Origin of the sequence: Mesorhizobium sp. ESP7-2 (genome assembly GCF_020164715.1) — a bacterium.
Taxonomy (GTDB): Bacteria; Pseudomonadota; Alphaproteobacteria; order Rhizobiales; family Rhizobiaceae; genus Mesorhizobium.
This window is the reverse complement of sequence record NZ_JAIUGQ010000001.1, coordinates 111,069-333,821: the sequence shown is the minus strand read 5'-3', so window position 1 is coordinate 333,821 and position 222,753 is coordinate 111,069. Positions and strand designations below refer to the sequence as shown.

Sequence of the window (222,753 nt, the reverse complement as noted above, 5' to 3'; positions counted from 1 at the left end):
TCTTCAGCGCCCGCTCCAGATTGATCCTGGTGCCCGTTTTCCAGCCCGCCGCCGTCGTCAGCCTGAGCGCCTCCTCCCAGGCCTCGACCTCGAACCAGCGCGCATTTGAGCCGCTGTGGGGCAATGCCGTGACCGTCAGGCAGACGCCACCGCAGGAAATCGAGGCGCCGATGGCGATGGTCTCGGGATCATAGGCGGTGTCGATGCGCAGTCCCACCCCTTCCCGCAGCGGCTTGATGGCGGCCACGGTGCCGATATCGGTGACAATCCCGGTAAACATCGATCGCTATCCCTGAAAATCCCTGGTCCATTCGGCGTAACCGTCTTCGCCGAACCGCATCTCGCGCAGCTTGCGAAAACCTGCCGGGATATGGTCAGCGTCGACAGGCGATGCAATGCCGTCTTCGCCGATCGCTTCCGGTCCCTGGAACAGCACGATGCGGTCGACCAGCCCGTCGGCCAGGAAAGCGCTCGCCACCTTGGCACCGCCCTCGACCAGCACGCTTGCCATGCCGAGCGCCGCCAGATCCTCGAGCAGCTCCGGCAATGCGACGCCGCCCTCGTGCGTCTCCGTGCCGATGAAGCGTACGCCGGCGCGCTCGAGTGCCGCCCGGCGCTGCGGATCGGCCTCCAGGCAAGCCGCGACGTAAAGCGGTACGCGATCGACGCCCGACACAAGCTTCGAGCCCTCCGGCAGCCTGATCTGGCGGTCGAGCACGATGCGTGCCGGTGAACGGTTCTCCAGCCCGGGCAAACGCACCGTCAGCGCCGGATCATCTTCCAGCGCCGTGCCGATGCCGACCAGGATGGCGTCCGCCTCGGCGCGCATCAGGTAGACTTCGCGACGCGCCATGTCGCCTGTTATCGCGACCTGGCCGGCGCCTTCCATGCCGATCTTGCCGTCGCTGGAAAGCGCAAGCTTCAGGATAACTTCCGGGCGTTTTCTCAGAGAGCGAATCAAATAGCCCGCCATCTGTTCGGCAGCTTCGGTGGCCAGGACCTTTTCCACCACTTCGACACCGGCGTCGCGCAGGATGGCATAGCCCTTGCCGGAGACCCGCGAATCCGGATCGCTGGCAGCGCCCACGACGCGCGCGATGCCGGCGTTGATCAGCGCGTTGGCGCAAGGCGGCGTGCGGCCGTGATGGGCGCAAGGCTCGAGCGTGACATAGGCGGTGGCGCCCCGCGCGAGTTCGCCAGCCTCGGCCAGCGCCTCGGTCTCGGCGTGCGGCCGGCCGCCAATCGCGGTGACGCCGGTGCCGACGATCATCGGGCCTGAACCGTCGTCACGCACGATGATCGTGCCGACAGACGGATTGGTCGAGGTGCGACCTGCGTTCTTGCGCGACAGCCGCAAGGCCGCGGCCATGAAACGGCGGTCAAGGGCCGCTTGTTCGGCCTCGCTGCGTTGCGGTCCCGCCATCCTCAGCCGGCGTCCTCTTCGCTCTTTTCCTCGTCCCCCTTCAGCTCGCCAAGCAGCTCGTGGAAATCCTTGGCCTCACGGAAATTGCGATAGACCGAGGCGAAGCGCACATAGGCGACATCGTCGAGCGACTTCAGTGCATCCATGACAAGCCGACCGACCTCACCGGAAGCCACTTCCGTTTCGCCGGAGCTTTCGAGTTGGCGCACGATGCCGGTCACCGCGCGGTCGATGCGCTCGGGGTCGACATTGCGCTTGCGCACCGCGATCTCGACCGAGCGCAACAGCTTGTCGCGGTCGAAAGGTACTTTTCGCCCTGATTTCTTGACTACGACGAGGTCGCGCAACTGCACGCGCTCGAACGTGGTGAAACGGCCGCCGCAATCGGGGCAGACACGCCGCCGGCGGATCGCCGCGCCGTCCTCGGCGGGGCGCGAATCCTTCACCTGCGTATCTTCGGACTGGCAATAGGGACAGCGCATGGAGAGCCTTGGGTTCGCGAATCTGGTGAGGTGAAAGGATTAGAGCCTTTCCGGTGCGGATTGAAGCAGTTCCGTTTCTTCGACGGCCTGCCGCGCCTCAGAGATAGCGAGGCGCGAGGAAGATTGCCAGCGCGGCAAGCAGCCAGACGGCAATGCCCCTTTCCAGAGAATGTCCATCGTCCCCTGCCCGCCAAGCCGTTAAGGCGCAACGTCCTTGGTTGGGAAGCCGCAAGATGTGCCGAGATTGCGATAGGCCTTCGTGAAACCGTCCATCGGAATGCTGGCGACGGCCTGCTTGCCGAAGGTGACGTCGAGCGACGTGACTTTTCGCATGGCCCGCAGCAGCGCGAGACTTGTCTTGGCCTGGTTGTCGACCGTCCAGCTGGGACGGCCATTGACGGCATCGTTGGAGTAAACCGTCGCGGAAACCTTGACGCCGGGATCGCCGAAAATGGCCGCGATCTTCTTGTCGGTCGGCAGGGTCCGGTTGTCGATGGTGATCATGACAGCCGGATAAGCATCGGGCGGCAGCGCATCGCCTGTCGAGATCGACAATGTCAGCGTGCCCGAATTGCCACTCGCGTCGAAGAACGCCGTGGAGGCGGCGCAGGTCTTGTGCGCGTCCTGGCCGGTGTCGAGCGTATCGACCATGGTGGTCCAGCGGCCGAAAGTGCTGGTGGCTGGCATGTCCGGGGCGGGCTGCGTCTGCGCCAAAACAGGCCCGCAAGCAGCCAGCCAGCCGAAGGCGCCGAATGAGGCAAGACAAAAAATGCGCATCATCAATTCTCCGGTTCCATGCGTCACCCGATCAGGGGTGACGCACCGCCGGTGGATAAAAGATGACGCTTCGCGCCCGGTCAACCGAGATAGGATGGTCAACCGAGATAGGGATAGAGCGGGAACCGATCGGTCAATGCAACGACCTTGGCCTTGACCGCAGCCTCGACCGCGGCATTGCCTTCGTCGGAATTGGCGACCTTGAGCCCATCCAGCACCTCGGCGATCAGCTTGCCGATCTCACGGAATTCGGCCTGGCAGAAGCCGCGCGTGGTGCCGGCCGGCGTGCCCAGCCGTACGCCCGAAGTGACGAAGGGCTTTTCCGGGTCGAAGGGGATGCCGTTCTTGTTGCAGGTGATGTTGGCGCGGCCAAGGGCCGCCTCGGCGCGCTTGCCGGTGGCGTTCTTGGGCCTGAGGTCGACCAGCATCAGGTGGTTGTCGGTGCCGCCGGAGACGATGTCGAGACCAGTTTCCTTGAGGCTAGAGGCCAGCGCCTTGGCATTGGCGGCGACGCTTTCGGCATAGACCTTGAAGCTCGGCTTCAACGCTTCGCCGAAGGCCACCGCCTTGGCGGCGATGACATGCATCAGCGGGCCGCCCTGCAGGCCGGGGAACACCGCCGAGTTCATTTTCTTGGCGATATCCTCGTCATTGCACAGGATCATGCCGCCGCGCGGGCCGCGCAGCGATTTGTGCGTGGTGGTCGTCACCACATGGGCGTGCGGCAGGGGCGAGGGATGCACGCCGCCGGCGACGAGGCCCGCTATGTGCGCCATATCGACCATCAGATAGGCGCCGACCGCGTCCGCGATCTCGCGAAAGCGCTTCCAGTCCCAGATGCGCGAATAGGCTGTGCCGCCGGCCAGGATCAGCTTCGGCTTGGTCTCGTGCGCGGTCTTTTCGATGGCGTCCATGTCGAGCAGATGATCTTCCTTGCGCACGCCATAGGAGACGACCTTGAACCACTTGCCGCTCATGTTGACCGGCGAGCCGTGGGTGAGATGCCCGCCGGAATTGAGGTCGAGGCCCATGAAGGTGTCGCCAGGCTGCAGCAGCGCCAGGAACACCGCCTGGTTCATCTGACTGCCGGAATTCGGTTGGACGTTGGCGAAGTTGCAGCCGAACAGCTTTTTCGCGCGTTCGATGGCCAGTTCCTCAGCCACGTCGACGAACTGACAGCCGCCATAGTACCGTTTGCCCGGATAGCCCTCGGCATATTTGTTGGTCATGATCGACCCCTGCGCTTCGAGCACGGCGCGAGAGACGATGTTCTCCGAAGCGATCAGCTCGATCTCGTGGCGCTGGCGACCGAGTTCGTTGCGAATGGCGCCGAAGATCTCCGGATCGGCATCTTCCAAAGTGGTTTCGAAGAAGGATTCGAATTTGTTGGACGCCGCCGCTGCTGTTGCCATGGCCTGAGTTTCCCGGGGTTGAAAGGGTAAATTCTTGGATGCCGTCGTCCCAAACCACTGGACGGTTCCGGGCGACATGAATTGCGTTCGCCGGCCATTAACACAGTTGTTTTGGGCTCGCCACGTTTGCGGCGCGAAATTTGCTGGCCGGTTTGCGGCAAAGGACCGGCAGACCGCTATTTCCTGTCCCGCCGCTGCTTCAGCAAGGCCTCGGTCAAGGTGATTTCGGAAAACAGGGCGCGCATCGTGTGATCATTGATCTCTTGGCTGCGGAACATATCGCGTAGCGCGGCGCGCTCGGCTTCGATGCCCGCCGCCCTGAGTTCCAGTTCCAGCCTGCCGGCTTCGCGAGCCTCGGCGCGGGCCTCGTCGGCTTCGTCGGAAGCCGCGATGCGCCTGCGGTAACCTGCCACGATGCTGTCGGCGACGGCCAGCCGCGCCTCGACCGCCTCGCCCTCGCCTGCCTCGTTGGCGATGCTCTCGATCCTGGCGATCGCCGCATTGGCGGCGCCGACGCGCGCCCGGCGCTCCTCCGCCGCGGCCGGATCCTCGCCCGGCTCGACCAGTCCCCGCGCGATCCTGGGCAAGGCAAAGCTGGCAATCACGAGCGAGCAGATGATGACGCCGGCGGCAAGGAAGATCACGACATCGCGTGCCGGAAATGGCGAGCCATCCTGCAAAGCCAGCGGCAATGACAGGATGCCTGCCAATGTGATGGCGCCGCGCACGCCGGCTACGGAGCCGGCGAGCCGGACGCGAAACCCGAACGGCTCGGCCTTGCGCTTGCCGAGACGCGCCGCGATCGCCTGGGCGATGTCGCCGACCCAGATCCACAGGAAGCGCAGCCCGATCAGGCAGAGCGTCAGGATCAGCACCGTCGCCACCGGCTCGATCAGCCAATGCCGGCTGGACAATTCCGGCGGGACCTTGCGGATGATGTCGGGAAGCTGCAGGCCGAGCAGAATGAAGAGAGCGCCATTGAAGACGAAAGTGAGCGTCGCCCACAGAGACAGGGTCTGCATGCGCGCCGACACGCCGAGGAAACGGAACATGCCGGTGACCCCGGTCAGCAGGCCGGCGGTCACCGCCGCCAGGACACCCGAGGCTCCGACATGCTCGGCGCCGAGATAGGCGACGAAAGGCAGCAGGATCATGACGAGAACCTGCGCCTCGGCCGGCACGCCGCCGATGCGGTTGAGCAGTTGCAGCGCCCTGGCGGCGATGAACAGGGCCGCGACACCGGCCAGGATGCCAGCGGCGACGGCGTAGAGAAAGCTGAGCGAGGCTCCCGCGAAGGAGAAGCTGCCGGTCAATGCTGCCGCCACCGCAAAGCGGAACATGACCAAGCCCGACGCGTCGTTGAGCAACGACTCGCCCTCCAATATGTGCATCAGCCGGGACGGGATCACATTCCTGTCGACGATCGAGGACACCGCCACGGCGTCGGTCGGCGACAGCACGGCGGCCAGCGCGAAAGCGACGACGAGCGGAATGCTCGGCACCAGCCAGTGCAAGGCATAGCCGAAGCCGACGATGGTGAAGAAGACGAGCCCGATGGCGAGATCGAGTATGGGTCCGCGCAAGGCGACGAGTTCGCGTTTAGGCGCCGCGAAGGCGTCGCCGAACAGAAGCGGCGGGATGAACACCAGCAGGAAAAGTTCCGGATCGATCTCGACATGCAGGCCCTTGACGGGCCAGGCCAGGGCCGCGCCGATGGCGATCTGCAGCACCGGCAGCGGCACCCGAACCAGCCGGACGAGCGCGCCGGACAGCGCCACGAAGACGAGCACGACGAGAATGAAAATGGCGACGTCCATGGCACGAATCCGGCTGTTTGCCGACCATCGCCAATCGCCGGAGCTTCGTCCAGCCGGTCAAAGGACTGGATCTGACGGCGTCCGCAACGAAAAAGCCGCCCTGAGGGCGGCTTTTTTTGCAAAAATATCAGCTTGTTACAGCGAAGACGTGATCTGCAGCTCGCTGGCGCCGTCGAGCGCGTAGACGTCGTCGCGGAACTGGACGACGCCGGGTCCTGTCGACCAGGCCGACAGATAGAGGAAATGCACCGGCACCGGGTTGGTGACCTGAATCGGCGTGTTCTGGCCGGTCTTGATAGCCGCCTCGAAATGCTGGCGATCCCAGCCGGGCGTGTCGCGCAGGATCCAGGTGACGAGGTCGCGCACGTTCTGGACGCGCACGCAGCCCGACGAATCGAAGCGCATCATCTTGCCGAACAGGCTCTGCTGTGGCGTGTCGTGCATGTAGACGCCGTCAGGGCTCGGGAAATTGATCTTGACCGACGCCATGGCGTTTTCCGAACCGGGATCCTGACGGAAACGATACTTGGCGGCATCGTCGGTCGACCAGTCCACATTCATCGGATCGACTTCGCTGCCATCGGGCGCGAACAGGCGGATATGGCTGTTCTTGAGATAGTCGGGATCCTTCCGCATCAGCGGAATGATGTCCTTGCGCACGATCGAGACCGGTGCGTTCCAGTACGGGTTGACGATGATCTCGTTGATCTTGGAATTGACGATCGGCGTCTGGCGATCGATCTTGCCGACAATCGCGGTGTGGCGAAGCACGACGCGGTCGTTCTCGACCGCTTCGACCTGCGCCGCCGGAATGTCGACCAGCACATAGCGGCTGCCCAGCGTGCCGGCCTTCTCCTTCAGCCGCTGCAGGTTGGTCTGCAGCTGGCCGAGCCTGATCTGCGCCGACACGTTCATCGCGGCGTAGGTGTACTTGCCCATCGAGCCGTCAGCCGGCAGGCCATGGCGCAACTGGAAGCGCTTGACCGCCGAGTCGACATAGGAATCGAAAGCCGTCGAAATGCCGGCGCTCTGCGACAGGTCGCCCGCAATCATCAGGCGCTTGCGCAGCGGCACTACATCCGGATCGTCGACGCCGAGCTCGAGCTTCTTGGTCGCGGGAACGTCTGTCCAGCCGCCCTGCCCGACAATGTTCTGATACTGCGCGACCGCCTGCTCGGTGAAGGCGACGGTCTGCGGGCTGAAGATCGGCAGCGTCGAGGCCACCTTGCCGCCTTCGCTGGCGCGCGCGTCGAACTGATCATCCCAGTTGCCGCGCGCCGAGGATTTCAGGATATCCCCGATCACATCCTGCGCATTCGCACGACCGGCCACTACGGCGGCGGCGAGCGCGGAGGCTCCGGAAAGGAAAAGGCGGCGGCTGGTTCTCATGGACGTTCCAGACATTCTTGTAGCGTTCGATCACTTGCTGCGTCGATCATCGCGCGATCTCGCCCGCACTCTAAAATCGGCAATCTTAACAATTAGCCAACCATGGTCTGTATCACATTGGCGACAAAGCCAAGAGGCGCGATGCGGTTGCGGGTGGACGCATGGTCTTCACCACAGCATCACTGCCACTCTCGGTTCCATTGGAATATGGCGGCAACGTGGCCTTGGCCCGTAATTTGCTTTGGCCGGACGCAAGAAAGAAAAGACCGGTGCTTTTCGGCACCGGCCCTGACTGGAGGTCGCTGTCATGGCCACGCTTCTGCGGCGCGGCTCCGTTTCCTGGATGGTCTTACATCCGGTAGGCGATGGTGTCGTTCCAGAAGCGGTCGAGCCGCTGCAGGGCGCGGTTCATCTGCTTGAACTCGTCGGTGTTGATGCCGCCGACCTGTTCGATCGAGCCGACATGGCGTTCATAGAGGCCGGCAACCACATCAGCCACTTCATTGCCCTTCGGCGTCAGCGAGACGCGGACCGAACGGCGGTCGATGCGCGAGCGCTGGTGGTTGATGAAGCCGAGATCGACCAGCTTCTTCAGATTGTAGGAGACGTTCGAGCCGAGATAGTAGCCACGCGAGCGCAGTTCGCCGGCGGTCAGCTCGGAATTGCCGATATTGAAGAGCAGCAGCGCCTGGATGGCGTTGATGTCGGAGCGACCGTTGCGGTCGAATTCGTCCTTGATGACATCAAGCAGACGGCGGTGCAGACGCTCGACCAGCTGCAGCGATTCCATGTACAGGGAACGGATTGCCTCGCGGCGATCGTCGGAAACGTTGGCGGTCTTCGCCGCCGGACGCGAATTGATCATTGTCTTTGCCTCTCGTTTGTCGCCCTGGTGATTTTTTGTTTTTCACCTTGATCGCGACACTATCGAATACTCATAAAATTCGACTTAAACGCTAGGGCTAACAAGAGCTTACCGGTAAGAGGTTTCGCAAGACGCTTAACGAACGGTCACCCGAGCAAGGATGATTAACCTAAAGATTTAGGCAACGATCGCCGGGGCGGATTCGAGCGATCGCCAACTCATCAATGCGTACATTGGCTTTACAGCATGTCGCGGCGAATAGGATTCGCCCGACCTGCTGTAAGCTTCTGATTTTATGCATGTCGTTATCCCGGAACCGAAAACACTTCCGGGCGACATGCACTAGTGCCGTGCCGGGCGTTTCTGCAGGTAGATGACGACGCGAAAGACGATGTAGAGCAGCGCCACGCAGGCATGCGAGACGATGATCAGGGGACGATGGCCGAAAAGCTCGGGAAAGCCGGCATACATGACGATCTCGGTGACCGCGCATATGAACCAGATCACCGGCCCCCAGGACGCCAGCATCCACAATCCCGCCGCGGCGAAGGGAAAGAACACGGCGAGCATCACCGCCGCCACCTGCCAATGCACCGGCATGAGGTCGAAGCGCCACAGCGAGCCCGGATAGAATCCGATCAGCTTGATCCAGTACAGGACGCCGAACATAAGGCAGTAGCCCGCGATGACGCGCTGGAACCAGGCGAAGATCACCTCCACCGTCGAGGGCTGCAGAACGACGCGTCTCGATGTCACCTCGCTCACAGCTCAAGCTCCCGATCGCCGAGCGGAGAAAAATAGGCCCCGACATCCGCCTCGCTGACCGCATCGATCTTAGGCGGCCGCCATTGCGGCTTCGAGCCCTTGTCGATGATGGCGGCACGGATGCCTTCGTAGAAATCGTGGCCGGCCAGCATGCGGTTCAGGATGCGGAACTCCATCCTCATGCAGTCGTCCATCGACAATGTCTGCCCGGCGCTGATCTGGCGCCAGGCGACCCGAAGGCTGGTCGGAGAGCGCATGCGGATCGTCGCCAGCGTCCTGGCCGCGAATTCGTCCTTGCCCGCGCGATCCAGGCTGTCGATGAGATCCGGCAGCGACGGTTGGGCGAAATGGCGGGCGATCGCCTCCAGGATCGGCCCGTCGGTCTCCCGCTTGGCCGGAACAAAGAAACCGCGCAGCACCGATTCAGGATCGCCCGTCAGCGCCAGCCGGTCGAGGACGCTTGGCTGGTCTTCGGCCTTGATGGTGTGGGTGGCCAGCCCCGACCACAGCGCATCGCCATGGCGGATGCGGTTTCCGGTCAGCGCCAGATACATGCCGAAGGAACCGCCAAGATCCGGCAGCAGATGACTGGCGCCGACATCCGGGAAAAAGCCGATGCCGACCTCCGGCATGGCGAACTGCGCATTCTCGGTCATCACCCGGTGCGAGCCGTGGAAGGAAATGCCGACCCCGCCGCCCATGACGATGCCGTCGACGAGCGCCACATAGGGCTTCTTGAAACGGGCGATGTAGGCGTTGAGCCGATACTCGTCGGCGAAGAACTCGACCGGCGGCTTTCCGGCCCGGCCGGCTTCGTAGATGTGCAGGATGTCGCCTCCGGCCGAAAACGCCCTGCCCTCCGCCTTGACGACAACGACATCCACACCGTCGTCGCGCTCCCAGGCCCGCAGGGCCTTGTCCAGCGCCTTGACCATGCGATGGGTAACGGCATTGAGCGCCTGCGGTCGCGTCAGCGTGACGACGCCGGCCCTGCCCAACCTTTCGAAGCGAATTTCGTCGCCTCCACCAAAATCCATCGCCAGAGAATCCTTGTCCCCGCGCCTGCGGGACTGAAGTGCTAAAGGCGGCGCATGGGTGCGTCAATGGCAGCGGCCTGTCGGCCGCGGTCTTGGCGGCAAGCGGTGGCCGATGCTAGACGTTGGCGGCCATTACGACAGGCCACGAGCGGGATAGTGAGCCATGCCGCAGTTTTTGCGCCTTGCCCTTGTTCTGAGTTGCCTGTCGGCGTTGTGGGCAAGCAATGTCTCCGCCAGGGCGGCCGACCTTGGCGACCTTTACCAGTCGCAGACCATCGTCACCGGCCAGGGTGAAGAAAACCGCCAGCTCGGCTTCAGGATTTGCCTCGACAAAGTCCTGATCCGGGTTTCCGGCGATCAGCGGCTGCTTGCCAGACGCGAAATGGACGCGCTGCGCGACAAGGCCGGCAGCTTTGTCGACAGCTTTCGCTACCGCGACCGGCTGGAGGGCATTCCGATCCATGACGAGCAAGGCACGCATGACCGGCCGCATGATCTCACCTGCTTCTACAAACCTGATGTGATCGACAAGGTGCTGGCGTCGCTCGGCAGTAGGCCCTGGCTTGGCGAGCGGCCGACGCTCACCGTCTTTCTCACGACTAGACAAGGCGCTCGGCATTCCGTTCTGACCGCCGAGGAAGGGCGTGGCGAGACAATGCGCGAATCTTTCGTCAATGCCACCGGTCCGATGCTGATGCATGTTGTCTTTCCGAAGGCCGCACAGCTGAGCGACCTGGGCGAAGAAGCGCTGCGGGCGGCCGACATGGCGAAACTGGATCGGCTGGCCAAACAAGCCGGAGGCGACCGAGCGCTCGCCGGCAGCATCGTATGGAGCGATGAGGAGCTAGGCTGGATCGCCGATTGGCGACTGGCCGATCACGGCAAGACCTATCGTTGGCAGGTGCGCGGTGTCAGCTTCGACGAGGCGTTTCGTGTGGCAATCGGAGGCGCGGCACAGATCCTTTCGGGCAATGGGCAGCCCTGACCCAACAGGCGTGGAGGGACAGCGCTGTGGCAGCTTTCGACACTGGCACAAACGTGTCGCATTGGTCAGCACCAAAGGCTCGTGGTAAAAGCTGCCGATCCGGAGTTTTGGCCATGAACAAATTCACCCCAGCAAAACCCGCCGGCGCGCGCAGCGTCGACGACGTCACCGGCAGCCGCCGTTTGCGCCGCATGCGCAAGGCCGACTGGTCGCGCCGGCTCGTGCAGGAGAACAGGCTTTCGGTCGACGACCTGATCTGGCCGATCTTCGTCGTCGAGGGCAGGAATGTCCGCGAACCGATCGCCGCCATGCCCGGCGTCTTTCGCCTGTCGGTCGACCTTGCAGTCAAGGAGGCCGAACGCGCGGCCAAGCTCGGCATCCCGGCGCTTGCCACCTTCCCCAATGTCGATCTCGGCCTGCGCGACCAGACCGGTTCGCACATCCTCGACCCCGACAATGTCATCAACCGCGCCACCCGCGCGATAAAGGACGCGGTGCCCGAGATCGGCATCATCACCGACGCGGCGCTCGACCCATTCACCAGCCATGGCCATGACGGCATCCTGCGTGACGGCATCATCGTCAATGACGAGACCGTGGAACAGGTCGCGGCTGCGGCCGTCATCCAGGCTGCCGCAGGCGCCGACATCATCGCGCCGTCCGACATGATGGACGGCCGTATCGGTGCCATCCGGGACGCCCTCGACGCCAACGGTTTCCAGGACGTGGCGATCATGTCCTACGCCACCAAATTCGCCTCGGCCTTCTACGGCCCCTATCGCGAAGCGGTCGGCACCGCCGGGCTGCTCAAGGGCGACAAGAAGACCTACTATATCGATCACGCCAATTCGGACGAGGCGGTGCGCGAGGCCGAACAAGACATCGCCGAGGGCGCCGACATGCTGATGGTCAAGCCCGGCCTGCCCTACCTCGACATCATCCGCCGGCTGAAGGACGAATTTCAGATGCCCACCTTCGCCTACCAGGTGTCGGGCGAATATTCGATGATCAAGGCGGCCGGCGCCAATGGCTGGATCGACGGCGAGAAGGCGATGCTGGAATCTCTGCTTGCCTTCAAGCGTGCCGGCTGCGACGGCATCCTGACCTATTTCGCTCCCGAAGTGGCGGAAATGCTGAAAGGGTAGCCCCTACCCTTTCAGGCACCGGCAAGCGATTTTTGCCAGTTCTCTTCTCCGCTTCATGGAAATCTCCGATGATCGGGCGGCCGTGGCCGCCCAGGTCCAACTCCCGGTAGACGATCCGGATATCGTCTTGCGGCAATATCTGGCAGGAGCCTTCGTGTTCCTTGGAAATCCCGGTTGTATTCCGCAATCTGCTTGTTAAAATAAACTGCTTGCGAAATAAGATCAGCTATCGAGGAGCATCCAGTGTCCAAATTGCGCGTCAACGCATTCACCCTGTCCCTCGACGGCTACGGCGCCGGTCCCGAACAGAGCCTGGAAAATCCACTCGGTATCGGCGGACCGGCCCTGCACAAATGGGCTTTCAGCACCCGCACCTTCCGCAAGATGTTTGGCGAGGAAGGTGGCGAGACGGGCGTCGACGAGGACTTTGCGGCGCGCAGCTTCGAGAACCTCGGCGCCTGGATCCTCGGCCGCAACATGTTCGGCCCGATCCGGGGTGAATGGCCTGACGACAAGTGGAAGGGCTGGTGGGGCGACAACCCGCCCTATCATGTCCCGGTGTTCGTACTGACCCACCACGAGCGGGCGTCTATCACAATGGAAGGCGGAACGATTTTCCATTTCGTCACCGGCGGGATCCATTCGGCGCTCGAGCAGGCGAAATCGGCGGCCGGCAGCAAGGACGTGCGGGTCGGCGGCGGCGTCTCCACCATCCGGCAATATCTGCAGGAGAAACTCATCGACGGGATGCACCTGGCGATCTCACCGGTGCTGCTTGGCAGGGGCGAAAACCTTTTTGCCGGCCTCGACATGCCCAAGCTCGGTTATCAGTGCACCGAGCATGTGGCAACGGAACTTGCTGCGCACGTGGTCATCAAGAGGGCATAGGAAGCGAAAGACTTTAGAGCCCTTTCTCCCCGTCACTATACGGGGAGAGGGAATCTCTATTTCAATACTTCTCCGGCACGTAAAGTTCGCGCGGCAGAACCTGGCGTTCGTATTCGAGATTGAAGACGCGCTCCGGCAGCGTGATCTCCTCGTGCGGCACGTCTTCGTACGGCAGCTGCTTCAGCAGATGATCGATGCAGTTCAGGCGCGCGCGCTTCTTGTCGTTGCCCTCGACGATGAACCACGGCGCCTCGGGGATGTTGGTGCGGGCGAAGGTCTCCTCCTTGGCCTTGGTGTACTGTTCCCAGCGCACCCGCGACTGCAGGTCCATCGGCGACAGCTTCCACTGCTTCATCGGGTCGTGAATGCGCATCAGGAAGCGCATCTGCTGTTCCTCGTCGGTGATCGAGAACCAGTATTTGACCACGGTGATACCCGAGCGCACCAGCATGCGCTCGAACTCCGGCACGTCATGGAAGAACTCCTCGACCTGCTCGTGCGAAGCAAAGCCCATCACCCGCTCGACGCCGGAGCGGTTGTACCAGGAGCGGTCGAGCAACACGATCTCGCCGCCTGCCGGCAAATGCGGGACATAGCGCTGGAAATACCATTGCGACTTCTCGCGTTCGGTCGGCGCCGGAAGCGCCACGACGCGGCAGATGCGCGGATTGAGCCGCTGGGTAATGCGCTTGATGACGCCACCCTTGCCGGCGGAGTCACGGCCTTCGAAAATCACCACCAGTTTCTTCTTGTGATAGGCGACCCAGGATTGCAGCTTGATCAATTCGGACTGGAGGCTGATCAGGTCGCGAAAATACTGCATCCGATCGATCGAAGGCGGATGCGAGTTCTTGTAGATCTTGGCGATCTCCATCGACAGCGCCGGCTCCGACAATTCGAGCTCATAATCTTCGTCGAGCGTGTCGGCGAGCTCGGCTTCGAGCCAGTCCTTGGCAGGGGAATTCTGTTTCAGCTCGGTCATATCAACTGCTCCGCTTGCAAGCCCTGTCGGTTACCACTGGGCGCCCCAATTGCTGGCCAGCGGCCTGGAATGGAAACACCTGAGCCGACTTCAATATAGGCCGGCAGTGACGGTTTTATTGCAGCCCGGGCGCGATTGCGGCCGTTGCAAATTCCGCGATGTATCATCCATCGACGTCACCGCACGGCGACAAGCCGACCGAATTGTCCTACAAATCCCCCGTCGCGTTCCAGGCCTGCTCCTTGGCGGCACGCCTCTTCAACAAAATCGTGAGGATCTGACATGGAATACCGCACCCTTGGCCGTTCGGGCCTGAAGGTTTCGACACTGACGCTTGGCACCATGACCTTCGGCGGCGCCGGGCCCTTCGCCGCGGTCGGCAACAGCGATCTCGCCGAAGCCAAGCGGATGATCGACATGTGCATCGACGCCGGCATCAACCTCATCGACACCGCGAATGTCTATTCGAACGGCCTGTCCGAAGAAATCATAGGCGAAGCGCTCGGCGGCAAACGCAAGAACGACGTGCTGATCGCGTCCAAGGCGCGGATGCGGATCGGCAAGGGTCCGAACGACGAGGGCCTGTCGCGCCATCATCTGATCCGCGAATGCGAGAAGAGCCTGAAGCGGTTGAAGACCGATGTCATCGACATCTATTTCGTCCACGAGTGGGACGGCATCACCCCGCTCGAGGAAACCGTTGCGGCGCTCGGCACTTTGGTCAGCCAGGGCAAGGTGCGCTACATCGGCTGCTCCAACTATTCCGGCTGGCAGGTGATGAAGGCGCTTTCCATCAGCGACAGCCTCCATCAGCAACGCTTCGTCACCCAGCAGATCCATTACACGCTGGAAGCGCGCGAGGCCGAGTACGAGCTGCTGCCGATCTCGGTCGACCAGGGGCTGGGCGTGCTGGTCTGGAGCCCGCTCGCCGGCGGCCTGCTGTCCGGCAAATACCGCCGCGACAGCCCGACCGCCCGCCAGCTCGCCGGCTGGTCCGAGCCGCCGATCCGCGACGAGGACCGGCTCTGGCGGATCGTCGATGTGCTGGTCGAGATCGGCAGGGATCGTGGAGTATCGGCGGCGCAAGTGGCCCTTGCCTGGCTGCTCGGCCGCCCTGCCGTCTCCTCGCTGGTGATCGGCGCCCGCAATGACGTCCAGCTGAAGGACAACCTCGCGGCCGCGGCTCTGGAGCTCGGCAGCGAGGAACGCCAGCGCCTCGACGCGGTCAGCCGGCCGCCCCTGCTCTACCCCTACTGGCACCAGCAACTGACGGCGAAGGATCGCTTCGGCCCCGCCGACATGGTTCTCGACCGCAGCGATATCTGATCGGTGTCAGGCCAAGAGCGAGAGCTAGCTGCCGATGAACCGCCAAAGCTCGGCATCGGGTTCGATCTGGCCGCTGAGCACGAAATATTTGTAGAGGGCGAGCAGGGAGATCGCCTGCTCGTCCTGTTCATTGGAGAATTTGCGGCAATAGGCATTGGCAGCGGCGATGATGCGCTCCGCCGCGGCCGGATGCTGCTCGAAATAATCTACCTTTTCACGGAGATCGGAGAAGTCCGGCTCGAGCGGCGCATAGTGGACACTGGCCTCGAGCTGGCTCTCGCCAAACCATGTTTCGTAGGTCGGCGGCGGCATCAGACAGAGCGAGTTGGAATTCATGATCCATTTGAGGTTGGTCGCCACGTCATTGCCCTCCAACGAGACGATGTAGCGATAGCGCAGGTGCTGGCTGATGCTGAGGAAGGGCTTGCTGTATTCAGCCGGCGCACTGCGCTTGTGCGAACCGGCGTCGCAGAACGGCAAGTCGCGCGCGACATCCAGGAACCGTGTCCTGATCGGATTGTTGAGGTCGCCGCGCCAGACCACGACCGGGCGTTTGTCGGCGAAGGCGACGGCGTCGGCGGGCATGTGGAAGTGGCGGAACTTGTTGAGCTTCATAATGACAGCGCTGCCGTTGTCGGCGCGGATCGGCCGATCCTTGACGAGCGTCGGCACTTTTGGCACGCCTTTGACGTCGCCGAACTGCAGGTCGATGAGCAATGACGGATCGAAATAGCGGGCAAATTCCCTCAGGTCGTAATAGTACATGCTCGGTTCAAAAGGTATCTGGTCGATGCGCACCGCATCCGGGCCTGGCGTAAAAAGGTCCTGCAGCTTGTTGTAGTGATTCAGCCGTCGGCGCACGGCCTCGTCCGAGAGCCTGGCCTGTTCCAGGCGGCCCGCCAGTCGTCGTCGGAAGATCGCCTGGGGTGCGATATCGCGCATGACATTTCGCGCGTAGTAGAAGACCCTTGCCGTCGTTCGTTTTATGGTGGCCATTGTTCTCGTAATCTAAAACACGCGCCACTAAACAGACAACAGCCGGGATGGTTGCCGTGGCGTGATTGCGCATCGTTGGGCCACGCTTTCCGGCAGTGCCCGAACAGATGGCGCCGGCCTTGACGAGGCGCGCCCGGCAACTAGCCCGTTATGTAGCGCCACACCTCGGCATCAGGTTTGATCTGGCCCGAGAGCACGAAATATTTGTAGAGCACCAGCAGGGAGATCGCCTGTTCGGTCCGCTCGTCGTCGAATGTCCGGCAATAGGCGTTCGCGGCGGCGACGATGCGCTCTGCCTTCGCTGGATTCCGTTCGAAATATGCGACGTGTTCGGCAAGATTGGAGAAGTCTGCTTCGAGCGGTACATAATGGACATTCGCCTCGAGCTGCCGCTCGGCAAACCATGTCTCATAGGTCGGCGGCGGCATGATGCAGAGCGAGTTGGAATTCATGATCCATTTGAGGTTGGTCGCCACGTCATTGCCCTCGAGCGAGACGATGTAGCGATAGCGCTGGTGCTGGCTGATGCTGAGAAAGGGCTTGGCATATTCCGCTGGCGCATTCGGCTTGTGCGAGCCGGCATCGCAGAACGGCAGGTCCCGCACAGCCTTGAGGAATCTTGTCCTGATCGGATTGTTGAGATCGCCGCGCCAGACCACGGCCGGCAGCTTGTCGGCGAACGAGATGACATCAGCCGGCATCTGGAAATGACGAAGCTTGTCGAGCTTCATGATGATCGCGTTCTTGTCGTCATCACGGATCGGCCGATCCTTGACGATCGTCGGCACCTTCGGCACGTTCCTGACATCGCCGAATTCGAGGTCGATGAACAAACCGGGATCGAAGTAGCGGGCGAATTCCTTCAGGTCGTAATAGTACATGGTCGGCGTGAACGGCAGTTTGCCGATGCGCACGGCATTGGCGCTTGGCGCGAACCCATCCTGCAGCTTGTTGTAGTAGTTCAGCCTGCGGCGCACCGCCTCACCGGAAAGCCTGGCCCTTTCGAGACGGCCGGCCAGCCTGGCGCGAAACAGCGCCTGCGGAGCGACATCGCGCGCGGCGTTTCTCGCATAGTAGAAAACTCTTGCTGCGGTCCGCGAAATTGTGGCCATCGGTCACTTGATCAAAATAAACAGGCAGCTCTCAATTCATTGGCGCCCCGCACTTCCTACATCATTGTGGCGCCCATCTGGCAAGCCCCCGCATCTCTTCGACACCAGCATCCACGCATTGTCGCTTCGGCTGTTGTGTTTGACGGCTAATGCTCCTAGGCAGGTTCAGGGCCGCAAGGCAGTGACAAAAGGAGCCAATATGGCGCGAGCACCAAACTACGATCAGGAACGCAAGGAGCGCGACCGCCAGAAAGCGGCCAAGAAGGCTGAAAAGCTGGCGGCCAAGGTTGCCGCGCGCGAACGTTCAAAGCCCGAGACCGAGACGGAGGCCGAAACCGAGGAGTAACGGCATGCGGCCCGCGAATGCGGGCCGTGCCTCAATCCGAATTGTCGGTGTCAGCCTATGTCAGGCTGGCGCTTTGTCGCTGATGAAAACATCCACCTCCCGCGCCGCGGCGATGAAAGCGCGTCGGGCATTCATCGCCGGCTTGTCGCCGGCGAGTGCGTCGTGGCAGGCCTGCAGCGCCGCGCGATGCTTGGCGCTGCGCTTCCCGGGCCAGCTGTTGAGAAGGTAATCGGAAGCCTCCTTTGCCGAACGCAAGAGCTGAGTGCTTCCCGCCGTGACGGATTTGACGGTCACGGGCGTTTCAAACCGATTGTTTTCCATCGCCGCTCTTACGCCATCGGCTTGCTTGAAGCGAGGCCGAAAGTGCGCTTCGCGTCAGACGCCGCCTGTTTTTCCGGCGAACGCTGCCGTGCATAGGCCGCACTACAGCATGTCGCGGCGAATAGGATTCGCCCGACCTGCTGTAAGCTTCTGATTTATGCATGTCGTTATCCCGGAACCGAGGACACTTCCGGGCGACATGCATTAAGCGGCGACGACGGCAAATCCCCTGGCGCGAAGGCCACGTCGGTCGTTGGCAAGCGACGTCACCAGCCGGTCACGGCTGCCGGCGATATGGGCCGACAGCAGCCGCGCGGCTTCATCGGCCTGACCAAGGCGTGTCGCCGCAAGGATGGCGCGATGTTCGAGCCAGGCACGGCCAAGGGCCGTTTCGTCACGCACTTCCAGCCAGCGGGCGCGCGACAGGCGCGTCATGGCGTCACGGACCGCCCGGAACAGGAATTCGTTGCCGGATAGCCGCGCCAGCTCGATGTGAAAATCCATGCCGACACGATGCCATTCCTCGCGCGGCGTGTTTTCGTCGCAGGAATCGAGCATCGCCTCGATGATATCGACAGCGCTCTTGTCGGCTTGCCCGCATGTCAGCCGCAGCGCCGCGACCTCGACCGCCTCGCGATAGACCGCGATCTGCTCGAGCTCGGCCAGGTTGATGGGCGAGACCGTCCAGCCGCGTCCGTCCCTGCCGACCAGTCCCTCGGTCTCCAGCCGCAGCAGTGCCGCCCTGACCGGCGTACGCGAGGCGCCGAATTGGCCTTCGATCCAGCGTTCGGTCAGCCGCTCTCCCGGCCCGATCTCGAGCGCCAGGATCATCTCGCGAAGCTGCCGTTCGACATTCTGCATCTGCGACATCGCGCGTCCTTTCCGAAGCCGCATTGACAGCGACCGGCTTGAAGTTCATGACGGATACCACTTTGGTATCCCAAAACGGTATCCGCAACAAGCGCCGATACCGGGCAGGCAGGACATGGCACAGGAAGACATGCAGCAAAGCGGTTACAATATCCACTGGCGACGCAATCTCGCCGTCTGTTTCGCGGGCTCGTTCAGCACGCTCATCGCCATGACCCTGCTCTTGCCGTTCCTGCCGCTTTATGTCGAACAGCTCGGCGCACAGGGTCATGCCGCCATCGTACAGTGGTCCGGCATCGCCTATGGCGCCACCTTCTTCGCCGCGGCAATGGTCGCGCCGTTGTGGGGACGCCTGGGCGACCGCTACGGCCGCAAGGTGATGCTGGTGCGCGCCTCCTTCGGCATGGCGATCTGCATGTCGCTGACGGGTATGGTCGAGACGGTCTGGCAGTTGGTCCTGCTGCGCCTGCTGATCGGCTTCGCCGGCGGCTACTCCTCGGGTTCGACCATATTGGTGGCCATGCAGACGCCGAAGGAGCGCTCAGGCTGGGCACTCGGCGTCCTGTCGGCGGGCATCACGGCGGGCTCGCTGGTCGGTCCCCTGCTCGGCGGCGTGCTGCCGCCGGTGATCGGGATTCGCGCCACCTTCCTCTTGTCAGGCGGGGTGATCTTCCTCGCCTTCCTGGCGACGACCTTCCTCATCAAGGAGAACCCGCGCCCGAGGGCGGCCAAAGCCGCGCCGGCGGCAAAGCCGAAAAGCGGCTGGTCGCAGATCCCGGACAAGCGCCCGGTGGTGGCCATGCTGACCACCGGCATGCTGCTCGCCTTCGCCACGATGTCGATCGAGCCTATCATCGCCGTCTATGTGCAGCAGTTGATCGAGGACCAGAGCCGGGTGACGCTCGTCGCCGGCGTTGTGATGTCGGCGGCCGCGCTCGGCACCATCCTGTCGGCGTCCTGGCTCGGCAAGCTCGCAGACCGGATCGGGCACTGGAACGTTGTCGTGGGAGCGCTGGCCATCTCGGCGCTGCTGCTCATCCCGCAGGCCTTTGTCACCAGCAGCTGGCAGCTGATCGGCCTGCGTTTCCTGATGGGTCTGGCGCTGGGCGGCCTCCTGCCCTGCATCACCAGTGTCATCAGGCACAACATCCCCGACGGCGTCGGCGGCAACGTGCTTGGCCTGGCGATCTCGGCGCAGTATGTCGGGCAGGTCGCGGGACCGCTGGCCGGCGGTTTTGTCGGCGGCCATTTCGGCATGCCGGCGGTGTTTCTGGGCACATCGGTGCTGATGGCGCTTGGTGCCGCCTACAACTGGATTGTCCAGTCGCGGCGGACGCGGCATATGGCACTGGAAGCGGGCAAGCCCTGAGACTTACCCGATCCGCAGAAGGAGCACGCCGACCATGAACCTCGCCGACCCAAACGGCAGCCGCCTCCTCGTGCTTGCCGGCGGTCTCGTCGGCGCGGCGGGGGTGGCGCTTTCGGCAGCAGCCGCGCATCGCGGCGGCGCCTTCATCGGCACGGCCGCGTCGTTCCTCCTGATGCATGCTCCGGTCTTTCTGGCCATTGGCCTTGTCGGAGGAGCAAACCGCTGGCTGCGCATCGCAAGCCTCGTTCTGCTCGCCGGGCTCGTGCTTTTCGCGGGCGATCTTCTCGCCCGCGATTTCCTGGGATCGAGACTGTTTCCGATGTCGGCGCCAATCGGAGGCACCTTGCTCATCGTCGGCTGGCTGGCGATAGCAATTTCTGCCCTGGCACGCCCACCTTCCTGAGGTTCAATCCAGCAGGAATCAGCGCCGACGTTCGGGTCGGATCAGCAGATCACGATTGCGCGCGGCCGGCTTCTTCAGGCGCCTTGCCTCTGGCCGCTCGGCGGCAGGCATGATGCCCCAGTAGTTGCGATAAATATCTTCGAACAGATGCTGGATGGGATGCACGTTTTTCTCCTTCCAATTGAATCGATCCAATCGCAAGCCCAAAAAAAGGAAATGCCGGTCAGCTCCGCTTGCGCCCTACGAGGAAGCGCAAGTCGCGAATCCACGGACTGGTTCTGTCGCGGCGCTTCTGGCTGTTGTTCGCCGACCCGATACTCCAGTCGTTGCGATAGATGTCTTCGAACAAATAGTTGATGGGATGCATCACTCCCTCCGAGGTCATATAGCGGAACAAATCCGCATTTTGGATCGATTCAAAGATAGATCTTCGACCCGCTCTGGTCAAGCAAAATTTGAATCGATCCAACGAAAATACTAGATGCGGCCCAGGAACGTGCTAAATGCATGTCAGGAGGCACGCGCAAATGGCGTCACTCACCGCAGGCAATCGACGACCCGTACGGCTGGCCGACATCGCAAAGGCCGCCGGTGTTTCGCACGGCACGGCGTCCAACGTATTCAGCCGACCCGAGATCGTACGCGAGGAAGTGCGCGAACGGGTTCGCGCGGCTGCCGAGGCGATGGGATATGGCGGGCCCGATCCAAAGGGCCGGCTGCTGCGCGCCGGCAAGGTCAACGCCATTGGCGTTGCCACAGCCGAGCCCCTCTCCTATTTCTTCGACGATCCGTTCGCGCGCGTCATGATGGCGGGCATCTCGCAGGCCTGCGATGCTACGGGAGCCGGCATTTCCCTGGTATCGGCCGCCAACAATGAGCAGCTTGCCTGGAACATCCAGAGCGCCCTTGTCGACGGCTTCATCGTCTTCTGCATCGAAGGCGGCTCGCGCCTGGTGGAGTTGGCACGCGAACGCAAGTTGCCCTTCGTCGCGCTCGACCTCGATTCCGAGGACGGGCCGGTCGCCGCGATCGGTGTCGACAACATCGCCGGCGCCGGCATGGCGGCCCGCCATCTCACCGATCTCGGACATCGCCGCTTCGCCGTCCTGGCGCTGCCCTTCGTCGACGACAGGACAGGCCTTGTTTCGGCCGAACAGGTCCGGGCCGCAACCTATGCAGGGACGCGCGACCGCCTCACCGGCTATCTCCGGGAGCTTTCGCGGGTTGGCATCGATACATCCAAAGTGCCCGTCTACGAGACCGCCAACGACGTGGCGAGCACGAAGGCGGGCCTCGAAACCATCTTCGCCTCCGACGCGCCGCCCACCGCCATCCTGGCCATGTCGGACAGAATAGCCCTGGTGGCGCTGGAATGGCTTAGCGCACGCGGGCTCAACGTACCTGACGATGTTTCCGTCGTCGGCTTCGACGGGGTTCCGGAAGCCGCGGTGTCCGAGCCGCCATTGACCACGATTGCCCAGCCGATCGCCGAGATGGGCCGCCTTGCCGTCAGGGCGATCCTGGAGAGCGACGGGCCTGTCAGCCGGCAGCAGCTGCCGGTCGAACTGATCGTGCGGGGCTCGTCGGGCCAGCCCCGCGGTTGAACCGCCCCCGAACCGCCTACCGATTGGCTCTTGCCACGGCAGAGAGGCCGAAAGGCGCAGCCGGCGCGGGATCCTTTTGGACCGTGCGGGCCTTGCCCGAGCCGCCGATGGTCGACAGCCATTCGAGATAGAAGGCGAGCGCGAATTGCATGGCAATGCCGGCCGATATCAGCAGGCTGTCATAGACGAATCCGCCTGGATTGATCACCTTCATCACCTGGGCGACCATGGCGATCACCGTGCCGGCGATGAAGACCGGCAGCGATCGTTTGCCCAGTATCGCCAGCGGATGGTCGGGGCTGGTGCGGAACAGGCTGGAGAGCACCGGCAGGGCGACGACGAGGTAGCTGACCGCCAGGATGTGCAACAGCCGCGGCAGCGACAGGAAGGTCTTGTCGAAGCCGCCGATCACCACCGGCAGGTTGAACCACGTTATATGTCCCCAGAGCGGGCTATGCACCCACACCAGCGCCGCTAGCACATAGGCGGCGGCCGCGCCGATCAGCCAGCGGTTGACCGGAATGACACCGCCGCGCCTGACATGCAGCATGGCGGCAAGGCCGATGTTGAACAGGAACTGCCAGGACAGCGGATTGAGGAACCAGAAACCGGGCTCGGGGTAATTGGGCGGCGCGATCTGCCAGATTCCGGCTACGAGCCACAGCGTGCCGGATACGACGAGCGCCGCGACGGGCCTGTAGCTGACGAACAGGACGAATGCCGGCGCCATCAAAAGCAGCGCCGCATAGACCGGCAGGATGTTGAGGTAGCCGAGCTGGTGGCCGAGCGTGACGATGCCGACCAGCACTTGCGGCGTATTCTTCATCAGCGGCTCGATATTGATGAGCTTCAGCAGTTCCGGCCGCTTGGCAAACACCGCCACGGCGCAGAACAGGGCCATCACCACCATCGTCGTGACGATATGGGCGGCGTAGAGCACGCCCGCCCGCCGCCACATCTTCAAGGTCGCCAGAAGCCGGCCTCCCGGTCGGAACTTCGTGCCATAGGCGAGCGCGACCGAGATGCCGGAAATCAGCACGAACGCTTCGGCCGCATCCGAAAAACCGAAATTCTTGTAGGTCAGGGCCTCGAAAGCCGTGCCCGGAACATGATCGATGAAGATCGTGAGCAGGGCCAGCGCGCGCAATACATCGATACGCGTGTCGCGTTCCAAGATACGCAAGCCGCGATCTGGGATACGCAAATCGCGATCTGGGATACGCGCGTCGCGATCTGGGATACGCAAATCGCGATCTGGCGAAACAGGGGTAGTCATCGACAAAAGGCCTCAAAGCTGGTTGTTCATGTCCAGCAATGCGACCCCCGACGCACCGCTTCGATTCCTCCCGGATGGAGTGTATCGCCGCAGAAACGGGCCGGAATGCGCCTGGTTCAATCAACTTTCGCGGAGCATGAAAATATTGCGTTTTGAAGCCGGCAAATTGAGCGGAACCTCATATAATCAACGGGATGCGATATGACTGGCGACAATGCCGAAAACGGCACCCTAGTGCTGGACCTGGCCTTTCCGTATCACCTCCTCGGCGCTGGCAAGGGTCGCCGCGAATCCCTGTTCCTGCTGCATGGATCGGGTGTCGACGAGACAAGCATGGTGGCGCTGGCGAGAAGCATGGCACCCGACGCCGTCCTGATCGCGGTGCGAGGCCGCATCCCCCAGGAGGACGGTTTTCGCTGGTTCGGGCGAATCACGCCGACGCGCTTCGACCAGGAAAGCATCCGTGTCGAAACCGCCGCGTTCGCGGCATTTGCAGCCGAAGCCGCCGCACGCCACGGGCTTGATCTCGGTCACGCAACATTCCTTGGCTATTCGAACGGCGCCAATCTGGTTTCGAGCCTGATGCTGCTGCATCCCGGCATCGTCCGCAGGGCGGCCCTGTTGAGGCCAATGCCGGTGCTAGACAAGGTACCGGCGACGGACCTTACGGGAACACGGACGCTGATCATTGCCGGAGCCGCCGACGAGACCTACGGGCCTTTCGCGCCGGCGCTGGTGACGCTGCTCAGCCGACACGGCACGGAGATCGACGCCCGGATTGTTCCATCGGGCCACGAAATCGGTGACCCGGACGCAGCAATCATCAGGCACTGGCTAGCGGGATCGGCGGCGACCCAGCTAGGCTGATCGTCTTTCCGGACCGCTCGCTTCTCAGGTGCGCAGCGTGATCGACCAGCGACCGCTGAATAGCCGCCCTACCCCCGCCCCATCCTGTTCCAGGCGTCGAGGCCGGCGATCTTGTAGGCCTCGGCCAGCGTTGGGTAGTTGAAGGTGTTGTTGACGAAGAAGTCGACCGTGCCGCCGAGATTGATCACCGCCTGGCCGATGTGAATGAGTTCGGTGGCGCCCTCGCCGACGATGTGCGCGCCGAGCAGTCGACGCGTCTCGATCGAGAACAACAGCTTCAGGAAGCCGGTATTGACACCCATGATGTGGCCGCGCGACGTCTCGCGGAAGCGCGCGACGCCGACCTCATACGCGTCGCCGCTTTGGCGTACCTGTTCCTCCGACTGGCCGACCGTCGAGATCTCCGGCACCGCATAGATGCCGTAGGGAAAGGTCTCCGGCGGCGCCGGCAGGGTCACGCCAAAGGCATGGCAGGCGGCCACCCTGCCCTGCTCCATCGAGGTGGAGGCGAGGCTCGGAAAGCCGATGACGTCGCCGGCGGCGTAGATATTGGGCACGCTGGTCTGGAAAGTCTGCGGATCGACCTTGATACGGCCCCTGGAGTCGGCCTCGATGCCGACAACGTCGAGGCCGAGGCTGCCGACATTGCCGGTGCGGCCGGCCGCGTAGAGCACGACCTCGGAGCGGATCGTGCGGCCATCGGCCAGTTCCACCTCGGCGGCTTCCGCCTTGGAGCGGATTTCCTTGACCGCGCTGCCTAGCCTTATCGTCATGCCGCGGTCGCGCATCTGGTGGATGAAATCGTCGACGATCTCCCGGTCGACGAAATCGAGGATGGAGTTGCGCGGTTCGACCAGCGTCACCGGCACGTCGAGCGCGGAAAAGATGGTGGCGTATTCGACCCCGATGACGCCGGCGCCGATCACAGTCAGCGTGCGCGGCAGGCGGTCGAGTTCAAGCATCTCGTCGCTGTCGAAGACACGGGTCTTGTCGAAGGGCACGTCGCGCGGCCGATGCGGCCTGGTGCCGACGGCGATCAGCGCATTGGCAAAGCCGACTTCGCTGTAGTCGCCATTGTCCGATGTCAGGCTGACCTTGTTGGGGCCGAGAAATTTCACCGCCGCGCGCGCACTTTTGACCGTGTTGCGCATGAATTGGTGTTGCAGCACCTCGACCTCGTGGTCGAGCGTCTTGTGCAGGCGCTCGATCAGGTCGCCGACCGAGATATCCTGCTTGACCCGGTAGCCGCGTCCATAGAAGCCGCGCTCGCGCCAGCCCGAGAGATTGAGCACCGTTTCGCGCAGCGTTTTCGAGGGAATGGTGCCGGTGTGCACCGAGACGCCGCCAAGACGCCGGCCCCGGTCGACCACCAGCACCGATTTGCCGAGTTTGGCCGATTGCACCGCCGCGCGGCGGCCCGAGGGGCCGCTGCCGATGACCAGCATGTCGTAGTCCATATTGCCCCGTCCCCTCGGCGTCTTGTTGCGCCGCAGCAAGCTAACGCCATCCACACTGCAAATTCAACCGGTTCAGACCGTCAGCCCATTCTGTCCCGCCCGGCGTGGCGGGAAAATGTCCCTATCTTGATTCCGCCATGAGCCTTCACCATTTTTGGTGAGGTGGGCGCAGGCTAAGCAGGCCCCCGTTACGAGGAAATGACATGAACGCTCGCGTTCTCGACGGCGAAATCATCGACACCCGGCTCGACGATGTCAGGGCTTATGAAGGCGTCCGCACAAGGCGTATCCTGGCCTTCTTGCTCGACTATATCATCGTCGCCCTGCTGACCATTCCGTTCGCGATCCTGGTGTTCTTCCTCGGCCTTTTGACCCTCGGCCTTGGCTGGATGCTGTTTGGCGTCCTGGTGCCGGCAGTCGCCATCCTCTACATCTGGAACACGCTGGGCAGTTCCGACCAGGCCACTACGGGCATGAAGATGATGGGCATCCGCCTCGACCGTCTCGATGGCAGGCCGATCGATGGCCTCACCGCGGTCGTCCATTCCGTGCTGTTCTGGGCCGGCAACGTCATCCTGTCGCCGCTGGTCCTGCTGGTGACGCTGTTCTCCGACCGCAAGCGCACGCTGCACGATCTTTTGCTCGGCACTGTCGTCAGCCGTACCGGCCGTTAAAAACCGGCCCTCAAGAGAAACCATGGGCCCTTGAGCGCAAATGTGAAGGTGTTCAGTCAGCCACACCTTCACAATCCTGTTGAATTTTTCGCCGCCGGAGCCAAAGGTAGAGCGATTCGAAGGAGTGTTTCCAAGGCTCGATGACGCAGCACCCGACCCAGTCGCCGCAGTTCTTCCTGACCGCGCCGTCGCCGTGCCCCTATCTCGACGGCCAGTTCGAGCGCAAGGTGTTCACGCATCTGGTCGGCGACAAGGCCTCGGAGATGAACGACCTGCTTACGCAAGGCGGCTTCCGGCGCTCGCAGAACATAGCCTACAGGCCAGCCTGCGAGACCTGCCGCGCCTGTGTATCCGTGCGCATCCTGGCCCAGGAGTTTGCCGCCAGCCGCAACATGAAACGCGTGCTGCAGCACAATTCCGACCTCGTCGGCGCCATGCACAATGCCGAGCCCTCGACCGAACAATATTCGCTGTTTCGCGGCTATCTCGATGCCCGCCACCGCCGCGGCGGCATGTCCGACATGACGGTGCTCGACTACGCCATGATGGTCGAGGATACGCATGTCGACACCAAGGTGATCGAATACCGGCGGCGCGGACCCGATACCTTCATCACCGGCAAGGGTCAGGGTGAACTGATCGCGGTAGCGCTCACCGACAAGATGGCCGACGGCCTGTCGATGGTCTATTCCTATTTCAATCCCGATTTCGAAAGCCGCTCGCTCGGCACATTCATGATTCTCGACCATATCGCCCGCGCCAAGGCGATGGGACTGCCCCATGTCTACCTTGGCTACTGGGTCAATGGTTCGCGCAAGATGAATTATAAGATGCGCTTCATGCCGCAGGAGCATCTCGGCCCAAAAGGCTGGGAGCGCTACACCAACGAAGCGGTCTGACGCTGAGTTTTCCCACGATCCACGCTTAAACTGTTTCAAGGCAGGGGATGCTGGTCTTTCAGCCGCTCGGCTGGAGAGAGTGCGCGATTGCGCCGATCGGCCGCCGCCTGCAATTCAATTGCGAAAGTTCCTGCATGTCCTCTCACCATGATCACCAGAAGGGCCTTCTGATAACCGCCATTGGCGGACTGATACTGACTGTCGACATACCGTTGATACGCCTTGCGGATGGCGGCGCCTGGACGATCCTTCTGCTGCGAACCGGAGCCACCTTCATCGCCGCGATGATCATCTGGTCGGTCTGGCGCGCGCTGAGCCGGAATGTCCCGCCGCTAATCCCCGGCTGGTCCGGACTGATCGTGGCGATATGCTATGGGCTGACCTCGATCACCTTCATTACCGCGGTCTTCCACACCTCGACCGCCGATCTGGTGTTCATCCTGGCCTTCAACACGGTGTTCGCCGCACTCTTGTCCTGGATATTCCTGAAGGAAAGACCGCGGGCGGTGACGATCGTGGCGATGCTTGTCATGATCCTCGGCGTGCTGGTCATCGTCGGCGGTTCGGTCGGCACCGGCAAGCTGTTCGGCGATTTCATGGCGCTCTGCTCGGCTTTCTTCATCGCGGTCGCCATCACCATCTCGCGTGCCAGCGGCAAGGATATGGGATTCACCTCGCTCATCGGTGTCCTTCTGCCGCTTGGGCTGGCCGCCTTCATGGTGACGGGCGAAGGTTTTCACGTCAACGCGCCATGGTGGATCATCTTCAACGGCGCCGTCATCATGCCGATCTCGTTCTTCTGCCTCGCCGCCGGGCCGAAATACATTTCAGGACCGGAAGTAGCGATGTTCTACCTGCTCGAAACCGTGCTGGCGCCAATCTGGGTGTGGATGATCTTTGCCGAGACGCCGACCCGCAACAGCCTGATCGGCGGCGGCATCCTGGTTGTCACCCTAGTCGCCCATTCGCTCTGGCAGTTGCATGATGGACGCAGGCGCCGCGGTGACCTTGCGGTGCACCACCCGGCGTAGAGATCAGATCAGGCGCTGGCCTTCTTCGCGGCGCCTGGTTCGGGCAGGGCCTCGATCCGCGGACCGGTCTCGATCTCGGCCGCCGATCCGGCGGCCGTCTCGTCGGCCAGTTCCACCTCGCGCAGCCACTCGCGCCAGATCGCGACCAGCAGCGCCATCAGCACCGGGCCGATGAACAGGCCGAGAAACCCCATCGTCTTGACGCCGCCGATCAGGCCGAAAAAGGTCGGCAGGAAGGGCAGTTTTATCGGTCCGCCGACGAGCTTGGGGCGCAGCGTCTTGTCGACGATGAACAGCTCGACCGTTCCCCATATGAACAGCGCCAGGCCGGCCATCGGCGAGCCGCTGGCGGCGAGGTAGATCGACACCAGGGTAAAGGACAGCGGCGCACCGCCGGGGATGAGCGCCATCACGCCGGTCAGCGCGCCCAGCGTCACAGGCGACGGCACCCCGGCCAGCCAGTAGGCGATGCCCAGCACCAGCCCCTCGCCGATGGCGATCACGGTCATGCCCGTCACGGTCGAGGAAATGGTCGCCGGCACGACGCGGGAGATCCGCTCCCAGCGGGTCGGCAAGATGCGTTCGCCGAGGCGGTCGATCTGGCCGGCGAAATTCTCGCCGTCGCGATAGGCGAAAAACAGGGCGATCATCATGAACAGCAGCGTCAGAAACAGGCTGAAGGCGCTGCCGCCGGCGGCGAGCGCGCCCCGGTAGATGCTGCCGATATTGGCGCCGCTGACCAGCTGGATCAGTTCACCGATGCCGCCGGGATGGCCGAGATTGGTGGTCCACTGCTCGTTCAACCACTCACCCACGACAGGCATGGTGGCGATCCAGTGCGGCGTCACCGCGCCGTGCCGATTGGTTTCTATCGCCCAGCCGACCCATTCGCGCACCTCGTTGATGGCATAGGTGCCGGCAAGCGCGATCGGGATCACCAGGAAGGCGAGGATGAACAGGATGGCCAAGGTGGCGGCGATGGTGCGGTTGCCGCCGGCGCCGACCAACAGCCGTCGGTAGAGCGGCCAGCTGGCGAAGGCGATGACGAGGGCGGCCAGCACCGGGAACAGGAAACCGTGGAAGAAATAGACGCCGGCGGCGACGATCAGCACCAGCAGCCAGCGTGCCGCCGACAGCGGCGGTATGACGGCCGACCGAAGCGGTGTGGACAGCCCGAAGAGGCGCTGCTGCCGTTCCGGTTTCTGGATCCTTGCTTCCTTCAAACGCCCTGTTCTCCCCGGCCCATCCGGTCAGTTATGGACCGATATAGTGCAGCAATCGTGACGATAGTCCAAATCGTGATGGCGGAGGTCTTGCCTTCTCCCCTTGTGGAGAAGGTGGATCGGCGCGTCAGCGCCGAGACGGATGAGGGGTGTTGGAAGGAATCAGGCGCCCGTGTTCTGAGCGCCGGTTTGCGCCAAGCTGGAGCACCCCTCATCCGTCCGAGCTTCGCTCGGCCACCTTCTCCCACAACAAGGGGAGAGGGAAGAGGCGCAGCTTCAACCGAATTTCCCTGTCCTGGGGAATCCCTTCGGCACCATACGCCCTGCCGATGCCCTCGCGCCGATCCACTCGGCCAGTTCCTCGCGCGAACGCGTGAAAGTACGGTCGGCCGAATCCTGCCAGGAAAGACCGGTCGCCAATGTGAAGGGCTTGAGGTCGAGAAGACCGCCGTCCTTGTATTTCTGCAGCCGCACGCCCTTGCCGCGGCCCATCTCGGGAATTTCCGAGAGCGCGAACACCAGCATCTTGCGGTTCTCGCCGACGATGGCCAGATGATCGCCGGTGACCGGCACGCAGCGCTTGGCTTCGTCGGGGGCCTTGACGTTCATCACCTGCTTGCCCTTGCGGGTGTTGGCGACCACCTCTTCCTCCGGAACGATGAAGCCGTTGGCGTCGAAAGAGGCGAGCAGCAGCTTGCGCTTGGGATCGTGGACGAAGGCGGTGACGATGTCCTGGTCATTGTCCATGTCGACGATGATGCGGATCGGCTCGCCATGGCCGCGGCCACCGGGCAGCCGGTCGGCGCCGATCGTGTAGAACTTGCCGCCGGTGGTGAAGACCAGCACCTTGTCTGTCGTCTGGGCATGGAAGGCGAGCTTGAGGCTGTCGCCCTCCTTGAAGGTCAGCGTCGAAAGATCGGCCAGATGGCCCTTCATTGCCCGCAGCCAACCTTTTTCCGAAACCACGACAGTGACCGGCTCGCGCTCGATCATGGCGTGCGCGATGTCGGTCAGGTCGTGCTCGGGCGCATCGGCGAACTGGGTACGGCGCTTGCCGATCTCGGTCTCCGGGCCGAACTTGTCTCGAAGCTGAGTGACTTCCCACTTGATCGTCGACCACTGCTTCGCATCGGACGCCAGCAGCGCCTCGATCTGCTTCTTTTCGGCGGTCAGGCCATCGAATTCCTTGCGGATCTCGAATTCCTCCAGCTTGCGCAAAGCGCGCAGCCGCATGTTGAGGATCGCTTCGGCCTGGGTGTCGGTGAGCGACCAGCGGGCCATCATCACCTGTTTGGGCTCATCCTCCTCGCGGATGATCTTGATCACCTCGTCGATGTTGAGATAGGCGATCAGGTAGCCGGCGAGAATTTCCAGCCGCCTCTCGATCTCGCCAAGGCGATGTTTCGAGCGACGGACGAGGACTTCGCGGCGGTGATCCAGCCATTCCTGCAGCACGCCTTTCAGCGAGAGAACGTTGGGTACCTTGCCACGCGAAAGCACATTCATGTTGAGCGGGAAACGGCTTTCGAGCTCGGTAAGCTTGAACAGCGATTCCATCAGGATGCCTGGGTCGACGGAACGGCTCTTGGGCACCAGCACGACGCGGATGTCCTCGGCACTTTCGTCCCTGATATCCTCGAGCAGCGGCAGCTTGCGGGCCATCAACAGCTCGGCGATCTTCTCGATCAGCCGCGCCTTCTGCACGCCATAGGGGATTTCGGTGACGACAATGCTCCAGGTGCCCCTGCCCTGGTCTTCCTGGTTCCACTTCGACCGAACGCGAAACCCGCCGCGGCCGGTCTCATAGGCTTCGAGGATGGAGGCGCGGCTGTCGACGATGATGCCGCCGGTCGGGAAATCCGGACCCTGGACGAAGTCCATCAGCTTCGCCACCGGCGCGTCGCGATGCTCGATCAGGTGCAGCGCGGCGTCGCAAAGCTCGGCCGCATTGTGCGGCGGGATCGATGTCGCCATGCCGACGGCGATGCCGGACGAGCCATTGGCCAAAAGATTGGGGAAGGCACCGGGGAGCACGATCGGCTCCTCGTCCTCTTCATTGTAGGTCGGCCGATAGTCGACGGCATCCTCGGTGATGCCGGCAAGCAATTCGGTCGCCACGTCGGTCATGCGCGCTTCGGTGTAGCGCATGGCGGCGGCATTGTCGCCGTCGATGTTGCCGAAATTGCCCTGGCCGTCGACCAGGGGGTAGCGCATCGAAAAATCCTGCGCCAGCCGCACCAGCGCGTCATAGATCGACTGGTCGCCATGCGGGTGGAACTTGCCCATCACCTCGCCGACGATGCGGGCGCATTTGGCAAAACCCTGGTCGGGATTGAGGCGCAGCAGGCGCATGGCGTGCATGATGCGGCGATGGACCGGCTTCAGTCCGTCGCGCACGTCCGGCAGCGCCCGGTGCATGATGGTCGACAGCGCATAGGCAAGATAGCGCTCTTCCAGCGCCTTCTTCAGATCGACCGGTTCGATATGATCGCCGCCGCCATTGTCAGGCGGCAAAAGCCTTTTTCCCATGGGTTGGACCTAGCCGAGCGGGTGATTCGCGGCAAGAGGCGCGCACCCGGCCGGTCGATTTGCACGCTATTCTGCAACTGGAAACCGCAACGTCGAGCTTGCCGACCAACATCAACCTGTTACATGCCACATCTATTGCGAAGCACGACACGCTGGCGGCCCGACCTTCATGCCAAATTCACCGCATCCTGCAATAGCGTTCGGATCGGGTTTGCCTTTCACCGCGATTTTCGACCAATGTGCCGGGACACGCCTTTTTCCCGTCCAGTTCGTCACGGAATGGTGATGGCGCAAAGAATTGAAAAATAATTTCAGGACACTCTCAGGGACCTTGCGATGACAATCAACCGCTCAACTCTCCGGAAATTCGCTCTTTCGACCTTCTTGCTCACATTGCCGCTGAATGCGGCCCTTGCCCAGGACGCCGCGGTCGCGGACCGGCTGAAGGCAGCACTCGCGGCCCAGGGCGTCGACATCGCCTGGACCGGCGTGACCGGCGACAATACCAGCATGGTGCTGCAGGGCGTGTCGGTGAAACCGGCTGCGGAAAAGGAAGCGCTGCCGATCGGCGACGTCAAGCTCGAGAACGTCACCGAAGCCAATGGCGGCTATGATATAGGCACCGTGTCGACCTCGGCCTTCGAACACAGCAAGGACGGCATCACCCTCGATCTCAGCCCCTTCGTCATCCACGACATGACGGTGCCGGCCGACGGCTCCACCGGCCCGCTGGGTTCGCTGATGATGTACAAATCCGCTGAACTGTCGAACATGACGGTCAAGGTCGCCGACAAGACCGCCTTCTCGATGGACGGCCTTGCCATCGAGATCACGCCGCCCGCCGACGGCAAGGCGATGGAGTTCACCGCCAACACGGAGAAGTTCACGGCCGATCTCTCGCTGGTCGACGATCCCAAGTCCAAGGAGGTCATCAACGCGCTCGGTTACCAGAACATCTCGGGCAATCTCGAAATGGCCGGCACCTGGCAGCCATCGGACGGCAAGATGGAACTGTCGAAATACGACATCTCCGTCGAGAATGCCGGCACGCTCGGAATGACCTTCGACCTCGGCGGCTACACGATCGACTTCATCAAGTCGCTGCAGGAAATGCAGAAGAAGATGGCCGCACAGCCGGAAGGCGCCGACAATTCGGCGCAAGGCATGGCCATGCTCGGCCTGTTGCAGCAGCTTTCGTTCAACAGCGCCTCGATCCGCTTCGACGACGATTCGCTGACCGGCAAGGTGCTGGACTATGTCGGCAAGCAGCAAGGCATGTCGGCCAAGGACATCGCCAACCAGGCCAAGGCGATCGTGCCGTTCGGCATGGCGCAGCTCAACAATCCCGAGCTGACGGCTCAGGTGACCGCGGCGGTCAGCAAATATCTCGACGATCCGAAGAGCCTCGAAATCTCGGCCGAGCCGCCGGCATCGGTGCCGTTCGCGCTGATCATGGCCGGCGCCATGTCGAACCCGCTGGACCTGCCGAAGACGCTCGGCGTCAGCGTCAAGGCCAACGAGGACTGATCGAATTAGCTGGCTTCTCCCCGTCACTATACGGGGAGAAGGTGCCGGCAGGCGGATGAGGGGCAGCGCTGAAGCTTGCGAATATGAAATTCGATGCTGAACCGATTGCCTGTCAGAAGGCTTCAGTTGCTACGACCGCTCGCAAATCGCCAGCACCCGCGCCGCCCCTCATTGTCCTGCCGGACATTTCTCCCCGTATAGTGACGGGGAGAAAGGGCAGTTGCAACGCTGCCGTCAGTCCTTCTTCGCAACCGCGACGCGCAGCGCCAAATCGCGAAGCTGCTGCGGACTCGCTTCCGACGGCGCGTTCATCAACAGGTCATAGGCCTGTTGATTCATCGGGAACATGGTGATCTCGCGCAGGTTCTTGGCGCCGACCAGAAGCATGACGACGCGGTCGACACCGGCGGCCATGCCGCCATGCGGGGGCGCGCCATACTGGAAGGCGCGGTAGAGGCCGCCAAAGCGTTCCTCGACCGTGGCGCGGTCCAGCCCGACCGTCTCGAACGCCTTGACCATGGTTTCGGGCAAATGGTTGCGGATACCGCCGCTGGCGATCTCGAAACCGTTGCAGACCATGTCGTACTGGAACGCCTTGATGCCGAGCAGATCGTCGCCGTTCAGCGCGTCGATGCCACCCTGCGGCATGGAGAACGGGTTGTGGGCGAAGTCGATCTTCTTCTCCTCCTCGTTCCATTCGAAGAACGGGAAGTCGACGATCCAGCACAGTTCGAAGCGTTCTCGGTCGACAAGATTGAGTTCCTCGCCGGCACGGGTGCGCGCAGCGCCCGCGAAAGAAACGAATTTCTTCGGGTCGCCGGCAACGAAGAAGGCAGCGTCGCCGTCGGCAAGGCCGAGTTGCAGGCGGATCGCTTCGGTGCGTTCCTCGCCGATATTCTTGGCGAGCGGGCCGGCGCCTTCGAGCTTGTCGCCCTCCTTGCGCCAGAAGATGTAGCCCAGCCCCGGCTGGCCCTCGCCTTGCGCCCAGGAGTTCATGCGGTCGCAGAAGGCACGGCTGCCGCCGGTCTTGGCCGGAATGCCCCAAACCTCTGCCTTCGGGTCGTTGGCCAGGATGTTGGCGAACACCTTGAAACCGGAATCGCGAAAATGGTCGGAGACGGCCTGCATCTCGATCGGATTGCGCAGGTCGGGCTTGTCGGAGCCGTATTTGCGCATGGCGACATCATAGGGGATGCGCTGGAACTTCTGCGTCACCGGTTTGCCGTTGGCGAAGGTCTCGAAGACTCCCCGCATCACCGGTTCCATGGTCGACAGCACGTCGTCCTGCTCGACGAAGCTCATTTCGAGGTCGAGCTGGTAGAACTCGCCGGGCAGACGGTCGGCGCGCGGATCCTCGTCGCGGAAACAGGGCGCGATCTGGAAATAGCGGTCGAAGCCCGACACCATGATCAGCTGCTTGTACTGCTGCGGCGCCTGCGGCAGCGCGTAGAAAGTGCCGGGATGGATGCGAGACGGCACCAGGAAGTCGCGCGCGCCTTCCGGCGACGACGCGGTGAGGATCGGCGTCGAGAATTCGGTGAAGCCTACCTCGCCCATGCGCTTGCGCATCTCGGCGATGATTTTCGTGCGCGCCACGATGTTTTTGTGCAACGTCTCGCGGCGCAGGTCGAGGAAGCGGTATTTCAGCCTGATGTCCTCGGGATAGTCCGGTTCGCCGAACACCGGCAGCGGCAATTCCTTGGCCGCCGAAAGCACCTCGATCTCGCGGGCGAAAATCTCGATCTCGCCGGTCGGCAGGTTGGCGTTCGTGGTCTCGGGCAAGCGCGCCTTGACTTCACCGTCGACGCGGATCACCCATTCGCCACGCAAGGTTTCGGCGACCTTGAAGGCAGGCGAATCGGGATCGGCGACGATCTGGGTCAGGCCATAGTGATCACGCAGGTCGATGAAGAGCAGGCCGCCATGGTCGCGCACGCGATGCACCCAGCCCGACAGACGAACGGAATTGCCGACGTCGCTCTTTCGCAACTGGGCACAGGTGTGGCTGCGGTAACGATGCATGGTCATGGATAAAAGTCCGGGATTGTGGGTTGCGGGCCAAAGCATCGCAGCCCGGCCCAAAATTTGCGCGAAAAGCGCATGAGAGGCATGGTTTGTCAAGGCAAGTGGGCTTCACTGGCTCAACGCCGCCGGCAATTGCCGCTGGCATTGGCCAAGGCGATGGTTCAAGAAAGAGATCACCGATACGTGATCGTCTTCCTTCATGTCTTCCATCCGTCCGCTGATCCCGCTTCTCCTGGCCGCCGGCATCCTGCTCGGCGGCAATGGGCTGCAAAGCACCCTGATCGCGTTGCGCGGTGCGCAGGAAGGGTTTTCGGCTTCCGACATTGGCCTCATGGGCACCTTCTATTTCGCCGGCTTCCTGCTCGGCTGCCTGGCCATCACGCGCATCATGAAGGCGGTCGGGCATATCAGGGCGTTTTCGGCGCTGGCGGCTATCGCCTCGGTCGGCACGTTGCTGCTGGTGCTGGTCCTCGATCCGGTGATGTGGTGCGCGGTGCGCTTTGCCGGCGGCTTCTGTTTCGCCGGGCTGTTTACCATTGTCGAAAGCTGGCTGAATTCCGGCGTCACCAACAAGGACCGCGCCCGCGTGCTGGCGATCTACCGGATGGTCGATACCGGATCGGTGACATCAGCCCAGTTCCTGATTCCTGTCTTCGGCGCCGGCGGCTTTACCATCTTCGCCATCATGTCGATCATGATCACGCTGTCGCTGGTTCCGGTCTCGCTCGGCGACCGCTCCAACCCGACGCCGCCGGAAGAGGTCAAGCTCGATCTGGCGCGCGTCTGGCGAATTTCTCCGCTGGGCTGCTTCGGCTGCATCGCGGTCGGCGTAACCAACAGTGCCTTTCGCACCTTGTCGCCGGTCTATGCCGAGCAGATCGGCATGTCGGTCGCCGATGTGGTCACTTTCGTCAGCGTCGGCATTTTCGGCGGCGCCATCATCCAGTATCCTCTCGGTTACCTCTCCGACCGCTGGGATCGGCGCCGGGTGCTGTTGATGACGACCTGTTGCGCGATGCTTTCGGCACTGGCGCTGGTGTTCATCGCTGGCAGCAATCCACTGCTCAACTTCATCATCATCTTCATCTTCGGCTGTTTCGCCATGCCGCTCTATTCGCTGTCGGCGGCGCATTCCAATGATCGCGCGGATGCCGGCGAGTTCGTGCTGATCAATGCGGCCCTGATGCTGCTCTATTCCTTCGGCGCCATTGGCGGCCCTTTCGCGGCTTCGACCGCGATGCAATATTTCGGGCCAAGCGCGCTGTTCGTCTTCAGCGCCGTGGTCTACGCGGTCTTCATCGCCGTCATCCTCCACCGCATGCAGGCACGCTCCGGCGTGCCGGCCGACAAGCGCAGCCGCTTCACCGCGCTGTTGCGCACCTCGACCATTTTCGCGCGGCTGGCGAGGAGAAATAGTGATCCAGACAGCCCCGAAGGGCCGTGACGGCGGCACCACAGCTTGACGAAAGCCTTCCCGGCTGAAATCTAGGAAGACCCTACTCCTGCCAAAAGCGATTTGATGCACGTCATCACCACCCAGAAAGAACTCGAGACCGTTCTCGCCGCTTTCGAAAAGTCGGATTTCGTCACCGTCGACACCGAATTCATCCGCGAAACGACCTTCTGGCCAATCCTGTGCCTGATCCAGATGGCCTCGCCCGGCGTGACGGCACTGATCGATCCGCTGTCACCTGATATCGATCTGGCTCCCTTCTTCAGGCTGATGGCCAACGAGGCGGTGGTCAAAGTCTTCCACGCCGCCCGGCAAGACATCGAAATCATCGTCCATCTCGGCGATCTCGTTCCGCACCCGGTGTTCGACACACAGGTGGCGGCGATGGTCTGCGGCTTCGGCGACAGCGTTTCCTATGATCAGCTCGTGCAGCGCATCACCGGGGCGCGGCTCGACAAGTCCTCGCGCTTCACCGACTGGCGCCATCGGCCGCTGTCCGACAAGCAGCTCGATTACGCGCTGGCCGACGTTACCCATCTGATCGAGGTCTATCAGCACCTCAACGCCGAGCTGGCGCGGGAAAACCGTGCCCACTGGCTGAATGAGGAGATGGATGTCCTGACCTCGCGCGAGACCTACGATCCGCACCCCGAGGATGCCTGGAAGCGGCTGAAGATGCGACTTCGCAAACCGCAGGAGCTGGCGATCGTGCAGGGCGTGGCGGCATGGCGCGAACGCGAGGCGCGCGAGCGCGACGTACCGCGCGGCCGCGTGCTCAAGGACGACGCGATCTACGAGATCGCGCAACAAGGGCCGCGCGATGCGGCGGCCCTTGCCAAGCTGCGCACGACGCCAAAAGGCTGGGAACGCTCCTCGACCGCGACGGCACTGCTCGGCGCGGTCAATACCGCGCTCGCCCTGCCCAAGGAGCAGATGCCGAAACTGCCGAAAAGCTTCCAGCCGCCCGAGGGCTCGAACGCGGCCGCGGAACTCTTGAAAGTGTTGCTCAGGATCGTCGCCGAGAGACAGGGTGTCGCCTCGAAGGTGCTCGCCTCCAGCGACGACATCGACCGCATCGCGGCCGAGGGCGAGGATGCCGATGTGCCGGCGCTGCAAGGCTGGCGGCGCGCCGTCTTCGGCGAACAGGCGCTGAAGCTTGTGCGCGGCGAGATCGGCATCAAGTTCGACAAGCGAAAAATAGCGGTGTTCGACCTGTAAGCACCGGCCTTTTCCGTCTCGGCTTGTGGAGAAGGTATTTGGCGCAGCTCAGACGATTGCGAGCAAGTGCAGGGCCAACCAGATCCAGCCCAGGGCCAGCACCACCGCGCCCAGAACGAAGGAGCGGTTGCGCAGCAGCAGGTTGTTGCTGGTCAGGTGAAACCAGGCGTGAAAATAGCGCGACGCGACAAAAATCCACATCAGTGCGAGCGTGATGTAATTGACGCCGTTGGTCATGTGCAGTGACAGGCACAGCACGTAGAAAAGCACCGGCAGTTCGAACTGGTTGATCAAACTGTTCGCGACGGTGACAGTGGAGGCCGGCTCGGTCGAACGAACCTTGTACTGGCCGACCTTGGCTTCACCCGACTTGACGGCAAAATAGCGGCCCCGGCCCATGACGACATAGATGATGTAGACCAGCAGCACTTGCGCTAGCACCGGCCAGAAGATCGCGGTCTGGTTCATGAAAACGCCCCTGTCCTGTCCGGCCTCAATTCCGACGTCTTTGGCCCGCCAGCCAGAAAGCGGCAATGACGATGACCGGGACGGCGAGAAACGCGAATTTGGTGACGATCAACGCCGAGGCGAAAGACAGCGAGTCCGGGTTGGCGTAGAGGAAATCGGACAGAAGCCGCGCCACGGCGATATTTTGGGCGTAGTCGGCGAGTGTGTATGGCAGCACCAGGACCAGCGCGAAGATCGCCTGCACCTGCGCCGGGAGCACCCGGAAATTCTTCAGACGCCGGCCGGTTGCCAGGATCAGGCTGACCAGTGTCAGCGACAACAGCGCCGGAAACAAAAGGTCGAAGGTCAGGTAATGCCAGACTAGGATGATCTCTCCACCACGCCGGCCAAGCGCCGTCAGCCAGGCCATGCCTTCGTCGGGCGTGAATCCGAAATAGCGGATGTCGAGCGAGGCCAAGCCCCCGCTCAACTGGCGGAAATAGAAGAACTCCATCACCGTCATGGCGATGAAGACCGCCGCCGAGAGGAAGCAGAGCGCCGCGACATGGCGCGACAGGCGCAGCACCATGGCGGTCAAGTTGCGCCAAAACCCGGAAGAATCAGGCTCCGCCGGGATAGTTGGGGCTTTCGCGGGTGATCGTGACGTCATGGGCGTGGCTTTCACGAAGTCCGGCGTTGGATATGCGCACAAAAGTGGCGCGGTCGCGGAAATCGGCAAGGTCGCGGCCACCAACATAACCCATAGCTGCTTTCAGCCCGCCTGCAAGCTGGTGCAGCACGCCAGACACAGGTCCTTTGTAGGGGACCTGCCCTTCAATGCCTTCCGGCACCAGTTTGAGCGTGTCGCGCACCTCGGCCTGGAAGTAGCGATCGGCGGAGCCCCGCGCCATCGCGCCGACCGAGCCCATGCCGCGATAGGCCTTGAAGGAGCGGCCCTGGTGCAGATAGACCTCGCCCGGGCTTTCGTCGGTGCCGGCCAGCAGCGAGCCGATCATGGCGGCACTGGCGCCCGCGGCGAGTGCCTTGGCGAGATCGCCGGAATATTTGATGCCGCCGTCGGCGATCACCGACGCGCCCGATTTATGCGCCGTTTCGACCGCCGACATGATGGCCGAAAGCTGGGGAACGCCGACCCCGGCCACGATGCGGGTGGTGCAGATGGAGCCCGGACCGATGCCGACCTTGACGGCGTCGGCGCCGGCGTCGATCAGCGCCCGCGTGCCGTCCGCGGTGGCGACGTTGCCGGCCAGGATGCGCACGGAGTTGGAAAGCTTCTTCGCCCGCGTCACCGCGTCCAGGACACGCTGCGAGTGGCCATGCGCGGTGTCGATCACCAAAAGGTCGACACCGGCCTCGATAAGACGCTCGGCGCGCTCGAAGCCGTCATCGCCGACGCTGGTGGCGGCCGCAGCGCGCAGGCGGCCCTGCGCATCCTTGGTGGCGTGCGGGTTGAGCTGCGACTTCTCGATGTCCTTGACGGTGATCAGCCCGACGCAATTGCCCGTTTTGTCGACGACGACCAACTTCTCGATGCGGTGCTGGTGCAGAAGCCGCTTGGCCTCGTCCTGGTCGACATTCTCCTTGACCGTGATCAGGTTCTCACGGGTCATCAATTCATAGACCTTTTGCGCAGGATCGGAAGCGAAGCGCACATCGCGATTGGTCAGGATACCGACCAGCCGGCCGGTCTTGTGGCCGCCGGCGCCGCCATTTTCGACCACCGGAATGCCCGAGATCGAGTAGGTGCGCATTAGCGACAAGGCGTCGGCGAGCGTGGCGTCGGGACCGATCGTGACCGGGTTGACCACCATGCCGGATTCGAATTTCTTGACCTGCCGCACCTGCTCGGCCTGTTCGGCGGGCGAGAAATTGCGATGGATGACACCGATACCGCCGGCCTGCGCCATGGCGATGGCAAGCCGTGCCTCCGTGACCGTGTCCATCGCCGCCGACAGGATCGGCACGTTGAGGTCGATGTCGCCGGCGATGCGGGTGCGGATGTCGGTCTGGCCGGGCATCACCTCGGAATGACCGGGCTGCAAAAGCACGTCGTCAAAGGTCAGCGCCAGTGCGCCGGTGGAGGTTTCGATGATTTTTGCCATGGCCAGCCCTTTGAATGCAGAAAAAGCGCTGGACCGGAATGGACAGCGCCGACTCGTTATTCCCTTTCAGGATTGGCGGTGGCTGGTAACACGTCCAGCGGCCGATGAAAAGCCGATCGTTGAGTGGTCGTTAAGGATCGGCTCAGTGTCGATAGGGTCGCGGAACCGATCCGACTTGCTGTTTCTACGCAGTTCCAGACGGAAAACCGTTTCACACTTTTCCTGGAGCCTAGTCCGCGCCCAGAAGAGCATCGAGCAATTCATGACGCGGCGATGCGAAAGGATTGACAACGGTCACGCCGCCCCAGGTGAAGCCATGTTGCAGATCTTCCGACAGGAGCAGCCGGCAACCCGATTGCGAGGCAGCTGATAGGATGACTGCATCCCAGATACTGAAATGATGGTCCGCGACAAGATCGACCGCCATCATGATGACCTCGGGCGACGTTGCTGTGACCGGAAAGGCGTCGCGCCAGCCCAGAAGCGCATCCCGAGCTTCCTGCGAAGATCGTCCAGCCTTGCGAACAAGCACATTGAAGAGCTCGCCAAGCACCTGAACCGGAATGACAACCGCCTCTTGCGGAACGTTGCGCAGCAATCCCAGGACAGCGTCACGCTTGTCGGCGTTGTTCACGCCTTCCGCATAAGCAAGGATGTTGGTGTCGAGGGCGACCTTCACCGCTCGTAAAGCTCGTCGCGCGTCCATTGCCCGGCATCGACGACAGGCTGCCGTTCAAGCCGCGACAGCAATGTGTTGCGCGAACGCGAGGCCACCTGACCGCGATTGTCCGCGGGCACAATCCGCGCAACCGGCCGTCCATGACTGGTCACGACAAAGCTCTGCCCTTCTCGCACACCACGAAGAATGAGCGAAAACTTTCGATTGGCGTCGGCGGCTGAAACGGATTCGTCCACGATCCATCCAAGTAGTTATTTTAACTACAATAGCGATGGCTTGGTTCCTTGGCAAGCAGTCTCTGATCACTGCCCAGGCACTCCGCGGCGTCGAAGTCGCACAAAAGTGACAGCAAATTAATGCGACATCGGCCCAAGGGCATGATAACCGCCCATTGTATCGGCATGCCCCCAGCCGGCAGGCAAATTCGACCAATTCGGACGCGTTCGTTGAACCGCACCATTCCGCCTATCCTGGCGGTCGCTCTTTTCATGGAAAACATGGATTCGACCGTCATCGCGACATCGCTGCCGGCGATCGCCATCGACATCCATACCAGCCCGATCGCGCTCAAACTGGCGCTGACGGCCTATCTGGTGTCGCTGGCGATCTTCATTCCGATCAGCGGCTGGATGGCCGACCGCTTCGGCGCCAAGAACATCTTTCGCGCCGCGATCGCGGTGTTCATTGCCGGTTCGGTCGCCTGCGCGCTGTCCGGTTCGCTGCCGGCCTTCGTGATTGCGCGTTTCCTGCAAGGCATTGGCGGCGCCATGATGACCCCGGTCGGACGCCTGGTGCTGGTGCGCGCCACGCCCAAGAGCGAACTGGTCGCCGCCATGTCGTGGCTGACCGTCCCCGCACTGGTCGGCCCGCTGGTCGGTCCGCCAATCGGTGGCTTCATCACCACCTATTTCACCTGGCACTGGATCTTCCTGATCAATGTGCCGATCGGCCTGATCGGCATCTGGCTGGCCACCCGCTTCCTGCCGGAAACCGAATCGATGGAGACGCCGCCGCTCGATTTCGTCGGCTTCGTGCTGAGCGGGCTGGCGGCATCCGGCATCGTCTTCGGCCTGTCGGTGGTCAGCCTGCCCTATCTGCCGCCGGCGACCGGCTTCATCACCGTGGCCGTAGGGCTGCTGTCGGGAGCGCTCTACCTGATGCATGCGCGCCGCGCCAGGAATCCGCTGCTGGCGCTCGACCTGTTCCGCAATCAGATTTTCCGCTCCTCCGTACTCGGCGGCGGACTGTTCCGGATCGGCATTGGCGCCGTGCCGTTCCTGTTGCCGCTGATGCTCCAGATCGGCTTCGGGCTGACTCCGTTCCAGTCGGGCATGATCACCTTCGTCTCGGCGATCGGCGCCATCGGCATGAAATTCGTCACCGCGCTGATCTTCCGCGTCGTCGGCTTCCGCCGCGTGTTGATCGCCGGCTCGCTGATCGCTGCCGCATCAATCGCCTTCAACGGCCTCTTCACCCCCGAAACGCCTTACGCGCTGATGCTGGCCATATTGCTGGTCGGCGGCTTCATCCGCTCGATGTTCTTCACCGGCGTCAATGCGCTAGCTTATGCCGAGGTTTCGGCCGAGGACACCAGCAAGGCAACGCCGATCGCCGCCGTCTTCCAGCAGTTGTCGATCGCACTCGGCGTGGCGGTTGCCGGCGGCATCCTGGAAGTGTCGACCGGCATCCATGGCGGACCATTGACGCTTGCTGACTTCCACACCGCCTTTTTCATCGTCGCCGCGATTTCGGCCGCCGCGTCGCTGTCGTTCATGCGGCTGGCACCCGACGCCGGCAATGCGGTGTCAGGCCATGGCCGGCTGACGACGCCCAAGACGCTGGAACCGGTCAGATCGCCGGGAGAGTGAGGCTCTCTCCCTTCTCCGCTTGTGGGTCCACAAGGGGAAAAGGCAAGGCGCTATTCCTGACCGGCCTCTCGCCCCTTAAAATCTTTCGCCAAAAGATAAAGCTCGACCGATTCATCGCGCGATGCCGGCGGCTTGACGTGGTGGACGGAGCGGAAATTCTTCTTGAGCATCGAGAGCAACTCATTTTCGGCGCCGCCCTGGAAGGTCTTGGCCAGGAAATGCCCGCCCGGCTTGAGGACCGACAGCGCGAAATCGGCCGCCACCTCGCACAGATGCATGGTGCGGATATGGTCGGTCCGTTTGTGGCCGGTGGTCGGCGCGGCCATGTCGGACAGCACGACATCCGGATCCCCGCCCAGCGCTTCGGAGAGCTTTTGCGGCGCCTGCGGATCGAGAAAGTCCAGCAGCAGCACCGGCGCACCGGGCACGGCATCCATTTCCAGATAATCGATGCCGACGACATGCGGATGTTCGGCCGTCGATTTCGTGCGCGCGGCCGCGACCTGGCACCAGCCGCCAGGGGCGGCACCGAGGTCGATCACCTTCATGCCAGGCTTCAAGAGGTGGTGCTTGTCGTCGATCTCGATCAGCTTGTAGGCCGCGCGCGAGCGATAGCCGTCGGCCTTGGAGCGCTGGACATAGGGATCGTTGATGTGGCGCTGCAGCCAGCGGCGCGACGATTCCTTCAGGCCGCTTTTCTTCTTGATCCGCGTCTTCAGCACGCGAATGCTGGCGGACCCTGGTTTTTCCGGTTTCTTGGTCATTGCCTGATTTCTTGTTTGAGCATGATCATGCCCTGGTACGTCCATCGTTGCGCCAGACGCCATCATCGGCCATCAGTTCGCTCAATATGCCCTCGCGCAGGCCCCGGTCGGCGACGCGCAGCCGCTCCGAAGGCCAGACGGCGCGGATCGCTTCGAGGATAGCACAGCCGGCCAGCACGAGATCGGCGCGGTCGGCGCCGATGCAGGGGTTGGCGCAGCGCTGCTGGAAATCCCAGCCGACCAGCCTCTCCACCATGCGGTCGACGCTGTCGCGGTCCATCCACAGGCCGTCGACCCGTCGGCGGTCGTAGCGTTCGAGGTCGAGATGGACGCCGGCCAGCGTCGTCACCGTTCCCGAAGTGCCCAGCAGATGGAAATTCGGGCTCGTCTTGAGATGGCTCAGCCGATCGCGACCATCGAAAGCGGCCAGCCTGCCGGCGACATCGTCGACCATGGCGGTGAAGATCTCGCGCGTCACGGTGCGGCCGCCAAAGCGTTCCGCCAATGACACGACACCGACCGGCAGCGACGTCCACGACACGATGTGGTTGGCAAGGCGCGGCGAACGGCGGCCGGTGAGATCGATCAGCGCGATCTCGGACGAGCCGCCACCGATGTCGAACAGGACGACGCCTTGCGTGTCGCGCTCGACCAGCGAACCGCAGCCCGAAACCGCAAGGCGGGCTTCTGTCCGGCGGTCGATGATCTCGAGCTTGAGGCCGGCTTCGCGTTCGACACGATCGAGGAATTCGACGCCGTTTTCAGCGGTGCGGCAGGCTTCGGTGGCGATCAGCCTTGCCTTCCTGATCTTGCGGCCGCGCAATTTGTCACCGCAGACCTTCAGCGCCTCGACCGCGCGGTCCATCGCCGGCTGGCCGAGCCGGCCATTGGCGGTCAGCCCCTCGCCCAGCCTGACGATGCGCGAGAAGGCATCGATGACGCGGAACTGGCCGTGACGCGTGGGAACGGCGACCAGCAGCCGGCAATTGTTGGTGCCGAGGTCCAGCGCGGCGAAGACGGGAAGCTCGTGTACCGGCGGCCGGCGGTTGCCATGTTCTGGGTGTGGCACTGGAACGATGGGCGAGATCGTCGCAGTGGCAACGGGTTTCAGTTCCACCGCCGCGACAGCGGCCTTGCCTTGTGCCGGCGATCGATTGTCCCCGGGGCGCGCATCGTCTCGCGCAAAAACCTTGCGCCCACGCCTTCGCTTGCGCCGTTTCTTGGGCTTGCCCTTCTGGTTGTGGGTCGCGTCGCCCGCCTGCCCATTCACGGAGCGAGGCTCCGTCGGGCGGCGTTGCTGCCAACCGGCTGTCCCCGGGCCTGATGACCCCGGGGAAGCGCTGGACGCGCCCACCTCCGGCGCGCCTGCGCCGGTGTCGCGGTCTTCCACTGTCGTTCCTTCCGGCGCCGCGCGAACCGGTGACGGACGCAGCAGGCGCTTTCGCATTGTTTCAAGTTGCCGCCAGACTAACAGTGCCGTGGCCGATCACCAAGAGCCGCATGCTGAATTTTGCCGGCTGGGTGCGCCGCCTGCTTTGCACTGGCGTAATGCACCCGCAAGGCTGGATTGGTAGCGCAACTCCGTCGGACATGATCGCCCGGCGCAGCCGTGGCGGCCGCGTTTGCCGCACATGCCGTCATGGCGCAGCAAATCCGGACGGCATCAGGCGCGACAAGTGTTCGCGGTTGAATAGCCGGCTTCAATGAGGCATTTCTGAATTGAACGGGGAATTCGGGGCGGTCGGCTCTCGACAGAAAAGGAAGCGGATACGCAACGCATGGCAGTTGGGCAATGAACTGGAGACGCTATTTCTGGCCGGTCGTCGGCATCGGCGCGGTGATCTTCTCGCTGCTGCTGCTCTGGCATGAATTGCGCGGCATCTCGCTCGACGACGTCTGGGACGGGCTGGCGGCCATTCCGGCTCGCGGCTGGATGCTGGCGGGCTTGAGTTCGGTCGTCGCCTATGCCGCGCTTGCCGGCTACGACCACATCGCGTTGCTGCATATCGGCAGACGAGTGTCGTGGCTGTTCGTGACGCTCTGCTCCTTCACCACCTACGCGCTGTCGCACAATATCGGCGGCTCGGTGTTTTCCGGCGCCGTCATCCGCTACCGCGCATACGGCACGAGAGGGCTGACCGGCCAGGAAGTCGGCGTGCTGGTGGCGGTCTGCTGGATAACCTTCGTGCTGTCGACGATACTCGCCTCCGGTCTTGTGCTGGTGTTCGAGCCGCAGATTATCGACCGCTTCTCCGGCATCGCCCATCACGGCTTGTCGGAGGCCGCAGGCATCGCGATGCTGGTCCTCATCGCGGCCTATATATTCGGCAGTTGGCTGCATCTTCGCCCGCTGAAGATCGGCAGCTTCCAATTGCACTATCCGGCGCTGCCGATCGTCGCCCGGCAATTGCTGATCGGCCCGATCGAACTGCTCGCCGCCGCGGCGATCATCTTCTTCGCCCTGCCCGAGTTGCACAATCCCGGCTATTTCGTCGTACTCGGCGTCTTCCTCGTCTCCTTCTCGATCGCCCAGATCTCGCATGCGCCGGGTGGCCTGGGCGTATTCGAAGTGGTGTTCCTGGCCGGGCTTTCCGACATGGACCCGGTCGGCGTGCTGGCCGCCCTGCTGGTGTTCCGGCTGTTTTATCTCATCATCCCGCTGTTTCTGGGCCTGGGCATCGTGCTGTTCTTCGAGCGCTCGCAGTTCAGCCGCAAGGAGCGCTGAGGCCCGGAGCTCGCACGCCACTGGAAAGGTGGCATTCGGAACCAGCGATGAAAGCTGTCAATTGAGCCGCAGAGCAGGCTTGACTATTTTCCGCTGGCGGCTACAAGGCAGCGCTCAAGCGGCTCAGCCGTTCGGCCCGCGCGGTTTTCACGTCTATCGTGATAGTCACGCCTGCTGGGGAATAGGTTAACGGTAGACCCACGGACTCTGACTCCTACGGTTTTCCTTGGAAATCAAGCACTTAGGTTCCCCTCTCCTGTCTAACCTGCCACCCGATATCAATGACTTAGCGGCAATAGTGTCTAACTTTTTGGACCATTGACCCGGCTACTTCGCCCGTGATCGCTTGATCTCCTGGCGCCACAGTTCGCGCTCGCGAGGCCATTCGCAGTGGTCTGATGTCAGGGGGCGGAGGATGAAGCCGATGCGCTTGTCGTCGCGGCCGGCGGCGCGGCATTTCGGGCAGTAGAAGTAGGGTGCGAGATCCTGCGCCTTGCTGGAATGATCGAAGCCGATGCGCCTGCCCAGCGCGACCAGGTTGAGGCGGCTGCCGTGGTCGCAACCGGTGGTGCGGCAGTGGACCGACATCTCGCCACCCAGCGCCAGCAGCTTGCCGATCGTGTCGATCTTCAGCGGATAAGTGATCTCGGGCAGTTTCATCCTGGCGAGATAGGACCACCGTCCTATCCGGTCAATCCTCGCGGATCGCCTTGACCGAGCCGTGCCGCAGCTTGGCTTCGCCGCGCAATGACCGCACCGTGGCGGTGAGACCGGGCTGCAGCCATTCGACGGCGGCGCCGGCGATGGCGTTAGGCAGGCCGGCGGGCGGCGGTGCATCCCGCATGCGCGTCAGCAGGCGTTCGCGGATCTGCTTGGTCATCGCTATCGCCGGGGAGCCGGCATATTTGCCGCCCCTGGCGACGATCGCCTCGGTGATCTTGCCCGGTTCGCGCTTGATGCCCAGGAGCTCGAACTCGGCCACGTCCCAGCATTTCGTCTTGACCCAGGAATCGCCCTTGCCAGCGTGATAGGGCGCGGTGCGCCGCTTCGAGACGATGCCCTCCAGGTTCATACTGTCTGCCGCCGCATAGAACGCGGCGCCATTGCCCTCGACGTGCTGGCTGTACTGGATGATGCCGTCGGCCGGCTTGACCATCTCCCACAGGATGGCCTTGCGCTCGATCGCCGGCAGGGCGCGCAGATCCTGCCCGTCGAGGTGCATGATGTCGAAGGCCACGAAGGCGAGCAGTTCGGCATTCCAGGCCATGCGCGAATGCATGGCGTGAAAGTTCGGGCGGCCGTCCGGTTCCGGCGCGATCATCTCGCCATCGAGGATGAAGGATTTCGCCTTGAGCTTCTCAGCGGCATCGACAACCGGCCAATAGCGCTTCGACCAGTCGATGCCGGTTCGGGTGAAGGCGCGCGCGCCGGCCCAGTCGAGGATGAGCTGCGTGCGAAAACCGTCATATTTGATCTCGTGCAGCCAGTCGTCGCTGAGCGGCGGCTCGAGCACGAGGATCGGTTCCTGCGGCTTGATGAACTTCAAACGCTCTGCGGCGTTACGCATGCACTGGGTACTCCAACGCGGATTCAAAGGCCCACGGGCTGCTTTGGTTCCCGGCATTTTAGCCAAAGTGTATGTAAGGACGGTTATGAGAAAGAGCGACGAAGTTGTCGACGAGTGCTGGACCGCGCTGGCCATGATCAGGCGGACGATCGAGGACCACTGTCCGCCCGGCGTGCTGCCCGACGAAGAAATGGTCAACGGGCTCTATGCGCCAACCCTGCTTGGCGAGGCGGAGGCGATCTCGCGCGCCATCGTTGCCACGGTCGAGAAACTGGAGCTGCGGTCGACCGTCAAGCCGCCGGCGCCGAACATCAAGGCATGAAACGCAAAATGCCCCGCCGGGCTGGGCGGGGCATCATGGTCCCGACGTCGGGAAGATGATCAGGGTGCCGTAGCAGCCTTTACGGCTTCGATCTCTTCCGGGGTAGCAGGACGCTCGAACACCTCGAACACCGAGGGACCGCCGTTATTGTGTGGAAGACCGAAAAACTTTTCGGCGGGGAAGCCAGGGCCAACGGTGCCGGCTTCTGTGCCGTTGATCTTGATGGTCGAAACATAATTGCCGTTGGTATTTACCTTGATTGTGGTGGTCATCTAGTTTTCCTTTCTCTTCCCGGAGCCCGCCGGGCGCGGATCACATGCCGCGCAGGGCGCGCCAGATATCGGACCAGTAATAGGTGACGATCGAGCCCAGCGAGGCGAAGGCGACGCCGGTAACGCCGAGCGCTCCCATGCCCATCAGCTTCCAGCGCGTCACCTCGGCGGTCACCGCCTTGACGTCGGCCATGTCGTCGGTGAGCGTCTTGACGCTGCTTTCGGTCACCGCCATGCGCGCCACCAGCTCGTCGGTCTTGGCGTACATTTTGGACCGGCTGGCCGCGGCGCGCTGTTCCGACTGCTCATAGCTGAGCGACGCCCTGGCATCGGAATCCTTGATGTCGCGGCGGATCTCGGTGATGTCGCGCTGCATGTCCTGCGTGGCCTGGAGAAGGCCGCCGATCATGATCTCCAGGCTGTTCGCCCCCGATGTCGCCATGCCCTTCACTGCCTGTCCCATTCGCCGATGCCGGCGACCTTGGCGGCGCAGGCGACCAGGCGGGCTTCGTTGACGTCGCCCCTGGTATAGAGGTCGTCGACCTTGCGGGCGCCGCCGGCGCGCTCGCTGGGAGCGGCGCCCGGCTTGCGCCACGGCTTGTCGCACAGCGCCACAAGCGAGGCCGGAACGCGCGGCCGGATGATGTCAGTCTGGACCAGCACCTTTGGCTTTGGGCTGGACAGGCACCCCGCCACGCAAGGCATCAGGGATATCAAGATCAAGAAACTTGCCGATGTCTTCATGGTCGTGCCCCAGTTTCGCCCGTTCGGTGGCGTCGTCGATGAACTTCTGGTTTGCCGCGGCGACCTGTTCGGCCAGCGTCGCCGCCAGCATCGCGTCGGCCTCGGCCTGCGCCTTCATGCGGCCGATGGTCGCCTGGTTGGCGTCGTTGACGCCCTCGGCTGTCTTGAGGTCGGCGGCGGCCTGGCGCGCCTCGGCCTGCGCGTCGCGCGCGGCGAGCTTGTAGTGATAGGCGACGAGGCCGAGGCCCATGAAGGCCAGCACGACGAGGCCGAGGAGGATCAGGCGGATCTGTGTCATCAGCAGTCCCTCAGAACGCCGTGATGCAGGAACCCATGGAAGCCGGGCACGCCGATCGATCCGGCGCCAGCCGCACAGGTATTGCCGACCTTGTCGACATGCACGGTCTCGCCGACAGTGCCATGCCGGCACCAGCAGCGATGCTCTTTGTCTTCCGGCATAGTGCAGTTGTTGGCGCGACTATCGATGTGCCACCAAGTCGTGTCGTTGAGAGTGCCATCGCGTTTATAAGGCACAACGCACACAATCGACTTGCCATCATAGCCGACCGGTCCTGACCGCCCCTCGATGAGAGAACCAGGCAGGAGATGATCCGTTTCCTCGCCGGTTTCCATGTTGCGATAGATGCATCGCATGACGCCATGCTCGTCGGCAGGAGAGTGCCGGCCAGTGTCTTCCCACCATGTGCAGCGATATTCCGTCATCTCACGCCCACATCATGTAAAGGCCGGCCGCGATGGCGCCGGCGACGACCAGGTGCAGCGCCTCGCGCCAGACGAAATGACGGACGGCGGGCATCAATGCAGGCCGACCATGCACAGCGCCTTTTCGCGCTTGCGGCGCTCGAACAGGCCGCGCAGCACGCGGTGGCCGGCCTTGTCGAACCAGGTCAACGCCTGGCAGCCGCCCGCGATGTCGCCGTCATTGAGGCGGCGCGTCGCGGTGCTCTTGCCCGTCCCGACGATGCCGACGTTGAAGGCCAGCGAGGTGTAGGCGGCATCGCGCGTCGCCGGCAGGCGGCCGGCAACCGTCGCGGCCGTGAAAAAGCGGTGCAACCCGTTGCGGTGATCGGCGACCTCGACCCAGAGCAGGTCGAGGCACTCCTGGTCGGTCTTGACCATGCCCATATGCACGCCCCTGATGGAGCCGAAGCAGATGGTCGGGATGCCGACGGCATCGCGGTAGGCGACATTGCGCTTGCCCTCTTCCCTGGCGATGAACGGCACGGCGATGGCGAGCGTTTCGGCTTCGGTCGCCGGTGTGGCGGTCAGGGGCGCGGAGCTCGCCGGCCACGCCAGCAGCAGCGCTAGCGCGAAGATGATCAGCGCGACGGCGAGGATGCGCACCGCTTCCTTCCAAGGGGCCAGCCCCTGTTCCAGCAGACGGCCGCCGGCGCCGGCGACCAGCAGCCCGAGGCCGAGCCACCAGGCGACGTTGGGGTCATAGTCCTGACCTGTGATGCGATACCAGAGCTCCGGCGCGATCAGCACGACGATGCCGGCAATCTGCATCCAGAAGCTGAGCGACAGCAAAAGCACGCGGCGCCAGTCCGCGACAAGACGGGGCATTTTTGTACCTCTCAAGTTGCTAATTAAGATTTTGGGATTACTGTCGCGGCGATGCGAGCATTGATCCTAGCGGCGACACCAGTAGTGTTCGTGGGTTAACCGTGCGCGGAACGGAAGTGTTGACACTGTGCTTGCGCGATGAACAAGATCAGGACGGAGGAAAAAACATTGGATTATATGGACAACACTACCCGCCGGAAGGTAAGAGCCAATGGCGCCGCCCGGCGCGATTATTCCATCCTGGCTGGCCTCATTGTCGTAGCAACGATTGTTGCTGTCTTCGCGATTTGGGGGTGGATGTCCCATCCTCTGGCCGGCGTTTGCTGCTAGGAACCGGGCCTGCTTTTCACTCAGGCGACCCTGAATTCGATTTCGAGCAACCACGGCGACGAACTCGTCGTGCCGCTGGTCTGTCGCAATTTGTAGTAGCGATAGGCCGTGCTGTTGGACCACGTCTGCTGTTGAATTATGGCGCCGCCAAGGGTGAAACTGCTGCCCAGCCCAGTATACGCGCTATCGTCGTTGGAGCCTTCGAATACCCATGTGCCGTGGGTATTCGGAGCATCTTGCAGCCACAGAAACCCCGTCAATATTTTGCCGGAGGCCAGGTCGAACTTGATCTCCCTCAACGACTCACTCGAGAACGCAGCACTGCCGGCGGCATTCGCCGAGAAGTCGCCATCGATCAGATTGTCGATGCGGGCGCTTAGACTCATCGTCGCGGTCGTTGTTGTTGTGATCAAGCTGGTGCGATCACCACTTACGAGAGCATCGCGCACCTCGCCAATAGCCGGGTCGGCAATCCTGAATTCCAATTCTTGCAGCCACGGGCCTGACGAGGTCGTACCGCTAGTCTGCCGGAGCTTGTAGTAGCGATAGGCGGTGCTGTTGGTGGCCGAGAAGAAAAGGTAAGCTACCGAAGCGCTGCCGAGCGTGAACGAACTGCCGATTGTCGTGTAAGAACTATCGTCGTTGGACCCTTCGAAGACCCAGGTGCCGTGTGTGCCGGAGGTATCCTGGACCCAGCGAAATGCGTCGATGACCTTCTGCACGCCTGCGCCGAAATCGAACTTGATTTGCCTTGACGACTGTCCGGCATCGAACCAGCAAGCATCCGTGCTGTTGCCGCCGAATCCGCCATCGATGAGGTTGTTGATGGTTCCGGCGCCGAGAGTGGCTGTGGTGGTGACGGTGATCGATGAGGTTCTATCCCCGCGCCCGCCGGCATTCCAGTAGGACGGATTTGCGACAACGGGCGTCACCGTCGCGGTGGCGGCGCTGGTGGCCGAGGCGCTGCCGGCGGCATTGGTCGCGGTGACGGCGCAGGTGATGACCTTGCCGACTTCGGAAGCGGTGAGCAGGTAGGTCGAGGCCGTGGCAGCGGAAATGTTGGTGCCATCCGCCTTCCACTGATAGGCGTAGGAGATCGAACCGCCGCCCGACCATGTGCCGGCCGAGCACGACAATGTCTGGCCTTGCGTGGCGGTTCCGGAGATCGCCGGCAGCACGGTGTTGCTCGGCGTCGCGATGACGGCCGCCGTGGCGGCGCTGGCCACCGGCGTTCCGGAGCCTGCGGCATTGGTCGCGGTCACGGTGCAGGTGATGGTGTGGCCGAGATCGCCGGAGACCGGGACATAGGTGTTCTGGTTGACGCCGACATTGGAGCCGTTCGATTTCCACTGGTAGGCATAGGTCGGCGAGCCGCCGCCCGACCATGTGCCGGCCGACGCCGTCAAGGTCGAACCGACATAGGCATTGCCGGAGATCGCCGGCGACACGGTATTGCCTGGCGTCGCGATGACGGCCGCCGTGGCGGCGCTGGCGGCGGACGCCGGCCCGCCTGCATTGGTGGCGGTGACGGTGCAGGTGACGACCTTGCCGACGTCGCCGCTGACCGGCGCATAGGTGTTCTGGTTCGATCCGACATCGGCGCCGTCCGCCTGCCACTGGTAGGCATAGCTGTCGACGCCATGCGCCCATGTACCGGCCGACGCCGTCAAGGTCGAGCCGACATAGGCATTGCCCGAAATCACCGGCGGCACCGTGTTGGCGGGCGCGCTGACGGATGCCGCGCCGCCCGCCATGCCGAGACGGACCAGCAGCGAAAAGCCCAGCATCAGCGTGCTTCCACGGCGATGGTGTCGCCCTCGGCGACCAGCAGCGGATAGGGCATGCCGGCCGGCACCGGCCAGGCGGCGCGCGCGCCGCCGGCTTCCGCAGTGTCCGGAGCCGGGCCGACCGCGACCCAGCAGTCGGCGTCGGCAAGCAGCACGACGACGCCCTCGCCGGCCTGCGCCGCCAGCGCACCGGCGGCGGGCATGGTGATGATCTCGGATCGGGCGCCGGCGCCGACGGCGACGTCGACGACCTGCGACCCGAAGACGTTGGGGAAGGCGCGCGAATAGGTGACGATGAGGCTCGACATGGGGATATCTCCAGCGGTTCGAGAGAAAAGGATCAGGCTGACAGGGCCGGTAGAAACGCGTCGTTCTGCGGCGTGATCAGCTTCATCTTGCGGATAAAGGTTCCGTTGAACGACCCTTCCCAGTCGCCGCCGAACAACGCTTTGACCATCGGGTTCATGGAAATGGGCGCCGCCACCAGAGTAACCACGTCGCTGCCGTCGCAGGACATGCTGATGAAGCTATTAGTCCTGGTCACCGCTATCTTATGAACGCCGGGGCCATGCGAGGTGTCGATCTCGATGTCCCGGCTGTTGAAGCTGCCTTCTCGGACGTCAACGCGCAGCCCGGTGAAAGCCGTGCTGCGCTCGATGAGGAACGAATGGTCGTTGTCGACGTCGAGGAGGTAGAGCAGATACGTCGCACCGTCTGACGTCAGTTCCTCCCACTCGATGACGATTGTCCAGTCCATCGTCTCGAGGTCGGTCAGGAACGTGCCGATCGCCGAGACGACGCCGTCCGCATCATTTGTCGAGGATTTCCAGACCGCTGACGCCGACCCTCGCCGGCTTGTCGACGACATCGGCGGCAGCCGCGCTCGCACCATGCACGGCATAGGTTGCGGCGAGGAAGTCGAGATCGGCAAGAATGTCGGCCGGATCGATGCCGCCGCCGAAACGGCGGATGAGCGGTTGGGCTGCGACACCGGGCATCATGACGTGGTCGTTTCCTTCTCGCACAAGATCCAGAGAACGCCGGGCGTGGTCGGCGCCGTCGGATCGCCATCGGGTTGCACCGCCGCGCCGATGCCGCGATAGGTCTTGCCCTTGTGGGTGATGCTGATGTCCGAAACGTCGATCGACAGCGTCCCGAAGATGAAATCGATGCCCGCTTCGGTGCCGACATCGATCGGCCCGGTGGTGCCGGTCTTCACGTTGAACGGCGTGTCGGTGTAGGGGCTGCGCTGCAGGTCGAACTCGCCACCCGTATTGGGACCGGTCAGGAACTGGCTGCCGCGCATCTGCAATGTCGCGCTCGTCGCCCCCTGAAAGCCGATGCTCTCATGGTGCGGTATCCCCTGGTCCGGCAAGGCGGCGCCGGCCAGCGCCTGGTATTCGCCGCGCGGCCACCAGGACAGCACCGTGTTGGTGAAGCCGCCGACGAAGAACAGCACCGACCATGGCACTATGGAGCGCACATCCGGCAGGCTGGGCAGGCCCGCCAGCGTGTCGATCTTCAGCGGACCCCACGCGGCGCCGCTATCCTTCTTGCCGAAGCCGCCATAGCCGGGCGCCGGCGTCGTTTCCGCCGAAGTCCATTCATACTGGAAACCGGTGACATAGGTCGATGGTCCGCTCGGGCCAACGCCTGGTGTCGGCCCGCCTTCCGCATCGACGGTCCAGTCGACCGGCTGCTGCGTCTGCCCGCTCTCGCCGACCGCCTGCGCCGGGAAGGGATAATTCTTGACCACGGAACGGCGCTGGATGAGCAAGGGAAAGGATATGTAGCGCGGCGTGCCGCCCCAATGCACCGCGACGATGCGGCTGAACGGGCCGAGATTGACCGGATGCTCTTTCGAGCCATAGGCAACCATCAGGCGGTCACGTCCTCGGCCAGCCGGCCGATCAGGTCCCATTCGCCGGTTGCCGCGAACTTGGCGGTGATCACCGAGCCCGGCCCGCCGGTGCGGTTGAGAAAACCTTCTAGGCCGTTGACGGTGACATCGGTGCTGTCGGCAAAGATCAGCGCGCCGGCGCCGCCCTGGCGGAAGGTCACTTCCATGTCGGCGGAGGCGGTCACCGGCAGTTCGATGGTCAGGTCGCCGCTGCCGGCATAGCGCCAGTAGCGGTTGAAATCAGTGTTGGAGACGACATAGACACCGTCGGTCGGCGCATCGAGCGCACCACCCCGGTTCGGCCGGAAATCCGCCTGCGGCAAGGTGAACGGGCCGAAGACGGTGGCGTTCTCCAGATAGATCGTCATCTGGGTGCCGATGACGGTGATGTTGGAGATGTTCAGCGGTGCCGGGATGTCGGCGATGATGGCGGCGATGCGCTGGACGAGTTCCCAGATGTTGCCGTCGAACTCGGAAACATCGAGGGGCGCGCCCTTGCCGGATCCCCACGCGCCGTTGCCGACATAGGTCAACATCTATTCGATCCTCACTTGTATTCGTCGGCCTTGGCCAGGTTGAAAGCGCGATAGAGCTGGTCGTCGCGGCCCAGAAAGATGACGCGGAGGGTGTTGCGCACCATCACGTACTGGTCCTTGTCGTCCGGGTTTTCGACGCGGATCGTTTCCCAGCAGCGCGCCACCTCGTCATATTCGATGATGTGGATCTTCTTCGGCTCGTCGTCCTGGTTGTTGTCCTTGGGCCAGGTGACGGTGACGCCGGGATTGGTCTTCTGTTCGGGCTGGGTAACGGTGAAGCGCGCGGCCTTGCCGATTGAGAAATCCGCATCGCCGCTGTTGTCGACCGGCGGCACTTTCGCCAGGGCGGCCTGCAGCACGACCTGTCCCGCCGACGGCCGGGTGATCGACTCCAGCTTGATGACGCCACCGCCACCCCAGCCGCTGCCGGCCTGCCATGGATTGCTGAGCCCCTGGATCGTGACCATCAGGCGGCCTCCAGGTCGATGGTCTTCGGCACCATGAGTTGCGAGACGGTGATGGCGTAAGGCGTCAGGAACGGCGGGTCGTCGCGGCCGATGGTCAGCTTCTTCATGTCGCCGTCGAAACGAGTGAAGACCTGGTTCAGCGCATCGACCGCCGCCGAGATGTCGGGCTTGAAGGCGTCGACCACCGCCGCCTGCACCGGCACCGGATTGTAGACGATCAGGCTTTCCACCATGTCGGTCGCGCGCATGTCGAAGAAATCGACGCCGTCGTCGACCGGCTGCACGGTCGAGAAATCCTCGAAGGTGACCTCGCCGGCGATCGGCATCACGGTCTGTCCGGCATAGGCCTGGATGCCCGGTTCGAGGATGCCTTCCTCGGCATAGACGGGCTCGCCGGGCATGGTCGTGACCGTGTTGCCCTTGCCGACGGTGCAGCCGATCGTCACCGCGACGGTGTGCGACCGGGCAAAGCCGTTCATTTCATAGCGGATGACCTTGCCCGCCGCCGTGCCGCCGGGGATGCGCGGATCGGCGATGCTGGCGTTCTTGCGGCAGGACAGGTCGACGCCATCGCGAAACGGCACGGTGAAGCTGATCTCGACGGCGCGCGACCGCTCCAGAATGTTGCCGCGCGCCAGCGCCAGGAGATAGCCGAGGCTGCGCAGCCCGCGCGCCGTCGGGAAATAGGCGCGGCGCCTGACATCGCCGATCGGTATCGCGCCTTGGGGATTGTCGGTATCGGCCGGGTCGACCGCTTCATCGGCCTTGCCCGAGACCTTGACGGCCAGGATCTCGTCGTCGCCGGCATCCGACAGCAGCGCCTGGCAATCGGCCTCAAGCGTGAAGGTCAGCCTTTCTTCCCTTGGGCGCGATACATCGTAAGCGGCGATCAGCGTCGGCTTCATTGACCAGACCGGAAAAGCCGCCATGGAATCGGCCATGACGACCTGGTGGAAATCCTCCGGCACCACGAAGCCGTCGGTGCGCACGATCGAGCACAGGCCGAAAGCCCAGCCGCCGCCGATGCGACCATCCTCCTTCGGCCAGTCCTGCATGATGCCGTCGCCGGTCAGCGACCGGATGGCGTATTTCGAGCCGCTGCCGGCGGTCTGGAAGGCCTTCAGCACGACAGGCGAGATCTCGACAGTCCCGACCGCCACCTGGTCCCAGGTGACGGAAGCCTCCACCGAGACGCGGCGCAGCGGCGGCTGGCCGATGCTGATGCCGAGCGAGTCCTTGACGGCCACGGTGCCGAAGTCGATCAGTCCGTCCTCGCCGACCAGCATGTCGGAGACGGTAACCGCATGGTCGACGCGGTCGGCGTGATACCTCACCGACATCGCCTCGATCACGGCATCGGGGTCGTCGCGGCTTTCCGGGCGCAGGAACATCGGATCGAAGAACGGTGCGACCTTGAGTGTTTGCGCCAGCGCCAGCTTGGTCGCATCGTAGCCCGCAGGCTTGGCGTCGAACTGCAGCGTCACCTGGTTGCCGAGCAGGTCGGTCGGGATGCCGACAAGCCGGCCACGGAACAGCAGCCGCGTGCCGTCGGTCGGATTGGCCTCGTCACGCCAGGACATCAGCATCCATTGCTTACGGCCGGATGCGAGCAGGCCGACGCGCGGATTTTTCACCGTCAGGTCGAGCGTGGCGAACTCGCCCTCCTGTTGCGCCAGCTTGTAGGCGACGACCAGCAGGTCCTCGACCTCGTGCTCGGGACCGAAGACCGTATCGGCGGCGTCGACGAAGGCGAAGAAGTACATCAGAAGGAGGAGCCGTAGCCGGCAGGAACGATCCGGCCGTCAGGCCCGATACAAATCCGGCTCCTGACAAGCACGTACTGCGCCGGATCGTCGGGATTCTCGACGCGCACCGTCCGCCATCCATATGCGGCTTCGCCATCGACCAGATCTATGGTCACCGTAGGCTGCTTTTCCTCCGGCCTGGTCGACGGCAATGCAGCAGCGGCCGGCGCAGAGAATAGGGCAAGTACCGCGCCCACCAATGATCTCCGGTTCATGTCACACCTCTATGAGAGCGAGAGACCAGTTGCAGGCCGCGCCCCACTCGTCGAAGCCGAGCTGGTAATCGGCGACCAGCATGATGAGACGCGGCCGGTAGAGCGTGAAGGCGCCTTCGGTGCGCGTTGCAGGGTCGTCCGTGGTCGAGGCGGCGGGCCGCGATGGGGATCCGCCCGCCGTCATGTAGACGAACTCGGTGGCGCAATCGACAGTCAGTTCCATGCCGCGCTTGACGCCGTCGAGCGCCGGCATGTTCTGGTCGGTGCAAGTGATGGTCAGCTTGAACTTCTCGTCCTCGCCGGCGCCGAGGTCGATCAGCACATTGTTGACGGTGCGCGCCAGTTGCGCGTCGCCATCCAGCGAGAACGCCTCGGAGATGCCGCGCGCCGAGTAGGGCGGCACGCCGACCGGATCGAGGCGCAGGAAGGTGGTGAATTCGTCGGCCATGATCAGCCCCCACGCCGCGGCGCGCGACCGGCGCTGACGCGCGCGCCGCGCAGCGATACCGTCTGAAGGCGCCGCAGGCCGATGTCGCCGATGGTCAGGTCGTCGATCACCTCTCCGCCAGGCAGTTGAAGCATGAATGGCGTGCGGCCCTGCGTTGTCTCGACAGGAGTCTGAAGCGGCATGCTGGCCAGCCCGCCGCCGGCGTAACGCGGGATCGCCATCGAGCGGCTGAAGGTTTCCACGGCACCGCCCAGATTGAAGCCGCGCAGGCTGCGCAGAAAGTTCTTGGGAAGCGTCATGTTGTTCAGCGCATGGAAGATGTCGCGGCCATAATACGCAACCGCCGCCGCACGGTTGACGAACTCGCCGTTCGACAGCCATGCGAGGATCGAATCGCTGGTGCCCGTGCCGGCGCCGACCACATCACCGCCACCGGCGAAGCCACCATGCGAGCCGCCGCCATCGGATGACGAGGACGAAGCCTGCGCCCGGAGCTGCTGCGCCTGCGCGACGGCGGCCTGCAATTCGGCGATGATCTGACTGATCTGCGATCGGATTTGGCTGGCCAGGCTTGCCACCACCGACGACAGGCTGGAAAAGCCGCCCTGCACCAGCGAGCCGAGGCCGGAGAAGATCTGCGAGAACAGCGACGGCAGTTCCTGAAAAGGCTGAGCGATTGCCGTCGCCGACTGCTGCGCGCCCGAGGTGTCAATGTTGGCAAGCGCGCTGTTGAGGCCGCCGACCGCATCGTCGGCCGCCGGCGCCAGTGTGCTCAGATTGGTGACGACGCCATCGACGCTATCGGAGATCGCAGAGCCGAGCCCGCCAGCATCGGAGCCGTCCAAGGCGTTCTTCAAGCCGGTCGCGGCCTCATCCGCTGCCGGCTTGATCTTCTTGACATCGGAAACAACACTGTCGACCGCGCCCCCGACGGAACTCGACAACCCAGCCCCGGCGCCGTTGTCCAGCGTCAGCGCTTCCTTGACCTCATTGCCGACAGTCTTGACGTGGTCGCCAGCGGCCTGCGCGCTCGCCGCCACGCCATCGAGCGCAGCCTTGGACTGGTCGGCGCGGTGCGCGACGCCGTCGACGACGTCGAAGACTTCTTTTGACAGGCTGCCGCCGGGACCGCCGCCACGAAAGACATTTATCTGGTGGTCGAGCTCGCCGACCTTGGCCGCGGTGGTATCGGCAGCGGCGCCGAGCTGCGTCATGCCGGTGGCGGCTTGCGTGGTGCCCTGGCGAAGGTCCTCGATATTGCCCACGACCTTGCCGTCGATCGTCTTCTGGACCTCGTCGAGTTCGCGCGTGCGCTTGGCGAGATTGATGTTCGCTCGCAGCAGCGCTTCGGTCTGCGTGTCGATATCGGCGCCGAGCGGGGCGGCGAAATCGCCGCCCTGCTTCATGGCGTCGACGATCTGCTGCTGCTGCGCAACCTGCGCTTTGGCATCCTCCAGAGCTGCCCGCGCGGAATCGAGATGCGCCTGAGCGAGACGCTTCAGGTTTTCCTCGGCCCCCGGAACGCCAGCTTTGACCGCATCGATGGCGGCCTTGAGCTCGTTTAGAGCATTCTTGTGGGCATCGGTGCCGGCAATCCATGCCTGCTGTTTGGACCGTTCACGATCCCATACCGCGATAAGGCCCTCGACTGCCACAGCGATGCCAAGAATGATGCGACCGGCTGGCGTCGAGATCAGTGCGGTGCTGAGGAGCGATATTGCGTTTATAGCGGTGAAAATCGCCGTCCGGAGCAACTGAAACCCGCCAACCATGCGCAGGATCGTGGCGCCAATAACGACTTCGCCGGTTGTAAGGTTGGTCCCAAAAATACCGTTGATGGACTTGATCGTCAGATCAGCTGCCTCGCGCAGCTTCGACATCGCCGGAATGACGACGTTACCAGCCACATGTGTGAAGTCCTCGCCAAAACCCTTGATGGCATCGCGCCAAGAGATCAGCCATTTGTTCGATGTCACCTCGGAATCTCGCCCTGCCAGCGTGGCGAAAAAGTCCTTGAGGAAGACGGAAGCCGTAGCCACGCCGCTCCGGGCAAAGTCAAGGATGGCGGCCTTGTTGCGAAGGATGATGTCACGGAAGGCATTGAACCCGGCCGTGAACGACGGCACGGCGATCAGGCCGATCTGGCGCAGCAGACCGCTGATCGACTTCTTCAGTTCATTGAGGGAATCATCGAAGGCAAGCGCTGCCTTGATCTGATCATCGTCAAAGACGATGCCGAGCTCGGCGGCCTTCTTCTTGAACTCCTCGATGCCGGCCGCCCCCTTGTCCAGCAAGGGGATGAGCTTCGCGCCTTCAAGGCCGAATAGTTTCAGCGCGATCTGCGATTTGCGGGCGCCGTCCGGCATCTTCTGGAAGGCGTTGGCCACCTCGATCAGCAGCTGCTCATTGGTCTTGAGCTTGCCGCTGGCATCCTTGACCTTGATGCCGAGTTCGTCGAAGCCGGTCTTGGCGGCGGTGGTGCCGGTCTTGACCTTGGAGGCAGCGGCGCCAAACCGCGTCACCTCAACGCCGATATCCTTGAAGGCCTGGACGGTATAGCCGGCGCCCTGCGTGATATCGGCATTGGCGTCCTTCGCCGACTGGCCGAACTGCTTGAGCGATTTGCCCGCCTTGCCGGTTGCCTTGACCGTTTCGTCGGCCGTCTTGATAACCTGCTTGTTGAAGGTGTTGAAGGCGGTGTTCACCTGCTCCTGGCTGACGCCGACGCTATCGGCCGCGAACGCCCATTCCTGGTAGGATTTTGCCGACAGGCCAGCCGCCTGCGCCGCATTGTTGGCCTGGACCGCCGCTTCCGCGCCGGACTTGGCCAGGAAGAACAGCGCGGCGCCGACGCCATCGGCCGCCGCCTTCAGCGTGCCGAGCGCGATGACAGAACGCGCGGCGAAGGTGCCGATGTCGCCGATCAACAGGCTCAGATCATGGCCAAGACCGCCGAACTCGACCTTCTTGGCCGAATCCTGAATGGTCGCCATGGCCTTTTCGCCAGTCGTGCCAAGCTTTTCCAACTCGGCAATCATGACTTCGCCGCCAAGCAATTTGATCAGGACGGCGATTGCGTTGCGTTCGGCCATTGATGGTCCTCGGTAGACACGCGAGGGATTCCCTGCTTCACTCCACGGTTGGAGTGGGGGAATTCCAAAATGAAAATTGCTGTGCTGTTGGTAGCGAGTGCCAGCGCGATTTCGCCCATGGCCCCCGCCGATTTCCTTGCCGACTGGCCACGACTTGTCGGCCAGCGGGCAACGGTGACCGGTACCGTCTACAATGCGGCGGAAGACTCGATGCTGCTGGAAATTCCGCCAGAGACCATCCGCCTGGTGGGGCCGTGGATGGACCGGGAAGACCTTCGCTACCTGTTCCGCAACTGCATCGGTGCCGACGCACCCAGAAGCAAATGCACGATGCCAGTGACAGGTACTGTGCGTTCCGTGCAGGGTCGGCTGGAGATGTACGCCATCAAGTTCAGCATTCAACGATAGCCTGGTCAGCCGCCCTTGTTGAACACCTGGGCAAAAATCTCCGGCCATTGTTCGGCGGCCTTCTCGACCGCCTCCCGCACCTGGAACCGCTCCCGCAAGGTCACGGCATCGATGCCGACGAACATCGGCACCGTGCGCAGCTTGACGCCGCCGCGTTTTCCCCGCTCGCTGGTTCCTAGCCGTGCCGCCAGCAGCGGCGGCTTGCCGGGACGCTCGATGGTGAACAGCGGGCCGCGCCGTTCGATATACAAGGCTGGCGTGATCCGCTGCTTGCCGATATGCGGTGGTGCATCCTTCAGCGGCAGCCAGAGCAGCGGATGGCCAGCGATGCCGCCACCTTCCTCGAAGATGTTGCTGTATGGGATCTTGTTGTAGATCAGAACCGACGGCCGGGCAGAGGCGTGGTCCAGCGGATAGACCTTGCTGGCCACGGTATTCTGCCACGCCCTGCTGAAGCCGGCCTGGGCGATATTGGCGCGTGCCGCTGCTTTGGCGACCTCCGCCATCCGGAAGCCGGACTCCATCGAAGCAACCCGGAGTTCCTGCGTCGCATCGGCCATCGCCTTGTCGAACTGGCCGGCGGCCGCTTCGACGAAGATCCCGAAAGCTCCGGTCATTCGCGCAAATCCTCGACCTGTTTCTGCACGTCCTTGAGGTCGCCGCGGGCGGCGTTCATGCCGATGACCAGATGGTCGGCCATGGCCTGGCGGCGGTCGATCTCGCCGAAATGCAGCCATGCCGCCATCTGGCGCGGCGTGTAGTGCAGGACAGCCCCGGCCGGATGGCCGAGGCGCACCAGCCTTGCGGCGGCCATCGCTAGGCTTTCCCCGGCTCCCCGATCATCGCGGCGCCGTCCTTGCCGGTGAGCCTGGCCAGCGCCTCGAGGAAAGGGCCGGCGGGACTCGGCACCGTCAAGAGCAGGATGCGTGCGATCAGAAGCATGCGTTCGCCTGGCGTCAGGTTGGCGGCGCTGGCCTCGTTGATGCGCGGCACGCCGGCCACGATCAAGGCGCATTGCAGCGCCTTCGACAAGGCGCCGAAGGCCTGCGGGTCGACCGCCTTCTTGCCCTTCATGTCGAAAAGCTTCGCCACTTCGGGAAAGCGGAAGATGATCTGCGCGATGTCGGTGAGCTCGACGCCATGCACCTCGACCTGGTTGCCGCGCACCGTCTCGGTGACGGTGAGCGGCGCGATGTCGATGAAGTCAGTCATGCTTATGCCTGCTGGCGGATGGTGAAGCGACCGTAGCGCCCATCCTTCTTGTTGACGTCCGCCGACAGCGGGATCTGGGCGAAGTCATCATTGTCGGCCATCAGGTTGAAATCGCCCGACGGCGAGATGGTGACGTTGCCCTCGAAGTCGATCATCGGGCCGACCGTGTTGGTGGCGACCAGCTTGATGTCGACGGTGAGCGTCGGTGAGGTCAGCGGGTCGATGATCTCGTCGCCATCGGTGTTGGTGGCGACGGTCGCCAGCAGGAACATGGCGATGTTGCGCGCCGTGTTCTCGTCGAAGGTTGCCTTGATCGTGGCTGCCACGGAGGTGACGGCAGTGAAGTCCTTGGCGCGGATGCCGGCGCGCGCCGAGTTGTGTTCCTTTTTCGCGACCGTCGGCGTGTAGACGAAATCGACCAGGTTGCCGGCATCGACATAGTCCATGTCGGCCGGCAACTTCATCAGCACATAGGCGGCCGGGATGCGGTAATTGCCGGTATCGGGAGAAGCGCCCATGGGGGTTTTCCTTTCGTTGTGCCCGGAGCGGGCGGTTGAACTCAGAGTTTCGAGGGGTCGAGCACGTAGGGGATGGCGAACTGCACCCCCATTTCGCCAAGCAGCGACCGGCCCCAGGCGAGCGAGGATTGCGAAGAATGCAGCCGGGCGCCGAGCCGGTTGGTGGTCAGCGCGATCAGTGTGGCGTCGGTGGCGACGGCCTTGATCAGCTTGACGCGATAACCGTTGATCACCGTGCCGACATCCTTGGCCGCTTCCGGCAGCACGATCAGCGTTTGCGGCGTCATCACCATGCGCCGCGGTGACATCGGGCCGCGCGAGACGGAATCGTTCTCGTCGCCGACCTCGTCGCCATCCAGCACCAGGACCGCCGGCAGGTTGGCCTCGGGCGGGCGGTTGTTGTTGCGGTAGACGGTCTTGATGCCGTCTATGGTCCCGGCGATCTCGACCAGCCGCACCAGGATCGCCTCGCGTACGTCCATGTCAGCGCTCCGTCAGATAGAGCAGGATCTCGCCATCGCCCTCGCCGTTCGGCGAAGGCCGGAAACCATGCGTGTCGACGCGCCAGGTCTTGCTGTTGAAGACCAGCGCGGCCTCCTGCAGGTCTTCCCTGTCGACCGAGGCGAGATCGGCGGCACGCACAATCGCGGCCGGCGTCACGGTCTCGATCTCGGCATGAAAGCGGCTGCGTTCACGGTCGCTGGTGGCGGTGGCAATGCCGGCCGTCTTGTCGATCACCAGCAGCGGGCCACCATCCGCTCCGGTGCTGATGACGGCACCATCGGTGCCCGGCAGCGTCAGCGTGGCCGTCACGCCGAAGACGGCGTAGTTCGGCCCATAAAGCAGCGCGGCGAAATCGACCAGGCCCATCTATTCGCCCCAGATCCTGGCCTCATCCGCCGCGCGGACGAAGATCATGTTGTGGCCGGCCCATGAGTGCAGGACGTAGCCCTTGGCCGTCATCAGCGCGGACAGGTCGGCGCTGGTGTCGCCGCCGCCGCAGTTCGCCTCGACGATGACGATCCTGGGGCCAGTGGCGCCGAAATCGGCTGCCTGGAGCACGTCGACGTCCATCCCCTCGACATCGATCGACAACAGGTCGGGCCAGACGCCGCCGGTGTGGTGGTCGACGATGGCGTTGAGCGTCAGCACCGGCAGTTCGACGCCGCGCACGATGCCGAGCGTTGCCGCCGTCGCCACGTCGAAGGTGAAGCGGCCGGGATCGCTGGCGGTGTGGTGGAACATCATCCGCCCGCAGACCGGGGCGGCGCCGACGCAGAGATTGACGTCGTCCGGCCGCGCCTTGATGAACGCGGCCAGCTGCGCCTCGTTGGGCTCGACATTGATACCGCGCGAACCGCGTTCGTAAAGCAGCGCGGTGTTGGACAGGTCGAACGGGTGATAGGCGCCGACGTCGAGATAGGACGGCTTGTCGACGCCGAGCCTATGGAAGATGTTGAGGATGGCGAGGTCATCGCCATGCTGGGCATAGGTCCGGGCGCCGAACCATTGGTCGCGATGGCCGCTCATTTCCGCCCCTCCGCAACCGCCGCTTCGATCCAGTTGAAATGCTCGCCGATGACCGCGTGATGGCCTTCGACGTTGGCGAGGTCAGCATGCGCAGACTTGTGGACCTCGCAGCCGGCGATGTCCTCGAAGCCGGCGAAGAACAAGCAGGCCTCCAGTAGCGCCTGCGACCAGATCGCCTTGTGACCGTGCGCGAAGATGATGGCATGCATGGCGCCGCGACGATCTGCCGTTGGTGCCCACTTCCTGGCGAAGTCGAAATAGTCCTGGTCGCCGCGGCGCCAGATGTTTTCCAGCGAGGGCACGCAGATGCGGATGACACCGCCCGGCTTCAGCACACGGCGTGCTTCGGCGAAGAAGTCCAGCGCCTTGACATAGTCGACATGCTCGACGACATGCTCGGCATAGATGAAATCGGCATGGTTGTCAGGAAACGGCAACCGTTTCGTGATATCGACCTCGTCGTCGAAGTTCTGCCAGCCGTCGAGCTTGTTGGTGCCGCAGCCGAAATTGAGCTTGACCGCGTTCTCGACCGGCTTCGGTGCCGCGTCCTGCACCGTCGAGGCGACGAAGGCATCGAAGACTTGCTGGTCGGCATGCGTCACCCAGTCGAGGGCGGCGACATTGTCGGCGTTGATCTGGTTGCGGTCGCCGCGCTCGGCCTTCAAGTCCAGCATCGTCAGGTCATCGCCGAGGATATCGAAAACAGCCTGCTCCGGGAATGGCCGCGCCTTGCGGTTCCACCAGTCGTATTTTTCGATGAACTTCGACTGCCAGAGATAATCGACGCTGAAGAACATCAGGCCGGTCTCGGCCCAGCCGGTCTCCTGGCGTTTGGTGCCCGCGACCGGCACCGATGCCACCTCGACGCCTGATGCCATCATCTGCCGAACGATCGGCAGCACCGGCTGCTTCAGCAGGCTGTCGCCTTCGATATGGACGACGTAGTCGTATTGGCCGTCGATCGCCATTTCGAGGCCTTTTGAGAAGGCCCTGCCCCAGCCGTCCTTGCCGCCGCGCGCCAGGTGGCCGACGTTGTCGGAGAAAGTGTATTTGAGCGTGTCTTCGCCCGCGAACGGCAGCGGGGAGGCGCTGTCGACGAGAAGCAGGTCGACCGACCAATCGTTCACCCTGCGGTGCAGATCCTGCCATTGCCCGACCAGTTTCTGCTTGTCGGCCGTGTCGACATAGGTCGTGCCGAAGACCAGGACGCGCGGCTGGCGGGCGTGGGCATCGGCGAAGGCCCCGACCTTGGCCAGGGCCACGGCGAGATCAATGGTCTTGTCGCATTTGTGGTGGCGGTCGAAGCATTCGCACGGCTTCACCGGTTCGATCGGCAGCGTCGGCGCCAGGTGCGCGCCGACGGCATTGGTGTAGCGAAAACTTTCATTGCCGCCATAGACGACGATGTTGGGCGTGCCGACGGCCTGCGCCAGGATCGGCGTGAAGCCGGCATTGCCGAAGACCATCGCGGCTTCGGCGAACAGCCCGGCCAGCGCCTCGAAATCCGCCTCGCCACGGTGCAGTTTCATGTCGGCGTCCTGCTCCTCGCCGACAATCTCCTCGCCCTTTTGCGTCAGGTCGCAGACCGAGACGGTGAAGAAGCGATCCTTGATCGAGCGATAGAGCGCCGCATATGCAATCGGGTCCGGCGAGCGCGACGGGCAAGGCCATGTCGCATTCAGCACGATCGGGCGATAGACCATGATTGGCTTGCCGCCGGTGTCGCCGACCAGCTTGCGTGCCGCTTCCCGCCATTCCGGCTTGACCGGCAGCGAGAAATCCGGGCGCTCGGGAACCCCCAGACCGACCGATCCAAACATCGCGGCAAGCAGCGTGCCGTGCTTTTTAGTCTGCGCGTGATCGTAGCCGAGTTTCCGGTCGTGCTGGCGGGCCGGTCGGCCTTTCGCGGTTGCGGCGTTGCCCTTGTCGCGGATGCGCGGCGGCAGCTTGTCGTTGACCGTGACCCTGAGCCCTTCGGCTTCGAGGTCGTGATACATTGATGTGTAGTAGGTCTGCAGCTCGACGCTATGCGTCTTCATCAACTCGCGCACCACGGCGCGCTGATGCAGGCAATCGCCCATGCCATACATGCCGAGCACCGCAAGGGAGGGATTTGTCGGCACGCGCTGCAGCATCGAAATCACATCCTCAAAACTTTGTTTCGGCCAGACATCGATGGCGCTGTCTGGATTGGCGTTGATCACCTCGACGCCGCACCGAGCGATCGAGGGCGCCACCGCGCGGAACTCGGCGGCGTGCAGGTCGAACGACCCCTTGATGAAGGGCCAGGGGTAATCGGCGCCGTGGTGATGGCGGCTGCCGTCCCCGCAGTTCTTGCCGTCGACGCCGAGCAGCACGACGCGCCGGCAGCCGAGATGGACGGCAAGGTTGATGGCGCCGGTGACCGAACTGCGCGCCAGCGCCAGCTGGCTCGGCTGGTCGGCGATGCCCTTGGCCGGATCGATCTTCATCAGCCGGATGATGCCTTGCGGCCCCTTGCCGGAGGTGGTGACGACACGGCCGGCGAAGGCGCCGATGTCGGCGGCCCAGCCATTGGCCGGATCGGACCACCATCGCTCGTCGGCGAAGAACAGGATGTCGGCATCAGGCCAGGCCAGCACGGCGGAGTTGACCGCGATGACGCGCCGCCCCTTGAGCGGCGACAGGTCGAGTTTCGCCACCGAGGCGCCGCCCGCGAGCACGAAGGCGGTTTCGCCTTCCCATTCGCGGGCGATCGTCCCCACGGGCCTGTCAGAGCGTGAAGGCGGCCGAGAGGCGGACCTTGCCGGTCGCCGACGGATTGGCCGCCGCTTCCACGGCGACGCCGATCAGCTTGTTGGACGAAGCGGTGCTGGTCGCCTCCCCGGTGGAGGCATCGAAATAGATGCGCTCGCCGAAGGTCCATGCCTGCGCCGACACCTTGGCGAGTTCATGCACGCCGACGAGTTCGAGCTCGCCGTCTGCTCCGACAGCGATATCGGTCTGCGCGACGCCGAACAGCGAGCCGGCGACGACGCCGTCGCCGGAAGCGACGTCGACCGCGCCAGTGACGTCCTCGTTGGTCCAGGTAATGGTGTTACCCGGCTGGATGTAGTTCTTGGCCATTACAGGCCTCCTTTTCGGGAATGAGGGAAAGGGGACACGGGCGGCGGGTGCCGCCCGTCAGTGCCGGTTTTAGTTTCCGGCGTTCTTGTAGCCGCCGCGATAGTCGGTCGGGCCGCAGCCGAAGTCGTGCTCGACCGACATCGAGAAGCCCTGCTTGCCGAACGGCTCGTCCATGCGCACGCGCGGCGCCTCGTAGCCTTCGAGGTATCCCCAGCGGTAGTTGGAGATGCCGCTCTCCGGGTCGGCGAACAGATACCAGCCATTGCCGGAAATCTGCGCCGTCGAGATCGGCGTCATCTTGCCGGAGTACGGGTTGACGTTGGAGAGCTGCGTCGCGTTGATCGGCGCCAGCAGCATCGTGGCCTCCAGGTCCTTGTCGGGACCAGTGAGCAGGATGGACGGCCGGTTGGACAGCAGCGGATTGCCTTCCAGTGTTGCCTGCTTGGCCATCGCCGCGATGCCGGCGCCGATCGAGGCGACGGTGATGGCGCTGCCCGAGCCGGCCAGGTTGGCATGGTCGGTGTGGTAGACCGCCTTGTTGTCGGCGAGCTTGGCGTTGAAGGCGGTCGAATAGAAGGTGACCTCCTCGAACAGCGCGACCGACTGGCCATAGCTGGACAACAGGTCGGCGATGGCGCCGAGATCGTCGTTGATCAGCATCTGGCGGGTGATGGTCAGCGCGATGGCATAGCTGAAGGCCGACACCGTCTCCTTGCCTTCCGAGAACGACCCATACTTGATCTCGCCGGCTTCCAGCACCTTCTGCAGCATCGGGAAGTCACCGACCTTGACGGTGGTGTGCGGGCGGAAATCGCGGAAGTTGCGCTGGCGGGCGATGCTGCGATAGGTCGGCGTCGCCGCCGCGTAGCGCTGCTCGAGCGAGCGGTTGATCGCGCCCTCGAAGATCGCCGGGAAGTCCGACGTGGTCAGCGAGGCGCGCGTCAGGATGTCGTCGATCTGGCGGGCGTTGAGCATGACGCCGCCGCGATAGCCAACCGATTCGGCGGCGAGGTTGAGCAGGCCACGGCCCATGAACGGGCGGGCGGCGGCCGACGGGCCGGCCTGCGGGACCGGTGCGCCGAGGCCGTAGGACAACGCCTCGGCGGCGCAAAAGATGCTGGCCGGCATCCATGGCCAGGGAGCGCTCGCGCTATGACGGTAAAGTTCAAAGTCTCAGCCTTCGCCGAAGCCGCCAAGGCCGTCCGCAACGTGCCGGGCGCAACGCGCGAGATCGATATTTTGGACCATGCCCTGCTGCGCGCGGGCAAGAAGCAGATGACGCTGACCATGTCGGACCTCGACGTCGAGGCGCGCGCAACGCTCGACTGCGAGGCGGGCAAGGACGTGCTGGCGGCGATCCCGCGCGCGGTGCTGGAATTCTTCATCGCTCGCGAAGGCTCCGGCGAAGATGCCGGAACGCTGGAATTCGACGCCGGGATGCAGGCGGTCGTCGCCCGCCACGGCAAGGCCAGGCTGACCATGCAGATCCTCAAGGGCGAGGATTTCTTCCTCATCGATCCGCCGAAGACGGATTGGTCCCTTACCCTCCGCGCGAACGAATTGTGCGATGTCCTAAAACGCTGCGAAAAGGCGCTCGGCCAGGACGCCAACCGCTACATGCTGCACGGCCCGTTCCTGCACATCAATGACGGCCTGAAGCTGATCGGCACCGATTCCAGCCGCATCCACATCATCGACATCGATGACCCCGATCTCACGGGCGAGCTGCCGCGCCGGGGCGAGATCATGCCCGGCGTCATCCTGCCACCGAAGACGGTCAAGGAGATCCTGCGCATCTTCTCGGGCGACGAAAGCGAGCTGAAACTGTCGGGCACCGACCGGCTGATGCTGGTCGAGGCCGACCGCCTGCGCATCGCCTCGAAGCTGATCGACGCCTCCTATGTCGACTACCCCCGCATGATGCCGGCGCGCGCCGAGGCTCGCGTGCTGATCGCTTCAGACGCGCTGCTGCGCGCCATGGACGGGCTGCTGGTTGTGCCCAAGAGCGACACCAAGGGCAAGCGCGAGACCTCGCGCGCCATCCGGCTGACGGTGCGCGACAGCCATGTCGAGCTGTTCGCCAAGGGCGACACCGGCGACGCTGACGACCAGATCCCGGCCGCCAACGAGGGCGTCGCCGACGGCACCGCGATGACCTTCGACGCCCGCTTCCTGCGCGACGCCATCGAGGCGGCCAACGCCAAGCAGATCGCGCTGCACCCGCCGGCCGATTTCGGCATGCCCTTCCACATCGCCGCCGGCGAAGGCGCCGCCTTCGTCATCGGCCAGCGCCGCCAGTAAAGTTTCACAACAAGGGAGAAATACGATGGACGGTTATTTCGATTGGCTTGGCTACGAAGTCCGCGACCGCGTGACGGGATTTGCCGGCATAGCGGATTCGCTCTGCTTCGATCTCTATGGCTGCGTACAGGTCAGCGTCTGCCCCAAGCATGACGCGGCGGAAAAGGAGCGCAAGCACAGCTACTGGTTCGACGTTAAGCGGCTTGAAAAGACCAGCGTGGCGCGCGTGCTCGATCCACCCAAATACTCGGCGCCAGGCAGCGAAATCGGCCCAGCCGACAAAGCTCCGTACGGGCGATAATCCGATGTCCGACACAGAGACCAGCCAGACCGTGGCCGCCGGCCAGCTGCGCGCCCTCATCGAGCGCATCGAGCGCCTTGAGGAAGAGAAAAAGACGATCGCCGACGATATCGGCGAGGTCTACAGCGAGGCCGGCGGGACCGGCTTCGACGTCAAGGCCATGCGCGCCATCGTCGCCATGCGCCGCAAGGACCCGATGAAACGCGAGGAGGAGCAGTCGATCCTCGACCTCTACATGGCCGCGCTGGGGATGGTGTGATGCTGACCAGGACGGACATCGACAAGGTGCAGGCCATGTTCGCCGACCGGCGCAAGATGCTCGGCATGCGCGCGCGCCTCGACCGCGACCCGGTTTCGCTGATGGTCGGCGAAGGCAAGGATGCGGGCGTCATCGAGATGGCACCCGCCTATCTCGCGGCGATCGTCGCCGCCGTCAAGACCGAGCTCGACCAGAAGATCGCCGCGATTGCCGCGACGCTGACCGAAATGGGAGTGGAACCATGACCGACCCATCGCGAACCTTGGCCCATCTGGAGGTCGATCTCCAGAAGGCGATCGAGAATCTGAAGCTGGCCGACGAGCGCGAGAGCGAGGCATCCCGCAGTGCCACAAGCGCCCGCAACCGCGTCAACGATCTGCAGAAGCTGGTCGAGCTCAAACTCATCGAGATGCGCGACAAGGCTCCCTACAATACCGACTGGTCAAACAGCAAGCGCAAGGGGGTATCAGTCTGATGGCAGGCAGCGTCAACAAGGTCATCCTCGTCGGCAATCTCGGTGCCGATCCCGAAGTGCGCCGCACCCAGGGCGGCGATCCCGTGGTGTCGTTTCGCATGGCGACGTCGGAAAGCTGGAAGGACAAGGACAGCGGCGAGCGCAAGGAACGCACCGAGTGGCATTCGGTGGTGGTGTTCAACACCCAGCTCGCCGAGGTCGCGGAAAAGTATCTGAAGAAGGGCATGAAGGTCTATGTCGAGGGCCAGCAGCAGACCCGCAAATGGACCGGCCAGGACGGCGTCGAGCGCTGGACCACCGAGACGGTGCTGAACCGCTTTCGCGGCGAGATCCAGATGCTCGACAAGCTGCCCTCCAACCGCCCGCCCGGCGCCGAAGGCTCCGACGACTACGGCCAGACCCGCTCGCGCGAGACCGATGAACGCCGCGCCGTCGAGGAACGCACCCGCCAGGCGCAGGCCAGCCGCGGCGGCAGCCGCGAGCTCGACGACGAGATCCCCTTTTAACGGACGGAGAGATTTATGACCAAGGCCGTTTCAACCCTGCCACAGGCGCGCAACCAGATCGAAACCATGGCGGTAATGCTGGGGGAAAGAGACCAGCGTGTCACTGACCTCAAGGCGCATATCGAGAGCGTCGACAAGGCGAATATGGATTACAGAACTCGCCTGTCAGTCCAATCGCAGGAACTTGAGCGTTTAAGAAAGGATATTGGAAACGCCTACGATGCGCGTCTTGAAGCCCAACTCGGCTTCGCGCGCGCTATCGGCTACATCGCTGCCTTGAAAGGCGAGCCTTTCAACGACGATCCGGGTAACAAATTCTGATGAATTCGCCGCTGTCCCGCCGCGAGCGCATCCGCATGCTGGTCCAGGCGCGTATCGAGATCGTCGACATGGGCTATGTCGACGAGGCCGGCAACAGCTCGCCCTGCCACATCTGGACCGGTCCCGATTCCGGCAGCGGCCGAGGCGGCGACTATCCCCGCATGGCGCTCGACGGCCAGACCATGGCCGTCCACAAGGTCAACTGGACCAACGAGAACGGCATCATCCCCGGCAAGAAGCAGCTCGACCACAAATGCCGCACGCGGCGCTGCGTGCGCGAGGAACACCTGGAGATGGTCACCCACAAACAGAACCAGAACCGCCGCGACAGGGCGCGCAAGCCGGCATGACCGCGCGCTCCGTCCCCCTGCCTGCACGGCGCATGCTGTCGACGGACGAGGCGGCGGAATATTGCGGCGGCAAATCCGTCGATTGGCTGAAGGCGCATGTCAAGGTCGCGCCGGTCAAGCTCGGCAGCCTTGTGCGCTACGATGTGCGCGCGCTTGACAAATGGCTGGACAGCCTGGACCAATCGACGCCGCTGACGGGTGACGACTGGCTGGGATTGCTCGATGAGGGTGACGGTGAAGGGCGTTAAGCGCTACAAGGACCGGCTCGGCAACGACCGCGCCTACCACCGCAAGAGCGGCACGGCGATCGACCCGGCTCTGGCCGGCACCGCGCTCGCCGCCGAGGTCGACCGCCTCGACAAGCTTCATTGCGGCACGGCGGCCGCCGCCGGCACGCTTGGCGCCCTGCTCGAAAGCTACAAGAAATCGCCCAAATTCACCGAATTGGCGCGGCGCACGCAGTCCGACTATCACCAGTACATGGACCATCTGAAGCCGATCGCCGGCACGCCGCTAACGCTGATCAACTCGGCCTTCATGGCCAAGCTGCGCGACAAGACGGTGAAGAAGAAGCGCGGCGGCTTCACCAACCACATGATGGCGATGCTGTCGTCGGCCTTCAAGCACGGCAAGGAATACGGCCTGGTCGAGGCCAACCCCTGCCTCGAACTGGACAAGGCCAAGATCGCCCACGACCGCCGCAAGGAGAACCGCCCCTGGACCAGGCAGGAGCGCGTCAATGTGCTGTCGGCCGCGCCGCTGCACTACAAGGTGCCGATCGCGCTCGCCCGCTTCCTCGGCTTGCGCCGTGGCGACATATTGCGCCTGCCGCGCATGGCCTATCGCAACGGCTACATCACCTTCCGCGCCTCGAAGAACGGCAAGCTGATGAAGCTGCCGGCCCTCGGAGAGCTGCGCCAGATCCTCGACGAAGCGCTTGCCGCGTGGCCGGTGGCCGAGATCGACATCACCATGCTGTGCCTGAATTCGCACAAGAAGCCGTGGACCGAGATGGGCTTTTCGGCATCGATCGGCAAGTTCTTCGACGCCTGCGTGGCGCGCGGCCTGGCCAGCGAAGGCCTGACCATGCACGGCCTGCGCCACTCCGTCGCCACCGACCTGCGCGAGATCGGCTACCGGCTGGAAGACATCAAGAACTTCCTCGGCCAGGAGACGATCGAGATGGCCGAGCATTATTCTTCGCATGCCGACGTGTCAGGGGTCTTGATCGACATGGCGAATGTGATACAAGCCAGCCCGAAACGAGAACGGGTTTTGACTAACTCGCGCAAGAAAAGTGTCTAACCGCTTTTCGCTCGTTCGGCCAAAGCCTTGATATTACAGGCTTTTTGGGGAATAGGTTAACGGTAGACCCACGGACTCTGACTCCGTTAGTCCTGGTTCGAATCCAGGTTCCCCAGCCAGCTATCAAGCTCTTGAACTCCTTAAAGAAATCGTCTCTCAATCGATGCCGCCGCAGTCAAGGTTTTGCCGTCTGTCACGTTTTATACCAAATTCATACCAACCAGCCTGAAGTCCTTTCCACAGAAGGATCAGCCAAGCCGAGGTGCCTTCAGTCGCCGAGGAATTCTGCCAACTTCAGAGCCAAAGAGAGCCGATCCTTAGGTTGTGTTTGACATTCCCAGATGACAAGGACCTCCCATCCCGCCTGCAAAAGTGCTTGTTGCACCATCTTATCCCGCTCGATATTTCGGGCGAACTTGTCTGCCCAGTACGATATCCGACTCTTAGGATGTGCGATTTTTGAACAACCTGGATGCCTGTGCCAGAAACACCCATGCACCATGATGATCTTGCGGCGTCCTGGGAACACCAAGTCTGGACTTCCCGGCAGATCACGACGATGGAGACGGAACCGATACCCGAGAGCATGAACTGTGCGACGAACGCGCAATTCAGGGGCCGTGTTCTTCCCTCTTATCTTCGACATAAGGGCCGAACGGCGTTCTGGCGTAAGATGGTCCACTATATCGGTCGCTGCTCGGCGGCTCCGGGGTTTCCGTACGATCATCCCGCTAAACCACGGCTGATCCAAGCTCTGTTTTCCGCTCTCTGGACTGTTCGGCTTAAGCTGGGTAGAACATAAAGCGAACATTGACAACACCATGAGCGTGTGTCGTACATGCACACGTCGTGCATCCGCGAGGGGATTCGCAATGGAGGAAGTTGGCTTACGCATTCGCGTGGATAATGTCCTGCGTCGCGAATTCATCGCCACATGCAAGATGCGAGACACCACCGCAGCTCAGATCCTGAGAGCGTTTATGCGTTCATATGTGGAAACGAATGGACTGGCAGTGAGGCAGGGAGACCTTTTTCAGGGCGAACCAGCCGTGTCTAGCGCTTCATCCTCTCACCGAAAGCAGGCGAGCTAGTCATGCACGGAACAACTGGAAGAAGGGATCTGACGGCCGTGTCGCTATTCACCGGCGGCGGCGGTCTGACACTCGGCTTGGAAGAGGCGGGCTTTAAGACGCTGTTCGCGACAGATATTGAGAAGGCATCGGCGGACACGTTCGCGCGAAACCATCCGGGTACTCCATTTTACCTGAAAGACGTTCAGCACTTCACCAAGGAAGAAATCCTAGCTGCTACGGGAGGCAAGACGGTCGACCTTGTCGTTGGTGGTCCCCCTTGCCAAGGATTCTCTACGCTCGGAGACCAGAATCCTGCTGACCCGAGGAATGGTTTGTTCTGGCGTTTCGTACGCATCGTTGAATGGCTGGAGGCCCCCTGCTTCCTGATGGAGAACGTTAACTACCTCCGGACGCAATATGGCGGTCGATTTGAACGCGAGATCGTTGCTGCGTTCGAGCGTCGCGGGTTCCGTGTTTGGGTCGCGACCCTGAACGCGGCCGATTTCGGATGTCCACAGGTGCGCAAGAGGGTGTTTTTCTTCGGAACCCGCATCGGAGGCTCCTTCGACTGGCCCCTGCCCACACACGGGCCTGGGCGCCTTCCCTACGCAACGGTGTGGTCGGCCATTGCCGACCTTGCCTCACCACATTCAGATGCGCCAAACCATAGTCACCTGAGGCACAGCGAAAGGGTAGTCGCGCGCTACAACCTCGTACCGGAAGGAGGACGAATGCCGCCTCCATCCAAACTGCCAGCAGAGATTCGTCGCAAGAACTTCGGCAACACCTATAAGCGCCTCCATCGCGATCGGCCGTCTCTCACGCTAGTTCCAGGGAACAACGCATTTCCGATCCACCCAACTCTGCATAGAAGCCTGTCCGCACGGGAAGCTGCGCGTCTTCAGACTTTTCCTGACAGCTATGAGTTCGTTGGAAACCGGGCGGAGCAGTGTCGACTTGTGGGCAACGCCGTCCCGGTCGCGCTTGCGCGCTCCATTGGCGAATCCATCAATGATTATCTGATGGCCGCTGACAAGCCCCACGAGATTTCAAATGTGCCTTTGAACCCTTGGGTCAAATCAAATGTGGGCCAGAGCGAAGACATGCATGTCATTCCGAAGCATACAGGCTTAAGCGCGGTCAGCCTGTTCACGGGCATTGGCGGTCTCACGCTCGGATTTAAGAATGCTGGTGTAGAAATACTCTCGTCCTATGACATGAAGAGCAGCGTATCGCGAAATTTCAAGACGAACTTTCCGTCCGCTAGTCATTATCAAGCTGACATTGCAAAACTGACGCCCACGGAGATCGAAGGCCATTGCTCTGGTCGGGATATAGACATTGTCTTCGGCGGCCCTCCCTGCCAAGGATTTTCGATCTTCGGCCGCAGGAGATTTGTGAATACACGTGAGCACAAACCTGACCAGGACGAGAGAAACGAGCTTTCTTTGAAATTTATAGAGTTGGCGATTGGGTTGGCACCACGAGCCATTCTTATGGAGAATGTGAAGGGATTTGTATCAACACCGCGCAAGGATTCCACCTATTTGGCGGAAGTGGAAAAGCGACTGCAAAGAGCGGGCTACGCATTTCAAAGTCGGGTGGTCAACTGTGCGTCATATGGGGTGCCGCAGAATCGAGAGCGCTTCGTACTGGTAGCATGGAAGATTGGGGCAACGTTCGTCTGGCCAGAGGCCAAGCACTTCCTTGAGCCTAAATCCTGGCAACGGCGGTTTGTCACCGTGGGTGACGTAATTTCCGACCTGGAAGACCCTTCCACTCACGGCGAAGAATTCAGTCACGTACCGATGAACCATAAGGAATTGGTCGTCGAGCGGTACAAGCTCATTCCAGAGGGTGGGCGCCTGCCCGAGGGAACGCTGCCGGAACATCTGCGAAAAGGCTATCGTTCGGATTCGGTAAAGAACTTTAGCCACGTCTACAAGAGGTTGTCGCGTTCAATGCCCGCCACGACGATGGTTCCTGGCCACAATGCGTTTCCGATCCATCCTGTACTAAATCGTACCCTGACTGTCAGGGAGGCGGCTCGTATCCAGACTTTTCCCGATTGGATGCGCTTCGAAGGTACCCGGCAGCAACAGTGTCTCCTTGTAGGCAACGCGGTCCCACCGCTTCTTGCGGAGATTTTCGCGACACAGATCGTGAAGATGCTAAACGGGAATTTCAGCAGCGACGGCTACAAGAGAGACGTTTACGACCTTGCGACCGCTGCGGAATGAATACGCATGACATACTCGCCTTCGCGATAGCTCAGGAAGCGATTCGTCGCGTCGCCACGTCTTCATCGCCATGGAACGGATTGTTCTCGGCGACCAGCTACATCACCTCTTCGCGGACATGGCCGGTTCCGGACTTCGTGATCGTCGATCCGACCAATGCCATCACGATAGGGGCTGAGTTCAAGCCGCCACAGCAGTCCAAGCGGGAGTATCTGACCGGGCTAGGCCAAGCAGTCGCCTACACCCGGGACTTCCACTATGGCATGCTCATACTCCCCAAGATTGCGGACGATGGCTATCCCATCGCCAGCCACGTGGCGAGCGTCCTGGCAGAGCCGCCCTTTGCTAACGCGCCAGTCGGCCTGTTGACCTACGATCCAGCGACTCTCTCTCCGACGTCACCCGGATTTCTCGAGTCTCGATTCTTCGTGCCACGAACTGGCGCGCCGACTTCGCCTGCGGCGCTGGATAAGAGCTTTTTTGCGAAATGGCGCGAAATGGGTCCAGAAGAAATGTTCTTGCTGCTTTCCTACAGCTACGATGAGATGCGCGTCAGCATCTCGGCGGCAGGCACCATTCGGGATCGCGCCTTCAATATGCTCTGGAATGCCATTCAAGCGGGGACGGTGCATCACTGGGCAGGGGGGACTCGGAACTATCAGAATTCTGCCAGCAACAAGGTGGCGGTGTCCAAGAACTACCGAAACTTCTTGTTTCATATCGGATGGACGGAGGCCGATGGGCGTCTGACGAGGGAGGGTCTGGAGGCACTTCACGTCGGAACCCTTTACGGTTCAGGATCGCAGCCGTTCCTGGATTCCATCGCGAGCGCAGTGCTTTTGGCTGGAAAGCATTTGATCTTGTTCAATGCGATTCTGAGTTTTCAAGACACTCTCGGGACAGTGCCTAGTGAGCCAGACTGGCTAACCCAGCTGGAAGATTATCTGGAGATGAAAGGGCTACTCAAGAGAAACCCGGCCAGGCATGCCGCCGCCGTGGCTCTTTCGTCGCGGGCTTTCCTGAAGGCAGAGAAGCAACTGTGGAAAAATCTGGGTCTAATCATACCAAGGGGCAGCCGGGTGTTTCATCCGGGTCGGGGTTTTATCTTCGATTGGCCACGTATTACGACTTTGATTCAGAACGCAAGATAGAGCTCCTTCCGGTTTTTGGACGTTGCCCACTGCTTCCTTCGTTGAATAACCCAACACCCATCGCGCCCTCGCGAGGGCACTCAATGGGCTTCCAGACGCGACGGATTATTGCGCGAAAGACGAAAACGGCCCGGATCCGACCATTTGTGCCATGCCCGCCATTCTTTCAAAATGACCGCTCGTCGGGGTGTGGCGGTCCCGGTTCCCCGTTCCGGGCGCTATGCTGAACCTCCTACGACGCACCTGTTAACCGAGCTCGCGGCCGCGAATTGGCCTCCGGTGCCGATCTGACATTGTTCCCGTTCCGGACATCTCGGCACCTTCACTTTATACGCTACATCGTTTCATCGGCGGGCAGATCAGGACGAGAAGGAACGAAACCGAGGCAGGGGTTGACGGCATGGAGGACGGCCTAGACTCGTTTAGGTCAGGTCAAAATGGCCTGACCGTGCCCGCAGGGCAAACAGTTGGCCTCCATACCGTCACCGAGGCGAAAGGTTCCATGTCTATGCAGGAGGTGGGTGGCGCGCAGCGCCAGGGCGGGGCAAGTGACCCGTCCGGCCCTCCGGAGCATCGACATGGAAAGAGCCGAGGGGAACCTCTGCCGTACTTCGCTACGCAGCGATCATTTCGTGATTCGAAGCATCCACCTTCGGCTTCCGCTTCGCCTTCGGCGGGTCCCCTCTCCATTCAGCATAGAGTCGAAGCGCGGCTCTGAGGTCCGACCGAATTGCTACCGACAGGCTCGCGAAACCATCGACAGTTTCGAGCGATGCCTGTTCCGCTGCCGCATCCCCGAAAGTTCGCCCGAGCAGCAGACGCCTCGCACGATTGACCCGCGACTTGGCATTGCGGACAGCGGGCTTGGAGAAGCCTCGCTGCCGCAGCCACTGCCCAAATCGTCCTTGGATTTCCGGAATGCTTTCTCCCGCTTCCCTTGCGCGAATAACCCGACCGATCGCCTCTGCGAGCGCCGCCGGGACGGCATTCGCAATCATCTGATCGGTATCCCGCGAGTTCGCCGCCGACCAGTCCCAATTCCCTGGAAAACCTTGGATGCGAGAGACATGGGTTTGGCTTAGGACTGCCGCTTGCGAAGGGTGCATTGCGTCAGCGGGGTGGGGCATCGCCAGGTCTTTCGGGCGAGGTCGCTCCCGGCTCGTGCGTACGATGACCGGCGCGGGTTCATCGATGGTCCGGACACCGCGCCCGGTGTGATACGGCCGCGTGAAGAATGCGCCGCGTTCAAGGATGGCAGCATCGCCAGGATGCGGTTGATAGCTTGGAGGCATTGGACGTCGTGATGAACCACGCATGGTCGGCGCAGGTTCCTCCGTACTCCAGACCCCGCGCTTGCCCGGCATGCGTGGGTGAGAATAGAACGCGTCACCGAGCGCATCCCCCAGCATGTCCCGCACCGTCATCGGCCTGTCAGTCCGAGCAGCCGCCAGCGCCGACTCAAGAAAGCCGTCGGCCTCGCCGAGGCGGCCGACAACGAACAGGCGCTTCCGGATCTGCGGAACACCGTAGAAGCTTGCATCGAGCTTGCTTTCCGTTAGGCCGTAGCCTGCCTTGACGAGCATCGCGCGGGCATCGGCCCATGCTTGTGATTGAGCCGCGCGTGGAACGTTTTCCATAAGGAACCAGGATGGGCGGGCGATGCAGACGAGCATCGCGAAGGCGCGAGTGAGGGCAGCCCGTTCCCCTTCGATACGCTCACCGGCTGAGGAGAAGTCTTGGCAGGGTGGCCCGCCGCAGATGATATCCGGAGCAAGCGCGGTGATCATTGGCCCCACGTGAAAAATGTCCTTGAGATCGGCTTGCCAGATGTGGGGACCGAGATTGCGGCGGTAGACCTCGACCGCCGGTGCCCACGAGTCATACGCTTGGACGACCTCGAATCCCGCCCGCTTCAGGCCGAGCGACATGCCGCCCGCGCCCGCAAAAAGTTCCACTGCCCGCACCCTGCAAACGCCCTCGTTGCCGTAACTGAACCTCCAGTTACGGAATGGTCCGTTGAAAATCGGTGAAGGTCGAATCCGCATGGGACGACAAATCAGAGGAGGGGACGGCCTTTCGACCGCCCTCCCATCATATTAGCGCCGCTCGGCCAGCATGAGGATAACGACCAGGTGCGCTATCACCAGCACCAGCAATGTCAGAGTTTCCATTCACGGATCCCTGTCTTCGTGCCGCTCAATTGCGGCGACGGGATAAGCGGAACCACTCCCTCATCCAGTGGTATTTATCTTCGCAGGACCGCCATTCCGCCGGCTGCGACACCAATCGAGATCACTTTTTTGTTACTTCCTATAGTGACCAATTTGATATCAATAGTCACTTGGATTACCTGAAGGAGAACAGGCATGGCACGAGCGAACATTGATGCGGCGGTAACGGACTTAACCAGCCTTCACGCTTCGAACTTTGGCGGAAAACGGATGGGGCGCTTCAGGGTCGACCGCGAGCAGGTTGCGGCACTGCTGCGAGTCAAAGTCGCGCAAGACAAGACTATCCGACTGCTCAGCGAGGCCGCGTTGAACGATGCTGATCTCGTCTTTTCCCAATGTGGGAATGGTCTATACAGTGTCGTCGCGGCCCGGAAGGCAACCCGCTGGCGGAAGGTGCCACGCGTGGTCTTGGCCGATCTGGTCGAGTTGGAGACGGACGTGCTTCTGCCGAATGATGACGAAGCTGAGGATGGCGATAGCTGAGCCAGTTCATTGCGGCAGATGCAGAGCCAGGAACGAAAGAGCCAGCCGCATGGCACAAGGGCCTTTCCGTTGCTTCGTATCCAAAGGGAGAAAGCCCGAAGGGCGCGTCGGGGCGGCACCCCATGAGCTTGGCACTATGCCGCTACCGCCTCGACACCGACAAGGGCCATCGCCTTAGCCGCCTCCTCCTCCCCTCGCCGCGCCGCGTTGCTGCTCAGAAACGTCAGCGGGCTGAAACTCGAACCACGCACGGATGAAATCCTGGCCGGGCTGGCGGCCGAGATGGGCAAAGGGAAGCTCGATCTGGTCGAGACGATCCTAGACGACTGGCTTATGGCGAACGCTTATCTGCCGGTGCCGCATGCGCTGGATGAAGAAAGCGAGATCGAAGGCAGCGCCTAGCAACCTGCCAGGAAGGCGGTTGGTGAGCGGTCCAGAAGGATAAGCCGTCAGTTACTACCCCGCCTCAACGACGTTCGTCGCTACAAATTCGGAAGGCCTATTCGAGGGGAAATCCCGATATCTCGGGCCGGAACAGGATGGCTCCTGATAACTTCTTCCTTGCAGGCGGCATAATGAGGACCGCCCTCCGTTCCGTAGGTGTCGGTCGGGTAGCCACGGTCGTAAAGATGGGCGCAGCCCTCGTCGATCTGCTTCTGCTGTCGCTCCATGTCCTGCGACCAGAGAGCAAGATTCAATTGCTGCTGTCGCCGCCGTTCCTCATATACCTTCTGGTCCTGATGCCATCGGTGGTAGTCGAGCACCCCGTTAACGCCGAAGTACCCCGCCGCGCCGACCGTCGGGATCAGGCAGATTACGGCAATACCGACGACGATGCCGGGGCGTGTCCTAATGAAGCGCGACAGACCAGCTTTCGAACCGTACCAGGTATCGCGGACCCAGTTTGAATAGATTTCTCGCAGCTTCGGTTCTTCAGCATTCATCGCGTCAGCCTCTACGATCGAACTAAAAGAGGAGCCTTCCACTTCGGGTACTTCATTAGCAGCGAGTTGTGAACTTGGCCATCCTTCAAGAATTACGTGTAGACTTCATTCGCAGCGCGATTGGGACGGTGACTCACTACGGAATCGTCGATTGAGATTGCGTCAACGGGCGAGCATGGCGAGAGACATAAAGATTGAATCCCTTCGTCACGTAGAGATAGATCGAGGGGTCGATTGCAGGGGGGTGCAGATGGATCCGAGGAGAAGGTTAGACGAACAGAGTGGAAGGCGTCGCTCGTCAAGGGTTCCCTTCATTGAGACCTATCGAGAGGCGGTCCTTGAAGAGCAGCCGCTTGGAAAGCCTCTGGAACGCGAGATCATCGTTATCCGGATCGAGAAAAGCCATTTTGTGCTCTATTCATTGCTTTTCGGGTTTTTCCTGGTCCTGATCATCGGTGGCATAATTTCCGGATAGATGCCCTACGTTGAGGGGGGATGGGCGGACGGTCAGCCGGCCACCGAACATGAATACTTGCACCGAGGATATTCGGAGCAGCCCAGGAATTCGCCGAACCTCCCGCTCTTTCTAATGAGGTGGCCGCGACAGTTCTGCGTCGGGCATGGGGGCTTTGGCGCGTTGTCGCGATATTTCTGTTTCTTGAACTCCCAAGGATGGATGTTGTGCTTGAAGGCCCATATGCCCCGCTTCGCGCGTCTGGCCTCCTCCAGGGCATCGAGGTAACGCTGATCGGGTCCGTATCGCTCCAGGACCCAGGCCCAGCCGTTGACGACCATCTCTAGCTCGATGTTTCTCGTCACGCGGAGGGGGACGCCAAGCGTTGTTATGACATGAGGGCATGACGACAGGGTTCTGAACTCGCCGGCGGCGTAGTCCAGCGTCAGATAGGGAACGCAAACGACACGGCCGTACGTGTCTACCGACTGCCCGGTATTCATCTTCATCAAGATGGCAAGTTCGACCCACTTGTCGCCGATCAGGTCGGCGAGGAAATCCCTGGCTTCACGGCCGCCGGGCTGTTCCATTTCCGGAGCATCGATGAATCCAAATCTAGCGGTTATCTCGACCTCGGCTTGGTCCCTTGGGTTTCCAGTGACCACGGAAGCCTTGATCCGAGTTAGAAACCCGTCGCCATCGAACACCTTCAGCACCGGAACCCTGATTGTGTCCGTTTGCGGATCCTCAGGCACGATGATCACAGGATTCATTTCTTGAGTCGTTGTAGCGGCGGCGAAGAAATGACAAGACTACACCCTTGCCGCTCTTCCTCTAGGAAGCCCTTTGTATCTAGGGCAACCGTTCCCGTCATCCCTGAGGCCGTTCGTTGGGGCAGCCCCAGTCATCGGCGTTGATAAAATGGAGGATATGTCTCAGTTCTGCTCTCGTCGATGTCCTGTTCATCGTCGAGGAGTCTAATACTGCTGAGATAGGTCGCCTCAAGATCGCTGACAGCACCGGCACTAATCCAACGATCGTCGTACCCGGTTCCCCATCCCATACATATGAGCAATTTGTCAGCGAACCACCGCGTATCGTAGCCATATACAACGAAACTATGGCCTTCTATGTCGCCCGTTCCAATATTCCACTCTGATCTCCCGGAGCCCATCAGAGTGAATCCCCCATCGAGGACGCTAGCAAAAAATGGTGCGCCCACGGGTCGATCACCAAAGGAACAAACATATCCGTAGCGCCGAAACAGCCAACCTGCATCAACCCTTCGATCCCCGTACGTATTGCCGGAGCAACTAGTCCCCATGTAGCCGTGGGAGTCCCAAATAATACGGTCAACAATTGGGTCGGCAGGATTCCAATGGTCATTGGTTCCCCATTCCACCCTAAAGTGAGCGCTATCCACCAACATGTCTTCAAATTCATCGTACTTAGAAAAGGAACTAGCCAGCATTGCCCAAGCGACGGGCGTGCATCCCGAGATGCAAGCGTCGGCTCCACAGTATTCCTGATCAGCGTTGCCGTGTGCCGCTCCTGACGGACGGCACGTCTGTTCATACCGATAGGGCTTGTGAAACTTTGCATAGTAGCATTTGCCGTCCCCGAAGCCATCAAGGTCATATTGAGGGTCAAGATAAATTCTCCACTCCGGGTATTCCATGTCTACCGTCGGCTTAAGCCCGAGCGGCAGTGCCACTGTAGAAAGTCCGAAGCGATAATTTGGAATGCGGAGATAAGAGAACGAGGCTCTCCCCTCGAACTCAGCCACAATGTCGAATGGCCCATGATAATAAAGTCTCGCCTTGCTTATTTCTTTGTCCGAAACACCATGACCCCTCTCTAATACTTTCTCCAATGCTTTCATGGACGCGGAAAAAAGACCTTTTCCAGAATTTGAATATTCGACTATCGCAGGGTACGCTCGCGATCCAGGAACTAGAATTGAACCTGCTGCCTCTCCTGAACTGCTGAATATACCGAACTCGTAAAGTGGAACATGATCGGCAAGCAAAAACTGTCCCAAAAGAGCCCCTACCGCACGATCAACAAATTCGGGACCGCCCCCGCACGGGTTGTACAGCTCATATTTGACAAAAGCGTTTGCCACTTGTCTTGCTTCGGATAGCGAAACCAATGACATGTCGACACCCCCCAAAAAAGACTAATTATTTTATAGTTCCTGTGATTGTTTCCCCATAAAGGCAACCATTGCAGGTGCTTCTCCGTGACACCTGGATGCTTAAAGCGCTATTGGTGTAAGGATAGTTATTTGTTGAGCAGGTTGGTGCACGGCTACATTGTGTTATTGCAACCGAAACAGTCGTTCCGATGCCTGGCTGGTTATATAGAATCGAGCCAAAGAAAATATCGAGCGAGTCGCCGCGATATGTACCACTATACCTAGTCAAATTGCATGCGCACTGCGCATAATAGATTGACGGACTTGGATGAGTCTCTGGCTGTTCCTTAACCGGGTCAGCTGCCATTGCTGCTGCAGCGACAAGTTGAATGCATAGCACTACGAATAGTCGACGCATTTTCTAAATCTCCATTGCGAGCGTGGGTAGAAAATCCCTTCGTCCATTTTTCTTGGAGGCCAAGTAAGTATAGGCATTTATTTCATTGTGACAATCGGTACATCAGCGGGCCGCCTAAGAGGAGGCATTTCTTTAGAATTGCCTGATGATCGGCTTTATCCCAGCCGAGTGCCGCACCGCTGCGTTTTTGCGCGCAGATTGCTCCATGACTCTGGTCTGTTGCCATTGGACAGGGAATGCTGGCCAATCAGTCGGAACGATCATCGCTGCACGCTTCGTCGCCTATGCAGAATGCGACCGACGATGAGGACATCCAATACTGGCCCGGCATCGCGGAGCCATTCCACGGTCCGCGCCCAGAATCCCCTTAGCCCGTAACTGGCTTGCAAGTTGCGGAATCGTCGATTGAAAATGAGCAAAGATCGATCCGGTGAGGTGACGATGCCGCGCTGGTGCGATACGTTCGTCAAAGCTCTCCGAAGAACTTGCACGGCATGTCTGCACCGAGGAATGCCAGCGGATTGCTAGGGCCCAAAAAGTATTCGGGCCATTGCAGCGCCAGCCCATCAATAGCCTTCGTGGCGGCATCGGAGTGGGCGGGAATGTCGGTGAAACGGATGCCGCGCCGTTCGGGCCGCAGGGCATAAGTCGCAGCATCCACAAGGCTAGCACGCTCGATGATGGCGGACGCAATCGTCACGGTTGCGGAATGGTTTGGAGCACGGCTTGACCCTCTCTCCGCCGGCTATGATCCTAGATGTCAGCGCATGAAAAAACCCCCATCAACGGCTGGCAGGCCTCCGGGGGTTTTCACGAGAACAGGACGATGATCAGATCAGCCCTCGCCAAAGTCAATAGTCGACAGGTCCGCTCCAGGTGAGCGGTCGGCTGGGTTTCTCCCCAGCCAGAACATCGTCGAAATCTCAGCCAGAGTGTCAACAATTAGATATATCAGCGCGGCCGAAGCTTCCCGGTATCGGCAGCCGTATCCACGCGCTTCATGCGGCAGTCGGCGCGCGCGGTCGCGCCTCTGGCATGCCAGGTGCCGCGCGGTCGATGTCGACAAAAGCGGAAGCCCTTGTCGTCCCCGACGGAGCCTCGACATTCTTCCAGGTTCTCGATCGGGTTCCCGCTGAAACGTTCATCGACATCCATGGCGGACCCGAGGAGCGTATCCGAGCCGCTGCTTCCGCCGCCCCTGAGGCGGCAGAATCCGACCGCCGCGAGGCGGCTTCAGCGGTCGGCGCAGCCGGCCGCCTCGACAGTAGAGAGGCTACGTTTCCACTATCTTCCTCAAACCCTTTGAAACCAACGGATTCGGCGGAGAGCGGGGGGGCCAAACCCTCCCATCTTCTTGCAACGACGAAGGGGCGCTACGACCTCCGCCACGGCGTTGCGTCGATGCTCCGCCCGGACGACGGAGGGCGAGGTCCATCGGTCTGCGGCTGCGGCATTTCAGGACATAACGTCGAAGCCGTTCGGCTGCATCAGAACGACCGAGGAAAGGCCCGCGTCTCTGGTGTTTTCCGCTGCAATTCGGCGGTCCATTGCCCAGTGTGCTCCGTCAAGCGCGCGATGGAGATTCAGGAAGGCCTGACCGAGGCGGTTCAGGCCTGCATCGAGAAAGGCGGGTCGGTGTGGTTCCTGACGCCGACCGTCCGCCGCAAGCTCGACCAGGACCTCGCGAAGCTGCGGGCGGGCTTCCAGGCGGCCTACCGCGAGGCGAGGCAAGGCCGTGCCTGGGTCGAACCCTCCGAAGCGGCTGGATTCCTTGGCATTGCGAACGTGGTCGAAGCGCCGTGGAGCCCCGCGACCGGCTGGGGGCTGCACGGCCACAGCCTCATGTTTTTCGCCTCTCCCTTCGCGGAGCCGAAGGAAGTCCGCCTTCGGGCTTTGTATGCCCGTGCGGAGCGTATCGCGGCGGGACAGGCGCGCCCTGTCGTCGGCGATTGCCGCCTGTCCTGCCTTCCGGACGGCGAAGCCGTTCCAGAGGCAGCATTCTGGGTGCTGTACGACCAGAACTGGACGGAGGAACACGAATTCACCGACGCGGCCCAGCGGCCGCTTTGTGATCTTCTGATGAGCCGCTTCCTGGACCGTCTGCCGAAGCACGGGCTTTCCGGAACGATCGACGCGCAGGGCGTGGAGATGGTCCGCAGCGGCAAGGGCGCCGCGCGCTATCTCGGCAAGATCGCGTCGGAAGTAGCGCATGGTTGGGTCAAGGAAGGGCGAAAGGCCGCATCGACATCCGTTCACCCCTTCGCCTTGGCCGCGCGCGGTTCCATTCGCGGCAAGGACGGCCTGCCGATGGAGATTCCAGGGCTGGAAAAGGTCGCGCAGGCCAATGCCCGCGCGCTCTGGCAGGAATACGCCGCCGCGATGAAGGGGATCCGTCTCGGCATCATCACCGCGAAGCTCGCCGAAAAGCTCGGCATTCAGCCGATGCCAGAGGAGCAGGAGGACGGCGAACAGGAATTTCTTGAGGAAGGCCACATCGGGGACGTTCCCGCCAAGATGTGGAATCACCTCATTCGCCGCGCTCTCGCCGGCACGTTTCTCGCCCGCATCGAAAACGAGATCGACCCCGCCGAGGCCGACGATTACCGCCGCGACCAGTTCGGCGAGATCCGCAATGATTTCCTGGATTCGTGGCTCGAAACAGGCAGCGACGAGGCCAAACTGTTCGCGCGGCTCTGGCGGCGCAGCGGCGAAGATGTCGACACCAACGCCGAGGACGACGACGATAGCGACGAATCCTTCATGAGCAACGATCACCTGCCGCCGTCGCAGCGCGGCAGGGCGATCGTAGAGCGGGCGCGGCTGACGCGCGATATGAAGCGGCTCCGTAAGGAGGAAAGCAAGCTCGGCGAGCGTTTCAGCATCCTCGCGCGTCTCCGGAATGCCCGCGTCGAAGCGATAACGCGCTTTCGGCGGAAGGAAGCCGACTATCGCATGATGCTCCGCAACGCGGTCACGCGGGTCCACGCCAACGACGGACACGGAACGCTCGACAGGGTGCGTTGGATCATCGATGCGCTGCATGCGGCGGTGCCGCAAATCCGCCCCCTGGACGAAATCGAAGTCATGCGGGCATGCGCCGACGAGCGGGCACGGTTCGAAGCGGCCCAAGCGTCGAGGCCGCAGTCGACCGGGATCATTGTGAACGACATCGGCGACACTTTCTGAATCTGACTTCTTTAGCTCCGCGTCGGGCCATCCATCTCCTGCCTCTACGCCCTTTTATGACCGGAGCAGAAGCCGCCCGTGAGGTCGGCGCTACGCGCCTCAAAGCGAATTTTCCCCGCTTTTCCCCCGAGCGGAAAAACTCCTCGCGACCGGGGCATTGCCCCTGCAAAATTCGCTTTGCCCTCCCGTCCGCCTCCCGCTCTTTCCGGTCAAGGGCGCAGCGGCATACGATGGATGGATCAAACCGGGAGGCTCGTTTTCCCCCCGCCTCCGGCGAGTGGGAAACAGGAAGACGGAAAGAGGGGCGAACGGCTCCGCTGGATGGGGCAGCGGCCTCCGGCCTTCGTCGGCGCGTCGGCTGATGCCCTTTTCGCCTTCGCTTGGCTCTCACCGCGAATCCTTGCGGCGCGCAGCTGAAACAAGGATTCGTTCCCGATAGTAAGGATACAGTCCTTAGACATGTCGCAAGACTAAAAATTCGAATCCTTGGTAATTATTGACAACGCCTTATCGTAGTTAACTACAGTTAACTACACTGTGGCGAACAAATAAACATTCTTTGCTATTTTTTCTTCACTTTAACCGTTGACATTCACATAAGACGATTCCTACCATTACCTATACGCAGCACGGAGTTGTTCCGGTTGCTTTAAGATCAGGAGGTGGATGTCATGGCTAAATTGGTCGGAAAGAACGGCCTGAAGCCGAGCAGCGGAAGGAAATCGGGGAAGCGCTTGCCGCTGTGAACGGCCGGGCGAACCGCTGGACGACAGGCATCGACCGCGTGCTGGAGATGCTCCTGGATGCCGAAGGTCAGTTGCAGAAGGCAGGCCTGCCCGCGACCTACCGCGCCGCCGCGACGGCCGAGTGCTTCACAAGCGCGCCTGGTGCAAATGCATACAAGTACGGAGTCACCGGGAACCGCGTGCTGCTGCGTCGTTTCGGAAGAGAATGGCGCGTCGTCGGCATCGAGACTGTCGCCCTTTACCCTCGCGACAGCCGCGCGGACAAGGTGAGGGTAAGCCTGTCGGCCGAGCAAGTCGAAAGGGTCAAGGCAGCGGCAGCGGCACCCTTCGCCCTCCAGCCGAAGCCCGAGCCGACCCAAGGTCCGTTCGATGGTCCGGATGTCGATTGCTACGACGCAGAGGGGCGGCTTCAGAAAGCAGCCTGACCACGGAAACCGGGGCATCGCGCCCCGGCCTTCCCCCGAGCCGTCTCCAGACGGCTTCGGAGAGGGCGAAAGCCTGAAAAACAATAAGGGGAACGAAGATGAAGAGATTTTGGGAATCGTCGCCGGAGTGGCAACGCAAGAGGGAGCTTTTCGCTGCGCTGGAGGCCGCGACGGGGGCGGATAGCGAGGCGGGCGCGACGGTCCTCGCCTGTCTACGCATTGGCATCCTGGGCTCGATACACGGACGAGAATGCCGGGCCGCATATCTACGCGCCAGCGAAGCTCGTGACGATGCATTCGTGGCATGGAGTGCGGCTCGTGATGCCTTCAAAGCATGCGCCGCAGGGCAGGCCCATGCCCGCTATCTCGCCGACCCGCTCGGCGCGACGATGACGGAAAGCGAGGCAGCATGAGGCAGTATCTCGACACCTACGCCAACGGGCTGCCGTGGGCGACGATCAGCGGCGTTCCGGTCTACCGGATTTGGAAGCATGGGAGGATACCGCTTTGGTATTGGCGGTCGTTCGATCCACATGCTGCCGATGGCATCATCAACGACAGGGAGTTCGATATCCGGAAGCTTCCCGGAGGCCGCGAGCCCATGTCGTTCGCGGAGATGGAGGAAGTCATCGGAAAGGCCCTCGAAGCGGGCATCCTGCGTCCAGAAAGGAGGACAGCATGAACACGAACGCAATCCGCAACAAGGGCGGCCGACCGCCCTTCGGCGGCAGCCCCGAGGCCGCAGCCGCAGACCGCGAGTGTCGGCGCAACGAGTATGTCGACCTCCGCCAGAAGCTCGCGATGTCACCGGCCGCGCTGGCGAGACTTCTCGGCCTGTCGGTCGGCACCGTGCGACGCCTTCCGGCATGGTCCGATCCCGCCTTCGCCCCGACGAACGCGACCCTCGCCTTGATGCGCGCCGAGCTCGTCCGCCGTGCCCGTGCGACGATCGAGGAAGCCGAATTGCGGGCGGAGATCGAGGCCGAGCTAGCCGTCCACGAGGCTCGCTGGCACGTCGAAAAATACGATGCCGACATCGCGAATCTGGACGACGCAGCATGAGCGAGGCGACCGCTGAAACCGTCGACATCGACCTTGCGGCCTACGAACTCCACACGCGGATACGCATGGTGGAGGCAGCTGCGGATCTCGCCATCGAATCCGGGGAAGTCGTCCGCCAGCGGTATGACATCGCCTTCGCGTGGTGGCGAATTTTCGCCGATGCCCTGGAACGTGACCGGCAGATGCCAGGGGCGAGGCCATGACACCGAGCCGCAGCGTTCACAGGTTCGAAATCGGCATGTCGGTGACGTTTCTCCGCTGTGCCGGAGGCCTCTGAAAATTCGGTGGAACGCGGGGGTGTAACGGAATTTTCCGAGCCCTCGGACACATCAAAAAGGAGAACGGGCATGCTGAAATTTTACCTGAAGGCCACGGCGCAGACCGCGATGGGGCTCGCCATCGCAGCCGTGATTTTCTGCGGCGGCACGGTCCTCCTCCTCGCTTATGCGGCGAGAGGCTTCTGACGCTCTTCCCCAAACTTCAACACAAGGAGACTGACATTATGGCTGAAAAAATCGACATCCTGCCTTTGATCACAAACCTCGCATCCGTCGCTCGCGAACCCTATCCGCTTGCCGTCGAGATCACGAACTGGGCGCGATTCCCGAAGGAAGATTGGGGTGCTGACATTTCCTTGAAGTTCGACGGCTACAACAAGATTTCCACCGAACTGTCTGTTGGCCAGGCCGTAGAAAACGGCGCCGTTGGCTATGTCGCGATGGTCGAATGCGAGGGTGTCGAACCCTATCGCCAGCTTTTCCTGTCGTTGTCCGCAGCGATGGCCGCAGCCGAAAAATTTGCGATCGATGCAGCTTACGTGTTGATCGATACCGCCCCCGACTTGGCCGCGTAGGGGGCCCGCCATGCTCCCGATTTCTCTCCCCATGTCTGCCGCTGTCTGGTCGATCTTGCTCGCCGTCAGCGTCGCGCTCGCCGCCGCCGGAACGGAATATCTCGATCGCCCGATTTTCGAGGGTGATCACTGGTCGAACGACATCGCGGCAGCGGTGATGTGGTCGGGCCGAGCAGGTGTCGTCCTCGCCCTCTGCGCTTTTGTCGGCGGTGCCGTCGCTGCCTAATTCCGGGCCGAAACCGTAGCGGAGAGATCAGCTGCGCTGCCGTCTGCCCGCCCCGTCGTTTCGAGCATCCCGTTGAGATCGGGATTCCGGCCGTCTCCGGCCTCGCCAAGGGGCCGTTATGCGCGTTCCTGGTCAGGGGCGCGGGAGAGCCCATAGCCAAGCGCTAATGCGTCCCTACGGGAGCCAGGGCTCTCCTGCTGCTCCCTGCCCTGTCGTCTCGCACGGCCTCGCGGTGAGGCCCCGAGGAGACAGACAAATGATCCCGAAAGCACAACAGGAAACGATGCTCGAAAACGGCAGGTCGAGCGAAGAAAACGGCGGCCGACTTCATCGCCTGCCTGTCGTTCGGATTGTATCTTTGGACACGGGGGCGGAATGGCTGCTTTCCGAAATATCGCCTCAGAATCACGCACTGGCGTTCGGAGCCTTCCTTCCCTCGGATGGCTCTATGCCACTGCTCGGCTACGTATCGATCCCCGAGCTCGTCTATAATCGGAGCCGGGCGGGCAGGCTTCTTGACATCGATCTCGATTTTCGGCCTACGCGCGAAATCAGCGCGGTAGCTCCCGAGATCCGGTTCGTCGGGAAAATCCCGTCCCGGCCGTGACGAAGAAGGGGCGGCCGGTGGCCGCCCCTTCTCTCTCCCTCCGGAGGGCAACGGGGGCTTGTCGCCCCGGAAGCTAAAAAAGCCGTTTCGACGTGACTATCGGCGTTCCTGCATTGCCGAAGTCCCTGCCGGATGTTGCGATCGGCAGCACTCGCCAGAGCGGACCATGGACATCTAGATAAGGCTCGTGACAGGGCGGCAGCCAAGTCCCGAGCTTCGCGCCCGGCGTGACGATCGCAGGGCCGTGGCTCGGCACCGTGAACGCGAACGCGTCTGACTGAAATGTGAAAGTGCCGTTCCGTGCGACGGAGCCCACAGCTGGAGCGCCATTGTATGTTGTCAGCAGCGCAAGTCGCGAGGCGCGATCAGCAGCGACGTGCCAGTTTCCTGTTTCACACTGAAATTGCCAGCCGCCAGCACCGGGGAAATTAAACTCGACGACATCGAAATGGCCGTCGAAAGCAGGCTTTTCGACCTCGCTACCTCCAGACGGATCGCCGTCGCCGCCCGGCTGGACCGGGGCGCCAGCAGCAGCCACCAGGATCCCGGAAGAGGGAAGACGAAAAATGAAACGCTGGCTGTCAGCGGCATGCGTAGTTGTCGCGGTGAAGTAAAGCGCGGTCGCGGCCGTGGTCGCGAGTAGAATTCTCTTGAACATGATGGCCCCCGTGTTGTGGAATCCCCATGTTGAGACCGCCGGCAGCGAGGAACAATGCTGTCGACAGGATTTCCTGTGCCCCCAATTTCGCAGTGATCCGACCGCCACTTAGGCCGAAGCATGGGGCAAACCGCCGACGAGGAACGAACCTCCGAACAACATCCAAAACCGCACAGGCGAGAAATCCGATCAAAAACCTGGGCTCTTGCCTCGCCGACGCGTAAAATCCTGCCTGAAGATGCCCGTCTGGATGCCTTCGCCCGCAAGGGGCCGTGGTTCGGCCAAGGCCTGCACCCGCCCCAACACCCCTTGCAGGCAGCCGTTCCGGACAGGCAAAACGAAGGCAGATTTTAACGCTGGTCTAGGAGGCTCGAATGCGTGGTTTTGCTACTGTTGCTCTCATTTGCGGGCTTCTCAATTTCGCTGGATACGGTGCCGCCCTCGCTTACGTCGGTGTCCGCTACGCCCTCGGGATGTAGCCCCGGCTCAAGCTGGACATCAAAGAAAAGGCCCCTTCGCGGGGCCTTTTCCATGTCAGGACTTCTTTGCGGTCACCCCACCGACGTCCGGCTTGCCCTTGCCGCCGCTGTCCTTTCCGTCGCCTTTCGGGCGAGGGATCGAAGGCAGCCCCGGCATCCCCCGGCCGAGCGTAGCCGCCAGCCCGCCGGCCGTTGCCACGAAAAGGCTCTTGTCGCTGAACCCGTGCGACGGTGCTCCAAACCATGCCATCACTCGGTCGGGGATATGAAAAATCTGTCCGAAAATATGGCTCACCAGGTACAGCGACAGGAAGGTGATGAGGACGTACCCGACGAGTAGCGCGCTCGGCCCGATAAGGTGTCCGCCCGTCTGACCGAAAAATGCCGTCGCCCACATGATCTCCAGCCCACCCACGATGAGCGGCAGGAGGACGAAGGCGGCTTCGTAAGCGAGCAGGCCGAGGACCGGCATCAAAAGAACCTGGAAGAGCAGCATGGCACCCATTTTCGATTGCTGCGCCAGGAAGTCCTCGCCGTCCATGCGTATGAAGCCGAAGGCCCAGACGACGAGAGAAATCGCCGCTTCCAGGACCGCCAGAAGCCAGAGCGACATGAAAACCCACACGTAAATAAATGGCAGGATCGGCAGCACGTATGCACGAACCGCACCAATAACCCAGAGCGTCCCGAGGATTGGCGTAGCCCACCCCATCGCCCACCATGCCGCGCCGTCCGCGCCGACTGCTTTGCCAACAGCGGTATTCGCGAGCGCGATCGGAACGAAGGCCGCCGTGATGCCTGTTTCCGCGATCCCCATGAATACATGCCCGCTGGAAATCTGATCGCCGATCGGATCGCTCTTTAGCATCTTTTGGACCGTGGAATCGCCGGGGTCGCCTTTCGCCATCGCCCATTCACCGAGATCGCGGAAGACTGGCGAGATGATGCGGGCGAGGATGCCGCTAGACGCGTCGCCACCGGCCGCGAAGTCGTTCGCCGAAAGCTGAATCTCCGCCTCCTCGGCCGCCATAAGGTTCCGGAGCGTAGTAAGCGTCTGCCCGATAAGCATAGTGTCACTGCCGCTGCTGTCATCGAGCCGGATGCCAGTCCGCTCATGCCGGGCTCCTGTCAACGCGGACACTTCCTGCGACCGTTGGCCAATGTACATCCACCACATGCCGGCCGTCGCCACGCCCTGCTGGCGAGCGGCATCCACAAGCTTTTGGCGTAGCTGCGCCCCGTCCTTGTCGAGTCCCATTTCTTTCGCAGTGGCGGCTGCGATCGACGTGTCATATTCCTTGCCGAGCAGCCTGACCTCCCCAGACAGGCGAGGGAGGCTCCCGTCCTGAAGGCCGTTCAGCGCAGCCTGGGCAGACAACGGCTGCAGTACCCGGAATTGCGCGGCGACGAGTTGCGCGGGCGCGCGCATGGCCTCGACGATCTTGCTGACCGCCGCTTCCCTATCGGCCGTGAAACCTGGTTTGTCGGCCAGCACGGGCAGCGCGATCCGGCCGCAGTCCGGACCGTAGTACCATTCAGTCCTGACATTCGTCGTCACGGGATTCCAGAAACCTGACGTGTCGCCCTTCCGATCTCCGGACACGGAAGGAATCGGTGCCGTCTGGAGCCTCCATGGTCCTGCGAGGTTGTTGTGTGCCGCCGCGCAGACCTCCGATTCTAGAATGTCCATTACGAGCCTCGACCCGCCCGACGAAAGCGGCGCGATTTTGATGACCTTGCCTGCCGCGTAGTCCACGAACGCAACCCAATTCGCGTCTGCGAGATTGATCGCCGCGCGCCCGACGACATCGCGCAGCAGGTAGTGGGCGGTTGAAAAACTCATGGCGATCGGGACAAGCAAACCGAAGCCCAGGACGAGACGCAGCGGTGCGTAGATCTGATGGTATCTGTCGCCGAGCACCTTGCCGGAATAGGCCGAGGAAATGATGGCGACGAAGATGTGCCAGGTTACGAGCAGCGTGCCCGCATACATGAGCGTGGCCGAGAAAACGGCCATCGCGAATCCCCACGGCGACGACGTGTCGGAAGGCAGCAAGGCGTTAAGCCAAGCCCACAAAATATTGTGCTCGGAAGGCGTAGCGAACAGATCAATCGGCCCCATGGTGCTTACTCCCTGGTATCCCGGTCTGGGGCTTCTGGAGCCGTCGATTCCGAGCCCGTCGTAGCGGCCGTCAGCGGCGAGCCGTCGAACATTTTCTTGTCCCGTTCCGCGACGAACTTGCCGACCAGCTTCCGCCCGATTTCGTTCGGGATCGCGCCCGCGTCGATGGCAGCGAGCAGCGCGCCGCCGAGGACGATTTTCCGTCGCGTGTCATCCTTCCGCGCGGCGTTTTTTTTCTGCGTTTGTAGCCGGGCGATATCCGATTCCAGCTTTGCCTTGCGCTGAAGCAAACCCCGTTCGCGTTCCCGAATTTTCGAAAGATCGAGCATCCAATTTTCTCCCGTTGCCGTCTCCGCCGGCGGATTCGCAAACCGCCTTTGGAGAAATCCGAAGGCCAAATTTGTTGAGGCCGTCAGCCCTACCTAGACGAAATCCCCGCACGGAAATCCCGTTCTCCATCAATGATTTGTCGAGGCCTTGCACGGCGCAAGAGCGCACCCAAACATGGGTACGGGAAGCCGACAGAGACGGCCCCCTGCTAAGGGCGCGCTTATGCGTTCTATCGAACGCAGCACGCCCTGGCGGGCAAAACGAGGACGACACGGAGGCCGATGCGATGACCGCTGAACACGACAACGCCGATTTCGATTTTTCCGCCGCCGACCCCCTCGCCGAAGAGTGGCGCGATCTGCCCGACGAGGTGTCCGACATCATCGCTTTCGAAACCCTCATGCAAGCGGTGTCCGAAGATCCCTTCGCCACTTCGCACCTTGACGACTGCCTGCCACAAGCCGGACTCGGCCCGTCCGCGCTGGCTCGCTACGAACGCGCGAGCTCGGCATTCCTTAAATCCTGCCGCACCGACAACCAGGACGACGAGGCGCAGGAACTTCTGCGTCGGATCGCGCTCTACTGGCTCCGTAAGTCGAAACCGATTTGGCTCGACTGAGATGCCCACGAGCCTCCCGCCGACGGATGCCTTGTTTCACATGACGGCTAAAGTTTTCCAGCGCAGCCAGGGCCGCAGCGCGGTCGCGGCGGCAGCCTACCGCAGCGCGTCGAAATTGACCGACGAGCGGATCGGCGAGACGTTCGACTACACCCGCAAGGATGCCCGCGAGGCCTTCATTCTTGCCCCCGATGGCGCGCCCGCATGGACGAGCGATCGCGGCGAACTGTGGAACCGCGTCGAAGCCGGAGAGAGGCGCAAGGATGCCCAGGTCGCGCGCGAGGTCGAGATTTCCATTCCCCGCGACATTCCCGAATCCGAGTGGCGAGCCTTCGCCGAATCCGTCTGCGCGAATTACGTCGCCGCCGGCGCGGTCGTCGACATCGGCATCCACTGCCCGGCCGATGTATACGGCCAGCCCCAGCCGCATTTCCACGCCATGATCACGCTGCGCACGCTGGACGAGTCCACTGCCTCCGGCTTCGCGAAGACCAAGAACCGCGACATCGAATCTGTCTTCACGTCCGGCGGCCGTGCCGGCGGCGAGCGTGGCGATGCCCTGACCGCCGAGCGCGAGCGGGGGGCAGCAGTCATGAACGAATTCCTCGAGCGCGCAGGCAGCACCCGCCGCGCCTCGCATCTGTCTAATGCCGAACGCGGACTCGTGAACCGCGAGCCCGAGCCGACGATGGGGGCCGAGCGCGTGGCAGTCCTGAAAAAGCGCGGCAAGCATGATCGTCGGACCCGCCTTGTCGATGGCATGCGGAGGACAAGAATTAGAGAAACCGAGCTAACGAGAACTGAGGAGGAAATCATGCATACGAGCCCAACCCACCAAGCCCGCAAGGGCATCCGCCCCCGCGTCAAGGCGGACTTCAAGGCGACGCTTCTCACGCAGCGCTTCCCGGACCTCCCGGACGCGGCTGGCTGGGCCGCGAATCTTCATTTCGTAGATGCCAGCAACCCCGCTCTCGTGAAAATCGCGACCCGCGACGGCGGGCATGTTGAGATCGCAGGGCGTCGCCTGAAGGTCTTCGGCCAGAAGGGCCATGCTGATGCCCTCGCAGCAGCCTTGGAAGCAGCTGGCGATGCCGATGAGATCGAACGCCTTCAGGAATTGAAATCGATCCAGCGCAAGGGCCTTCGCCAGCGCCGCAAGCCGGGCGAGATTCCAAGCCTGCCGGTCGACCGCATTGACTCCCTTGCTGACCGCTGGCGCAGCCGTGGCTACACCAAAGTGACGGAGGCACCGGACGGCGTGTGGGTGGCGATCGGCGCATGTCGAATCCAGGATCTCGGCGACGAACTCCGAATCCATGGCCCGGCCGCATCCGAAGCAGCCGTGCGGGCGATGGTGGAAAAAGCTGCGGCGGAATGGGGCAGCGAGATCGAAGTTTTCGGCGATCGCGCTTTCAAGGATGCCGCATGGACCGAAGCCCAGCGACAGGGTGTCACCGTCTACGACCAGGACTCCGGCGAGCTTTACAAGCCGTCCGAAGATGTCCGGAGAGCTTTCGAAACGGACCGTTCACGCACCCGAACCGAAGGCGACGAGCTCAACGCCATCAAGAATCACAGAGCCGTCGCGGCACTCGTTTTGGAAGCCGCCGCCGGCGATGCCGCAGCGCTCACCCGACTTGATGCCAACGACAGACAACTAGCCGACTTCGTGACCCTGCACCTGGACGACGAGCAGCGCGGGCGACTTGTCGGAAAGCCGGAGGCCGAAGTCGTCGCTGCGCTCCCGCAATTCCGTGCTTTCGGCGGCGCTGCGCGCGAGCGCGAGAACGAGAAGCGCGGCAAGGCCGTCGAGGGGCTTGCGCCTGACATCCGGCCGGAGTCCGACGCAAAATCGGAGGCTTGGCGGCAGGCCCGATATGACGCTCGTGTCGCAGCCGAGGACGAAGCCAAGTGGGGGCCGAGTTGAGCCGCGACTCCTCCGACAGCGACGGGGAAGCCCATGCGCTTCGCCGATACGTCGCCTCCCGCGCCCATGGCAGACCGCACCCGGAATTCTCCCGCTATGATTCCACCATTGCCTGTTGGGTTGCCTCCGACGAAGCTGAAGCCGTCGGCCGCTGCGACGGCAAGCGCTTCCGTCAGGTCCGCCGCCCCGGCTTGCCATGGTGCCGTTGGCTTGGCCCTGAAACCGTCATCGCCGAGGATCACGCCCTGCAAGCCTTTTTCGAGCTTCACGCGTCGGAGCAGCACGACTGGAATCGGCTGCTGAAAGAAGTCTCCCGCGCCCGACACCGAGCACTGCGCGACTGGCACCGACGCGGCCGCGAAATCCTGCATCGCATCCGTATCCAGGAAACCTGTGACCCAGAAATCCAGATGCCTGCCGGCCTCGCTGAGGAGTTTCGGATGCCCGGCAGGGGCATGCGAAGTTTGAGAAAAGCGTAACTGACATCCTAGTTATGGTCGCATCCATCCACAGGGCTACGATGAGCCCCTCGCAGGCGAATTGGCTATGCTTAGGCTAGTAGGTTCGTGCACTCTTCGATCACATACTCAGGGACGCTTTCAAACTTGTGCGGGTTCAACTGCATCACATATTCGTTCTCGATATGGTAAGATTCGTTGATGAACTTCGTGATGACATCATCATCATGCTCTCTGATGATGCGAAAGAGCTGAATCTTCTCATAGCCAACATCGGTGGCAAGAAATTTCGCTTTCATCAGTGCAACATCGTTAAGTTGTTTAACCAGTTCATCGTAATCAAAACCCGCAATATACGCTCGGATACTCTCTTGTGCCTTCGACTTTTCATCAGCACTCATGTCGCGATTCTCACTGATCGTCTTTATTGTCGGCATAGCCCTCTTCTTAAATAGGCTTGCCAACAGATTGTATTCCAGACCCACATCGTCGGAAATCTCGTAATGTCGGCGCAGGTAGATAGCCTTCACGATCGGATCAGCGAGCTTAGCAATATTCTCCCTGCATATCTTGGTAAAGGTCTGGATGTCGTCCCGCCGAATAGGCACCTCACTCACCTTCCCACCCCTGGAAGAGAGGAATGTCGCCGACGGGTTTGACCCCTTAAAGACATCGCTTGTACTCTTAATCACATCAATCGCAGGCTCAATATCATGTGTCAGCATGATAGTTGTACGGCCTCTAAGACTGCCCTTCCCTTGAAACAGCTCGTGAAGAATCGCGAATTTCTTGTTCTTGTCAAAAGAGGAGATCGGATCATCAAGAACGACGAGATCAGGATTTTCACTAAGGACCTGGTACATGAAGAGAACTAGGGCAAAGGCATTCTTCTCACCATAGCTGAGGTGCTTTGCCGCAGATTCCACATGCTCATTCAGGTCATTGTGAATGAGTTTCATCTTGTACGAATCCGGCTCAGGAATGATCACCACCGAGTACTTGTATCCGGCCGATTTCAAAAAGCTATTGATGCTCGTTTGATTTTCCTTGATCGCCTTCTCGATCCGCGCCTTGTGCTTGTTGACACTGCCCTTAAGCACTCCGACCTTTTCAATAAGTTCTTCCAGTTGGGCGTTAATCGGATCCGTTACCTTTCGCGTTTCGCGGGAGTCGAGCTTGTCCATCATCGCAAGATCGATCTTCAGTTGTCCAATCTTCTCGCCAATTTCGCCCACGTCCCGCAAGGTGAAGAAGGAGATTGTGCGAAGACCTTCCAGCTTTTCGATGAGCGCATCGGTGTCAGTCTTAAGGCCACTTAGAAAGCCCTGCTCTTGAGCGGTAAGCTCGATCTTTGCCGTGGTTACTTTTTCCAGATTTTCACGACACTTTTCGCTGAAATACTTCCCCAGCCTCCCTATGATTGCCTTCAGAACATTAAGGTGGCCAATGGCGGTTGCATCATACTCTTTTGCTACAGCGAGCGCGGTTTCCTTTTGCGGCCCTTCCGGCAGCCCTGTTGAACAGTAGGGGCAGGCTTCGCCGAGCTTAAGGAATTCATTCCCCTTGATCTGCCAAGCAATCCACTTTGACGGCTCCGGGCTCTTGATGAACGACTCGAACGACTTTAGGGATTCTGGCACGTTTTCGATTTTATTGCCTGTGCCAAAGGCTTTGTGAATCTTGCTGTTTTTTGGAATGGCACCTGTTTTGGAGTTGCCGAAAGCCTCACGCAGCTCCTTTAGGTCCTTCGTGGTCTGCTCGATCTCGACGCTGTCTGCGAAGGCTTTTTTAATGCCCGTAAAAAGATCCTCTATTTCCGCCATTGTAGCGACATACTCAGGTGTTTTAACAAATATATTGAAGCTATTCTTTACAACTTCGTCTTGCTGGAACGCGAACTGGTTCACATACTCTTCATCAAACACGAGCGCTGATTTTACTTCGTCGATGCCATCAACTTGCGGGCTTTTCGCACCAGCCTTGCCTCGATTCTTGAACGGAATAAGGGCATCAAGCGTGCCATCGCCGCGAGCCTGACTTACGATCGCTCTGGCTACTGTGCTCTTGCCTATGCCGTTCGGTCCATACTTGATGTTGAGGCTGCCTTTTTCGATACGGATCTCCGCGAGGTCGATGCTGTTGCAGTTTTGGATAGATATTTCGTATGCAGCCATGGTGCCCCCCCAAAGTTTCGGGACCAGTCATAGGCGAGGTGTTCTGATGCTGTAAAGGCGAAATACTTTTGCAACATTGCACGAGGAAAGTTCTGCAACACTCCGAGCTCCGCTTCTCGCTATGGACATGAATTCGGCCGGGTGCGAATGAGCTTCCGATTGGGGTCGAAAGCGTAGCGGGTATTCCCAGTATAAGGAGCTATGACTTCGAGGCCGTCATTCGTCGCTCGATTTCCGGAGTTCGGACAGCCGGGGACGCGGTTCCGATTTTTTCATTGCTTCTTTCGATTCCATCTTTTGATACCACAGCGGCGTTTGGCTGCTGGCCTTTTGGGGAATGCCATCGCCATGACCGACATCCAAAACACGGCCAAGCGGCAGCACCTGCCGGAGGGCCTTGAAGGGAAAGGGCCTATGCTTTGCCCATTCCTTTTCCACCGCATCGAACACCGCCGTAGTCCACGCTTCCATCGCCTCCCGCTTTAGCTCGATCCGTTGGCTGCGGTTGTAGGCCAGCCGTGTGATGTCCGCCTCCTGAAATTCGACCTCCCCCGGCGTTCCGGATGAGTGGTCCAGCACGGCGGAAGCCGCGTCTCCGCGCACTTTCAGGTCCGTCAGGATCGTCGTGAGGCTGCGCCGGAGGTCATGCGGGGAGAAATGCGGGATGCCTTCCAGCAGATCGACGGACTCCCGTTTCTTCCCGACCGTATCCTTTCCCCGAAGCCTCCGGATCATCAGATTCACGGTCGTATCATGGATGTGCAGATCTTCGATCTCATCGCTGCCCGGTCGGCGGACCTTCTTCGACGGGAAGGCCCATTTCGAATTCCGATCGACGCCGATCCGCGCCCGCTCCAGCAGGAGCACAACGCGCGGCGGCAGCGGCAGCGCATGATAGCGCTTTGACTTCATGTCCTCGGCCGGAAATGCCGCGATCTTCCAGCCCCGCGCGTCCTTGTCGTCAACGACACGGGAGGCCAGCAGGGACATGCTGGCCGTGGTCCGCTGGGCCGTCAGGACGATCCACCACAGGGCGGCTAGCGCCGCCTCCGTTGTCGGCTTTGCTTGCAGCCGGTCCGGTCGGTCTCGATGCTTCTCCGCGATGTAGAGGACGCTGGCAATCTGTTCGAGATCGAGATACCTCCCGCGCGTCGGCGGGGTGTATCCCGGAGACACGCCTTTCCACCACGCGAACCCTGTCCCGAGGCCAGTGTGCAGCTTGTGCTCCTCTTGCCCCCACGACAGCGCGGCGCTGATCCACTGGACGACCTTCCGCCCGGCGTTCGGGCCGTTCGTCCCCCGCGTCAGGTTCCGGATTTTCTCGACAAGTTCCGGGGTCATGTCGCGCACCAGGAGATCATCCAGGTGCTTCGCATGGTGCGGCGTCGACGTATAACGGATGAAATCCTGCACTGACTTCGCCGAGGGCGGCTTGATTCCCTGTTTCGTCGTCCTCGGCTGGGACAGATAGTTCTCCCGATATGCCTCCGCCAGCTGCTTCCAGGTCCATGCCCCGTCTGCCCGCGCCTTCCGGCTTTCCGCGTCGGCGGTCGCCTTATCGTGGTCCTTCGAGACGTTCAGGCTTTTCAGGTACTCGTCGGGCTTCTCGCCTCGCTTCATGATCGCCCGCACATGCTGGGCGCGCTCCACCGCCGCCTTGATCGTCGTAACCTGGGACAGTTTCCCGAGGCTCTTGGACGAGCCGTTGAACTTGAGCACCCACGAGGCAGTTGAATCCTGCACCCGGAGCTGTAGGCCCTTCTCTCCGACATGCGCGAAGATCAGCGGATCGCGCGAAGTGTATGTCCTCGCTTCCGCCGCCTCTTTCGCTTCCGCCAGGTGGTCCTTGATCAGTTCGACGCGCCTTGTCGGCATAGACAGAATCCTCTCCGCACCGTGGTTGGTATGGGCGCGGATAGCACACTGTGGCCGGATTTCATACCAAGTTTATACCAATCTATTTCGGGAAATTTGCCGCGGTCGTCAAGAATTTATCTCTTGCGCTGAGTCCAGAATCCGCACTAACATATTGAAATATCGTAATTCTGCGATTAATGTCGAATCCGGCAAAAGTGGGCTCAAAAAGCTCTGACTCCGTTAGTCCTGGTTCGAATCCAGGTTCCCCAGCCAACATCCTTCCAAAGCTTTTGCTGCCTTCGGGGTTTCCAGCCTCTGGAGATCTTCCCGTTCGCGCACCCATCCCGACCGGGGTCCAAAATTAGACGCAGAGGTGGTGTCCGAACGCCGCTTCGCCCCAACGGCAGGCTCGGCGGTGGCGCGACGATTGTGAAGTTCTACTTCACAGCGCATTGACGTTATCGCCAATAGTCGTTCGCTGCGAGCGGGAGTACTTCTAGCGTGCAAATCTGGACTCGTACCGCAATTCGGGAGCCTGTGGCACCGTCGAGACTCCATCTGCGGACGCTCAGGAGACATACAATGCCGGACGCAACATTTTCCCGACGCGATATCCTCTGGGCGGCAGGCGCCCTTACTGTCAGTGCTGCTTTCGCCGAACCACTCGCCGCCGCTCAACTCGCCGTAGCCGGCCCAGAGCCGACGTCGTGGGTGGACCCGACGAAGCCCGAGATTACCCATCGCATGATCGAGACGAACGGCATCCGCTTGCACGTGGCCGAGCAGGGTGAAGGTCCCCTCATCATACTTTGTCACGGCTTTCCCGAATGCTGGTATTCCTGGCGGCACCAGCTTGGCGCGCTGGCGAAGGCAGGCTTCCGTGCGGTAGCACCCGACTTGCGCGGCTATGGGCGGAGCGACCGCCCGGAGGACGTGGAGAAATATACGATTCTCCATAACATCGGCGACCTGGTGGGCCTCGTCGACGCTCTGGACGCCAGACAAGCCGTGATCGCCGGCCACGACATCGGTGCTGCGATAGCATGGCAAACAGCGCTTCTGCGTCCCGATCGCTTCCGGGCTGTTGTCGCGCTCAGCCCGCCGTTCCGCTCGCGAGGGTTCGGCGACTCAGGGCCGCCGACGACGCTGATGCCGCGCACCAAGGACGCCGTGTTCTATCAACTCTATTTCCAGACCCCGGAGGCTGAGGCGGCGCTCGGAGGCGACCTGCGTCGCACGTTCCGATCCATGTTCTACTCCCTCTCGGGCGACAGCCCGCCGCCGGCAGGCGCCGGAGGATTTGCCGCAGGAATGGTGCCCCGGAACGGAGATTTCCTGACCAATCCGGTGTCGTTGCCTTCCTGGGTCAGTGAGGCCGACATCGATATCTATGTCGAGGAATTCACGCGCAGCGGATTTCGCGGCCCTCTGAACTGGTGGCGCAACATCGATCACAGTTGGGAACTCATGGCCGCGTTCAGCCAGGCGGTGGTGACTGTCCCGGCGCTCTACATTGCGGGCGAACACGACATGATCGTGGAGCTATTTCAACCGATTATCGCCAAACAGTCGGCAATGGTTCCCAAGCTCCGGCCGGCAGTCATGCTGCCGGGCTGCGGTCATTGGACCCAGCAAGAACGTGCGCCGCAGGTGAGCACCGCAATGATCGACTTCCTTCGGACCCTTTAGCCCGAGCAAGGCGGCTCGGCCACCGAACGCGACGTTCGAGGCGCGGCGGATTGACGAACGAAACTAGTTTGTAGGAGCTCACATGTCGTCGCAAACCGTGTTCCTAACCCATCTCGTCCTAGGGTATGTCCCGTGGCTGCTTTTCTTTGGCGCGTACATCTGGCCAAGGCTCAACGCGATGGATCACTTCGATGTTCAACGAGCTATTGCGGTCGTGCACAGTTTCCGCGTCATCGGGCTTGCCTTTCTCCTTCCCGGCGTCGTCGGCTCCAGTCTGCCTGCAGGCTTCGCCACGTTCGCCGCCTATGGCAACTTGGCGACCGGAGTGCTGGCCATGCTGGCGCTGCTCGCGATCAGGATACGTCCGCTGTTCTGGCTGCTCGTGCTCGCCTTCAACCTTGTAGGGGTGGCGGACATTGCCCTCGATTCCTACCACGCGGTCCAAGTCAATCTTCCTGCAGTTGCAGGCGAACTCGGCGGCATGTACGCGTTCCTGATTATCTACATGCCGTTGCAGATGATCTCACATCTCACCGCATTCTATCTGCTCGCGCGTTCTCAGTTGGACGCAGTTTCGTCCGACGTCGGCGATGCGGCCGGATCCTAGCGCTCTCCGCTTTCACATGCGGTCTCAACTTCATTGCAAGTCAAAGGCCTCGAAACGTGTTCGCCGGCGTTTCATCGACATGTCGCTCAATAATTTGTCACGTCCCACGGCGGACTGCGGCTTGCTCAGCTGAAAACGGTCCTTCAACAACCGAACGATGCTCCTCGTGATCGCTCGCCAACCGAAAGCCAGTGAAGAAGCTCATACCCGCGCGGGACTGGAAGGAGCATGGTGTCGAGACTGATGAAAGCAATCGTACTCGCAATCCTTCTGATTGCGACGACAGCCGCTGGCCTCGCGGCCGCATATCCGATGGCAGCCGCCATGGCGTGCCCGAGCTGCCTGGGGTTCAAAAAAGACTCGGGTCAGGTCTATGTCGAGGATAGTATGACTCCCCAGCAACAGACAGCAGCGCTTAAGACAATCGCCATGGCGCGCGAACGGCTTCGCCGGTTCTACGGGGCGATAGAAAGTAATCCCGAGATCTTCATCTGCGGGGAGGACCATTGTTACCGCAAGATCGGCGGAGGCAAATCGCGCGGCATGGCCATCCTCAATCTCGCGCTATTTCTCTCGCCCAAAGGCGTAACCGTCACCATTGCATCACACGAGATGTCGCACATCGAACTTCATACCCGGATCGGGCTGATCAAGACTTTCCGTCGTGATGTGCCGCAATGGTTTGATGAGGGCGTTGCGGTCGTCGTTTCGGATGACGACCGCTACCTGAAGCCAATATCATCGCCCGATCGTTGCCTGGTTGAACCGGATGGCGCGCTGCCGACGACGAGGAGCGCCTGGATTGAAAGCGCCGCATCGGCCGGCCTGTACGCGAAAGCTGCCTGCCGGGCGAGCCGGTGGATTGCAGATCACGACGGTCCCCGCGCCCTAACCCGGCTGTTAGAGAAAATCGCCGCGGGCGAATCCTTTGAGATGGCGTATTGAGAGCAAGAAAGTGCGCACCGGCCTGTATGAACGCTGCCGGGCATGAATGCGAATGCTCATGTGACAGACGGTGCCATAGAAAAAATCTTGAAGTGGTTGCCTGACTATTGCGGAGTTCGTTTCGACCGGGCTCAATTCGAGGCCCTGCCTGCCTCGAACAGGCTCGTCAATTCGTTAAGTTCCGGGGCGTTTAAGGTCCCTTGTCGGTGAAGTGATCCCATCGTGAACTCTGATTCGGCTGAATTAGTCTTGATTCGAATCCAGGTTCCCCAGCCAGATTCCATAGCACCAGTCACTCCGACCCTCGGTATTATTTGATGGCCGCGGGCGCGTTCCACTGGCTAAGCTCTGTGAGAATTTCCTGCACAAGGTCGCCTGATGGTCACTGACACCGAGTTCATCCGCGAAAGCATCAGCCAAGGCTGCGTGATTCTTGCCGATGGCGAGTTCTTCATCGACAGGTTGGTGAAGTATGTCGGCAACGGGAGGGTTCGATGGCACGTCGAATTTCGTGGACATCGAATCGAGCTGACGACCGGCCAGCTCAAGAAGCAGCCTACGTTCCGAAGGAAGATGCTCGAACAGGCCGGCGTGCTGCCGCCTCAGCGTACCGGGGCCAATTACAGGCGATGGGCCATCGATCTGAGAAAGAACGCCGTCAAGCTCCCTTGGCGGGATAGGCCGGTCGATGCCGGTTTCGCCGTCGACAGGCTTGTCAGCCATGGGGGCGACCGGTGGATGATTGAGTACCAAGGCAAGCCAATCAAATTCACGACGACCAAACTGCGCAGGCAAACCAGTTTCCGCAAGAGGATGCTGTTCAAGGCCAAGGTGCTGCCGCCCCAACTGGACCCGGTTGCCTATCGGAAGTGGGTGGACTGGCTGATCCAAAACGCCACGGAGGCCGCACCGCAGGCCAGCGATACCTTGATGACCGAGAAAAGTTGGCTTGACGACCTGCCGGAGCTAGCCGGCTGGCAAAAAGAAGCGCCGTCCGAAAGCGGCTAACAGGGCGTCGGCCGCCCTCCCCGGGCAGCCAATTACCATTCATGGAATGCTGAAGGGCACCGAGTCCGCAACCGTTCCGTCGATGGCCAACTCAACACGATAGGTGCCCGTCGGCCATCCCGCCGTGGGTTTGGTGAGTTGTGAATCAGCCTCGTTGTTCGCTCCGACGTCGAGGTCGACCTTGTCGATAGTATAGTTATCCGGTGCCGCACCGTGGGAATCGACCGAAACCCAGGAGAATGTGATTTTCGATGTGGGCGCGATATCCACCAAATCGGCCGACACATAAATCACCGGTGTGTCGACAGGGAAATTGCTCTGAGACGTTTCCCCGTCCTTCGTCGCGGAAAGGACAATGTTATCGAAGCCGGCCGCCTGGGCGGGCAAGCTGAGGGTCGCCAAGGCGGCAATGGCAACTAGAACTGATTTCAAGGCTTACTCCTCGGACTGGTTAGTGGCCCCACAAATCAGGGGCGAAGCGGCGCTATGGGGCGAATGTCCTCAGCCCAGCCATTTGTCGTAGTCGGCCACGAGCAGGTGCAATGGCGGCGTATCTTCCTCGATATCCGCGAAACGGCCGATCGGCTCGCGGAAGACATTGTCGGTGCGATCGTCATTGACGGTCGACACCTCGCCGATCAGGACATCCTTGCCCTCGGCCCAGAAGGCGTGCCAGACGCCGGGCAAAAGCGTGACGCTCTGGCCGGGATCTAGCTTCAGCAGCCCGCCAGCCGGCAGCCGATGGATGGTTCCGTCGACGGGCACCGACACCTCGGCCTTGGGGTCGATACCGCCGTCGCGATCATGCATGAACAGTTCAAGCACCAGCTTGCCGCCACCGCGATTGATGATGTCCTCGGCCTTGATGTTGTGACGGTGCATCGGCGACATCTGGTCCTTGCGCGAGATCATGATCTTTTCGGCATAGAGCATGCCCATGCCCTTCTTCATGTCCTCGTAGCGGCCGTTGCGAACGGTGAACAGGAACAGGCCGAGATCGTCGAACTTGCCCTGGCCGTAGTCGGTGATGTCCCAGCCGAGCCGCGAGGTGAAGATGGCCGAGGAATCGACCTGGCGCGCCTTCATCTCTTCCGGCGACCAGTAGGCGAAGGGTGGCATGATGTAGCCGAACGAGCGGATGAAAGCGTCGGCTTCGCGGATGATGTCGTTGATGGCGGAGCGTTTCATGATGATGACCCTTCGTGTCGACTTTTCCGACAAATCGCATAGCCGAACGCCGGAGCGGTGTCGATCCATTCTGCCTGTTCGAGCCTTGCGCGTTCCCGCCCATGGCCCAGCGATCCGGCCCTGTGGCCGCGTGACATCACGCGCTTTCGGGCTCATAACCCGCGCGAATTGCACAGGATATAGCCAATGCCGACCATCCATGATCTCGATACGCCGTCGATCCTCATCGATGCCGCACGCGCCGAGGCCAACATCGCCCGCGCGCAGGCCCATGCCGACAAGAACGGGCTGAAGCTCAGGCCGCACATCAAGACGCACAAGCTGCCTTACTGGGCGAAGAAGCAGATGGCGGCGGGGGCGGTGGGCATCACTTGTCAGAAGATCGGCGAGGCCGAGGTGATGGCCGACGCCGGGCTGACGGATATCTTTCTCCCCTACAACATCCTTGGCCGCGCCAAGCTCGAACGGCTGAAGACGCTGCATGGTCGCGTGACGCTGTCGGTGACGGCCGACAGCGCGCAGACGCTGGAAGGGCTCGCCGCCACCTTCACCGATGCCGGGCGCCCGCTATCGGTATTGGTCGAATGCGACACCGGCATGGGGCGCTGCGGCGTGCAGACGGCCGATGAAGCGGTTGCGCTGGCGAGAGTGATCGACAAGGCAGGCGGGCTTACGTTTGGCGGGCTGATGACCTATCCGGCCGCCGGCCGGGCAGTGGAGGCCGAGGCCTGGCTTGCCGACGCCAAACAGGCGCTGGCCGCTTCAGGGCTCGCCTGCGAGCGCATCTCCAGCGGCGGCACGCCTGACATGTGGCGTTCCACCGATGCCTCCGTCGTCACCGAATACCGGCCTGGCACCTATATCTATCTCGACCGCTACCAGGTCGCCAAAGGCGTCGGCGGTCTCGACGATTGCGCGCTTACGGTTCTGGCAACGGTGGTCAGCCATCCGACAGCGACGCGCGCCATTCTCGATGCCGGCAGCAAGGCGCTGTCCAGCGATACGCTGGGGCTAAAGGATTTTGGCGAGCTGATGGGCGTGCCGGGAGCGCTGGTGACGGGCCTGAGCGAGGAGCACGGCACGGTCACGCTTTCCGGCGATGGCAAGGTAAGCATCGGCGAGCGCGTGCGTGTCGTGCCTGACCATTGCTGCGTCGTTACCAACCTGTTCAACGAGGTCAATCTGATCGATGGTGAGACGGTGCTGGAAACGCTGCCGGTGGCAGCGCGCGGACTGATGGGGTGAATTTTTAGACCGGCCTCTCGGCCTGCCGTGCCGCCACCCTGCGCATGGCAATAACTCGCCGGCGCCGGATTTCGGTGCGCATCGCCATCAGATGCAGCGTAAAGAACAGCACGGTAAAGCCGACGGCCATAACCAGCAGCGGCCAGAGCAGGCTGGGATCGATGGTCGGGCCGCCGAGCCTGAACACGGAAGCCGGTTGGTGCAGTGTGTTCCACCAGTCGACCGAGAATTTGATGATCGGAATGTTGATGAAGCCGACCAGCGTGATGATGGCGGCGGCCCAGGCGGCGCGGCTGGCATCGTCCAGCGCACGGGTCAGCGCGATGATGCCGAGATACATCAGGAACAGCACGAAGACCGAGGTCAGCCTTGCATCCCAGACCCACCAGGTGCCCCACATCGGCTTGCCCCAGATCGAACCGGTGATCAGCGCCAGAGCGGTGAAGACCGCACCGATGGGGGCGGCTGATTTGAGCGCGACATCGGCCAGCGGATGGCGCCAGACCAGCGTACCGAGGGCAGAGAGCGCCATCAGCGTGTAGCACATCATGGCGAGCCAGGCGAAAGGCACATGGATGTACATGATGCGCACCGTGATACCTTGCTGGAAATCCTCGGGCGCGGTGAAGCTCATATAGAGGCCGACCGCGAGGACGAGCGCGGCGAGCACCGCCAGCCACGGCACAAGCCTGTCGGCCAGCCCGACGAACCGCGTCGGATTGGCGAGATCGGTCCAGCCGCTCAGGCGTGAGGTGGTGTCACTCATGCGACTTTACATAGACCGCCGACGCGTTTGGGGCAATCGAGCGGCGGTGTCGCAGGCGTAGAGGCGTCTTCCTTCCCCCTGTGGGCCCCCTGTGGGAGAAGGAAAAAACTGCTCAGGCTGCCTCGCCCTGCACCGAGCGGCTGAGGCGGCGGACCTCCTCGTCGTTGAGCAGGCCGCCGGCGCGCAGCAGGCTGGCGAAACGGCCGTTGCGCAGCGACAGCTCGGCGAAGCCACCCATCTCGACCACCTTGCCCTTGTCCATGAACACGACCAGATCGGCGTCGCGGACGGTGGTCAGGCGATGGGCGATGATGAAGGTGGTGCGGTCGCGGCGCAATTCGTCGATCGCTTCCTTGACGCGATCCTCGGTCTCGACGTCGAGCGCGCTGGTCGCCTCGTCGAGCACCAGGATCGGAGCATCCTTCAGCACGGCACGGGCAATGGCGATGCGCTGGCGCTCGCCTCCCGACAACTGGCCGCCACGTTCGCCGACCACCGTGTCGTAGCCATTGCTCTTGGCCAGGATGAAATCCTGCGCCGCGGCCGCGGCGGCGGCGGCATGGATCTCGTCGTTGGTCGCGTCGGCACGGCCGACGCGGATGTTGTCCTCGATCGAGCGGTTGAGAAGCCCGGCATCCTGGAACACGGTGGCGATCGAATGGCGCAGCGACTTGCGGGTCACGGTGCGGGTGTCGATGCCGTCGATCAGGATACGGCCGCTGGACGGCGAAAAGACGCGCTGCAGCAAATTGATGAGCGTGGTCTTGCCCGCACCCGTCGGCCCGACGATGGCGACGGTCTGGCCAGCCTGGACCTCGAAGGATACATCGCTGACACCCTGCCCCGAATTGGGGAACTCGAAGCTGACATCCTCGAAACGGACATGACCGGTGACGTTGGCAAGGTCGCGCAGGCCGTCCGGCTCGGCGGTGTCGGCGGCCGAGTCCTCAAGGCGGTAGAAGTCCTCGAGCTTGGCGCGCGCCTCGGAAATCTGAGTGGTGAAGGCCGACATCTGGTCGAGACGGGCGATCAGCATTCCGGCAAAGCCGGTGAAGGCGACGACGTCGCCGACGCGGAGCTGGCCACGGGTGACGAGATAAGCGCCGATCGACAGCACGATCATCATCGAGATGGTCGACGACAGGCGGTTCAGCGCATTGGCGATCGCCCACCAGTCGAGCACAGGATTCTGCGCGTCGAGCAGGCCCTTGACGTAGCGCTTCAACGCCGCGGTTTCATGGCCGATGCGGTTGTAGCTCTGCAGCACGGCGACATTGCTGACGCTATCGGTCACATGGGCAAACACGGTATGGTAGTGACGCTCGACGGCGGTCTGCCCTGACTTGGTGCGGCGCATGACGATACGGCCGATGCCAACGTAAAGCACGCCGAGGCCAAGCAACACGACGGACATGCGAACGTCCATCGCAAGCGCGGTCGGCACCAGCAGCACCAGCGCAATGGCCGTCGAAAGATGCACGCGCATGAATTCGAGCCACAAGCTGAAAAGGGTTTCGACGGCGCGCAGCAGCGTGTGCAGCGAATTGGACGTGCCGCGCTGGTGATGCCAAGCGAGCGGCATGGTGATTACGCGCTCGAAGGACTGGCACAATACCTCCGAACGACGGGCATGGGCAAAGCGGTCGGCGCCACGCGCCACCAGCACGAAGGCTATGACATTGAAGAGACCGAGAGCTGCCCAGACCGCGAGCGTCGAAAACACCGGACCTTTTTCAGAAATAGCGCCGATCACCCGGCCTAAAAGGATCGGCTCGAGGATGGCTATGGCTGCAAGCGCGACGTTGGCCGCACAGATCAACGCGACGCGCTTCTTGTCGGCAGCCAGATACCCCAGCGCTCTCCAATAGATCTGCAGAAGTGACACTTCAGCTACTCCGCCAACTTTCTATTGTGCCCAATACCAATATTGTGCACTGCACCATTTCCTGACACGTAACGGTTAATGCGTCGCAAAACAATGCCCGTCTATCGCTTCCGTTCCCATTTAGCGAACAAAAGATAACGACGATGCGAAATCTGACGTGATCACCTAACGGTTTGAGATAAAAGGTGAAATGTCAGCCTTGCGGCAAAATCATGGCAGCGGTCGAGCAGTGCCACATTTTTAATCACCGCCAGCTTGCACAGTTGGTTTCGGGCATGTTTGGCGGGGGACCCACAGATCGCGCGCAAGTAAACAGGGCGCGGCGGCGCGCGTCCCGGGGGACGCGCGCGTTTCTGACCTAAACTGCTGATTTTACGCTGGTATCTTGACCACGACCTCGGTCTGGCCGCCGGATTTGGGTTCAAAGGACGCCGATTTTGTCTTCGAACCATCGACTTCGAGCGAGATCGTCTTGGTCTTTTTGTCGCGAACGACCTGGACCTTGATGTCGGCGCCCAGCATCTTGAGCGAAGCCTGATAGCCATCCCAGTGGCTGGGCAGCTTCGGCCGGAACGTGATCTGCTTGCCGCGCCGTTCGATGCCCAGGATGCCTTCGACCGCTGCCCGGTAAAGCCAGCCCGCCGAGCCGGTGTACCAGGTCCAACCGCCGCGCCCGGCCTTGTCGTCTCCGGCATAGATATCGGCGGCCACCACATAGGGTTCGACGCGGTAGTGCTCGGTCGAGGCCTCGTCGAACGCATGGTTGACCGGGTTCAGCATGGAGAAGCAGCGATAGGCTTCATCGGTCTGCCCCATCTCGGCGAGCGCAATGACAAACCAGGTGGCTGCGTGGGTGTACTGGCCGCCATTCTCGCGAACGCCAGGCGGATAGCTCTTGATGTAGCCGGGATCCTTCTGCGTCTTCGAGAAGGGTGGCGTGAACAGTTTGACGATCTTGAGATGATCGTCGACGAGCAGCTTCGTCGCCTGCTGCATCGCCGTAGTCGACCGCGCCGGGTCGCCCTCGCCAGAAAGCACGCTCCAGGACTGGGCGATGGAGTCGATCTTGCACTCTTGCGATGTACGCGACCCCAAAGGCGTGCCGTCATCGAAACTGCCGCGCCGGTACCATTCGCCGTCCCATGCCGTGCTTTCAAGCGCCCGCTTCAGCGCGTCGGCATGCTTTGCCCAGGCCTGGGCGCGCTTGGTGTCGCCCTCGGTCCTGGCGACCGCGGCGAAGTCGCCCAGCGTCTTCAGCAGGAACCAGCCCAGCCACACGCTCTCGCCCTTGCCGTGCTCGCCGACACGGTTCATGCCGTCGTTCCAGTCGCCGCCAAGGATCAACGGCAGGCCGGCCGGACTGCTGCGCTTGATGGCAAGGTCGAGCGCACGCGCGCAGTGGTCGTAGAGCGACACCGTCTTCTTCGAGATTTCCGGGGTGAAGAAAGCGTCGTGCTCGCCTTCGCCCAGCGCCTGTCCATCGAGGAAAGGCAGTTGCTCCTTCAGGATGGTGGCGTCGCCGGTCACCATGAGATAGCGGGCCGTAGCGTGAGCGAGCCATACCACGTCGTCGGAGATCAGGGTGCGCACGCCGGCGCCGGTGCGCGGCAACCACCAATGCTGCACGTCGCCTTCCGGGAACTGCCGCCGCGCGGCGTTGAGGATCTGGTCGCGCGCCAGCGACGGATCATGCGCCAGCAAGGCGAGCGTGTCCTGCAACTGGTCGCGGAAGCCGAAGGCGCCGCTTGCCTGATAGAAGGCCGAGCGGGCGCGGATGCGGCAGGCAAGGCTCTGATAGGGTAGCCAGTGATTGACCATGGCATCGAGCGCCTTGTCGGGCGTCTCGACCTGGATGGTGTCGAGGAAGGCGCGCCATTCGCGCTCATTGTCGGCCAGGCGCTGGTCGAAATCCTTGCCCCGGTGCTGCTGCACCAGCGCGCTCGCCTGCCCGGGGGACTCGGCATCGCCGAGCAGCCAGATGAGCGTGACGTCGCCGCCGGCCGGAATCTCGATGTCGCGGGCGATCGCCGCGCAAGGATCGTCTCCGGCCTCGACGCGGCCTGACAGAGCCGCGCCACTCAGCACCGCCTGCGGCAGTTCGCTGGACCCGTGTCGGCCGAGGAACTCGGCCCGGTCCGATGTCACCGAATGAACGCCGGTGTCGGCGGCGAGGAAGGCCACCCGCTCGCTGAAATCGAGCCCGTAGGGATTTTGCGCCAGCAGCGCGCCGGTGGCACCGTCGCGGGACGGCACTATGGTTGCCGCGGTGCGCGACCGATGTCCGCCAAGAACCCATTCGGCATAGGCATAGACGCGCAGCCGGGCCGGTACCGGGCCGGAGTTCTGGATGCGCAGCCGCGTGATCTTCACCGGATCGATGGGATCGACGACATGGGTCAGGTCCATCGACAACGGTCCGCGCTTCGAGCGGAAGGTCGAGAAGCCCTGGCCATGCCAGGCCTCGTAGGTCATCGAGGGATCGCGCACCACCGCGGCGATCGGCGAGAACGCCTTGCCGCTGGCCTGGTCGTAAATATAGACGCCCTCGCCCGGCCGATTGGACACCGGGTCGTTCGACCATGGCGTCAACTGGTAGTCGCGGCTGTTGCGGCTCCAGGTGAAGGCAGCACCCTCGGCCGAGGTGTGGAAGCCGAACGAGGCGTTGGAGACGACGTTGATCCAGGGTTGCGGCGTGGTGCGCCAGCCAGCCAGGCGCACCACATAGTGCCGCCCGTCGCCGTCGAAGCCGCCGAAACCGTTCCACTGGTTGAGGCCGGAGCCATCGGCGCTGACGTCGGCCTGCGAGGCAAATGCATGCATTTGCGGTGCGGGCGCCGGAATTTCGCGCGGGCCCGGAAATCCTGCCGGCTGCACGCCGTCGCGTGCCTGCAGTGCGGCCGCCTCGGCCCGTTCGATCTGATCGAAGATGGTGCCGTTGCGCGTATGCAGCACAACCCGCGCGACGGCGAGCAGCGTCTTGTAGGTGGTTTCCTCCATCAGGTCGCGGCGCACCGCGAAAATGTGCTGGCGGGGTCCGAGTTCCTTGCCGCGCAAGCGGCTGTTTTCGCACAGCGTCTCGACCGCGCGCTGCAGATCCTGGACATAGGAGGAAGCCTGCTCGTTGACGACGACGAAGTCGATCATCATGCCGCGGGTGCGCATATATTCCTGGAAGCGCAACGCCTGGGCAACGATCTCCAGATCGGCAACGTCGCCGATCCTGACCAGGAAGATCGGGTAATCGCCCGAAATGCTGGTCGGCCACAGGCTCGACTGCTTGCCCAGCCCGGAAGCGATGGACTCGGCCGGCAGCCGCAGGAACGGATCGGGATAGATCAGATAGCGCGCCAGCTTCTGCACATTGGCGGCATCGGTCAGGCTGAGGCCCATATGACGGGTCTGCACCTGGCTGCGCGTCCAGGCAAGCATGGCCTGGCGGGCAAAGCTCTCCTGATGGTCGAGCCGGTTTATCGCCTCCTCCAGCTCGGCACGGTCGGCCCCGACAACGGTCCAGAAGGTCAGTGATATCTTCTTGTTGGCCGGCACGCGCACCTGACGGCGCAGCGAGGCGATGGGATCGAGCGTGAAGCCGGAATGGCCGCCCAGCCGGGCGCCTGGATCGAAGGCGGCGGCATCGACGATGGTGCGGCCACGGCCGATGAAGGCGCGCCTGTCGGTCTCGGCCTCGGCATCACGCGCCGGTCCCGACGGATCGGTGACGAAATGCACCAGGGTGACATCGGGCTCGTTGGTTTCGCGCTTGCGGCGCGTGGCGAAGATCGCGCCATTGTTGGGAGCGATTTCCGTTTCCACGAACATCTTCGAGAAGGCCGGATGCGCATTGTCGGAAGCCTCCGAACCCAGCACCAGTTCGGCAAAGGACGTCACTTCGATGTGACGATCGGATGTGCTCTCATTGTAGAGCGTGATCCGGCGGCCCTCGCCATTGCCCTCGGAAATGACGATGCATTCCACCTCGGAGCGCAGCGTGCCGGCGGTTTTGACAAAGCTCGCCTTGTCATCGGAAAATAGGGTCTGCGCCGTTTCCTCGGCCGCGCGCCTGGGCTCCGATGTCGCCGACCACCAGTCGCCGGTGCTGACATCACGCAGGAAGATGTAGGAGCCAAGCCGATCCTCGACCGGATCGGGCTGCCAGCGGGTGACGGAAAGATCGCCCCAGCGGCTGTAGCCGGAGCCGGTCGCCGTCACCATCACCGAATAGCGGCCGTTCGACATCACATTGGTCGAACGCAGCGCCCGCACGGGATCGAGCACGATGCGGGTGTCGGGGCTCTCGGTTTCGGTCTCGTCCTTGGAGCGCTCGTCGGCCTCGGTGCGGACGGTCGCGGTCGGAATATCGCGCGGCGCCCTCTCCTGCAGCAGCAGTTCGGCCGATTCAATGACCGGATCGCTGTGGAAGCGATCGCGCAGGCGACCTTCGAAGATGGCGTCGGCAACGGCGGCGATCGACATGCCCGAATGGTGGGCATAGTAGTTCAGCACGACCGCATGGTTGGTGCCTTCCGGCACCCGCTGCGGCGTGAAGTCGACCGCATCATAATAGCCATGACGGCCAAGCGCGCCGATCTCGCGCAGCCGGGCCAGATTGTGCACTGCTTCGCGCGGGTTGAACTGCGCCGCCATGATGGTCGCATAGGGCGCAATTACCGTGTTCTGGCCAAGGCCACGCTTGAGCCCCAGCCCCGGCACGCCGAAATTGGTGTACTGATAGGTCAGTTCCCGGTCGCGGGCATTGTAGGCGGCTTCCGAGATGCCCCACGGCACGTTCTTCTGGCGGCCGTACTGCATCTGGCGCTTGATGATCAGTTTGCTGGTCTGGTTGAGAATCGAGCCTTGCGGTTCCTTCATCACCAGTGGTGGCATCAGATACTCGAACATCGAGCCGGACCACGACATCAGCGCGCCCTGGAAGCCGATCTCGACGATCGGGCGGCCGAGCCTGAACCAGTGTTCGGTCGGCAGATCGCCCTTGGCGATGGCGAACAGGCTGGTCAGCCGCGCCTCGGAGGCCAGAAGGTCGTAGCAGCTTTCGTCGAGTTGATGTTCCTCGACCCGGTAGCCGATCGACAAAAGCTTGCGCTCCGGCCTCATCAGGAAGGCGAATTCCATCTCGAAGGCGAAACGACGGGTGCGCTCGCGCAAGGTGAGCAGCTTGGCACGCAGAGCCTCGACGGCGTTTTCGTCGCTGTGGGCGTCGTGGACGTGCGCCTCGCAGGTGGCTTCGAGCCTTGCCGCCCAGTCGACGATGACGTCACTCTGCGGCGACGCCGCCTCGGTGTGAATGGCTGTGGCGAGCTTGCGGATCTCGCCGGCCAGCACCGCCAGGTTGATGGTGCGGATCGAGGCCATTTCCGGCTGCGCCTTGATCGTGTCGACGGCACGCCGCATGCCGTCGAGGCGATCGACAAGGCGTTGGCGCAACGGGCGCAACTGACGGCGGTCGTCGGGCAATTCGTCGAGGCTTTCGCTCAGGATGGTCACGGTGTCGAGAATGCCCTCGAAATCGCCCTGGAGGTGAACGGAAGGCGCTTCCGCCCATTCGGCGCAGGCCGCCGCCACCGCCACAAGGTGACCGGCGAGATTGCCGCTGTCGACAGCCGAGATATAGAGTGGATAGAGCGGCTTGAGCGTCGTGGTGTCGTACCAGTTGAAGAGATGGCCGCGGCTGCGCGGCATGCTCTCGATGGTCGTCATGGTGGCATCGATGCGGGTGATGGCATCGGACAGGCTGATCCAGCCGAAATCGCGCGCCGAAACGACCGAGAGCAGGTAGACGCCGATATTGGTCGGCGAGGTGCGCGGCGCCACGACGGGCGCGGGGCTCTCCTGGAAATTGTCCGGCGGCAGATTGTGATGTTCTGCCGTCACGAAGGTTTCGAAATAATGCCAGGTGCGCCGCGCCACGGTGCGCAGCGTGTGGATATCGGCCGGCGATATGCGCAACCGGTCCTCGGTTTCGGCGGAACGGCTGATCCAGCTGGCGATCGCCGGCGAGCCGATCCAGAACAAGGCAAAGAAGAAGGCGACGAAGGCACCGGTGGAATCGGCCAGCACCGGAATGGCGAGGCCGACAAAGCCGATGATCACGGCGCCATACATCATGCCGTAATAGGAGCCGACATCGTTGTCGCCGGCCTTGTGCGCCTGCGAGGCGGTGCGCCATTCCAGGAGATTCTGCCGGCTGACGAACAGCCGGTACAGAGTGCGCACAATGGCATCGCCCATCATCCAGGCATTGTGCGCCATCAGCAGGATCTTCAGCGCCACCATGGCGGTGCCGAAGGCGACGTCGCGCGCCAGCGCCAAGAAATGGCCACGCGGCGTCTGGTCGCCGCTCTTGGGCAGGATGGCGTTGACCACGTCGAAGGTCGGCGCCATGAACAGGCTGAGGATCAGCAGTGCCTGCCACTGCGCGGCCTGCGTGAAGGGCAGCAAGGTCCAGCCGGCGATCGCCGCCATCACCCAGAAGATCGGCGTCAGCGAGCGGCGCAGATTGTCGACCATCTTCCAGCGCGACAAGGCCGGAACGCCTGAGCGGGGATTGAAGATGTAGCCCAAAAGCTGCCAGTCGCCGCGCGCCCAGCGATGGTGGCGCGAGGCGTCGACCGAGTAGCGGGTCGGGTAATCCTCGACCAACTCGACGTCGGTGACCAGTGCGGCGCGCGCCAGGGCGCCTTCGAGCAGATCGTGGCTGAGGATGGTGTTTTCCTCGATGCGGCCCTGCAAGGCGGCCTCGAAGGCATCGACATGATAGAGGCCCTTGCCGGTGAAGGACCCGTCGCTGAAGACGTCCTGATAGAGGTCCGAAACAGCGAAGACATAGGGATCAAGGCCGCGATTGGCCGAGAACACGCGCTGGAAGAACGAGGCTTCGTCGCCGCTGGTGAGCGAAGCTGTGATGCGCGGCTGCAGGATGGTGTAACCGGCGGTGACGACGCGCCTAGTGGCGTCGAAATGCGGACGGTTGAGCGGATGGCAAAGCTTGCCGACAAGGCTCGATACCGCATCGCGGGTGGTGCGGGTATCTGCGTCGAGCGTCATCACATGGACGACTTTTTCCGGCAGCGGGACGTCGAGGGGCAGGAAGGTGGTATCGCTGTCGCCGCGCAGCAACAGGTCGAGCTCGTGCAGCTTGCCGCGCTTGCGCTCCCAGCCCATCCAGGCGCCCTGCGCCGCATTGTAGAGCCGGCGGCGGTGCAGGATGTAGAAGCGCGGGGCGCCTTCGGAGGGATAGCGCGCGTTGAGGCGGGCGATTTCGGCGCGGGCGAAGTCGAGGATCTCGGTGTCCGCCGCATCGATCTCGATCTTGCTGTCGGGCCAATCCGACAACAGCGCGAAATGAATTTCGTCCGCCAGATTGGCAAGGTAATGCACTTCGATGTTGCGGATGTTCTCCTCGACATCGTCACGCGAGCCGATCAGCGACGGCACGACCACCAGGGTGCGAGCCTCGGGCGGCACGCCGTGCCTGTAGTCGTAACCGATCAGGCGTGTCGGCTTGAGGAACAGCGAGACCACGGTATTGAAGAAAGCGAGCGCGCCTTCGCTGGCCGGCACGGCAAACAGCGCCAGCATCAGCACGATCGACGGCACCGACAGGCCGAGATTGGAAAGGGCGTTGCCGGACAGGACGAGCAGCAGGACGGTCAGCGCGAAGACGGGCAGGACGATGCCCAGCCAGCCTGTCTTGGCGAAGGTCCGCTTGACCGTCTGGCTGATCGTGGGCCGGTAACCGATCGCCTTTTCCAGCTCCAGCCGACGCGGGCCAACGACATAGAAACCGACATCGGTATGAGCGGATGCAGCCTGGGCGTCCACGCCTTCACCGCTCTCCGGGATGGTTTCACCGACGGCATGGCCGGCCAGTTCAATGGCTTTTTCGGCAACACGGTACTCCGACAGGTTCGAGCGGCGCGCCAGTTCCTCGATCGCGGTGCGGTATTGATCGCGCGAGAAGAAGTCGAGCGCGGCGAAATCGGTACGATCGCGCAGCACGGTATCGATGCGGCTGACGCCTTCGAACCAGACTGTCCAGTCGACATCGTTGATGAGGCGCAGGCCGCGGACGATGTTTCCGGTGGTCACATTGCCGCTGGACAGCGTCTGGTGCTCGGAAATGATGATTTCCTCGGCATCCGAGCCGGTCTTCTCGAGTTCGCCTTCCAGCCATTCCAGCGCCCTGCCGGCGTTCTGCGATCCGTCACGCAGGCGATAGAGAAGCTGAGTGGCGAAGGTGGTGTCGTGCGCATGGACGCTGAACTTGGCGAGGATTGCCTGCCGGTCCGGATTGTCGTCGGTCGCCAGCACCTTGTCGGCCACGTCGTTGGCGATCTGGCGCATCTGGCGGGTGCGGTTGACCCTGACGGCCAGGCGGCGGAGGTTCTCGATCAGCACGAAGCGCAGAAGGGACGGCAGTGCCCAGAGTTCGCCGATCTTCAACGGTTCGACCGACTGAAAACCCTGGACGATGGACTTGAACATGGTCGCCGAGACGGAACTGTCGGAATGCGCGACATAGGTCCAAGCCAGCGCCAATGCGCGCGGCACGGTGCCGCCATCGGGCAGTTTCAACGTCGGCAATTGCCGATAGAAGCGGCGCGGCAGGTCGCGTTTGACCTGGAAAATCGTTTCCTCGATCAGATAGTTATTGTCGAGCAGCCATTGCGCGGCCGGCGTGATGGTTTCGCCCCTCGCCTGCGCGGCATTGGTTGACCGGTAGACTTCGAGGATCTTCTTGGCGCTGTCACGGATACGGGCCTGGAAGTCGAACGGGATCAGACCGAACAGATCCGTCAGATCGCCCTTGGCCAGGCTTTCGCCGAGCAGCCGGAGCCGTTCCTCCGGCAGGTATGTCGATCTTATCGGCTCTTCCGTAATGGCTGGGAAGCTCGCGCTTGTCTTCTCGATCTGGGCTGGATTCGTCTGAATATTCATTGAAAATTCCGTAAGCGGGCACTCAGCGGCGTCACCGCCACGGCAATGGCCCTAAAACCGGTTCAAATGCAATTGGTTGCATCAACCCCTATGCCGAAAGTTTGTTTCCGCACCACGACAGGGCGCCATCTTTCGAGCAAACTCAAAGACGAGCGCCCCTCGCTCCCGTCAGGACCGATCGACGGGGAGGATTCGGGCTTTTTCGTGATGCCGGTGCCAGCTTACGCTATATTTCGCCGGCGTCGCGATCATGTTTGGAAACAGGCGGTAACCGTTGGCCCGAAACGCGTCAGGCCGCCCCGACTATCCGGATTACGAAAAGGGTCGCATCCGGGGCGGGCTGAACCCACAAGACAGAGGCATCCGGCCCGAGCAGCAGGGTGTCGAGCGGCCCGAGACGAATGGGCGCGGCGCCGGGGAATATGGCATGGCCTCTGTGGCAAAGGATGACGGTGAAACCGGCCTCGGTCGGGATTTCCACAGGCGTCGAAATCGCCAAACGCTCGACCGAATGCAGCATCCGGCCGCGCCGGGTCATGACGTTGAGATCGGTGATCGGGCCGGCGATCAGCGCGGCGCTGGTCGGCTGGTCGGCTGGAAAGGAAAATGGCTGGGAAGCCACTGTAATCCGCTCCGGCGGACGGCCCGCGACATCAAGCACGATCCCCTCGCCTTCCAGCACCGACAGGGTGCGGTCGATGCCGTCGAAGCCGGAGAACGGTCCGCTGCTTTCGACCCGGGCCATCGAGATGCGCCAGTCGAAATCGTCGAGCCCGGCACCATCGGGCGAGACGGCGATCTCGGTCGTCGTGCCGCCGCCGTTCTTCCATGGCATGACGCGGTAATCGGTGACACGAAGGGTGCGCATGACGTCAGCCGCTACCCGAGAATACCGGGCAGGTTGAGCTGGTGCTCCTTGGCGCATTCGATGGCGATGTCATAGCCGGCGTCGGCATGGCGCATGACGCCGGTCGCCGGGTCGTTCCACAGAACGCGCTCCAGCCGCCTTGCAGCATCCGCCGTGCCGTCGGCAACGATGACCATGCCGGCATGCTGGGAGAAGCCCATGCCGACGCCGCCGCCATGGTGCAGCGACACCCAAGTGGCGCCCGACGCAGTGTTGAGCAGCGCGTTGAGCAGCGGCCAGTCGGAGACCGCATCCGAGCCGTCTTTCATCGCTTCCGTCTCGCGGTTCGGCGAAGCGACCGAGCCCGAATCGAGGTGATCGCGGCCGATGACGACAGGCGCCTTCAACTCGCCCTTGGCCACCATTTCGTTAAAAGCGAGGCCCAGCCGGTGGCGATCGCCAAGACCGACCCAGCAGATGCGCGCCGGCAACCCTTGGAAGGAAATCCGCTCGCGCGCCATGTCCAGCCAATTGTGCAGATGTGTGTTGCCGGGGGTGAGTTCGCGTACCTTGGCGTCGGTTTTGTAGATATCCTCCGGATCACCGGAGAGTGCTGCCCAACGGAACGGGCCGATGCCGCGGCAAAATAGCGGACGGATGTAGGCCGGCACGAAGCCGGGGAACGCAAAGGCATTTTCAAAGCCTTCGTCCTTGGCGACCTGACGGATGTTGTTGCCATAGTCGAGTGTCGGCACCCCGGCGTTCCAGAACGCCACCATCGCCTCGACATGCTCGCGCATCGAAGCGCGGGCCGCCTTCTCGACCGCCTTCGGGTCGCTGACACGCTTTTCGCGCCACTCGGCCATCGTCCAGCCCTTCGGCAGATAGCCATTGATGGGGTCGTGCGCCGAGGTCTGGTCGGTGACCATATCGGGGCGGATGCCGCGCCGAAACATCTCGGGCACGATCTCGGCCGTATTGCCGAGCAGGCCGACGGACTTCGCTTCGCCGGCCTTGGTCCAGCGCTCGATCATTTCCATGGCCTCGTCCAGCGTCTCGGCCTTCTCGTCGACATAGCGGGTGCGCAGGCGGAAATCGATCGAATCCGGATTGCATTCGATCGCGAGGCAGCAGGCGCCCGCCATGACGGCGGCCAATGGCTGGGCGCCGCCCATGCCGCCGAGGCCGCCGGTCAGGATCCACTTACCCTTGAGATTACCGCCATAGTGCTGGCGACCGGCCTCGACAAAGGTCTCGTAGGTTCCCTGCACGATGCCTTGCGTTCCGATGTAGATCCAGGAGCCGGCCGTCATCTGGCCGTACATCATCAGGCCCTTCTTATCGAGCTCGTTGAATTTCTCCCAGGTCGCCCAGTGCGGCACCAGGTTGGAGTTGGCGATCAGCACGCGCGGTGCATCCGGGTGGGTGCGGAACACGCCGACCGGCTTGCCGGACTGCACCAGCAGCGTCTCGTCCTCGCCAAGCGTCTTCAGCGAAGCAACGATCTGGTCGAAATCGTTCCAGGTGCGCGCCGCCCGGCCGATGCCGCCATAGACGACCAGCTCGTTGGGGTTCTCGGCGACATCAGGGTCGAGGTTGTTCATCAGCATGCGCAGCGGCGCTTCCGTCGTCCAATACCGGGCGTTGAGCTTGTCGCCGCGGGGGCTGCGCACTTCGCGCATGTTGTGGCGAGGGTCGGTCATCATTGTCCCTTTCGGATGAGGCGGCGCATCAGCGCCCGGCCCAGTCAATGGCGGTTTGGAGAATCCGTGTCAGCGTGGTGCGGATTGGCGCGGCGAACGCGGCGTCGTAGGGCACGGGCCAATTGTCTGGCGTACCCTTCCCGTCTGGCTCGCGCATGTAGCCGCGGTTAGAGAGTTCCATCTGCAGCGCATGCACGCCCTGATGCGGCTGGCCGAAATGGCGCGTGATCCAGCCGCCCTTGAAGCGTCCGTTGACGACAAAGGTCTCACCGGTTTCGGCCATGATCCGGTTGACCATCGCCTGCAACGCCGGATCGGCGCTCTTGCCGTCGTTCGTGCCGAGGTTGAACACCGGCAGCGTGCCCTCGAACAGACGCGGCAGCACCGAGCGGATCGAATGGCAGTCATAGAGGACGATCTGGCCATGCAAGCTGCGCAACCTGTCGATCTCGGCCTGCAAGGCGGTGTGATAGGGTGCAAAGAACTTCTGGCGGCGCTCGTCGATTTCCGACGGCCCCGGCTCTTCGCCCTCGCGATAGAGCGGATCGCCGTCGAAGGTTTCGGTCGGGCATAGGCCGGTGGTTGCCTGGCCGGGATAGAGCGACGCGCCGGATGGATCGCGGTTGACATCGATGACGGTGCGCGAGATCGCGGTGTGCACGATGGTCGCGCCAAGGTCGGTCGCGAAATCATAGAGCTTGTCGATCCACCAGTCGCAATCGCGGCGGCCGAGCCATGGCGAGATAAGCCGGTTTTCGAGGCCAGCGAGGTCGATGCCGGTGTGCGGGATGGAGACCAGGAGAGGCGCGGTGCCTTGGGTGATGGTGAGCCAGGAAGGCGAGGTCATGAGAGACCTCCGTAAGTTGGAGCTCTACGGCGCCCCCCTCTGCCCTGCCGGGCATCTCCCCCTCTTGGGGGGAGATTGGCTGTCACGCGGGCTTTCGCCAATCGCCGGCGTTGGAGGAAGAGCGGCGCCAAAGAATCTGCTAATCTCCCCCCTTGAGGGGGAGATGTCCGGCAGGACAGAGGGGGGCGCGACAGAACGCGACCTGTGGCGATTGGCGTTCTCACGATGCAATCCCCGGCAGCGCCACCGTGCTCGCTGCCTTCACCGCCGCACCGCTGCGCACCATGGCAATCGCCTTTTCCATGTCGGGATGAAAATGCCGGTCATTGTCGAGATGCGGCACCTCGGCGCGAACCAGCTTGCGCACGGCTTCCAGCGCTGCGCTCGAGGCCAGCGGCTGATGGAAATCGCAGCCTTGCGCGGCCGCCAGCAATTCGATGCCGATCACTGCCGTCGCATTCTCGACCATGCCGATCAACCGCCGCGCACCATGCGCGGCCATCGAGACATGGTCTTCCTGGTTGGCCGACGTCGGGATGGAATCGACGCTGGCCGGATAGGCTTTCTGCTTGTTTTCCGAAACGAGTGCCGCCGCCGTTACCTGTGGGATCATGAAGCCGGAGTTCAGACCGGGCTTGGGCGTCAGGAAGGCGGGCATGCCCGACAGCGCGGGGTCGACCAGCATGGCGATGCGGCGTTCCGACAGCGAGCCGATCTCACAGACAGCAAGCGCGATCATGTCGGCGGCGAAGGCCACCGGCTCGGCGTGGAAATTGCCGCCCGAAAGTGCCGTATCGTCCTCGGCGAAGATCAGCGGATTGTCGGTGACGCCATTGGCTTCGGTTTCGAGCGTATCGGCGGCCTTGCGCAGGACATCGAGCGCGGCGCCCATGACTTGCGGCTGGCAACGCAGGCAATAGGGATCCTGCACCCGCTCGTCGCCGACCCGGTGCGACTCGCGGATGGCGCTGCCGGCCATCAGATTGCGCAACGCGTCGGCGGTCTCGATCTGGCCACGGTGCTTTCTCAAAAGATGAATGCGCGGATCGAATGGAGCGTCGGAACCCTTTGCCGCATCGGTCGACAGCGCGCCGGCGACAAGCGCCGACTGGTAGAGCACCTCGGCATCGAACAGTGCGGCCAGCGCATAGGCGGTGGAAAACTGCGTGCCATTGAGCAGTGCCAGGCCTTCCTTGGCGCCCAATGTCACGGGCTCCAGCCCATGCGAGACGAACGCGACCTTGGCCGGGAAGCGGCCATGCGGGGTAAAGCATTCGCCGACGCCGATCATCACCGCCGTCATGTGCGACAGCGGGGCAAGGTCGCCGGAGGCGCCGACGGAGCCTTGCGCCGGCACCACAGGGATGACGTCATTGGCCAGCATCGCTTCGAGCAACTCGATGGTTTGCGGGCGCACGCCGGAGGCGCCCTGCGCAAGGCTCGCAAGTTTCAGCGCCATCATCAGCCGGGCAATGGCGACAGGCATCGGCTCGCCGACGCCTGCGGCATGCGAAAGCACGATGTTGCGCTGCAGGGTCTCGAGATCCTCGGCGGGGATGCGCACGCTGGCCAGCTTGCCGAAACCGGTGTTGATGCCATAGACCGGCTCACCCTTGGCAACGATGCGCGCGACAGCTTCGGCGCTCGCCTCGATTTTTGGGCGGCAGGCATCGTCCAGTTTCGGCACGGCGCCACGATAGACGGCACGCCAGTCGGACAGCGTCGCATTGCCGGGCTTCAGGGTCAGTTCAGTCATTGTCCTCTCCAGATACGGGCATGCAGCGGGTTGAAGCCCATGCGGTAGACGAGTTCGGCCGGGCGCTCGATGTCCCAGATCGCCAGGTCGGCGGATTTGCCCGGCACCAGCGTGCCGGTCTCGTCGAGCAAGCCCAGCGCACGCGCAGCTTCGCGGGTAACGCCGGCAAGACATTCATCGACCGTCATGCCAAACAGGGTCGCCGCCATGTTCATGGTCAGAAGCAGCGAGGTCAGCGGCGAAGTGCCGGGATTGTTGTCGGTGGCCACAGCCATCCTGACTCCATGCTGGCGGAACAGGCCGATCGGTGGCTTCTTGGTCTCGCGGATGAAGTAATAGGCGCCGGGCAGGATCGTCGCCACGGTCCCCGCCTTGGCCATCGCCATGGCGCCCGCCTCGTCGGTGTATTCGAGATGATCGGCCGACAATGCGCCATAGTGGGCGGCAAGTTCAGCGCCGTGCAGGTTGGACAGCTGGTCGGCGTGGAGTTTTACGGGCAAGCCGAGCGCCCTGGCCTTGTCGAAGACGCGAGACATATGCTCGGGCGAAAAGGCGATGCCTTCACAGAACCCGTCGACGGCATCGGCCAAGCCTTCGGCGGCGACGCCGGGAAGGATCGTTTTGGCGACGAGATCGATGAAAGCATCCTTGTCGCCCTTGGCTTCGGGCGGCAGCGCGTGGGCTGCGAGGCATGTGGTGCGGACCGTCACCGGGCGTCCATTGCCCAGCTGTCGCGCTGCGCGCAGCGATTTCTTCTCGTTTTCGAGATCGAGCCCATAGCCCGACTTTATTTCAACTGTGGTGACGCCCTCGGCAATCAGCGCATCGAGGCGCGGCAGCGTCTGGGCGACCAGCTCGTCCTCGCTGGCGGCACGCAAGGATTTGACCGACGAGACGATACCGCCTCCTGCCCTGGCGACCTCTTCATAGGTGGCGCCGGCCAGCCGCATCTCGAACTCGTTGGCGCGGTTGCCGGCATGGACGAGGTGGGTGTGGCAGTCGATCAGGCCGGGCGTGATCCAGCGGCCCTCGCAATCGATTATCTCGCCTTGGGCAAACGCCGAGGGCATCTCGGATTCCGGACCGGCATAGACAATGCGGCCATCACGCGCGGCGAGCGCACCATGCTCGACGATACCGAGATCGGCAGAATTTTCAGCCATGGTCGCCAGACGCGCATTGCGCCACAGGCGAAGCCCCCCTGCCCGGTTTTTGCTCTCTATGGCCATCATCTTTTCCGTTTCAATCGGCGTCGATTATGTATATACATATTGAAACGCACTGCAAGTGCCATCATCGCATACGAGACCGGGAAGCGGAGAGAAAAGTGACCGAAATCTTTGCGGAACAGGCGCTTCTTCCCAATGGCTGGCACAACAATGTGCGGATCACTTTCGCCAGTGGGCGCATTGCAGCGGTAGAGCCTGAAGCCGCCGCATCGCCCGGTGACGAACGCCATTCCATTCTGCTGCCAGGCATGCCCAATCTGCACAGCCACGCCTTCCAGCGCGGCATGGCCGGGCTCGCCGAGTTGCGCGGCCCCTCCGCCGACAGTTTCTGGAGCTGGCGCGAGGTGATGTACCGCTTCGCGCTGTCGATGACTCCCGACCAGGTCGAGGCGGTGGCGGCGCAGCTCTATGTCGAAATGCTGGAGGCCGGTTTTTCCCGCGTCGGCGAATTTCATTATCTGCACCATGACCGCGACGGAAAACCCTATGCCAACCTAGCCGAAATGGCCGAGCGCATCGCTGCCGCCGCCGGTGAAACGGGGATCGGCCTGACACTGCTGCCGGTGTTTTACGCGCACTCCTCTTTCGGCGGCGTGCCTCCTAACGAAAGCCAAAGGCGATTCATCAACGATGTGAACCGGTTCGCCCGGCTTGTTGAGAAAAGCCGGGAAACTGTTCGCTCTTTGAATCGAGCTGTCGTCGGCGTCGCGCCGCACAGTTTGCGGGCCGCGACGCCTGAGGAACTCACGGCGGTTGCGGCCGTGGCGCCAAACGGGCCGATCCACATCCATGTCGCCGAGCAGGTGAAAGAAGTCGAAGACTGCCTTGCCTGGTCCGGCGGGCGTCCGGTCGAATTTCTGCTTGGGGCTGCCGATGTCGACCAGCGCTGGTGCCTGATCCATGCCACCCATATGACCGACGCCGAAACGGTTGGCATGGCCAGGAGCGGCGCCATCGCCGGCCTTTGCCCGATCACGGAAGCCAATCTCGGCGACGGCACTTTTGCCGCGCCATTGTTCAGTGAGCATGGCGGGCGCTTCGGCGTCGGCTCCGATTCCAACGTGCTGATCGGCCTGCCCGACGAATTGCGCCAGCTCGAATATTCGCAGCGCATCGCGCACCGCGCCCGCAATGTGCTTGCGGTGGCCGGCGGCTCGACCGGCCGCGCCCTGTTCGACGCGGCGCTCGAAGGCGGTCGCGTCGCGCTTGGCGCAGGCGCATCGCAAATCGCGCCTGGTGCATCGGCCGATCTCGTCTCGCTCGACGCCGGCAATCCCTCGCTGGCGGGCAAGACCGGCGATGCGATCCTCGACGCCTGGATCTTCGCCAACGGCAGCAACGTCGATTGTGTCTGGGTGCATGGCAGGAAACAGGTCAGCGGCGGCAGGCACGCCAGGCGCGAGGCTATCGCCGAACGGTTTCGCAACGTAATGACGGCGCTTTCCGAGGGTTGACCCAGATGAGCATGGCCGAACCGGCGGAGACAGACGACAGCGAGACAGTCTCGCTGCATCAGCGCATCCTTTCCGACATCCGCGAAAAAATCCTGTCCGGCACCTGGGCGCCCGGGCACCGTATCCCGTTCGAACATGAGCTGACCGCCGAATACAAATGCTCACGCATGACGGTGAACAAGGCCCTGTCTCAGTTGGCCAAGGCAGGTTTGATCGAGCGCCGCCGCCGGTCGGGCAGTTTTGTCCGCCAGCCGCAATCGCAGGCAGCCGTGCTGGAACTTCACGACATCAGGATCGAAGTCGAGGCGCTCGGCCTGCCCTACCGCTACGAGCGTCTGGAACGCCTGAAGCGGCGCAGCAATGTGGAAGACAGGGCGTTGCTCGGACTGTCTTCCGCAGGTTCGGTGTTATGGATCGAGGGCCTTCATTTTGCCGGCGAACGGCCATTCGCGCTCGAACAACGCCTGATCAATCTGTCGGCGGTTTCGGAAGCCGGGGACGAAGAGTTTCTGGAAATCGCCGCCGGGCCCTGGCTGATCGGCCGCGTGCCGTGGAGCGAGGCCGAGCATCGGATACGCGCCATGAGCGCTGACGATACCATCGCCGAGGCGCTCGACATCGATCCCGGCGCGCCTTGCCTGGTGGTCGAACGCCGCACCTGGAGCGCCGAGCACCCGGTCACCCATGTGCGCTTCATCTATCCGGCGGAAAGCCACACGCTGGTGGCAAGGTTTACGCCGTCGCAGGGGTGATTTTCACCCTCCCCCTCGTGGGTCCCACAAGGGGAAGGTAGAAACGCCTCAAATCGCGGCCGTAATAATAATCTCGACCAGATATTCAGGGCCGGCGAGCTTTGCTTCGCCGGTGGCGCGGGCGGGCGTGTGGCCCTGCGGCACCCACTTGTCCCATTCGGAATTCATCTCGGCGAAGGTGCCCATGTCGGCCAGCCAGATGATCGCCTGGACGATCTTGGTCTTGTCGGTGCCGGCCTTGGCCAGCAATTCGTCGATGGTGGCCAGAATATCACGGGTCTGCGAGGCGACGTTGCCGCCGGGTTCGCCGACCTGGCCGGCCAGATAGACGGTGTTGCCGTGGATGACGATCTGGCTCATGCGCGGGCCAACATCGATGCGACGAATGCTCATTGCGAGGTTCCTTCCGTTGTGGTCGCGCCTCTTTAGAGTCGCCATCCGCTTCGGGCAAGGCTGCCTGAACCGAAACCGCTTGAGCCAATCGCTCCATCCAGGGCCAGGCACGTACAGGGCGAGTTGACCACCGTGTCGCAATTCCGCCGGATTGACTTGTTGACTAATGTAATAACATCACATATCCAAGCGGCCGCATCTAGCCGGATTTGGCTTCCCACGGAACGATATGACCCAGACCTGCCTGACATTCCGTGACCTGACGCTCGGCTACAACAGCCATCCAGCGATCCATCACCTCGATGGCGCGATCCGCAAGGGCTCGCTCACGGCCGTGGTTGGGGCCAACGGGTCCGGCAAGTCGACGCTGATGAAGGGTATTGTCGGGGTGCTGAAGCCGATGGCCGGCGAGGTCATTCGCGCGCCGGGCGTGCGGGCGGCTTACCTGCCGCAGCAATCGGAACTCGATCGCTCCTTTCCCGCCCGCGTCGTCGATCTGGTATCGCTCGGCCTGTGGCCGAAGCGCGGCATGCTTGGCCGCTACACCAGGGAAGATCGCGACGCCGTCAGCCAGGCTTTGATGGCCGTCGGCCTCGGCGGCTTCGAGAAGCGGCCTATCGACACCCTCTCCGGTGGCCAGTTGCAGCGCACTCTGTTTGCCCGCGTGCTGCTGCAGGATGCCGAACTGATCCTGCTCGACGAGCCGTTCAACGCGGTCGACGCCAAGACGGTCGGCGACCTCATTGCCCTGATCAAACGCTGGCACGGCGAGGAACGCACCATCATGGTGGTCGTCCATGATCTCGATCTGGTGCGCCAGAATTTTCCCGAAACACTGTTGCTTGCCCGCCAGCCGGTTGCCTGGGGCGAGACCCGGGAGACACTGAAGCCGGAGAACCTGCTGCGCGCGCGCCGCTTCCACGAAGCCTGGGAAGAGAACGCGCCCTGGTGCGAGCCTGACGAGCACGCTCATGGCCAAGACCATGATCATCATGGCCACGACCATCACCACGGTGCCGGACCGAGGGCTGCCTGATGGACGCGCTCTACAGTCTTTTCATCGCCCCCTTCGCCGATTTCGGTTTCATGCAGCGGGCGCTGTTCGGCTCGCTGATGCTGTCGCTCGGCGCCTGCCCTATCGGCGTCTTCCTGATGCTGCGGCGCATGAGCCTGTCGGGCGACGCCATGGCGCACGCCATCTTGCCGGGTGCGGCCGCCGGTTTCCTGTTCTACGGGCTGGAGATCCTGCCGATGACCGTAGGCGGGCTGATCGCCGGCATCATCGTGGCGCTCGGCGCCGGTGCCGTCTCGCGTTTCACCATCCAGCGCGAGGACGCGTCGATGGCGGCCTTCTACCTGATTTCGCTCGCCATCGGCGTGCTGATGGTGTCGATCCGCGGCTCCAGCGTCGATCTCATGCATGTGCTGTTCGGCACGGTGCTGGCGCTCAACAACGAGGCTTTGACGCTGATCGGCGGCATCGTCGCGGTGACGCTGGTCAGCCTTGCCATCTTCTGGCGGGCGCTGGTGGCGGAATGCCTCGACCCGCTGTTCCTGCGTTCGGTCAGCCGCATGGGCAGCCCGGTGCATTTCATCTTCCTCGGCCTCGTCGTTCTCAATCTGGTTGGTGGCTTCCAGGCGCTCGGAACTTTGCTTTCCGTCGGACTGATGATGCTGCCGGCGGCAGCCGCGCGCTTCTGGACGGCGCGCGTCGAGCCGATGTGCGTGCTGGCCGTGCTGATCGGTTTTGCCTCCTGCATCGCCGGACTGCTCCTGTCCTACCACGCCTCGCTGCCGTCCGGTCCAGCCATCATCCTGTCGGCCGGCGTCGTCTATTTCGCCTCGATCCTGTTCGGCACGCGCGGCATTCTGCGCGCCCGCATCATCCATCACCGTCACAGAACGGCCTGATCCCCCGCCCCTAAAAGGAGACCCGCTTATGCTGAAATCGATCCGTGCCGCCCTGGCGATGAGCGTTATAACATTAACCGCCTTTGGGGCGTCATCGGCCTTCGCGGCGCCGCTGAAAGTGGTCGCCAGCTTCACCGTCATCGCGGATTTCGCCAAAAACGTCGGCGGCGACCGTGTCGACATCACCACCATCGTTGGCCCCGATGGCGACGCCCATGTCTACGAGCCGAGCCCTGCCGACGCGGTCGCCATGGCCAAGGCCGACATCGTTCTGGTCAACGGCCTGCACTTCGAAGGTTTCCTGCAGCGGCTGGTCGATGCCAGCGCCACCAAGGCCTCGATCATCACCTTGACCAAGGGCGTGACGCCGATCGATTTCAAGCCTGAATTCGCCGACGCCGACGCGGCCGAGGGTGCCGGCACCGGCGGCGGCAAGACGGTCACCGACCCGCACGCCTTCCAGTCGATCGCCAACGCCAGGATCTATGTGAAGAACATCGCCGAGGCCTTCTGCGCGGCCGACAGCGACGGCTGCGTCTCCTATCAGACCAATGCCGCCGCCTACACCAAGAAGCTCGACGCGCTGGAAGGCGAAGTGAAGGCGGCGATCCAGTCGATCCCCGAGGCAAAGCGCGTCGTCATCACCTCGCATGACGCCTTCGGCTATTTCGAACACGAATACGGCCTGACCTTCCTCGCCCCGCAAGGCATCTCGACCGATTCCGAACCGTCGGCGGCCGATGTCGCCAAACTGGTCGAGCAGGTGAAGCAGGACAAGGCCGCGGCCATCTTCGTCGAGAACATCACCAACCCGCGCCTGATCGAACAGATCGCCAGCGAAACCGGCATCAAGATCGGTGGCACGCTCTATTCGGACGCGCTGTCGCAGCCGGACGGCCCGGGATCGACCTATATCAGCCTGATGCACAACAACATCCGTCAGATCAAAGGCGCCATTCTCGGCAGCTGAATTTGATCTGCACCCAACCGGGCCGTATCGGCCCGGTTGGATTTTCTGGCGCGCGATGTCTATTCGGCAGAGAATTCCGTCGAAGCGGATTGCCGCCCCTCTCCCGGAGTGGCAAGACTTTCCACCAAACCAGATTGCGAGGATGCGAGCCATGGAATATCGCCAGATCAGCGAAGACTATTCGGTCTCGGGCCAAATCCAGCCCGAAGATGTCGCCGCCATCAAGGAAGCCGGCTTCAAGAGCGTGATCTGCAACCGGCCGGACGATGAGCAACCCGGCCAGCCTTCGGCGGACACGCTCAAGGCAACGGTCGAAGCCGCCGGCCTCGCCTTCCGCTACATCCCGGTGATCAGTGGCCAGATCACGCGAGAGAATGTCGACGACCAAGCCGAGGCGTTGGATGAGCTCGAGGGTCCAGTCTTCGCCTATTGCCGCTCCGGTGCGCGCTGCACAAACCTGTATGGGCTAATCCAGCAGTCGAAAGGCTAGATCGGTAGCGCCCCGGTTTCCTTCAGCGTTTCGAGCACGATTGCGGTCTTCACATGCTGTACCGATTCGTGCGGCAGGAGCACGCCGTTGACGAACTCGGACAACGATTTGAGATCGGGCGTCACCACCTTCAGGATATAGTCCATCTCGCCGGTCAGCGCGTGCGCCTCCTGCACTTCCGGCAGCCGCGCCACCAACTCGCCGAAGCGCCGCGCATTGTCTCGGTTGTGGGTGGCCAGCGTCACCGAGATGACGTTGACCAGCGAAAAGCCGAGCCTGTCGCGGTCGAGCACGGCGCGATAGCCCTTGATGTAGCCGTCCTCCTCCAGCCGCTGCCGGCGGCGCGAGCATTGCGATGCCGAGAGGTTCACCCGTTCGGAAAGATCGTTGTTGGTGAGCCGCGCATCGCCCTGCAAGAGCGCCATTATCTTGCGGTCAAACTGGTCGATGCGCGGATCATCCATGATTTTTTCTCGTTTCATGCATGCTTCACGCATGACATCATCATTTCAAGCGTTTGAATGCAAGCACCATGCACGGGCTTCGCGCTATGATGGCGTCGGATGGCCTTTTCAGGCCAAGCAGCTTCCGGAGGAATACCATGGGTCCCTTCCCGCACGATGCCCCGCCCGCCACGATCAGCAAGGAAAATCCTGCCGGCACCGATGGTTTCGAGTTCGTCGAGTTCGCGCATCCAGAGCCCAAGAAGCTGGCCGAGCTGTTCACCCGCATGGGTTATGTGGCGGTGGCCAGGCATCGCACCAAGAACATCACCGTCTGGCGCCAGGGCGACATCAACTGTGTCGTCAATGCCGAGCCCGGCTCGCACGCGATGAGGTTCGCCGACAAGCATGGCCCTTGCGCTGCCTCGATGGCGTGGCGGGTGGTCGATGCCAAGCATGCCTTCGAGCATGCCGTCTCGAAGGGCGCCACGCCTTATGAAGGCGACGACAAGACGCTCGACGTGCCGGCCATTGTGGGCATCGGCGGCTCGCTGCTCTATTTCATCGATGCCTACGGCAAGAAGGGCTCGGCCTATGACGCCGAGTTCGAGTGGCTGGGCGAACACGACCCGCGGCCGCAAGGCGTCGGCTTCTATTACCTCGACCACCTGACCCACAATGTCTATCGCGGCCAGATGGACAAGTGGTGGGACTTTTATCGCAATCTGTTCGGCTTCAAGCAGATCCATTTCTTCGACATCGACGGCAAGATCACCGGCCTGGTCAGTCGCGCCATCACCTCGCCCTGCGGCAAGATCCGCATTCCGCTCAACGAGTCCAAGGACGAGACCAGCCAGATCGCCGAATACCTGAAGAAGTACAATGGCGAAGGCATCCAGCACATTGCGGTGGGCACGGACGAGATCTACGCCGCCACCGACAAGCTCGCCGAGAACGGGCTGAAATTCATGCCCGGCCCGCCCGATACCTATTACGACATGTCTTATGACCGCGTGAACGGCCATGACGAACCTATCGAGCGCATGAAGAAGCACGGCATCCTGATCGACGGCGAAGGCGTGGTCGACGGCGGCATGACCAAGATCCTGCTGCAGATCTTTTCGAAGACCGTTATCGGGCCGATCTTCTTCGAGTTCATCCAGCGCAAGGGCGATGAAGGCTTTGGCGAAGGCAATTTCCGCGCGCTGTTCGAATCGATCGAGCAAGACCAGATCAAGCGCGGCGTGATCAAGGTTCAGGCTGCGGAATAGACCGGAGTTCTTGCGGCTCGATCAATTATGACCTAAATTCTGGTCAAAGGGTCGAGCACATGAACGTTTCTATCGCCGAAGCCAAAGCCAAATTGTCCGAACTCGTCAGCCGCGCGGAAGCAGGCGAGGAGATCGTTCTTACGCGCCACGGCAAGGTGGCGGCGCGCATTGTGCCTCCGGCGGTGGCCGAACCTCTGCCGCGTATCGGCGCATTGAAGGGGAAAATCTGGATTGCGGACGATTTTGACGAACTCGGCCCCGAATGGGACGAGTACGTGAAATGACGGTCGGCCCCTTTCTCGCCGACACACATATCATCCTCTGGTCGATTTCGGACGATCGACGTCTCAGCGAGCACCACCGCGCCATCCTGGCTTCGGAAGCGATGGTGTTCGCGAGTGCGGCAAGCGTTTGGGAAATTGCCATCAAACGCTCGATCGGAAAACTCAATGCGCCGGACGATCTGCCGACATTGCTTCCAAGGATGCGATTTCAGCCGCTCGTCGTGACCTTGCAGCATGCGAATGCCATCAGCGGTCTACCCCACCACCATGGTGATCCGTTCGACAGATTGCTGATCGCGCAGGCACAAGTGGAAAACCTGACCATCCTTACATCCGACCCTCATTTCGCCCATTATGACGTTGCTGTAGCATGATCAGCGAAGCAGTTGGTCTCATAGCCGAAGCCTTTCAACCTCCTCCTGCCTAACCTTGACATCGTAATCGAGCAGAAACTCGTCGAGTTGGGGCGGTGCGACCGAGGTGCCCGAGAGCATCGCATGCACCTGGCCGCGATGGTGGATGTCGTGCAGGAAGACGTGCGCCAGGATATCTCCGATCTTTTCCGGGATCATGCCGTCCTCGCGCCGGTCAGTGATGACGCGGCGATCGAGATCGGTCTCCGACAAACCCTCACAGAAGGCGATCAGCCGCCGGTCCGCCGCAAGCTGCGCGATGCAAAGCTCTCGCGGAGCATCGAAAGGCGCGAAGTCATCGTAGGCAGCGGCACCGACGCCGCCTTCTTCGAGAAAATCGAGATAGAGATGATCGACCGCGAGGACATGGTTGAGCGTTGCCTTGATCGACGGGAAAAAGCTGGTGCGCTCGGCCTCGAACTCACCGGGCTCGAGCGTAAGCACGGCGCGATAGAGCCGGTCGTTCGACCAGAGATTATTGCCGGCCATGCGGCGCAGATGATCCAGAAGATCCATCGCCGAAAATCTGCCTTGGCCTCTATCTCTCGTATTTCTCGACCTTCTGCTCGATGGCGCCAAAGATCGAATGGCCGGCCTTGTCCTTCATCTCTATACGCACCGTGTCGCCGAAGCGCAGGAACGGCGTCTTTGGTTCGCCTGACACAATCGTCTCGATCATGCGCAGCTCGGCGATGCACGAATAGCCGGCGCCGCCCGCCGAGACCGGCTTGCCCGGGCCGCCGTCGAGCTTGTTGGATACCGTACCCGAGCCGATGATGGTGCCCGATACCAGCGGCCTTGTGCGGGCGGCGTGAGCGATCAGGGCCGGGAAATCGAAGGTCATGTCGATACCGGCATTGGCGCGGCCGAACGGCTTGCCGTTGATGTCGGCGAGCAGCGGCAGGCTGACCTTGCCGCCATCCCAGGCATCGCCCAGTTCATCCGGCGTTACCGCGACCGGAGAGAAGGCCGAGGACGGTTTCGACTGAAAGAAGCCGAACCCCTTGGCCAACTCCGACGCCGTGAGCGCGCGTAGCGTGACATCGTTGACCAGCATGACCAGCCGGATCGCGGCGCGCGCTTCATCGAGGCTGGCGCCCATCGGCACATCGTCGACGATGACGGCGATTTCGGCCTCCATGTCGATGCCGAAGGCTTCATCCGCCATCCGGATTGGATCGCGCGGCGCAACGAAGGAGTCCGAGCCGCCCTGGTAGATCAGCGGGTCGGTCCAGAAGCTCGCCGGCATCTCGACGCCGCGCGCTTTTCGCACCAGTTCGACATGGTTCACATAGGCCGATCCGTCGGCCCATTGATAGGCGCGCGGCAGCGGCGAATGCGCGTCGTGCTCGTGGAAGCGAGCCGCCGGCATCGCTTTGTTCTCCAGCGATTCCGCGATCGTCGCGAGATGCGGCGAGATCCTGCGCCAGTCGTCGAGTGCCGCCTGCAGCGTGCGCGCCAGGAACGATGCGTCGGTGTACTGCGTCAGGTCGCGCGAAACGACGACGAGTTTTCCGTCGCGCGTTCCGTCCTTCAGCGTGGCAAGCTTCATGTGGTTCCCTCTCCTTGTGCAGCTTTCTCGCTGCTTAGTTCCACAACAAGGCCGTCACGGGCGATCGTCAAGTCGCCGGCCCATGTTTTCCTGACGGCGGCGATCCAGTCCGCCTCGCCGATCTCGGCATCGTCGGCTGGAATGAGGTGGTTGAGCACCAGTCTTTTGACCCCGGCTTCGCTGGCGATGCGCCCGGCGTCCTCGGCAAAGCTGTGGCTGGCGAGCAAATGTTCCCTGAGCCGCGCGCCATTGCCGGTCCTGGCAACCAGCCGCTCGATGCCTTCCTCCAGCATGGCTTCATGGACGAGGATATCGGCATCTTCGGCGAAATCGGCGAGCGGTGGGAAAAAGGCAGTGTCGGCCGAGAACACCACGCTTTTTGCGCCATGCTCGAAGCGCAGGGCAAAGCAATCGGTCACCGGGGGGTGGTCGACGCGTAGCGCCGTCACCTTCAGGCCGCGCTGCTTGACCACATGGCCTTCGCCGAATTCGTCGATCGAAACCAACTCGCGAATATCGGGCCGGCCCTCATCGACGATGCGGATCTCGATGTCGAATTCCATCGCCTGACAAAAGCGCCGCCAGTAGTGGCCGACCCCGGGCGGGCCGAACACGGTAACCGGCGTCGCCAGGCCTGCCGTCCAGGCGGTGTGGATCAGCGGACCCAATTCCAGCACATGGTCGGAATGCAGGTGCGTGATGAAGATCAGATCGAGCGCCTTCAGGCTGATGCCGGCGTCGACCAGACCGCGCGTCACGCCAAGCCCGCAATCGACGACGATCGTTCGCCCACCGATCTCGAGCAGCGACGAATTCGGCCACGGTCCGCCCGGCCGCAGCGCCGGACCGCCTTTCGAGCCCAGCAGCACGAGCCGATCCGGCATTGGCTTACCGCTCAAGACCAGTCGCCCTCGGGGGTGCCGTTGAAGCGTTTCTTCAGGCCGGCCCAGCAATCGATGTAATTGTCCTGCCGGGTCTCGAGTTCGGCGCCGTAACGGGTCAGCATCTGCGGAAAGCGGGTCTCGAACATGAAGGCCATGGTGTTGTCGAGCTTGACCGGTTTCAGGTCGGCGCGCGAGGCTTTTTCGAAGCCAGGCGCATCCGGCCCATGAGCCAGCATCAAATTGTGCAGGCTGATGCCGCCGGGCACGAAGCCTTCTTCCTTGGCGTCGTACTGGCCATGGATCAGCCCCATGAACTCGCTCATGATGTTGCGGTGGTACCAAGGCGGCCGAAACGTATCCTCGGCCACCAGCCAGCGCGGCGGGAAGATGACGAAGTCGATATTGGCCGTGCCCTCCTCGCCGCTCGGCGCTGTCAGCACGGTGAAGATCGACGGATCCGGATGATCGAACAGCAGCGCGCCGACCGGCGAAAAAGTCGCCAGATCATATTTGTAGGGCGCGTAGTTGCCGTGCCACGCCACCACGTCGAGCGGCGAATGCTCGATCTCGGTGACATGGAAATTGCCGCACCATTTCACGATCAGCCGGCAGGGCGTTTCCTTCTCCTCGAACCAGGCGCAGGGCGTCTTGAAGTCGCGCGGATTGGCCAGGCAATTGGCGCCTATCGGGCCGCGGTCAGGCAGCGTCAGCTTGGCGCCATAATTCTCGCAGACATAGCCGCGCACTTCCTTGTCTACCAGTTCGACCTTGAAGACGAGGCCGCGCGGCAGAACGGCGATTTCACCGGGCCGAAGCTCGATGACGCCCATCTCGGTGACCAAGCGCAAAGCGCCGACCTGCGGTACAACAAGCAATTCGCCGTCGGCGTTGAAGAAATGATCGTCGACCATCGAAGTGTTGGCGACATAGACATGGGCTGCCATGCCGGTCTGCCCAAGCACGTCGCCGGCTGTGGTGATGGTGCGCATACCCTGGATGAAATCGGTCGGCTCCTTCGGCATCGGCACCGGATTCCAGCGGTACTGGCCAAGCGCCAGCTCGTGATCGCCGACATTGGGCGCGGACTTCCACAGGGGGTAGCTCGCGGCCTTGAACCGGCCCGTGTGCTTGACGCTTGGCCGGATGCGATAGAGCCAAGAGCGCTCATTGGTGCCGCGCGGCGCGGTGAAAGGCGAACCGGAAAGCTGTTCGGCATAGAGGCCGTAGGCCGGCCGCTGTGGCGAGTTGCGCCCCTGCGGCAGCGAGCCAGGCAATGTCTCGGTCTCAAAATCGTTGCCGAAGCCCGGCATGTAGGAAAAGGTCATCGCTTCCTCCCGGAATAGAGCCAATTGACCAAACTGGTTTCATTTGTAACCATCGAAAATGTAACTATCAATCTTCCGTTTTTGCCGGATGCGGACAATGGACATTCTCGAACTCGAAAGCTTCCTGCCCTACCGGCTCTACCGTCTCGCCGATGCCGTCAGCCGCGAATTCTCGAAGGTCTATAAGGACCGCCATGGCCTGACCCGGCCCGAATGGCGCACGTTATCGGGATTGGGACAGCGCGGCACGATGACCGCCACGGAACTCGGCGAACAGTCGGCCATGCACAAGACCAAAGTTTCGCGGGCGGTGGCCGAGTTGGAACGGCGGCGCTGGCTGGTGCGAACGGCCGACGAGAATGACCGTCGCGTTGAGCACCTGGCCCTGACCAAGGCAGGGCTTGCGGCCTATCGCGAGATGGTGCCGCTGGCGAAGGCGTTTGAGCGGGAATTGCTGGCGAAGCTAAGCAACGGTGAACAGGTGGCAATCAAGACCGCTTTGGCTGCATTGGAAGGTCGATCGGAATAAGCCGGAATGGATTCGAAACTACCCCCTCGAACGATTAAACACCCCGTCTTCAGCAAAGAATTCGATCGTTTCGTCCCGAAAATAGAACAGGAATTGTCGCGATTTAGGTCTATCTGGCGACAGAACCTCCCAATCGTCATCGCCGACTGGACGGCTGTCGCCGATCACCTCGTAGAACTCACCCCATTCTGGAGCGTGCTTGCTGTAAAGGCCTTCCCCGGCGAACCAAGCATGGTCGTTTGTGGAGTCCCATCGCCAGCGACTGCAACCGATAAAACGAAGAATCCCTTTCTCTCCCATGCCGGCATCATAAGCCCATGGATTCAACAGAAAGGTAAGCTGAACCGTGTCGCCCTCGACGGTTAGCCTTATTTCGGGAGCGTTAGGTTCTGCGTTCCAGTCCAGGTTCAGGTGTCGGAAAGATAAGTCGCTCACCAATCCATCACCACCTTGCCCGAACTGCCGCTCCTCATCGCATCGAACCCAACCTGGAAATCATCGATTCCGATGCGATGCGTGATCAGGCCGGTTACATCGAGCGGGCCCTGCACCAGGGCGATCATCTTGTACCAGGTCTCGAACATTTCGCGGCCATAGATGCCCTTCAAGTGCAGCATCTTGAAGATGACCTTGTTCCAGTCGATCTCGAAGCCGGTCGGCGCTATGCCGAGGATCGCGATCTTGCCGCCATTGTTCATGGTGTCGATCATGTCGCGGAAGGCGGGTGCGGCGCCCGACATTTCCAGCCCGACGTCAAACCCCTCGGTCATGCCGAGCGCCGGCATGACGTCGCGCAGCTTTTCCTTCGAGGCGTCGACGACATGCTGGACGCCGAGCTTTTTCGCCAGCGCCAGCCGCACCGGATTGATATCGGTGATGACCACCTTGCGCGCGCCGACGCACTGCGCCACCAGCGCACCCATGATGCCGATCGGTCCGGCGCCGGTGACCAGCACGTCTTCACCAACCAGATCGAAGGACAACGCCGTGTGGACGGCATTGCCCAAGGGGTCAAAGATGGCGGCAATCTCGTCCGGAACGTCATCGGGTATCGGCACGACATTGTGCTGCGGGATCGCCAGATATTCGCCGAAAGCGCCTGGCCGGTTGACGCCGACGCCGAGCGTGTTGTGGCAGAGATGCCCTCGCCCAGCGCGGCAGTTGCGGCAGTGACCGCAGACGATGTGCCCTTCGCCAGACACGCGCTGGCCGACCTTGTATTCGGTGACCGCGGCACCAAAGTCGGCGACCGTGCCGACGAATTCATGGCCGGTGACCATCGGCACCGGCACGGTCTTCTGCGCCCACTGGTCCCAATTGTAGATATGCACGTCGGTGCCGCAGATCGCCGTCTTCTTGACCTTGATCAGCACGTCGTTGGGGCCGATCTCCGGCACCGGCACCTCTTCCATCCAGATGCCCGGCTCGGCCTTGGCCTTCACCAGCGCCTTCATCATGTTCGACATTCTTTTGTCCCTTGAATCTCTTGATCCGGAATCGCTTTTCGACGCTCAGGAAATCACGCCCAATTCCTTGCCGACCGCGCCAAAGGCCTCCACCGCGCGGTCGATATCGGCGCTGGAATGCGCCGCCGACATCTGGGTGCGGATGCGCGCCTGGCCTTTCGGCACGACCGGGAATGAAAAGCCGATGACATAGATGCCGCGCTTCAGCATGCGCGCGGCCATCTCCTGCGCCAGCGTCGCATCACCGAGCATCACGGGTATGATCGGATGGTCGGCCCCGGCCAGCGTGAAACCAAGCTTGCCCATCTGGGATCGGAACCTCGCCGCATTGGCATATAGGCGCTCGCGCAAGGCACCACCATTGCGGATCAGCTCGAACACCTTGATCGAGGCGCCGGCGATCGCCGGCATCAGCGTGTTGGAAAAGAGATACGGCCTCGAGCGCTGGCGCAGCCAGTCGACGACCTGACTTTTGCCAGAGGTGTAACCGCCGGAAGCGCCGCCGAGCGCCTTGCCGAGCGTGCCGGTGATGATGTCGACCCTGCCCTCGACGCCGCAATGCTCGGCCGAACCGCGGCCGTTTGCGCCGACGAAACCGACCGCATGGCTGTCGTCGACCATGACCATGGCATCGTATTTCTCGGCCAGATCACAGACACCCCTGAGATTGGCGATGATGCCGTCCATCGAAAACACGCCATCGGTGGCGATCAGCCGGAAGCGGCAATCCTTCGCTTCCTTCAATCGCGCCTCGAGATCGGCCACGTCGTTGTTGGCGTAGCGGAAGCGTTTGGCCTTCGACAGCCTGACACCATCGATGATCGAGGCGTGGTTCAGCGCATCCGAGATGACTGCGTCTTCCTCACCGAGCAGCGTCTCGAACAGGCCGCCATTGGCGTCGAAGCAGGAGCCGTAGAGGATTGTGTCTTCCAGGCCGAGGAAGGATGAAATCGTCGCCTCGAGCTGCTTGTGCTCTTCCTGCGTGCCGCAGATGAAGCGCACCGAGGCCATGCCGTAGCCGTAGCGATCGAGCGCCTGCGTGGCCGCCGCGCGCAAGTCCGCGCTATCGGCGAGGCCGAGATAGTTGTTGGCGCAGAAATTCAATACCTTCTCGCCGCCGACCTCGATTTCGGCCGACTGCATCGAGGAAATCACCCGCTCGGACTTGTAGAGGCCGGCGGATTTCAGTCCTGCAAGCTCGCTGTCGATATGGGAGAGAAATGCTGCGGTCATGGTCAGGCCTCGTTTGACGTGGGCAGACTGTCGTCCGGCCCGCGCAAAAAATCCATCGCAAAAGCGACCGGATCGGGTGGCCGGGCAGCATCAACCGAGACGCCATGGACATTGCCCAGGTCACCCGGGAACGCATGGACTGACGAATGCTCAAATGCGGGCTTGCCGCGAAAGAACCCGATAACCATTTCGCGACCTTTCCGCGCCTCCCCCTTGCCGGCCGGCCGTCGACTTCCGGTCCCGTTAACGTTTGCAGTTCAATGGTGCTACAGAAATCCGTTGGCGAGAGGACCGCCCCCGAACATGTCTCAGCAGCCGGTGCAAACCGTTTCAGGCAAACTTATACTGCTGATCAAGGCTGGCTACTGGCTGGCGCTGGTGATCATTGCCGCCATGGTGGCGGCCTCCTTCGTGCTGCTGCAGCAGACGATGGCCACCCAGCAGCACAACAACAAGCTGCTCGACATCGTCGGTACGCAGAAGACCTTGTCGCAGCGCATCGTTTTCCTTGCCAGCGCAACGGGCGCCGCCTCGCGCGACAAGCAGCCGGCGCTGGTCAGCGCGCTGAAGCAGGCCACGGCTGAGTTCGAGACAAGTTATGATCAATTGCTCAAGCAGACTGGCGCGGATCCGCAATCGCCTGCCAAGCTCGATCCGAAGTCGATCGAGAGCGTGCTTTTCGCCAAGCCCTTCCATCTCGACTATTTCTCGGTTGGCCTGATCGCCAATGGTGACCGGCTGGTCTCGGCCTTCGAATCGCAACTCAACCAGCTCGACAATGGCGGCTACAAGGGCGGCGCCGAACGAGTCAACCTCGATGCCTCGGTCGCCAACGCCGCGCTGTCGGGCTATGCCGCGCTCGGCCAGCGGATCAGTGCGGATGCCGACGAGCGCTCCGAAAAGCTGCTCACCCTCCACCGCACGCTGTTCTACGCCACCCTCGGCGTCATCCTGCTGGTGGCGCTGTTCATCTTCAGGCCGATGTCCAACGCGATCCTGCGCAAGACCCGTGAACTGGTCGACGCTCGCAATTCGATGGCGTTCATCGCAGTGCATGACGGCCTGACCGGCCTGCACAACCGCACCTTCCTGACCGACCATTTCGAGACGCTGATCAAGGGCGCGCATCGCCGGCGCGAGCGCCTGGCCGTTGTCCAGCTCGACCTCGACCGCTTCAAGCAGATCAACGATACGCTGGGCCACGCCGCCGGCGACTATGTCCTGGTCGTGACCGCACAGCGCATGCGCGATTCCTGTCGGGCGTCGGATCTATGCGCGCGGCTCGGTGGCGACGAATTCGTGATGATCCTCAACGGCGCCGGCAGCACCGAGGACATCAACATGCTGGCGCGGCGCATCCTGGTGCACATCAACGAGCCCATCGTGTTCCAGGGCACCACCATTCTTCCGGGCGCCAGCGGCGGCATCGCGGTCTATCCGATCGATGCCGACAATGCGCAAGACCTGCTGGTCCATGCCGATCTGGCGCTTTACTCCGCCAAGAAAATGGGGGGCGGCAACTTCTCGTTCTTCTCGGAGGAACTGCGCCGCGAACTCGACTACCGCAAGCAGCTCGAACACGACATCAAGGTCGCCATTTCCGAAAAGGCGTTCCAGGCCTATTTCCAGCCGCAGGTCTCCCTGACCCATGGCACCATCAGCGGCATCGAAGCGCTGGTGCGATGGAACCACCCCGAGCGCGGCATGATCTCTCCGGGCGAGTTCATTCCGGTCGCCGAGAAATGCGGCTTCATGCCTGAGATCGGCCGCATCGTGATCAGCAAGGCGATCAACGAGGCTGCGGAATGGAACCGTGCCGGGATTGCCTTCGGACGGCTTGCCGTCAATGTCTCGGGCACGGAGTTGCGCGAGCATGATTTCGATGCGTTTCTGTTCGAGACGCTGGAGAAGGCCGGACTGCCGCCGCAGAAGCTGTCATTGGAAATCGTCGAATCCGTCATTCTCGACGACGAGAAGACAGGCATCGCAGCCAAGCTGCGGCACATAAGGGCGTCCGGCGTCCATCTGGAACTCGATGATTTCGGCACCGGCTATGCTTCGCTCAGCCACGTCAATCCCAACGAGATCGACCGGCTCAAGATCGACCGTCGCTTCGTCCAGAACATCCACGAGAATGGCGACAATTCCAAGATCGTGCGCGCCATCACCGAACTTGCCCGGGGGCTGGGCATCTCCATCGTCGCCGAGGGCGCCGAAACCGAGGCGGAACTCGACTCGCTCATGGCGATCGGCTGTGATCAGGTGCAAGGCTATTCCATCGCCTTCCCGATGCCGCATGACAAGGCGCTGGAATGGCTGACCGCCCGCATGCCGAAGAAAGCCAGGCTGACAGTATTGCAGGGAAGTCTGGCGTAGGTAGGCCGGCCTGGCTCGGCACTCCTAGCTCTCCACATTGTTCCGTAACGCCGCCAGTACCTGTGCGAATTCCGCCAGACGCTCGTCGGACAGTCCGGTGCGAAGCCGCTTGTCGAAGACAAGTGCCGCTTGCCGCAACGTCTCGAACAGCGCTTCTCCCGCGCCCGTCAATTCGACCAGATGAACCCGGCGGTTGACCGGATCGCGCCGCCGCGTCAGCAGGCCCTGCGCCTCCATCGCATTGAGATGATGGGTCAGCGTCGCGCCCTGGATGCCGATCATGCCGGCGAGTGCGCGTTGATTGGCAAGCTCGCTCGACTTGACCGACAGCAGCGTGAGCCAGACCGGCAAGGTGCCGCCTGCTTCAACCAAAGCAGCGTCGAAGGCCTGGGCAACAAGCTTGGCGGTGCGGCCGAGATTCATGCCGACCGGCGGGCGTTCAAACGGTGTCATGATCTGACAGTAGAGCAAGCAGTGGCAACGTGAAACTCGGCTTCATGATTGACATCTAACCGTTAGATATCTAACTTTGTCTTATTGATGGCATCGCGACATGGTTGCGGCGCGCAGGCGGCGGGCGAATGAGAGGAATGCGATCGTGCAATATGTCTATATCGTCGTCATCGGCCTGCACGTCATGGCCGGCGTCTTCTGGGCTGGCACGACCATCGCGGTTGCCCGCGATCCGGACATCCGAGCAGAGCGGTTCTTCCGGCCTCAAATGGGCGCGGCCGTTTTGGCTTTCCTGACCGGTTTGCTGCTCTGGTATTTCTTCCATGAGGGTGCTTTCGGCCCGATGGAGAAGGTACTGGCGCTCGGCATTTTGACGGCGCTGATCGCCGCCGGCGTCCAGGGCGCGCTTGTGGGCTCCGCCAGCAGGCAGCTTGCCGGCGCCGATGCCGCGACCCAAACGGCGCTGCGCGCGAAAATGACCCGGGGCGAACGCATCGCCGGCGGGCTGCTGGTCATCACCGTGCTTTGCATGGCGACCGCCAAGATGTTTTAGAATCGCACGGCCGGTGAAAGCCGATCATGCGCGGCGCGCAACGGACCAGAGCGGCAGGTGGCTCTCCTTGCAAAGGCCGTTGCGCGCCACCTGATCGTGATCAAATCCTGATTCCGAACCTGATCCCATCATAGATGGCGGCGTGGATGTTGCGGGAGGCGACCGCATCGCCGATGCGGAACAACACGAAGCCGCCTTCGGGGTTGCGTGGTGGAAAAATGTCGCCTCCATTGACCAGACGTTCGTAGTCGACCGCGCCACCGTTCTTCGACAGCGGCTTCAGCGACAGATAGAGGTCGTCGAGGGGCGCGGTGCCGTGCTCGACCACCACCTGGTCGACGCGCCGCTCCCCGCGCCAGCCATCGGCGAAGTCCGAAGCGAGTTCCGCGATCAGTTGATTGCCCTCGCGCCGCACCGAGCGCAGGCGCGTGTTGATGGTGACGGTGACGCCTTTTTCGTGGAAAGCCCTGACATAGGGTACGTGGTTCATGCCGCCCATTTCGGGGGCGAAGAACCGCTCCGGCGACACCAGTTCCAGCTTCGAGCCGCTGTTGGCGATCAGTTCGGCCGCGCCCATGCCTTGATGGCCGCCATTGTCGTCATAGAGCAGCACGTTTTCGGCCGGCTTGACGCTGCCGGCGATGATGTCCCAGCTCGAGGTGACGAGATTGTCGCCGGAGGCCAGCGGCGGGTTCTGCGGCAGGCCGCCGGTGGCGATCACCACGACATCGGGCGCCAGCGCCAGGACGTCGTCCTGCTCGGCCCAGGTATCGTAGCGGATCTCGACGCCGAGCCGGTCGAGTTCGGCCAGACGCCAGTCGATGATGCCGATCAACTCCTTGCGGCGTGGGTTCTGGGTCGCCAGACGGACCTGGCCGCCGGCTTGTGATGAGGCTTCCAGGATCGTCACCTGATGGCCGCGCTCGGCCGCGACGCGCGCCGCCTCCAGTCCGCCGACGCCGGCGCCGACGACGACGACTTTCCGTCTAGGCCCTTCCGTCTTGACGATGATATGCGGAATATCGGCCTCGCGGCCGGTCGCCGCATTGTGGACGCACAGTGCCTCGCCGCCCTCGTAGATGCGGTCGAGACAATAGGTTGCGCCGACGCAGGGGCGGATTTCGTGCTCGCGGCCCTCCATCACCTTCTTGATGATGTGCGGATCGGCGATGTGGGCGCGCGTCATGCCGACCATGTCGAGCTTGCCGGTGGCGATCGCATGGCGTGCGGTGGCGACGTCGGAAATGCGCGCCGCGTGGAAGGTCGGGAATTTCGTCGCCGCCCTCACCTCGCCCACGAAATCGAGATGCGGCGAGGACCGCATGCCGGTCACCGGGATGACCTTGGTCAGTGCCGCGTCGGTCTCGATCGAGCCACGGATGATGTTGAGGAAGTCGACCTTGCCGGAGTTTGCGAGCCGCCTGGCGATCTCAATGCCCTCCTCCTTCGACAGGCCTTTTTCGAAATCCTCGTCGGCGACCATGCGGATGCCGACGACGAATTTCTCACCGACCGCCGCCCTCACCGCATCGAGCACCATATTGGTGAAGCGCAACCGATTGTCGAGCGAACCGCCATACTCGTCGTCGCGATAATTGGTGGCAGGCGACCAGAAGCCATCCATCAGATGACCGTAGGATTCGAACTCGATGCCATCTAGGCCAGCTGCCTGGCAGCGCTGCGCGGCCGATGCATAGTCGGCGACGATGCGCTCGATATCCCACTCCTCTATGGTCTTGGGGAAAGCACGATGCGCCGGCTCGCGCACCGGCGAGGCTGACAGCACCGGCAGCCAGTCGGCCTTGTTCCAGCCGGTGCGGCGGCCAAGATGGGTGATCTGGATCATCACCTTGCAGTCATGCTCGTGGCAGGCGTCAGTGAGTTCGGCCAGCCATGGAACGATGCGGTCGTCATAGACATGCAGATTGCCGAAGGCGGCCGGGCTGTCGCGCGAAACGATGGCCGAGCCTGCGGTCATGGTCAGCGCCATGCCGCCCTTGGCCTTTTCGGCATGGTAGAGCCGATAGCGCTGCTTCGGCATGCCGTCGTCCGAGTAGGCAGGCTCGTGGCTGGTCGACATCACCCGGTTCTTCAGCGTCAAATGCTTGAGCTGGTAGGGTTGGAGAAGCGGGTCGTTGCTGATCATCGTCTTCCTGCCGTTTTAATTTGTGTTAATGAGCGGCAAATCCAAGGAAAACCGCTTATGATCGATACCAAAACCCTCACCCAGCTCGGCACCCACGTCGAGACGCCACAGAGCCCCGAAGCTGCGGTCCTGGAAACCGTGCCGTTTTCGCGCGGCGACGGACCGCCGGCGATCGTGCGTTTCACTGTCCCGGAATTCACCTCGCTCTGTCCGGTGACCGGACAGCCGGATTTCGCCCATATCGTCATCGACTACGCCCCCGATGCTGCCCTCGTGGAATCGAAATCGCTCAAGCTGTTCATGACCTCGTTTCGCAACCATGGCGCTTTCCATGAAGACTGCACGGTGATGATCGGACGGCGCATCGTGGCCGCGACCAAGCCGCTCTGGTTGCGCATAGGCGGCTATTGGTATCCGCGCGGCGGCATTCCGATCGACGTGTTCTGGCAAACTGGCGCACCACCGGAAGGCGCCTGGCTGCCGGATACAGGCGTTGCGCCCTATCGCGGACGTGGGTGAGCTGATGTCAGCCATTGCCAGCACCAGTCCGGCACAGTTTTGTGGCAAGGAACGGAAGAACCGCATCGCGATAGCGGGGCTGGTCATAGCGCAGCAGGTCGACATGGCCTGCCCCTTCGAACCAGACCAGTTGTGAGCCGGCAGCAGCATTCTGCATCGCCAGCACCTGACCACGATCGATGAAGGGATCGGTGCTACCTGCAAGTAGTATCAGCGGCCTGCCGATCTTGCCAAGGCGGTCAACCGGCCTGACGTCATCGGCGCTCAACCCGAGACGAAGCGGCATCTGCGCCAGCAGGACATCGGCCTGGAAACCACGCCAGAAGTGGAAGGGCATTCGCCAAGCCGTCGTTTCGCGCAAGGTCGCGTAGAGCTGTTCCAGCACATAGGCATCGGCAGAAGCTTGCGGGGTGGCAAAGACGAAAGCGGCGGCACCAAGCGATGAGCCGGCGGCGCCGAGCTTCTGGCCGGGAAACCTTTGCCTGGCGAAGGCCATGATGCGGATGGCATCCTGGCCTTCGTTGTAGCCAAAACCTTGAACGGCGCCGCCGCTCTCGCCGTGCCCCGACAGATCGAATAGGACGACGGAATACCCGGCGTCGAGCAGCAATTTTGCCCTTTGAACCAAGGCGAGCCTGTTGGCGCCGCGGCCGTGCAGCAGAACGATCGCACCGCAACTGCCCTTTCGATCGACCACCCAGCCGACCAGCTCGGGCGCGCCAGCCTGGTCGAGCACGACACGTTGGACGGGGAAGTCGCCGGGCGCCGCCAGAGCTTGCCGGGTTTCGCGGGCGATCAGCATCGAGCCTATGCGCCAATCGACGACGCAGGCGGCAGTGCCGAGTCCGACCAGCGCTATTGCCAGCAAAACGCGAAGCTTCATCGCCGACCACCCGGAAGCACACGACGGCTCATTCGCACTGGTACTGGCTGAGCGCCCATTCGCCGGTCACCGACAAAAGGTCCGATATCTTCCATTCGCCGCCGACCTTCTTGAACTTCCATTCGAGGCGGTGCGGGTTGCCGGCGACGACGAAGGCGACGATGACCTTGGCCTGATCGCCGTTAATCGCCTCGAGCGTCTTCAGGCTCTTGTCGATCTCGGCCTTGTCGTAGTCGGCATTGTCGAGCGCCATGTTGGGGTCCAGGCATTCGCCCTGCCCGGATTTGCGCAAGGCGTCGCTCTTGTCGAGCACGGTTTTGGCCGGGTCGATGAAATGGCCGCGCTGGGCCGGATCGACCTCCAGGCCGACCTGATCGTAAAACGGCCGCACGACCGCTGTCGGCGACCCCGGCTGGATGGAGGCGGCAGGCCCGCTGGGCGGCGATGCGACGGGTGGCGTCGCCGGCTCCGCGGCTCCGCCAGGCGCGGTCGCCTGCGGCGTCCCGCTGTCATCAGGCGCGGTCGCGGCCGGCGCATTTGCCGGCGGCGCGCCCAGCAGCCCTTGAGCGGCTGCGCCGCTCAAGCCAGCCACCAGCAGGCACATGGCCGACAATAGCAGGAACGCGCGGCCGGCCATTGCCTCACTCCGGATCTTGGCCCGCCATGCATTCGAGTTGGCTCAGCGTCCAGTCGCTGGTCTTCGATGCAATGTCCGATATCTTCCACTTGCCGTCGACCTTCTTCAGCGACCAGTGCATCTCGCGCTGCGAATCGTCTCCTCCTTCCGGAAAAAGGCTGAAGTTCGCCACCACTTGCGCCGTGTCGCCATCCACCGTCTCGGACAGCTTCAGAGTCTTGGAAAGGGTCTTCTGGTCGAAATCCTGCGCGTCCAGGCCGGGGTCGAAGTCGATACAGGCGACCTGGTCCGGATTCTTCTTGGTCGCCTGGTCGTTGAGGTCGAACAGTTTCGTCACCGGCGCGGTGAAGCGATCGCGATAATGCGCGTCGGCCTCGAACTTGACCTGCGGAACATAGAAGAACTTCACGGCGTCGGACGCCGGACCGGCCAGGGCGGCGGCTGGTGCGGCAATCGACAGGATGGCAGTGAGCGGCAGTTTCATGGATTTCCCCGAATGTTTGGCTGCGGAAAGCAATCAATACCACGCATCGTGCATATCGGCTTTTTTGCGGCTCATGAAGCCTTCGAGTGGCTCGTCTACTTGCATAGATCACATCCAACGATCCTTAGTCTCCGAAAGTGGCAATCGGCGCGTTGAGTTGGGAGCGTTCAGGCTTGACACCGAGCCCTGGGACCTGCGGGACGCGTATATGCCCGTTCTCGATCACGATCGGGTTTACGGGATCCGTATGCCCTTCGATGTATTCCTGCGCGATCCAGGCTCCCTCGAAACGTCTCGGCTCGACGGTGGCGGCGAGGTGGACGCATGCCGCGGCGATGACGTCTCCGCCCCAGGCGTCGTCGCAGCTGTGCGGGACAGATCGTATCGCACACAGGTCGCGGACCGTGGCCATCTTGGTAAGGCCGCCAAGGCGGGTGACCTTCAATCCAAATCCGTCCGCAATACCTGACGAAACTGCCCGCAGCACCGCATTCAAATCCTCGGTATTCTCATCGAGATAGATCGGATGGGTAACGCGTCCCTTGAGACCAGCGACTTCCTCCATGGTGTTGCAAGGCTGTTCGAACACGAACGGGATTGCCTGGCAAAGCCGATCGATGTGCAGTGCCGCGGCAGCGGTCAGGCCGCGATTGGCGTCGACGGCTATCCGGGCCTTGAAGCCAACCGCCTCCCATACTTTGTGCACAGTGGCGACGTCTTGTTCGAGATCCCGCCCGCCGATCTTGATCTGAAGCCGTGGATATCCGGCATTGACCTTGTCGGCGGCAATACGCGCGGTCTCGTCCGGAGCACCGACGATGGTCGAGTAGTAGGACGGCACGCGATCGGTGAGCGCACCGCCGAGAAGTGTTGAAACAGGGACGCCCAGCCGCTGGCCGGCGAGGTCTAGGAAGGCTATATCCAAGGCTGCCTTGGCATAGTTGTGACCGTTCAGCCGTTCGTCCATTTTTTTGGCGAGGCGGCGCATGGACGCCGTGTCCTCGCCGACGAGTCCAGGCGCTATTTCAGCAATTGCCGCTCTCGCGCCAAGAGCATGCTGGGGCTGATAAACAGGGCCGATCGGGCAAGTCTCGCCCCAGCCTGATAGTCCATCCTCGGTGGTCACTTCAACCAGCGTGCTGTCCAAGTTCTGCACGGTATCGCTGGCCATCCGGTAGGCACCGCCTTTGACAGGCAGAAGCACCTTATAGACTTTGATTGACTTGATACGCATTCAGACATTAGCCCTGTTCATGCCTTGCCCGGTCTGGCGCCTTTCGCAATCGTCAAAGATCAAGCGCCACCTTGCGCCCGTCATGGATGGCAAATGCCGCCTGTCTGGAGGCGGTACAATCGCCGATGGAGGTATGCATAATTCCGCGCCTTTCGAGCTCGATGGACAGGCTGTCCTGGGCCATGCTGGTGGCGGCGAAGACCAAAGCATCGGCTTCGATCTCCTGCTCGGTTCCGTCGAGCAGCGAAGCAATCCTGGCCGCCTTGCCATCCCAGTGAACGACGGCGCTCTCGGTCACAAACCGCACCCGCAGTTTGGCGAGCGCCCGGCGCAGCGGCGCGTCGACGGCCATTCGCTGAAGCTCTTTGCCAACCAGGGCGTCCGGTGTCACGAGCGTCACATTGTGACCGTCCTCGGCGAGTTTCCAGGCGGTGCCGCACCCTTTCCAATTCCCGCCATCGTCCAGCAACAGAACATTTTTTCCCGGCCTCGCCTCACGGGCCATCACCGCCTCGGCCGAGAGCACCGGCCCGCCGCCCGGAATGCTGCCCCGGTGCGGCAAGGCTCGCTGGAAAGCGCCGTCCGGCGGCATCGAGCCGGTCGCGACGATGACGTGGTCCGCACCTTCGCGCTCGACATCGTCGGCTTCGACATACTGCCCGTAGCGGATGTCGACCTGAAGCTGGCCGAGCTGGCGCTCGTACCAGTCGATCAGATCCAGAATCTGGGCGCGGCGCGGCTGCAGTCCGGCAAGACGGAACTGCCCGCCGAGGCGGTCGGATGCCTCGGCCAGTGTCACGCGATGACCGCGCTCGGCCGCGGCGCGCGCCGCTTCGAGACCGGCCGGCCCGCCGCCGACGACCAGCACGCGCTTCGGCTGGGCGGCCGGAGCGAAGCGATCACCGCCCCACTCCCATTCCCGCCCCGCGGAAGGATTGATGACGCAGCTGATCCAGTAGTCGCGGCTGCGCCGGCCCCAGCACATCTGGTTGCAGGACAGGCAGCCGCGAATGTCTTGCGGCCGGCCGGCGGCAGCCTTTGCGGCCAAATGCGGATCGGCGATCTGCCCGCGCACGATGGAAACGAGGTCGGCGCGACCTTCGCTCAACACGCTCTCGGCGTTTTCGGGCGTGCGGATATGGCTCTCGGCGGTGATCAACGCATGACGCACGGTGGATTTGAGCACGGACGCCAGGTCGGCACCAAGCTTCTCCGGATAAACAAAGGTCGGCATGATCTTGTAGAAGTCGAAGTAGGAACCCGTTCCACAAGTCACATAGTCCATCAAGACATCGCGGTCGTGGAGGTCGATTATCTCGGCCAGCGCTTCGCGCTTCAGCGCCACTTCGACTTCGGGCTCATCGTTGATCGCAAGACCGATGATGAAATCGTCGCCGCATTCCCGGCGAATCCTGGTCATCACCTCACGGCTCATCCGGGTGCGGTTTTCAAGGCTGCCGCCCCATCGGTCGTCCCGGCGGTTCGACCATGGCGTCCAGAACTGGTCCAGCATCGAATGGTACGCCGCCCAGACCTCGACGCCGTCGAAGCCGGCCTCGCGGCAACGGCGCGCCGCCTGGACAAAGCCGTCGATCGTCTCTTCAATCTCGGCTTCGAACATCCGATGCGAACCGTCGGAATCGTGGTAGCTCGGCAGGCCCGAAGGCGACCAACCGGCATGAAACGAGTTGTCCGCGTCAGCGTGCTGACCGACATGGTAGAGCTGCTGGATGGCGATGGCGCCGTTGCCGCGGATTGCGTCAGTTACTTTGCGAAAATGTGGAACCACGCGGTCATCGGAAGGGCTGAAATTGCCGCGGGTAAGCACGGCGGCCTGGTGCACGGGCATCGGCTCGACCACGATCATGCCGGCGCCGCCGATGGCGCGTTCCGCGTAGTAGCCGACATGCCGCGCGGTCGGCAGCCCCTCTACCGCCATATTGGCGGTATGGGCTCCGAACACGATCCTGTTGCGTAACGTCTTGCCGCGCAACATTGCCGGCTCGAACAGACGCTTGAAGACCCGTTCAGACATGCACCCTCTCTCCTTTAACGTGCGACCGGCACCTCAGAGAGGTGCCGGTCGCAGCTTTTTGGCGGTCTTGGGGAGTTAGGCATCCAGCCAGACGTTCTGGAGATCTATTTCATAGGTCTGGTGCATGCCGTAGTTCTTCACCTTCTTGTTCATGTGGCAGTAGAGCTTCTGCCAGAACGGCTGGATGATGACGCCGGAGTCCTGCAGGATCTGCTCGACATCCTTCATGACCTCCTTGCGCTTGGCGACATCAGTCAGGGCCAGCGCCTGCTTGAGCTTGGCATCGAATTCCGGATTGGAATAGGCCGTCTCATTCCAGGCCTCGCCCGTACGATAGCCGAGCGCCAGCACCTGCACGCCGAGCGGGCGCATGTACCAGATCGTCATGGAATAGGGATATTTCGTCCAGTCGTTCCAGAAGGTCGAGCCAGGCAGAACGGTACGCTTCACCTTTATACCGGCTTCACGCAACTGGCCGGCGATCGCGTCGCCGGTGTTCTTCTGCCATTCGTCCTCGACGGTGATCAGTTCATGCTCGAAGTTGGCCTGTCCAGCGTCGGCCATCAGCTTCTTGGCGCCCGCCACGTCCCGCGTCTTCTTGGGCAACGGATAGTATTCCGGATGGATCGGGCTGACATGGTGGTTTTCGCCCACCGTACCGCGGCCATTATAGCCGAGCTGCAGGACGGCGTTGTTGTCGACAGCCATCTGCAGGGCGTTACGGACCCGCTGATCGTCGTAGGGCTTGTGCGTGATGTTGGTGCGGGCAACCAGCGTGGTCGCCGTCGCGACTTCCGATTTCACGAGGTTCATCTTGTCGAGGATGTCGATGAAATCGGCCGGCGTTTCGAAATCGACGTCGATCTCGCCTGAGTCGAAAGCGCTCACCGTGGCGTTGAAATCGGTGCCGTAGTCGATGAATTCGGCACCGTCGAGCGGCGCCTCGCCACCCCACCACTTGCCGTTCTCGCGGCGCTTGACGACCGCCTTTGTCCCGACAGCGTAGGACACCAGTTCGAAAGCTCCGGTACCGACCGGCTTCTTGATCGGGTCGGCGCCGTCCTTGTCGAAGTCGCGATGCACGACGAGCGCCGGATAGTCGGTGAAATTCGGGATGATCGAGATGTCGGGTTCGGAAAGCTTCAGCTTCACTGTGTGGTCGTCGACCTTGGTGATGGCGCCGTCCTTCGCCTTGCCGGTCTTGGCGTCGATCAGCGCGCCGACACGCGCGGCCATGGAATTACCGGAGGCACCCTTCTCGCACCAGCGGTTCAGATTGACGATCACGTCGTCGGCGTTGAAAGCATCGCCATTGTTCCAGGTGACGCCCTTGCGCAGGTGCAGTGTATATTCGGTGGCGTCGTCGTTGATGTCCCAGCTTTCCAGCAGCACCGGCTCGAAAGTGAACTGGCGGGTATAGCGAACGAGCGGCTCCAGCCAAGCGCGGGTGACGTTTGCCATCTCTGTCCAGTCATAGGTGCGCGGATCCTTCTGCGCCTTGACCGACATCGCGACATGCAGCGTTCCGCCCTTCTTCGGCTCATCGGCAAGAGCCTTTGTCGGAACCGCGAGCCCGATCATGCCATAGGCAACAGCCGTTGAAGCGCCGAAGGCGCTCGCCAGCGCCAGGAACTCGCGCCGGTCCATGCGGCCAGCGCGGGCCTCTTCGGCCATCGCCTCGATGGCGGCCGGGACGCGATCGCCGTTGCTTCTAAAAATCGTCATTTTTCTTTCTCCCATTGGTTCCGTCGGGTCTTCGCCCGTTTTCTTTCAACTAACGCTGTCGGGCAATTTTTCCTCGCGCCGCGCGATCAAATCCTTGAGACCGTCGGCGATACCCTCGTCGAGTTTCGGCTCTTCATAATCGGCGAGCATGTTGCGCGCCTTCTCGCGGCCGCGCGTGTCGTGGTCCTTCGCCCCCTCCGCCTTCCATTGTTCGTAGGAGTTGAAGTCCATGATGCTCGGCATGAAGAAAGCCTTCTCGAAATGCTCGAGCGTGTGCTGGGTGCCGAGGAAATGGCCCTGCGGCCCGACTTCGCGGATCGCCGCCATCGCGTCCTTGAAATCGTCGAAAGGCAGGCCGCCCGCGTATTTGTACCAGCCGACGAGCTGTTCGCAGTCGGTGGCGAATTTCGAGTAACCGCAAGTGAGACCCGCTTCCAGCCAGCCGGCCGAATGCCAGATGTAGTTGGCGCCGGCAAGAATGGCTGCATGCATCAGCATGTTCGCCTCATAGCCGGCCTGGGCATCGTTGAGTTTCGAGCCGACATGGAAGCCCGAGGTGCGCCACGGCAGTTTGTATTTCCGCGCCAATGCGCCCATCAGATACATCATCTGCGCGGCCTCCGGCGTGCCGCCCATCGGCGCGCCGGTCTTCATGTCGACCGTCACCATGAACTGACCGTAGATTTGCGGCGAGCCGGGGCGAATGAGCTGGGTCAGCGCCACGCCCGCAAGCGCCTCGGCGTTGACCTGCGCCACCGCGCCGACGGCGGAAGCCGAGGTGGAGGCGCCGCACAGCGCGAAAGGCGCCAGGATCAGTGGCTGATTGTGGCTCGCATAGACCCGCATGGCGTCGATCATGGTGGCGTCCCACACCAGCGGCGAATTGCAGTTGGTGATCGCCACCAGCACAGGGTTGTCGCGCACGAATTCCTCGCCGAAGACGATGCCAGCCATCGCCATCGTGTCCTCGGCGCGCTCCTTCGACGTCACGATGCCCATGAACGGCTTGTCGGAATGTTTCAGCGCCGAGTGGATGATGTGCAGATGCCGCTTCGGCACCGGTATCTCCATCGGCTCGCAGATGATCGAGCTCGACGAGTGCAGCGCCGGCGCCATATAGGCGAGCTTGTGGAAATTGTTGAGGTCGGCGAGCGTGCCGTAGCGCCTGTTGTTCTCGAGGTCGCGGACATAAGGCGCGCCATACATCGGCACGAAGATCGAGTTCTTGCCGCCGACGCGAACCGTGCGCTCGGGATTGCGCGCATTGAGCGTGAATTCCGGCGGAACCTTCGAGACCAGTTCCATCAGCAGCGCGCGGTCGATGCGCACACGTGTCTCCCTGACATCGGCTCCGGCCGCTTTCCAGAGCTCGATCGCTCCGTCGTCGCGGAACTCGCAACCGACCTCCTCGAGGATCTTGAGCGATTCCTCGTGGATCAGCTCCACCGCCTCGTCCGGAACCATCTGGTACACCGGAATCTGACGGACCAGGGTTGGGAACGACGCGATCGGTGCCCCACGAAGCGCCTTGCGCCCGAGACGGCCACCGCCACGGCGATGGGTTTGCTCGGTCAATTCAGCGGCCGGTGCGTTCATGGAGCCTCCATCCCTTCGATCCAGGTCAACTTAGCGAGGTGAAATACAGCTGTGACGCTGGAAAATCCTGATCTCTTGTATAAGCTGTGCTTATGCGAAACCTACGCCATCTCCTGCCCTCCGCCGGCAGCCTGATCGTCTTCGAGGCGGCGGGCCGGCTGTCGAGCTTCACCGCCGCCGGGCGCGAGCTCGGCATGACCCAGGCTGCCGTTTCCTATGCGGTGCGCGGCCTGGAGGAGCAGCTCGGCGCCCAGCTGTTCCAGCGCCGCCATCGCCAGGTCAGCCTGACCGAGGCCGGCGAGCGCTTCCATGCCGACGTCTCGCTCGGCCTTTCCCACATCCGCAAGTCGGCGGAGGATCTGCGCCTGCAGGCGACCGGCGGCCATGTGACGCTCGCCGCCTCGACGGCCTTCGGTTCGTTCTGGATGATGCCGCGCCTGCAGCGGTTCCGCGACGAGCTGCCGGGCATTGACCTTCGCATCCAGACCGGCGACCGCGATCTCGACATCATAGCCGAAGGCATTCCGCTCGCCGTGCGCGGAGGCGTGCCACGCGACTGGCCGGACTACCATTCGTTATCACTCTCCGACGAAGAGATTTTTCCGGTCGCGGGTCCCAGCTATCTGACGAAATTCGGCCGGCCTGAGACCGTGGAGCAACTGGCGACACACCGCCTCATTCATCTGGAGGAGCCCTATCGCGAGGCCCCGAACTGGGACGAATGGTTCCAGTCGGCCGGCGCCAGCCTCCGCAATGCGGAGCGTGGCTTGCGCATCAATGACTATGCGATCGTGATCCAGGCGGTCATGGAAGGGCAAGGAATCGCGCTCGGCTGGCGCCACCTTGTCGAGCGGCTGCTGTCGACCGGGCTGCTGGTGCCGGTAACGGACCACGTCATGAAGACGGGCACCGCGTTCTACGTCATCTGGCCGAAGAACCGCGAGCTCTCGGACAATGCCCGCAAGGTAAGAGACTGGCTGGTCGCGCAGGCGTAAAGTGGCCTCGCACGCACCGACCGAATCCGTGTAAGATCAGATCATGCCCATTCGACAGCTTTCCGAAACGATGATCAACCAGATCGCCGCCGGCGAAGTCATCGAACGTCCTGCGAGCGTGGTCAAGGAACTGGTCGAGAACGCGCTCGATGCCGGTGCGAGCAAGGTAGAGGTCGTCACGTCGGGCGGCGGGCTGAGCCTGATCCGCGTCACCGATGACGGCTCCGGCATCCCGGAGCAGGAGCTGGCGCTGGCGATCGCGCGTCACTGCACGTCCAAGCTCGCCGAGGACATCCACGACATCCGCTCGCTTGGCTTTCGCGGCGAGGCGTTGCCGTCGATCGGCTCGGTGTCGCGGCTGTCGATCCGCTCGCGCACGGCTTCGGGCGACAGCGCCGCGGAGATCGGCATCGAGGGCGGCCGCGTCCAGCCCGTCAAGCCGGCAGCCGCCAATCGCGGCACCACGGTCGAGGTGCGCGACCTGTTCTTCGCCACGCCGGCACGGTTGAAGTTCATGAAAGGCGAACGCGCCGAAAGCTCGGCCATCAGCGACATCGTCAAGCGCATCGCCATCGCCTTCCCCACGGTGCGTTTCACGCTGGCCGGTTCCGACCGCACGACGCTGGAACTGCCGGCGACCGAGGACAGCGCGAACGGCAGCCTGCGCCGCGTCGCGCAGGTGATGGGCGCCGACTTTCCCGACAATTCCATTGCCATCGACGCGATGCGCGAAGGCGTGCATCTGACCGGCCATGTGTCGATCCCGTCCTTCACCCGCGCCAACGCGCTGCAGCAATACGCCTATGTCAATGGCAGGCCGGTGCGCGACAAGCTGATCGCCGGCGCCATCCGCGGCGCCTTCGCCGATGTCCTGCCGCGCGACCGCCACGCGGTGACGGTGCTGTTCCTGACGCTCGATCCAGCGATCGTCGACGTCAACGTCCATCCGGCCAAGGCAGATGTCCGCTTCCGCGATCCGGGCCTCGTGCGCGGTCTGATCGTCGGCGCCATCCGGCAAGCGCTGGCCGATGCCGGCATCCGCTCCGCCACGACGGGTGCCGCCGGCATGATGGCTGCGTTCCGGCCGGGCGCCACACCCTATGATCACGGCGGTCCGACAAACGGCCATCGCAGCTACGAAGCAGCTTTCCGTGCCTCCGGCCCCACGGGTTTCGACCCTTCGCGCTCGCCGCAGCGGCCGCTCGACATGCAATTCGCAGGTGCCGGCTTTGAACGCGGCAATCCAAGAACCGCCGGCTTCGGCGAGGGCGACCAGGCGGCGTTCGATGCCGGCCCGCTCGCCAGCGCCGATGCGCGCGCCGGGCAGAATGAGGCAACCGAGACGCTGCTTGGCGCGGTGCTGGGTGCTGCGCGCGCCCAGGTGCACGAGAACTACATCGTCGCCCAGACCAGGGATTCGCTCGTCATCGTCGACCAGCACGCGGCCCATGAGCGGCTTGTCTATGAAGCGCTGAAGAACGCCCTCCACTCCCGGCCGGTGCCCTCGCAGATGCTGCTTCTGCCAGAGATCATCGACCTGCCGGAAGAGGACGCCGAGCGGCTCGCCATGCATTCCGAAACGCTCGCCCGCTTCGGCCTCGGCATCGAGCGTTTCGGCCCGGGCGCGGTCGCCGTGCGCGAGACACCGTCGATGCTGGGCGAGACCAATGTCGGGCAATTGGTGCGCGACCTCGCCGACGAGATCGCCGACAACGACACGGTCGAAACGCTGAAAGAACGGTTGGACAAGATCGCGGCGACCATGGCCTGCCACGGCTCGGTGCGCTCCGGCCGGCTGCTCAAGGCCGAGGAGATGAACGCGCTGCTGCGCCAGATGGAGGCGACGCCGGGCTCGGGCACCTGCAACCACGGACGCCCGACCTATATCGAACTCAAGTTGGCCGACATCGAGCGGTTGTTCGGGCGGCGGTGAACCGACTGCTAAACAGGCCGGCACAAGGCGCTTTGATTTACCTCTTCAAATTCACCACGATGACGCCACCCAGCGCCAACGCGCCGCCGAGAATGCCGAGCAATGTCGGCACCTCGCCCAGCCAGAAGAAACCAATCAGCGCCGACATCGGCGAGACCAGATACAAGAAGTTCGAGGCACGCGCCGCCGGCAGGCGCGACAGCGCGGTCGCCCAGGCCGCATAGGCGATCAGACTCGGCACGATGCCGAGATAGATGACGGCGCCGAGGCCGGCGGTGTTGGCGACAGCCGCTTGCTGGAGAGCGGCGGGCAGGAAGGGCGCCAGGCAGAGCGCGCCGAGCACCATGTTGGACGCCGCGATAGTCAGCGGATGGTGGCGGGCAAACAGCGGCTTCTGGACGATGGTGTTGACGGCCGAGCAGAGTGCCGAGCCAAGCACCAGCAGCGCGCCGGCATTGAAATGCAGGCCATGCCCGTCGGCGATCGCAATGATGCCGATGCCGGCGAAGGAAATGACGGTACCGATCCAGGCCAAGCCTGAGAAGCGCTCGCCAAGCAGCGCCATCGCCATGATAGCGGTGAAGATGGGACTGACATTGATGATGAAGCCGGCTGCTCCGGCCGAGACGGTCTGCTCGCCGAAATTGAGCATCGCCGTGTAGAGCGCGACGAAAATAGCGCCGCCGAAGGCGAGGCGCCACAAGTCGCCGACCCTGGGCAGCGCCGGACGCTTGACGGCAAGGTAGATGGCAGCCGGCACGGCGGCGATGGCAAAGCGCAGGGCGCCAAGCTCCAACGGCTGGAAGGCGGCGAGCCCGGCCCGGATCGCGGGAAAGGCGGAGGCCCAGCCGATCACCGTCAGCGCCACGGCGATGGCGGCCGTGGTGTCCATCCGCTGTGTCGAATTCAACGTGCCTGTCGTTGCGCTCATCTCATTGCCCTCGGATTCTTCAGGTCTCGGAAGCAGAAAACGCCTTTCCAGGTCAATTGACAAACGACCAAATCGAGGGTCACCTGTGAGCATGGATCACAGCTCGAACAGTATGCTGCCGCTGGAGACATTGCGCGCCTTCGACGCGGCGGCGCGCACGGGGAGCTTTTCGGCCGCCGCTGAAAAACTCAATCTTACCCATGGCGCGGTCAGCCGGCAAATCGCCAAGCTCGAGGACTGGCTTGGCCTGAAGGTTTTCGAACGCGGCGCGCGCGGCGTGTCGCTGACCAATGAAGGCAATCGCCTGCATCTCAGGACCACCGAAGCCTTCGCGCTGATCTCGGTCAATTCGGACCGGTGGGTGGAGCCGCGCGGCACCGCGGTGGTTCGGCTGGCCTCCATTCCATCGGTGAGCGGCCTGTGGCTTATGCCGCGCATGGCGGCGCTGGAGAACGAGCCAACCCGCCTGCGCATCGTGCTCGACGTCGACAACCGTCAGGCCGATCTCGCCGACGAAGGCATCGACCTGTCGGTCCGCTGCGGGCGCGGCCGCATTCCGGGCCGTGTCTCGGTGCAACTGTTCGAGGAATATCTCTTCCCGATCGCCTCGTCGGGCCTCGCACGAGAGATCGGCGGTGGCGACCCGGCCCGGCTGCTCAAATTCCCGCTGATCAACGATTCCGACGCTTCGGGCTGGCGCGCCTGGTTCGCGGCACAGGACATGGATTACCGGCCGCGCCCGCAAGACCGGCGCTTCGAGGACTATAATCTGGTGCTGGATGCCGCAGCCCATGGCCTCGGCATCGCGCTGGCGCGGCCGCCGCTCACCGAACATCAGATAGAATCGGGGCGCCTCGTCGCCGTTGACGATCGCACCGCGCTCAATCCGGTTTCCTACTGGCTGGATCGTCCGGTCGGCCGGCCGCGCGCAGCCGCAGCCGATCTCGCCAGGCGCATTGCCGAACTGGCCGGGCTTGCTTCGGCAAGGCTGGATGCTTTCCTGCAGGATGGCGATTAGGCTCGAAGGCGTGACGGGCGCGGTCGGAAATCGCGTGATACCTGCTCAACGAAACAGAAAAAGTACGATCATGGTGGTCGCTGCCGAGACGATGGCCGTCACGATCGATATCGTCCACAGCGACGACGGAATTGGCTCGGATCGTGGAGCATGGCCCGCCGGACGGCGGGAGGCGCCGCGCGGTTGCGGCGCGTTGGCGTTGGCCGCGACCAGCACCACGGCGGAAGCGACGGACGGCGAGAATGTGGACTGGGCCGAGGCCGGCGCCAGTTTGGGGGTGCTGTCAGTGGCCGTTATCTGCTTCGGGGCGAAGCCGCGCGAAGCCTGATCGGTGTCCGCCCCTGCCCCGCCCGTCGAGGCTCGTGGCGGTTCATGGTGGCTGGGGGCGTCGGGCTCCATGACGGCCCGGTAGGCGTCCTCGATCGCGGAGGACGACAGGCGTTGCGAGGTTTGAGCAGCCGGTCGCGGCAGCGAGGCTTGCAGCGCCTGGCTGGCGAACTGCGCCGATTGCACCATCACGGGCGCCGGCGGCTGGACGAGCGCCTTGACCAGCGCCGCGGTCGCCGGGTCGGCCTTGGGCGAAGGCACCGGCTGGGGCGTGAGTGCTTCTTTCAGCAAAGACGGCATGCTTGCATTGGCGATGTCCATGGCGCTTCCTGACAACCATTGTGCCATGGAGCAATATTAGATGAACATTGCGCCAAGCTTGACCTTGCCCACGATTTATGGCGATTGAATCCCGATGAACTCAAGTGCCATTGCATGATGAACCGTTTCGAAGGCCCCGGCGGCAAGGAAGCCCGCATCCGCTATCTCGATGGCGATTTCCAGGTCACCAGCCCCGGCTCGTTCGTGCGCTGCGCGGTGACGGGCGAAAACATCCCGTTGGACGAGCTGAAATACTGGAGCGTCGCCAGGCAGGAGCCTTATGTGAACGCCACCGCTTCGCTGCGCCGCGAAATCGAGGTGCATCCGGAACTGCGCAAACGGGGTTAGCCTCTCAGCTTGCGCTGCCGCCAGGCATCGAGCGTCTCCTCGATGATGCGTTCAGGAACATGGTCGAGCTCGAACGCCGTGTCGATTTCCAGCACGTCGAGACGGTCGAGAAAATCCTGCGGGGCGCCGTGGCGCAACCGGGCGGCGTCCTTGGCGGTGGTGATCAGGCCAAGGCTTTCGGCATGCGCCGTCGCGGCCAGTTCTGCAAGTTCGTCCTCGGCATAGAAGTGGTGGTCCGGAAAGGGCCTGGACAGGACCACTTCGCCGCCGGCCCCGCGCACCGTGTCGAAGAACTTTTCGGGATGACCGATGCCGGCAAAGGCCAAAAACCGCTTTCCGGCAAGCCCTGCCTTGCTGCTCGGCTCCGTGTGCGCCTCGAAGATCGGGCGGCCGGCACGCGCTGCCTGACGGACCACGGCATCGGCAGCGTTGCCCTCGCCCATCTTCAGCAATCCGCTGGTGAAGACCAGTTGGTCGACGATTTTGGCCCTGAGCGGACCGCCAGGGATGACGCGGCCATTGCCGATCCCGTAGCGGGCATCGACGACCACCAGCGCATAATCGATGTGGATGCGCGCGCTCTGGAAGCCGTCGTCCATGATCAGGAAATCGCAACCGTGTTTTTCCAGCAGCAGCCGGGCGCCGGCGGCACGATTGGGCGTCACCGCCACCGGTGCGTGTTCGGCCAGCAGCAGCGGCTCGTCGCCGACGTGCTTGGCGCTGTCATGACTGATATCGACGACGTGCGGCTCGGCGAAGGAACCGCCATGGCCGCGCGACAGAAACCCGGGCTTCAGATGCATGCGCTTGGCCTGTAGGGCGAGCGCGATCGCCACCGGTGTCTTGCCGGTGCCGCCGACGGTGAAATTGCCGATGCACAGAACCGGCGCCTGGATCTTCTCGCGCCGGGCTCTGCGCATGCCGCGACCGGCGACCAGCGCGTAGACGGCCGACAGAGGCGACAGCGCCAGGACTTTCCAGTCCGGCTCTTCCCACCAGAATGGTGGTGCTTCTGTGGCCACGTTAACGCCCGTTCGCGCCCTTCAGGCGCGCCTTGACCACCAGCGGCTGGATATAGGGTTCGAGCGATTTGAGCGTGCGTGCCAACGCGCCGCGCATCTCATCGACAGTCGCGATCCCCGCCGCCATCATCTCGTGGCGCGCCACTTCGTTGGTCAGGAGGAAATTGACGGCGCCAGCCAGCATGTCGCGGTCGCGCACCAGCTTGGCGCCGCCGCTGTCGAGCAGGCGCTGATAGGCCTCGCGAAAATTCTGCACGTTGCGCCCGGCGAGAACGGCGGTGTCGAGCATGGCCGGCTCGAGCGGGTTCTGGCCGCCTTCGGAGGTCAGCGAGCGGCCGACGAAAGCGATTTCGGTCAAGCGGAGGTACAAGCCCATTTCGCCGATCGTATCGCCAAGCAGGACATCGGTGTCGGGCCCGATACGGTCGCCCTTGCTGCGCCGCGCAACCTTCAGGCCCATGCCGGAAATCTCCGCGGCAAGGGCTTCGGCCCGATCGGGATGGCGCGGAACGACGATCGTCAAAAGGCCGTTGTGACGCTTGTGCAACATCGCGTGGACTTCCGCCGCGACCACTTCCTCACCATCATGGGTCGAGATCGCCGCCCAGGTCGGGCGATCGCCGATCTGTCGCTGCAAAGTGCCAAGCGCGCGGTCGTCGACCGGCGGCGGGTTCGTGTCGACCTTGAGATTGCCCGACACCGTGACCGGCCGGGCGCCGAGCGCGCGAAAACGCTCGCCGTCGACGTCGGACTGGGCAACGACATGGGCCAGATTCTCGAACAGCGCCTCGGCGAGGTTGGCCCGCTTCTTCCACGATGTGTAGGAGCGATCGGAGAGCCTGCCATTGACCAGCACCTGCGGCACGTGGCGGGCACCGAGTTCGAGGATGGTCATCGGCCAGATCTCGGATTCGGCGATGATCGCCAGATCGGGTTTCCAGTGATCGAGAAAGCGGCTGACCGCCGGCTTCAGATCGAGCGGCACATATTGGTGGATGATGCGGTCGCCGAGCCGCTCGTCGACGACCTGGGCAGAGGTCACCGTGCCGGTCGTCAGCACGATGTTGACGCCGTAGTCGAGGATGCTTTCGACCAGCGGCACGACGGCCAAGGTCTCGCCGACGCTCGCCGCATGGATCCAGATCACCGGTCCCTCGGGGCGCGGTCGGCCGGCGACGCCATAGCGCTCGCGGCGGCGGTTGCGGTCTTCCTTGCCGCGCGAGGTGCGCCAGGCGACGTAGGGCCCGACCAGCGGGTAGGCGGCGGCGCCGGCAAAACGGTATGCCGACAACATGGTACGCGCCCAGCGGCCGCTCACCGCGAATCGTCCACGAGACGGTAGGCCTCGGCGGTCGCGGCATTGAGGGCAACCGTCACTTCCTGGCGCTTGCGCTCCATTTCGGCATCGTCGGCATCCGCCGCCACAAAGATCGGCGTGCCGATGGTCACGGCGGAGCGGCCGAAGGGCAGGTTGATGGTGGTCTTGTCCCAGCTCTTTTCCAGCACCTTGCGGCGGCTGGTGGCGATGGCGACCGGCAGCAGAGGCCGGCCGGAGAGGCGAGCCAAAAGAACGATACCGAGCCCTGCATCGCGCGGGGTACCGTGGGGTATGTCTGCGATCATGGCGACGTTCTTGCCTGCGGTGAGCGACTTTTTGAGGGCGATGAGGGCCTTGGCCCCGCCCTTGTCGAGATGCCTGGCATTGTCGCGCCCGCCCGAACCGCGCACCGCCTCGATGCCGAACTTCTCCAGCATCAGCGCGTTGAGTTCGGCATCGGCACTGCGTGACACCATGGCGACCAGCGGCTTGCGCTTGGGATAATAGGCCGGCGTCAAAAGATGCTGGCCATGCCACAGAGCAATGATCCCCGGCTCGAACTCGGCATAGGCGCCGCCCGAAAAGCGTGCCGATCCGGCGACCAGGGGGCTGGTCAGGCGAACCAGCCGCACGAACTGCGCGAGCAGGCTGGCAATGGCGTTTTTGACGAATCGGGACTGCGCGAGCGGCTGGCGAATCCTGCGCCAGAAGGCCTTGGTCGTGCGGCTGCCGCCCCTGCCCGTGGGCGCGGCCTCGCTGGCTGGCTCTTTCGCCAGATCACGCTCCATCGAAGTCAACCGGCGGCCTTGCTATCGGGATCCAGCAGACGGTGCAGATGAACGACGAAATAACGCATATGGGCATTGTCCACGCTGGCTTGCGCTTTGGCTTTCCACGCGGTGTGCGCGGATTGATAGTCGGGAAAGACGCCGACGATGTCGAGTGCGTCAAGATCCCGGAACTCGGTGCCGCCAAGCTTCTTGAGTTCGCCGCCGAACACCAGATGCAAAAGCTGTTTCTTTCCGTCTTCCGCGGCCATGTCGGTCCTTCACATATCGTGAGTTTGTGACAGGTCTAGACCAAAGCCGCAGACTTTGGAACCGTCGAAAACGCTTTCAGGCATGCAGCCCGGCGATGACATCGACAAGCACCGCCAGCAGGTCCCCGCTGCCGGCGGCGAGCGCGCCGTGGCGGATCACCTCGCCGGCATAGAGCGGCGCGCGGCCATTCGGGTCGAGCAGATGTCCGCCCGCCTCGCCCAGGATGAGATCGGCTGCTGCAATGTCCCAGTCATGCGCGTTAGGCTTGACGAATGTTGCGTCGAGCGTGCCATTGGCGATCATCGCCAGGCGGTAGGCGAGCGAGGGGATGTAGGGTGCCCGCTGCAGCCGCTTCTGCCAGTCGGCAGGCACCATGTCGATCAACTGCTTCAATCCTGAAATTTCAGCCTTGTCCCCAGGCTTGCGCACCGCGATGCGCTTGCCGTTACGGAAGGCGCCCTGGCCGGGCAGCGCCCAGTAGGTCTCCTCCATCGCCGGGCATTCGAGTACGCCGGCGAGCGAGCGGCCACTCTCGACGACGGCAACGCTGACGCACCAGGTCCGCTGGCCTTCGAGGAAGCCGCGCGTGCCGTCGATCGGGTCGACAACGAAGGTGCGGCGCGCCGAAAGCCGCGCCGAATCGTCGGCCGTCTCTTCCGACAGCCAGCCATAGTCCGGCCGCGCCGCAAGCAGTGTCTGGCGCAGATACGCATCGGCGGCATGATCAGCTTCGCTGACCGGCGAGGTGCCGCCCTTCATCCAGACCTGCGGATTGTTGCCGAAGTAGCGCATGGCGATAAGACCGGCCTCGCGGGCAGCGTCGCGCAGTAGCGGCAGGTCCAGATCGGCGCTGGCAGTGGTCAGGTCATGCTCCGGCAAGGGTCATGCCTTCGATCAGGAGGGTAGGGGCGGCGGTGCCGAAATTACGGTCGAGGTCATTCGCCGGCACCATGTTGAGGAACATCGTCTTCAGGTTCGAGGCGATGGTGACTTCGGCTACTGGATAGGCAAGCGCGCCATTTTCGATCCAGAAGCCCGAGGCGCCGCGGCTGTATTCGCCGGTGAGCATGTCGACGCCCTGGCCAAACACTTCGGTGACGTAGAAGCCGGTCTTGAGCGAGCCGATCAAATCCTCCGGCGAGCGCTCGCCCGCCTCTATGGCGAGGTTCGTCGACGACGGCGAGACGGAGGAGCCGCCGCGCGCGCCGCGACCGTTGGTGACAAGACCGAGTTCCCGGGCCGCCGATGTCGACAGGAACCAGTGGTTGAGGACACCCTTGTCAATCATCAGGAGCTTCTCGCCCTCGACGCCTTCGCCATCGAATGGGCGCGAGGCCTGGCCACGACGCCGCAGCGGGTCGTCGGTGACGGTGATGGCGGCAGCGGCCACCTGCTTGCCCATCATGTCGCGCAGGAACGAGGTCTTGCGCGCGACGGAAGCGCCGTTGATGGCGCCGGCGATATGGCCGGCAATGCCGCGCGCGACGCGCGGGTCGAACACCACGTCGACCGGTCCGGTCGCCGCCTTGCGCGCGCCAAGGCGGCGCACCGCCCGTTCACCGGCCTTGCGGCCGATATCCTCGGGCGCGTCGAGATCGGCAAAATGCTGGCGCGAGGAGAATTCATAGTCGCGCTCCATGCCGGTGCCCTCGCCGGCGATCACGCTGGCCGAGCGCGCAAAGCGCGAGGCGACATAGTGGCCGAGAAAACCGTGCGAGGTGGCCAGAACCAACCCGCCAAGCCCGGCGCTGGCATTGCTGCCGGACGAATTGGTCACGCCCTTGACGGCGAGAGCCGCCGCCTCGGCCGCAAGGGCGGCTTCCTTCAACTGATCGGCCGACACTTCCGTCGCGTCGAACAGGTCCAGATCGCGCGTCTGCCCGGCGAGCAGCGCGGGGTCGGCAAGACCCTGGTAGGGGTCCTCGGGAGACACCTTGGCCATGGCGACGGCCCGCTCGGCAAGCGCCTTCGGATCGGAGGCGGCGGTGGCCGATACGCTGGCCACACGCTGGCCGACGAAGACCCGCAGCGAAACATCGTCGCCCTCGGACGCTTCGGTGTTTTCGACCTTGCCAAGCCGCACCGAAACGCCGGTCGAGCGGCCACGCACCGCGACGGCGTCCGCGGCATCGGCGCCGGCGCGTTTGGCGGCCTCGACCAGGGCCGCGACGCGGTCCGTCAATTTCGCGGCGTCGAGCTTGTCGGTCATGCACTTGATCCTGTTTCTTCAGCCTGTCCGGAAGGCAGGTGCTGCCGCACCATCTATTGTTCCAATGCCGCTTGTGCAATGGCAGAAGGGCAATCAGGATGTCGCGATCAAATCGCCCGCAAAGAGCGGACATCGCGGTTTTTGCCTATCTGGAGCCCTCGCCATGACGCCTTTCCATCTTGCCTTTCCGGTTCGTGATCTCGATGAAACCCGAACTTTCTATGGTGAGGTGCTGGGCTGCGCGATCGGCCGCTCGTCGGCGACGTGGGTCGATTTCGACCTTTACGGCCACCAGATGTCGGCGCATCTGCGACCGCAGGTCGCGCAAGCCGCCAGCGACGGCAAGGTCGACGGCATTTTGGTGCCGATCCCGCATTTCGGCGCCGTGCTCTTGATGGACGACTGGCAGCGCCTGGCGAACCGGCTGGAAGCGCGCGACGACATAGACTGGCTGGAGCGCCCAATGGTGCGTTTCAAGGGCGAGCCTGGCGAACAGGCGACGCTGTTCATCCGCGACCCCTCGGGCAACGCCTTGGAATTCAAGGGCTTTCGCTCACTGGAGCAGGTTTTCGCGCATTGAAGTGAGGGCCGGCGGCGGCCTGTCGTTCAAGATGCCGCGACCGGCGTCCAGATCACGTCCTCGATCTTCTGCGCTCCTGTCGCCAGCATGACCAGGCGGTCGAAGCCGAGCGCGATGCCGCTGGCCTGCGGCATGATGGCAAGGGCGGCGAGAAAATCCTCGTCCAGCGGGTAGCGCTCGCCATAAATACGCTCTTTCTCGTCCATCTCGATGATGAAGCGCCGGCGCTGCTCGGCCGCGTCGGTCAACTCGCCAAAGCCGTTGGCGAGCTCGACGCCGCAGCAATAGAGCTCGAAACGTTCGGCGACGCGCGGATCCCGGGGGCTCGGTCGGGCGAGTGCCGCCTCGGCGACCGGATATTCGCACAGGATGGTCGCCCGCCCCTGCCCGAGGAACGGCTCGATCTTTTCCACCATCACGCGGCTGAACAAATCCGCCCAGCTGTCATCAGGCGCGGTGCGCAGGCCGGCCTGGACCAGTGCGGCATGAAGCGCGTCCCGATCCGTGCCGCCATCGACGGTGACCGTGGCCAGCAGATCGATGCCGGCATGGCGGCTGAAGGCGTCCGCCACGGTCAACCGCTCCGGTTCAGCAAAGGGATCGCAGTCGCGGCCCCGGAAGGAAAAGCGCCTGGCCCCTGCTCGTGTCGCGGCCAGCGCCAGCAGATCGGCGCAGTCGCGCATCAGGCTTTCATAGGTTTCCCCTACCCGATACCATTCGAGCATGGTGAATTCGGGATGATGCAAGGGGCCGCGCTCGCGGTTGCGATAGACGGCCCCCAGGCTGAAAATGCGCTGTTCCCCCGCGGCGAGCAGTTTCTTGCACGCGAATTCCGGCGAGGTATGGAGATAAAGCGGGGAGCGAACGCCATCCGGCCCGACCGCTTCCGTGGCGAAAGCCGCCAGATGCGCCTCGTTGCCGGGCGAGACCTGCAGCGCGGCCGTCTCCACCTCGATGAAGTCGTTATGGGCGAACCAGTCGCGCAAGGCAGCCGTCAGCCCGTTGCGCAGCATCAGGCGCGGGCGGCGGTCGGCATGGACATGCGGCGTCCACCAGGGCGACGCGGCGGTCATGAGCGGATTGAAGGCGTGCCAGAGCGCCCCATGTCAGTTCGCGCCGATGTCAGTTCGCCCCCATGCCAGTTCGTATTGGGGGGCTGGCGGTTCGCGCCAAGATGCGCTAGGCCCCCATCCAGCGCCGCGCAAGCCGGCAAACGCCAGTCAACTCTCGCAGGATTTAAAACCGTGGTGAAAGTCATCGCCAGTTCGCTCCGCAAAGGCAATGTCGTCGACAAGGACGGCAAGCTTTATGTGATCCTCTTTGCCGAAAACATCCACCCGGGCAAGGGCACGCCCGTGACGCAGCTCGACATGCGGCGCATCGGCGACGGGGTGAAGGTGTCGGAGCGCTACCGTACCACCGAACAGGTGGAGCGCGCCTATGTCGAGGAGCGCGAGCACACCTTCCTCTACGCCGACGGCGAAGGCTATCACTTCATGAATCCGGAAACCTATGACCAGGTGGCGGTGTCGGAAGCCGTGGTCGGCGACGCGGCGCCTTATCTGAAGGAAGGCATGCCGGTGCAGGTGTCGCAGTTCAACGGCATCGCGATCGCCCTGGTGCTGCCGCAGCGCGCCACTTTCGAAGTAGTCGACACCGAGCCGACGACCAAGGGCCAGACGGCGTCGTCCTCCTACAAGCCGGCCGTGCTTTCCAACGGCGTGCGCACCACCGTGCCGCCGCACATCGCGCCTGGCACCCGCGTGGTGGTAATGACGGCCGACGGGTCCTATGTGGAGCGGGCGAAGGACTGAGGGCAAGCCCTCGCAATCTTGCCGACGGAACCGCTGACTGCAATCACGTCCTGGCTGGTGTCCGTGCTCTTTTCGCTTTGTCATTGGCGGAGCGCTGTTCAACTGCGGCCTCCACCTCCCGCTTCAGCCGATCCTTGATTTCAACGGTCTCGTTCATCAAGGCGTCGATCCTCAGGAAATCGAGCACCCGGTATTTCGACACCGCCGGACGGACCAATATGTCGGGCTGGCATTGTTTCAGCTTGTTGGCGATGATCGACTGCATCATCAGCTGCGTGGCGCCGAACATCAGGTCGACGGAGGTCGGCTGTTTGCGGTCGGCCTCTTCCGGCGCGCCGACCACGTCGACGCCGATGATGATGTCGGCATCCTTCTCGATCAGGTCGAACGGCACGGGGTTGTAGATGCCGCCGTCGATCAGCAGCCTGCCGTCGCGCATTACCGGGCGGAACACGGCGGGAATGGCGGCCGAGGCGGCTAGGGCCGAGTGCAGGTCGCCGTCGTCGAACACGGCGAGCTTGTGGCCGAAATAGTCCGTCGCCGTCACCTTCAGCGGGATTTTCAGCTCAGCGAAGGTCTCGGGGATGGCCTCGGGCAAGAATGCCTTCAGGATGCGCTCGACATTGAACTGGCTGACCCGAATGCCGCCCTGCATGGCTTCCGCGATCGTACCTGGCCGCGCCCGCCACATGCGGCTCGCAACCTCGGCGCGTCGGCCAAGAATCGAGCGGGCATAATCGTGGATATCCTTGCCGGTCATGCCGGAGGCCATGCCGGCGCCCATGATGGCGCCGATCGACGAGCCGGCTATCGCCACCGGCTTGATGCCGAGCTCGTCAAGCGCCTCGATGACATGGATATGCGCCAAGCCGCGCGCGCCGCCGCCGCCGAAAGCTATGCCGAAAGTCAGGCTCATCCCTTGCCGGCCCCGGCCAGCGGCGGTCCGACCACCATGATGGTCGGCTCGGCAGTCAGCAGCTTCTTCGCCACCGCCTTGACCTGATCGAGTGTCACCGCGTTGATGTAACCGGTGCGGCGCTGCATGTAGTCGATGCCGAGATCGTCGAGCTGCAGCTCGACCAGCGTCGCGGCGATGGAACTCGACGAATTCAGATTGTTGATCGCATAGGCGCCGATCAGATATTTCTTGGTCGCCGCCAGTTCGGCCTCGGTCGGGCCGTCATCGGCCAACCGCTTGACGACGTCCCGCACGATGCCGAGCGTCTCGGCGGCGCGGTCGGAACGCGTTCCGGTGGTGACGATCAGCGCGTCGGCGTGGTCCTGGTTTACCAGCGAGGAATTGACGCTGTAGGCCAGCCCGCGCTTTTCGCGCACCTCCTGGAACAAGCGCGAGGTGAAGGTGCCGCCGCCAAGGATTTCGTTCATCAACGCGGCCGGGAAGAAATCCGGCGACTTGCGCTTCACGCCCGGCCAGGCGAGCTGCAGCGAGGTCTGCGGCAGGTCGTAATTGACCTCGACATGCTGCGCCAGCCTGGGCTCGATATCGGCGACAGGGGCGAGCGCCTGGTTTGGCGGCAGGTCGCCGAACACCATGTCGAGCTTCTTCTTCAGCGTCTCGGCGTCGATGGCGCCGACCACGGCGACATGCAGGCCGCCGCGCGCGAACACCGCCTTGTGCAGTGCCTCGAGGTCGGCCTGCGTGACCGCGGCGATGCTCTGTCTGGTGCCCTGATCGGAGCGCGAATAGGGGTGATCGCCATAGACGGCGCGCGCCCATCGGTTCTGCGCCACCGTGTCCGGGTCGTTCTCGTTGGCGACGATGCCGGACAGGACCTGGGCGCGGATGCGGTCGATCGGCGCCTGGTCGAAGCGCGGCTCGTTGACCGCCAGCCGCAACAGGTCGAAGGCTTGGTCGCGCTGTTCGGCCAGCATGCGCATGGAGCCGTAGACGCCGTCGCGGGTCTCGTCGAAGCTCATTTCGGCGCCGGCGTCGTCGAGCTTGACCTGGAAGGCTTCCGAATCGAGCGGGCCAGCGCCCTCGTCGAACAGGCCGGTCATCAGATTGGCCAACCCTTCCTTGCCCGGCGGATCCTGTGTCGAACCACCACCGAAGACGAAACGGATGGCGACAACAGGCACGGAATAGTCCTCGACCAGCCAGGCCGTGACACCCTTCGGCGAGGTGACGGACTGGATCTCCATGGCGCGGGCGGCAAGCGCCGGCAGGATAAGGAAGAGGATGGAAAGGAATAGGGTTGCGATGGCGTGCAGGGCCTTCCCTTCTCCCCTTGTGGGAGAAGGTGGCCGAGCGAAGCTCGGTCGGATGAGGGGTGCTCCAGCTTGACGCTGCCCGCGCTCCGTCCAAGACCCCTCAACCGTCTCGGCGCTGCGCGCCGATCCACCTTCTCCCACAAGGGGAGAAGGGAAGACATGGTGGTGCTCGCTCATCATCAATTCCCCGCCTGTTGCTGCGGCAAGAGATAGCCGGTGGTCGAGCGGGCCAGTACCAGATAGCGCGCGGCGACGGCCTTGACCTCGTCGGTCGTGACCTTGCGGATGCGGTCCGGCCATTGCTGCACGTCCTGCACATTGCCGCCGGTGGCGAGCGTCGAGCCATAAATGTTGGCCATGGACTCCTGCTTGTCGCGGGCAAAGATCATCGACCTGACATAGCGGTCCTTGGCTTTTTCGAGCTCATCTGATGTGACGCCGTCGCTCGCGATGCGCGCCACCTCGGCATCGACCGCGGCCTCGACGTCAGCCAGCTTGGCGTCGCCGCGCGGCGCGCCGTAGACGGTGAAATTGGTGTCGTCGAGCATGGTGCCCTGGAAGTACGCGCCGGCGCTGGAAGCGATGCCCTGCTTCACGACAAGCGCCTGGTAAAGCCGGCTGCGGTTGCCGCCGCCGAGGATCTCGGCGAGCAGGTCGAGTGCTTCGGCCTCGCCGGGCTTGGCGGTGTGATAGGAGGGCACGACCCATTGCGTCGAGAAACTCGGCACGCTGACGCGGGCATCGGAGAGCGTCACGGTGCGCCTGGTGTTTTGCTCCGGCTCGACCGGGCGGACGCGCGGCGGCAGATCCGGCCCGCGGGCCACATTGCCATAAGTCTTTTCGGCCAGCGCCTTCACCGTTTCCGGTTCGACGTCGCCGGCCACGATCAGCACGACGTTGTTGGGCCGGTAGTATTTGTTGTAGAAGGCGATGGCGTCGGTGCGATTCAGCTGCTCCATCTCCTGCATCCAGCCGATGACCGGAATGCGATAGGGCTGGTTCTGCCACAGGGTGGCATCGACCTCTTCGTCGAGCACGGCCTGCGGGTTGTTGTCGATGCGCGAGCGGCGCTCCTCCAGGATCACATCGCGCTCGGTCTTGATGACATCGTCGGTGAGGATGAGGTTGCGCATGCGGTCAGCCTCGAAGCTCATCATCAGCTCGAGATCCGCCGGCGCCACCGTCTCGTGGAAAGCGGTGTAGTCGTAGGAGGTGAAGGCGTTGTTGGAGCCGCCAATGTCGGAGACGGCGCGATCGAACTCGCCGGCTTCGTGATGGGCCGTGGCCTTGAACATAAGATGCTCGAAGAAATGGGCGATGCCGGATTTGCCCGGCGGTTCGTCGGCGCTGCCGATCTTGTACCAGACCATGTGAGTGACGATCGGCGCGCGGTGATCGGGAATGACGACCACTTCCATGCCGTTGTCGAGCAGAAAGTCCGTCACCTTGAACTCGGCCGGCACCGTGTCTGGCAATACGGAGTTGTCCGCCAGGACAGGGTCGGTCATGAACAAGGCCAGCGACGTCGCCAGCAGCGTTGGCCTCAGCCACTCAGTCCTGGATGTCATCGACGGCTCCGGTTTCATGCAGCGACGATAGGCAAGGCGCTGGCGACAAGCAAAGTGAATCGTTGGTCATGTTGCCGGCAAAGGCGGCGGCAAAGAGGCCACCGCTGAAAGAGGCCTGTCAGGCAGCCTCGATGAAGCGGATGACGGTCTCGCCGTAGCTGCGCTCATCAAGCACGGAAAAGCCCGGCCCTGGCTCGAAGGGAACCGCCGCCGTCTCCTCGACCACGCAGAGCGCGCCGGAGCGCAGCCAGCCGCCATCCTTGGCGGACCGCAGGGCGCGCTCGCCAAGGCCCTTGCCGTAGGGCGGATCGGCAAAGACGAGGCCGAACGGCGCCAGCGTACCAGCCTCGCCCAGACCCGTTGCATCGCGGCGGAAGATCTTGGTGCGTCCGGTCAGGCCGAAGGCCTCGACATTGTCGCGGATCAGACCCCGGCCTTCGGCCGATTCCTCGATGAAGACGCCATAGGATGCGCCGCGCGACAGAGCTTCCAGACCAAGCGCGCCGGTGCCGGCGAATAGGTCGAGCACGCGCGCACCGTCCAGTTGCCCGGCAAAACGATGTGCCAGAACGTTGAAGACGGCCTCGCGGGTGCGGTCGGTCGTCGGGCGGATGGCGCTGCTGCGGGGCGTCGCCAACGGACGCCCGCGAAACTCACCGCCGACGATTCTCATCTTGTCCGCGGGCCCTTGGGGCCGCTGCGTGGCCGCTCACCGCCACCGGCGCCTCCTGGACGCTCGCCACGCGGCTTGCCGAATGGCTTTGCGCCGCCTGGTTTGCCGGCGGGCTTGCCATAAGACGGCTTGAACGAGGCCTTGCGCGCCTTGGCCTCGGCCGCCTTGGCCGCATCGGCCTCCGCCCTGCCCTTGCCGATCGGCCGGGCTCCCGGCGCCATCCAGACATTGGCCTTGCGCTGGCCGGGCGGCTCGATCGGCCGCTGCTCGCGTTCGGATTTCTTGCCGCCGCCACGAGGCTTGTCACCGAATCCGCCGCGCGGCTTGTCGCCAAAACTACCACGCGGCTTATCGCCAAAGCCGCCACGCTCCGGTCGCGGGCCTCGTTCGCCGAAGCTCTTTTCTGGTCTCTCGCCTCTGTCAGGGCTTGTCGACAGCTTGCCGAGCGCCTCGTCGCGGCTGCCTTCCCGGCGCTTACGGTTCTTGATCAGCCCGCCCTCGCCGATCGGCCGGCGCTCGCCGTCTCGCGTGAACTTCGGCCGTTCGGGTTCGGCATCACGGATCTCGGTACGCCGCACCGGCTGGTTGGAAAACGGTTTTGTTATCTCGGCGTCGAAATTGGCGCCGGATTCCTCGACTAGGCGCTCGCCAAGCTGGTCGCGCAGCACCCGGCCCTTGATCTCCAGCACATGACCTTCGGCGAGATCCTCGAGCTGGAACGGGCCGTAGGAGATGCGGATCAGCCGCGTGACGTCGAGGCCGAGCGCACCGAGGATGTTCTTGACCTCACGGTTCTTGCCCTCGCGCAGGCCGATCGTCAGCCAGGCGTTGGAGCCCTGTTCGCGATCGAGGCTGGCCTCGATGGCGCCGTAGAAGACGCCGTCGACGGCAATGCCCTCGCGCAGGCCGGCGAGCGCGCTTTCCTCGACCTTGCCGTGGACACGCACGCGGTAGCGGCGCAGCCAGCCGGTGGCCGGCAGTTCGAGCACGCGCGACAGGCCACCATCGTTGGTCAGCAGCAAAAGGCCTTCAGTGTTGATATCGAGCCGGCCGATGGTCATCAGGCGCGGCAGTTCGGCCGGCAGCACGTCGAAGACGGTCTTGCGGCCTTCGGGGTCGCGGTTGGTGGTGACGACACCCGCCGGCTTGTGGAACAGGAACAGGCGCGTGCGTTCGATCGGCGGGATTTCCATGCCGTCGAGATGGATAATGTCATTGGGCATGACGTTGAACGCCGGCGAGGCCAGCACCCGGCCATTGACCTTGACGCGGCCGGCGGCGATCAACTCCTCGGCGTCGCGGCGCGAGGCGAGCCCGGCACGTGCCAGGCGCTTGGCTATGCGCTCGCCGGCTTCTTCCGTTGCTTCGATTGGTCGCGGACGTGGCTTGAAACCGCCGCCCGATGCGCCTTGGAGCCGATCACTGAAATCGCGCTTGGGCCTGTCGCCTGCGAAGTCGCGCTTCGGACGGTCGGCGAAGTCTCGCTTCGGACGATCCCCGAAATCACGCTTGGGACGGTCGAAGCGCTTTTCGCCGCCCTCCGCCGAAGCAGAAACCGGACGGTCGCCGCGCGGAGCGTAGGGTTTGCGCGCCCCTTCGCGCTTCTCATAAGGCTTGCGTTCGCCTTCGGCCGCCATGGGACGGTCGCCACGCGGGGCGTACGGCTTGCGCGGGCCTTCGCGCTTTTCATACGGCTTGCGCTCACCTTCGGCCGCCATCGGTCGGTCGCCGCGCGGGGCGTAGGGCTTGCGCGGGCCTTCGCGCTTTTCATAGGGCTTGCCTTCGGGGCGCGGTCCCTTGCGGAACGGCTTGTCGCCGCTCTTGAAGTCGCGCTTCGGGCGCTCGCCTTCAGCGCCTGCCGGGCGGTCGCCGCGTGGGGCGTAAGGCTTTTTGGCACCGAAGGACGGCTTCCCGCCCTTGCTGGCGTCGCGGCCACGTGCGCCTGCCGGTTTCGGGCCACTCCTGCCCGGACCGGCTTTGCGCGGAGATTTCTTGTCGTTGTCGTCCATGTGGCCTTTGTCCGTTTGCGCTGCTACAGCGTGGCGCATCCGTTCGGCGCGCAACGAACGCTGTAGCATTTTTGATTTGGCGCATGATCATTCCCGAAATTCGAGTCCGATTTTCGGGTTGATGCGCTCCATAACAGGATCACCGCCGGGTGGCGAGGATATAATGGGAAGACAAACCGCTTGAAGAGGCCGGATTTCATGGCCATGGCACTGCAGGAGGCCGAGGCGGCAGCCTTGCGTGGCGAAGTGCCGGTCGGCGCGGTGATCGCCAAGGACGGCACGGTCATTGCCAGTGCCGGCAACCGCACGCGCGAGCTTGCCGACCCTACGGCCCATGCCGAGATGCTGGTGATCCGTGAAGCCTGCGGCAAAATCTCCAGCGAGCGGCTCACCGGCCACGATCTCTATGTGACACTGGAGCCCTGCGCCATGTGTGCCGGGGCAATCTCATTCGCCAGGCTGCGCCGTCTCTATTTCGGTGCCGCCGACGAAAAGGGCGGCGCCGTGGTCAACGGCGTGCGCTTCTTCGCTTCTCCGACCTGCCATCATACGCCCGACATCTATCCGGGGATGGCCGAGACCGAAGCGGGCCTGCTGCTGAAGGATTTTTTCAGGGGACGTCGAGACTGAGCCAAGGCCGCCGCAAGATCAGCGGCGCGACCGTTCTTACAGCGACGGCAACCAGTCGAACCAGCCGCCCTTCTTGCCCTCGGCCTTTGCCTTGAGGCGGCGTTCCTTCTTGTACTCGTCTTCGCCGAGTTCGTTCTGCGGCGCGGCATCGGAGGCGACACGGTAGGCCAATGGCGGCTCGCTGAGGTACTTGCGCGTGTTGGGGTCGCCCTGCTTGCTTTCGGCAAGGCGGCGCTGGATCTCGGCGGCGCGGCCCTTGTCGGAATCGGCGGGCTTCCACGCCGGCGGATGGCTCGAGCCGGAGTCTTCCATCGCCTTCTTCACCGAAGCCGGATCCGTCTGCACGTCGTCGACGATCTCCGACTGGTAGGCCGGATCATTCTGGTGGGCGGTGGCGTCGGCGCGGAGTCGCGCGCGGCGCTGCTCGGGCGATTCGGGCCACCCTGCGTTTGCCGTCTGGATGCTTTCCTGAGGCGCAGGCAGCGCTTCCTTCTGACCTGGGGCCGGCTTCACCAGGGTAGGACGCGGCTTGTAGTCGATCGGGTCCTTGTGCTTCGGCGCGAAGGAAACGGCGCCTGTCAGATCGCCGGCCAGCTGTTCGGCGGCGGTCTTGTCGGTGCCATAGGTCGGAGAGCCCATGCAGCCGGATAAAGCGAGGCCCGATGCGACAAGCGGCGCCAACAGCGCAAGGCGCGCCTTATAACTCTCGGTCATGCCAAAAAGTCCCACTCTAGACAGCCTCTCGATCGCACCGGCTTTGTATCCGGTCCCCATCATGCAAGCACTTGCGACGGAAATCCGGCGACAATTTGTCTTCCGGAGTTTCGCGTGTTTACCTCAACCACTCGTTAAGGGCAACGCACGGGCGGATTTGCATCGCCCGGCGTGGCATTTGTGCACTGCTTTGGACGACTGGCACTAGAGCCTTCCCAGTGCTTTCAGCTCGTGCAGCACGGCGGCATCACGTGCCGAAACATCCGGGAACTCCGGATCCTGCCCGACATCGGCCGTGTAGCGCCAGGAACGCGCGCATTTGACCAGGCCGCGATCCTCCGCTTTCTCGACCACCACGGCGACGCCCTTGACATCGTCGAGGACAAAGGCGGTTTGCGGCGCCTGGCCATGGGCAATGACGAGATCGCTGGTGATCGCCATTTCAGCCATGTCGACGTCCGATATCGCCGCCTCGAGCGCCGCGTCGTTGATCGTGACCACCGGTACGGCCTCCAGCGAGGAGCCGATCACCTTCTGGGCACGGGCGATCTCGAGCGCACCGGTGACGACACGGCGCACCTGCCTGACCTTGCGCCATTTCTCCGCCAGCGCGTCGTTCTTCCAATTCGCCGGGATTTGCGGGAATTGGTCGAGATGCAACGAGACCGCATCGGGATGACGATCGAGCCAGGCCTCTTCCATGGTGAAGGGCAGCATCGGCGCCAGCCATTTCACCAGGCAGTCGAAGAGATGGCGTACCACCTGGACCGAAGCCTTGCGCTTCACGCTCGACGGGCCGTCGCAGTAGAGCGCGTCCTTGCGGATATCGAAATAGAAGGCCGACAGTTCGACCACCATGAAGTCGAGCAGAGCTCGCGTGATGCGCTTGAACTCGAAGGCGTCGTAGCCCTGGCGCACCACCTCGTCGAGCTCTGCCAACCGGTGCAGCATCAACCGCTCCAGCTCCGCCATCGTCTCCACGGGAATGACCTCACCATCGTCATGGGCGAGCGTACCCAGCATCCAGCGGATGGTGTTCCTGAGCTTGCGATAGGCGTCGATGTTGGTCTGCAGCACGTTCTTGCCGAGCCGCTGGTCTTCCCAATAGTCCGTCGTCACCACCCAGAGCCGCAGGATATCGGCGCCGGACTGCCTGATCACATCCTGCGGCACGACCGTGTTGCCGAGCGATTTCGACATCTTGCGGCCATCCTCGTCCATGGTGAAGCCATGGGTGACGACGGTGTCGTAAGGCGCCCTGCCCCTGGTGCCGCAGCTTTCGAGCAGCGAGGAGTGGAACCAGCCGCGATGCTGGTCGGAGCCTTCGAGATAGACGTCGGCCGGCCACTTCAGGTCGGGCCGGTCTTCCAGGGTGAAGACATGTGTCGAGCCCGAATCGAACCAGACGTCGAGAATGTCCATCACCTGCCGCCATTTGGAGGCATCGTGATTGCCGAGGAAGCGCTCCTTGGCGCCGGGCGCGAACCAGGCGTCGGCGCCCTCCGCCTCGAAGGCGTCCATGATGCGCTGGTTGACCGCCTCGTCCTTCAACACGTTGCCATCCTCGTCGGCGAAGACGGCGATCGGCACGCCCCAGGCACGCTGGCGCGACAGCACCCAGTCGGGGCGCTCCTCGATCATGGCGCGGATGCGGTTCTGACCGGCGGCCGGGACAAAGCGCGTCTCGTCGATCGCCTTCAGCGCACGGCCGCGCAGCGTGGTGCCGTCGCCGAGGTCCTTGTCCATGTAGACGAACCATTGCGGCGTGTTGCGAAAGATGACCGGCTTCTTCGAACGCCATGAATGCGGATAGCTGTGCTTCAGCCGGCCGCGCGCGAACAGTGCGTTGCGCTTGATCAGTTCGTCGATGACCGCCTGGTTGGCGTTGCCCTTCTTGCCGTTGTCGTCGATGACGCGCGCCGGTCCGGCTTCGCGATCCGGGCCGACGCCGGGCGCGTCCTTGGTGAAGAAGCCGGCATCGTCAACGGTGAATGGGATTTCAGTGTCGATGCCGCGTTGGCGCAGCGCGGGCGCGGCATCCATCCAGGCATCGAAGTCCTCCCGGCCATGACCGGGAGCCGTGTGCACGAAGCCCGTGCCGGCATCGTCGGTGACATGGTCGCCGGCAATCATCGGAACCGGGAATTCGTAGCCGCCGCCGAGGCCCTTGAAGGGATGCGAAAGCACAAGATTTCCAAGCTGTTCGGCGCTGATGCCGTGAAGGCGCTTCAAGGTGACCTTGGCCTTGGCCTGGCTTTCCTCGGCCAGCGCATCGGCAAAGATCAGCTTCTCGCCTGGCTGCGGGCCAAATGCATTCTCGGCCGCCGTCACCTCGTAGAGACCATAGGCGACGCGCGGCGAATAGCTGACGGCGCGGTTGCCAGGGATGGTCCATGGCGTCGTCGTCCAGATGACGACATGAGCATCCAGCAGGTCGAGCGACCGCCCGCTCAGGTCCGGATCGAGCTCCGCCGGCTGTCCGTCCACGACGCTGGCGACGACGAGGTTGGCCACCGGAAACTTCGCCCAGATCGTGTCGGACTCGTAGTCCTGATACTCGATCTCGGCCTCGGCGAGCGCCGTGCGCTCGACGACGCTCCACATTACCGGCTTCGAACCGCGGTAGAGCTGGCCGGACATGGCGAATTTCAGCAATTCGCCGGCGATGCGCGACTCGGCGTGGAAGGCCATGGTCGTGTAAGGGCTCTTGAAGTCGCCGATGACGCCAAGCCGCTGGAACTCGCCACCCTGCACCGAGATCCAGTGCGCGGCGAATTCACGGCATTCCTTGCGGAATTCGTTGACCGGCACCTCGTCCTTGTTCTTGCCCTTGGCGCGATACTGTTCCTCGATCTTCCATTCGATCGGCAGGCCGTGACAGTCCCAGCCGGGCACATAATTCGAGTCAAAGCCGCGCATCTGGAACGAGCGGGTGATGACATCCTTGAGGATCTTGTTCAGCGCGTGGCCGATGTGGATGTTGCCGTTGGCGTAGGGCGGACCGTCGTGCAACACGTATTTCGTGCGGCCCGCCGCGCTCTCACGCAGCTTGCGGTAGAGGTCCATGTCCTGCCACCGCTTGACCAGCGCCGGCTCCTTCTCGGGCAAGCCGGCGCGCATCGGAAACTCCGTCTGCGGCAGGTAAAGGGTCTTCGAATAGTCGATCGTCGATTGGTCGTCGGTCATTGGTCTGCCATGTGCATGCCGGGCCACGTGGCTTGCGGCGTGGAATTCTACTTATACGCATGCCGTTTTCCCAAACCGGGTTACTTCTGGGCGACATGCCTTGATGATCTGGAAAAGCGCGAGAGGCCGCGCGCAACAGTCCCGGCAGTTCCGACAGCCTTCAGGCTGTTGGGAACACCGGGCTGGTAATTCGTATCGTCGGCGCGTGAAGGCGCGAAAAGCTCGTCATTGCTGGGCTTTTAGCGGAGATGAGCGCAGGAATAAAGCGTCTCGTTCGATTCGCTTACATCTTGAAGTCGAAGCGGTAGGTGGTCGACACGCCGACCATGAACTGGTTGCGGTCGCCGCGCTCCTTGACCAGGCTGGAATCGGCCGCCGGACCCTCGAGGCGCGAATATTCGCCAAACAGGCTGGCGGTCATCGGATCGGTCACCTTCCAGGTCACGGCGCCACCGAGGCCGACGGATTTCAAGCCCCCGCCGGGATTGTACTGGCTCAGCCCCGAGGCCACGGCTTCCTGCGCGTTGACGCCATAATAGGCATCGAAATAGTTCGCCGAGGCAAAAGACACGCGCGGGCCACCCGAAATCCGGACGGTTGGCGTCACGTCGTAGAAAGCATCGGCGGCGATGTCGGCGACAAAGCCGTTATGGGCACGGATGCCATGCCGCAATTCGGCACGCGCGCGCATCCAGTCCGTCGGATAGAATTCGAAGAAGCCGCCGACCTCGCCGCCCCAGCGGACAGGATCCAAGCCCTTGAGTTCGTCGGCATCGCCATCGTCGCGCGAGAAAAGGAACTTGCCGGTCAGGCCTGCACGGACGCCGCCATCGTCGACAAGTGCCAGCGAAATATTGTCGTTGCGCGATGTGAAGCGAGCAGCAGGGCCGGCCTTGCCCAGCGAAATGATGGGCTGGGCGCTCAGCATGTACTTCTTGCCGCCCTCGAAATTGGGCGCCACCAGGCCGGTCGCGCCGACCGTCAGATACCAGTCGCCGGACAGCCAGCCGAAAGCGCCATCGCCGGCCTCGGCCGCGCTCGACGTCGCCAGCACGACGGTAGCCAAGGCAATAGAAATCTTCCCGACCGGACTCATGGCCACTCCACTAACACGATACAATTGTCCTGCGGCGACAGCTTTGACGAGGCTTTGGTAAAATTTGATTTAAGGGCGAGATGTCCGGCTCGCATTGCCACCCCACGAGCCTGCGCCATCCGCCCCGCCGTCGGCTGGACGCGGGTCGGCACCAAGGGTAACCTCCTTGCATTCTGGCGGTCTTCAATGGAGGTGGCGACATGACCTTGCACGGCGATACATTGAAGAACGCGATCGGCCAGACGCGAGACAAATGGGGGTGGTTTGTCGGCCTGGGCGTGGTGCTGCTGGTCCTCGGCGGCATCGCCTTCGGCAATCTGTTCATCGCCACGGTGGCTTCCGTCTATGTCGTGGGGTGGCTGATGCTGGTGGCCGGCGTCATCGAGATCATGCATGCTTTCGGGGTCAAGACCTGGGGACGCTTCTTCTACTGGCTGCTCAGCGGACTGCTCTATGCGGTCGCAGGGTTCTTCGCTTTCGACAATCCGCTGCTGGCTTCGGCTGTGCTGACCTTCCTGCTGGCCGTCGCGCTCGTCGCTTCAGGTGCGCTGCGGGCTTGGGTCGGCTACAGCCACCGCCCGGAACGCGGCTGGGGCTGGATTGTCGCGGCGGGCGTCATCAGCGTGCTCGCGGGCCTGATCATCGCCATGGGCTGGCCGGTCAACAGCCTGTGGGTGCTCGGACTATTCCTGGCGATCGACCTGATCTTCCAAGGGTGGACCTTCATCGCCGTCGGTCTTGCGCTGAAGAAATAGGGAACTCGTTTCCCCTTTTTAGGGTCACGCTTCAGAACGCCACCGCCGCGTCCAGACTGGACAGCGGTTTGACGCCGCCAAGCAGCGCGCGTGCCTCGGCTTCATCGCGCTTCATCTGCACCACCAGTGCATCGAGCCCGTCGAACTTGATCTCGCTGCGCAGGAAGCCGAAGAACGAGACCGCGCAAGTCTCGCCATAGAGATCGCCGGAAAAATCGAAGATGAAGGTTTCCAGGAGCGGCGCGCCGTTGTCATCGACGGTCGGGCGGCGGCCAAAACTGGCGACGCCGTCGTGCAGCGTGCCGTCGGCGCGCCGGAAGCGAACGGCGTAGATACCTTCCTTGAGCGTAGCTTCCGCCGGAAGCCTCATGTTGGCTGTGGGAAAGCCGAGCGTTCGCCCGAGCTGTTGGCCGCCGACGACCTCGCTTTCCACAGTGAAGCGATAGCCGAGCAGACCGGCTGCCTCTGCCACCTCGCCCTCGCAAAGCAAGGCACGGATGCGGCTCGACGAAATCACCTCGGCGCCTTCGTCGCGAAAGGCGTCGACGAGGGTGACACCGAAGCCATGGCGCTCGCCGGCAGCCATCAGATAGGCCGGCCCGCCCTGGCGGTCCTTGCCGAAATGGAAATCGAAGCCGGTCACGGCGTGGGTGACGCCCAGCGTCCTCTCCAGCACGTCGGTGACGAAGGCTTCCGCCGACAGCGAGGCAAAGCCGCGCGTGAAAGGTTGCTCGACGAGTGCGGCAAAGCCCAGCAGCGACAGGAGCCGCGCCTTCATCGGTGGTGGCGTCAGCACGAAAAGCGGCAGATCAGGCTTGAAAACCGTTCGCGGGTGCGGTTCGAAGGTCAGCACCAGGGCCGGCACGCCACGCTGCGTGGCCTCCGCCAATGCCCGTTCGAGCACGGCCTGGTGGCCACGGTGGACGCCGTCGAAATTGCCGATCGCCACGACGCCGCCTCGCAGATCGGCGGGCAACGGCGCGGTTGTCGTAAGATGCTGGAACGCGACCATTGCCACCTACTGCAGTCTTGCGATGACGGCCACCGGGCGATAGCCGTGCCGCTCCAGGAAGAGCCCGAGCCTTGCCGGATCCGGCCGGGAGGGATCGCCATAGTCGCGGGCATGAATACCGCCGGAGACATAGAGAACGTCGAAACCATTGTCGGCCGCGCCCTTGACGTCGGTAAACATGCCGTCGCCGATCGCCAGTATTTGCGGACGCCCAACCGGCCGGCCGAGAATCTCGGCCACCTCCTTCATCGCGACCTCGTAAATCGGCGCATAGGGTTTTCCGGCGATCAGCGTGCGACCGCCGAGCTGCGCGTAGTCACGCGCGAGCGCACCGGCGCACCAGATGATCCGTTCGCCGCGTTCAACCATGATATCGGGATTGGCGCAGATGAACGGCAGGTTCCTGGCACGCAACCGGCGCAGCAGTTCCGTATAGTCCTCGGGTTTTTCGACCTCGTCGTCGAAGAACCCGGTGCACACGACGCCGGCGGCCTCGAATTCCTCGACGAGTTCGACGTCGAGGCCATCATAAAGGGTCAAATCGCGGTCGGCGCCGATGTGGAAGATCTTGCGAGGGCCCTCCGCGATCAGATCGCGTGTCACGTCGCCCGAGGTCACCACGCGGTCGTAGGCTGATGGCGGGACGCCGATCACGCTCATCTGTGCCACGACGTCGGCGCTGCGGCGCGGCGAATTGGTGATCAGAACGACAGGAGTGCCGGCCGCCCTTGCCGCCGCCAGCGCGGCCGCGGCCGCGGGAAAATGCCATTCGCCATTGTGCACCACGCCCCAGACGTCGCAGAGAATTGCCGAATAGGCTTTCGAGACGTCTTCGAGCGAGCCGACGATTTCAGGCGAATCCGCCATGCCGTTTCCTTCAGTATGATCGTTGCGGGTGCGGCGGCCGACGGTTCGCCGCAGCCGGTTCGAATTATCCGAACCGGTCCAAGCTGTCACCAGCTTTCGCCTTGATCGGCACGAATTGCGGCGCAAGCCGCGGCTTTGATTGGTTAGCGGTTGGTGAAGCGCCGACCAAGCAATAGAGCGGTTTCCCAAACCCGTCCTTCAGCGTTTTGTGGAAAGCTGGCGCCGACCGAGAATCCGTCGGCGGGGGCCGCTTCAAGACATGCATGAAATCTGGCGTCAGTTCCGCCGCGACAGGCGCGGCAACTATGCTCTCATGACGGTTGTGGCCATGGTGCCGCTGATGGGCGGCCTAGCGATCGCCGTCGACTTCACGGAAATGAACCGTGAAAAGCAGATGGTGATGAATGCGCTCGACGCCGCCAACTTCGCCACGGCCCGCCGGCTGACGGAAGGTGCGACCGACGACCAGTTGAGAGCCTATGCGCTCGATTTCTTCAACGCCAATTTGAACGATATCGATCCCGCGAGCGCGACGCTCAACGTCACCTTGCCGAGCAACACCAGCGGCGGCGGCCTGCTGACGATGACCGCCCGGCTCAACTACAAACCCTATTTCTACCCCGCCTTCGCCCAACTCGTCGGCAAATCGGCGACCGATGCGAATCAGAGGCTCAGCTTCGACGTCACCTCGCAAGTGCGGCTGAAGAACACGCTGGAAGTTGCCCTGGTGCTCGACAATTCCGGATCGATGACCACGCTCGGCACGGGCTCGGGACAAAAGCGCATCGATCTTCTCAAGACCGCTTCCAAGCAGTTGGTCGACACGCTGGCCCAGCAGGCGATCATGATCAAGCAGGTCGACAAGCCCGTGCAATTCGGCCTCGTGCCTTTTGCCGCCTCGGTCAATGTCGGCCCCGGGAATGGCAATGCGTCGTGGATGGACACAGAGGGGCTGTCGCCGGTGTCGAACGAGAATTTCGACTGGTCGACGCTGAATGCCGCCAACAAATACGCTCAGCAAACCAACGGTATCTGGTACAAGCGCGGCACTGGCTGGGGAACCGGGGAAGGCCAGATGCTGACCCGGTTCTCGCTCTACCGCGACATGCAGGTCGTCACCAATCACGAGCGCGTCGTCAACAGCAAGCGCGTGGTCTGCGACCAATACAATTCGAACAACACCTGCAAAAGCAGCCACAACGAATATGACTATATCGATTCCTACGGTCCGTTCGCCAGTTGGCAAGGCTGCGTCGAGGCCCGGCCCTATCCCTACAATGTCAACGACGCCGCGCCGTCCGGTGGCTCGGCCAACACCGGCATCGGCGTCGGCGATCCGGCAACGATGTTCGTACCCATGTTCGCTCCGGACGAACCCGGCAATCACTGGAAGCTCACCCAGGACCCCGACGAAGCCCCGCCGGCAACTTATGGCGCCGTCAACAGCTGGTGGAACGACGATCCTACGAGCGGCAGCGGCCAATCGCGGCTGCGCAACATGGCCAAGTATTTCCAGCCGCGGCCGATCGATGCGCCTGCGCTGCCGGCCGGCAACGGGCCGAATTACAGCTGCACCACCAACCCGATCACGCCGTTGACCGATGTCAGCGTCGCCGACGGGCTCACCTCGATCAAAGCGGCGATCGACCTGATGCAGCCGAATGGCGGCACCAATGTTCCCGAGGGCATGGCCTGGGGCTGGCGGGTGGTCTCGAGCGGAGAACCGTTCACGCAAGGGCGGCCGGAAACCGAACGAGGTAACGACAAGGTGGTGATCGTGCTGACCGACGGCGCCAACACCTATTACACACCTTCCTCGCTGGGCTACTCGGATCCCGCCAATTCGAAATCGACCTACGCATCCTACGGCTATCTCAACCCAGGATATAACGGCACCTCGGTCGGCCGCCTGTTCATGGGCACATCGAGCGCCATCGGTCGGTTAGACTATTCGAACGGCAACTACACCAACGCGCTCAACGAGCAGATGGCCACGCTTTGCAACAACGCCAAGGCAGCCAACATCATGGTGATGACGGTGGCGCTCGACCTGTCGACGACCAAGGCCAGCGACAAGCTGGCGATCGATGCGCTGAAATCCTGCTCGTCGGAGTCGCGCTTCCGCAAGGATGCGACGGATCCGAGCAAACCGGCGAAGCTGTTCTGGAATGCGACCGGCGCCAGCCTGGCAAACGACTTCAAGGAAATCGGCAACGAACTGTCGAACCTGCGTGTGGTCGGCTAATCTAGAACCGCTCTCTGGCGTAACGCCTAGGCGGCGCCAAGCTCTTGCAGCCACCTGTCGGGACAGGCACAGATTGGCCGCTCGCGAGATCGCGAATCCATCGCGAGATGCTGGGGAACGAACAATGCCCGACACCGCCAACCATCTCGCCTTCGCGCTGGTCTGCCTCGGTATGGTGCTGACGCCGGGCCCCAACATGATCTACCTGATCTCGCGCTCGCTGTCGCAAGGGCCGAAGGCCGGACTGATCTCGCTTGGCGGCGTTGCGGTCGGCTTCCTGTTCTACGTGCTGTCGGCGGCGTTCGGCATAACCGCGCTGCTGCTCGCCGTGCCATTCGCCTACGACGTGTTGCGCTTTGCCGGCGTGCTCTATCTCCTGTGGTTGGCCTGGCAGGCGGTGAAACCCGGCGGACGCTCGCCGTTCCAGGTGCGCGACCTGCCGCAGGACCGGCCGCGCAAGCTGTTCGCCATGGGATTGATGACCAATCTGCTCAATCCCAAGGTGGCCGTTCTCTATCTGTCGCTGCTGCCGCAGTTCATCAGCCCCGGCAAGGGCCATGTCCTGTCACAGCTTCTGGTGCTGGGCGCGACGCAGATCTCGATCAGCCTCAGCGTCAATGCCATCATCGCACTGACGGCCGGCTCGATCGCAACCTTCCTCGCCGGACGACCGCTATGGCTGGTGATCCAGCGCTGGATGATGGGAACCGTGCTGACGGCGCTGGCGCTGAAGATGGCGACCGACGCGCAGCGCTGATTCGTCACATCGGACGGCGCGGAGGCCGGATCTGGGCCGGCTCGACCACCTTGCGGTAGAGATGCCAGGTGGCGTGCCCGAGGATCGGCATGACGACGGCGAGACCGGCAAACAACGGGATAGAGCCGATCACCAGCAGCACCGCGACGATCAGACCCCAGAGCGCCATCTGCAGCGGATTTGTCATGACCGCGCGCGCCGAGGTCTCTATTGCGGAAACGGCGCCGACATCACGATCAAGCAAAAGCGGGAAGGTAACGACCGTGGTCGCCAGCACGACCACCGCGAAGACCAAGCCTGCCGCGTTGCCGAGAAGGATCAGTGTCCAGCCCTTGCTGGTCGTCAGCACATCGCGCAGGAAGGCCCCGATCGAAGCCGGCGGCTCGCCGCCAAAAAGGCTGGTGTAGATCGACTGCGCCGTGAACAGCCACAACAGGAACAGCGCGAACAGCATGATGCCGATGGCTGCTATCGAGGGCAGCGCCGATGAGCGGCGCACATCGAGGGCGTGTCGCCAGTTGGTGTTCATGCCGAGCTCGCGCCGGCGGCTGATCTCATAGAGCCCGATCGCCGCGAAGGGGCCGACAAGGGCAAAGCCCGACATCAAGGGATAGACGAGCTGGATGGCGTTGGAGCCGGACGTCCATTGCGTCAGGATCAGGCCGACGATCGGATAAATCAGGCACAGGAACACGTAATGCGAGGGCTTGGCCCAGAAGTCCTCTGCGCCAAGCCTGAGCGCGTCCCAGAGGTCTGGCGTGGAAATGCGGCGGACCGCAGGTTGCACATGCATTCCGTGCGCGTCCGCCATGACGTGAAAGCCGGCCATAACCTACCTCCGTTTTTTCCGGGGGCGGTCACCGCCTAGGGTGGCCGCCCGTAGCTGCCACTTCAAGAACGCTGGCATCATAGCCGATCTTCCCGGGATTGTCGCCGCGTCTCATTATGCTTGCTGGGCGGCCTTCGTTTGGTCCACCACCGAGTTCACTTAGAATCTCTGCATTTTAGTTATTGCTTAAATTACTCGTAGAGACCCAGGGCTTATCACCTGAGCTTTATAAATCTTGGCGAGGGGCGATGTTCGGATTGAAGGGCTTCTGGTCTTCGGAGCGCGGCAATTTTGCCATGGCGACTGCCGTCGCGATGCTGCCGATAATGGCTGTCGTCGCCGGCACCCTCGATCTGACGGGCACAAGCGACGACGCTGCGCAATTGCAGAACTCGCTGGACGCGGCTGGGCTTGCCGTCGGCACCAAGTACCTGCCCAGCATGAGCGCGACCGATGTCCAGGGACTTGGTCTGACATTCTTTGCAGCCAATATGAGCGTCGCTGACCAACAGGAATATTCAGACAGCGTCTCCGCTTTTTCGGCCACCGCCAGCGGCGACTCGAGTGCCTATTACATCTCGCTTTCGTCAGGCATCAACCGTCCGAGCTTCATCAATGGCGCGGCCCCCTGGCCAGCTCGCCGATCGGCGACGGTCAAGATGCACCCGGGTTCACAGGCCTGCGTGCTGGCGCTCGATCCGCATGCGTCGGCCGCGGTAAGCCTGCAAGGCTCGACCGATGTCGCCATGAGCAACTGCGTGATCGCGGCAAACTCGGACGCGTCCGATGCCGTCAGCAGAGGCGGTTCCGCGCTGGTTTCGGCGGGCTGCGTCTCGACCGTCGGCGGCACTTCCGGGCTTTCACCGCCCAATGCCAATCTCACCTGCGGCGCGCCGCTCGTACATCAATATGCGTCCTTCGACCCCCTGGCGGACATCGTCCCTCCCCCTTACACGTTCTGCATGCAGGTGCCGAACGGAAAAACATACACGCTATCGCCCGGCACCTATTGCGACAAGACATTGTCGGGAAACATCACTCTCAACCCGGGCGTCTACATCTTGCGCGGCGTCACCTTGAAGCCGGGAGGTAACGGCAGCCTGAGCGGCCAGGGCGTGACCATATTCCTCGTGGAGGGGGCACAGATCTATATAAATGCCAATGAAAAGGTGAACCTTTCCCCGCCAACCAGCGGGCCTTACGCCGGCATCACCATCTACCAGAGCCGCGGGAACACATCGGCCTTGACACTGAATGGCGGCGCAAATTCCGTGATCAGCGGATTCGTCTATGCGCCTGACGCGGCCGTTTCGTTCGCCGGCAACTCGGATATGAGTGGTCAGGGCGACTGCCTGAGGCTTGTTGGCTTGACAGTGCAGATGACAGGCAACTCATCCATCAAGACCGACTGCACGGCCGTATTCGGAAATCGCGATATGTACGCCAGCCGCCTCGTCACGCTTGTGAAATAAGCGGAAAACCGCCATTCGACTTTCAGATTTTCATCACCCTGCCCGGCAAAAGCCATGATCGCGACTATCTCAGGCCGGCATGACCACTTCGAGAATCGATTGCGACCGGATCGCGAACTTGAACAGGCGCACATGGCTCAAGGCGGCTGGCCTCGCGGCCTTGCTCGGGCTTGCCGCCTGCGGCACCGTCTCGGTGCCGACCGGGCAAGGCGGCGGGGTTTCTTCCTCGGCAACCGGCACGCTGGCGGGCCTGCGCACCTCGGCTGGGCTCGGTCCATTGGTCGCCGATACACAGTTGGAGCAAGCGGCACTCCAGCAGGCCGGCTATATGGCGCAGCGTGAAAACATGAGCCACACGACCGGCTGGGGCAAGGATTTCGCCTCGCGGATGAAGGACAATGGCGTACACGGTGCCGCGGCCGAGAACATCGCGGCCGGCCGCTTCGACCAACAGAAGCTGTTCGACATCTGGATGCATTCGCAGGGACACCGGCGCAACATACTCGATCCGGACTTCAGCCGCTTCGGGCTTGCCTATGTCCGTGACGGCCGCGATCCCAACCTGCGCTACTGGTCGCTGGTTCTCGGCAGGTAGCGGAGATATCGCCGGCAGGCAGCGGACATCCCCTGACGAGCAGCCGCTACATCAGTCCATATGGGCGGCGGGCGCGCCGCCGCCGGCCGGACTGGCTTTCGGCTTGCGCAACAGGAACACAAACGGGATGGCGACCAGCGTCATCACCATCAGTATTTTGAAGTCGTCGACGTAGGAGATCATCATCGCCTGGAGATTGACTATGCGATCGACCTGCGACAGCGCCGTCGGATCGCCGCCGGCGGCGGCCGGCGAGACCGCCCAGAGATTGGGATTGAACGGATTGATGAAGGCTGAGAGCTCGGCGTGATTGACCTGCGTGTTACGCACCAGCAGCACCGTCACGACCGATACGCCGATCGATGAGCCAAGATTGCGCACCAGGCTGAACAACGAGGTTGCATCGGTGCGGTAACGGGCGTCGAGCGTGGCGAAGGCAACCGTAGACAGCGGCACGAACACCATTCCCATGCCCAGGCCCTGGATCACACCGGAGCTGAGGATCAGCCAGTTGTCCATCTGCGGGGTGAAGCTGGCCATGGTGTAGAGCGACTGCGCGGTCAGAAGGAAACCGATGACGACGAGGATCCTGGCATCGATCTTGCCCATGATGCGCCCGACGACGAGCATCGAAATCATGGTGCCGACGCCACGCGGCCCGATCACGATGCCGATAGTGACGGTCGGATAGCCGAAGATGGTCGACAGCATCGGCGGCAGCAGCGACATCGAGGCCAGGATCAGCACGCCCATGACGAAGATGAACGCCAGCCCGGTCACGAAATTGCGATCGAGGAAAATCTTCGGATCGATGAAGGGATGTTCCGATGTCACCGTGTGAATGATGAACACCCAGAAGCCGGTGATCGAAAGGCCAAGTTCGATCCAGATCTCGATCGAGGAAAACCAGTCGACCTCGCCACCGCGATCGAGCATCAGCTGGAGAGCGCCGACGCCGAGCGATATCATGGCAAAGCCGAAGAAATCGAAGCTGCGCACCCGCCGGGCAACGGCCGGCAGATAGGCGGCCATGCCAAGGAAGGCGAGGATGCCGACCGGCAGGTTGATGAAGAACACCCAGCGCCAGTTGAAATTCTCGGTCAGCCAGCCGCCAAGCGTGGGGCCGAGGATCGGTCCCAGCATGATGCCGGCGCCCCATATGGCCATTGCCTGGCCATGGCGCTCCTTGGGGTTGATGTCGAGCAGGAAGGTCTGCGACAGCGGCACGATCGCGGCGCCGAACACACCTTGCATCAGCCGGAAGAGCACGATCGTTTCCAGGCTCCACGCCAGGCCGCACAACATCGAGAAGATGGTGAAGCCGACCACCGCCGTCAGGAACAGTTCCTTGCGGCCGAAACGGTCGGCGAGCCAGCCGGTGACAGGCGTCATGATGGCGGCGGCGACGATGTAGGAGGTCAGCACCCAGTTGATGTTGTCGGGCGAGGCGCCGAGATCGCCGGTCATGGTCGGCAGCGCGACGTTGGCGATCGTGGTGTCGAGCGCCTGCATGATGGTCGCCAGCATTAGCGCGACCGTGATCAGGCCACGATGCGGCACTTCTTTGAACGGTTCGGACGTGCTCATGGCGCAGAACTTCCAGAAGGTAACAGAAACGTGTACACCGGGTTTCCGGGCGGCAAAGCCTTCCGTCGAGAGACCTTCGTCGCGGTGGGACGCGACTATCGATGTGGGGGTTACATCGACTGAAAGTCTCTGACGAGCGGATGCATGCCGCCCGGAAACCAGAGGACCGACGGGTCCGTATCGAAGATTTCAGATCTTGGGCAGCCACGCGGCCCGACCCAAATACTGATCCTACCCACCGCTCCCATCAGACCAATCCTGTAACTCGCCTCCACCCGCCTGGTCCCGGCGGGCTTCCGCTGACTTACTGCGCGGGCTCGCCGGCCGTGGCGTGGCCGAAGATCGACGGCCAGCCACGCGCCACGCCCGTATCGACAGTAACCGAAGCGCTCATGCCGGTACGCAGCGCCATCTTGGCGTCGGCATCGGTCAGTTCCAGGCGTACCGGAATGCGCTGGGTCACCTTGACCCAATTGCCCGTGGCGTTCTGGGCGGGCAGCAGCGAGAAGTCCGCGCCGGTGCCGGCACCGATAGCCTTGACAGTCGCCTCGAAGGTCCTGCCCGGATAGGTGTCGACCACGATCTCCGCCTTCTGACCAGGCTTCATGTTGGTGAGTTGGGTTTCCTTGAAATTGGCGTCGATCCAGGTGTCGCCGGTTTCGACCAGCGCAAACAACGGTGTGCCGGAGCCGACATACTGGCCGACCTTGAAGGACGCGGCTTGATAGACAAGACCATCGGCAGGCGCCTTCACCGTGGTCTGCGCCAGGTCATAGGCAGCCTTGTCGCGCGCGGCGAGCGCCGACATCACGGTCGGATGCTTGTCTGTCTCGATATCGGGATTGCCGCCGAGCGCCGCCTTGGCGCTGACGATGCCCTGTTCGGCAACGGCGAGCTGCTGTTTTGCCTTGTCGAGATCATTCCTGGCCTGATCCAGCGAGGACTTGGCGTTGATGCCCTTCTGCGCGAGATCGGCGGCACGGTCATATTGCGACTGCGCATACGCAACTTCGCTGCTGGCGGATTTCTCCTGCGCCATCGCCTGGCTGTAAGCGGCGCGCAGCTGCTCGACATTGAGGCGCGCGGCAGCCACCGCGGCGTCAGCCTGTGCAAGCGCGATCCGGTAGGGCTCGGGGTCGATGGCGAACAGGAGATCGCCCTGCTTCACCGTCTGATTGTCCGATATGGCGACCTGAACGATACGGCCGGCCGTGTCAGAGGCGATCGATACCTTGGCCTGCTGCAGATTGGCGTTTTCCGTTTCCTGGTAGCGCCCGCCCGTCACCCAGACATAGCCGCCGCCGATGATCAATGCCGCCGGTAAGGCAAACATCAGGAAGAAGCGGCCGATGCGGCGCTTCTTCTTCGGCGCCGCGACCGGCTGCACGGGAGGAGTGACCGCGACAGGGGCGGCAGCCGGCTGGGCCGGCGCTTCCATCTCCACCTTGGGAGCGTTTTCTTCAACCTTGGCTACCGCGTTCATGCTGCCGCACCTTCCGAACTCTTGATCTTTTCAAGCGACGAAGCTTCGCTGTCCGTCAGATTCTGTACCATTACATCCAGCGCCCGGATCAGGACGCGCCGGTCTTCCGGCGAAACGCCGCTGAGCGATTCCTCATAGACCTCGCCAGCAAGGCTCTTGACGTCCGCATAGGCCGCATTCGCCTTCTCGGTTGGGAAGATCATCCGCACGCGCCGGTCGGCCGCGTCGGAGCGGCGTTCGATCCAGCCGCCCTCCTCCATCCGGTCGACCAGGCGTGAGACGCTGATCGGCTCGATTTCGAGCAGTTCGGCGAGCCGCGCCTGTGCAACGCCCGCCTCCTTGGCAACGCGGACCAGAAGCCGCCACTGCGCCGAGGACAGGCCGAGCCCACTGGCGCGCGCCTCGAAGCGCTTGCGCATCAGGCGCTGCACGTCGTGGATCAAAAATCCCAGTCTGTCGATGCCATCTGAAACCATGAGCGATACATATAATAAGCGTGCTTACTAATCAAGATACCACATCGCCACGAAAGCCGGAAAAATGCGCATGGCAGGTCTGCAACGCGATCCTGGTTAGCGACAGGTGAACGCCCTTCCCATGCGAAACGCGCGGACGCCGTCTTCAAAGGCGGTTTCGAACAACCATGGTGACGACGAAGAACGCGCCGAGCGAGCTGGTGATGATGCCGATCGGCAGTTCCTGCGGCGGCAGCAAGGTCCGGGCCAGAAGATCGCTTGCCAGCAGGAGCACCGCCCCGAAAACCGCGCAACTTGCGATCAGGCGCAGATGCAAGGGACCGGCCAGTGGCCGCGACAGATGCGGGATCATCAATCCGACAAAGCCGATGACGCCGGCGACCGAGACGAGGATTGCCGTCGAGAAAGCCGCCACGAGAAATGTCGTCCTGCGCATGCGGGCCACCGGCACGCCGAGACTTTCGGCGGCGCTTTCGCCGGCCAGGAAAGCGTCCAGCTTGCGGTGGTTCCACAGTCCGTAGGCCGCGATCGTGCCAGCGCCCACCGCGCCCAGCCACACATTGTCCCAGCGCGCCAGCCCGAGCCCGCCCATGGTCCAGAACAGCACCGAATGGGCCGCGCGCTGGTCGCCGGCAAAAACCAGATAGTTGGTCAAGGCCGTGAACATGAAAGAGACGGCAAGGCCGGCGAGGATCAGCCGTTCGGGACCTTGCCCCCTCACCCGCGCCACCAGCAAAAGCACGATGGAGGCGGCGAGTATGCCGCCGGTGAACGCAGCCACAGGCAAGGTCCAGATGCCGAAGCTGTCACCAAAGACGGTGATGACGGAAACCGCGCCGGCAGCGGCCCCCGACGACAGGCCGAACAGGAAAGGGTCGGCAAGGTCGTTGCGGGTCACCGTCTGCAAAAGCGCGCCGACGATACCCAGCCCGCCGCCGACACAGATCGCCAGGATCGTGCGCGGCAGCCGCAAGTCGACGACGATCTTGCCGACCGGGCCCGATATCCCGGGCTCATCCAGCCCGATGGCACGGCCAAGGGCGGCGACGACATCGGTTAGAGGTATCAGCGTCGAGCCGTAAGCGATCGACAGCAGCGCGAGAGCGACGAGCGCCACCGCGCCCGCCGTCATGGCCAGCGTGAAGGCCTTGTGCCCTGAAAGCGCGCCGGATTTGTGCTCTCGGGCAAGACCCATCAGAACGCTTCCGGATGCATCGCCCTGGCGATCTTGCCGATGGCTTCGATGTTCGCCGGTCCTGGCGTCAGTTCGGCATAGCGAAGCGCCACGAAGCGCTCGTTCCTGACCGCGTCCGTCTCCTTCATCGCCGGGTGCGCCTTCAGGAAATCGAGCAGTTTCCTGTAACCGCCGCCGTCCTGATAATCGAGCAGGATGAGGAATTGCGGATTGCGCGCCGCCACCGTTTCCCAATCCGTGTTGCCCCAGCTAGTATCCATGTCGGCCATGATGTTGTCGCCGCCGGCTGCCGATATCATGGCGCTGGGGATGGCGAACTTTCCCGCGGTAAACGGCTTGTCCTCGCCGGAATCGTACAGGAACACGCGTGTTCCCTTGGCGCTGCCGACCTTGGCGATGATATCGGCGAGTTGCGCCTTCCAGCCGGCGACAAGCTTTTCCGCTTCCGCCTCCTTGCCGAAGACCTTGCCCAGCTTTTCGACGTCGCCATAGAGCAGGTCCATGGAGGCGGCCGGGCGGCTCTTGTCGAGATGGACGCAGCTTTCGGTCAGCACCAGCGTCTTGATGCCGTGCGGTGCGAGCGTGTCGGGGGTCACCTCGCCGCCGGGCTTCATGCCGTAGTACCAGCCGGCGAAGAAGAAGTCGGGCTCGACGGCGATGAGATTCTCCAGCGTCGGATATTTCGGCGCCAGTTCGGGAATGGAGCCCTGCTCAGCCTTGAATTCGGGGGCGACCTTGTACCATCCGGTGATACCGGTCAGGCCGACGATAGATGGCTGCAGCTTCAGCGCGAAGGCCATCTCGGCCATGTTGAGATCATGGATGACGGCGCGCTTCGGCGGCGCGTCGAAGGTCAGCGGCTTGCCGCAGCTGTCGACGGTGACGGGGAAGGCAAAGGCCGTCGAGGCCAGCAGCGAGACGACGAGGGACAAGGCGAGGCGTTTCACGGACTTTGCTCCTTGGTTGAACGTGTCGGATAAGGATGGATTTGATCAGGACGGCGGTGCGGCGCGGTTCGGAAGGTCGAACACCGTCAGTTCGCGGTCCTCGGTGGGATGGCGCAGGCGAAACACGTCGACGCCGAAAATCTCGCGGATCAGCTGCTGCGTCAGCGCCTCGTGCGGCGGCGCCAGCGCCTGCAGCCGGGCCTCGTTCATCACCGCGACCCTGGTGGCGAAGGGTGCCACCAGCGTCAGATCGTGCAGCACCGCGATCACCGTCATGCCGAAGCCGGCCACCAGTTCGAGCAATTCCGCACGGGCGCGCGGGTCGAGGTGGTTGGTCGGCTCGTCGAGGAACAGGATTTTGGGCTCCTGCGCGATGGCACGTGCAAGCTGGGCGCGCTGGCGTTCGCCACCAGACAGCGAGCCGATGGTCCGGCCGAGCAGCGGCAACAGGCCGGTCCGGCGCAGCGCGTCCACGACAATGTCGCGTTCCTCGCCGCGGCGCCTCAGGCCGGCATGCGGGACGCGGCCAAGCTCGACATAATCGATCACCGCCAGCCGTGGGTCCGGCTGGTCGGCCTGGCCCACGACGGCGATATGCAGGGCCCGTTCGGCGGGCGAAATCCCATCCAGGCGCCGCCCGCCGAGCTTCACCTCTCCGAAGCTCGGCCTGAGCATGCCGGACAACATGCGCAGTAGCGTGGTCTTGCCGGCGCCGTTGGGACCAATGATGGCGAGGCGGTCACCTGATGTCACCGACAGGCTGACGGCATGGACCAGATGCCGGCCATTCGCCGTCGCGCCCAGGTCGCGCGCATCGAGAAGCGGCGTTGTCATCGATTGCCATTCGCCAGCTTGCCGGCTCCCGGGATGCGGGCCAGCGTCTTGCCGGCCAGGCGCGGCGGACGTTGTCCGGAATTGCACCAGCCGTCGGGAAGCGAAGCGTAAAGCCTGGCAAACCGCACGAGATCGGCAGCGTCGGCCTGCGCGTCGATCGACCCGAAGAGATAGGCTGCCTTGCCTGGCGCCTGGAAAGCCACCGCCAGGGGACGCGCGCAACCCGCCATGCAAGTCACGCCCTCGACCGTGAAACCATGCGCCACGTCGGGCTGGGCCGAGAGGCGGGAGCGCAACTCGGCGCACAAACCTTCGCCCGACCTGACGCCGGTCGGCACGTCGCGGCAAAGAGTGCACACGATGATCTGGTGCATGGAGCCGGGGTGAATACGATCGATTGCGCCGTCCAACTTCCCGTCACTTTCAAAACTGGCGACGGAAGGATGTTGGTCGACCGGCCGACAAGACCGATGTCCACGTTTCCTCCCGGCACACCCCGTCCGGTCAACTCGGTGATGGCAGGTCTCCTGGCTCACGGGTCTCTGCGCAATCCTGCCTTCCCAGCCTTGCCGGCCAGTGGCGTTCCGGATCTTGCTCACCGCTTACAGTTGCGGGGGCAGCCGCGGCCTCGACCCCATGAGGTCTCACCGCGTTCCCTTTTCACCCCTCGCCTTTCGGCTCGGGGACCATCACGAGTCGCAGCCTAGGCCGCGCGCGACGGCGAGGCAAGGCGATTGCTTCGTTTTGTTATAACAGAACAGACCTGAGTGCAAGCCTGTCGTCGACTTTGCGTCCGACCGCCTGACAGCCGTTGCCGTTTTTTCATCGGCGCACGATCGACACGATCTGGAACGGCTGGCTTCCCGCCTCCGGCCATGAAATCGCCTACGCGCCGGAATTCGAGCGCTATAGGCCCGAATTCGATGGCCGCACCGGTAATGGCGGGCTGGAGATCTGGGTGCCGGTCAAGGCATGACGCGCCGCTACAGCTCCAGATCCCAGTTCTGTCCGACCAGATCCTTGCCGAAGGAATGGTGAGGCTCTTCCTCGATCAGCTTGAAACCGGCCGCCTGGTAGATGTGCCGGGCCGCGGTCAGAATGTCGTTGGTCCATAGGGTCAGCGTCTTGTAGCCCCTGGCGCGGGCGAAGCCGATGCATTCCTCGACCAGGCGCTTGCCGATGCCGAGGCCGCGCGCCGAAGGTTCGACATAGAGCAGCCGCAGCTTGGCCACCTGATCCGACTTGCGCACGACGAAGACCGAGCCGACGACCTCACCTTCCCGCTCGGCGATCCAGCCGCGCTCCCATTTCGGATCGAAATTCTTGACGAACTCGCCGAGGATCTCAGCCACCAGCGCCTCGTAGGTTTCGTCCCAACCATAGTCCTGGGCGTAGAGCATGCCCTGGCGGCGCGTGACCCAGCCGATGTCGCCAACCTGCAGCGGCCGCAGGATGTAAGGCACCTTGGGTTCGGGTCTGTCGCCGAGCAGGTCCTGGACGATGCGCATGGCCTTGACCAGCCGATCCTGATCGACGGGCGCCAGGCGATCGAGTAGCGCGCGCACCTGGTCGTGCGAATCCTGGTTGAGCGGCGCGAAGGCTTGCCTGCCCGCCGGCGTCAGCGCGATCGAGGCGCGGCGCGCGTCCGCCTCGGTGGCTTCGCGCTCGACCAGACCGCGCTCCTCGAATTTTTTGAGCAAACGGCTGACATAGCCGGGGTCAAGGCCGAGATCGCGCACCAGGTCGCTGGCGACGAGCCCGTCGCGATGGGCAAGCTCATAGAGCACCCGCGCCTCGGTAAGCGAAAAGGTGCTTTTCAGCCAGCCTTCGTCGAGCACACCGATCTGGCGGGTGTAGAAGCGGTTGAAGGCGCGCATCGCGTCGATGCGTTCCTTGCCGGGATGGTCGTGGATCGTCATGGGGATTCCTCCTGTCCTGGACAGGATCAGTCATTTAGTTGACTGAGTCAATAAAATCGTTTGCAATGAGGCGCCTCACAACTTCGTCATTCTTGTGCGGAGCCGGGAGCGCAGTGACGCGCGCAGACCCTGGAATGACGACATCGCAGATGCAGGCGCCAATGGCGACGCCGAGACGACAGCCATCACCCCATCGGCAGCACCGGCCAGCGGTCGACGATCCTGCCACCGGAAAGCACCGCGATCGGCCCGAGCTGCTGCAGCACGGCTTCGCTCTGCGTCGGCCGCAGGAATGCGTAGTCGCCCGGCCTGACGACGGCCTCGGCGGGCAGGGACATGAATTGCTGGTTGGAGGACAGGCCAAGCAGACCGTTCGTCTCCATGCCTTCGGGAAACACCGGTTCGGCCATCCATTTGCCGCTATAGAGATAGCAGCCCTTGCGCGGAAACCGGCCGAGCGCCTGGAGCAGACGCGAGACCGCAGGCGGGCCGGGCAGCATCGGCTCGACCACTTTCAGAATTGGCGTCGCGATGAAGGCGGCCGGCTGGAAGCCACCGAGACCGGGCGTGTCGAAATCGCGGGGCAGCACGAAGGCCGAGCCCATCGACACTTCGTTGGCGGTGCCGTCATGATGAAGCAGCGCGGTCTTGCTGCCGCCGATATTCAAGATATGGCGCTGGTTCATGCCGAGGCGCGCCACGAAAGCGGCGGCCCGTTCCGAGGCTTGCGCCAACGCCTTGGCAGGTCCGCCGAACAGGCCGGGTATGTGCGGCGCATGCGCCTCATAGGCCATGACGCCTTCGCAGCGCAGCCCCTTGTGAGCCGGCAGTGCCGTCAGAGCCTGCGACAAAGCCTCCGGATCGGCGAAGCCGCCACGATGCAGTCCGACATCGATTTCGAAAGCGATGCGCAGCTCGACGCCGAGCTCGGCCGCGAGCGCGCCATACTCCGCCAGCCTCTCCTGTGTATCGATCAGCCAGCATACCCGCGACCAGGCCGCATCGCCTCTGGAAAGCACCGCCCTTGCCGCCCCGACCGGCATCGGTTTGCCGTAGAGGAGATCCGCATCCGGAAACGCGTTCAACACCGCCTCGCTGATCGGCGGATGGAAGGTCATGAAGCGTTGGGTTCCAAGCGCCTTGCCGATATGGGAGAGCAGCGGCAGGCAAGCGAGCGACTTGTCGACCAGCCGTACGGCAAGGCTGGCATCAAGCCTCTCTTTCACCAGGGCGATGTTGCCATCCAGCCGATCGCGGTCGAGCAGCAGGCAGGGTTGGAAGATGCCCGCCTGCTTCAGCGCATCCGAAAGCGTGGCGAAATACGCCGTCATCGTTAGATACCAAAAGGACTGGGTTCGATGCCGAACAGGTCGGCCATGTAGGGCGAGACGAAGCGGTTTTGCGGATCGATGTCGCGGCGCACCGCCATCGCATCGTTCCAGCGCGGATAGAGCTTTTTCAGATCGGCAGCTTTCAGGCTGTGCATCTTGCCCCAGTGCGGCCTGCCGCCATATCTGCGGAAGATCGGCTCGGCCGCACGCATGAACGGCAACGGATCGTTCGCCGCATCGTGGTGGATGGCGATCGAACAGGTGAGCCTTTTATGAAAGGGCGAGAGCCAGAATTCGTCCGATGCCACCGACCGCACTTCCATCGGGAAATAGACCTCCGGAAAATGCTTTTCCGTCAGTTCGATGATTTCGGCCAGCACCTTCGGCCCCTCCTCGAAGGGAAGGTGATATTCCATTTCGTTGAACCTGGTCTGCCGGTCGCTGGCGTAGACGTTGAGCCAGTCCTGCACATAGTCCTCGGCCGGCACCTTGGCGACGGCGCCGCGGATCAACCTGCGGCGCAGCGACGGCAGCCAGGCAAGCCCGGTGCGCAAGCGGCGCAACGTGCGCAAGGAGCCCTCGTCGTCGTCGGTCGGGCGCATCGTCGTGGCTTCGGTGCTGAAGTCGCTGGCGATGAACTGCGCGTAGCCGGAGAAGGGAATGTAATAGAATTCGGCCGACCGGTGCGCGGCCATCATCGTTTCGAAATCGCGCAGCATGTCGCCTATCGGCAGCACCCATTTGCGGCGCCGCAGCCGGTAGCTCGCGATGTTGTTCAGCGTCACTTCGCTGAGCACACCGAAGGCACCGAGGGCGACGCCGATGGCATGGATCGTCTCCTGGTCCCCTTCCCGCTTGAATTCGCGGACCTTGCCGAGCCCGTCGACGATCCGCACCGTTTCCAGCTGCGTGTGGTAGGCGCCGAGCGTCGGCCCCGAACCATGGGTAGCCGTGCCCAGCGCGCCGCCTATCGCCTGGCGGTCGATGTCGCCCATGTTGGGCAGGCCCTGGCCGATGCCCTGCAGGATGCGCATGAGCGAACCAAGCCGCGTCCCTGCCCGTACGCGCGCCTGATTTCTTTTCGCGTCATGCGAGACCAGCCCTTCCAGCTTCTCCAGCGACAGGATGGTGCCTTGCGACTTCACCAATGGCGTGAAGGAGTGACCGGCGCCGACGACGCGGACCGGGCCGGGTGCGGTGCGAATGAGGTCGCCGAGTTCGCCGGCATCGGCGGGGCGGGCAAGCAGCCGCGGCTCGGCCGTGACAAAGCCCGACCAGTTGCTCCAGTTGTTCGACATGGTGCTCACGCAACAACCCGGCGACGCCGTACGACGAGTACAAACAGGCCGAGCAACGCCACGCTGGCGACAGCGCTTGCGGCGGCGAATTCCGGCACCGGGCGAAAATCCTTGCCGTCGATGAGCAGCGACGCGGCGACCGGCCCGATCGCCAGGCCGAAAAGCTGGGCGGCCGGCACCAGCAGCACGGCGGTGCGCCTTTCGTCGGCGGTGATCGCCAGCCGGATCTGGTAGGGCACGATGAACAGCAGGATAAAACCCATGACCAGGGCGGCGACCCAGAATGTCGTGAGGCCAGGTCCGCTGGCAAGGACGAGCGAGGCGACAAGCGCGACGATACCGATCGCCGCGATGGCGAGGCGATAGTCGATGCGCGCCTCGAACACGGTCGCCGTCATCGCGCCCAGCACCTGCACGGCGAGGCTGGCCGAGACGATCAGCCCGACGGTGCGGCCGTCGATGCCGAATTGCGCGCCGAGCGGCTCCAGAAAGGCCCAGACCGCGCCGAAGAACATGAAGTAGCAGAAAACCGACAACAGCGCGGTGATCGAAGGAACCGTCAGCACATTGGCGAGGTTTTCTTCCTTCGGCAGGTCGGCATAATCGGCGGGGACCGCGAAGGCGACCACCAGCGACGCCACACAGACGACGGCAAGAACGAGGAAGCCCCCCGCCGATCCGGCGGCGGGGATGACATAGAGCGCCAGCAGCAGCGCAAGGGCGCATTGCGCCAGCGTCTGAATGGTGACGAAATAGCCGCCGATGCGTTCGGCGCGCCGCGAGCGGGCGATCAGTTCGGTGGCGATCGCGACGAGGCCGCCTTCGGCAAGGCCGGCCAGCGCGCGCGCCGCCATCAGCGTGCTGGCGCCGGCGGCATAGGCGGTCCACACATTGGCCAGCGCCAGCAGCAGCAGGAGGACCGCGCTTTTCCAGCGCATCTTGTGGGCGGAGAGCAGCATCGCAACGATCGCCGAGCCGATCGCGATGGCGATCATCTCGGCGGTGGCGACCAGTGCCAGTTCGTCGCCGCTGACATGGCCCTCGGTGTAGAGGGCTCCGAGCAGGACGGGCTGCAGGCCGAGGATGAGCAGGCCGACCGACCCGATCCACAAGGCCGACGCAAGCTGTCCGCCGGTCGGGTTGCCAACCAGCCAGTCGCCATCGCCCTGAAGACTGGTGCTTGTCGAAGTCAAAGGCGCCCTCCCAACGTCCTTGCCGCGCGGCAGAAATGCTGACACTCTGTCAGCATTTCAGAAACTGATACTTGATCATATTTCATGTCAACCGGAATTTGAGAACCCGTGCGAAAGATCGGTGCATGACGCAAGCAAGTCGAACGGCCACCGAGCCGAGGCGCAGACCCAAGCAGGAGCGCAGCCGCGAGCGCATCGACGCTATCCTGTCGACCACCATGCGGCTGATCGGCGAGAAGGGCATCGACGCCGTCACCATGAAGGAGGTCGGCATGCTGGCGGGCGGACCGATCGCCACCGTCTACCATTACTTCCCCAACAAGTCGGCGATCCTGGCAATGCTCTATGAGCGGTTTTCCGAGGTCAGCCGGGCGCGATTGACGGCGATTATCGCCGATGTCAGAGAAGCCAGGGACATCATCGCCGCGGCCGACCGGCTGCTTGACGACTATTTCGGCCGTGTCGCCGGCGATCCGGCCATCCAGGATCTGCAGAACGCCATCCAGGCCGACAAGGCACTCAAGAATCTCGACATCGCCGAAACCCGGCATCAAGCCAAGATGTTCTGCGACCATGTCATTGCCTTGCTCGAGCCGGACAAGCACGAGCAGTTCGAACGCATGGTTGTGCTGATCTTCCAGCTCGCCGGCGGCGTCGTGCGCCTGGCGCTTGCGCAGAGCGACGCGGAAAGCCGCCGGACCATCGAGGATTACCGCGCGATCATCCACACCCAGTTGCGGTTGTTCCTCTGACCAATGCCGGCTGGAGACTATCTCGCCCGGCGGATGAGGCCTTCGAAACCGTCGGCCAGATTGGCGTTGCCGGCGGCGAGAAAGGCGGAAAGATTGCGGGCACCGCCTGGTGTCTTATTGGCGTCAAGCAGCACCGCCCTGCCCTCATGCATGACAAAATCGAACTTGCCATAGTCAAAGCCAAGCTCGCGCCTCAGCGCACGAAGCTCCTCGGGAACCGGAACCGGCTCACGACGGATCGTGTCGTCGCCTTTGACCAGGCTTTGCGACGAAACATGGCGGGTGCAGCGCTCGCGCTCCCCGCAAAATATCCAGAAGCGGGCGCCAAAGCCGTCCGGTTCCGGCTCGGGAATGAATTTTTCGACGACGAGATCCCCGCGGTCGAACACCGCAGGCGCAACATCCGAAAGGGACGTACAGACGCGGTAGCCCTCGATAAGCTCGGCACCGGGAAATGGCTCCGGCTTTCCGGCACGTCGCGATCGCCGGTTAAGCGACTGTTCCCGCATTCCCAGATTGTTGAGATTGCTCTTGACGATGACCGGACCTGGCCAGTCGTCGTCCCTGCCGATGACGGCGCCGCTGATTAGGCGCTTGGAGATGTCGGCTGCCCCGATGTTCAGGCAGAACGGAAAAGCGCGCGCGTATTCGACATATTCGGGCGGCGTCACGGTCGCATCGACATGCAGCACCGCTATGTCTGCTTCGGGCTTCGCCGACGTTCCTGAGAGTATGCGGACGGAATGGCCGCGCCGCTTCAGTTCTTCCAGCGGATCAAAGAGCATGTAGGGACTGTCGCGGCGCAACAGCGGGCCACGCCGGCGTTCGAACCTGTCGAACTCATGCGTAATAACCGCGATGCGTGTCATGTGCCCCCCGCACTTGGTTTCATTAGCGTCTTCGATTATGCGTCTGAACACAATGCTGGTTGGGGCCAGGGATGACCGACCATTGGAATGCCATTCGACGGCACTGGGAGTTGCTCGGGCCACCGCTGCGGCCGCCTGGCGAAGCTGTGGAAACCTACCAGCGCGAACTCTACCTTTCGGAGGCACATGTCGTTCTGCTCGGCGTGACGCCGGAACTCGCCGGGCTCGGCGCGACCATGATGGCCGTCGATGAATCCTCCGACATGATCGCCGGAATCTGGCCAGGTGATACAGCGTCGCGAAAGGCCATCAACTGCGACTGGCTCGACCTACCGGTTTCGCGCGCAAGCGTCGATGCGGTGATCGGCGACGGCTGCCTGTCGGCGCTAGGCTTTTCAGCCGTGCGCGAGGCGCTGTTCGCGGCGATTGCCAGCGTGCTGCATTCTGACGGGCGCGCGGGCCTGCGCATCTTTGCCCGTCCCGAGACACCGGACGATCCGGCAGCGGTGCAAGCGCTTGCGCTTTCTGGCGGTGTCTCCACTTTCCACGAGCTCAAATGGCGCGTCGCCATGGCCGCGACGGGCCCCGCTCCCGACCATGCAATTCCAGTAAAGACGATCGCGGAAAGGTTCGATGCACTGTTCCCTGATCGCCTGGAACTCTCGGCGCGTACGGGCTGGGAATTGCCGGTCATCGCCACTATCGATGTCTATCGGAACTCGCCGGCCATCTACAGTTTTGCGCCGCCCATGGCACTCATCAGCGAGGCGGAAGCGTTCTTCAGTAACGTCCGCATTGTTCCAACCGGCAGCTACGGGCTCGCCGAGCGATGCCCGCTTTTGGTACTGCGGTCGCCGAGGCGCTGAACGACCTAGCGAAATTCTTTCGCTTTTGCGGCCAGTAACCGCCACATTCTCCGCGACGATGCAGCGCATGAAAATTTCCTACGACCGCCTCCTGTGGCGCGCCTTGACTCTCGCAGATCGTCGGCCTATTTCAGCGCCACGTTAGCACTCGCCATTGGTGAGTGCTAACTATGTGTCCGGCGCCGCCGGACGGAGGAACTGTTTCTCACCGTTCTCATCGAGGAAGAAAAAATGGCAAAGTCGAAGTTCCGCCCGCTTCATGACCGCGTGGTCGTTCGCCGGGTCGAATCCGAATCCAAGACCGCCGGCGGGATCATCATCCCGGACACGGCAAAGGAAAAGCCGCAGGAAGGCGAGATCATCGCCGTCGGCTCCGGCGCCCGCGACGAAGCTGGCAAGCTGGTCCCGCTGGACGTCAAGGCCGGCGACCGCATCCTGTTCGGCAAGTGGTCGGGCACCGAAGTCAAGCTCAATGGCGAAGACCTTCTGATCATGAAGGAATCCGACATCATGGGCATCATCGGCTGATCATCGGCCTCACCTTCAACTTGAATTTTTCAGGCTCTATCCGAGCCCCTGCCAGGAGCTAAAACATGGCTGCCAAAGACGTAAAATTCTCCCGTGACGCCCGCGAGCGCATGCTGCGCGGCGTCAACATCCTCGCCGACGCGGTGAAGGTCACGCTCGGTCCCAAGGGCCGCAACGTCGTCATCGACAAGTCGTTCGGCGCCCCGCGCATCACCAAGGACGGCGTCACCGTCGCCAAGGAAATCGAGCTTGAAGACAAGTTCGAGAACATGGGCGCGCAGATGGTCCGCGAAGTTGCTTCGAAGACCAACGACATCGCCGGCGACGGCACCACGACCGCGACCGTTCTGGCGCAGTCGATCGTCCAGGAAGGCCACAAGTCGGTTGCCGCCGGCATGAACCCGATGGACCTGAAGCGCGGCATCGATCTGGCCGTCACCGAGGTGGTCGCCGCTCTCGGCAAGGCCGCCAAGAAGATCAAGACCTCCGAGGAAGTCGCCCAGGTCGGCACGATCTCGGCCAATGGCGACGAGTCGGTCGGCAAGATGATCGCGGAAGCGATGCAGAAGGTCGGCAATGAAGGCGTCATCACGGTCGAGGAAGCCAAGACCGCCGAGACCGAACTCGAAGTCGTCGAAGGCATGCAGTTCGACCGCGGCTACCTCTCGCCCTACTTCGTGACCAACGCCGACAAGATGGTTGCCGAACTGGAGGACGTCTACATCCTCCTGCACGAGAAGAAGCTCTCCAACCTGCAGGCCATGCTGCCGGTCCTCGAAGCAGTCGTGCAGACCTCGAAGCCGCTGCTCATCATCTCGGAAGACGTCGAAGGCGAGGCCCTGGCCACGCTGGTCGTCAACAAGCTGCGTGGCGGCCTCAAGATCGCCGCCGTCAAGGCGCCGGGCTTCGGTGATCGCCGCAAGGCCATGCTGGAAGACATCGCCATCCTGACCGGTGGCCAGGTCATCTCGGAAGACCTCGGCATCAAGCTCGAGAACGTCGGCCTCAACATGCTCGGCCGCGCCAAGAAGGTGTCGATCTCCAAGGAGAACACCACCATCGTCGACGGCGCGGGCAAGAAGGCAGAGATCCAGGGCCGCGTCGCCCAGATCAAGCAGCAGATCGAGGAGACCACCTCGGACTACGACAAGGAGAAGCTGCAGGAACGTCTGGCGAAGCTCGCCGGCGGCGTTGCCGTGATCCGCGTCGGCGGTGCGACGGAAGTCGAAGTCAAGGAAAAGAAGGACCGCGTCGATGACGCCCTCAACGCGACCCGCGCGGCCGTGGAAGAAGGCATCGTTGCAGGCGGTGGCGTTGCCCTGCTGCGCGCTTCGGCCAACATCAAGGCTGCCGGCGCCAATGCCGACCAGGCCGCTGGCATCAACATCGTTCGTCGTGCGCTGCAGGCTCCGGCCCGCCAGATCGCGGCCAACGCCGGTGCGGAAGCATCGATCGTTGCCGGCAAGATCCTCGAGAACAAGGGCGCGACCTTCGGCTACAACGCCCAGACCGGCGAATATGGCGACATGATCGTCATGGGTATCGTCGATCCGGTCAAGGTCGTGCGCACGGCCCTCCAGGACGCGGCCTCGGTCGCCGGCCTGCTCGTCACCACCGAAGCCATGATCGCCGAAGCTCCGAAGAAGGACTCTGGCGCCGGCGGCATGCCTGGCGGCATGGGCGGCGGCGGCATGGGCGGCATGGGCGGCATGGACTTCTAAGAAGTCCATAAAGCACGCCCATCAACTCACATTGCTCAAGCCCGCAAGCGGGCTTGAGTGGCGGTATGGACTTCTAATCCAGCCATCCTCGCAATATTATCGAAAGGGCGGCCGAAAGGTCGCCCTTTTTCGTTGTCTCGGTTCGAAGGCTTGAGCGCCTGGCAATCCGCCCTTGATGGGCAACGCTGCCGTGCCGCTCCAACCGACTGCCTAAACTTTGTGCAATTCTTCAATTAAATCAGCACTTTGATCAAACGCCCCTGATCATTGTGCGATTTGTCGGACAAGAATTTTTAAGACATTCACGCCTACTAATCGGCACAGTTGAGCTCCTCGCGCGTGCAGGGTCTTCATCGATGCAAATACTCCGCCGGTTTGTGCGTAACCGTGATGGCAACGTCCTCATTATGTCAGCGCTGCTCTTGCCGGTGCTCATCGGCATGGCGGCGCTCGTCACGGAATATGGCGGCGCGCTGGTCGAGCGGGCCGGCAACCAGCGCACGGCAGACCTTGCAGCCTATGCCGGCGCTCTCGCCTACAATGCGACGAAATCGACCGACCTGATGACGGCGGCGGCGGTCAATGTCGCCACGCTCAACGGCGTCCCGGCCGCCGATGTCCAGGCGGCGCTGGTCACCTCTCCCAAGACTTCCGGCATGAATGCCGTCTCGGTGTCGATTCGCACCCAGAAACAACTGCTTCTGGCGCGCGTGCTCAACGACCGCCAGCAATTGCAGATCTATGCCAATGCCGTCGCCGAACTCGGCGCGCAGGCGCAGACCCCCGGCTGCATGCTGGCGCTGGACGGCACCCAGACCGGCATCACGCTCTCGGGTGGCACCAAGATCACCGCGCCCAAATGCACGGTGTCGTCGAACAACACCGTGACCGTTCCCTGCGGCACGTCCATCTCGGCGATCGGCGTGAACTACAACTCGGCGGCGGCGCCCAGCCAGCCTTGCAACGGCATCACCGGCCCGAACGGCACGGACGCGGTAATCGCCAAGAAATCGACGCCCGATCCGCTGGCCGGCAATACCGCCATTGCCGCGGCGGTCGCGCGTTTCAGCACGGTCGCGGCGATGTCGACGACGACGGCGCCGACAGCGCCGACCAACAGCACCGGCAACAACATCGACTTTGCCTGGAACCAGGGCTCCACCCAAGGCCAGGCGACCGCGCTCGGCTGCACGGCAAGCTGGGCATCCCCGACGTCGACCTGGACGCTGAATTGCGGCAGCACGACCACGGTCAATATCGGCACAATCACCATTGGCGGCGGCATCAACCTCAACTTCGCCACCAGCGGCGCGGCAACCACCGTCTACAACATCGCCGGCGATCTCACGACCAGCGCCACCACCAATTTCGGGCCGGGCACCTACAACTTCGCCAAGACTCTGACCACGGCGGGAACGACCACATTCGGCGCCGGCACCTACAATATCGGCAAGCAGGTCACCACCGCGGGAACCACCACTTTCGGCGCCGGCAATTTCAACTTCACCAAGGGGCTGACGACCGGCGGCGGCGGCACCACGACCTTCGGCGCCGGCACCTTCAAGTTCGGCATCAGCGACAATACCTGCGGCGGCATCGCGCGCGTCAGCCTCTGCAACACCAGCACGCTCACCTTCGGCGGGCCGAGCACGTTCGAATTGCCCGGCGGGCTCAACAACACCGGCGGCGCCGTCATCACCTTCGGCTCCGGCACCTCAAACAGCTACAAGATCGGGCCCGGCGGCAACGGCGATGCCATCACGCTCGGCGGCGGCTCCACGACCATCATGGCCGACGCCACCAGCTCGGGCGTGTTCCAGGTCATCGGCAATGTGAATGGCGGCGGCGGTGGCAGTTGCTTTGTCGTGCCGGCCACGGCGCAGCACGACATCGAAGGCAACTTCATCGCCTCGGGCGCCGTCCTGCTCGGCGCCGGCGTCTACACGATCGACGGCTATTTCGCGCTTGGCGGAAGCGGTGGCGGCAGCGCCAGTTGCGGCGGCTCGACGGTCAGCGTCAGCGGCGCCAACGTGACGCTAGTGCTGTCGGGCAAGGCCAAATCGAGCTCGGGAAGCTGCAACGGCTATGTCTTCTGCGTGGCGGCCGGCTACAGCAATATCGTGCTAACCGCGCCGCAGACCGGCGCCACTGCGAAGCTCGCCGTTATCGGCCCGACATCGACTTCGGTGACCGCGGGCGCCACCTTCGCCGAGGGCGGCTCCAATGCACAGATCTCCGGCGCCTTCTATTTCCCTTACGGCCCGATCACCATGAATGGCGGGTCCAGTGTTCTGGGCTCGTCGACCGATTCAAGCAAATGCCTGCAGATGATCGGCTCGCTGATCACGCTCTCAGGCGGCACGGCCGCAGCGTCGGAATGCATCGCCGCTTCCAGCTCCAGCGCCAGCAGCAAAGTGAGTCTTGTCCAGTGACGATCCTGAGAGGTTTCAAAACTGTCATGGCGCACGCGTCGCGGCAGTCCGCGTTCGCCCGCTTCCTCACCCGAGAGACAGCCGGCGCTTCGGCGGTCGAGTTCGCCCTGATCAGTCCCGTGCTGATCCTGATTCTGGCTGGAATGGTGGACATCGGCGCCTCGCTGAAGGCGAAGTTCGATCTGAGCTCGGCGGTGTCAGCAGGTTCCAACTACGCGCTGCTCGGCGCCGACAAGGTCAATTCCACCGGCGGCGGCACGCTTGCCGCCAATATCACAGCGGTGGTGGCGGGCGGTCTCGGCAGCGCCGGCGGCCATGTCCAGGTCGTCATCAATAATGGCGCCACCATCGCCTACGACACCAGCGCCGCAACCGCGATCCAGAGCGGCACGGCATCCGGCGCCGACCTCTGCTATTGTCCAACCGGCTCTGCCGGCAGCGTCACCTGGGGCTCGTCGGTGACCTGCGGCTCGACCTGCCCGGCCGGCGGCATTGCCGGCAAGTTCGTGACGATCAGCGCCAGCCGGCCTTTCTCGCCTCTGTTCGGCGGTGTCGGCGTCGTCAAGAGCGGCACAATCACCGTCCAGGCCATGATGCAGCCAAAATGAGACCCCTTGTCTTGAAGCGCCTGACCGCGTTCATCCGTGACAGGAGCGGCGCCAACGCCGTCGAATTCGCGCTGCTGTCGGTGCCGCTGCTGCTGGTGCTGTTTGGCACGGTGGAGTTCGGCCGCATGTTCTGGACGCAGCATGTACTGCAGGATACGGCCACCGCAGGTGCGCGTTGCGTGGGCGTGCTGCAGAGCCACTGCACGCAGAATGGCGTTTACAGCGCAGCCAACACCATAAGCTACATCAGCAGCATGGCTGCCAGCGACGGCCTCGAGCTGGCCGGAACCGACATCAGCATCGACAACAACACGACCTGCTCGGGTCTCACGGGATTCACGACGGTGCGGATCTCCTACACATTCTCGACCGTGCTGCCATCCTTCCTGACCGCTTTGGCCAACGGCCCAGTGCTCGGCGCCACGGCGTGTTTCCCCAACCAAGGCGCATAGTCTCCGCAGAAACGGACGGTCTCAGCCGACTGCTTCGGCATGTTTTGCGCTCTTGCCAGCCAGCACGGCCTGCTCGACCAGTGCCGCAACCTCGTCGGCCACCACCTTCAGCGGCGCGCGATCCCGGGTGGCGCGAGCGATCACCATCAGCCCCTCCAGTGACGATTCGACCAGCAGCGCCAGAGCGTGCGCGCGACGCTCGGGCACTCCTGCCCTGACGAAGGTCTCGCGCAGCAAGCCGATCCACCGTTCGAAGGCGGAACGGCACAGTTCGACAAGCTCGGGCACATCGCCTGGCGAGTCCAGCACGACCGGCGCGACCGGGCAGCCGAGCGAGAATTCATTCTCTTCCAGCATGTGTCCCACCGACTGATAGATGTGATGGACGGCGACCGCAGGATCGCGTTCGGCGGCCAAAGCCGCGCCCAGCCGCTCGGTCACGTCGGCCACGCTGGCGCGCGTCACCTCGATGACCAGTTGGTCCTTGCCGCCCGGGAAATGGAAATAGAGCGAGCCGCGCGGCGCGGCGCTGGCACTCAAAATGTCGCTGAGCGAAGTGCCGTGATAGCCGCGCCGCCGCAAAAGCAGTGCCGTCGCCTCGATCATCCGCGTGCGTGTGTCCGTCGCCATGTCAACCCCTGTCAGGAGTGCGCATTATAGGGCTTGTCCAAAATATGACAATCGGTCTACATAATATGTAAATCGGTCTACATATTTGGGGCACATGTTCGGCAAGGTCGTCGTCATCGACGGCGCGTGAACCCATTCATCAACCAGAGGAGAGAGCAATGACAATTCGCGACGCATCGGCCGAATGGCAGGGCACACTCAAGGAAGGATCCGGTCGGCTCAGGCTGGGCAGCGGCGTGTTCGAGGGCGCCTACTCGTTCCCGTCCCGCTTCGAAAACGGCCCCGGCACCAATCCGGAGGAACTGATCGCGGCCGCCCATGCCGGCTGCTTCTCGATGGCGCTCACCGCCATTATCGGCAGTGAAGGTCATATCCCAAGCGATATCCACACGATCGCAAAGGTGCATCTGGGGCCACCGCGGCCGGGCCGACGATTACCCGCATCGACCTCGAGACGGAGGCGAATGTCGCCGGGCTTGCCGCCGCCGACTTCGAGCGGCTGGCGCAGTCGGCCAAGGCTGGATGCCTTGTCTCGCGGGCGCTGGCCGGCGTCGCCGCGATCACCCTGAAGGCGAACCTCATAACTCACTAAGGACGGAAGGAGAAAATCCAGTGAGCCAGGAATCGATCATCGACATCGCCACGGCCAACCGCTCCGGCGAAACGGCTGAAATCATGCGGCGCTATAACGACGTGTTCCAGCATCACGACCCCTCGGCACTCGACGAATTGGTGGCGCAGGACTGCGTGATCGAGAACACCACACCGGCGCCGGAGGGCGCGCGCCGAGCCGGTAAGGCTGCCTGCGTCGAGTTGTGGTCGGCGATCGCCACCGCACCCGGCACGCACTTCGACATCGAGGAGACTTTCGTGGCCGGCGACCGCGCCACGATCCGCTGGCGCTACTGGATGGCTGACGGCAATTCGCTGCGCGGCGTCAATCTGATGCGCGTCGCGGACGGGCGGATCGTCGAGGCGATGGGTTACGTCAAGGGCTAGTGCATGTCGCCCGGAAGTGTCCTCGGTTCCGGGACAACGACATGCATGAAATGAGAAGCTTACAGCAGGTCGGGCGAACCCTATTCGCCGCGACATGCTGTAGGCCGCGCGATCACCTGTCCGCCAGCGCCAACTTGGCGCCGAGCATGACGAAGGCGCCGGCAAACGTCCGACGCATCCAGGTCAGCACCATCGGCCGCGACACGACATGGCTGCGGATCGAGGCCGCGAAGATGCCGTAGCCGACGAAGACCACGAAGGTCAAAAGCATGAACACCGAGCTGAGCTCCAGCATCTTCGACAGTGCATTCGGTTCGGTGGTGCTGACGAATTGCGGCAGGAAGGCGAAGAAGAAGATCGACAGTTTCGGATTGAGGACGTTGACGAGGATGCCGGTGGCGATCACCTTGCCGGCCGAGCGCGGCGCGACATTGTCCTCGACGCTCAGGCCGCCCTTCTCCTTCAGCGTGTTCCAGGCCATGTAGAGCAGGTAGGCGACGCCGAGATATTTCAGGGTCTCGAAGGCGACCGCACTGGTGTGCAGCAGCGCCGCAAGGCCGGTGATGGCAGCCGCCATGTGCGGTATGATGCCGAGCGTGCAGCCGAAGGCTGCGATGATCGAGGCACGTGCACCGCGCGAAAGCCCGGCGCTCAGCGTGTAGAGGACGCCGGTGCCCGGCGAAGCCACGACAATCAGCGACGTCAACAGAAATTCGATGCTCAAGATGATTTCCTCCGGCACCCTGCCTGACGCAGCCTAGCCAGCAAGCGGGGTGCGCACAACCGACAGACACTCGCCACTACAGCATGTCGCGGCGAATAGGATTCGCCCGACCTGCTGTAAGCTTCTGATTTTATGCATGTCGTTATCCCGGAACCGAGGACACTTCCGGGCGACATGCATTAGGACGCCGCCTGTTAAGAGGTAGAAAATCCGAGCGCCCGGCGTGCCATCAGGCACTCCTCATCGCCAGGCATGCAGGCGCGGCAGACATCCGGTCGCATTTCGTAGATGGTGCAAGCGGTCGACTTGCCGACTTCGCCTGATAGGGCCGAACAGCGCACGCCGTCACAGCGCATGCCCGACAGGTCGGCCGCCACGAATTTCTCCGGGATGCGATCGAGCTGCGTGTCGTCCTCGGTGGAGAAGCGCGGCCACTCGGCCGAATAGGAACAGCAGGCGCCGCAGCTCTGGCAATCGAAGACAGCAGCGATGTCCGACGACGGCAGGCTGGTCGTGGCTGCCACGGCAAACGGCCCCGAAGCGGCAAGGTTGCGATCGGCATCCCGAGGCAAGGTGCTACTTCTTCTTGCCCGTCTTGCCCTTCGGCGCGTCGACCGGCGACTTGAACAGATCCGTCGCTGTCTCGGCTGCCTTCGGCGCAGCAGCCGGCTTGGCCGGCTTTGCGGCGGAAGCCGGTGCTGCCGGCTGGTCCTTTGCAGAGAATTTTATGGCCATGTCAGTCCTCGTCGGCGAAACGCGATGACGGTGCGCGCGGATTGCGCAAGCGGCCGATCAACGCCGAAACCGCCGTGATGTTCATTTCCTCGGGCGACCAGTTCCTGGCTTCCGCGATGTGATGCGGCGCCAGCTCACGATGCGTGCTGCCGCTATAGGCAGCATCCTGATAGGTGACCCGCTCATGGGTCTTGGCGTCTTCGCGGATATATTCGATGAGGTAGTTTGGGCACTCGGCCCGGCCGCGCACGCCGACACGCACCTGGGCATCGCCATGGGCGCGCTTGCACCGTTCGAGTTTTTCCAGCACGCGCCGGACATATTCGACCGGCTTGTCCAGGGTTTCGACCATGTCGGCGATGGTCGCATCGGCGGCGATCGGCGTTGGCGGTACGCGCTTAGTGGCCATCAGCGTTTTCCGGCTCGTTTCGGCAGCGCCGCGAATGCTGCGGCCGCCACCATCTCGTCGGCCTCCTTCTCCAGCCGCAGCTCGCGCAAGCGCGCGGTCTTGGCTTCCCGCGCCTGGCTGACTGCATCGCGCTCGGATATGATGCGGTTGAGCGACATCGACTGGGTTTGCGTCTTGCTGAACAGCGACACGGCCGGATCAACGGCTGTCTTCGAATGGGCGGTCAAAATCTTTCTCCTGTCAGGAGCCTGGTGCCGATAGGGCGAGACCGGGTCTTCGGTCAGGACCATGCACAAAGCAATGCGGCGGCGGATTCAAAATGCTGGAGCGTCCCTTAGCACGTTCAGCCCAATGCGCAGCGCATTTTCGGCGGCAACGAGCGTAAAATGAAAAAGGCCAGGCACCGCCTGACCTTCCCTGGGAGCGCCGCGCAGCCGGCTGGACGCACAAGCAAACTCTTGATGGGCGTCACAGGCGTTGGAAACTCAGGTTTCCGTGGCCATGCGCCCGAATTCGCCGTTCACCGGTGCCAGTACATCCGTGGTCACCGGGACGGCAGAATTCTTTCTTCAGGCCGCCTTCAACTGGTCGGCGGACATCTTGCCCGACTTGTTGTCGCGGACCATCTCGTAGCCGAGCTTCTGGCCCTCGACGATGTCGCGCATGCCGGCGCGTTCCACGGCCGAGATGTGGACAAAAACGTCGGCGGAGCCGTCGTCAGGCTGAATAAAACCAAAACCCTTGGTGGCATTGAACCACTTAACTGTGCCGGTGCTCATGACGAACCCTTTCCATGGCAAATATTCGTTCGCCGTCATGCGGATGCATAACGTCGTTGTCTCGATTTTTGATGTGGGAAGTTCGTCAAAGACGCACTCGAAAGCGCGGATAACAAAAGTCAATCAAACAAATATCGACGAATTGCTTGTAGGGGTCTTTTGGCGGCTTGTCAAATTCGGATGACCCAAGCCGTGGATTCGCCAACCGCGGGCACCGCGGCGCACCGGACACCACGCCGTGTCAACTCGAAAAAAAATCGCCGGATCCCGGAACCATCCCTGCAAACGCGCATTTTCTCCATGTCATCAGCAGTTCATGAGAGCAATCGAAAGAAAGGCTGATGGCAAAGACGCCCCCCGCGAGCTAACAGGCGCGAGGGGCGTTCTATTTGACGAGAACCATGCGCCCCATTTTCCGGAACTACGCCCCAGGCCTATTCGTCGGGGCCTGGCTCCGGCCATGTCTCCCTTGCGGCTTCGGCATACCATTGGCGCATTGCCGGTGTTGCCAGAACCGCGTCGACATAGGCCCTGGTGTCGGGCGCCAGATCGCCGCCATAGGTGTCGAAACGGGTGACGACAGGCGCGTACATGGCGTCGGCCGCGGTGAAATCGCCGAACAGGAACGGACCGCCCTTGCCGTGTCTGTCACGGCACTCGCGCCACAGCGCCTCGATGCGGGCACGCTGGACCTCGCCCTCGGCGTCGAGCGGCTTGTGAGCCTTCGGCCGGCGCAAGTTCATCGGCCAGCCATAGCGGACTTCGCGAAACCCGGAATGCATCTCGGTCGCCGCCGAACGCGCCAGCGCCCGGGCGCCGACATCGGCTGGCCACAGCTTTTTCTCGGGAAAGAGATCGGCGAGATATTCAAGGATGGCAAGGGTTTCCCAGACGATCCTGCCACCGTGATTCACCGGCTTGTGAATCAGAACGGGCACCTGACCGGTCGGCGACACTTTCGCCAGATTGGCAAAAGTCTCGGGCGTGCGCAGCCGCACCAAGACCTCCTCGAACGATATCTCCAGCTGCCGCATCGCCACCCAGGGCCTGAGCGACCAGGACGAAAAGCACTTGTTGCCGATATAGAGCGTGAATTCCGACATCTGTCCCCCTTTGCGGCCTCTCTCCTTGCGGAGTGCGCTTGCCGGACCCTAGCCTGCCGGCCGCCGAAAGGCACCTGTTTTGCCGACACAGGCAGCGGCTGCTGGAACCGAAGCCGTGCCGGCTCGTTTGCCCAGGCGGACCAAACCCGGGAGATGCGCAAAATGGTGAACAAGGATCAGGTCGCCGGCGTGGCCAAGCAGGTGAAAGGCTCCATCAAGCAGGCGGCCGGCAAGGCGACCGGCAACAGACGGACGCAGGCCGAAGGCATGGCCGACAAAGCCACCGGAAAGGTGCAGAAGGCCTATGGCGACGTGAAGGACAAGATCAAGAAAGCGCTTTGACCGCTGTAAAAAAAAGGCCGCGTCGAGCGGCCCTTTTCACGTCTTCAGCGACTTGCTGAAGGCGTTGGTGAAAATCACGTCGCCATGGTCGTCGCCGGCTTCACCCAACACGACGTCCAGGCTGTCTTCGGTGACACGTGCCAGAGCGAAGCCGCCCATATAGGCGGCTTTCGGCTTGAAGAGGTCGAGGCCGTTGCGTTGATAGATCATCGGCACCTCATGCTGATGACCGTGGAAGACGGCAACGACGTTGTAGCCCTTCAGGGCTGCCAGCAATGCCTGACGATCCGCATCGCTCCACCAATGCGACGCTCCCTTGCCGCCCTCGTCGAATACTCTCTTGGCGGGGTCCCATCGCTCCATCGAAAAACTGTCCCAGCCATAGTGCTGGAACAGGACGACTGGGCGGCCGTCCGCCGCATAGGTGCCCAGGTCCTTCTTAAGCCAGGGCAGGCTGTTGTCGGCGCCATGGCCGGTATCGCCGGCGAAGCGATGGGTCTGCACCAGATGCAGGCCACCCCAGTCCCATGAATAGCAGTCGGTGTTGACGTCGTAACTGGTGGCCGGCACCGGGGGCTTGAAGAACACCCCGGCACGATGATTGACCTCGACATAATCGCGCATTTCGCGCCGATACCAGTCGACATGATGCGGCGGACCGTTCTGATCGAGATCATGATTACCGAGCCCGACATAAACCGGAACATGCACGCGGTCGGGACCCATGCCTTGCTGATAGCGCTGGCTGAACTGCAGAAGTTGGGTGCCTTCGCTGGGCTCGGTGATCTGGCCGCCGCCATCGTCTGTCATGTCACCGCCGACGACAAGGCCGAGTGGCGTGCCGATGCGGCCGCCGGCCGAATGCAGGCCCGTGACAATGCCGTCGATCTCGGCCGGCCAATCCTTGTCACCGATGGCGTTCAACGCCGCGACGTTGCGCAGCAGCGCCGCGTCCGTCTTGCCTTCCCGCTGGCAATTTGGGCTCAAGCCGCTTGCCATGCGGCAGGCATGGACATCGGCGACGAACAGGAAGGTGGCGTCGACAGGCTGGATGCGCTGCCCGGTCTGACCGAGCGCCGGGCGTGAAAGCGCACCGGCCGCGGCGAGACCGGCGGCCTGCACCAGAAAACCGCGGCGCGAGAGCAATGGGGACGAAGGGCGATTCATCATCGGGGAATTTCAGCATGGAGAGCGGGCGGCAGTAAAGTTCAGATCACGCCATTGCGATCGTCGTATGGAAGGAGCCGCCCTATCGTCATCGACAGCACGACAGGCGTCTGCCATGTCTAGGGGCATCCAGATCAAGCTCTATGGCAAGGGGAAGGCCATGAAGACCCTATCGGCTGGCATATCAGCGATCCTGTTCACCGCCGGCGCCGCACATGGTGGCCCGTGCGTCGACGCGAAATCGGCGAGGAATGGCTTTGTCCTGGCAAGACCCGGTATCCAAAGCGAATTTCGGCCAGCGGCGGGTGGGATGATCTCCGTCACCAACACTTACGAGCAGCAATCACCGCAGAAGCAGTTCCTGTATGCCGGCCTGATCGAGGTTTTTCGCGACAGCGAGACCGGTCGACTGGCAATGATCCCGTTTTCCGATCTGCGAAAACTGTTTCCACTGAAGGCGGGAGCCAAGAGCACGATCGAGTTCGTCGAACTGTCGCCGAGCAAGCAGCCGAAGGCCACCAAGACGCTGACGCTGGCCGTCAAGGGCAAGGAGACCTTCAGCCTGGGCGACTGCAAATACAATGTGCTCGCCGTCAAGGAAACCTTCAAGAACGGAGTCGGAGAGACGCTCGACGCCTTCACCGCGCTCTATTCACCCGATCTGCAGGCTGCCCTCGCCCGGCGCTACGATGAAGGGACCAGCGCGGAATCGGTGAACGGTTACGAGACGATCAAGCCATTGGCCGAGTAGGAACCGGCTTTCAGCGCTGTCGGGGCGTCGACGGCAAAGCTGAGCTGTAGCCTGCCTCAAGTGCTGCCGAACCGCCGCAGCACCCTGCGACGTCGTCTCACCCCCGGATCGCCTTGCGATGATGCCGTTTGCGAGGCGCTCCGCTCGAACGCCGCAAGGCAATCGCGCAACGGCGTGGCGTCCTGCGCTGCCTTGGCCATCGACATCGCGCCGGAATAGGCGGCGACGGCAACCACCGCAAAATGCTCGGGATCCGTGCCTTGCTCCCTGCCTTCCTGCTGGTCGGCTCTGACCTTGTCGGCGATCGCCTGGCGCCATGCCGCGAAGACGCCGGCAAGGGCAATCCGGAATTCGGGATCGGCGAGCGAGAGTTCGTGCGCCAGATTGTTGAGTGGGCAGCCGCGCACGAAACCTTGCCGTTCCAATTCCGCCGCCACGGCTTCGAACACGGCCCGCACACCTTCGCGCGCCGAAGCCGCCTGCCGGACCGGCGCGATCCACGTCTCCTCAACCGCCGCCGCCACGCGCTCGTCGATGACCGCCAGCGCCAGTGCCTTCTTGGTTGGGAAATGATGATGGAGCGCGCCACCGCTGACGCCGGCCACCGCCATCAGGTCGCCGAGGCTGGAAGCATGGTAGCCGCGCGCCTGAAACGCGACTTCCGCGACATCGAGCACTTTCCTGCGCATGCCCTCGGGGTCGTTGATGCGTTTGCCTCGGGCTCGCCTTGGCCGGACGTCGATCTCTGCTGACATTACCGAAGGATAGCATGTTGACAAAACAGGGCAACCAGTCTGTTTATAAACAGGATGATCAACCTGTTTTGGAGAACGCCGGATGAACCCGATCCCAAAGGCCGCGCCGAAACTGGCGGCACTCGCCTCGCCGATCGTCGAATTGCGCCAGTACAGGTTGAAACCCGGCCGCCGCGAAACGTTGATCGAGATCTTCGACACGGAGTTCATCGAAAGCCAGGAAGACGCGGGGATGACGATCATCGGTCAATTCCGTGACCTGGACCGCCCCGACATGTTCGTCTGGATGCGCGGTTTCGAGAGCATGGATGCACGCAAGGACGCCCTGAGCGCGTTCTATGACGGCCCTGTATGGGCGGCGCACCGCGATGCCGCAAACGCGACGATGATCGATTCCGACGATGTGTTGCTGCTGCGGCCAGCGTGGCTGGATGCCGGCTTCGATCTGTCAGGGTTGCGACGGCCAACGGCGGTCAAAAACACAAGCGATCGGAATCGGTTGCCCGGCCGGGTTGAGATTTCGATCCATCATTTGCGGCCGGGCACCGAGGCCGACTTCGCCGGACGTTTCCGGGCGGAGATGGTTGCGCGGCTTGCCCAGAACGGCGCGCGTCTGCTCGGCGCCTTCGTGACGGAGCCGGCCGCAAACACGTTCCCTCGGCTTCCCGTGCGTGCCGGAGAAAACGTCTTCATCGCCGTTGCCGGCTTCCACGACGCCGACGCCCATGCCAGCCATCGCCTCGTGACTTTGCCGGCGTGGCGGGCGTTCGGCCAGGGCACGCAAGCCGTCAGCACAAAACCGGCCGAGACGTTGCGGCTGGTGCCCACGGAGAGATCGCTGTTGAGATGATCAGCGGCCGGTCAACATTCCCGCGATCGTCGAGGCGACAAAGGCCGGGTCTTCCCAATGCGGATTGTGACCGCAATCTTGCGCCCATACGAGGCGAGAGCGGGGCAGCGCCTCGGCCAACGCCTGCTGGTGCGTCTCTCCGAAAAGCGGATCGCACGCGCCGCCGATGATCAACGCCCTGGCCCGCACGGCCCGTGCATCGGCAGTAAGGTCCGTGAT

The 222,753-nt window shown here is 62.8% G+C and carries 229 protein-coding genes, 1 tRNA gene, 1 pseudogene and 1 riboswitch (2 of these 232 running past the window's edge); of the genes and pseudogenes, 90 read left to right on the top strand and 141 right to left on the bottom strand.

From position 1 onward, the window contains the following. The 10 genes from LB543_RS01745 to LB543_RS01700 form a co-directional block, all read right to left on the bottom strand. Nucleotides 1-280 carry the 5' portion of a riboflavin synthase gene (locus tag LB543_RS01745; protein ID WP_224597932.1) on the bottom strand. It extends 338 nt beyond the left edge of the window, so only the first 280 of its 618 coding nucleotides appear in the window; its start codon is at nucleotides 278-280; its stop codon lies off the left edge, out of view. A gap of 6 nt (nucleotides 281-286) precedes the next feature. Then, nucleotides 287-1,423, bottom strand: coding sequence for a bifunctional diaminohydroxyphosphoribosylaminopyrimidine deaminase/5-amino-6-(5-phosphoribosylamino)uracil reductase RibD (gene ribD, locus LB543_RS01740; protein ID WP_224612653.1), 1,137 nt, complete (start codon nucleotides 1,421-1,423; stop codon nucleotides 287-289). Nucleotides 1,424-1,425: 2 nt separating this feature from the next. Next, nucleotides 1,426-1,905 (bottom strand): transcriptional regulator NrdR, encoded by a 480-nt coding sequence (gene nrdR, locus LB543_RS01735; protein WP_015318247.1) that lies wholly within the window; start codon nucleotides 1,903-1,905, stop codon nucleotides 1,426-1,428. Nucleotides 1,906-2,103: 198 nt separating this feature from the next. Next, a complete protein-coding gene (locus LB543_RS01730; RefSeq protein WP_411908733.1) occupies nucleotides 2,104-2,682 on the bottom strand; it encodes a hypothetical protein in 579 nt (192 codons plus the stop codon). Between the two features lie 98 nt (nucleotides 2,683-2,780). Continuing rightward, nucleotides 2,781-4,094 (bottom strand): serine hydroxymethyltransferase, encoded by a 1,314-nt coding sequence (glyA, locus tag LB543_RS01725; protein ID WP_224612651.1) that lies wholly within the window; start codon nucleotides 4,092-4,094, stop codon nucleotides 2,781-2,783. 176 nt (nucleotides 4,095-4,270) lie between these two features. After that, entirely contained in the window at nucleotides 4,271-5,911 is a 1,641-nt protein-coding gene (locus tag LB543_RS01720) for a Na+/H+ antiporter (RefSeq protein WP_224612650.1), read from the bottom strand. A 135-nt stretch (nucleotides 5,912-6,046) separates the two neighbouring features. Further along, nucleotides 6,047-7,300 carry a murein L,D-transpeptidase gene (locus LB543_RS01715; RefSeq protein ID WP_140755403.1) on the bottom strand — a complete coding sequence of 418 codons (1,254 nt, stop codon included), beginning with the start codon at nucleotides 7,298-7,300 and terminating at the stop codon, nucleotides 6,047-6,049. 349 nt (nucleotides 7,301-7,649) lie between these two features. Then, entirely contained in the window at nucleotides 7,650-8,165 is a 516-nt protein-coding gene (ldtR, locus tag LB543_RS01710; protein WP_013896002.1) for a transcriptional regulator LdtR, read from the bottom strand. Nucleotides 8,166-8,507: 342 nt separating this feature from the next. Next, a complete protein-coding gene (locus LB543_RS01705) occupies nucleotides 8,508-8,930 on the bottom strand; it encodes a DUF6163 family protein (RefSeq protein ID WP_140755405.1) in 423 nt (140 codons plus the stop codon). Then, nucleotides 8,927-9,967, bottom strand: coding sequence for an enoyl-CoA hydratase/isomerase family protein (locus LB543_RS01700; protein WP_224612648.1), 1,041 nt, complete (start codon nucleotides 9,965-9,967; stop codon nucleotides 8,927-8,929). Before LB543_RS01700 ends, LB543_RS01705 begins: the two co-directional genes overlap by 4 nt. 163 nt (nucleotides 9,968-10,130) lie before the next feature. Between LB543_RS01700 and LB543_RS01695 the strand changes: the two genes are divergently transcribed. The 3 genes from LB543_RS01695 (at nucleotide 10,131) to LB543_RS01685 (ending at nucleotide 12,985) form a co-directional block, all read left to right on the top strand. After that, nucleotides 10,131-10,952 carry a DUF2066 domain-containing protein gene (locus LB543_RS01695; protein WP_224612646.1) on the top strand — a complete coding sequence of 274 codons (822 nt, stop codon included), beginning with the start codon at nucleotides 10,131-10,133 and terminating at the stop codon, nucleotides 10,950-10,952. Nucleotides 10,953-11,065: 113 nt separating this feature from the next. After that, nucleotides 11,066-12,097, top strand: a complete 1,032-nt coding sequence (gene hemB / locus LB543_RS01690; RefSeq protein WP_224612644.1) for a porphobilinogen synthase — start codon at nucleotides 11,066-11,068, stop codon at nucleotides 12,095-12,097. 243 nt (nucleotides 12,098-12,340) lie between these two features. Continuing rightward, nucleotides 12,341-12,985 carry a dihydrofolate reductase family protein gene (locus tag LB543_RS01685; RefSeq protein WP_224612635.1) on the top strand — a complete coding sequence of 215 codons (645 nt, stop codon included), beginning with the start codon at nucleotides 12,341-12,343 and terminating at the stop codon, nucleotides 12,983-12,985. A 61-nt stretch (nucleotides 12,986-13,046) separates the two neighbouring features. Here the strand turns inward: LB543_RS01685 and ppk2 are convergent, their stop codons facing one another. Continuing rightward, entirely contained in the window at nucleotides 13,047-13,967 is a 921-nt protein-coding gene (ppk2, locus tag LB543_RS01680) for a polyphosphate kinase 2 (RefSeq protein WP_224612633.1), read from the bottom strand. Between the two features lie 282 nt (nucleotides 13,968-14,249). Between ppk2 and LB543_RS01675 the strand changes: the two genes are divergently transcribed. Continuing rightward, nucleotides 14,250-15,293 carry an aldo/keto reductase gene (locus LB543_RS01675; protein WP_224612624.1) on the top strand — a complete coding sequence of 348 codons (1,044 nt, stop codon included), beginning with the start codon at nucleotides 14,250-14,252 and terminating at the stop codon, nucleotides 15,291-15,293. Nucleotides 15,294-15,317: 24 nt separating this feature from the next. Here LB543_RS01675 and LB543_RS01670 read toward each other — a convergent pair whose 3' ends face one another. Together LB543_RS01670 and LB543_RS01665 are read right to left on the bottom strand one after the other, a co-directional pair. Continuing rightward, nucleotides 15,318-16,289 carry a glycosyl transferase family 90 gene (locus LB543_RS01670; RefSeq protein WP_224612622.1) on the bottom strand — a complete coding sequence of 324 codons (972 nt, stop codon included), beginning with the start codon at nucleotides 16,287-16,289 and terminating at the stop codon, nucleotides 15,318-15,320. 140 nt (nucleotides 16,290-16,429) lie between these two features. Next, nucleotides 16,430-17,401, bottom strand: a complete 972-nt coding sequence (locus tag LB543_RS01665; protein ID WP_224612620.1) for a glycosyl transferase family 90 — start codon at nucleotides 17,399-17,401, stop codon at nucleotides 16,430-16,432. Between the two features lie 199 nt (nucleotides 17,402-17,600). Between LB543_RS01665 and LB543_RS01660 the strand changes: the two genes are divergently transcribed. Next, nucleotides 17,601-17,747 (top strand): hypothetical protein, encoded by a 147-nt coding sequence (locus LB543_RS01660; RefSeq protein ID WP_140755423.1) that lies wholly within the window; start codon nucleotides 17,601-17,603, stop codon nucleotides 17,745-17,747. Nucleotides 17,748-17,807: 60 nt separating this feature from the next. On the opposite strand, the gene LB543_RS01655 is transcribed toward LB543_RS01660, so the two are convergent. Together LB543_RS01655 and LB543_RS01650 are read right to left on the bottom strand one after the other, a co-directional pair. Continuing rightward, the gene (locus LB543_RS01655; protein WP_411908729.1) at nucleotides 17,808-18,041 is read right to left on the bottom strand and encodes a DUF982 domain-containing protein; all 234 of its coding nucleotides are present in this window, start codon (nucleotides 18,039-18,041) and stop codon (nucleotides 17,808-17,810) included. 231 nt (nucleotides 18,042-18,272) lie between these two features. Further along, complete coding sequence (locus LB543_RS01650; protein WP_224612615.1) at nucleotides 18,273-18,938, bottom strand: GntR family transcriptional regulator; 666 nt, start codon at nucleotides 18,936-18,938, stop codon at nucleotides 18,273-18,275. 115 nt (nucleotides 18,939-19,053) lie between these two features. Here LB543_RS01650 and LB543_RS01645 point away from each other — a divergent pair, with 115 nt between their 5' ends. Further along, the gene (locus LB543_RS01645; RefSeq protein WP_224612613.1) at nucleotides 19,054-20,307 is read left to right on the top strand and encodes an MFS transporter; all 1,254 of its coding nucleotides are present in this window, start codon (nucleotides 19,054-19,056) and stop codon (nucleotides 20,305-20,307) included. Between the two features lie 34 nt (nucleotides 20,308-20,341). Next, nucleotides 20,342-20,710, top strand: coding sequence for a DUF423 domain-containing protein (locus LB543_RS01640; RefSeq protein ID WP_224612603.1), 369 nt, complete (start codon nucleotides 20,342-20,344; stop codon nucleotides 20,708-20,710). Nucleotides 20,711-20,728: 18 nt separating this feature from the next. Here the strand turns inward: LB543_RS01640 and LB543_RS01635 are convergent, their stop codons facing one another. Then, complete coding sequence (locus LB543_RS01635) at nucleotides 20,729-20,875, bottom strand: hypothetical protein (RefSeq protein WP_181178258.1); 147 nt, start codon at nucleotides 20,873-20,875, stop codon at nucleotides 20,729-20,731. 58 nt (nucleotides 20,876-20,933) lie between these two features. Beyond that, entirely contained in the window at nucleotides 20,934-21,077 is a 144-nt protein-coding gene (locus LB543_RS01630) for a hypothetical protein (RefSeq protein WP_224612601.1), read from the bottom strand. Nucleotides 21,078-21,237: 160 nt separating this feature from the next. On the opposite strand from LB543_RS01630, the gene LB543_RS01625 reads away from it, so the two are divergent. Then, nucleotides 21,238-22,314, top strand: a complete 1,077-nt coding sequence (locus LB543_RS01625; RefSeq protein ID WP_224612599.1) for a substrate-binding domain-containing protein — start codon at nucleotides 21,238-21,240, stop codon at nucleotides 22,312-22,314. A gap of 16 nt (nucleotides 22,315-22,330) precedes the next feature. Here LB543_RS01625 and LB543_RS01620 read toward each other — a convergent pair whose 3' ends face one another. After that, the gene (locus tag LB543_RS01620; RefSeq protein WP_224612588.1) at nucleotides 22,331-23,590 is read right to left on the bottom strand and encodes an OpgC family protein; all 1,260 of its coding nucleotides are present in this window, start codon (nucleotides 23,588-23,590) and stop codon (nucleotides 22,331-22,333) included. Nucleotides 23,591-23,791: 201 nt separating this feature from the next. Between LB543_RS01620 and LB543_RS01615 the strand changes: the two genes are divergently transcribed. Next, nucleotides 23,792-24,457 carry an alpha/beta hydrolase gene (locus LB543_RS01615; RefSeq protein WP_224612586.1) on the top strand — a complete coding sequence of 222 codons (666 nt, stop codon included), beginning with the start codon at nucleotides 23,792-23,794 and terminating at the stop codon, nucleotides 24,455-24,457. Between the two features lie 68 nt (nucleotides 24,458-24,525). Here the strand turns inward: LB543_RS01615 and sthA are convergent, their stop codons facing one another. Further along, a complete protein-coding gene (gene sthA / locus LB543_RS01610) occupies nucleotides 24,526-25,914 on the bottom strand; it encodes a Si-specific NAD(P)(+) transhydrogenase (RefSeq protein ID WP_224612584.1) in 1,389 nt (462 codons plus the stop codon). Between the two features lie 203 nt (nucleotides 25,915-26,117). Here sthA and LB543_RS01605 point away from each other — a divergent pair, with 203 nt between their 5' ends. The 3 genes from LB543_RS01605 to LB543_RS01595 all read left to right on the top strand — a co-directional run bounded on the left by LB543_RS01605 (nucleotide 26,118) and on the right by LB543_RS01595 (nucleotide 28,518). After that, complete coding sequence (locus tag LB543_RS01605) at nucleotides 26,118-26,588, top strand: RDD family protein (RefSeq protein WP_140755441.1); 471 nt, start codon at nucleotides 26,118-26,120, stop codon at nucleotides 26,586-26,588. 140 nt (nucleotides 26,589-26,728) lie between these two features. Then, nucleotides 26,729-27,487 (top strand): arginyltransferase, encoded by a 759-nt coding sequence (locus tag LB543_RS01600; RefSeq protein WP_140809111.1) that lies wholly within the window; start codon nucleotides 26,729-26,731, stop codon nucleotides 27,485-27,487. A 134-nt stretch (nucleotides 27,488-27,621) separates the two neighbouring features. Further along, nucleotides 27,622-28,518, top strand: coding sequence for a DMT family transporter (locus LB543_RS01595; protein ID WP_224612582.1), 897 nt, complete (start codon nucleotides 27,622-27,624; stop codon nucleotides 28,516-28,518). Nucleotides 28,519-28,526: 8 nt separating this feature from the next. Here LB543_RS01595 and LB543_RS01590 read toward each other — a convergent pair whose 3' ends face one another. Both LB543_RS01590 and parC read right to left on the bottom strand, forming a co-directional pair. Further along, complete coding sequence (locus LB543_RS01590) at nucleotides 28,527-29,741, bottom strand: AI-2E family transporter (protein ID WP_224612580.1); 1,215 nt, start codon at nucleotides 29,739-29,741, stop codon at nucleotides 28,527-28,529. Nucleotides 29,742-30,017: 276 nt separating this feature from the next. Beyond that, the gene (gene parC, locus LB543_RS01585) at nucleotides 30,018-32,270 is read right to left on the bottom strand and encodes a DNA topoisomerase IV subunit A (RefSeq protein ID WP_224612569.1); all 2,253 of its coding nucleotides are present in this window, start codon (nucleotides 32,268-32,270) and stop codon (nucleotides 30,018-30,020) included. 336 nt (nucleotides 32,271-32,606) lie between these two features. On the opposite strand from parC, the gene LB543_RS01580 reads away from it, so the two are divergent. Further along, nucleotides 32,607-33,797, top strand: coding sequence for a hypothetical protein (locus tag LB543_RS01580; protein WP_224612567.1), 1,191 nt, complete (start codon nucleotides 32,607-32,609; stop codon nucleotides 33,795-33,797). A gap of 234 nt (nucleotides 33,798-34,031) precedes the next feature. Here the strand turns inward: LB543_RS01580 and aspS are convergent, their stop codons facing one another. Next, complete coding sequence (gene aspS, locus LB543_RS01575) at nucleotides 34,032-35,819, bottom strand: aspartate--tRNA ligase (RefSeq protein WP_224612862.1); 1,788 nt, start codon at nucleotides 35,817-35,819, stop codon at nucleotides 34,032-34,034. A gap of 202 nt (nucleotides 35,820-36,021) precedes the next feature. Between aspS and LB543_RS01570 the strand changes: the two genes are divergently transcribed. Together LB543_RS01570 and rnd are read left to right on the top strand one after the other, a co-directional pair. Beyond that, a complete protein-coding gene (locus tag LB543_RS01570) occupies nucleotides 36,022-37,266 on the top strand; it encodes an MFS transporter (protein ID WP_224612565.1) in 1,245 nt (414 codons plus the stop codon). 75 nt (nucleotides 37,267-37,341) lie between these two features. Further along, the gene (rnd, locus tag LB543_RS01565) at nucleotides 37,342-38,493 is read left to right on the top strand and encodes a ribonuclease D (RefSeq protein ID WP_140809100.1); all 1,152 of its coding nucleotides are present in this window, start codon (nucleotides 37,342-37,344) and stop codon (nucleotides 38,491-38,493) included. A 48-nt stretch (nucleotides 38,494-38,541) separates the two neighbouring features. Here rnd and LB543_RS01560 read toward each other — a convergent pair whose 3' ends face one another. The 5 genes from LB543_RS01560 to LB543_RS01540 all read right to left on the bottom strand — a co-directional run bounded on the left by LB543_RS01560 (nucleotide 38,542) and on the right by LB543_RS01540 (nucleotide 41,978). Beyond that, entirely contained in the window at nucleotides 38,542-38,961 is a 420-nt protein-coding gene (locus LB543_RS01560) for an MAPEG family protein (RefSeq protein WP_140755455.1), read from the bottom strand. 25 nt (nucleotides 38,962-38,986) lie between these two features. Continuing rightward, nucleotides 38,987-39,529 carry a hypothetical protein gene (locus LB543_RS01555; RefSeq protein WP_224612859.1) on the bottom strand — a complete coding sequence of 181 codons (543 nt, stop codon included), beginning with the start codon at nucleotides 39,527-39,529 and terminating at the stop codon, nucleotides 38,987-38,989. Nucleotides 39,530-39,560: 31 nt separating this feature from the next. Then, entirely contained in the window at nucleotides 39,561-41,063 is a 1,503-nt protein-coding gene (gene guaB, locus LB543_RS01550) for an IMP dehydrogenase (RefSeq protein ID WP_140809097.1), read from the bottom strand. Nucleotides 41,064-41,292: 229 nt separating this feature from the next. Further along, nucleotides 41,293-41,742 (bottom strand): PIN domain-containing protein, encoded by a 450-nt coding sequence (locus LB543_RS01545; protein WP_224612563.1) that lies wholly within the window; start codon nucleotides 41,740-41,742, stop codon nucleotides 41,293-41,295. Then, complete coding sequence (locus LB543_RS01540) at nucleotides 41,739-41,978, bottom strand: type II toxin-antitoxin system Phd/YefM family antitoxin (protein ID WP_140755463.1); 240 nt, start codon at nucleotides 41,976-41,978, stop codon at nucleotides 41,739-41,741. The genes LB543_RS01545 and LB543_RS01540 overlap by 4 nt, the downstream gene beginning before the upstream one ends. Before the next feature lie 210 nt (nucleotides 41,979-42,188). On the opposite strand from LB543_RS01540, the gene LB543_RS01535 reads away from it, so the two are divergent. Further along, entirely contained in the window at nucleotides 42,189-43,610 is a 1,422-nt protein-coding gene (locus tag LB543_RS01535; RefSeq protein WP_224612544.1) for an MFS transporter, read from the top strand. Nucleotides 43,611-43,660: 50 nt separating this feature from the next. Here the strand turns inward: LB543_RS01535 and LB543_RS01530 are convergent, their stop codons facing one another. Next, nucleotides 43,661-44,374 (bottom strand): RlmE family RNA methyltransferase, encoded by a 714-nt coding sequence (locus LB543_RS01530; RefSeq protein ID WP_224612542.1) that lies wholly within the window; start codon nucleotides 44,372-44,374, stop codon nucleotides 43,661-43,663. 25 nt (nucleotides 44,375-44,399) lie between these two features. Further along, nucleotides 44,400-45,821, bottom strand: coding sequence for a Ppx/GppA phosphatase family protein (locus LB543_RS01525; protein ID WP_263498551.1), 1,422 nt, complete (start codon nucleotides 45,819-45,821; stop codon nucleotides 44,400-44,402). 345 nt (nucleotides 45,822-46,166) lie between these two features. Here LB543_RS01525 and LB543_RS01520 point away from each other — a divergent pair, with 345 nt between their 5' ends. After that, the gene (locus LB543_RS01520; protein WP_224612540.1) at nucleotides 46,167-47,099 is read left to right on the top strand and encodes a lysylphosphatidylglycerol synthase domain-containing protein; all 933 of its coding nucleotides are present in this window, start codon (nucleotides 46,167-46,169) and stop codon (nucleotides 47,097-47,099) included. A gap of 327 nt (nucleotides 47,100-47,426) precedes the next feature. Here LB543_RS01520 and LB543_RS01515 read toward each other — a convergent pair whose 3' ends face one another. Further along, nucleotides 47,427-47,759 (bottom strand): hypothetical protein, encoded by a 333-nt coding sequence (locus LB543_RS01515; RefSeq protein ID WP_224612538.1) that lies wholly within the window; start codon nucleotides 47,757-47,759, stop codon nucleotides 47,427-47,429. A gap of 31 nt (nucleotides 47,760-47,790) precedes the next feature. Next, on the bottom strand, nucleotides 47,791-48,666 hold the full coding sequence (locus tag LB543_RS01510) for an RNA ligase family protein (RefSeq protein WP_224612536.1): 876 nt from the start codon (nucleotides 48,664-48,666) through the stop codon (nucleotides 47,791-47,793). Between the two features lie 85 nt (nucleotides 48,667-48,751). Between LB543_RS01510 and LB543_RS01505 the strand changes: the two genes are divergently transcribed. Then, nucleotides 48,752-48,988 (top strand): hypothetical protein, encoded by a 237-nt coding sequence (locus tag LB543_RS01505; RefSeq protein ID WP_224612534.1) that lies wholly within the window; start codon nucleotides 48,752-48,754, stop codon nucleotides 48,986-48,988. A 59-nt stretch (nucleotides 48,989-49,047) separates the two neighbouring features. Here the strand turns inward: LB543_RS01505 and LB543_RS01500 are convergent, their stop codons facing one another. The 17 genes from LB543_RS01500 to LB543_RS01420 form a co-directional block, all read right to left on the bottom strand. Further along, entirely contained in the window at nucleotides 49,048-49,260 is a 213-nt protein-coding gene (locus LB543_RS01500; protein WP_224612532.1) for a hypothetical protein, read from the bottom strand. A gap of 40 nt (nucleotides 49,261-49,300) precedes the next feature. Continuing rightward, entirely contained in the window at nucleotides 49,301-49,723 is a 423-nt protein-coding gene (locus LB543_RS01495) for a DUF1515 family protein (protein ID WP_224612529.1), read from the bottom strand. Beyond that, nucleotides 49,708-49,923, bottom strand: coding sequence for a hypothetical protein (locus LB543_RS01490; protein ID WP_224612527.1), 216 nt, complete (start codon nucleotides 49,921-49,923; stop codon nucleotides 49,708-49,710). The genes LB543_RS01495 and LB543_RS01490 overlap by 16 nt, the downstream gene beginning before the upstream one ends. Beyond that, on the bottom strand, nucleotides 49,907-50,302 hold the full coding sequence (locus tag LB543_RS01485; protein WP_224612525.1) for a hypothetical protein: 396 nt from the start codon (nucleotides 50,300-50,302) through the stop codon (nucleotides 49,907-49,909). The genes LB543_RS01490 and LB543_RS01485 overlap by 17 nt, the downstream gene beginning before the upstream one ends. After that, nucleotides 50,302-50,727: a hypothetical protein gene (locus LB543_RS01480; protein ID WP_224612523.1), complete on the bottom strand. Its 426-nt coding sequence runs from the start codon at nucleotides 50,725-50,727 to the stop codon at nucleotides 50,302-50,304. The genes LB543_RS01485 and LB543_RS01480 overlap by 1 nt, the downstream gene beginning before the upstream one ends. A 93-nt stretch (nucleotides 50,728-50,820) precedes the next feature. Next, complete coding sequence (locus LB543_RS01475) at nucleotides 50,821-51,591, bottom strand: lysozyme (protein WP_224612521.1); 771 nt, start codon at nucleotides 51,589-51,591, stop codon at nucleotides 50,821-50,823. Between the two features lie 350 nt (nucleotides 51,592-51,941). Further along, entirely contained in the window at nucleotides 51,942-53,708 is a 1,767-nt protein-coding gene (locus LB543_RS01470; RefSeq protein ID WP_224612520.1) for a hypothetical protein, read from the bottom strand. Further along, nucleotides 53,708-54,016, bottom strand: a complete 309-nt coding sequence (locus LB543_RS01465; protein WP_224612518.1) for a hypothetical protein — start codon at nucleotides 54,014-54,016, stop codon at nucleotides 53,708-53,710. The genes LB543_RS01470 and LB543_RS01465 overlap by 1 nt, the downstream gene beginning before the upstream one ends. A 32-nt stretch (nucleotides 54,017-54,048) precedes the next feature. Next, a complete protein-coding gene (locus LB543_RS01460; protein ID WP_224612516.1) occupies nucleotides 54,049-54,465 on the bottom strand; it encodes a hypothetical protein in 417 nt (138 codons plus the stop codon). Between the two features lie 52 nt (nucleotides 54,466-54,517). Next, the gene (locus tag LB543_RS01455; RefSeq protein ID WP_224612513.1) at nucleotides 54,518-54,709 is read right to left on the bottom strand and encodes a hypothetical protein; all 192 of its coding nucleotides are present in this window, start codon (nucleotides 54,707-54,709) and stop codon (nucleotides 54,518-54,520) included. After that, nucleotides 54,706-55,587: a hypothetical protein gene (locus tag LB543_RS01450; protein WP_224612512.1), complete on the bottom strand. Its 882-nt coding sequence runs from the start codon at nucleotides 55,585-55,587 to the stop codon at nucleotides 54,706-54,708. Before LB543_RS01450 ends, LB543_RS01455 begins: the two co-directional genes overlap by 4 nt. Beyond that, a complete protein-coding gene (locus tag LB543_RS01445) occupies nucleotides 55,587-56,144 on the bottom strand; it encodes a hypothetical protein (RefSeq protein ID WP_224612510.1) in 558 nt (185 codons plus the stop codon). The genes LB543_RS01450 and LB543_RS01445 overlap by 1 nt, the downstream gene beginning before the upstream one ends. A gap of 11 nt (nucleotides 56,145-56,155) precedes the next feature. Continuing rightward, on the bottom strand, nucleotides 56,156-56,611 hold the full coding sequence (locus LB543_RS01440; protein WP_224612508.1) for a hypothetical protein: 456 nt from the start codon (nucleotides 56,609-56,611) through the stop codon (nucleotides 56,156-56,158). After that, nucleotides 56,611-58,374 carry a hypothetical protein gene (locus LB543_RS01435; protein WP_224612506.1) on the bottom strand — a complete coding sequence of 588 codons (1,764 nt, stop codon included), beginning with the start codon at nucleotides 58,372-58,374 and terminating at the stop codon, nucleotides 56,611-56,613. The genes LB543_RS01440 and LB543_RS01435 overlap by 1 nt, the downstream gene beginning before the upstream one ends. Next, a complete protein-coding gene (locus LB543_RS01430) occupies nucleotides 58,374-58,613 on the bottom strand; it encodes a hypothetical protein (RefSeq protein ID WP_224612504.1) in 240 nt (79 codons plus the stop codon). Before LB543_RS01430 ends, LB543_RS01435 begins: the two co-directional genes overlap by 1 nt. Before the next feature lie 19 nt (nucleotides 58,614-58,632). Further along, entirely contained in the window at nucleotides 58,633-59,079 is a 447-nt protein-coding gene (locus tag LB543_RS01425) for a hypothetical protein (RefSeq protein WP_224612501.1), read from the bottom strand. Nucleotides 59,080-59,081: 2 nt separating this feature from the next. Continuing rightward, nucleotides 59,082-62,171 carry a phage tail tape measure protein gene (locus LB543_RS01420; protein WP_224612499.1) on the bottom strand — a complete coding sequence of 1,030 codons (3,090 nt, stop codon included), beginning with the start codon at nucleotides 62,169-62,171 and terminating at the stop codon, nucleotides 59,082-59,084. 69 nt (nucleotides 62,172-62,240) lie between these two features. On the opposite strand from LB543_RS01420, the gene LB543_RS01415 reads away from it, so the two are divergent. Beyond that, complete coding sequence (locus LB543_RS01415) at nucleotides 62,241-62,579, top strand: hypothetical protein (RefSeq protein ID WP_224612497.1); 339 nt, start codon at nucleotides 62,241-62,243, stop codon at nucleotides 62,577-62,579. A gap of 5 nt (nucleotides 62,580-62,584) precedes the next feature. Here the strand turns inward: LB543_RS01415 and LB543_RS01410 are convergent, their stop codons facing one another. The 10 genes from LB543_RS01410 to LB543_RS01365 form a co-directional block, all read right to left on the bottom strand. After that, nucleotides 62,585-63,196, bottom strand: coding sequence for a DUF6441 family protein (locus tag LB543_RS01410; RefSeq protein ID WP_224612495.1), 612 nt, complete (start codon nucleotides 63,194-63,196; stop codon nucleotides 62,585-62,587). Continuing rightward, complete coding sequence (locus LB543_RS01405; protein WP_224612493.1) at nucleotides 63,193-63,393, bottom strand: hypothetical protein; 201 nt, start codon at nucleotides 63,391-63,393, stop codon at nucleotides 63,193-63,195. The genes LB543_RS01410 and LB543_RS01405 overlap by 4 nt, the downstream gene beginning before the upstream one ends. A 2-nt stretch (nucleotides 63,394-63,395) precedes the next feature. After that, nucleotides 63,396-63,791, bottom strand: coding sequence for a hypothetical protein (locus tag LB543_RS01400; protein WP_224612491.1), 396 nt, complete (start codon nucleotides 63,789-63,791; stop codon nucleotides 63,396-63,398). 2 nt (nucleotides 63,792-63,793) lie between these two features. After that, nucleotides 63,794-64,309 carry a hypothetical protein gene (locus LB543_RS01395; protein WP_224612489.1) on the bottom strand — a complete coding sequence of 172 codons (516 nt, stop codon included), beginning with the start codon at nucleotides 64,307-64,309 and terminating at the stop codon, nucleotides 63,794-63,796. A 41-nt stretch (nucleotides 64,310-64,350) separates the two neighbouring features. Next, complete coding sequence (locus tag LB543_RS01390; protein ID WP_224612487.1) at nucleotides 64,351-64,791, bottom strand: hypothetical protein; 441 nt, start codon at nucleotides 64,789-64,791, stop codon at nucleotides 64,351-64,353. A gap of 1 nt (nucleotide 64,792) precedes the next feature. After that, a complete protein-coding gene (locus LB543_RS01385) occupies nucleotides 64,793-65,179 on the bottom strand; it encodes a hypothetical protein (RefSeq protein WP_224612486.1) in 387 nt (128 codons plus the stop codon). Then, nucleotides 65,180-65,839, bottom strand: coding sequence for an FkbM family methyltransferase (locus LB543_RS01380; RefSeq protein ID WP_224612484.1), 660 nt, complete (start codon nucleotides 65,837-65,839; stop codon nucleotides 65,180-65,182). Next, nucleotides 65,836-68,583 (bottom strand): methyltransferase domain-containing protein, encoded by a 2,748-nt coding sequence (locus tag LB543_RS34025; protein ID WP_224612482.1) that lies wholly within the window; start codon nucleotides 68,581-68,583, stop codon nucleotides 65,836-65,838. The genes LB543_RS01380 and LB543_RS34025 overlap by 4 nt, the downstream gene beginning before the upstream one ends. A 7-nt stretch (nucleotides 68,584-68,590) precedes the next feature. After that, on the bottom strand, nucleotides 68,591-68,944 hold the full coding sequence (locus LB543_RS01370) for a DUF2190 family protein (protein WP_224612480.1): 354 nt from the start codon (nucleotides 68,942-68,944) through the stop codon (nucleotides 68,591-68,593). Between the two features lie 69 nt (nucleotides 68,945-69,013). Further along, a complete protein-coding gene (locus LB543_RS01365) occupies nucleotides 69,014-70,072 on the bottom strand; it encodes a Mu-like prophage major head subunit gpT family protein (protein WP_224612478.1) in 1,059 nt (352 codons plus the stop codon). A gap of 24 nt (nucleotides 70,073-70,096) precedes the next feature. On the opposite strand from LB543_RS01365, the gene LB543_RS01360 reads away from it, so the two are divergent. The 11 genes from LB543_RS01360 (at nucleotide 70,097) to LB543_RS01310 (ending at nucleotide 74,881) form a co-directional block, all read left to right on the top strand. Further along, nucleotides 70,097-71,245 carry a DNA polymerase III subunit beta gene (locus LB543_RS01360; RefSeq protein ID WP_224612476.1) on the top strand — a complete coding sequence of 383 codons (1,149 nt, stop codon included), beginning with the start codon at nucleotides 70,097-70,099 and terminating at the stop codon, nucleotides 71,243-71,245. A gap of 25 nt (nucleotides 71,246-71,270) precedes the next feature. Then, a complete protein-coding gene (locus LB543_RS01355; protein ID WP_224612474.1) occupies nucleotides 71,271-71,546 on the top strand; it encodes a hypothetical protein in 276 nt (91 codons plus the stop codon). Between the two features lie 4 nt (nucleotides 71,547-71,550). After that, the gene (locus LB543_RS01350) at nucleotides 71,551-71,805 is read left to right on the top strand and encodes a DUF2312 domain-containing protein (protein WP_224612472.1); all 255 of its coding nucleotides are present in this window, start codon (nucleotides 71,551-71,553) and stop codon (nucleotides 71,803-71,805) included. Next, entirely contained in the window at nucleotides 71,805-72,050 is a 246-nt protein-coding gene (locus LB543_RS01345) for a hypothetical protein (RefSeq protein WP_224612470.1), read from the top strand. Before LB543_RS01350 ends, LB543_RS01345 begins: the two co-directional genes overlap by 1 nt. Further along, a complete protein-coding gene (locus LB543_RS01340) occupies nucleotides 72,047-72,280 on the top strand; it encodes a hypothetical protein (protein ID WP_224612468.1) in 234 nt (77 codons plus the stop codon). The genes LB543_RS01345 and LB543_RS01340 overlap by 4 nt, the downstream gene beginning before the upstream one ends. Continuing rightward, nucleotides 72,280-72,786, top strand: a complete 507-nt coding sequence (gene ssb / locus LB543_RS01335) for a single-stranded DNA-binding protein (RefSeq protein ID WP_224612466.1) — start codon at nucleotides 72,280-72,282, stop codon at nucleotides 72,784-72,786. The genes LB543_RS01340 and ssb overlap by 1 nt, the downstream gene beginning before the upstream one ends. Before the next feature lie 15 nt (nucleotides 72,787-72,801). Further along, the gene (locus LB543_RS01330) at nucleotides 72,802-73,107 is read left to right on the top strand and encodes a hypothetical protein (RefSeq protein ID WP_224612464.1); all 306 of its coding nucleotides are present in this window, start codon (nucleotides 72,802-72,804) and stop codon (nucleotides 73,105-73,107) included. A gap of 68 nt (nucleotides 73,108-73,175) precedes the next feature. Beyond that, complete coding sequence (locus LB543_RS01325) at nucleotides 73,176-73,457, top strand: HNH endonuclease signature motif containing protein (protein ID WP_411908732.1); 282 nt, start codon at nucleotides 73,176-73,178, stop codon at nucleotides 73,455-73,457. After that, nucleotides 73,454-73,705, top strand: coding sequence for a helix-turn-helix domain-containing protein (locus LB543_RS01320; RefSeq protein ID WP_224612460.1), 252 nt, complete (start codon nucleotides 73,454-73,456; stop codon nucleotides 73,703-73,705). The genes LB543_RS01325 and LB543_RS01320 overlap by 4 nt, the downstream gene beginning before the upstream one ends. Continuing rightward, nucleotides 73,680-74,762, top strand: coding sequence for a tyrosine-type recombinase/integrase (locus tag LB543_RS01315; RefSeq protein WP_224612458.1), 1,083 nt, complete (start codon nucleotides 73,680-73,682; stop codon nucleotides 74,760-74,762). The genes LB543_RS01320 and LB543_RS01315 overlap by 26 nt, the downstream gene beginning before the upstream one ends. Nucleotides 74,763-74,807: 45 nt before the next feature. Continuing rightward, nucleotides 74,808-74,881: transfer RNA gene (locus LB543_RS01310), tRNA-Gln, on the top strand. 149 nt (nucleotides 74,882-75,030) lie between these two features. Here the strand turns inward: LB543_RS01310 and LB543_RS01305 are convergent. Then, nucleotides 75,031-75,489: a very short patch repair endonuclease gene (locus LB543_RS01305; protein WP_263498565.1), complete on the bottom strand. Its 459-nt coding sequence runs from the start codon at nucleotides 75,487-75,489 to the stop codon at nucleotides 75,031-75,033. A 366-nt stretch (nucleotides 75,490-75,855) separates the two neighbouring features. On the opposite strand from LB543_RS01305, the gene LB543_RS01300 reads away from it, so the two are divergent. Together LB543_RS01300 and LB543_RS01295 are read left to right on the top strand one after the other, a co-directional pair. After that, complete coding sequence (locus LB543_RS01300) at nucleotides 75,856-78,075, top strand: DNA cytosine methyltransferase (RefSeq protein ID WP_224612455.1); 2,220 nt, start codon at nucleotides 75,856-75,858, stop codon at nucleotides 78,073-78,075. Beyond that, entirely contained in the window at nucleotides 78,072-79,226 is a 1,155-nt protein-coding gene (locus tag LB543_RS01295) for a hypothetical protein (protein ID WP_224612453.1), read from the top strand. Before LB543_RS01300 ends, LB543_RS01295 begins: the two co-directional genes overlap by 4 nt. A gap of 614 nt (nucleotides 79,227-79,840) precedes the next feature. Here the strand turns inward: LB543_RS01295 and LB543_RS01290 are convergent. Further along, nucleotides 79,841-81,181, bottom strand: coding sequence for a DNA cytosine methyltransferase (locus LB543_RS01290; protein ID WP_318012945.1), 1,341 nt, complete (start codon nucleotides 81,179-81,181; stop codon nucleotides 79,841-79,843). A gap of 411 nt (nucleotides 81,182-81,592) precedes the next feature. On the opposite strand from LB543_RS01290, the gene LB543_RS01285 reads away from it, so the two are divergent. Both LB543_RS01285 and LB543_RS01280 read left to right on the top strand, forming a co-directional pair. Next, the gene (locus LB543_RS01285) at nucleotides 81,593-81,940 is read left to right on the top strand and encodes a hypothetical protein (protein ID WP_224612449.1); all 348 of its coding nucleotides are present in this window, start codon (nucleotides 81,593-81,595) and stop codon (nucleotides 81,938-81,940) included. A gap of 207 nt (nucleotides 81,941-82,147) precedes the next feature. Then, nucleotides 82,148-82,342, top strand: a complete 195-nt coding sequence (locus LB543_RS01280) for a hypothetical protein (protein ID WP_224612447.1) — start codon at nucleotides 82,148-82,150, stop codon at nucleotides 82,340-82,342. 80 nt (nucleotides 82,343-82,422) lie between these two features. Here the strand turns inward: LB543_RS01280 and LB543_RS01275 are convergent, their stop codons facing one another. Continuing rightward, nucleotides 82,423-82,884, bottom strand: coding sequence for a hypothetical protein (locus LB543_RS01275; protein ID WP_224612445.1), 462 nt, complete (start codon nucleotides 82,882-82,884; stop codon nucleotides 82,423-82,425). 175 nt (nucleotides 82,885-83,059) lie between these two features. Between LB543_RS01275 and LB543_RS01270 the strand changes: the two genes are divergently transcribed. Beyond that, on the top strand, nucleotides 83,060-83,359 hold the full coding sequence (locus LB543_RS01270; RefSeq protein ID WP_224612443.1) for a hypothetical protein: 300 nt from the start codon (nucleotides 83,060-83,062) through the stop codon (nucleotides 83,357-83,359). Between the two features lie 32 nt (nucleotides 83,360-83,391). Here LB543_RS01270 and LB543_RS01265 read toward each other — a convergent pair whose 3' ends face one another. From LB543_RS01265 to LB543_RS01255, 3 genes are all read right to left on the bottom strand, one after another. Further along, nucleotides 83,392-84,111 (bottom strand): thermonuclease family protein, encoded by a 720-nt coding sequence (locus LB543_RS01265; protein ID WP_224612441.1) that lies wholly within the window; start codon nucleotides 84,109-84,111, stop codon nucleotides 83,392-83,394. Nucleotides 84,112-84,242: 131 nt separating this feature from the next. Then, nucleotides 84,243-85,496, bottom strand: a complete 1,254-nt coding sequence (locus tag LB543_RS01260; RefSeq protein ID WP_224612439.1) for a hypothetical protein — start codon at nucleotides 85,494-85,496, stop codon at nucleotides 84,243-84,245. A gap of 863 nt (nucleotides 85,497-86,359) precedes the next feature. Next, nucleotides 86,360-86,593 carry a hypothetical protein gene (locus LB543_RS01255; protein ID WP_224612428.1) on the bottom strand — a complete coding sequence of 78 codons (234 nt, stop codon included), beginning with the start codon at nucleotides 86,591-86,593 and terminating at the stop codon, nucleotides 86,360-86,362. 356 nt (nucleotides 86,594-86,949) lie between these two features. On the opposite strand from LB543_RS01255, the gene LB543_RS01250 reads away from it, so the two are divergent. From LB543_RS01250 to LB543_RS01210, 9 genes are all read left to right on the top strand, one after another. Next, entirely contained in the window at nucleotides 86,950-89,079 is a 2,130-nt protein-coding gene (locus LB543_RS01250; RefSeq protein WP_224612426.1) for a hypothetical protein, read from the top strand. A 742-nt stretch (nucleotides 89,080-89,821) separates the two neighbouring features. Continuing rightward, on the top strand, nucleotides 89,822-90,250 hold the full coding sequence (locus LB543_RS01245; RefSeq protein WP_224612424.1) for a hypothetical protein: 429 nt from the start codon (nucleotides 89,822-89,824) through the stop codon (nucleotides 90,248-90,250). A 98-nt stretch (nucleotides 90,251-90,348) separates the two neighbouring features. Beyond that, complete coding sequence (locus LB543_RS01240; protein WP_224612423.1) at nucleotides 90,349-90,663, top strand: hypothetical protein; 315 nt, start codon at nucleotides 90,349-90,351, stop codon at nucleotides 90,661-90,663. Continuing rightward, entirely contained in the window at nucleotides 90,660-90,932 is a 273-nt protein-coding gene (locus LB543_RS01235; RefSeq protein ID WP_224612421.1) for a hypothetical protein, read from the top strand. The genes LB543_RS01240 and LB543_RS01235 overlap by 4 nt, the downstream gene beginning before the upstream one ends. Continuing rightward, complete coding sequence (locus LB543_RS01230) at nucleotides 90,929-91,312, top strand: hypothetical protein (RefSeq protein WP_224612419.1); 384 nt, start codon at nucleotides 90,929-90,931, stop codon at nucleotides 91,310-91,312. The genes LB543_RS01235 and LB543_RS01230 overlap by 4 nt, the downstream gene beginning before the upstream one ends. Continuing rightward, a complete protein-coding gene (locus tag LB543_RS01225; RefSeq protein WP_224612417.1) occupies nucleotides 91,309-91,515 on the top strand; it encodes a hypothetical protein in 207 nt (68 codons plus the stop codon). The genes LB543_RS01230 and LB543_RS01225 overlap by 4 nt, the downstream gene beginning before the upstream one ends. Nucleotides 91,516-91,814: 299 nt before the next feature. Beyond that, nucleotides 91,815-92,165, top strand: coding sequence for a hypothetical protein (locus LB543_RS01220; RefSeq protein ID WP_224612415.1), 351 nt, complete (start codon nucleotides 91,815-91,817; stop codon nucleotides 92,163-92,165). Nucleotides 92,166-92,196: 31 nt separating this feature from the next. Further along, the gene (locus tag LB543_RS01215) at nucleotides 92,197-92,391 is read left to right on the top strand and encodes a hypothetical protein (protein ID WP_224612413.1); all 195 of its coding nucleotides are present in this window, start codon (nucleotides 92,197-92,199) and stop codon (nucleotides 92,389-92,391) included. A 256-nt stretch (nucleotides 92,392-92,647) separates the two neighbouring features. After that, nucleotides 92,648-92,998 carry a DUF2958 domain-containing protein gene (locus tag LB543_RS01210; protein WP_224612410.1) on the top strand — a complete coding sequence of 117 codons (351 nt, stop codon included), beginning with the start codon at nucleotides 92,648-92,650 and terminating at the stop codon, nucleotides 92,996-92,998. Nucleotides 92,999-93,071: 73 nt separating this feature from the next. Here the strand turns inward: LB543_RS01210 and LB543_RS01205 are convergent, their stop codons facing one another. The 3 genes from LB543_RS01205 to LB543_RS01195 form a co-directional block, all read right to left on the bottom strand. Continuing rightward, nucleotides 93,072-93,656: a hypothetical protein gene (locus tag LB543_RS01205; protein ID WP_224612408.1), complete on the bottom strand. Its 585-nt coding sequence runs from the start codon at nucleotides 93,654-93,656 to the stop codon at nucleotides 93,072-93,074. Between the two features lie 534 nt (nucleotides 93,657-94,190). Beyond that, nucleotides 94,191-96,257 (bottom strand): DotA/TraY family protein, encoded by a 2,067-nt coding sequence (locus LB543_RS01200; RefSeq protein WP_224612406.1) that lies wholly within the window; start codon nucleotides 96,255-96,257, stop codon nucleotides 94,191-94,193. A 5-nt stretch (nucleotides 96,258-96,262) separates the two neighbouring features. After that, complete coding sequence (locus LB543_RS01195; protein ID WP_224612404.1) at nucleotides 96,263-96,586, bottom strand: hypothetical protein; 324 nt, start codon at nucleotides 96,584-96,586, stop codon at nucleotides 96,263-96,265. Between the two features lie 287 nt (nucleotides 96,587-96,873). On the opposite strand from LB543_RS01195, the gene LB543_RS01190 reads away from it, so the two are divergent. From LB543_RS01190 to LB543_RS01180, 3 genes are read left to right on the top strand one after another with little or no spacing between them, the layout of a single operon-like run. Continuing rightward, nucleotides 96,874-97,206 (top strand): hypothetical protein, encoded by a 333-nt coding sequence (locus tag LB543_RS01190; RefSeq protein WP_224612402.1) that lies wholly within the window; start codon nucleotides 96,874-96,876, stop codon nucleotides 97,204-97,206. A gap of 40 nt (nucleotides 97,207-97,246) precedes the next feature. Further along, the gene (locus tag LB543_RS01185) at nucleotides 97,247-99,133 is read left to right on the top strand and encodes a MobA/MobL family protein (RefSeq protein ID WP_224612400.1); all 1,887 of its coding nucleotides are present in this window, start codon (nucleotides 97,247-97,249) and stop codon (nucleotides 99,131-99,133) included. Continuing rightward, nucleotides 99,130-99,612, top strand: coding sequence for a hypothetical protein (locus LB543_RS01180; protein ID WP_224612398.1), 483 nt, complete (start codon nucleotides 99,130-99,132; stop codon nucleotides 99,610-99,612). Before LB543_RS01185 ends, LB543_RS01180 begins: the two co-directional genes overlap by 4 nt. A gap of 71 nt (nucleotides 99,613-99,683) precedes the next feature. Here LB543_RS01180 and LB543_RS01175 read toward each other — a convergent pair whose 3' ends face one another. Both LB543_RS01175 and LB543_RS01170 read right to left on the bottom strand, forming a co-directional pair. Further along, entirely contained in the window at nucleotides 99,684-101,765 is a 2,082-nt protein-coding gene (locus LB543_RS01175) for an AAA family ATPase (protein ID WP_224612396.1), read from the bottom strand. A 216-nt stretch (nucleotides 101,766-101,981) separates the two neighbouring features. After that, complete coding sequence (locus LB543_RS01170) at nucleotides 101,982-103,640, bottom strand: tyrosine-type recombinase/integrase (protein WP_224612394.1); 1,659 nt, start codon at nucleotides 103,638-103,640, stop codon at nucleotides 101,982-101,984. Between the two features lie 564 nt (nucleotides 103,641-104,204). Here LB543_RS01170 and LB543_RS01165 point away from each other — a divergent pair. The 4 genes from LB543_RS01165 (at nucleotide 104,205) to LB543_RS01150 (ending at nucleotide 107,871) form a co-directional block, all read left to right on the top strand. Further along, the gene (locus LB543_RS01165; protein ID WP_224612385.1) at nucleotides 104,205-105,311 is read left to right on the top strand and encodes an alpha/beta fold hydrolase; all 1,107 of its coding nucleotides are present in this window, start codon (nucleotides 104,205-104,207) and stop codon (nucleotides 105,309-105,311) included. Between the two features lie 82 nt (nucleotides 105,312-105,393). After that, entirely contained in the window at nucleotides 105,394-105,918 is a 525-nt protein-coding gene (locus tag LB543_RS01160) for a hypothetical protein (protein ID WP_224612383.1), read from the top strand. A 228-nt stretch (nucleotides 105,919-106,146) separates the two neighbouring features. After that, a complete protein-coding gene (locus LB543_RS01155) occupies nucleotides 106,147-106,863 on the top strand; it encodes a hypothetical protein (RefSeq protein WP_224612381.1) in 717 nt (238 codons plus the stop codon). Between the two features lie 378 nt (nucleotides 106,864-107,241). Further along, nucleotides 107,242-107,871, top strand: coding sequence for a hypothetical protein (locus tag LB543_RS01150; RefSeq protein ID WP_224612379.1), 630 nt, complete (start codon nucleotides 107,242-107,244; stop codon nucleotides 107,869-107,871). Between the two features lie 39 nt (nucleotides 107,872-107,910). Here the strand turns inward: LB543_RS01150 and LB543_RS01145 are convergent, their stop codons facing one another. Together LB543_RS01145 and LB543_RS01140 are read right to left on the bottom strand one after the other, a co-directional pair. Then, complete coding sequence (locus LB543_RS01145; protein ID WP_224612377.1) at nucleotides 107,911-108,303, bottom strand: hypothetical protein; 393 nt, start codon at nucleotides 108,301-108,303, stop codon at nucleotides 107,911-107,913. 69 nt (nucleotides 108,304-108,372) lie between these two features. Beyond that, the gene (locus LB543_RS01140) at nucleotides 108,373-109,059 is read right to left on the bottom strand and encodes a D-lyxose/D-mannose family sugar isomerase (protein ID WP_140809077.1); all 687 of its coding nucleotides are present in this window, start codon (nucleotides 109,057-109,059) and stop codon (nucleotides 108,373-108,375) included. A gap of 186 nt (nucleotides 109,060-109,245) precedes the next feature. Between LB543_RS01140 and LB543_RS01135 the strand changes: the two genes are divergently transcribed. Continuing rightward, nucleotides 109,246-110,304 carry a D-TA family PLP-dependent enzyme gene (locus LB543_RS01135; protein WP_224612375.1) on the top strand — a complete coding sequence of 353 codons (1,059 nt, stop codon included), beginning with the start codon at nucleotides 109,246-109,248 and terminating at the stop codon, nucleotides 110,302-110,304. A 4-nt stretch (nucleotides 110,305-110,308) separates the two neighbouring features. Here LB543_RS01135 and LB543_RS01130 read toward each other — a convergent pair whose 3' ends face one another. The 8 genes from LB543_RS01130 to hutI form a co-directional block, all read right to left on the bottom strand. Continuing rightward, nucleotides 110,309-111,070, bottom strand: coding sequence for a heme ABC transporter permease (locus LB543_RS01130; protein ID WP_224590380.1), 762 nt, complete (start codon nucleotides 111,068-111,070; stop codon nucleotides 110,309-110,311). Between the two features lie 112 nt (nucleotides 111,071-111,182). Next, the gene (locus LB543_RS01125; protein WP_140809073.1) at nucleotides 111,183-112,955 is read right to left on the bottom strand and encodes a glucan ABC transporter ATP-binding protein/ permease; all 1,773 of its coding nucleotides are present in this window, start codon (nucleotides 112,953-112,955) and stop codon (nucleotides 111,183-111,185) included. A 372-nt stretch (nucleotides 112,956-113,327) separates the two neighbouring features. Further along, nucleotides 113,328-121,910 carry a GH36-type glycosyl hydrolase domain-containing protein gene (locus LB543_RS01120; protein ID WP_224612373.1) on the bottom strand — a complete coding sequence of 2,861 codons (8,583 nt, stop codon included), beginning with the start codon at nucleotides 121,908-121,910 and terminating at the stop codon, nucleotides 113,328-113,330. Between the two features lie 289 nt (nucleotides 121,911-122,199). Continuing rightward, nucleotides 122,200-122,778, bottom strand: a complete 579-nt coding sequence (locus LB543_RS01115; protein ID WP_224612363.1) for a HutD family protein — start codon at nucleotides 122,776-122,778, stop codon at nucleotides 122,200-122,202. An 11-nt stretch (nucleotides 122,779-122,789) separates the two neighbouring features. Next, complete coding sequence (gene hutU / locus LB543_RS01110) at nucleotides 122,790-124,463, bottom strand: urocanate hydratase (protein ID WP_224612361.1); 1,674 nt, start codon at nucleotides 124,461-124,463, stop codon at nucleotides 122,790-122,792. Nucleotides 124,464-124,488: 25 nt separating this feature from the next. Further along, the gene (gene hutG, locus LB543_RS01105) at nucleotides 124,489-125,307 is read right to left on the bottom strand and encodes an N-formylglutamate deformylase (protein WP_224612359.1); all 819 of its coding nucleotides are present in this window, start codon (nucleotides 125,305-125,307) and stop codon (nucleotides 124,489-124,491) included. Between the two features lie 220 nt (nucleotides 125,308-125,527). Beyond that, entirely contained in the window at nucleotides 125,528-127,063 is a 1,536-nt protein-coding gene (gene hutH, locus LB543_RS01100) for a histidine ammonia-lyase (RefSeq protein ID WP_224612357.1), read from the bottom strand. Further along, on the bottom strand, nucleotides 127,060-128,292 hold the full coding sequence (gene hutI / locus LB543_RS01095) for an imidazolonepropionase (protein WP_224612355.1): 1,233 nt from the start codon (nucleotides 128,290-128,292) through the stop codon (nucleotides 127,060-127,062). The genes hutH and hutI overlap by 4 nt, the downstream gene beginning before the upstream one ends. A 98-nt stretch (nucleotides 128,293-128,390) precedes the next feature. Here hutI and LB543_RS01090 point away from each other — a divergent pair, with 98 nt between their 5' ends. Both LB543_RS01090 and hutC read left to right on the top strand, forming a co-directional pair. Further along, complete coding sequence (locus LB543_RS01090; protein ID WP_224612353.1) at nucleotides 128,391-129,746, top strand: formimidoylglutamate deiminase; 1,356 nt, start codon at nucleotides 128,391-128,393, stop codon at nucleotides 129,744-129,746. A 5-nt stretch (nucleotides 129,747-129,751) separates the two neighbouring features. Beyond that, complete coding sequence (gene hutC, locus LB543_RS01085) at nucleotides 129,752-130,498, top strand: histidine utilization repressor (RefSeq protein WP_224612351.1); 747 nt, start codon at nucleotides 129,752-129,754, stop codon at nucleotides 130,496-130,498. 48 nt (nucleotides 130,499-130,546) lie between these two features. Here hutC and LB543_RS01080 read toward each other — a convergent pair whose 3' ends face one another. Continuing rightward, nucleotides 130,547-130,891, bottom strand: coding sequence for a RidA family protein (locus LB543_RS01080; protein ID WP_056562755.1), 345 nt, complete (start codon nucleotides 130,889-130,891; stop codon nucleotides 130,547-130,549). A 229-nt stretch (nucleotides 130,892-131,120) separates the two neighbouring features. Between LB543_RS01080 and aztA the strand changes: the two genes are divergently transcribed. The 4 genes from aztA (at nucleotide 131,121) to LB543_RS01060 (ending at nucleotide 134,262) form a co-directional block, all read left to right on the top strand. Continuing rightward, on the top strand, nucleotides 131,121-131,927 hold the full coding sequence (gene aztA, locus LB543_RS01075) for a zinc ABC transporter ATP-binding protein AztA (RefSeq protein WP_224612349.1): 807 nt from the start codon (nucleotides 131,121-131,123) through the stop codon (nucleotides 131,925-131,927). Beyond that, nucleotides 131,927-132,802 carry a zinc ABC transporter permease AztB gene (gene aztB, locus LB543_RS01070; RefSeq protein WP_224612348.1) on the top strand — a complete coding sequence of 292 codons (876 nt, stop codon included), beginning with the start codon at nucleotides 131,927-131,929 and terminating at the stop codon, nucleotides 132,800-132,802. The genes aztA and aztB overlap by 1 nt, the downstream gene beginning before the upstream one ends. A 28-nt stretch (nucleotides 132,803-132,830) precedes the next feature. Next, a complete protein-coding gene (aztC, locus tag LB543_RS01065; RefSeq protein ID WP_224612345.1) occupies nucleotides 132,831-133,772 on the top strand; it encodes a zinc ABC transporter substrate-binding protein AztC in 942 nt (313 codons plus the stop codon). Nucleotides 133,773-133,923: 151 nt separating this feature from the next. Further along, nucleotides 133,924-134,262: a TIGR01244 family sulfur transferase gene (locus LB543_RS01060; protein ID WP_224612343.1), complete on the top strand. Its 339-nt coding sequence runs from the start codon at nucleotides 133,924-133,926 to the stop codon at nucleotides 134,260-134,262. Here the strand turns inward: LB543_RS01060 and LB543_RS01055 are convergent. Further along, nucleotides 134,259-134,726 (bottom strand): Lrp/AsnC family transcriptional regulator, encoded by a 468-nt coding sequence (locus LB543_RS01055; RefSeq protein WP_140809350.1) that lies wholly within the window; start codon nucleotides 134,724-134,726, stop codon nucleotides 134,259-134,261. The genes LB543_RS01060 and LB543_RS01055 overlap by 4 nt on opposite strands. A gap of 137 nt (nucleotides 134,727-134,863) precedes the next feature. Between LB543_RS01055 and hppD the strand changes: the two genes are divergently transcribed. The 3 genes from hppD to LB543_RS01040 are packed head-to-tail and all read left to right on the top strand — an operon-like array spanning nucleotide 134,864 to nucleotide 136,634. Next, entirely contained in the window at nucleotides 134,864-135,976 is a 1,113-nt protein-coding gene (gene hppD / locus LB543_RS01050) for a 4-hydroxyphenylpyruvate dioxygenase (protein WP_224612341.1), read from the top strand. Between the two features lie 59 nt (nucleotides 135,977-136,035). Further along, the gene (locus tag LB543_RS01045; protein WP_023780515.1) at nucleotides 136,036-136,260 is read left to right on the top strand and encodes a type II toxin-antitoxin system Phd/YefM family antitoxin; all 225 of its coding nucleotides are present in this window, start codon (nucleotides 136,036-136,038) and stop codon (nucleotides 136,258-136,260) included. Continuing rightward, nucleotides 136,257-136,634: a type II toxin-antitoxin system VapC family toxin gene (locus LB543_RS01040; protein WP_224612339.1), complete on the top strand. Its 378-nt coding sequence runs from the start codon at nucleotides 136,257-136,259 to the stop codon at nucleotides 136,632-136,634. The genes LB543_RS01045 and LB543_RS01040 overlap by 4 nt, the downstream gene beginning before the upstream one ends. Before the next feature lie 18 nt (nucleotides 136,635-136,652). Here LB543_RS01040 and LB543_RS01035 read toward each other — a convergent pair whose 3' ends face one another. From LB543_RS01035 to hmgA, 4 genes are read right to left on the bottom strand one after another with little or no spacing between them, the layout of a single operon-like run. Further along, a complete protein-coding gene (locus LB543_RS01035; protein WP_224612336.1) occupies nucleotides 136,653-137,189 on the bottom strand; it encodes a DinB family protein in 537 nt (178 codons plus the stop codon). 22 nt (nucleotides 137,190-137,211) lie between these two features. Then, the gene (locus tag LB543_RS01030) at nucleotides 137,212-138,225 is read right to left on the bottom strand and encodes a fumarylacetoacetate hydrolase family protein (RefSeq protein WP_224612327.1); all 1,014 of its coding nucleotides are present in this window, start codon (nucleotides 138,223-138,225) and stop codon (nucleotides 137,212-137,214) included. Continuing rightward, complete coding sequence (locus LB543_RS01025; RefSeq protein WP_224612853.1) at nucleotides 138,222-139,109, bottom strand: MBL fold metallo-hydrolase; 888 nt, start codon at nucleotides 139,107-139,109, stop codon at nucleotides 138,222-138,224. Before LB543_RS01025 ends, LB543_RS01030 begins: the two co-directional genes overlap by 4 nt. A gap of 11 nt (nucleotides 139,110-139,120) precedes the next feature. Beyond that, on the bottom strand, nucleotides 139,121-140,434 hold the full coding sequence (gene hmgA / locus LB543_RS01020) for a homogentisate 1,2-dioxygenase (protein ID WP_224612325.1): 1,314 nt from the start codon (nucleotides 140,432-140,434) through the stop codon (nucleotides 139,121-139,123). A gap of 97 nt (nucleotides 140,435-140,531) precedes the next feature. On the opposite strand from hmgA, the gene LB543_RS01015 reads away from it, so the two are divergent. After that, nucleotides 140,532-140,963, top strand: a complete 432-nt coding sequence (locus LB543_RS01015; RefSeq protein ID WP_224612323.1) for a MarR family winged helix-turn-helix transcriptional regulator — start codon at nucleotides 140,532-140,534, stop codon at nucleotides 140,961-140,963. Nucleotides 140,964-140,981: 18 nt separating this feature from the next. On the opposite strand, the gene LB543_RS01010 is transcribed toward LB543_RS01015, so the two are convergent. From LB543_RS01010 to LB543_RS00995, 4 genes are read right to left on the bottom strand one after another with little or no spacing between them, the layout of a single operon-like run. After that, the gene (locus LB543_RS01010; RefSeq protein WP_224612320.1) at nucleotides 140,982-141,398 is read right to left on the bottom strand and encodes a hypothetical protein; all 417 of its coding nucleotides are present in this window, start codon (nucleotides 141,396-141,398) and stop codon (nucleotides 140,982-140,984) included. Beyond that, nucleotides 141,395-142,429 carry an L-threonine 3-dehydrogenase gene (gene tdh / locus LB543_RS01005; RefSeq protein WP_224612318.1) on the bottom strand — a complete coding sequence of 345 codons (1,035 nt, stop codon included), beginning with the start codon at nucleotides 142,427-142,429 and terminating at the stop codon, nucleotides 141,395-141,397. Before tdh ends, LB543_RS01010 begins: the two co-directional genes overlap by 4 nt. Nucleotides 142,430-142,474: 45 nt before the next feature. Then, nucleotides 142,475-143,662: a glycine C-acetyltransferase gene (locus LB543_RS01000; protein WP_224612316.1), complete on the bottom strand. Its 1,188-nt coding sequence runs from the start codon at nucleotides 143,660-143,662 to the stop codon at nucleotides 142,475-142,477. Between the two features lie 2 nt (nucleotides 143,663-143,664). Continuing rightward, on the bottom strand, nucleotides 143,665-143,850 hold the full coding sequence (locus LB543_RS00995) for a hypothetical protein (RefSeq protein ID WP_140809033.1): 186 nt from the start codon (nucleotides 143,848-143,850) through the stop codon (nucleotides 143,665-143,667). Between the two features lie 115 nt (nucleotides 143,851-143,965). On the opposite strand from LB543_RS00995, the gene LB543_RS00990 reads away from it, so the two are divergent. Next, nucleotides 143,966-146,038 (top strand): putative bifunctional diguanylate cyclase/phosphodiesterase, encoded by a 2,073-nt coding sequence (locus LB543_RS00990; RefSeq protein WP_224612314.1) that lies wholly within the window; start codon nucleotides 143,966-143,968, stop codon nucleotides 146,036-146,038. A gap of 24 nt (nucleotides 146,039-146,062) precedes the next feature. Here the strand turns inward: LB543_RS00990 and LB543_RS00985 are convergent, their stop codons facing one another. Further along, nucleotides 146,063-146,491 carry a MarR family winged helix-turn-helix transcriptional regulator gene (locus tag LB543_RS00985; RefSeq protein ID WP_224612313.1) on the bottom strand — a complete coding sequence of 143 codons (429 nt, stop codon included), beginning with the start codon at nucleotides 146,489-146,491 and terminating at the stop codon, nucleotides 146,063-146,065. Nucleotides 146,492-146,636: 145 nt separating this feature from the next. Here LB543_RS00985 and LB543_RS00980 point away from each other — a divergent pair, with 145 nt between their 5' ends. Further along, nucleotides 146,637-147,044: a hypothetical protein gene (locus LB543_RS00980; RefSeq protein ID WP_224612311.1), complete on the top strand. Its 408-nt coding sequence runs from the start codon at nucleotides 146,637-146,639 to the stop codon at nucleotides 147,042-147,044. 100 nt (nucleotides 147,045-147,144) lie between these two features. Here the strand turns inward: LB543_RS00980 and LB543_RS00975 are convergent, their stop codons facing one another. Beyond that, nucleotides 147,145-149,190, bottom strand: coding sequence for an FAD-dependent oxidoreductase (locus LB543_RS00975; protein WP_224612309.1), 2,046 nt, complete (start codon nucleotides 149,188-149,190; stop codon nucleotides 147,145-147,147). A gap of 57 nt (nucleotides 149,191-149,247) precedes the next feature. Between LB543_RS00975 and queF the strand changes: the two genes are divergently transcribed. Further along, on the top strand, nucleotides 149,248-149,709 hold the full coding sequence (gene queF / locus LB543_RS00970) for a preQ(1) synthase (RefSeq protein WP_224612307.1): 462 nt from the start codon (nucleotides 149,248-149,250) through the stop codon (nucleotides 149,707-149,709). A gap of 7 nt (nucleotides 149,710-149,716) precedes the next feature. Here the strand turns inward: queF and LB543_RS00965 are convergent, their stop codons facing one another. The 7 genes from LB543_RS00965 to LB543_RS00935 all read right to left on the bottom strand — a co-directional run bounded on the left by LB543_RS00965 (nucleotide 149,717) and on the right by LB543_RS00935 (nucleotide 158,303). Beyond that, nucleotides 149,717-150,592 (bottom strand): alpha/beta hydrolase, encoded by an 876-nt coding sequence (locus LB543_RS00965; RefSeq protein ID WP_224612306.1) that lies wholly within the window; start codon nucleotides 150,590-150,592, stop codon nucleotides 149,717-149,719. Between the two features lie 28 nt (nucleotides 150,593-150,620). Continuing rightward, nucleotides 150,621-151,229 carry a hypothetical protein gene (locus LB543_RS00960; RefSeq protein ID WP_224612296.1) on the bottom strand — a complete coding sequence of 203 codons (609 nt, stop codon included), beginning with the start codon at nucleotides 151,227-151,229 and terminating at the stop codon, nucleotides 150,621-150,623. 4 nt (nucleotides 151,230-151,233) lie between these two features. Then, nucleotides 151,234-151,713: a DUF3828 domain-containing protein gene (locus LB543_RS00955; protein ID WP_224612285.1), complete on the bottom strand. Its 480-nt coding sequence runs from the start codon at nucleotides 151,711-151,713 to the stop codon at nucleotides 151,234-151,236. Nucleotides 151,714-151,837: 124 nt separating this feature from the next. After that, nucleotides 151,838-152,947, bottom strand: a complete 1,110-nt coding sequence (locus LB543_RS00950; protein WP_224612276.1) for a mandelate racemase/muconate lactonizing enzyme family protein — start codon at nucleotides 152,945-152,947, stop codon at nucleotides 151,838-151,840. Nucleotides 152,948-152,999: 52 nt separating this feature from the next. Further along, nucleotides 153,000-154,982, bottom strand: coding sequence for an FAD-dependent oxidoreductase (locus LB543_RS00945; RefSeq protein WP_224612274.1), 1,983 nt, complete (start codon nucleotides 154,980-154,982; stop codon nucleotides 153,000-153,002). Between the two features lie 75 nt (nucleotides 154,983-155,057). After that, on the bottom strand, nucleotides 155,058-156,707 hold the full coding sequence (locus LB543_RS00940; RefSeq protein ID WP_224612271.1) for an ABC transporter substrate-binding protein: 1,650 nt from the start codon (nucleotides 156,705-156,707) through the stop codon (nucleotides 155,058-155,060). 45 nt (nucleotides 156,708-156,752) lie between these two features. Then, on the bottom strand, nucleotides 156,753-158,303 hold the full coding sequence (locus LB543_RS00935; protein ID WP_224590408.1) for a trimethylamine methyltransferase family protein: 1,551 nt from the start codon (nucleotides 158,301-158,303) through the stop codon (nucleotides 156,753-156,755). Nucleotides 158,304-158,395: 92 nt separating this feature from the next. Between LB543_RS00935 and LB543_RS00930 the strand changes: the two genes are divergently transcribed. Together LB543_RS00930 and mutL are read left to right on the top strand one after the other, a co-directional pair. Next, entirely contained in the window at nucleotides 158,396-159,298 is a 903-nt protein-coding gene (locus tag LB543_RS00930; RefSeq protein ID WP_140755620.1) for a LysR substrate-binding domain-containing protein, read from the top strand. A gap of 43 nt (nucleotides 159,299-159,341) precedes the next feature. Then, nucleotides 159,342-161,231: a DNA mismatch repair endonuclease MutL gene (gene mutL / locus LB543_RS00925; RefSeq protein WP_224612260.1), complete on the top strand. Its 1,890-nt coding sequence runs from the start codon at nucleotides 159,342-159,344 to the stop codon at nucleotides 161,229-161,231. 37 nt (nucleotides 161,232-161,268) lie between these two features. Here the strand turns inward: mutL and LB543_RS00920 are convergent, their stop codons facing one another. Further along, nucleotides 161,269-162,162: a DMT family transporter gene (locus LB543_RS00920; protein ID WP_224612258.1), complete on the bottom strand. Its 894-nt coding sequence runs from the start codon at nucleotides 162,160-162,162 to the stop codon at nucleotides 161,269-161,271. 91 nt (nucleotides 162,163-162,253) lie between these two features. Here LB543_RS00920 and LB543_RS00915 point away from each other — a divergent pair, with 91 nt between their 5' ends. Next, complete coding sequence (locus LB543_RS00915) at nucleotides 162,254-163,180, top strand: LysR substrate-binding domain-containing protein (RefSeq protein ID WP_224612256.1); 927 nt, start codon at nucleotides 162,254-162,256, stop codon at nucleotides 163,178-163,180. A gap of 45 nt (nucleotides 163,181-163,225) precedes the next feature. Here the strand turns inward: LB543_RS00915 and LB543_RS00910 are convergent, their stop codons facing one another. Next, on the bottom strand, nucleotides 163,226-163,828 hold the full coding sequence (locus tag LB543_RS00910) for a hypothetical protein (RefSeq protein ID WP_224612254.1): 603 nt from the start codon (nucleotides 163,826-163,828) through the stop codon (nucleotides 163,226-163,228). 114 nt (nucleotides 163,829-163,942) lie between these two features. On the opposite strand from LB543_RS00910, the gene LB543_RS00905 reads away from it, so the two are divergent. Continuing rightward, on the top strand, nucleotides 163,943-164,176 hold the full coding sequence (locus LB543_RS00905) for a DUF2093 domain-containing protein (protein WP_137929779.1): 234 nt from the start codon (nucleotides 163,943-163,945) through the stop codon (nucleotides 164,174-164,176). Here LB543_RS00905 and lpxK read toward each other — a convergent pair. The 6 genes from lpxK to LB543_RS00875 all read right to left on the bottom strand — a co-directional run bounded on the left by lpxK (nucleotide 164,173) and on the right by LB543_RS00875 (nucleotide 169,765). Continuing rightward, nucleotides 164,173-165,198 (bottom strand): tetraacyldisaccharide 4'-kinase, encoded by a 1,026-nt coding sequence (lpxK, locus tag LB543_RS00900; protein ID WP_224612253.1) that lies wholly within the window; start codon nucleotides 165,196-165,198, stop codon nucleotides 164,173-164,175. The genes LB543_RS00905 and lpxK overlap by 4 nt on opposite strands. A 1-nt stretch (nucleotide 165,199) precedes the next feature. Next, nucleotides 165,200-166,516: a lipid IV(A) 3-deoxy-D-manno-octulosonic acid transferase gene (waaA, locus tag LB543_RS00895; protein WP_224612243.1), complete on the bottom strand. Its 1,317-nt coding sequence runs from the start codon at nucleotides 166,514-166,516 to the stop codon at nucleotides 165,200-165,202. Then, nucleotides 166,513-167,304 (bottom strand): lysophospholipid acyltransferase family protein, encoded by a 792-nt coding sequence (locus LB543_RS00890; RefSeq protein WP_224612241.1) that lies wholly within the window; start codon nucleotides 167,302-167,304, stop codon nucleotides 166,513-166,515. The genes waaA and LB543_RS00890 overlap by 4 nt, the downstream gene beginning before the upstream one ends. 5 nt (nucleotides 167,305-167,309) lie before the next feature. Next, complete coding sequence (locus LB543_RS00885) at nucleotides 167,310-167,555, bottom strand: DUF4170 domain-containing protein (protein WP_140809000.1); 246 nt, start codon at nucleotides 167,553-167,555, stop codon at nucleotides 167,310-167,312. A gap of 76 nt (nucleotides 167,556-167,631) precedes the next feature. Continuing rightward, a complete protein-coding gene (locus LB543_RS00880) occupies nucleotides 167,632-168,435 on the bottom strand; it encodes a 3'(2'),5'-bisphosphate nucleotidase CysQ (RefSeq protein WP_224612239.1) in 804 nt (267 codons plus the stop codon). Next, complete coding sequence (locus tag LB543_RS00875; protein WP_140755631.1) at nucleotides 168,422-169,765, bottom strand: TldD/PmbA family protein; 1,344 nt, start codon at nucleotides 169,763-169,765, stop codon at nucleotides 168,422-168,424. Before LB543_RS00875 ends, LB543_RS00880 begins: the two co-directional genes overlap by 14 nt. A 163-nt stretch (nucleotides 169,766-169,928) precedes the next feature. On the opposite strand from LB543_RS00875, the gene LB543_RS00870 reads away from it, so the two are divergent. Further along, on the top strand, nucleotides 169,929-170,345 hold the full coding sequence (locus tag LB543_RS00870) for a VOC family protein (RefSeq protein WP_140755632.1): 417 nt from the start codon (nucleotides 169,929-169,931) through the stop codon (nucleotides 170,343-170,345). Between the two features lie 26 nt (nucleotides 170,346-170,371). Here the strand turns inward: LB543_RS00870 and epmA are convergent, their stop codons facing one another. Then, nucleotides 170,372-171,418 carry an EF-P lysine aminoacylase EpmA gene (gene epmA, locus LB543_RS00865; RefSeq protein WP_224612237.1) on the bottom strand — a complete coding sequence of 349 codons (1,047 nt, stop codon included), beginning with the start codon at nucleotides 171,416-171,418 and terminating at the stop codon, nucleotides 170,372-170,374. Between the two features lie 171 nt (nucleotides 171,419-171,589). Between epmA and efp the strand changes: the two genes are divergently transcribed. Further along, nucleotides 171,590-172,159, top strand: a complete 570-nt coding sequence (gene efp / locus LB543_RS00860; protein WP_140808992.1) for an elongation factor P — start codon at nucleotides 171,590-171,592, stop codon at nucleotides 172,157-172,159. 43 nt (nucleotides 172,160-172,202) lie between these two features. On the opposite strand, the gene LB543_RS00855 is transcribed toward efp, so the two are convergent. The 5 genes from LB543_RS00855 to LB543_RS00835 all read right to left on the bottom strand — a co-directional run bounded on the left by LB543_RS00855 (nucleotide 172,203) and on the right by LB543_RS00835 (nucleotide 178,641). Further along, on the bottom strand, nucleotides 172,203-173,075 hold the full coding sequence (locus LB543_RS00855) for a patatin-like phospholipase family protein (protein WP_224612235.1): 873 nt from the start codon (nucleotides 173,073-173,075) through the stop codon (nucleotides 172,203-172,205). Then, the gene (locus LB543_RS00850) at nucleotides 173,072-174,322 is read right to left on the bottom strand and encodes a M16 family metallopeptidase (RefSeq protein ID WP_411908728.1); all 1,251 of its coding nucleotides are present in this window, start codon (nucleotides 174,320-174,322) and stop codon (nucleotides 173,072-173,074) included. Before LB543_RS00850 ends, LB543_RS00855 begins: the two co-directional genes overlap by 4 nt. Before the next feature lie 248 nt (nucleotides 174,323-174,570). Further along, complete coding sequence (locus LB543_RS00845) at nucleotides 174,571-175,959, bottom strand: M16 family metallopeptidase (RefSeq protein ID WP_140808984.1); 1,389 nt, start codon at nucleotides 175,957-175,959, stop codon at nucleotides 174,571-174,573. A 118-nt stretch (nucleotides 175,960-176,077) separates the two neighbouring features. Next, nucleotides 176,078-176,632, bottom strand: coding sequence for a 16S rRNA (guanine(966)-N(2))-methyltransferase RsmD (gene rsmD / locus LB543_RS00840; RefSeq protein WP_224612233.1), 555 nt, complete (start codon nucleotides 176,630-176,632; stop codon nucleotides 176,078-176,080). Continuing rightward, nucleotides 176,629-178,641 carry a pseudouridine synthase gene (locus tag LB543_RS00835; protein ID WP_224612222.1) on the bottom strand — a complete coding sequence of 671 codons (2,013 nt, stop codon included), beginning with the start codon at nucleotides 178,639-178,641 and terminating at the stop codon, nucleotides 176,629-176,631. Before LB543_RS00835 ends, rsmD begins: the two co-directional genes overlap by 4 nt. A gap of 180 nt (nucleotides 178,642-178,821) precedes the next feature. Here LB543_RS00835 and LB543_RS00830 point away from each other — a divergent pair, with 180 nt between their 5' ends. Then, nucleotides 178,822-179,271 (top strand): nucleoside deaminase, encoded by a 450-nt coding sequence (locus LB543_RS00830; protein ID WP_224612220.1) that lies wholly within the window; start codon nucleotides 178,822-178,824, stop codon nucleotides 179,269-179,271. Nucleotides 179,272-179,307: 36 nt separating this feature from the next. Here LB543_RS00830 and LB543_RS00825 read toward each other — a convergent pair whose 3' ends face one another. The 3 genes from LB543_RS00825 to LB543_RS00815 all read right to left on the bottom strand — a co-directional run bounded on the left by LB543_RS00825 (nucleotide 179,308) and on the right by LB543_RS00815 (nucleotide 184,267). Next, the gene (locus tag LB543_RS00825) at nucleotides 179,308-179,985 is read right to left on the bottom strand and encodes a hypothetical protein (protein ID WP_140755647.1); all 678 of its coding nucleotides are present in this window, start codon (nucleotides 179,983-179,985) and stop codon (nucleotides 179,308-179,310) included. 204 nt (nucleotides 179,986-180,189) lie between these two features. Next, a complete protein-coding gene (gene ileS / locus LB543_RS00820) occupies nucleotides 180,190-183,171 on the bottom strand; it encodes an isoleucine--tRNA ligase (RefSeq protein ID WP_224612210.1) in 2,982 nt (993 codons plus the stop codon). Between the two features lie 283 nt (nucleotides 183,172-183,454). Next, a complete protein-coding gene (locus LB543_RS00815; protein ID WP_224612208.1) occupies nucleotides 183,455-184,267 on the bottom strand; it encodes a MipA/OmpV family protein in 813 nt (270 codons plus the stop codon). 200 nt (nucleotides 184,268-184,467) lie between these two features. Here LB543_RS00815 and LB543_RS00810 point away from each other — a divergent pair, with 200 nt between their 5' ends. Continuing rightward, nucleotides 184,468-185,022, top strand: coding sequence for an HdeD family acid-resistance protein (locus LB543_RS00810; RefSeq protein ID WP_140755653.1), 555 nt, complete (start codon nucleotides 184,468-184,470; stop codon nucleotides 185,020-185,022). Nucleotides 185,023-185,053: 31 nt separating this feature from the next. Here the strand turns inward: LB543_RS00810 and LB543_RS00805 are convergent, their stop codons facing one another. Together LB543_RS00805 and LB543_RS00800 are read right to left on the bottom strand one after the other, a co-directional pair. Next, a complete protein-coding gene (locus LB543_RS00805; RefSeq protein ID WP_224612849.1) occupies nucleotides 185,054-186,034 on the bottom strand; it encodes a bifunctional riboflavin kinase/FAD synthetase in 981 nt (326 codons plus the stop codon). A 6-nt stretch (nucleotides 186,035-186,040) separates the two neighbouring features. Next, complete coding sequence (locus LB543_RS00800) at nucleotides 186,041-186,901, bottom strand: TIGR01459 family HAD-type hydrolase (RefSeq protein ID WP_224590426.1); 861 nt, start codon at nucleotides 186,899-186,901, stop codon at nucleotides 186,041-186,043. Between the two features lie 259 nt (nucleotides 186,902-187,160). Here LB543_RS00800 and LB543_RS00795 point away from each other — a divergent pair, with 259 nt between their 5' ends. Next, nucleotides 187,161-189,146: a TadE/TadG family type IV pilus assembly protein gene (locus LB543_RS00795; protein WP_224612206.1), complete on the top strand. Its 1,986-nt coding sequence runs from the start codon at nucleotides 187,161-187,163 to the stop codon at nucleotides 189,144-189,146. 124 nt (nucleotides 189,147-189,270) lie between these two features. Then, on the top strand, nucleotides 189,271-189,903 hold the full coding sequence (locus LB543_RS00790) for a LysE family translocator (protein ID WP_140755657.1): 633 nt from the start codon (nucleotides 189,271-189,273) through the stop codon (nucleotides 189,901-189,903). Between the two features lie 4 nt (nucleotides 189,904-189,907). Here the strand turns inward: LB543_RS00790 and LB543_RS00785 are convergent, their stop codons facing one another. Next, nucleotides 189,908-190,732: a DUF2189 domain-containing protein gene (locus LB543_RS00785; protein WP_224590430.1), complete on the bottom strand. Its 825-nt coding sequence runs from the start codon at nucleotides 190,730-190,732 to the stop codon at nucleotides 189,908-189,910. Nucleotides 190,733-190,980: 248 nt separating this feature from the next. Here LB543_RS00785 and LB543_RS00780 point away from each other — a divergent pair, with 248 nt between their 5' ends. Both LB543_RS00780 and LB543_RS00775 read left to right on the top strand, forming a co-directional pair. Further along, nucleotides 190,981-192,204: a TadE/TadG family type IV pilus assembly protein gene (locus LB543_RS00780; RefSeq protein WP_140755661.1), complete on the top strand. Its 1,224-nt coding sequence runs from the start codon at nucleotides 190,981-190,983 to the stop codon at nucleotides 192,202-192,204. Between the two features lie 79 nt (nucleotides 192,205-192,283). Beyond that, nucleotides 192,284-192,799, top strand: a complete 516-nt coding sequence (locus LB543_RS00775; protein WP_140755663.1) for a CAP domain-containing protein — start codon at nucleotides 192,284-192,286, stop codon at nucleotides 192,797-192,799. 51 nt (nucleotides 192,800-192,850) lie between these two features. Here LB543_RS00775 and LB543_RS00770 read toward each other — a convergent pair whose 3' ends face one another. The 7 genes from LB543_RS00770 to LB543_RS00740 all read right to left on the bottom strand — a co-directional run bounded on the left by LB543_RS00770 (nucleotide 192,851) and on the right by LB543_RS00740 (nucleotide 199,731). Then, the gene (locus tag LB543_RS00770) at nucleotides 192,851-194,386 is read right to left on the bottom strand and encodes a DHA2 family efflux MFS transporter permease subunit (protein ID WP_140755665.1); all 1,536 of its coding nucleotides are present in this window, start codon (nucleotides 194,384-194,386) and stop codon (nucleotides 192,851-192,853) included. A gap of 304 nt (nucleotides 194,387-194,690) precedes the next feature. Continuing rightward, nucleotides 194,691-195,869: an HlyD family secretion protein gene (locus LB543_RS00765; RefSeq protein WP_140755667.1), complete on the bottom strand. Its 1,179-nt coding sequence runs from the start codon at nucleotides 195,867-195,869 to the stop codon at nucleotides 194,691-194,693. Next, nucleotides 195,866-196,345, bottom strand: a complete 480-nt coding sequence (locus tag LB543_RS00760; RefSeq protein WP_140755669.1) for a MarR family winged helix-turn-helix transcriptional regulator — start codon at nucleotides 196,343-196,345, stop codon at nucleotides 195,866-195,868. Before LB543_RS00760 ends, LB543_RS00765 begins: the two co-directional genes overlap by 4 nt. Before the next feature lie 145 nt (nucleotides 196,346-196,490). Beyond that, nucleotides 196,491-197,540, bottom strand: a complete 1,050-nt coding sequence (locus tag LB543_RS00755) for a FecCD family ABC transporter permease (protein WP_224612204.1) — start codon at nucleotides 197,538-197,540, stop codon at nucleotides 196,491-196,493. Next, entirely contained in the window at nucleotides 197,540-198,487 is a 948-nt protein-coding gene (locus LB543_RS00750; RefSeq protein ID WP_140755671.1) for an ABC transporter substrate-binding protein, read from the bottom strand. The genes LB543_RS00755 and LB543_RS00750 overlap by 1 nt, the downstream gene beginning before the upstream one ends. A 45-nt stretch (nucleotides 198,488-198,532) precedes the next feature. Further along, a complete protein-coding gene (locus LB543_RS00745) occupies nucleotides 198,533-199,321 on the bottom strand; it encodes an ABC transporter ATP-binding protein (protein WP_224612202.1) in 789 nt (262 codons plus the stop codon). After that, nucleotides 199,318-199,731 (bottom strand): DUF1636 family protein, encoded by a 414-nt coding sequence (locus LB543_RS00740; RefSeq protein WP_224612191.1) that lies wholly within the window; start codon nucleotides 199,729-199,731, stop codon nucleotides 199,318-199,320. Before LB543_RS00740 ends, LB543_RS00745 begins: the two co-directional genes overlap by 4 nt. Before the next feature lie 89 nt (nucleotides 199,732-199,820). Beyond that, a riboswitch (cobalamin riboswitch) is annotated at nucleotides 199,821-200,027 on the bottom strand. A gap of 120 nt (nucleotides 200,028-200,147) precedes the next feature. Here LB543_RS00740 and LB543_RS00735 point away from each other — a divergent pair. Beyond that, nucleotides 200,148-200,297 (top strand): annotated as a pseudogene (locus LB543_RS00735) (GyrI-like domain-containing protein); the annotation flags it as partial. A gap of 7 nt (nucleotides 200,298-200,304) precedes the next feature. Here LB543_RS00735 and LB543_RS00730 read toward each other — a convergent pair. From LB543_RS00730 to LB543_RS00715, 4 genes are all read right to left on the bottom strand, one after another. Beyond that, a complete protein-coding gene (locus LB543_RS00730) occupies nucleotides 200,305-201,240 on the bottom strand; it encodes a helix-turn-helix domain-containing GNAT family N-acetyltransferase (protein WP_224612189.1) in 936 nt (311 codons plus the stop codon). Between the two features lie 185 nt (nucleotides 201,241-201,425). Then, complete coding sequence (locus LB543_RS00725; RefSeq protein ID WP_224612187.1) at nucleotides 201,426-202,571, bottom strand: DSD1 family PLP-dependent enzyme; 1,146 nt, start codon at nucleotides 202,569-202,571, stop codon at nucleotides 201,426-201,428. A 2-nt stretch (nucleotides 202,572-202,573) separates the two neighbouring features. Then, nucleotides 202,574-203,869, bottom strand: coding sequence for a D-arabinono-1,4-lactone oxidase (locus LB543_RS00720; protein ID WP_224612847.1), 1,296 nt, complete (start codon nucleotides 203,867-203,869; stop codon nucleotides 202,574-202,576). A 5-nt stretch (nucleotides 203,870-203,874) separates the two neighbouring features. Continuing rightward, a complete protein-coding gene (locus LB543_RS00715; protein ID WP_224612186.1) occupies nucleotides 203,875-205,062 on the bottom strand; it encodes an MFS transporter in 1,188 nt (395 codons plus the stop codon). A 125-nt stretch (nucleotides 205,063-205,187) separates the two neighbouring features. On the opposite strand from LB543_RS00715, the gene LB543_RS00710 reads away from it, so the two are divergent. Further along, nucleotides 205,188-205,814, top strand: a complete 627-nt coding sequence (locus LB543_RS00710; protein ID WP_224612175.1) for a TetR family transcriptional regulator — start codon at nucleotides 205,188-205,190, stop codon at nucleotides 205,812-205,814. Nucleotides 205,815-205,831: 17 nt separating this feature from the next. On the opposite strand, the gene LB543_RS00705 is transcribed toward LB543_RS00710, so the two are convergent. After that, nucleotides 205,832-206,683 carry a hypothetical protein gene (locus LB543_RS00705; protein WP_224612173.1) on the bottom strand — a complete coding sequence of 284 codons (852 nt, stop codon included), beginning with the start codon at nucleotides 206,681-206,683 and terminating at the stop codon, nucleotides 205,832-205,834. 71 nt (nucleotides 206,684-206,754) lie between these two features. Here LB543_RS00705 and LB543_RS00700 point away from each other — a divergent pair, with 71 nt between their 5' ends. The 6 genes from LB543_RS00700 to LB543_RS00675 all read left to right on the top strand — a co-directional run bounded on the left by LB543_RS00700 (nucleotide 206,755) and on the right by LB543_RS00675 (nucleotide 213,290). Next, nucleotides 206,755-207,549 carry a class I SAM-dependent methyltransferase gene (locus tag LB543_RS00700; protein WP_224612171.1) on the top strand — a complete coding sequence of 265 codons (795 nt, stop codon included), beginning with the start codon at nucleotides 206,755-206,757 and terminating at the stop codon, nucleotides 207,547-207,549. Between the two features lie 231 nt (nucleotides 207,550-207,780). Then, complete coding sequence (gene groES / locus LB543_RS00695) at nucleotides 207,781-208,077, top strand: co-chaperone GroES (RefSeq protein WP_006203049.1); 297 nt, start codon at nucleotides 207,781-207,783, stop codon at nucleotides 208,075-208,077. Nucleotides 208,078-208,142: 65 nt separating this feature from the next. Continuing rightward, the gene (gene groL / locus LB543_RS00690; RefSeq protein ID WP_224612170.1) at nucleotides 208,143-209,798 is read left to right on the top strand and encodes a chaperonin GroEL; all 1,656 of its coding nucleotides are present in this window, start codon (nucleotides 208,143-208,145) and stop codon (nucleotides 209,796-209,798) included. 356 nt (nucleotides 209,799-210,154) lie between these two features. After that, nucleotides 210,155-212,230, top strand: coding sequence for a pilus assembly protein TadG-related protein (locus LB543_RS00685; protein ID WP_224612168.1), 2,076 nt, complete (start codon nucleotides 210,155-210,157; stop codon nucleotides 212,228-212,230). Nucleotides 212,231-212,256: 26 nt separating this feature from the next. After that, the gene (locus tag LB543_RS00680; protein WP_224612166.1) at nucleotides 212,257-212,838 is read left to right on the top strand and encodes a TadE/TadG family type IV pilus assembly protein; all 582 of its coding nucleotides are present in this window, start codon (nucleotides 212,257-212,259) and stop codon (nucleotides 212,836-212,838) included. A gap of 11 nt (nucleotides 212,839-212,849) precedes the next feature. Further along, on the top strand, nucleotides 212,850-213,290 hold the full coding sequence (locus tag LB543_RS00675) for a TadE/TadG family type IV pilus assembly protein (RefSeq protein WP_224590443.1): 441 nt from the start codon (nucleotides 212,850-212,852) through the stop codon (nucleotides 213,288-213,290). Between the two features lie 21 nt (nucleotides 213,291-213,311). Here LB543_RS00675 and LB543_RS00670 read toward each other — a convergent pair whose 3' ends face one another. Next, entirely contained in the window at nucleotides 213,312-213,920 is a 609-nt protein-coding gene (locus LB543_RS00670; RefSeq protein WP_224612164.1) for a TetR/AcrR family transcriptional regulator, read from the bottom strand. Between the two features lie 158 nt (nucleotides 213,921-214,078). Between LB543_RS00670 and LB543_RS00665 the strand changes: the two genes are divergently transcribed. Both LB543_RS00665 and LB543_RS00660 read left to right on the top strand, forming a co-directional pair. Then, nucleotides 214,079-214,489, top strand: a complete 411-nt coding sequence (locus LB543_RS00665) for an OsmC family peroxiredoxin (RefSeq protein ID WP_318012944.1) — start codon at nucleotides 214,079-214,081, stop codon at nucleotides 214,487-214,489. A 43-nt stretch (nucleotides 214,490-214,532) separates the two neighbouring features. Continuing rightward, nucleotides 214,533-214,919: a nuclear transport factor 2 family protein gene (locus tag LB543_RS00660; RefSeq protein ID WP_224612162.1), complete on the top strand. Its 387-nt coding sequence runs from the start codon at nucleotides 214,533-214,535 to the stop codon at nucleotides 214,917-214,919. Between the two features lie 112 nt (nucleotides 214,920-215,031). Here the strand turns inward: LB543_RS00660 and LB543_RS00655 are convergent, their stop codons facing one another. The 7 genes from LB543_RS00655 to LB543_RS00625 all read right to left on the bottom strand — a co-directional run bounded on the left by LB543_RS00655 (nucleotide 215,032) and on the right by LB543_RS00625 (nucleotide 218,669). Beyond that, nucleotides 215,032-215,643: a LysE family translocator gene (locus LB543_RS00655; RefSeq protein WP_023766446.1), complete on the bottom strand. Its 612-nt coding sequence runs from the start codon at nucleotides 215,641-215,643 to the stop codon at nucleotides 215,032-215,034. Nucleotides 215,644-215,837: 194 nt separating this feature from the next. Beyond that, a complete protein-coding gene (locus LB543_RS00650) occupies nucleotides 215,838-216,215 on the bottom strand; it encodes a YkgJ family cysteine cluster protein (protein WP_140808938.1) in 378 nt (125 codons plus the stop codon). A gap of 4 nt (nucleotides 216,216-216,219) precedes the next feature. Then, nucleotides 216,220-216,378, bottom strand: a complete 159-nt coding sequence (locus tag LB543_RS00645) for a hypothetical protein (RefSeq protein WP_140755699.1) — start codon at nucleotides 216,376-216,378, stop codon at nucleotides 216,220-216,222. Nucleotide 216,379: 1 nt separating this feature from the next. Beyond that, on the bottom strand, nucleotides 216,380-216,787 hold the full coding sequence (locus LB543_RS00640; RefSeq protein ID WP_140808936.1) for a hypothetical protein: 408 nt from the start codon (nucleotides 216,785-216,787) through the stop codon (nucleotides 216,380-216,382). Then, complete coding sequence (locus LB543_RS00635) at nucleotides 216,787-217,014, bottom strand: hypothetical protein (protein ID WP_224612841.1); 228 nt, start codon at nucleotides 217,012-217,014, stop codon at nucleotides 216,787-216,789. The genes LB543_RS00640 and LB543_RS00635 overlap by 1 nt, the downstream gene beginning before the upstream one ends. A 342-nt stretch (nucleotides 217,015-217,356) precedes the next feature. Continuing rightward, complete coding sequence (locus tag LB543_RS00630) at nucleotides 217,357-217,566, bottom strand: cold-shock protein (RefSeq protein ID WP_010915421.1); 210 nt, start codon at nucleotides 217,564-217,566, stop codon at nucleotides 217,357-217,359. Between the two features lie 434 nt (nucleotides 217,567-218,000). Beyond that, entirely contained in the window at nucleotides 218,001-218,669 is a 669-nt protein-coding gene (locus LB543_RS00625) for a glutathione S-transferase family protein (protein WP_140808932.1), read from the bottom strand. Between the two features lie 153 nt (nucleotides 218,670-218,822). Here LB543_RS00625 and LB543_RS00620 point away from each other — a divergent pair, with 153 nt between their 5' ends. After that, nucleotides 218,823-219,011 (top strand): CsbD family protein, encoded by a 189-nt coding sequence (locus LB543_RS00620; RefSeq protein ID WP_224612160.1) that lies wholly within the window; start codon nucleotides 218,823-218,825, stop codon nucleotides 219,009-219,011. 36 nt (nucleotides 219,012-219,047) lie between these two features. On the opposite strand, the gene LB543_RS00615 is transcribed toward LB543_RS00620, so the two are convergent. After that, entirely contained in the window at nucleotides 219,048-220,181 is a 1,134-nt protein-coding gene (locus tag LB543_RS00615; RefSeq protein ID WP_224612158.1) for a metallophosphoesterase, read from the bottom strand. A gap of 112 nt (nucleotides 220,182-220,293) precedes the next feature. Here LB543_RS00615 and LB543_RS00610 point away from each other — a divergent pair, with 112 nt between their 5' ends. Continuing rightward, nucleotides 220,294-220,929, top strand: a complete 636-nt coding sequence (locus LB543_RS00610) for a hypothetical protein (protein ID WP_224612156.1) — start codon at nucleotides 220,294-220,296, stop codon at nucleotides 220,927-220,929. Between the two features lie 56 nt (nucleotides 220,930-220,985). Here the strand turns inward: LB543_RS00610 and LB543_RS00605 are convergent, their stop codons facing one another. Beyond that, nucleotides 220,986-221,618 carry a TetR/AcrR family transcriptional regulator gene (locus LB543_RS00605; protein ID WP_224612154.1) on the bottom strand — a complete coding sequence of 211 codons (633 nt, stop codon included), beginning with the start codon at nucleotides 221,616-221,618 and terminating at the stop codon, nucleotides 220,986-220,988. A 148-nt stretch (nucleotides 221,619-221,766) separates the two neighbouring features. Here LB543_RS00605 and LB543_RS00600 point away from each other — a divergent pair, with 148 nt between their 5' ends. Then, nucleotides 221,767-222,534 (top strand): NIPSNAP family protein, encoded by a 768-nt coding sequence (locus tag LB543_RS00600; protein ID WP_224612152.1) that lies wholly within the window; start codon nucleotides 221,767-221,769, stop codon nucleotides 222,532-222,534. Here LB543_RS00600 and LB543_RS00595 read toward each other — a convergent pair whose 3' ends face one another. Beyond that, a protein-coding gene (locus LB543_RS00595) for an alpha/beta fold hydrolase (RefSeq protein WP_224612151.1) crosses the window boundary here: on the bottom strand, nucleotides 222,535-222,753 show its 3' end. 615 nt of this gene lie beyond the right edge of the window; 219 of the gene's 834 nt are visible here — the last part of the coding sequence; its start codon lies off the right edge, out of view; it ends in the stop codon at nucleotides 222,535-222,537.

Coding starts and splice junctions, on each gene's coding strand:
- LB543_RS00930 (WP_140755620.1), top strand. CDS start 158,396: ATGCGAAACCTACGCCATCTCCTGCCCTCCGCCGGCAGCCTGATCGTC.
- LB543_RS01395 (WP_224612489.1), bottom strand. CDS start 64,309: ATGGGCGCTTCTCCCGATACCGGCAATTACCGCATCCCGGCCGCCTAT.
- LB543_RS01500 (WP_224612532.1), bottom strand. CDS start 49,260: ATGACCACCACAATCAAGGTAAATACCAACGGCAATTATGTTTCGACC.
- LB543_RS00945 (WP_224612274.1), bottom strand. CDS start 154,982: ATGTCTGAACGGGTCTTCAAGCGTCTGTTCGAGCCGGCAATGTTGCGC.
- LB543_RS01240 (WP_224612423.1), top strand. CDS start 90,349: ATGAAGAGATTTTGGGAATCGTCGCCGGAGTGGCAACGCAAGAGGGAG.
- hemB (WP_224612644.1), top strand. CDS start 11,066: ATGAACAAATTCACCCCAGCAAAACCCGCCGGCGCGCGCAGCGTCGAC.
- LB543_RS00940 (WP_224612271.1), bottom strand. CDS start 156,707: ATGACGATTTTTAGAAGCAACGGCGATCGCGTCCCGGCCGCCATCGAG.
- LB543_RS00600 (WP_224612152.1), top strand. CDS start 221,767: ATGAACCCGATCCCAAAGGCCGCGCCGAAACTGGCGGCACTCGCCTCG.
- LB543_RS01000 (WP_224612316.1), bottom strand. CDS start 143,662: ATGACCGCAGCATTTCTCTCCCATATCGACAGCGAGCTTGCAGGACTG.
- LB543_RS00985 (WP_224612313.1), bottom strand. CDS start 146,491: ATGACACCGTTTGAACGCCCGCCGGTCGGCATGAATCTCGGCCGCACC.
- LB543_RS01605 (WP_140755441.1), top strand. CDS start 26,118: ATGAACGCTCGCGTTCTCGACGGCGAAATCATCGACACCCGGCTCGAC.
- LB543_RS01360 (WP_224612476.1), top strand. CDS start 70,097: ATGACGGTAAAGTTCAAAGTCTCAGCCTTCGCCGAAGCCGCCAAGGCC.
- LB543_RS01175 (WP_224612396.1), bottom strand. CDS start 101,765: ATGGCTGCATACGAAATATCTATCCAAAACTGCAACAGCATCGACCTC.
- LB543_RS00685 (WP_224612168.1), top strand. CDS start 210,155: ATGCAAATACTCCGCCGGTTTGTGCGTAACCGTGATGGCAACGTCCTC.
- LB543_RS01515 (WP_224612538.1), bottom strand. CDS start 47,759: ATGAAACTGCCCGAGATCACTTATCCGCTGAAGATCGACACGATCGGC.
- LB543_RS01040 (WP_224612339.1), top strand. CDS start 136,257: ATGACGGTCGGCCCCTTTCTCGCCGACACACATATCATCCTCTGGTCG.
- LB543_RS01230 (WP_224612419.1), top strand. CDS start 90,929: ATGAACACGAACGCAATCCGCAACAAGGGCGGCCGACCGCCCTTCGGC.
- LB543_RS00620 (WP_224612160.1), top strand. CDS start 218,823: ATGCGCAAAATGGTGAACAAGGATCAGGTCGCCGGCGTGGCCAAGCAG.
- LB543_RS00910 (WP_224612254.1), bottom strand. CDS start 163,828: ATGGACATCGCCAATGCAAGCATGCCGTCTTTGCTGAAAGAAGCACTC.
- LB543_RS01250 (WP_224612426.1), top strand. CDS start 86,950: ATGTCGACAAAAGCGGAAGCCCTTGTCGTCCCCGACGGAGCCTCGACA.
- LB543_RS01190 (WP_224612402.1), top strand. CDS start 96,874: ATGACCGCTGAACACGACAACGCCGATTTCGATTTTTCCGCCGCCGAC.
- epmA (WP_224612237.1), bottom strand. CDS start 171,418: ATGACCGCCGCGTCGCCCTGGTGGACGCCGCATGTCCATGCCGACCGC.
- LB543_RS00800 (WP_224590426.1), bottom strand. CDS start 186,901: ATGGCGGATTCGCCTGAAATCGTCGGCTCGCTCGAAGACGTCTCGAAA.
- LB543_RS00765 (WP_140755667.1), bottom strand. CDS start 195,869: ATGAACGCGGTAGCCAAGGTTGAAGAAAACGCTCCCAAGGTGGAGATG.
- LB543_RS01320 (WP_224612460.1), top strand. CDS start 73,454: ATGACCGCGCGCTCCGTCCCCCTGCCTGCACGGCGCATGCTGTCGACG.
- hutC (WP_224612351.1), top strand. CDS start 129,752: ATGAGCATGGCCGAACCGGCGGAGACAGACGACAGCGAGACAGTCTCG.
- LB543_RS01425 (WP_224612501.1), bottom strand. CDS start 59,079: ATGGCCGACGAATTCACCACCTTCCTGCGCCTCGATCCGGTCGGCGTG.
- ileS (WP_224612210.1), bottom strand. CDS start 183,171: ATGACCGACGACCAATCGACGATCGACTATTCGAAGACCCTTTACCTG.
- sthA (WP_224612584.1), bottom strand. CDS start 25,914: ATGGACTACGACATGCTGGTCATCGGCAGCGGCCCCTCGGGCCGCCGC.
- LB543_RS01445 (WP_224612510.1), bottom strand. CDS start 56,144: ATGTTGACCTATGTCGGCAACGGCGCGTGGGGATCCGGCAAGGGCGCG.
- LB543_RS01060 (WP_224612343.1), top strand. CDS start 133,924: ATGGAATATCGCCAGATCAGCGAAGACTATTCGGTCTCGGGCCAAATC.
- LB543_RS01665 (WP_224612620.1), bottom strand. CDS start 17,401: ATGGCCACAATTTCGCGGACCGCAGCAAGAGTTTTCTACTATGCGAGA.
- LB543_RS01400 (WP_224612491.1), bottom strand. CDS start 63,791: ATGACTGACTTCATCGACATCGCGCCGCTCACCGTCACCGAGACGGTG.
- LB543_RS01380 (WP_224612484.1), bottom strand. CDS start 65,839: ATGAGCGGCCATCGCGACCAATGGTTCGGCGCCCGGACCTATGCCCAG.
- LB543_RS01730 (WP_411908733.1), bottom strand. CDS start 2,682: ATGCGCATTTTTTGTCTTGCCTCATTCGGCGCCTTCGGCTGGCTGGCT.
- LB543_RS00885 (WP_140809000.1), bottom strand. CDS start 167,555: ATGGCCGCGGAAGACGGAAAGAAACAGCTTTTGCATCTGGTGTTCGGC.
- hutG (WP_224612359.1), bottom strand. CDS start 125,307: ATGACCTCGCCTTCCTGGCTCACCATCACCCAAGGCACCGCGCCTCTC.
- LB543_RS00915 (WP_224612256.1), top strand. CDS start 162,254: ATGGATCACAGCTCGAACAGTATGCTGCCGCTGGAGACATTGCGCGCC.
- aztA (WP_224612349.1), top strand. CDS start 131,121: ATGACCCAGACCTGCCTGACATTCCGTGACCTGACGCTCGGCTACAAC.
- ppk2 (WP_224612633.1), bottom strand. CDS start 13,967: ATGACCGAGCTGAAACAGAATTCCCCTGCCAAGGACTGGCTCGAAGCC.
- LB543_RS01370 (WP_224612480.1), bottom strand. CDS start 68,944: ATGGCCAAGAACTACATCCAGCCGGGTAACACCATTACCTGGACCAAC.
- LB543_RS01660 (WP_140755423.1), top strand. CDS start 17,601: ATGGCGCGAGCACCAAACTACGATCAGGAACGCAAGGAGCGCGACCGC.
- LB543_RS01485 (WP_224612525.1), bottom strand. CDS start 50,302: ATGACACAGATCCGCCTGATCCTCCTCGGCCTCGTCGTGCTGGCCTTC.
- LB543_RS01630 (WP_224612601.1), bottom strand. CDS start 21,077: ATGCATCCCATCAACTATTTGTTCGAAGACATCTATCGCAACGACTGG.
- LB543_RS01415 (WP_224612497.1), top strand. CDS start 62,241: ATGAAAATTGCTGTGCTGTTGGTAGCGAGTGCCAGCGCGATTTCGCCC.
- LB543_RS01670 (WP_224612622.1), bottom strand. CDS start 16,289: ATGGCCACCATAAAACGAACGACGGCAAGGGTCTTCTACTACGCGCGA.
- LB543_RS00845 (WP_140808984.1), bottom strand. CDS start 175,959: ATGACATCCAGGACTGAGTGGCTGAGGCCAACGCTGCTGGCGACGTCG.
- LB543_RS00640 (WP_140808936.1), bottom strand. CDS start 216,787: ATGGCCACTAAGCGCGTACCGCCAACGCCGATCGCCGCCGATGCGACC.
- LB543_RS00960 (WP_224612296.1), bottom strand. CDS start 151,229: ATGGCCGGCCGCGCGTTCCTGCTATTGTCGGCCATGTGCCTGCTGGTG.
- LB543_RS01640 (WP_224612603.1), top strand. CDS start 20,342: ATGAACCTCGCCGACCCAAACGGCAGCCGCCTCCTCGTGCTTGCCGGC.
- LB543_RS00725 (WP_224612187.1), bottom strand. CDS start 202,571: ATGACGGCGTATTTCGCCACGCTTTCGGATGCGCTGAAGCAGGCGGGC.
- LB543_RS01385 (WP_224612486.1), bottom strand. CDS start 65,179: ATGGGCCTGGTCGATTTCGCCGCGCTGCTTTATGGGCCGAACTACGCC.
- LB543_RS01510 (WP_224612536.1), bottom strand. CDS start 48,666: ATGCGTAACGCCGCAGAGCGTTTGAAGTTCATCAAGCCGCAGGAACCG.
- LB543_RS01620 (WP_224612588.1), bottom strand. CDS start 23,590: ATGACTACCCCTGTTTCGCCAGATCGCGATTTGCGTATCCCAGATCGC.
- guaB (WP_140809097.1), bottom strand. CDS start 41,063: ATGGCAAAAATCATCGAAACCTCCACCGGCGCACTGGCGCTGACCTTT.
- LB543_RS00835 (WP_224612222.1), bottom strand. CDS start 178,641: ATGGACGACAACGACAAGAAATCTCCGCGCAAAGCCGGTCCGGGCAGG.
- LB543_RS01270 (WP_224612443.1), top strand. CDS start 83,060: ATGGCGAGAGACATAAAGATTGAATCCCTTCGTCACGTAGAGATAGAT.
- LB543_RS01365 (WP_224612478.1), bottom strand. CDS start 70,072: ATGCCGGCCAGCATCTTTTGCGCCGCCGAGGCGTTGTCCTACGGCCTC.
- LB543_RS01505 (WP_224612534.1), top strand. CDS start 48,752: ATGAGAAAGAGCGACGAAGTTGTCGACGAGTGCTGGACCGCGCTGGCC.
- LB543_RS01495 (WP_224612529.1), bottom strand. CDS start 49,723: ATGGGACAGGCAGTGAAGGGCATGGCGACATCGGGGGCGAACAGCCTG.
- LB543_RS00855 (WP_224612235.1), bottom strand. CDS start 173,075: ATGAGCCTGACTTTCGGCATAGCTTTCGGCGGCGGCGGCGCGCGCGGC.
- LB543_RS01455 (WP_224612513.1), bottom strand. CDS start 54,709: ATGATGCCCGGTGTCGCAGCCCAACCGCTCATCCGCCGTTTCGGCGGC.
- LB543_RS01115 (WP_224612363.1), bottom strand. CDS start 122,778: ATGCGCACCCTTCGTGTCACCGATTACCGCGTCATGCCATGGAAGAAC.
- LB543_RS01675 (WP_224612624.1), top strand. CDS start 14,250: ATGGAATACCGCACCCTTGGCCGTTCGGGCCTGAAGGTTTCGACACTG.
- LB543_RS01015 (WP_224612323.1), top strand. CDS start 140,532: ATGGACATTCTCGAACTCGAAAGCTTCCTGCCCTACCGGCTCTACCGT.
- hppD (WP_224612341.1), top strand. CDS start 134,864: ATGGGTCCCTTCCCGCACGATGCCCCGCCCGCCACGATCAGCAAGGAA.
- LB543_RS01300 (WP_224612455.1), top strand. CDS start 75,856: ATGCACGGAACAACTGGAAGAAGGGATCTGACGGCCGTGTCGCTATTC.
- LB543_RS01615 (WP_224612586.1), top strand. CDS start 23,792: ATGACTGGCGACAATGCCGAAAACGGCACCCTAGTGCTGGACCTGGCC.
- LB543_RS00825 (WP_140755647.1), bottom strand. CDS start 179,985: ATGACCGAGAGTTATAAGGCGCGCCTTGCGCTGTTGGCGCCGCTTGTC.
- LB543_RS01035 (WP_224612336.1), bottom strand. CDS start 137,189: ATGGATCTTCTGGATCATCTGCGCCGCATGGCCGGCAATAATCTCTGG.
- glyA (WP_224612651.1), bottom strand. CDS start 4,094: ATGGCAACAGCAGCGGCGGCGTCCAACAAATTCGAATCCTTCTTCGAA.
- LB543_RS00680 (WP_224612166.1), top strand. CDS start 212,257: ATGGCGCACGCGTCGCGGCAGTCCGCGTTCGCCCGCTTCCTCACCCGA.
- LB543_RS01625 (WP_224612599.1), top strand. CDS start 21,238: ATGGCGTCACTCACCGCAGGCAATCGACGACCCGTACGGCTGGCCGAC.
- LB543_RS01405 (WP_224612493.1), bottom strand. CDS start 63,393: ATGGCCGCCGCAAGGCTGGTGCGCCTCGGCCATCCGGCCGGGGCTGTC.
- queF (WP_224612307.1), top strand. CDS start 149,248: ATGATCGATACCAAAACCCTCACCCAGCTCGGCACCCACGTCGAGACG.
- LB543_RS01410 (WP_224612495.1), bottom strand. CDS start 63,196: ATGACCGGAGCTTTCGGGATCTTCGTCGAAGCGGCCGCCGGCCAGTTC.
- LB543_RS00710 (WP_224612175.1), top strand. CDS start 205,188: ATGACGCAAGCAAGTCGAACGGCCACCGAGCCGAGGCGCAGACCCAAG.
- groL (WP_224612170.1), top strand. CDS start 208,143: ATGGCTGCCAAAGACGTAAAATTCTCCCGTGACGCCCGCGAGCGCATG.
- LB543_RS00610 (WP_224612156.1), top strand. CDS start 220,294: ATGTCTAGGGGCATCCAGATCAAGCTCTATGGCAAGGGGAAGGCCATG.
- LB543_RS00730 (WP_224612189.1), bottom strand. CDS start 201,240: ATGACGATCCACGACCATCCCGGCAAGGAACGCATCGACGCGATGCGC.
- LB543_RS01120 (WP_224612373.1), bottom strand. CDS start 121,910: ATGAATATTCAGACGAATCCAGCCCAGATCGAGAAGACAAGCGCGAGC.
- LB543_RS01470 (WP_224612520.1), bottom strand. CDS start 53,708: ATGCTGGGCTTTTCGCTGCTGGTCCGTCTCGGCATGGCGGGCGGCGCG.
- LB543_RS01700 (WP_224612648.1), bottom strand. CDS start 9,967: ATGGATTTTGGTGGAGGCGACGAAATTCGCTTCGAAAGGTTGGGCAGG.
- LB543_RS00720 (WP_224612847.1), bottom strand. CDS start 203,869: ATGTCGAACAACTGGAGCAACTGGTCGGGCTTTGTCACGGCCGAGCCG.
- LB543_RS00770 (WP_140755665.1), bottom strand. CDS start 194,386: ATGAGCACGTCCGAACCGTTCAAAGAAGTGCCGCATCGTGGCCTGATC.
- LB543_RS01135 (WP_224612375.1), top strand. CDS start 109,246: ATGCCGACCATCCATGATCTCGATACGCCGTCGATCCTCATCGATGCC.
- LB543_RS00755 (WP_224612204.1), bottom strand. CDS start 197,540: ATGGGTCTTGCCCGAGAGCACAAATCCGGCGCGCTTTCAGGGCACAAG.
- LB543_RS01330 (WP_224612464.1), top strand. CDS start 72,802: ATGACCAAGGCCGTTTCAACCCTGCCACAGGCGCGCAACCAGATCGAA.
- LB543_RS01225 (WP_224612417.1), top strand. CDS start 91,309: ATGAGCGAGGCGACCGCTGAAACCGTCGACATCGACCTTGCGGCCTAC.
- LB543_RS01345 (WP_224612470.1), top strand. CDS start 71,805: ATGCTGACCAGGACGGACATCGACAAGGTGCAGGCCATGTTCGCCGAC.
- LB543_RS01205 (WP_224612408.1), bottom strand. CDS start 93,656: ATGTTCAAGAGAATTCTACTCGCGACCACGGCCGCGACCGCGCTTTAC.
- tdh (WP_224612318.1), bottom strand. CDS start 142,429: ATGTCGAACATGATGAAGGCGCTGGTGAAGGCCAAGGCCGAGCCGGGC.
- LB543_RS01435 (WP_224612506.1), bottom strand. CDS start 58,374: ATGTACTTCTTCGCCTTCGTCGACGCCGCCGATACGGTCTTCGGTCCC.
- LB543_RS00760 (WP_140755669.1), bottom strand. CDS start 196,345: ATGGTTTCAGATGGCATCGACAGACTGGGATTTTTGATCCACGACGTG.
- LB543_RS01055 (WP_140809350.1), bottom strand. CDS start 134,726: ATGGATGATCCGCGCATCGACCAGTTTGACCGCAAGATAATGGCGCTC.
- LB543_RS00965 (WP_224612306.1), bottom strand. CDS start 150,592: ATGAAGCTTCGCGTTTTGCTGGCAATAGCGCTGGTCGGACTCGGCACT.
- LB543_RS00955 (WP_224612285.1), bottom strand. CDS start 151,713: ATGAAACTGCCGCTCACTGCCATCCTGTCGATTGCCGCACCAGCCGCC.
- LB543_RS00850 (WP_411908728.1), bottom strand. CDS start 174,322: ATGGAGATCCAGTCCGTCACCTCGCCGAAGGGTGTCACGGCCTGGCTG.
- LB543_RS00645 (WP_140755699.1), bottom strand. CDS start 216,378: ATGGCCATAAAATTCTCTGCAAAGGACCAGCCGGCAGCACCGGCTTCC.
- LB543_RS01570 (WP_224612565.1), top strand. CDS start 36,022: ATGTCTTCCATCCGTCCGCTGATCCCGCTTCTCCTGGCCGCCGGCATC.
- LB543_RS01025 (WP_224612853.1), bottom strand. CDS start 139,109: ATGCCGGATCGGCTCGTGCTGCTGGGCTCGAAAGGCGGTCCGGCGCTG.
- LB543_RS01555 (WP_224612859.1), bottom strand. CDS start 39,529: ATGGTGCTGCGCCTGTCGCGCCATGTCGCGGCGCTCTGCTTCCTCTCG.
- LB543_RS00995 (WP_140809033.1), bottom strand. CDS start 143,850: ATGGTTATCGGGTTCTTTCGCGGCAAGCCCGCATTTGAGCATTCGTCA.
- LB543_RS01295 (WP_224612453.1), top strand. CDS start 78,072: ATGAATACGCATGACATACTCGCCTTCGCGATAGCTCAGGAAGCGATT.
- LB543_RS01650 (WP_224612615.1), bottom strand. CDS start 18,938: ATGTCGCAGATGCAGAATGTCGAACGGCAGCTTCGCGAGATGATCCTG.
- LB543_RS00670 (WP_224612164.1), bottom strand. CDS start 213,920: ATGGCGACGGACACACGCACGCGGATGATCGAGGCGACGGCACTGCTT.
- LB543_RS00630 (WP_010915421.1), bottom strand. CDS start 217,566: ATGAGCACCGGCACAGTTAAGTGGTTCAATGCCACCAAGGGTTTTGGT.
- LB543_RS01150 (WP_224612379.1), top strand. CDS start 107,242: ATGGTCACTGACACCGAGTTCATCCGCGAAAGCATCAGCCAAGGCTGC.
- LB543_RS00990 (WP_224612314.1), top strand. CDS start 143,966: ATGTCTCAGCAGCCGGTGCAAACCGTTTCAGGCAAACTTATACTGCTG.
- hmgA (WP_224612325.1), bottom strand. CDS start 140,434: ATGACCTTTTCCTACATGCCGGGCTTCGGCAACGATTTTGAGACCGAG.
- LB543_RS01340 (WP_224612468.1), top strand. CDS start 72,047: ATGACCGACCCATCGCGAACCTTGGCCCATCTGGAGGTCGATCTCCAG.
- LB543_RS00890 (WP_224612241.1), bottom strand. CDS start 167,304: ATGGAGCGTGATCTGGCGAAAGAGCCAGCCAGCGAGGCCGCGCCCACG.
- mutL (WP_224612260.1), top strand. CDS start 159,342: ATGCCCATTCGACAGCTTTCCGAAACGATGATCAACCAGATCGCCGCC.
- LB543_RS01465 (WP_224612518.1), bottom strand. CDS start 54,016: ATGTCGAGCCTCATCGTCACCTATTCGCGCGCCTTCCCCAACGTCTTC.
- LB543_RS01210 (WP_224612410.1), top strand. CDS start 92,648: ATGATCCCGAAAGCACAACAGGAAACGATGCTCGAAAACGGCAGGTCG.
- aztB (WP_224612348.1), top strand. CDS start 131,927: ATGGACGCGCTCTACAGTCTTTTCATCGCCCCCTTCGCCGATTTCGGT.
- LB543_RS00905 (WP_137929779.1), top strand. CDS start 163,943: ATGATGAACCGTTTCGAAGGCCCCGGCGGCAAGGAAGCCCGCATCCGC.
- LB543_RS01140 (WP_140809077.1), bottom strand. CDS start 109,059: ATGAAACGCTCCGCCATCAACGACATCATCCGCGAAGCCGACGCTTTC.
- LB543_RS00810 (WP_140755653.1), top strand. CDS start 184,468: ATGACCTTGCACGGCGATACATTGAAGAACGCGATCGGCCAGACGCGA.
- aspS (WP_224612862.1), bottom strand. CDS start 35,819: ATGCATCGTTACCGCAGCCACACCTGTGCCCAGTTGCGAAAGAGCGAC.
- LB543_RS01350 (WP_224612472.1), top strand. CDS start 71,551: ATGTCCGACACAGAGACCAGCCAGACCGTGGCCGCCGGCCAGCTGCGC.
- LB543_RS01595 (WP_224612582.1), top strand. CDS start 27,622: ATGTCCTCTCACCATGATCACCAGAAGGGCCTTCTGATAACCGCCATT.
- LB543_RS01525 (WP_263498551.1), bottom strand. CDS start 45,821: ATGCGAAAGCGCCTGCTGCGTCCGTCACCGGTTCGCGCGGCGCCGGAA.
- LB543_RS01220 (WP_224612415.1), top strand. CDS start 91,815: ATGGCTGAAAAAATCGACATCCTGCCTTTGATCACAAACCTCGCATCC.
- LB543_RS01080 (WP_056562755.1), bottom strand. CDS start 130,891: ATGAGCATTCGTCGCATCGATGTTGGCCCGCGCATGAGCCAGATCGTC.
- rnd (WP_140809100.1), top strand. CDS start 37,342: ATGCACGTCATCACCACCCAGAAAGAACTCGAGACCGTTCTCGCCGCT.
- LB543_RS00625 (WP_140808932.1), bottom strand. CDS start 218,669: ATGTCGGAATTCACGCTCTATATCGGCAACAAGTGCTTTTCGTCCTGG.
- rsmD (WP_224612233.1), bottom strand. CDS start 176,632: ATGAGAATCGTCGGCGGTGAGTTTCGCGGGCGTCCGTTGGCGACGCCC.
- LB543_RS01160 (WP_224612383.1), top strand. CDS start 105,394: ATGTCGTCGCAAACCGTGTTCCTAACCCATCTCGTCCTAGGGTATGTC.
- hutU (WP_224612361.1), bottom strand. CDS start 124,463: ATGATGACCGACCCTCGCCACAACATGCGCGAAGTGCGCAGCCCCCGC.
- LB543_RS01440 (WP_224612508.1), bottom strand. CDS start 56,611: ATGGTCACGATCCAGGGGCTCAGCAATCCATGGCAGGCCGGCAGCGGC.
- LB543_RS00745 (WP_224612202.1), bottom strand. CDS start 199,321: ATGACAACGCCGCTTCTCGATGCGCGCGACCTGGGCGCGACGGCGAAT.
- LB543_RS00780 (WP_140755661.1), top strand. CDS start 190,981: ATGTTCGGATTGAAGGGCTTCTGGTCTTCGGAGCGCGGCAATTTTGCC.
- LB543_RS00790 (WP_140755657.1), top strand. CDS start 189,271: ATGCCCGACACCGCCAACCATCTCGCCTTCGCGCTGGTCTGCCTCGGT.
- LB543_RS00615 (WP_224612158.1), bottom strand. CDS start 220,181: ATGATGAATCGCCCTTCGTCCCCATTGCTCTCGCGCCGCGGTTTTCTG.
- LB543_RS01315 (WP_224612458.1), top strand. CDS start 73,680: ATGAGGGTGACGGTGAAGGGCGTTAAGCGCTACAAGGACCGGCTCGGC.
- LB543_RS01200 (WP_224612406.1), bottom strand. CDS start 96,257: ATGGGGCCGATTGATCTGTTCGCTACGCCTTCCGAGCACAATATTTTG.
- ribD (WP_224612653.1), bottom strand. CDS start 1,423: ATGGCGGGACCGCAACGCAGCGAGGCCGAACAAGCGGCCCTTGACCGC.
- LB543_RS00805 (WP_224612849.1), bottom strand. CDS start 186,034: ATGGTCGCGTTCCAGCATCTTACGACAACCGCGCCGTTGCCCGCCGAT.
- LB543_RS01355 (WP_224612474.1), top strand. CDS start 71,271: ATGGACGGTTATTTCGATTGGCTTGGCTACGAAGTCCGCGACCGCGTG.
- ssb (WP_224612466.1), top strand. CDS start 72,280: ATGGCAGGCAGCGTCAACAAGGTCATCCTCGTCGGCAATCTCGGTGCC.
- LB543_RS00950 (WP_224612276.1), bottom strand. CDS start 152,947: ATGCGTATCAAGTCAATCAAAGTCTATAAGGTGCTTCTGCCTGTCAAA.
- parC (WP_224612569.1), bottom strand. CDS start 32,270: ATGGGAAAAAGGCTTTTGCCGCCTGACAATGGCGGCGGCGATCATATC.
- LB543_RS01420 (WP_224612499.1), bottom strand. CDS start 62,171: ATGGCCGAACGCAACGCAATCGCCGTCCTGATCAAATTGCTTGGCGGC.
- ldtR (WP_013896002.1), bottom strand. CDS start 8,165: ATGATCAATTCGCGTCCGGCGGCGAAGACCGCCAACGTTTCCGACGAT.
- nrdR (WP_015318247.1), bottom strand. CDS start 1,905: ATGCGCTGTCCCTATTGCCAGTCCGAAGATACGCAGGTGAAGGATTCG.
- LB543_RS01215 (WP_224612413.1), top strand. CDS start 92,197: ATGTCTGCCGCTGTCTGGTCGATCTTGCTCGCCGTCAGCGTCGCGCTC.
- LB543_RS01325 (WP_411908732.1), top strand. CDS start 73,176: ATGGGCTATGTCGACGAGGCCGGCAACAGCTCGCCCTGCCACATCTGG.
- LB543_RS01170 (WP_224612394.1), bottom strand. CDS start 103,640: ATGCCGACAAGGCGCGTCGAACTGATCAAGGACCACCTGGCGGAAGCG.
- LB543_RS01285 (WP_224612449.1), top strand. CDS start 81,593: ATGGCACGAGCGAACATTGATGCGGCGGTAACGGACTTAACCAGCCTT.
- LB543_RS01305 (WP_263498565.1), bottom strand. CDS start 75,489: ATGATCGTACGGAAACCCCGGAGCCGCCGAGCAGCGACCGATATAGTG.
- LB543_RS01195 (WP_224612404.1), bottom strand. CDS start 96,586: ATGCTCGATCTTTCGAAAATTCGGGAACGCGAACGGGGTTTGCTTCAG.
- LB543_RS01030 (WP_224612327.1), bottom strand. CDS start 138,225: ATGAAGCTTGCCACGCTGAAGGACGGAACGCGCGACGGAAAACTCGTC.
- hutI (WP_224612355.1), bottom strand. CDS start 128,292: ATGGCCATAGAGAGCAAAAACCGGGCAGGGGGGCTTCGCCTGTGGCGC.
- LB543_RS01600 (WP_140809111.1), top strand. CDS start 26,729: ATGACGCAGCACCCGACCCAGTCGCCGCAGTTCTTCCTGACCGCGCCG.
- LB543_RS01520 (WP_224612540.1), top strand. CDS start 46,167: ATGAACTGGAGACGCTATTTCTGGCCGGTCGTCGGCATCGGCGCGGTG.
- LB543_RS01645 (WP_224612613.1), top strand. CDS start 19,054: ATGGCACAGGAAGACATGCAGCAAAGCGGTTACAATATCCACTGGCGA.
- LB543_RS01450 (WP_224612512.1), bottom strand. CDS start 55,587: ATGGTTGCCTATGGCTCGAAAGAGCATCCGGTCAATCTCGGCCCGTTC.
- LB543_RS01275 (WP_224612445.1), bottom strand. CDS start 82,884: ATGAATGCTGAAGAACCGAAGCTGCGAGAAATCTATTCAAACTGGGTC.
- aztC (WP_224612345.1), top strand. CDS start 132,831: ATGCTGAAATCGATCCGTGCCGCCCTGGCGATGAGCGTTATAACATTA.
- LB543_RS01165 (WP_224612385.1), top strand. CDS start 104,205: ATGCCGGACGCAACATTTTCCCGACGCGATATCCTCTGGGCGGCAGGC.
- LB543_RS00795 (WP_224612206.1), top strand. CDS start 187,161: ATGCATGAAATCTGGCGTCAGTTCCGCCGCGACAGGCGCGGCAACTAT.
- LB543_RS00975 (WP_224612309.1), bottom strand. CDS start 149,190: ATGATCAGCAACGACCCGCTTCTCCAACCCTACCAGCTCAAGCATTTG.
- LB543_RS00665 (WP_318012944.1), top strand. CDS start 214,079: ATGACAATTCGCGACGCATCGGCCGAATGGCAGGGCACACTCAAGGAA.
- LB543_RS00775 (WP_140755663.1), top strand. CDS start 192,284: ATGACCACTTCGAGAATCGATTGCGACCGGATCGCGAACTTGAACAGG.
- LB543_RS01530 (WP_224612542.1), bottom strand. CDS start 44,374: ATGACCAAGAAACCGGAAAAACCAGGGTCCGCCAGCATTCGCGTGCTG.
- LB543_RS00700 (WP_224612171.1), top strand. CDS start 206,755: ATGACCGACCATTGGAATGCCATTCGACGGCACTGGGAGTTGCTCGGG.
- LB543_RS01185 (WP_224612400.1), top strand. CDS start 97,247: ATGACGGCTAAAGTTTTCCAGCGCAGCCAGGGCCGCAGCGCGGTCGCG.
- hutH (WP_224612357.1), bottom strand. CDS start 127,063: ATGACTGAACTGACCCTGAAGCCCGGCAATGCGACGCTGTCCGACTGG.
- LB543_RS01695 (WP_224612646.1), top strand. CDS start 10,131: ATGCCGCAGTTTTTGCGCCTTGCCCTTGTTCTGAGTTGCCTGTCGGCG.
- LB543_RS01480 (WP_224612523.1), bottom strand. CDS start 50,727: ATGACGGAATATCGCTGCACATGGTGGGAAGACACTGGCCGGCACTCT.
- LB543_RS01265 (WP_224612441.1), bottom strand. CDS start 84,111: ATGAATCCTGTGATCATCGTGCCTGAGGATCCGCAAACGGACACAATC.
- LB543_RS00920 (WP_224612258.1), bottom strand. CDS start 162,162: ATGAGCGCAACGACAGGCACGTTGAATTCGACACAGCGGATGGACACC.
- LB543_RS01045 (WP_023780515.1), top strand. CDS start 136,036: ATGAACGTTTCTATCGCCGAAGCCAAAGCCAAATTGTCCGAACTCGTC.
- LB543_RS01260 (WP_224612439.1), bottom strand. CDS start 85,496: ATGTCATTGGTTTCGCTATCCGAAGCAAGACAAGTGGCAAACGCTTTT.
- LB543_RS01155 (WP_224612381.1), top strand. CDS start 106,147: ATGGTGTCGAGACTGATGAAAGCAATCGTACTCGCAATCCTTCTGATT.
- LB543_RS00815 (WP_224612208.1), bottom strand. CDS start 184,267: ATGAGTCCGGTCGGGAAGATTTCTATTGCCTTGGCTACCGTCGTGCTG.
- LB543_RS00935 (WP_224590408.1), bottom strand. CDS start 158,303: ATGAACGCACCGGCCGCTGAATTGACCGAGCAAACCCATCGCCGTGGC.
- LB543_RS00875 (WP_140755631.1), bottom strand. CDS start 169,765: ATGACCGACAAGCTCGACGCCGCGAAATTGACGGACCGCGTCGCGGCC.
- LB543_RS01460 (WP_224612516.1), bottom strand. CDS start 54,465: ATGGACTGGACAATCGTCATCGAGTGGGAGGAACTGACGTCAGACGGT.
- LB543_RS01235 (WP_224612421.1), top strand. CDS start 90,660: ATGAGGCAGTATCTCGACACCTACGCCAACGGGCTGCCGTGGGCGACG.
- LB543_RS00705 (WP_224612173.1), bottom strand. CDS start 206,683: ATGACACGCATCGCGGTTATTACGCATGAGTTCGACAGGTTCGAACGC.
- LB543_RS01715 (WP_140755403.1), bottom strand. CDS start 7,300: ATGAGAACCAGCCGCCGCCTTTTCCTTTCCGGAGCCTCCGCGCTCGCC.
- LB543_RS01390 (WP_224612487.1), bottom strand. CDS start 64,791: ATGGACGTACGCGAGGCGATCCTGGTGCGGCTGGTCGAGATCGCCGGG.
- LB543_RS01580 (WP_224612567.1), top strand. CDS start 32,607: ATGACAATCAACCGCTCAACTCTCCGGAAATTCGCTCTTTCGACCTTC.
- LB543_RS01130 (WP_224590380.1), bottom strand. CDS start 111,070: ATGAGTGACACCACCTCACGCCTGAGCGGCTGGACCGATCTCGCCAAT.
- LB543_RS00785 (WP_224590430.1), bottom strand. CDS start 190,732: ATGGCCGGCTTTCACGTCATGGCGGACGCGCACGGAATGCATGTGCAA.
- LB543_RS01720 (WP_224612650.1), bottom strand. CDS start 5,911: ATGGACGTCGCCATTTTCATTCTCGTCGTGCTCGTCTTCGTGGCGCTG.
- groES (WP_006203049.1), top strand. CDS start 207,781: ATGGCAAAGTCGAAGTTCCGCCCGCTTCATGACCGCGTGGTCGTTCGC.
- LB543_RS01560 (WP_140755455.1), bottom strand. CDS start 38,961: ATGAACCAGACCGCGATCTTCTGGCCGGTGCTAGCGCAAGTGCTGCTG.
- LB543_RS01475 (WP_224612521.1), bottom strand. CDS start 51,591: ATGCCCCGTCTTGTCGCGGACTGGCGCCGCGTGCTTTTGCTGTCGCTC.
- LB543_RS00870 (WP_140755632.1), top strand. CDS start 169,929: ATGACGCCTTTCCATCTTGCCTTTCCGGTTCGTGATCTCGATGAAACC.
- LB543_RS00605 (WP_224612154.1), bottom strand. CDS start 221,618: ATGCGCAGGAAAGTGCTCGATGTCGCGGAAGTCGCGTTTCAGGCGCGC.